This is a genomic window from Mucilaginibacter gracilis, assembly GCF_003633615.1.
Lineage (GTDB): Bacteria > Bacteroidota > Bacteroidia > Sphingobacteriales > Sphingobacteriaceae > Mucilaginibacter > Mucilaginibacter gracilis.
In genome coordinates this window covers 4,901,547-5,132,232 of record NZ_RBKU01000001.1, presented here as the reverse complement: position 1 = coordinate 5,132,232, position 230,686 = coordinate 4,901,547, and the positions used below count along the sequence as shown (strand labels likewise).

Annotated in this window: 179 protein-coding genes, 2 tRNA genes and 1 pseudogene (1 of these 182 running past the window's edge); 128 read left to right on the top strand and 54 right to left on the bottom strand. The window is 43.2% G+C overall.

Going from position 1 to position 230,686, the window contains the following annotated elements:
• From BDD43_RS22735 to BDD43_RS22715, 5 genes are all read left to right on the top strand, one after another.
• Positions 1 to 1,281, top strand: partial view of a phytoene desaturase family protein gene (locus tag BDD43_RS22735; RefSeq protein ID WP_121200062.1) — the 3' portion only. Its footprint begins 177 nt before the window's first position; only the last 1,281 of its 1,458 coding nucleotides appear in the window; its start codon lies beyond the left edge, outside the window; it ends in the stop codon at positions 1,279 to 1,281.
• Positions 1,282 to 1,363: 82 nt separating this feature from the next.
• The gene (locus tag BDD43_RS22730; RefSeq protein WP_121200060.1) at positions 1,364 to 3,427 is read left to right on the top strand and encodes a BatA domain-containing protein; all 2,064 of its coding nucleotides are present in this window, start codon (positions 1,364 to 1,366) and stop codon (positions 3,425 to 3,427) included.
• Between the two features lie 15 nt (positions 3,428 to 3,442).
• Positions 3,443 to 4,696 (top strand): dihydroorotase, encoded by a 1,254-nt coding sequence (locus BDD43_RS22725; RefSeq protein WP_121200058.1) that lies wholly within the window; start codon positions 3,443 to 3,445, stop codon positions 4,694 to 4,696.
• 7 nt (positions 4,697 to 4,703) lie between these two features.
• On the top strand, positions 4,704 to 5,375 hold the full coding sequence (locus BDD43_RS22720; protein ID WP_121202088.1) for a hypothetical protein: 672 nt from the start codon (positions 4,704 to 4,706) through the stop codon (positions 5,373 to 5,375).
• Between the two features lie 6 nt (positions 5,376 to 5,381).
• A complete protein-coding gene (locus tag BDD43_RS22715; protein WP_121200056.1) occupies positions 5,382 to 5,996 on the top strand; it encodes a DUF4199 domain-containing protein in 615 nt (204 codons plus the stop codon).
• A gap of 518 nt (positions 5,997 to 6,514) precedes the next feature.
• Here the strand turns inward: BDD43_RS22715 and BDD43_RS22705 are convergent.
• A complete protein-coding gene (locus BDD43_RS22705) occupies positions 6,515 to 7,117 on the bottom strand; it encodes a site-specific integrase (protein ID WP_121200055.1) in 603 nt (200 codons plus the stop codon).
• Between the two features lie 3 nt (positions 7,118 to 7,120).
• On the opposite strand from BDD43_RS22705, the gene BDD43_RS22700 reads away from it, so the two are divergent.
• Both BDD43_RS22700 and BDD43_RS22695 read left to right on the top strand, forming a co-directional pair.
• Entirely contained in the window at positions 7,121 to 8,152 is a 1,032-nt protein-coding gene (locus BDD43_RS22700) for a chemotaxis protein CheB (protein ID WP_121200053.1), read from the top strand.
• Between the two features lie 80 nt (positions 8,153 to 8,232).
• Entirely contained in the window at positions 8,233 to 8,565 is a 333-nt protein-coding gene (locus BDD43_RS22695; protein ID WP_211339713.1) for a helix-turn-helix domain-containing protein, read from the top strand.
• A 572-nt stretch (positions 8,566 to 9,137) separates the two neighbouring features.
• Here BDD43_RS22695 and BDD43_RS22685 read toward each other — a convergent pair.
• Together BDD43_RS22685 and BDD43_RS22680 are read right to left on the bottom strand one after the other, a co-directional pair.
• A complete protein-coding gene (locus BDD43_RS22685) occupies positions 9,138 to 10,031 on the bottom strand; it encodes a helix-turn-helix domain-containing protein (protein ID WP_121200052.1) in 894 nt (297 codons plus the stop codon).
• Between the two features lie 78 nt (positions 10,032 to 10,109).
• Positions 10,110 to 10,877 (bottom strand): SDR family NAD(P)-dependent oxidoreductase, encoded by a 768-nt coding sequence (locus BDD43_RS22680; RefSeq protein WP_121200050.1) that lies wholly within the window; start codon positions 10,875 to 10,877, stop codon positions 10,110 to 10,112.
• A gap of 412 nt (positions 10,878 to 11,289) precedes the next feature.
• Here BDD43_RS22680 and BDD43_RS22675 point away from each other — a divergent pair, with 412 nt between their 5' ends.
• Positions 11,290 to 11,673 (top strand): helix-turn-helix domain-containing protein, encoded by a 384-nt coding sequence (locus BDD43_RS22675; RefSeq protein ID WP_121200048.1) that lies wholly within the window; start codon positions 11,290 to 11,292, stop codon positions 11,671 to 11,673.
• Positions 11,674 to 11,834: 161 nt separating this feature from the next.
• Here BDD43_RS22675 and BDD43_RS22670 read toward each other — a convergent pair whose 3' ends face one another.
• The gene (locus BDD43_RS22670; protein WP_121200046.1) at positions 11,835 to 12,215 is read right to left on the bottom strand and encodes a helix-turn-helix domain-containing protein; all 381 of its coding nucleotides are present in this window, start codon (positions 12,213 to 12,215) and stop codon (positions 11,835 to 11,837) included.
• 448 nt (positions 12,216 to 12,663) lie between these two features.
• On the opposite strand from BDD43_RS22670, the gene BDD43_RS22665 reads away from it, so the two are divergent.
• The 9 genes from BDD43_RS22665 to BDD43_RS22625 all read left to right on the top strand — a co-directional run bounded on the left by BDD43_RS22665 (position 12,664) and on the right by BDD43_RS22625 (position 30,086).
• Positions 12,664 to 18,942 (top strand): T9SS type A sorting domain-containing protein, encoded by a 6,279-nt coding sequence (locus tag BDD43_RS22665; protein ID WP_121200044.1) that lies wholly within the window; start codon positions 12,664 to 12,666, stop codon positions 18,940 to 18,942.
• Between the two features lie 473 nt (positions 18,943 to 19,415).
• Positions 19,416 to 20,273, top strand: a complete 858-nt coding sequence (locus BDD43_RS30650) for a T9SS type A sorting domain-containing protein (protein ID WP_246001739.1) — start codon at positions 19,416 to 19,418, stop codon at positions 20,271 to 20,273.
• A 65-nt stretch (positions 20,274 to 20,338) separates the two neighbouring features.
• Positions 20,339 to 21,586, top strand: coding sequence for a T9SS type A sorting domain-containing protein (locus BDD43_RS22655; protein WP_246001738.1), 1,248 nt, complete (start codon positions 20,339 to 20,341; stop codon positions 21,584 to 21,586).
• A 102-nt stretch (positions 21,587 to 21,688) separates the two neighbouring features.
• Complete coding sequence (locus BDD43_RS22650) at positions 21,689 to 22,096, top strand: hypothetical protein (RefSeq protein WP_121200039.1); 408 nt, start codon at positions 21,689 to 21,691, stop codon at positions 22,094 to 22,096.
• Positions 22,097 to 22,252: 156 nt separating this feature from the next.
• Positions 22,253 to 22,849: an RNA polymerase sigma factor gene (locus tag BDD43_RS22645; protein WP_162847151.1), complete on the top strand. Its 597-nt coding sequence runs from the start codon at positions 22,253 to 22,255 to the stop codon at positions 22,847 to 22,849.
• Positions 22,850 to 22,926: 77 nt separating this feature from the next.
• Complete coding sequence (locus BDD43_RS22640; protein WP_121200035.1) at positions 22,927 to 23,910, top strand: FecR family protein; 984 nt, start codon at positions 22,927 to 22,929, stop codon at positions 23,908 to 23,910.
• A gap of 193 nt (positions 23,911 to 24,103) precedes the next feature.
• Positions 24,104 to 27,388: a SusC/RagA family TonB-linked outer membrane protein gene (locus BDD43_RS22635; protein WP_162847150.1), complete on the top strand. Its 3,285-nt coding sequence runs from the start codon at positions 24,104 to 24,106 to the stop codon at positions 27,386 to 27,388.
• Between the two features lie 2 nt (positions 27,389 to 27,390).
• Positions 27,391 to 28,788, top strand: a complete 1,398-nt coding sequence (locus BDD43_RS22630) for a RagB/SusD family nutrient uptake outer membrane protein (protein WP_121200031.1) — start codon at positions 27,391 to 27,393, stop codon at positions 28,786 to 28,788.
• 11 nt (positions 28,789 to 28,799) lie between these two features.
• On the top strand, positions 28,800 to 30,086 hold the full coding sequence (locus BDD43_RS22625) for a TlpA family protein disulfide reductase (protein WP_121200029.1): 1,287 nt from the start codon (positions 28,800 to 28,802) through the stop codon (positions 30,084 to 30,086).
• A 61-nt stretch (positions 30,087 to 30,147) separates the two neighbouring features.
• Here the strand turns inward: BDD43_RS22625 and BDD43_RS22620 are convergent, their stop codons facing one another.
• The 14 genes from BDD43_RS22620 to mnmE all read right to left on the bottom strand — a co-directional run bounded on the left by BDD43_RS22620 (position 30,148) and on the right by mnmE (position 41,700).
• Positions 30,148 to 30,423, bottom strand: a complete 276-nt coding sequence (locus BDD43_RS22620) for a DUF6520 family protein (RefSeq protein WP_121200028.1) — start codon at positions 30,421 to 30,423, stop codon at positions 30,148 to 30,150.
• A 165-nt stretch (positions 30,424 to 30,588) separates the two neighbouring features.
• Positions 30,589 to 30,882 (bottom strand): hypothetical protein, encoded by a 294-nt coding sequence (locus tag BDD43_RS22615; protein WP_121200026.1) that lies wholly within the window; start codon positions 30,880 to 30,882, stop codon positions 30,589 to 30,591.
• On the bottom strand, positions 30,879 to 31,349 hold the full coding sequence (locus BDD43_RS22610; RefSeq protein ID WP_121200024.1) for a MauE/DoxX family redox-associated membrane protein: 471 nt from the start codon (positions 31,347 to 31,349) through the stop codon (positions 30,879 to 30,881). The genes BDD43_RS22615 and BDD43_RS22610 overlap by 4 nt, the downstream gene beginning before the upstream one ends.
• Before the next feature lie 112 nt (positions 31,350 to 31,461).
• Complete coding sequence (locus BDD43_RS22605) at positions 31,462 to 32,463, bottom strand: helix-turn-helix domain-containing protein (RefSeq protein WP_121200022.1); 1,002 nt, start codon at positions 32,461 to 32,463, stop codon at positions 31,462 to 31,464.
• Between the two features lie 503 nt (positions 32,464 to 32,966).
• Entirely contained in the window at positions 32,967 to 33,974 is a 1,008-nt protein-coding gene (locus BDD43_RS22600; RefSeq protein ID WP_121200020.1) for a PDDEXK nuclease domain-containing protein, read from the bottom strand.
• Positions 33,975 to 34,047: 73 nt separating this feature from the next.
• Complete coding sequence (locus BDD43_RS22595) at positions 34,048 to 34,596, bottom strand: hypothetical protein (RefSeq protein WP_121200018.1); 549 nt, start codon at positions 34,594 to 34,596, stop codon at positions 34,048 to 34,050.
• A 19-nt stretch (positions 34,597 to 34,615) separates the two neighbouring features.
• Positions 34,616 to 35,599, bottom strand: a complete 984-nt coding sequence (locus tag BDD43_RS22590) for a relaxase/mobilization nuclease domain-containing protein (protein WP_121200017.1) — start codon at positions 35,597 to 35,599, stop codon at positions 34,616 to 34,618.
• Positions 35,596 to 35,976, bottom strand: coding sequence for a plasmid mobilization protein (locus BDD43_RS22585; protein ID WP_121200015.1), 381 nt, complete (start codon positions 35,974 to 35,976; stop codon positions 35,596 to 35,598). The genes BDD43_RS22590 and BDD43_RS22585 overlap by 4 nt, the downstream gene beginning before the upstream one ends.
• A gap of 119 nt (positions 35,977 to 36,095) precedes the next feature.
• Positions 36,096 to 37,010, bottom strand: coding sequence for a toprim domain-containing protein (locus BDD43_RS22580; RefSeq protein WP_121200013.1), 915 nt, complete (start codon positions 37,008 to 37,010; stop codon positions 36,096 to 36,098).
• A gap of 31 nt (positions 37,011 to 37,041) precedes the next feature.
• Positions 37,042 to 37,389, bottom strand: a complete 348-nt coding sequence (locus tag BDD43_RS22575) for a helix-turn-helix domain-containing protein (protein ID WP_121200012.1) — start codon at positions 37,387 to 37,389, stop codon at positions 37,042 to 37,044.
• Between the two features lie 85 nt (positions 37,390 to 37,474).
• Positions 37,475 to 38,377 (bottom strand): hypothetical protein, encoded by a 903-nt coding sequence (locus tag BDD43_RS22570; RefSeq protein ID WP_121200010.1) that lies wholly within the window; start codon positions 38,375 to 38,377, stop codon positions 37,475 to 37,477.
• A 10-nt stretch (positions 38,378 to 38,387) separates the two neighbouring features.
• A complete protein-coding gene (locus BDD43_RS22565) occupies positions 38,388 to 39,503 on the bottom strand; it encodes a site-specific integrase (protein WP_121200008.1) in 1,116 nt (371 codons plus the stop codon).
• A gap of 11 nt (positions 39,504 to 39,514) precedes the next feature.
• Positions 39,515 to 40,081 carry a helix-turn-helix domain-containing protein gene (locus tag BDD43_RS22560; RefSeq protein WP_121200006.1) on the bottom strand — a complete coding sequence of 189 codons (567 nt, stop codon included), beginning with the start codon at positions 40,079 to 40,081 and terminating at the stop codon, positions 39,515 to 39,517.
• A 233-nt stretch (positions 40,082 to 40,314) separates the two neighbouring features.
• Positions 40,315 to 41,700 carry a tRNA uridine-5-carboxymethylaminomethyl(34) synthesis GTPase MnmE gene (gene mnmE / locus BDD43_RS22555; RefSeq protein WP_121200004.1) on the bottom strand — a complete coding sequence of 462 codons (1,386 nt, stop codon included), beginning with the start codon at positions 41,698 to 41,700 and terminating at the stop codon, positions 40,315 to 40,317.
• A gap of 146 nt (positions 41,701 to 41,846) precedes the next feature.
• On the opposite strand from mnmE, the gene BDD43_RS22550 reads away from it, so the two are divergent.
• Complete coding sequence (locus BDD43_RS22550; protein ID WP_121200002.1) at positions 41,847 to 42,647, top strand: hypothetical protein; 801 nt, start codon at positions 41,847 to 41,849, stop codon at positions 42,645 to 42,647.
• A 17-nt stretch (positions 42,648 to 42,664) separates the two neighbouring features.
• Here BDD43_RS22550 and BDD43_RS22545 read toward each other — a convergent pair whose 3' ends face one another.
• A complete protein-coding gene (locus BDD43_RS22545) occupies positions 42,665 to 43,501 on the bottom strand; it encodes a TIGR02757 family protein (RefSeq protein WP_121200000.1) in 837 nt (278 codons plus the stop codon).
• Positions 43,502 to 43,627: 126 nt separating this feature from the next.
• Between BDD43_RS22545 and BDD43_RS22540 the strand changes: the two genes are divergently transcribed.
• Entirely contained in the window at positions 43,628 to 44,359 is a 732-nt protein-coding gene (locus tag BDD43_RS22540; RefSeq protein ID WP_121199998.1) for a hypothetical protein, read from the top strand.
• 109 nt (positions 44,360 to 44,468) lie between these two features.
• On the opposite strand, the gene BDD43_RS22535 is transcribed toward BDD43_RS22540, so the two are convergent.
• The 3 genes from BDD43_RS22535 to proS all read right to left on the bottom strand — a co-directional run bounded on the left by BDD43_RS22535 (position 44,469) and on the right by proS (position 47,707).
• On the bottom strand, positions 44,469 to 45,614 hold the full coding sequence (locus tag BDD43_RS22535) for a cystathionine gamma-synthase (RefSeq protein WP_121199996.1): 1,146 nt from the start codon (positions 45,612 to 45,614) through the stop codon (positions 44,469 to 44,471).
• Positions 45,615 to 45,676: 62 nt separating this feature from the next.
• The gene (locus BDD43_RS22530; protein ID WP_162847149.1) at positions 45,677 to 46,189 is read right to left on the bottom strand and encodes a hypothetical protein; all 513 of its coding nucleotides are present in this window, start codon (positions 46,187 to 46,189) and stop codon (positions 45,677 to 45,679) included.
• A 45-nt stretch (positions 46,190 to 46,234) separates the two neighbouring features.
• Positions 46,235 to 47,707 carry a proline--tRNA ligase gene (gene proS / locus BDD43_RS22525; RefSeq protein ID WP_121199992.1) on the bottom strand — a complete coding sequence of 491 codons (1,473 nt, stop codon included), beginning with the start codon at positions 47,705 to 47,707 and terminating at the stop codon, positions 46,235 to 46,237.
• Positions 47,708 to 47,808: 101 nt separating this feature from the next.
• On the opposite strand from proS, the gene BDD43_RS22520 reads away from it, so the two are divergent.
• Both BDD43_RS22520 and BDD43_RS22515 read left to right on the top strand, forming a co-directional pair.
• Complete coding sequence (locus BDD43_RS22520) at positions 47,809 to 48,666, top strand: hypothetical protein (protein ID WP_121199990.1); 858 nt, start codon at positions 47,809 to 47,811, stop codon at positions 48,664 to 48,666.
• A gap of 14 nt (positions 48,667 to 48,680) precedes the next feature.
• Complete coding sequence (locus tag BDD43_RS22515; RefSeq protein ID WP_121199988.1) at positions 48,681 to 50,201, top strand: OmpP1/FadL family transporter; 1,521 nt, start codon at positions 48,681 to 48,683, stop codon at positions 50,199 to 50,201.
• Between the two features lie 21 nt (positions 50,202 to 50,222).
• On the opposite strand, the gene BDD43_RS30890 is transcribed toward BDD43_RS22515, so the two are convergent.
• On the bottom strand, positions 50,223 to 50,345 hold the full coding sequence (locus tag BDD43_RS30890; RefSeq protein WP_262707430.1) for a hypothetical protein: 123 nt from the start codon (positions 50,343 to 50,345) through the stop codon (positions 50,223 to 50,225).
• 17 nt (positions 50,346 to 50,362) lie between these two features.
• On the bottom strand, positions 50,363 to 50,842 hold the full coding sequence (locus BDD43_RS22510) for a Dps family protein (RefSeq protein WP_121199986.1): 480 nt from the start codon (positions 50,840 to 50,842) through the stop codon (positions 50,363 to 50,365).
• Positions 50,843 to 50,940: 98 nt separating this feature from the next.
• Between BDD43_RS22510 and BDD43_RS22505 the strand changes: the two genes are divergently transcribed.
• The 3 genes from BDD43_RS22505 to BDD43_RS22495 are packed head-to-tail and all read left to right on the top strand — an operon-like array spanning position 50,941 to position 53,353.
• Positions 50,941 to 51,702 (top strand): DUF4905 domain-containing protein, encoded by a 762-nt coding sequence (locus tag BDD43_RS22505; RefSeq protein WP_121199984.1) that lies wholly within the window; start codon positions 50,941 to 50,943, stop codon positions 51,700 to 51,702.
• Positions 51,703 to 51,717: 15 nt separating this feature from the next.
• Positions 51,718 to 52,722: a LysM peptidoglycan-binding domain-containing protein gene (locus tag BDD43_RS22500; protein WP_162847148.1), complete on the top strand. Its 1,005-nt coding sequence runs from the start codon at positions 51,718 to 51,720 to the stop codon at positions 52,720 to 52,722.
• Positions 52,715 to 53,353, top strand: a complete 639-nt coding sequence (locus tag BDD43_RS22495; protein ID WP_121199979.1) for a uridine kinase family protein — start codon at positions 52,715 to 52,717, stop codon at positions 53,351 to 53,353. Before BDD43_RS22500 ends, BDD43_RS22495 begins: the two co-directional genes overlap by 8 nt.
• Here the strand turns inward: BDD43_RS22495 and BDD43_RS30420 are convergent.
• A complete protein-coding gene (locus BDD43_RS30420; RefSeq protein ID WP_121199977.1) occupies positions 53,350 to 53,700 on the bottom strand; it encodes a superinfection immunity protein in 351 nt (116 codons plus the stop codon). The two genes, BDD43_RS22495 and BDD43_RS30420, sit on opposite strands and share 4 nt — an antisense overlap.
• 36 nt (positions 53,701 to 53,736) lie before the next feature.
• Entirely contained in the window at positions 53,737 to 54,393 is a 657-nt protein-coding gene (locus tag BDD43_RS22485) for a 3-oxoacid CoA-transferase subunit B (protein WP_121199975.1), read from the bottom strand.
• 144 nt (positions 54,394 to 54,537) lie between these two features.
• Here BDD43_RS22485 and BDD43_RS22480 point away from each other — a divergent pair, with 144 nt between their 5' ends.
• The 3 genes from BDD43_RS22480 (at position 54,538) to murA (ending at position 58,571) form a co-directional block, all read left to right on the top strand.
• Positions 54,538 to 56,064: an IS1182 family transposase gene (locus BDD43_RS22480; protein ID WP_121195523.1), complete on the top strand. Its 1,527-nt coding sequence runs from the start codon at positions 54,538 to 54,540 to the stop codon at positions 56,062 to 56,064.
• Positions 56,065 to 56,414: 350 nt separating this feature from the next.
• Positions 56,415 to 57,146: a DUF4290 domain-containing protein gene (locus tag BDD43_RS22475; protein WP_121199973.1), complete on the top strand. Its 732-nt coding sequence runs from the start codon at positions 56,415 to 56,417 to the stop codon at positions 57,144 to 57,146.
• Positions 57,147 to 57,263: 117 nt separating this feature from the next.
• Positions 57,264 to 58,571, top strand: coding sequence for a UDP-N-acetylglucosamine 1-carboxyvinyltransferase (murA, locus tag BDD43_RS22470; protein ID WP_121199971.1), 1,308 nt, complete (start codon positions 57,264 to 57,266; stop codon positions 58,569 to 58,571).
• 210 nt (positions 58,572 to 58,781) lie between these two features.
• Here the strand turns inward: murA and BDD43_RS22465 are convergent, their stop codons facing one another.
• From BDD43_RS22465 to BDD43_RS22440, 5 genes are all read right to left on the bottom strand, one after another.
• Positions 58,782 to 61,019, bottom strand: a complete 2,238-nt coding sequence (locus BDD43_RS22465; RefSeq protein WP_121199969.1) for a PAS domain-containing sensor histidine kinase — start codon at positions 61,017 to 61,019, stop codon at positions 58,782 to 58,784.
• 688 nt (positions 61,020 to 61,707) lie between these two features.
• Positions 61,708 to 63,711, bottom strand: a complete 2,004-nt coding sequence (locus BDD43_RS22455; RefSeq protein ID WP_121199965.1) for an HRDC domain-containing protein — start codon at positions 63,709 to 63,711, stop codon at positions 61,708 to 61,710.
• Positions 63,712 to 63,754: 43 nt separating this feature from the next.
• The gene (locus BDD43_RS22450) at positions 63,755 to 66,937 is read right to left on the bottom strand and encodes an error-prone DNA polymerase (protein ID WP_121199963.1); all 3,183 of its coding nucleotides are present in this window, start codon (positions 66,935 to 66,937) and stop codon (positions 63,755 to 63,757) included.
• 12 nt (positions 66,938 to 66,949) lie between these two features.
• On the bottom strand, positions 66,950 to 68,455 hold the full coding sequence (locus BDD43_RS22445; protein WP_121199961.1) for a Y-family DNA polymerase: 1,506 nt from the start codon (positions 68,453 to 68,455) through the stop codon (positions 66,950 to 66,952).
• Between the two features lie 2 nt (positions 68,456 to 68,457).
• Positions 68,458 to 69,189 (bottom strand): ImuA family protein, encoded by a 732-nt coding sequence (locus tag BDD43_RS22440; protein WP_121199960.1) that lies wholly within the window; start codon positions 69,187 to 69,189, stop codon positions 68,458 to 68,460.
• 87 nt (positions 69,190 to 69,276) lie between these two features.
• On the opposite strand from BDD43_RS22440, the gene BDD43_RS22435 reads away from it, so the two are divergent.
• Positions 69,277 to 69,546, top strand: coding sequence for a hypothetical protein (locus BDD43_RS22435; RefSeq protein ID WP_147425716.1), 270 nt, complete (start codon positions 69,277 to 69,279; stop codon positions 69,544 to 69,546).
• Positions 69,547 to 69,644: 98 nt separating this feature from the next.
• On the opposite strand, the gene BDD43_RS30215 is transcribed toward BDD43_RS22435, so the two are convergent.
• Positions 69,645 to 69,818, bottom strand: coding sequence for a DUF6496 domain-containing protein (locus BDD43_RS30215; RefSeq protein WP_162847147.1), 174 nt, complete (start codon positions 69,816 to 69,818; stop codon positions 69,645 to 69,647).
• Between the two features lie 130 nt (positions 69,819 to 69,948).
• Here BDD43_RS30215 and BDD43_RS22430 point away from each other — a divergent pair, with 130 nt between their 5' ends.
• Positions 69,949 to 70,722 (top strand): DNA-formamidopyrimidine glycosylase family protein, encoded by a 774-nt coding sequence (locus BDD43_RS22430; RefSeq protein ID WP_121202086.1) that lies wholly within the window; start codon positions 69,949 to 69,951, stop codon positions 70,720 to 70,722.
• A gap of 56 nt (positions 70,723 to 70,778) precedes the next feature.
• Here BDD43_RS22430 and BDD43_RS22425 read toward each other — a convergent pair whose 3' ends face one another.
• The gene (locus tag BDD43_RS22425) at positions 70,779 to 71,243 is read right to left on the bottom strand and encodes a 4-alpha-glucanotransferase (protein WP_121199956.1); all 465 of its coding nucleotides are present in this window, start codon (positions 71,241 to 71,243) and stop codon (positions 70,779 to 70,781) included.
• A 143-nt stretch (positions 71,244 to 71,386) separates the two neighbouring features.
• Here BDD43_RS22425 and BDD43_RS22420 point away from each other — a divergent pair, with 143 nt between their 5' ends.
• A complete protein-coding gene (locus BDD43_RS22420) occupies positions 71,387 to 72,508 on the top strand; it encodes an ISAs1 family transposase (protein WP_121195558.1) in 1,122 nt (373 codons plus the stop codon).
• Here the strand turns inward: BDD43_RS22420 and treY are convergent.
• The 3 genes from treY to glgX are packed head-to-tail and all read right to left on the bottom strand — an operon-like array spanning position 72,492 to position 80,185.
• Positions 72,492 to 76,235, bottom strand: a complete 3,744-nt coding sequence (gene treY, locus BDD43_RS22415; protein WP_121199954.1) for a malto-oligosyltrehalose synthase — start codon at positions 76,233 to 76,235, stop codon at positions 72,492 to 72,494. The two genes, BDD43_RS22420 and treY, sit on opposite strands and share 17 nt — an antisense overlap.
• The gene (gene treZ / locus BDD43_RS22410) at positions 76,228 to 78,051 is read right to left on the bottom strand and encodes a malto-oligosyltrehalose trehalohydrolase (RefSeq protein WP_121199952.1); all 1,824 of its coding nucleotides are present in this window, start codon (positions 78,049 to 78,051) and stop codon (positions 76,228 to 76,230) included. Before treZ ends, treY begins: the two co-directional genes overlap by 8 nt.
• Before the next feature lie 7 nt (positions 78,052 to 78,058).
• Positions 78,059 to 80,185, bottom strand: coding sequence for a glycogen debranching protein GlgX (gene glgX, locus BDD43_RS22405; protein WP_121199950.1), 2,127 nt, complete (start codon positions 80,183 to 80,185; stop codon positions 78,059 to 78,061).
• A 291-nt stretch (positions 80,186 to 80,476) separates the two neighbouring features.
• On the opposite strand from glgX, the gene BDD43_RS22400 reads away from it, so the two are divergent.
• The 28 genes from BDD43_RS22400 to BDD43_RS22265 all read left to right on the top strand — a co-directional run bounded on the left by BDD43_RS22400 (position 80,477) and on the right by BDD43_RS22265 (position 123,418).
• Positions 80,477 to 81,376 carry an ROK family protein gene (locus tag BDD43_RS22400; RefSeq protein WP_121199948.1) on the top strand — a complete coding sequence of 300 codons (900 nt, stop codon included), beginning with the start codon at positions 80,477 to 80,479 and terminating at the stop codon, positions 81,374 to 81,376.
• Between the two features lie 326 nt (positions 81,377 to 81,702).
• Positions 81,703 to 82,863: an ABC transporter substrate-binding protein gene (locus BDD43_RS22395; RefSeq protein ID WP_121199946.1), complete on the top strand. Its 1,161-nt coding sequence runs from the start codon at positions 81,703 to 81,705 to the stop codon at positions 82,861 to 82,863.
• Entirely contained in the window at positions 82,863 to 84,014 is a 1,152-nt protein-coding gene (locus BDD43_RS22390; RefSeq protein WP_121202085.1) for a CaiB/BaiF CoA transferase family protein, read from the top strand. Before BDD43_RS22395 ends, BDD43_RS22390 begins: the two co-directional genes overlap by 1 nt.
• Complete coding sequence (locus BDD43_RS22385; protein WP_121199944.1) at positions 84,011 to 85,156, top strand: CaiB/BaiF CoA transferase family protein; 1,146 nt, start codon at positions 84,011 to 84,013, stop codon at positions 85,154 to 85,156. The genes BDD43_RS22390 and BDD43_RS22385 overlap by 4 nt, the downstream gene beginning before the upstream one ends.
• Positions 85,149 to 86,408: an extracellular solute-binding protein gene (locus tag BDD43_RS22380; protein WP_121199942.1), complete on the top strand. Its 1,260-nt coding sequence runs from the start codon at positions 85,149 to 85,151 to the stop codon at positions 86,406 to 86,408. The genes BDD43_RS22385 and BDD43_RS22380 overlap by 8 nt, the downstream gene beginning before the upstream one ends.
• Positions 86,392 to 87,462 carry a Gfo/Idh/MocA family protein gene (locus BDD43_RS22375; protein WP_121199940.1) on the top strand — a complete coding sequence of 357 codons (1,071 nt, stop codon included), beginning with the start codon at positions 86,392 to 86,394 and terminating at the stop codon, positions 87,460 to 87,462. Before BDD43_RS22380 ends, BDD43_RS22375 begins: the two co-directional genes overlap by 17 nt.
• Positions 87,463 to 87,689: 227 nt before the next feature.
• The gene (locus BDD43_RS22370; RefSeq protein WP_121199938.1) at positions 87,690 to 88,136 is read left to right on the top strand and encodes a MaoC family dehydratase; all 447 of its coding nucleotides are present in this window, start codon (positions 87,690 to 87,692) and stop codon (positions 88,134 to 88,136) included.
• A gap of 9 nt (positions 88,137 to 88,145) precedes the next feature.
• The gene (gene fucP / locus BDD43_RS22365; RefSeq protein WP_121199936.1) at positions 88,146 to 89,441 is read left to right on the top strand and encodes an L-fucose:H+ symporter permease; all 1,296 of its coding nucleotides are present in this window, start codon (positions 88,146 to 88,148) and stop codon (positions 89,439 to 89,441) included.
• The gene (locus BDD43_RS22360) at positions 89,441 to 90,685 is read left to right on the top strand and encodes a ribulose-bisphosphate carboxylase large subunit family protein (protein WP_121199935.1); all 1,245 of its coding nucleotides are present in this window, start codon (positions 89,441 to 89,443) and stop codon (positions 90,683 to 90,685) included. Before fucP ends, BDD43_RS22360 begins: the two co-directional genes overlap by 1 nt.
• Positions 90,685 to 92,085, top strand: a complete 1,401-nt coding sequence (locus tag BDD43_RS22355) for a four-carbon acid sugar kinase family protein (RefSeq protein WP_121199933.1) — start codon at positions 90,685 to 90,687, stop codon at positions 92,083 to 92,085. The genes BDD43_RS22360 and BDD43_RS22355 overlap by 1 nt, the downstream gene beginning before the upstream one ends.
• 2 nt (positions 92,086 to 92,087) lie before the next feature.
• Positions 92,088 to 92,750 (top strand): aspartate/glutamate racemase family protein, encoded by a 663-nt coding sequence (locus BDD43_RS22350; RefSeq protein WP_121199931.1) that lies wholly within the window; start codon positions 92,088 to 92,090, stop codon positions 92,748 to 92,750.
• The gene (locus tag BDD43_RS22345; RefSeq protein WP_246001735.1) at positions 92,750 to 94,054 is read left to right on the top strand and encodes a bile acid:sodium symporter family protein; all 1,305 of its coding nucleotides are present in this window, start codon (positions 92,750 to 92,752) and stop codon (positions 94,052 to 94,054) included. The genes BDD43_RS22350 and BDD43_RS22345 overlap by 1 nt, the downstream gene beginning before the upstream one ends.
• Before the next feature lie 197 nt (positions 94,055 to 94,251).
• On the top strand, positions 94,252 to 95,889 hold the full coding sequence (locus BDD43_RS22340; RefSeq protein ID WP_121199929.1) for a pectate lyase family protein: 1,638 nt from the start codon (positions 94,252 to 94,254) through the stop codon (positions 95,887 to 95,889).
• Between the two features lie 276 nt (positions 95,890 to 96,165).
• Positions 96,166 to 97,731 (top strand): MGH1-like glycoside hydrolase domain-containing protein, encoded by a 1,566-nt coding sequence (locus BDD43_RS22335; protein WP_121199927.1) that lies wholly within the window; start codon positions 96,166 to 96,168, stop codon positions 97,729 to 97,731.
• Positions 97,732 to 97,755: 24 nt separating this feature from the next.
• A complete protein-coding gene (locus tag BDD43_RS22330; protein WP_121199925.1) occupies positions 97,756 to 98,910 on the top strand; it encodes an iron-containing alcohol dehydrogenase in 1,155 nt (384 codons plus the stop codon).
• Positions 98,911 to 98,963: 53 nt separating this feature from the next.
• Positions 98,964 to 99,896 (top strand): dihydrodipicolinate synthase family protein, encoded by a 933-nt coding sequence (locus tag BDD43_RS22325; protein ID WP_121199923.1) that lies wholly within the window; start codon positions 98,964 to 98,966, stop codon positions 99,894 to 99,896.
• Positions 99,887 to 100,939 (top strand): 4-hydroxythreonine-4-phosphate dehydrogenase PdxA, encoded by a 1,053-nt coding sequence (pdxA, locus tag BDD43_RS22320; RefSeq protein WP_121199921.1) that lies wholly within the window; start codon positions 99,887 to 99,889, stop codon positions 100,937 to 100,939. The genes BDD43_RS22325 and pdxA overlap by 10 nt, the downstream gene beginning before the upstream one ends.
• Entirely contained in the window at positions 100,940 to 102,106 is a 1,167-nt protein-coding gene (locus tag BDD43_RS22315; RefSeq protein WP_121199919.1) for a four-carbon acid sugar kinase family protein, read from the top strand.
• Positions 102,107 to 102,110: 4 nt separating this feature from the next.
• Entirely contained in the window at positions 102,111 to 103,682 is a 1,572-nt protein-coding gene (locus tag BDD43_RS22310; protein WP_121199917.1) for a sodium:solute symporter, read from the top strand.
• A gap of 14 nt (positions 103,683 to 103,696) precedes the next feature.
• Positions 103,697 to 106,456 (top strand): alpha-d-galacturonidase, encoded by a 2,760-nt coding sequence (locus BDD43_RS22305; protein WP_121199915.1) that lies wholly within the window; start codon positions 103,697 to 103,699, stop codon positions 106,454 to 106,456.
• Between the two features lie 144 nt (positions 106,457 to 106,600).
• A complete protein-coding gene (locus tag BDD43_RS22300) occupies positions 106,601 to 109,441 on the top strand; it encodes a glycoside hydrolase family 95 protein (RefSeq protein WP_121199914.1) in 2,841 nt (946 codons plus the stop codon).
• 13 nt (positions 109,442 to 109,454) lie between these two features.
• Complete coding sequence (locus tag BDD43_RS22295) at positions 109,455 to 113,048, top strand: malectin domain-containing carbohydrate-binding protein (RefSeq protein ID WP_121199912.1); 3,594 nt, start codon at positions 109,455 to 109,457, stop codon at positions 113,046 to 113,048.
• A gap of 11 nt (positions 113,049 to 113,059) precedes the next feature.
• A complete protein-coding gene (locus BDD43_RS22290; RefSeq protein ID WP_246001733.1) occupies positions 113,060 to 114,328 on the top strand; it encodes a glucuronyl esterase domain-containing protein in 1,269 nt (422 codons plus the stop codon).
• Entirely contained in the window at positions 114,328 to 117,096 is a 2,769-nt protein-coding gene (locus tag BDD43_RS22285) for a family 78 glycoside hydrolase catalytic domain (RefSeq protein ID WP_121199910.1), read from the top strand. Before BDD43_RS22290 ends, BDD43_RS22285 begins: the two co-directional genes overlap by 1 nt.
• 10 nt (positions 117,097 to 117,106) lie before the next feature.
• Positions 117,107 to 118,243, top strand: a complete 1,137-nt coding sequence (locus BDD43_RS22280; RefSeq protein WP_162847146.1) for a glycoside hydrolase family protein — start codon at positions 117,107 to 117,109, stop codon at positions 118,241 to 118,243.
• Positions 118,244 to 120,682 (top strand): beta-galactosidase GalB, encoded by a 2,439-nt coding sequence (gene galB / locus BDD43_RS22275; RefSeq protein WP_121199906.1) that lies wholly within the window; start codon positions 118,244 to 118,246, stop codon positions 120,680 to 120,682. It begins immediately after the preceding gene.
• Between the two features lie 204 nt (positions 120,683 to 120,886).
• Positions 120,887 to 122,467: a sodium:solute symporter gene (locus BDD43_RS22270; protein WP_121199904.1), complete on the top strand. Its 1,581-nt coding sequence runs from the start codon at positions 120,887 to 120,889 to the stop codon at positions 122,465 to 122,467.
• Between the two features lie 15 nt (positions 122,468 to 122,482).
• Entirely contained in the window at positions 122,483 to 123,418 is a 936-nt protein-coding gene (locus BDD43_RS22265) for a dihydrodipicolinate synthase family protein (RefSeq protein WP_121199902.1), read from the top strand.
• Here the strand turns inward: BDD43_RS22265 and BDD43_RS22260 are convergent.
• On the bottom strand, positions 123,415 to 124,287 hold the full coding sequence (locus tag BDD43_RS22260) for an AraC family transcriptional regulator (protein ID WP_121199900.1): 873 nt from the start codon (positions 124,285 to 124,287) through the stop codon (positions 123,415 to 123,417). The genes BDD43_RS22265 and BDD43_RS22260 overlap by 4 nt on opposite strands.
• Before the next feature lie 473 nt (positions 124,288 to 124,760).
• Between BDD43_RS22260 and BDD43_RS22255 the strand changes: the two genes are divergently transcribed.
• The 25 genes from BDD43_RS22255 to BDD43_RS22135 all read left to right on the top strand — a co-directional run bounded on the left by BDD43_RS22255 (position 124,761) and on the right by BDD43_RS22135 (position 171,736).
• The gene (locus BDD43_RS22255) at positions 124,761 to 126,389 is read left to right on the top strand and encodes a fucose isomerase (RefSeq protein WP_121199898.1); all 1,629 of its coding nucleotides are present in this window, start codon (positions 124,761 to 124,763) and stop codon (positions 126,387 to 126,389) included.
• 23 nt (positions 126,390 to 126,412) lie between these two features.
• On the top strand, positions 126,413 to 127,093 hold the full coding sequence (locus BDD43_RS22250; protein WP_121199896.1) for a DUF3826 domain-containing protein: 681 nt from the start codon (positions 126,413 to 126,415) through the stop codon (positions 127,091 to 127,093).
• A 68-nt stretch (positions 127,094 to 127,161) separates the two neighbouring features.
• Positions 127,162 to 130,314 (top strand): SusC/RagA family TonB-linked outer membrane protein, encoded by a 3,153-nt coding sequence (locus tag BDD43_RS22245; RefSeq protein ID WP_121199894.1) that lies wholly within the window; start codon positions 127,162 to 127,164, stop codon positions 130,312 to 130,314.
• 21 nt (positions 130,315 to 130,335) lie between these two features.
• A complete protein-coding gene (locus BDD43_RS22240) occupies positions 130,336 to 132,189 on the top strand; it encodes a RagB/SusD family nutrient uptake outer membrane protein (RefSeq protein ID WP_121199892.1) in 1,854 nt (617 codons plus the stop codon).
• Positions 132,190 to 132,237: 48 nt separating this feature from the next.
• The gene (locus tag BDD43_RS22235) at positions 132,238 to 133,218 is read left to right on the top strand and encodes a hypothetical protein (protein WP_147425714.1); all 981 of its coding nucleotides are present in this window, start codon (positions 132,238 to 132,240) and stop codon (positions 133,216 to 133,218) included.
• Between the two features lie 508 nt (positions 133,219 to 133,726).
• The gene (locus BDD43_RS22230; RefSeq protein WP_121199888.1) at positions 133,727 to 135,397 is read left to right on the top strand and encodes a polysaccharide lyase; all 1,671 of its coding nucleotides are present in this window, start codon (positions 133,727 to 133,729) and stop codon (positions 135,395 to 135,397) included.
• A 44-nt stretch (positions 135,398 to 135,441) separates the two neighbouring features.
• Positions 135,442 to 138,606, top strand: a complete 3,165-nt coding sequence (locus BDD43_RS22225) for a DUF6298 domain-containing protein (protein WP_121199886.1) — start codon at positions 135,442 to 135,444, stop codon at positions 138,604 to 138,606.
• Positions 138,607 to 138,611: 5 nt separating this feature from the next.
• The gene (locus BDD43_RS22220) at positions 138,612 to 140,012 is read left to right on the top strand and encodes a glycoside hydrolase family 140 protein (RefSeq protein WP_121199884.1); all 1,401 of its coding nucleotides are present in this window, start codon (positions 138,612 to 138,614) and stop codon (positions 140,010 to 140,012) included.
• Positions 140,009 to 140,929 (top strand): glycoside hydrolase family 43 protein, encoded by a 921-nt coding sequence (locus BDD43_RS22215; RefSeq protein ID WP_121199882.1) that lies wholly within the window; start codon positions 140,009 to 140,011, stop codon positions 140,927 to 140,929. The genes BDD43_RS22220 and BDD43_RS22215 overlap by 4 nt, the downstream gene beginning before the upstream one ends.
• 26 nt (positions 140,930 to 140,955) lie before the next feature.
• Complete coding sequence (locus BDD43_RS22210) at positions 140,956 to 142,794, top strand: exo-alpha-sialidase (protein WP_121199880.1); 1,839 nt, start codon at positions 140,956 to 140,958, stop codon at positions 142,792 to 142,794.
• A complete protein-coding gene (locus BDD43_RS22205) occupies positions 142,794 to 144,236 on the top strand; it encodes a sialate O-acetylesterase (protein ID WP_121199878.1) in 1,443 nt (480 codons plus the stop codon). Before BDD43_RS22210 ends, BDD43_RS22205 begins: the two co-directional genes overlap by 1 nt.
• A 2-nt stretch (positions 144,237 to 144,238) precedes the next feature.
• Positions 144,239 to 147,034: a glycoside hydrolase family 2 protein gene (locus BDD43_RS22200; RefSeq protein WP_121199876.1), complete on the top strand. Its 2,796-nt coding sequence runs from the start codon at positions 144,239 to 144,241 to the stop codon at positions 147,032 to 147,034.
• Positions 147,031 to 149,865 carry an alpha-L-rhamnosidase gene (locus BDD43_RS22195; RefSeq protein ID WP_121199874.1) on the top strand — a complete coding sequence of 945 codons (2,835 nt, stop codon included), beginning with the start codon at positions 147,031 to 147,033 and terminating at the stop codon, positions 149,863 to 149,865. Before BDD43_RS22200 ends, BDD43_RS22195 begins: the two co-directional genes overlap by 4 nt.
• A gap of 173 nt (positions 149,866 to 150,038) precedes the next feature.
• Positions 150,039 to 151,151, top strand: coding sequence for a sialidase family protein (locus BDD43_RS22190; RefSeq protein WP_246001732.1), 1,113 nt, complete (start codon positions 150,039 to 150,041; stop codon positions 151,149 to 151,151).
• A 2-nt stretch (positions 151,152 to 151,153) separates the two neighbouring features.
• On the top strand, positions 151,154 to 152,557 hold the full coding sequence (locus tag BDD43_RS22185; protein WP_246001729.1) for a dienelactone hydrolase family protein: 1,404 nt from the start codon (positions 151,154 to 151,156) through the stop codon (positions 152,555 to 152,557).
• Between the two features lie 14 nt (positions 152,558 to 152,571).
• Positions 152,572 to 153,492: a sugar phosphate isomerase/epimerase family protein gene (locus BDD43_RS22180; RefSeq protein WP_121199872.1), complete on the top strand. Its 921-nt coding sequence runs from the start codon at positions 152,572 to 152,574 to the stop codon at positions 153,490 to 153,492.
• Between the two features lie 285 nt (positions 153,493 to 153,777).
• Positions 153,778 to 155,670 carry a right-handed parallel beta-helix repeat-containing protein gene (locus BDD43_RS22175; RefSeq protein WP_246001728.1) on the top strand — a complete coding sequence of 631 codons (1,893 nt, stop codon included), beginning with the start codon at positions 153,778 to 153,780 and terminating at the stop codon, positions 155,668 to 155,670.
• Positions 155,671 to 155,673: 3 nt separating this feature from the next.
• Positions 155,674 to 156,381, top strand: coding sequence for an L-rhamnose mutarotase (locus BDD43_RS22170; protein WP_121199868.1), 708 nt, complete (start codon positions 155,674 to 155,676; stop codon positions 156,379 to 156,381).
• 96 nt (positions 156,382 to 156,477) lie between these two features.
• Positions 156,478 to 157,557 (top strand): Gfo/Idh/MocA family protein, encoded by a 1,080-nt coding sequence (locus tag BDD43_RS22165; protein WP_121199866.1) that lies wholly within the window; start codon positions 156,478 to 156,480, stop codon positions 157,555 to 157,557.
• A gap of 99 nt (positions 157,558 to 157,656) precedes the next feature.
• Positions 157,657 to 159,237: a sodium:solute symporter family transporter gene (locus tag BDD43_RS22160; protein WP_121199864.1), complete on the top strand. Its 1,581-nt coding sequence runs from the start codon at positions 157,657 to 157,659 to the stop codon at positions 159,235 to 159,237.
• Between the two features lie 76 nt (positions 159,238 to 159,313).
• On the top strand, positions 159,314 to 161,485 hold the full coding sequence (locus BDD43_RS22155; protein WP_121199862.1) for an alpha-L-rhamnosidase-related protein: 2,172 nt from the start codon (positions 159,314 to 159,316) through the stop codon (positions 161,483 to 161,485).
• 193 nt (positions 161,486 to 161,678) lie between these two features.
• Positions 161,679 to 162,752, top strand: a complete 1,074-nt coding sequence (locus BDD43_RS22150; protein ID WP_121199861.1) for a mandelate racemase/muconate lactonizing enzyme family protein — start codon at positions 161,679 to 161,681, stop codon at positions 162,750 to 162,752.
• Positions 162,752 to 166,045, top strand: coding sequence for a glycoside hydrolase family 2 TIM barrel-domain containing protein (locus BDD43_RS22145; protein WP_121199859.1), 3,294 nt, complete (start codon positions 162,752 to 162,754; stop codon positions 166,043 to 166,045). Before BDD43_RS22150 ends, BDD43_RS22145 begins: the two co-directional genes overlap by 1 nt.
• A 1-nt stretch (position 166,046) precedes the next feature.
• A complete protein-coding gene (locus tag BDD43_RS22140) occupies positions 166,047 to 169,694 on the top strand; it encodes a glycosyl hydrolase (protein WP_121199857.1) in 3,648 nt (1,215 codons plus the stop codon).
• A gap of 2 nt (positions 169,695 to 169,696) precedes the next feature.
• Positions 169,697 to 171,736 (top strand): aceric acid hydrolase, encoded by a 2,040-nt coding sequence (locus BDD43_RS22135; RefSeq protein ID WP_121199855.1) that lies wholly within the window; start codon positions 169,697 to 169,699, stop codon positions 171,734 to 171,736.
• A gap of 50 nt (positions 171,737 to 171,786) precedes the next feature.
• Here BDD43_RS22135 and BDD43_RS22130 read toward each other — a convergent pair whose 3' ends face one another.
• Both BDD43_RS22130 and BDD43_RS22125 read right to left on the bottom strand, forming a co-directional pair.
• Entirely contained in the window at positions 171,787 to 174,108 is a 2,322-nt protein-coding gene (locus BDD43_RS22130) for a DUF5703 domain-containing protein (RefSeq protein ID WP_121199853.1), read from the bottom strand.
• Positions 174,098 to 175,561 (bottom strand): sialate O-acetylesterase, encoded by a 1,464-nt coding sequence (locus tag BDD43_RS22125; protein ID WP_121199851.1) that lies wholly within the window; start codon positions 175,559 to 175,561, stop codon positions 174,098 to 174,100. The genes BDD43_RS22130 and BDD43_RS22125 overlap by 11 nt, the downstream gene beginning before the upstream one ends.
• Positions 175,562 to 175,701: 140 nt before the next feature.
• Here BDD43_RS22125 and BDD43_RS22120 point away from each other — a divergent pair, with 140 nt between their 5' ends.
• From BDD43_RS22120 to BDD43_RS22105, 4 genes are all read left to right on the top strand, one after another.
• Positions 175,702 to 176,583, top strand: a complete 882-nt coding sequence (locus BDD43_RS22120; protein ID WP_121196630.1) for an IS982 family transposase — start codon at positions 175,702 to 175,704, stop codon at positions 176,581 to 176,583.
• 170 nt (positions 176,584 to 176,753) lie between these two features.
• On the top strand, positions 176,754 to 177,440 hold the full coding sequence (locus tag BDD43_RS22115) for a DUF3826 domain-containing protein (RefSeq protein ID WP_121199849.1): 687 nt from the start codon (positions 176,754 to 176,756) through the stop codon (positions 177,438 to 177,440).
• A 125-nt stretch (positions 177,441 to 177,565) separates the two neighbouring features.
• The gene (locus BDD43_RS22110; RefSeq protein ID WP_211339712.1) at positions 177,566 to 177,937 is read left to right on the top strand and encodes an MmcQ/YjbR family DNA-binding protein; all 372 of its coding nucleotides are present in this window, start codon (positions 177,566 to 177,568) and stop codon (positions 177,935 to 177,937) included.
• Between the two features lie 92 nt (positions 177,938 to 178,029).
• Positions 178,030 to 179,160, top strand: a complete 1,131-nt coding sequence (locus BDD43_RS22105) for a bile acid:sodium symporter family protein (RefSeq protein ID WP_121199847.1) — start codon at positions 178,030 to 178,032, stop codon at positions 179,158 to 179,160.
• A gap of 83 nt (positions 179,161 to 179,243) precedes the next feature.
• Here BDD43_RS22105 and BDD43_RS22100 read toward each other — a convergent pair whose 3' ends face one another.
• From BDD43_RS22100 to BDD43_RS22080, 5 genes are all read right to left on the bottom strand, one after another.
• Positions 179,244 to 180,848, bottom strand: a complete 1,605-nt coding sequence (locus tag BDD43_RS22100) for a S8 family peptidase (RefSeq protein WP_121199845.1) — start codon at positions 180,846 to 180,848, stop codon at positions 179,244 to 179,246.
• An 87-nt stretch (positions 180,849 to 180,935) separates the two neighbouring features.
• Positions 180,936 to 181,709 carry a GDSL-type esterase/lipase family protein gene (locus BDD43_RS22095; protein ID WP_121199844.1) on the bottom strand — a complete coding sequence of 258 codons (774 nt, stop codon included), beginning with the start codon at positions 181,707 to 181,709 and terminating at the stop codon, positions 180,936 to 180,938.
• Between the two features lie 176 nt (positions 181,710 to 181,885).
• The gene (locus BDD43_RS22090) at positions 181,886 to 184,357 is read right to left on the bottom strand and encodes a response regulator (protein WP_121199842.1); all 2,472 of its coding nucleotides are present in this window, start codon (positions 184,355 to 184,357) and stop codon (positions 181,886 to 181,888) included.
• A 6-nt stretch (positions 184,358 to 184,363) separates the two neighbouring features.
• Positions 184,364 to 185,167, bottom strand: a complete 804-nt coding sequence (locus BDD43_RS22085; protein ID WP_121199840.1) for an alpha/beta fold hydrolase — start codon at positions 185,165 to 185,167, stop codon at positions 184,364 to 184,366.
• Positions 185,168 to 185,384: 217 nt separating this feature from the next.
• Complete coding sequence (locus tag BDD43_RS22080) at positions 185,385 to 185,618, bottom strand: hypothetical protein (protein WP_121199838.1); 234 nt, start codon at positions 185,616 to 185,618, stop codon at positions 185,385 to 185,387.
• Positions 185,619 to 186,053: 435 nt separating this feature from the next.
• On the opposite strand from BDD43_RS22080, the gene BDD43_RS22075 reads away from it, so the two are divergent.
• Positions 186,054 to 186,126: transfer RNA gene (locus tag BDD43_RS22075), tRNA-Gly, on the top strand.
• 51 nt (positions 186,127 to 186,177) lie between these two features.
• Positions 186,178 to 186,262, top strand: a tRNA-Leu gene (locus BDD43_RS22070).
• 757 nt (positions 186,263 to 187,019) lie between these two features.
• Here BDD43_RS22070 and BDD43_RS30645 read toward each other — a convergent pair.
• Positions 187,020 to 187,802, bottom strand: a pseudogene (locus BDD43_RS30645) (recombinase family protein); the annotation flags it as partial.
• A gap of 27 nt (positions 187,803 to 187,829) precedes the next feature.
• Positions 187,830 to 188,027: a hypothetical protein gene (locus BDD43_RS22060; protein WP_246001726.1), complete on the bottom strand. Its 198-nt coding sequence runs from the start codon at positions 188,025 to 188,027 to the stop codon at positions 187,830 to 187,832.
• Between the two features lie 119 nt (positions 188,028 to 188,146).
• Here BDD43_RS22060 and BDD43_RS22055 point away from each other — a divergent pair, with 119 nt between their 5' ends.
• Positions 188,147 to 189,001, top strand: a complete 855-nt coding sequence (locus BDD43_RS22055) for a hypothetical protein (protein WP_121199836.1) — start codon at positions 188,147 to 188,149, stop codon at positions 188,999 to 189,001.
• 4 nt (positions 189,002 to 189,005) lie between these two features.
• On the opposite strand, the gene BDD43_RS22050 is transcribed toward BDD43_RS22055, so the two are convergent.
• Positions 189,006 to 189,680, bottom strand: a complete 675-nt coding sequence (locus tag BDD43_RS22050) for a hypothetical protein (RefSeq protein ID WP_121199834.1) — start codon at positions 189,678 to 189,680, stop codon at positions 189,006 to 189,008.
• Between the two features lie 8 nt (positions 189,681 to 189,688).
• Positions 189,689 to 190,519 (bottom strand): hypothetical protein, encoded by an 831-nt coding sequence (locus tag BDD43_RS22045; RefSeq protein ID WP_147425713.1) that lies wholly within the window; start codon positions 190,517 to 190,519, stop codon positions 189,689 to 189,691.
• Positions 190,520 to 190,640: 121 nt separating this feature from the next.
• Here BDD43_RS22045 and BDD43_RS30210 point away from each other — a divergent pair, with 121 nt between their 5' ends.
• From BDD43_RS30210 to BDD43_RS21905, 30 genes are all read left to right on the top strand, one after another.
• Positions 190,641 to 190,814: a hypothetical protein gene (locus tag BDD43_RS30210; RefSeq protein ID WP_162847145.1), complete on the top strand. Its 174-nt coding sequence runs from the start codon at positions 190,641 to 190,643 to the stop codon at positions 190,812 to 190,814.
• Between the two features lie 219 nt (positions 190,815 to 191,033).
• Complete coding sequence (locus BDD43_RS22040) at positions 191,034 to 191,591, top strand: BfmA/BtgA family mobilization protein (protein ID WP_121199830.1); 558 nt, start codon at positions 191,034 to 191,036, stop codon at positions 191,589 to 191,591.
• A gap of 3 nt (positions 191,592 to 191,594) precedes the next feature.
• Positions 191,595 to 192,587 (top strand): DUF5712 family protein, encoded by a 993-nt coding sequence (locus tag BDD43_RS22035; RefSeq protein WP_121199828.1) that lies wholly within the window; start codon positions 191,595 to 191,597, stop codon positions 192,585 to 192,587.
• Positions 192,588 to 192,619: 32 nt separating this feature from the next.
• Positions 192,620 to 194,668, top strand: a complete 2,049-nt coding sequence (gene mobC, locus BDD43_RS22030) for a conjugal transfer protein MobC (protein ID WP_121199826.1) — start codon at positions 192,620 to 192,622, stop codon at positions 194,666 to 194,668.
• A gap of 118 nt (positions 194,669 to 194,786) precedes the next feature.
• On the top strand, positions 194,787 to 195,383 hold the full coding sequence (locus BDD43_RS22025; RefSeq protein ID WP_121199825.1) for a sigma-70 family RNA polymerase sigma factor: 597 nt from the start codon (positions 194,787 to 194,789) through the stop codon (positions 195,381 to 195,383).
• Positions 195,384 to 195,546: 163 nt separating this feature from the next.
• Positions 195,547 to 196,536 carry a FecR family protein gene (locus BDD43_RS22020; RefSeq protein ID WP_121199823.1) on the top strand — a complete coding sequence of 330 codons (990 nt, stop codon included), beginning with the start codon at positions 195,547 to 195,549 and terminating at the stop codon, positions 196,534 to 196,536.
• A gap of 135 nt (positions 196,537 to 196,671) precedes the next feature.
• Positions 196,672 to 200,055, top strand: coding sequence for a TonB-dependent receptor (locus tag BDD43_RS22015; protein WP_246001724.1), 3,384 nt, complete (start codon positions 196,672 to 196,674; stop codon positions 200,053 to 200,055).
• Between the two features lie 11 nt (positions 200,056 to 200,066).
• A complete protein-coding gene (locus BDD43_RS22010) occupies positions 200,067 to 201,647 on the top strand; it encodes a hypothetical protein (protein ID WP_121198908.1) in 1,581 nt (526 codons plus the stop codon).
• On the top strand, positions 201,644 to 202,561 hold the full coding sequence (locus tag BDD43_RS22005; RefSeq protein WP_246001645.1) for a hypothetical protein: 918 nt from the start codon (positions 201,644 to 201,646) through the stop codon (positions 202,559 to 202,561). Before BDD43_RS22010 ends, BDD43_RS22005 begins: the two co-directional genes overlap by 4 nt.
• A gap of 144 nt (positions 202,562 to 202,705) precedes the next feature.
• Complete coding sequence (locus BDD43_RS22000; RefSeq protein WP_147425676.1) at positions 202,706 to 204,091, top strand: DUF5689 domain-containing protein; 1,386 nt, start codon at positions 202,706 to 202,708, stop codon at positions 204,089 to 204,091.
• A 12-nt stretch (positions 204,092 to 204,103) separates the two neighbouring features.
• The gene (locus BDD43_RS21995) at positions 204,104 to 204,418 is read left to right on the top strand and encodes a hypothetical protein (protein ID WP_121199821.1); all 315 of its coding nucleotides are present in this window, start codon (positions 204,104 to 204,106) and stop codon (positions 204,416 to 204,418) included.
• A 65-nt stretch (positions 204,419 to 204,483) separates the two neighbouring features.
• Positions 204,484 to 204,723 (top strand): hypothetical protein, encoded by a 240-nt coding sequence (locus tag BDD43_RS21990; RefSeq protein ID WP_246001722.1) that lies wholly within the window; start codon positions 204,484 to 204,486, stop codon positions 204,721 to 204,723.
• Between the two features lie 29 nt (positions 204,724 to 204,752).
• The gene (locus BDD43_RS30885) at positions 204,753 to 204,875 is read left to right on the top strand and encodes a hypothetical protein (RefSeq protein WP_262707429.1); all 123 of its coding nucleotides are present in this window, start codon (positions 204,753 to 204,755) and stop codon (positions 204,873 to 204,875) included.
• A gap of 254 nt (positions 204,876 to 205,129) precedes the next feature.
• Positions 205,130 to 205,726, top strand: a complete 597-nt coding sequence (locus BDD43_RS21985) for a GNAT family N-acetyltransferase (RefSeq protein ID WP_246001720.1) — start codon at positions 205,130 to 205,132, stop codon at positions 205,724 to 205,726.
• Between the two features lie 11 nt (positions 205,727 to 205,737).
• Entirely contained in the window at positions 205,738 to 206,661 is a 924-nt protein-coding gene (locus BDD43_RS21980; protein WP_121199819.1) for a helix-turn-helix domain-containing protein, read from the top strand.
• A 201-nt stretch (positions 206,662 to 206,862) separates the two neighbouring features.
• Positions 206,863 to 207,738, top strand: a complete 876-nt coding sequence (locus tag BDD43_RS21975) for an RteC domain-containing protein (protein ID WP_121199817.1) — start codon at positions 206,863 to 206,865, stop codon at positions 207,736 to 207,738.
• Positions 207,739 to 207,857: 119 nt separating this feature from the next.
• Positions 207,858 to 208,391 carry a hypothetical protein gene (locus tag BDD43_RS21970; protein WP_121199816.1) on the top strand — a complete coding sequence of 178 codons (534 nt, stop codon included), beginning with the start codon at positions 207,858 to 207,860 and terminating at the stop codon, positions 208,389 to 208,391.
• Positions 208,392 to 208,514: 123 nt separating this feature from the next.
• Entirely contained in the window at positions 208,515 to 208,793 is a 279-nt protein-coding gene (locus BDD43_RS21965) for a DUF4134 domain-containing protein (RefSeq protein ID WP_121202076.1), read from the top strand.
• The gene (locus BDD43_RS21960; protein WP_121199814.1) at positions 208,790 to 209,209 is read left to right on the top strand and encodes a DUF4133 domain-containing protein; all 420 of its coding nucleotides are present in this window, start codon (positions 208,790 to 208,792) and stop codon (positions 209,207 to 209,209) included. Before BDD43_RS21965 ends, BDD43_RS21960 begins: the two co-directional genes overlap by 4 nt.
• Positions 209,196 to 211,649, top strand: coding sequence for a TraG family conjugative transposon ATPase (locus BDD43_RS21955; protein ID WP_121199812.1), 2,454 nt, complete (start codon positions 209,196 to 209,198; stop codon positions 211,647 to 211,649). Before BDD43_RS21960 ends, BDD43_RS21955 begins: the two co-directional genes overlap by 14 nt.
• Positions 211,650 to 211,661: 12 nt before the next feature.
• Positions 211,662 to 212,045, top strand: a complete 384-nt coding sequence (locus BDD43_RS21950) for a hypothetical protein (RefSeq protein WP_121199810.1) — start codon at positions 211,662 to 211,664, stop codon at positions 212,043 to 212,045.
• Positions 212,046 to 212,115: 70 nt separating this feature from the next.
• The gene (locus BDD43_RS21945) at positions 212,116 to 212,838 is read left to right on the top strand and encodes a conjugal transfer protein TraI (protein WP_121199808.1); all 723 of its coding nucleotides are present in this window, start codon (positions 212,116 to 212,118) and stop codon (positions 212,836 to 212,838) included.
• A gap of 16 nt (positions 212,839 to 212,854) precedes the next feature.
• The gene (locus BDD43_RS21940) at positions 212,855 to 213,550 is read left to right on the top strand and encodes a hypothetical protein (protein WP_246001717.1); all 696 of its coding nucleotides are present in this window, start codon (positions 212,855 to 212,857) and stop codon (positions 213,548 to 213,550) included.
• A 19-nt stretch (positions 213,551 to 213,569) separates the two neighbouring features.
• A complete protein-coding gene (locus BDD43_RS21935) occupies positions 213,570 to 214,208 on the top strand; it encodes a TerB family tellurite resistance protein (RefSeq protein ID WP_211339772.1) in 639 nt (212 codons plus the stop codon).
• Positions 214,209 to 214,210: 2 nt separating this feature from the next.
• A complete protein-coding gene (gene traJ, locus BDD43_RS21930; protein WP_121199804.1) occupies positions 214,211 to 215,440 on the top strand; it encodes a conjugative transposon protein TraJ in 1,230 nt (409 codons plus the stop codon).
• Positions 215,441 to 215,505: 65 nt separating this feature from the next.
• A complete protein-coding gene (gene traK / locus BDD43_RS21925) occupies positions 215,506 to 216,120 on the top strand; it encodes a conjugative transposon protein TraK (RefSeq protein WP_121199803.1) in 615 nt (204 codons plus the stop codon).
• A 2-nt stretch (positions 216,121 to 216,122) separates the two neighbouring features.
• Positions 216,123 to 216,338, top strand: a complete 216-nt coding sequence (locus BDD43_RS21920) for a hypothetical protein (RefSeq protein ID WP_246001716.1) — start codon at positions 216,123 to 216,125, stop codon at positions 216,336 to 216,338.
• Positions 216,339 to 216,368: 30 nt separating this feature from the next.
• Positions 216,369 to 217,451: a conjugative transposon protein TraM gene (locus BDD43_RS21915; protein WP_121199799.1), complete on the top strand. Its 1,083-nt coding sequence runs from the start codon at positions 216,369 to 216,371 to the stop codon at positions 217,449 to 217,451.
• A gap of 29 nt (positions 217,452 to 217,480) precedes the next feature.
• Positions 217,481 to 218,473, top strand: a complete 993-nt coding sequence (locus tag BDD43_RS21910) for a hypothetical protein (RefSeq protein WP_121199797.1) — start codon at positions 217,481 to 217,483, stop codon at positions 218,471 to 218,473.
• A 59-nt stretch (positions 218,474 to 218,532) separates the two neighbouring features.
• Positions 218,533 to 218,712, top strand: a complete 180-nt coding sequence (locus BDD43_RS21905; protein ID WP_121199795.1) for a histone H1 — start codon at positions 218,533 to 218,535, stop codon at positions 218,710 to 218,712.
• 95 nt (positions 218,713 to 218,807) lie between these two features.
• Here BDD43_RS21905 and BDD43_RS21900 read toward each other — a convergent pair whose 3' ends face one another.
• Entirely contained in the window at positions 218,808 to 219,149 is a 342-nt protein-coding gene (locus BDD43_RS21900; protein ID WP_121199793.1) for a hypothetical protein, read from the bottom strand.
• 548 nt (positions 219,150 to 219,697) lie between these two features.
• Here BDD43_RS21900 and BDD43_RS21895 point away from each other — a divergent pair.
• The 4 genes from BDD43_RS21895 (at position 219,698) to BDD43_RS21885 (ending at position 221,413) form a co-directional block, all read left to right on the top strand.
• Positions 219,698 to 220,306, top strand: coding sequence for a hypothetical protein (locus BDD43_RS21895; RefSeq protein ID WP_121202074.1), 609 nt, complete (start codon positions 219,698 to 219,700; stop codon positions 220,304 to 220,306).
• Positions 220,307 to 220,387: 81 nt separating this feature from the next.
• On the top strand, positions 220,388 to 220,525 hold the full coding sequence (locus BDD43_RS30205; protein ID WP_162847143.1) for a hypothetical protein: 138 nt from the start codon (positions 220,388 to 220,390) through the stop codon (positions 220,523 to 220,525).
• Positions 220,512 to 220,994 (top strand): J domain-containing protein, encoded by a 483-nt coding sequence (locus BDD43_RS21890; protein ID WP_121199792.1) that lies wholly within the window; start codon positions 220,512 to 220,514, stop codon positions 220,992 to 220,994. The genes BDD43_RS30205 and BDD43_RS21890 overlap by 14 nt, the downstream gene beginning before the upstream one ends.
• Before the next feature lie 38 nt (positions 220,995 to 221,032).
• Positions 221,033 to 221,413: a hypothetical protein gene (locus tag BDD43_RS21885; RefSeq protein ID WP_121199790.1), complete on the top strand. Its 381-nt coding sequence runs from the start codon at positions 221,033 to 221,035 to the stop codon at positions 221,411 to 221,413.
• A 103-nt stretch (positions 221,414 to 221,516) separates the two neighbouring features.
• Here BDD43_RS21885 and BDD43_RS21880 read toward each other — a convergent pair whose 3' ends face one another.
• Positions 221,517 to 222,653 carry a WYL domain-containing protein gene (locus BDD43_RS21880; RefSeq protein ID WP_121199788.1) on the bottom strand — a complete coding sequence of 379 codons (1,137 nt, stop codon included), beginning with the start codon at positions 222,651 to 222,653 and terminating at the stop codon, positions 221,517 to 221,519.
• A gap of 457 nt (positions 222,654 to 223,110) precedes the next feature.
• Here BDD43_RS21880 and BDD43_RS21875 point away from each other — a divergent pair, with 457 nt between their 5' ends.
• Positions 223,111 to 224,694 (top strand): reverse transcriptase domain-containing protein, encoded by a 1,584-nt coding sequence (locus tag BDD43_RS21875; protein WP_121199786.1) that lies wholly within the window; start codon positions 223,111 to 223,113, stop codon positions 224,692 to 224,694.
• A gap of 191 nt (positions 224,695 to 224,885) precedes the next feature.
• Here the strand turns inward: BDD43_RS21875 and gapS4b are convergent, their stop codons facing one another.
• The 4 genes from gapS4b to BDD43_RS21855 all read right to left on the bottom strand — a co-directional run bounded on the left by gapS4b (position 224,886) and on the right by BDD43_RS21855 (position 228,709).
• Positions 224,886 to 226,013, bottom strand: coding sequence for a GapS4b family protein (gene gapS4b, locus BDD43_RS21870; RefSeq protein WP_121199784.1), 1,128 nt, complete (start codon positions 226,011 to 226,013; stop codon positions 224,886 to 224,888).
• The gene (gapS4a, locus tag BDD43_RS21865; RefSeq protein WP_121199782.1) at positions 226,010 to 226,918 is read right to left on the bottom strand and encodes a GapS4a family protein; all 909 of its coding nucleotides are present in this window, start codon (positions 226,916 to 226,918) and stop codon (positions 226,010 to 226,012) included. The genes gapS4b and gapS4a overlap by 4 nt, the downstream gene beginning before the upstream one ends.
• A 330-nt stretch (positions 226,919 to 227,248) precedes the next feature.
• Positions 227,249 to 228,502 carry an arsenic transporter gene (locus BDD43_RS21860; RefSeq protein WP_121199780.1) on the bottom strand — a complete coding sequence of 418 codons (1,254 nt, stop codon included), beginning with the start codon at positions 228,500 to 228,502 and terminating at the stop codon, positions 227,249 to 227,251.
• Positions 228,503 to 228,514: 12 nt separating this feature from the next.
• Complete coding sequence (locus tag BDD43_RS21855) at positions 228,515 to 228,709, bottom strand: hypothetical protein (RefSeq protein ID WP_121199779.1); 195 nt, start codon at positions 228,707 to 228,709, stop codon at positions 228,515 to 228,517.
• A gap of 120 nt (positions 228,710 to 228,829) precedes the next feature.
• Here BDD43_RS21855 and BDD43_RS21850 point away from each other — a divergent pair, with 120 nt between their 5' ends.
• The 3 genes from BDD43_RS21850 to BDD43_RS21840 all read left to right on the top strand — a co-directional run bounded on the left by BDD43_RS21850 (position 228,830) and on the right by BDD43_RS21840 (position 230,470).
• Positions 228,830 to 229,105 (top strand): glycoside hydrolase family 97 N-terminal domain-containing protein, encoded by a 276-nt coding sequence (locus BDD43_RS21850; protein WP_121199777.1) that lies wholly within the window; start codon positions 228,830 to 228,832, stop codon positions 229,103 to 229,105.
• Positions 229,029 to 229,241, top strand: a complete 213-nt coding sequence (locus BDD43_RS21845; protein ID WP_246001714.1) for a glycoside hydrolase family 97 C-terminal domain-containing protein — start codon at positions 229,029 to 229,031, stop codon at positions 229,239 to 229,241. The genes BDD43_RS21850 and BDD43_RS21845 overlap by 77 nt, the downstream gene beginning before the upstream one ends.
• Before the next feature lie 410 nt (positions 229,242 to 229,651).
• Positions 229,652 to 230,470: a glycerophosphodiester phosphodiesterase family protein gene (locus BDD43_RS21840; RefSeq protein WP_121199775.1), complete on the top strand. Its 819-nt coding sequence runs from the start codon at positions 229,652 to 229,654 to the stop codon at positions 230,468 to 230,470.
• Positions 230,471 to 230,686 lie beyond the last annotated feature (216 nt).

Sequence of the window (230,686 nt, the reverse complement as noted above, 5' to 3'; positions counted from 1 at the left end):
GTTTGTTCGGCCATACATCCGCTGGCTTTGGGTTCGCCATTTTTTAATTCCCTGCCACTTGCAAAGCACGGCCTGCAATACATACAGCCAACTTACCCCGCTGCCCACCCGTTTGATGACGGGCAGGCGGCTTTATTAACCAGATCGGTAAGCCAAACAGCAGGTTTGCTGGGTGCCGACAAACAAAGTTACCTGGATTTAATGGAACCCGTTGTTAAAAACTGGCCATTAATTGCTGCCGATGTTTTAGGCCCTCTGCACTTACCAAAGCATCCTTTAGCTATGGCTCAGTTTGGCTTGCAGGCTTTAAAACCCGCAACAAACCTGGTAAAGCGTTTTAAAACTGGAGGGGCAAAAGCTTTATTTGCGGGTATGGCGGCACATGCTATTCAGCCGCTTTCAAACATTGCTACATCGGCCATTGGTTTAGTGTTAATGGCTGCCGGGCATTTATACGGCTGGCCCATACCAAAAGGCGGTTCGCAAAGCATTGCAAATGCGCTGGCGGCTTATTTTGTATCCATTGGCGGCAAAATTGAAACCGATTTTTACGTTACATCATTAAATCAATTACCATCCTCACGTGCTGTTTTATTTGATGTAACACCCCGCCAACTGCTGCAAATTGCCGGGCATAAATTTTCGCCAATTTACAAATGGCAGTTAGCGCGTTATAGATATGGCATGGGTGTTTACAAAATAGATTGGGCTATTGAAGGTGCGGTTCCCTTTACCGCCGAAGAATGTAAACACGCTGGTACAGTACACATAGGCGGCACGCTGGCCCAAATTGAAGCAGCCGAACAACAAATTTGGCAGGGTAAACATGTTGATAAGCCCTTTGTATTACTGGCACAGCAAAGCGTATTTGATAGTAGCCGTTCGCCGCAAGGCAAACACGCCGTTTGGGGTTATTGCCATGTGCCCAACGGATCTACAAAAAACATGACTGATATTATTGAACAACAGGTTGAACGTTTTGCCCCAGGCTTTCGCGATAGGATACTGGCGCGGCACACTATGAATACCGTACAGATGGAAGAATACAACCCAAACTATATTGGCGGCGATATTAATGGCGGAGTAATTGATATCGGTCAGCTATTTACACGCCCGGCGTTGCGGCTTTCGCCTTACCGTACATCGGCTAAGGGCTTGTATATCTGTTCGTCGTCAACCCCGCCGGGCGGTGGCGTGCATGGTATGTGCGGTTATTGGGCGGCAAAGCGGGTGCTGAAGGATATATTTGGAAAGGGCGTTAAAGATTTGCCAACTTTTTAAAAGTTGTCAAATCTAAAATCATTTGCACATCCGCACATTTACACACCTGCACATTTAATTAATCTCTATATTTGGTTAGTATATGCTGTTTGTTTATCCTGCATTTTTATTTGGGCTTTTATCGTTAGCCATACCTGTTATTATACACCTGTTTCATTTCAGGCAGTACAAAAAGGTGTATTTTAGTAACGTACAGTTTCTGAAAAATATTCAGCAACAGCAGTCATCCCGCAAAAATCTTAAAAAATTACTCATTCTTATTACGCGGTTACTGGCGGTTTTTTTCCTGGTTTTGGCTTTCGCCCGACCATTTATCCCGGCTAAACAAAATATAACAGTAGGGAAAACGCATTTGGTAAGCATTTTTGTTGATAATTCGTACTCCATGCAAACCGTTAACCGGGAAGGCAGTTTGCTTGACGAAGCCCGCCGCCGTGCCAAAGAAATAGCATCCGGCTACGGCATTAACGATAGGTTTCAACTGCTTACGCAGGATTTTGAAGGCAGGCACCAACGCCTGCTCAACCGCGATGAATTTAACGACGAGGTTGACAAAATAAAAATTAGTCCGCAAAGCAGGCAATTGCAACAAGTAGTTAACCGCGCCCAAAGCTTGCTCAATACTCAATTTAATGGCCAAAAGGCCTTATATGTAATATCCGATTTTCAAAAAAATATGTTTTCGCCAAAGGCGATAACAACCGATACGGCTGTGCAATTGGGCCTGGTAGAGCTAAAGCCAAATTTATTGCCCAACATTGCGGTAGATTCGGTATGGTTATTAAGTGCCGTACACCGCCCCGGCGAAAGCGAAAAACTGGTAGTACGCCTGCACAATTATGCCGACCAAAAGGCCGAAAAAGTGCCGCTTAAATTGCTAATTAACGGTCAGCAAAAAGCATTGGGTGGTTTTACATTAAATGCCAGGGGAGTACAAAACGATACATTAAGTTTTTCGGGCTTGCAAGCCGGCTGGCAACAGGGCGAAATAGATTTGCAGGATAACCCTGTTAATTTTGATAATCAGTTTTATTTTACATTTAAGGTGCAACAGCAAATGCCGCTTTTACTTGTTGACGGAGGCGCACCCAACCCATACATACAGGCTGTATTTAACGCCGATGCCTTTTTTAAACCCCAATTGGTGCATAATGGCAATATTGATTATGCTGGTTTAGCCGCTTACCCGTTGGTTGTTTTAAGCGATTTAAAAACCATTTCGACAGGGTTGGCGCAGCAATTAAAAACATATGTTAGCAACGGCGGTACATTACTGGTTTTCCCGGCAGATGGTGCCGATGTAGCCAGCTATAAGTTGTTGCTTCAACCACTTGCCGCCAATTATCCCGGCAAGGTATTAACCAACGGTGGCAGGGTATCGTATATCAATTTACAAAATGCGTTGTTTAAAAATACGTTTGAGCAGCTTCCGCAAAACCCCGATTTACCGGTTGTGCAACGCTACTACGATTTGGAAGGTTCATCCCGCAACAGCGGCGAAAACTTAATGGAGCTGCCCGGTGGTAAAGCGTTTTTTGGCGTGTATCCTTATGCCAAGGGCCGTACTTATGTATCAGCAGTGCCTTTAGATGATAGTTACAGCAATTTGGCGCATCATGCATTACTGGTGCCTTTGCTGTTCAGGATAGCTTTGCTGAGCGGGCACTACCCGGCTTTGTTTTATACCATTGGTAATGACGAAGCCGTAGAAACGTTACCAATACAGGCAACAGATAAGCAGGTTTTAAAACTGCACAAGGCGCAGCAAGTAATTATTCCGGATGTTAGGCAGCAGGAGGGCACCGTACTTTACCTGAGCGACCAGGTGCATGAAGCGGGTAACTATACCTTACAAAAGCAAGATAGCCTGATTGCCGTGTTGGCCTTTAACAGCAGCAGAAGTGAATCGGACTTGACGTATTTGAGCAGTGCCGAACTGAAAGCCAAAATTAGCGGTAAGCAAGGCACTGTTATACAGGCAGGTGCGGCTTCGTTAAAAGATACCGTTGCTAAAACAAATATTGGCTTAGAATTATGGAAACTTTGTATAATTTTGGCCCTGATAAGCCTTGCAGCCGAAATAGTGTTGTTAAGATTTTATCAGCCTGAAAAACAAGTGGTTCCGGTAAATAATAACCCAACATAAAAGCACCGCCCAAAAATGAATTTGCTTATTAAATCTGCCCGCATTACCGATCCAAATTCAACCTTTAACCAGCAAATTGCCGATATTTTAATTGAAAACGGTGTTATAACCCAAATAGCGCAAAGTATACAAAGCAACTTTGAGGTGTTTGATGCCACCAATAAAATAGTTACTCCCGGTTTTTTTGATTTGAACTGCAATATTGGCGAATTGGGCCTCGAAACTAAAGAGGATATACAAAGCGGTAGCAAAGCCGCCGCCGCAGGTGGTTTTACGGGCCTGGCGTTAATGCCTAACACGCAGCCGCCGGTGCATTCAAAATCCGAAGTTGAGTTTATATTTAATAAATCCAGGGGTAATTTGGTTGATATTTTTCCCTTAGGTACCATATCGCACAAGTGTGAGGGTAAGGATATGGCCGAGATGTATGATATGCACCAAAGCGGCGCCAAAGCTTTTACCGATGGTAAATACCCCGTACAGGATGCCGGGTTAATGGAGCGCGCCATGTTGTATGCACAGGGTTTTGAAGGCCTGGTGTTTTCGTATCCCGAAGATAAGGCTATCGCCGGTAAGGCTAAAGTACACGAGGGTGAGATAAGTACGTTATTGGGCATGAAGGGCATACCCGCGTTGGCCGAAGAATTGATGATAGCACGCGACCTGTATCTGGCCGAATATACAGGCTCTAAAATTCATTTTAGCACCTTGTCTACCCGTCGTTCGGTTGATTTGGTGAGGCAGGCCAAGGCAAAAGGTTTGAAAGTTACCTGCGATGTTGCCGCTCACCATTTGGTATTAACCCATGCCGATTTGCTGGGTTTCGATTCGCAATACAAAGTTAAGCCACCTTTACGTACCGACGATGATGTTGCCGCCTTGATAACTGGTTTAAACGATGGAACTATTGATGCCATAGTATCGCAACATACCCCTCACGAAATTGAATTTAAAGATGTTGAGTTTGAGGTTGCCGAATTTGGTATGATAGGTTTACAAACCGCCCTGTCGCTTACTTTACAATCTGGCTTATCTGTTGATACTCTGGTGCAAAAACTGGCTGTTGGCCCGCGACGCATATTGAATTTAAACGTGCCATTTATTGCCGAAGGGCAGCAAGCCAACTTGGTAGTATTTGATGCCAAACAGGAGTGGACTTATACCAAGCAGAATAACCAATCCAAATCATATAATTCCCCGTTTATTGACAAGCAATTAACGGGGAAAGTTTTGTTAACTTGTAACAATAACCAGGTATTTAAATCCTAATATTATGATGGACCCCCAAATTCAGACAGCTTTAACAAGCGCAGTAGCAGTTTTTGCTGAAAAAAATGAGCTTAACACTAAAGCCATTCAAAACGATTTAATTAAAGTATTCTCCAGCGATGAGGATTTTTTATCGAAGGTTGATTTACTGGATGCCGCTTTTGACGACTATCCGCAGATGGAAGCTTTGCGCGAAGTTTTTTTTGATTTGCTGCTGATGAACTTTTTTAGCGCCGATGTAATTAAATTAGAAGAAGATTACCTGGATTCGCCGGAGTGGGAGCAGATAGAAGAAGACACGCTTGACCGCGGAACCGAGCTATTGAACGTGTTGCTATACCTTAACGAATGCAAAGACGAAGATATTGAGCCCGAACTGGAAGATTTTTTGAAGGAATTTTTGCTGGTTGAAGAAGACGAGTTTCAAGACGAGCACCGCATTTACGAACCTATAATAGCCAACCAGATATTAATGGAAAGCTCGGTTGAAGACATTGCCAAAGCAGCAGTAGGTATTGACGAAGAATCGGAACTGAAAGAATTATTTTACCCCATCATGTGCTTTTTTTACGATGTTGAACCATCAACAGATGTGAAAAAAACCATCGAACAAAATTCGGTTGCACAAGATTTCGATATGGCTGTTTTTACTATATTAGAGAACTTTAATCAAAACTAATTTCCGATGGAAACTCTTGAACAAAAAATAAAAAAAAATGCTGCTATAAACGGTGTACTTTTTGGAGTTATCTTTTTAGTGCTGGGTATATTCTTATTTTATTTTATCACCTTAATGACAACCAATTTTTGGATGATTACCATAATTGGCCCCCTCTCGATAACCGTGCTGATACCGTTAGGGATAGCCATTTGGTTATGCTTTGATTTGAGAAAAAAAATAGGTGGCTTTTGGAATTTTAAACAAGCTACAACCGGCATATTTATAATGTTTTTGGTTACCTACCTTGTGTCGACAATAGGAAACTTAGGTTTTTCAACCCTTATAGAACCCGATATGGCACAAAAGATGAAAACCGTGTTTATAAATGGTACTACCACCATGATGAAGAAACAAGGTGTAGATCACGATAAAATAGATAAACAAGTTGAGCAGGTTGAAAAAAGCATGGATAAACAATCCGACCACTCTCCATTAACCATGTTAAAAGGCGCAGGTATTGCTATCATTATTGATTTTGTACTCGCCTTAATATTTGCCGCCATGTTTAAAAAAGAGCCGCTTTTATATGCAAATGATACCGACGAAGTTGAAAATGCAGGTTTAGACCCAACTTTGTAATTTAGTCACCCATCTATAAAAACAACAAAAGCGGCCTTGTGCCACGAATGGTCGGAAGATTAATCTTCCGACTTTTTTGTTTTATAGTGGTTAGTTAGTTTTATATAAGCAATTGATTTTCAATTATTTATCTTGTTTTTATCATATTGATTTGCTATATTAATAGCTGATAATCAATATGATATGGCCATTTTTAAAGAACATAACGTCACTGTAAAGCAGCTCTTAGGCTTCATTCCGGAAGCGTTGATAGCAAATTTTCACTTACAACCAAGATCGATCATTACGCAAAGTTTCTGTACGGCAATAAGCTGTTTTATTTGCTGCTCTATGGTATTTTGGACAATGACAGGCTTAGCCAGCGAAGCCTTGAGGACACATTCAACGATTCCGTCTTCAAGATACTTTTTAACCTTGATGAAGATGAAAAGGTACGCAGAAGTTCTATTTCTGAAAGATTATCTAAAGTAGACCCAGACTATTTCAGGCAGATCTACGAATGTATTTATGAGCAGTTTTCAGGGGCATATATCGTTATCTAGTGTTACTGTAGTTGCAAACGTATGTCTTGCAATGTGGGTCGTCAGATTCTTGTCAATGCCAGCGAGGTCTGCAATTTCTTTAAGGTAGGCATTCATCTTTTGGTTGCTTTTAACTGGCAATAGCCTGTTCTCTACATCACGGCATGAATGGCCTTCATATTTATTTAGGATCTCGATTGCTTGCGGAATAAGAGGAACATTAGCTTCGATCTTTGTCTTTGTGCGGGTGGTTTTAATCCATAGGACTTTATCTTTACCGCTTACGATATTTTGTGGTGTTAATTTTTCTACATCAACAAAAGCATATCCGGTAAAGCAGCAGAAAAGAAAGGTGTCCCTTACCTCGTCGAGCCGCTTCACTTTAAATTCATGCGAGGCCAATAATTCAATCTCCTCCCATTCTAGGACATCCCGGTTGACTTTCCGATAAGTACATTTAAAGGCATTGAACGGATTATGAATTAGCCATTTGTTATTTACCGCCAGGTTAATGATCTTTTTCAGGTTTTTAATGTAATATTCATCCTTATTAATAGTGTAGCGTAGTTGTAACTTTTTGCGGAAATTGCTGTTGGTCAATTAATGAAGATCGCAAAAATCAAAGATTTCAACTATAAAACCGGCCAAGTCGTTGTCGTGGGCGCTTCTGCGGGTGGCCTGAATGCGCTGGACGCTTTAATCCAGCAATTACCGGAAGATTTCCCTGCGCCTGTGCTAGTGGTGATGCACATTTCCCCGGATGCTACCGGAAATGTGTTATTAGATGCTTTGAATAAACATGGTAAATTAAAATGCGGACATGCCATACACGGTGAATTGTTTAAAGCCGGGCGGGTGTATCTTGCGCCGTCCGATCACCATCTCCTGATTGAAAAAAACGGTGAACTGCACGTTACCAAAGGAGCGGCTGAAAACCGCTCTCGTCCCGGTATTGATCCGCTGTTCCGTTCTGCCGCAGTCGCTTTCGGAAACCGTGTGACCGGCATTATTCTGACCGGCTACCTTGATGATGGCACTGCCGGTATGATCGCCATTCAAAGGTGTGGCGGCATTTGTATCGTACAAGACCCCAAAGAAGCGCAATATCCCGACATGCCTAAAAATACCTTAAATCAGTTGAAGGCAGATTATTGCGTGCCAATAGCAGAGATGGGCGGTATCTTGGCTACACTCATGGCAAGAAAAGTGGGCAGGCAAAAAACAATACCAGATGACATTCAAAGAGAAGCAAAGATTGCCGAACGAGTGCTGAGTGACCTGCCTGCGGTCAATTCCCTGGGTGAACAAGTTCCGTTTAACTGTCCCGGTTGTGGGGGCGTACTCTGGAAGATGGACAAAGGTTCTTTTGTACGTTATAGGTGTCATACCGGCCATGCTTATACCTCTGCATCACTACTCGCTTCCCAAACTCAAAAAATTGAGGAAACCATGTGGATAGCCCTACGCATGTTTGAAGAGCGAAAAAACCTGCTCACTACGGTAGCTAAAGAACAAAAGGGGGCAACTTCACGCATGGCTGCGGAGCGGGCGGAATCGTCGCAGGTTCATATAGACCGTATTCGGGCTATATTGCTGGCAGATGATAAGCCTACCAAGAGTGATCTGCCGATATAAATCCCTTGCTTTATCGCTTTATTAATAAATGCTTTAGGCTACTTGCCCAAGCTTCATTATTTGTTGCCCGATGTTCGCATATGCAACCAACAGAAAAACTTACTTTCGAGCAGCTACCCGTAGCCATCTCCGAATTATTGGAAAGAGTCAGAAGAATAGAGGCGATGCTTTGCGGTGAAAAGATTGCTTTGGATATACAAGATGAAATGCTCGACATTAAAGAAGCATCGGCATTTTTAAAATTGGCGGTAGCTGCCATTTACAGCAAGGTTTGCCGTGGTGAGATTCCAGCCACCAAGCCAGGGCGGCAATTGTATTTTAATAAGGCACTCTTTGAGGTACAATTCAGATGTGAAAATAGGCAAAACGGCACAAAAAAATCAAAAAATATTAGCAAGTGCATATTTGCTTAATTTATTGATTTTTTGCGTTTTAAGTGGGAGAGGTTTGTGGAAATTTGGCTAATTATTTGCCGATACAGAAAGTACTATATAATTGACTGTCAATCAGTTGTTTAACTAAAGGTACAATATAGGTACAAATTTTAAGATAGGCATAAATAATTGAAAATCAAAATTTTATTTATACTCTTTTTTATAAAATGCATATTGTTGATTAACAGTGTGTTATGCCTAATACGGGTACAGTTTTTGATAAAAAACTGTACCTATGTAAATAAAAAACTAAAGAAGTGATAATTAGCGTTTGAGGACGTGTAAGGTCCTGCAATAATTCTTATTTGTACAACAAAGCTGCTATAACATTGGCATTTAAGCTTAGTTGGTTATTAATTAATTAATGCTATGGGTATTCTACCAATGCCGTGGCGCTCATTCCGCCATCTGCTATGATATTCTGACCGGTGCTATAAGATGATTGGTTCATAGCTAAAAATGCAATGATGTTTGCCATTTTACATTTAGCCTCTTGATTTCGAGTAGCCTATTGCCAAATAATACAATCAAGTGGGATTGACTGCCTGTAGTTAATTCATTACCCGGTAAGATTTAGGTGACTGTCCTGTTTTGCTTTTAAATAACTTTGTAAAATGAGAGGGATGTTCAAACCCCAAATCGAAAGCAATTTCAGTGATCGTGTTATCGGTACTCCACAACAAGTGCTTCGCTTTATCGATTAGCTTTCGATGGATGTGCACCTGGATAGATTGCCCCGTATATTTTACTAAAAGATCAGACAAATAATTTGGAGAACGGTTCAAACGGTCTGCAAAATATTTAACGTCAGGCAATCCCAGGTTAACCAGAGAGTCTAATTTAAAATAATCATTTAGCAGCAATTCAAACTGTTGCACCAGATCATTGGCCGGTTTTGCGCGCGTCAAAAATTGCCTGTCGTAAAACCGCCCTGCATAGGAGAACATTAATTCCAGATTGGTCAGGATTAACTGGTGCGAATGCGTATCTAAAGTATTGGAAATTTCCTTTCCTATATTTTGAAGAGTGGCTTCTATCACCATTTTCTCTCCGTCAGATAAATGAAGCCCCTCGTTAAAATCGTAGCCAAAAAACGAATATTGAGTTAACTGATGCCCCTTGGCAGTTGCGTTAAAAAAATCGGGATGTATAAATAGTCCCCAGCCTTCTACCTTGTTGGACGGATCTGGCATAATCACTTGATCCGGGGCGGCAAACAGCAAGGTGCCTTCAGCAAAATCAATATTTGTACGGCCATATTTAAACGTTCCATCAACTTTTTTCAGGGTAATGGCATACATGCCTAGCCGGTAGGCAACATCGGGTTCCCGATACGTGCGGTCTACCTTACCCATATCTACTATGGTGATCAGTGGGTGCAGTGGCTTGTCGTACCGGAAGAACTCATGCAGTTCAGTAATTGATTTAATATCAAGATACTTCATTATACCATTTATGCTTGTAAATATAAAGCTAAGAAAAATTAGTACCGGCATAAAAATATGCCGGTACTTTAACAATGCTTAGATCATTATGCCACCGCCTACTTCAATGCGCTGGGCATTGACAAACCTGCTGTCATCTGATAACATAGAGGTTACAAAGAGCCCAATGTCATCTGCCACGCCCAGGCGGCCAATAGCTGCTGCCGCAGCAATTTGCTGACGGTGTTCCTCATCCCCTTTGCCACCGCCAAACTCAGTATCAATAGCACCGGGAGCTACGCTGTTTACACGAATTTTACGAGCAGCATATTCTTTAGCAAAATATCGGGTCAAGCCCTCAAGACCAGCTTTCAAAGCACCATAAACTGCTGTACCGGGGAAGGCGAACCGGGCCAACCCTGATGAAATGTTAATAATCTGTCCGCCATCAACAATTAAAGGGATTAACTTTTGTGAAAGAAAGAAAACTCCTTTCAGGTTAACATTTACCAGTTGGTCAAATATTTCCTCTGTGGTATCCTGGATCAGCGATCTTTGGGCGATACCCGCGTTATTTACCAGGTAGTCGAAGTTGTCCCGGCCCCATTCTTCATGCAAGACAGCTGAAATTTGTTTTGCAAATTCATCAAATGAGGCGGGTTTACCTGCATCCAAATGTAAAGCGATGGCTTTACCACCAGCATTATTGATTTCGTCGGCGACGGCCTGACCGCTTTCAGGTTGGCTATTGTAGGTTAGTATTACGCCAAGTCCTCGTTTGGCTGCATTAATTGCAATGCTTCTTCCTATACCACGGCTACCACCGGTAACCAATACAACTTTTGAGGTTTCATTAGATGTTGTCATTTCTTTAGTTTTTTGTTGAAACAAAATTCCGGCAAATCCAGGCGGAGCACTTGTAACTATTACAGAAGTATTTATATTTTTTCCAGATTTAACAAACTTTATTAAGGTTGCTACTCACCATTCAATGGCGTATTTCTAATTATAACGTTATCCATAAAGATGTTTTAAATTATAACTTTTATTCGTTTATATATGTTCTCCTCGTATGTAATTAAGAAGTTAAGTCCAAATAGCTCAATTCATTGCAATGGAAAAACAGCACTTCTATCAACCGCATTCGGGCTATATTGCTGGCAGATGATAAGTCTACCAAGAGTGATCTGCCGATATAAATCCCTTGCTTTATCGCTTTATTAATAAATACTTTAGGCTACTTGCCCAAGCTTCATTATTTGTTGCCCGATGTTCGCATATGCAACCAACAGAAAAATTTACTTTCGAGCAGCTACCCGTAGCCATCTCCGAATTATTGGAAAGAGTCAGAAGAATAGAGGCGGTGCTTTGCGGTGAAAAGGTTGCTTTGGATATACAAGATGAAATGCTCGACATTAAAGAAGCATCGGCATTTTTAAAATTGGCGGTAGCTACCATTTACAGCAAGGTTTGCCGTGGTGAGATTCCAGCCACCAAGCCAGGGCGGCAATTGTATTTTAATAAGGCACTCTTTGAGGTACAATTCAGGTGTAAAAATAATCAAAACGGCATAAAAAAACCAAATATATTAGCAAATATAAATTTGCTTAATTTATTGATTTTTAGTGTTTTAATTGGTAAAAGTTTGTGGAAATTTGGCTAATTATTTGCCGATACAGAAAGTAATTACGATTGACAATCAACAACTTATACCTAACGAGGAACAAATAAGGAACAAGAAAACCAAAGGCGACATTAGGTAATAATTTCGCCTATAATTTCTCCTATATATTACTAAAACGTTTAAGGTTAATTTAACAACAATCAGGATGTTTTCAACTGCTGTTTTAATATTTCAATTACCTCATCTTTGCTTTTTATTACAGCGTCTTTTTCTTTGATTACTGTATCATACAGGTCTACTATTTTTTCTATCGAATTAGTGTTATAAACCGTATTGACAGCATTATCATTAAAACTAAAGGAGAAGTTGTTGATAATGGCATTTTCATTAAAATTCTTTATCGCTTCAGGAGTAATATCCAATGCATTTGCTATTCGATCTAATAAATCATCGTCGATCTTTTCTTTCTGTTCTATTCTGGAATATTCTGATTGCAGAATATTGAGTCTCGCAGCCATATCCTTTTGTGTCATTCTTCGCAGTCCGCGCAAACTTGCAATGCTTTTTCCCAAATGAGCCATGATTCAAAGTTAGTTCAGTAGTTAACGAAAACAACCCATCACATATATCTGATAATATATGGCGTAAAATATGACAGTTTTAGCATAAAATATAACATCTGAAATACACATATATCTAAATGGCGATACTATTTTGCATCCCAATCGCCGCCAGCCCCTAAAGCACCCGGCTCTGCATCGTTTACCGAGTTCTTTTTTGCCTTGTTTCCCAAACATTAAAAACTGCATGATCTAATGCGTTACATCAGGTTTCCATAAACCTGCCGGAAAATGCCGGTAAAACTGGAAAACATTCCTTCTGCCCTGATTTCAAGCTATCATATATCAATTTGTCATCACAGTTTTTTACCTGTAAAAAGTCTAAGTCTATTTGTTTTTCTTGTGCTTTATTCTTCACACTAAAATGTAATCGCCTGATTATTATTTCGTAACACCAAAAAATGCTTTTATGCCCTTCTGTTACCAACGAAAATTTGCCTTTCTGAAGATACTGGCTGTCTTCTTTTGCCTGGTCACAAGCCAGTTTACCGCCTCCGGTGCAGGTACCGACAGTTCGATGAAGTACGACCTTACCCCCGGCGGAATATTTGATAAAATTGTGGATATGTACGGCAATACCACCAGCCTATACCAGCTCGCGATCAACGACAGGTTACGGAATGCCGCCGGGCCGACCACTGCGCCACTGGTCATGTCCACCTGCTCCTCAGGGTATTTCCAGCTATGGATGGAACCCGGGTCAGGGATGGAGAATTTTGCATCCAACCCCACACACATGGCGAGGTTAAGCGTAGTCTGCCAGGTACTCAACGACATCAGCAGCTTTATCCACTGCCCGCTTTCCTCAACAGGGCAGAAAGTGAATATCTATGTGCGCGACCCGACGCTCGCCGGGCTGCCACTGTTTGCAGGGGCTGCGGCCACCCCTTATTATGCACTGCCTTATGCACCCACTTTAACGACCAGCGGCATTGCCGATAACCTGGCCTGGATCACCATGCACAGCGGGGTGGATGCCTACACCAATGTAATCAGCCCTGTACAGACCAGCACTTCATTTTTTCACGCCAAAGTGGCGATCAACTTCTCGGGCGGCATCGTCTGGAACACGGACCTTTCCAGGGCACCCCTGTCAAACGAAGCTGATTTATATTCAATTTTTTTTCATGAAGTAATGCACGCGCTGGGCCTGGTTTCCCTCATCAACCCAGCTGGTAATTCTGCTTTTAACGTACCCTACTATTATTATGGCCGCTACGACCAGTTCCTGCAAAATGCCGCAGGTACTTACCTGATCAGCAATTCCGGTTCGTGCAGTATGTATAATTATACGTTCAGGGGAACGCCAACAGACCTGCACCCCAATATAGCCAGCTGCATTACTGACCATACCGTATGCGGTACCGCCGTCAGGTTCGTGGACGGCAGCATGGTACAGCCCGTTTATACCCCCAACTGCTGGGAGATCGGGAGCAGCCTGAGCCATATCGAGGATGAGTGCAAGGTGCCGGTAACTTTTTCCCCGGCGCCGCCTGCAAGCAACAACCTGTATTTTGCCATGAGCAACGCCATTTCGCTCGGGAAGATGAAAAGGTACCTTAAAGGGGAAGAACGGCAGATCATGTGCGACCTCGGCTACCAGTGCGACCCGCATTTCGGCCATGTTTACAACCTCAATGACACCAACTATGGAACGGGTGCGACCTGCCCCGGCATCAATGTGGCCGGTATTATTGACGGGCTTGGCAGCGGGGGCAATTACCTCTATGTGGCCAAACAGGGTTTCCCCGATACGCTGAACGGCACGGTCATTAAAGGCGGCGCCCCGTTTGCCTATAACATCCTGGCCAATGATTACAACGCGGATTCTTTCGTGTGCGCCGAAGTGATCATCGGCAGCGGCACCCTGAATGTTACCGCAGGGACAAGCACCTCGACATTGATATATACCCCATCGTCAACATCCACACCGGGTGTCCACCTGATCCGCTACGTCCCTGTTAACGGCGCGACCGGCGCACGGGGCAACATCACCTACATCTATGTTTACGTGGGCAGCGGCAACTGTACGCCGAGCGGGTGCAACCTTGTCAATAATGGAGGTTTTGAAAGCAGTACCTTTTGCGGCACTTTCGCCACCTATGCGCCCTTCATTTATACCCCTTCTACCGTTGACTGCTGGTCTGCCGTCAGTTCTTTGCCTTTTCTTTATTCAAAAGGGTGCCCGGCAGGTTTCGGATGGTTTGATTGTAACATCCCGACTACCGAAACCATACCATCAACAGACATCCATGCGGCAAGCATCGGCACCAATAACCATTTCATCAACCTGACCGGGGCTGCCTATGACAATACCAGCACCGGGGAAAGGATCTTACAGAGTTCTGTTGTCCAGACGACCCTGAACACCGGGCTGCAACCCGGTAATACCTACGTGGTCACCTATTGGGCGAAGATCGAGACAGCGGTCAACCCGGCACTGAGTTCCGGTTATTTCCCTACGGTCATCGAACAGAACACGCATATCCAGTTCTGTGCCAGCCAGTCGGTCTTAGCGCCCATAGGCGGTGCGTTTGGGCTGTTCTACCCGCTCAAGCCGGGGATCGTACCGCTTGCCCAGCACCAGATCATCAAGGATGCCAACAACTGGCATTCCTATACCGATACCTTTAAATATACAGGCACCGATGTGCTGAACAATTTCATTATTGCGAACGCCCCCGGCCTCAATAGCTACACGAACGACTATACGACCAATATCTACTTCGATGATGTGAGCCTGCAACCCCTGAGCGCCACCACGCTCTTTACTGCGCCCGACACTTTAAGGACAAGCGATACGGTTGCCGACCTCGGCCTGTATGTGACCATACCCGGCGGCAGCTTTACCGGCCCCGGTGTGGTCTATACCGGCGGGAAGTATAAATATTACCCCTACATGTCCGGGCCGGGCGTGATCACCGTTACTTACAATTATACCGATGGCGCGGGTTGCAGCCAGCATGTCGTCCACGACTTTATCGTGCTATGCGCCCCGTCATCGTCCCTGAGGGTTACCGCCAACATCAACCCGGTGTGTAATGGCAGGCCGGTAGTGATCACCGCTTCGGGTGCGAACAATTACAGCTGGACGGTATCTTCGGGAAGCGTTTTTACTAATTGCATCAATTGCAGCACCAGCGCCAATACCGATTACCCGGGCGGCACCACCATTTATACCGCCACGTCCACTATTTCCGGCTGTATATACCAGGTGTCGGACACGGTAACCACCAACCCGCTGCCCACACCTTCGATCAGCCCTTCGGGCACGGTGTCTATTTGCGCGGGCACCAATGCCACGCTTTCCGCATCGCCCACAGGTAGCTATACCTACCTGTGGAGCAACGGGAGCACAACCCCGACCATCAGCGTTTCGGGCGGCGGCTATTCCGTTACCGTTACCAACAGCGCCACGCATTGCTTTGCGACCTCGGCGCCCACAACCATCAACACCATACCGCTGCCATCCTATACGCTCAGCCCGTCGGGCAGCGTTTCAGCTTGCGGGTCTGTCGTGCTGCACTCGGGCGTTAAAAATGCCTATATCACGCAGTGGCAGTGGAACGGCTCCAACATATCGGGTGCTTCCGATTCCAATTACACGGCAACAGGTTCCGGCACCTACCGGGTTGTACTGATTAACGGATGCGGTACCGTCACCTCTCCCAACATCAACGTGACCATCACCGGCGCACCTGCGCCGACCATTATCTACAATGGCAATACGGTTAGCGGCACTTCGCTGTCTATCTGTTATGGCGATGTAATTTCAACCCCTACGGTGGCCGGTTATACTTACCAGTGGTACCTGAACGGTACCATGATCGCTGGTGCCACATCTGCCAATTATACCGTTACAGGTAGCGGCTCTTATACCGTGGTTGCCAAATCGGCGCCTACCTGTTCTGGCACTTCTACGGCAGCAACGATCACCGTTTTCGGCACTGCATCTGGCTGTAGCCCCTGCACGGTTTTCGGCGGTTCGCCGGGCACGGCCTTTACCATGCTGGGCTGCACTACCTGTACGTCTGCCAACTTCGCCACCGGCGGCAAGTACTTCGTACCGGGCAATATTACCCTGAGTGGCACCATGACCATAAAAAATGCTGATATTATGGTGAATGGCGGTTCGAACATTACCCTTGCTTCAGGTGCCAGGGTAACGCTGGACAGCGCACACCTGTTTGGCTGTAACCCCCTTTGGAACGGTATCACTTACAATGGCAACCCGGCAGTGCTGAATATGATCCATAGCACATTGATCGAAGACGCGGTTACCGCTGTTAATATGACGAGTGTGCCATCCAGCACCTCCAATATCTTCACATCCGATGGGGCTATCTTTAACCGTAACCAGTTGGGCATACTCATAAGCGCTTACCAGAGTACCAGCCTGTCGGTTTACCCGTTCACTATCCGCAATACGGTATTCACCTCCAGGAACCTGGTGCGCAGTTACAACAGCTGGCCGGGCGTAGATACGCTTAAAATGTTGAGCGGCACACCCGACGGCTACCGTTCGCCCTATATACTGAATAACTATACCTCCGCAACCCTTCAAAATGGCGCAGTAGCGCAAATGGGGATGCAGATACAAAGTGTAGGTTCCGGCGGCAGCCTGTACCGGGAAATAAAGGTAGGCGATGAAACGGCAGACGGTTACCTGAACGTAATGGACAATATGCAGTTCGGTATTTATGCGCACAACTCCAACATGAGCGTGGTGAACAGCGCATTCTGCAACATGGTGGGCGCACCCAACCAGGGCAACGGTATCCTGGCCGATTGCAATGCCACGCAGGACATGGTGTACCGCCTGCGCGTGTACGCAGGTACTACCAGCCGCGCCAACAAGTTTTACAACTGTTCGGCAGATGCGGTAGGAAGTTTTTATCCTGCGGAGTTCCTGTTCCAGGGCAACTATGTGATCAGCACCCACACCAACAGCTGGCCGAGGGGCTGCTTTGTTAAAACGGCCAATTATTACGCAAGCCTTCAGGCCAGCAACAATACCCTTGTGAATGTGGAAACGGGCATCAATATAGCCACGACCACCAATGTATCGGCCGGGGCTATCAACATGAACAGCAACTACATACAGGCCACACCACCTGCTTATTCCAGCGGGGTGTATCCGGCCAACCGGTATATCGGCAACGGCATTGCTGCATCAAACGCGGCATCAAACACCTGTAATACGTGTAAAACAACCCTGAACGCTAACAGCAATAATATAGCCGATGCTTATAATGGTATATTATTGAACAGTTTTGGCAACATGTCTACTTCGAGCGCCAACCTTAATACCATCGTACTAATAAAGAAAACTTTTGGTACCCAGCAAAGCGGTATAGCCTGTTTCCAGATGTCCAAACCGTATATCTATAGTAATATTGTCACATCGGCTGGTGGCACTCTTACGAGCGATACCAGTATTGACGCTGTACGGGTGGGAAACAGTACCACCAACGGTTTTGTGAACTGTAACACGGTCTCATACATGGGCAAGGCTTTTGAATTTACCGGGGCGCAGAGTATGCAATGGGTACATAATACGATGAATTCCCACCACGACGGTTTGTTTATCAGGAACGGGTTTATTGGCCCGCAGATGAATGTAACGGTTGGGGCTGCAAAATACGGCGCGATCAATGATAATACATGGCTGGGCCCATACACCAACCAAACCTATTTACTCAATTCGGTTGATACTTTTTCGAGGTTGTATTTTACTGCAGCCGGCGCAGCACCGATAAGTAATGGCAGTAATTCATCAGTGTTCGGATATAAATATTTATGGGGGACGAGCTTACTAATCAAAACATATTCTGTTTTTATTGACCCATGTCCCGCACCTGTATTTAACCCGTGGATAGCCTTGGGGCCTACGACCAAGTCGCTACATTTTTCACCGATTATGCAGTGGAAAGACCAGAATGCCCTATACCGCAGCATATTGGAAGACAGCACGGCAGTTGACAGTCTCGATCTGATCAGTGATTTTTATACCCTTGCTTCTACCAGCAGGTATGCCACACTTGCCAACATAGAAAATGCGCTGGCCATTGGCGACTATAGCACAGCCGCCTCACTTTTAGGTGGCAGCTTCAGCGCAATGTCTCCCACCGGGCCCGACGGCTTGGGGGTAGAAGTGGCCGATTATGATTCTGCCAACCAGGTAGTGAGCAATTACCTGTCTTACTACAATCTGTATCTGAACTACCGAATAAATAACCTGTCTTCAACAGACAGCGGCCAGATAAGCTACCTGGCCAGCCTCTGCCCGGACGTGAATGGCGATGTGGTTTACCAGGCACGTGCGCTATATAACCTTGTGTACAACAATCTGGCCCCTTTTGATGACAAGAATTGTTTGAGCGGCACCGGCATGAAAATGGAACCTAACCAGCCATTGACTAAAACGCTGTCAATCGACAGGCCACAATACATCCTGTTCCCTAATCCATCGAACGGGGATATTCAGCTGCAACAACTGATACAGGATAAGAACCCGGTAAGGGCGGAAGTATGGAATGAACAGGGGCAACGGATACTACAGAATACCCTGCTGTTTAACAATGGTAAATACCATCTTGACCTGAAAGGGATTATGCCGGGTATCTACCTGCTACAACTAAGGGACAGTAATGGGCGCAATTACTTATTGAAATTTACCGTAAATTGAGGAGTATGAGCAGTAAATGGTTAAAATATAGAAAATGGGAGGCACCTTTTAAGGGGTGCTTCCTTTTACTGGTAATTATTACAAGCTTTTTGAAACCCAATTATTCATTTAGCCAAGCTAATTATGTTCTAAATCCTGGTTTTGAAGATTACAGTAAATGCCCATACAACTATGATCAAATAAAATTTGCCAATTATTGGTCACCAATAGATACTGTAAACCACCCAACATCCTATGATACTGTTGGTAGCCCACATTGCACACCTGAATATTGCAATGTTTGTGCTGGTACAAACCGTCAGACTGGAGTGCCACAGAATGAATTTTATAGTCATTCTACGCGGTCTGGAAATGGTATGGTTCAGATGGTTATGTTTTCAGATGGCACTGCCCCATATCCACTTAATCTTTATTTGAGAGACTATTTAATGGGCAAATTATATAAACCATTAATTTCAGGAAAGTCTTATTGTATGAGTTTTTACGTAGCACTGGAACAGGGCTCTTCTTACGCCATAAATCATATTGGTGCCTATTTAGATGATGGAATGATTGACACCAATACGATGAATTATTGCGGCCTTCCAAAAACTCAATATACCCCACAGGTGATTAGCAACACTGTCATAAACGACACCTTAAACTGGATAAAAATAGAAGGAAGTTTTATTGCTAAAGGAATGGAGCAATATATCACTATTGGTAATTTTTCTGACAATGCCAACACCACGTATGTTCAGTCTATATCTAAGGGCGCTACTGGAAATACTTGGTATTTGGTGGATGACGTAAGTGTAGTCGAAAGTGATGCCCCCGCATACGCTGGCCGGGATACGACCATCATAGCGGGAGATAGTGTATTTATAGGCCGCAACGAAATACTACCCGATGTAAAATGGTCTTTAAAATCGCGCGATAGTAGCGGCGGCTGGGTATTGATCGATACTTTACAGGCGGGCTTCTGGGTAAAGCCGGCAATAGGCACTAACACCTATATGGTAAAGCAAACCCTATGCGGTATGGTAAAGTATGATACCGTAACCATCACCGTAAGGCGTGTAGGAATTAATGAACTGAATAGCCTACCAAACAACTGGCACATATACCCCAACCCTGCAAAAAATGAGATCAGGGTAGTGAATGTCGGAAATACAAGTAATGCTGCATTAGCGATATATGACCTGAGCGGTCGATTGTTACTACAGCAGCCTTTAAAATTTGATCACGGCAACGCCAAGGTTCCTTTGAATTTGGTGCCGGGCGTTTACATCGTGCATTTCAGTAAGGATGATGAATGGGAACAAATTGAAAGGCTGGTAATTTATAGATGATGCGTACATTGAAATTCTTAGTTGCAAATAATTGGGAGGTGTCTTTTAAAAGACACCTCCTGTTATTGCTTATCATATTCTCCTATCCTTATTTATTAAATGGGCAGGTTAATTATGTGCAAAATCCGAGTTTTGAGCAATATTCAAAATGCCCGTACGATTGGGATCAAATTAAATTTGCCAATAATTGGAGTCCAATTGACACGATAAACCACCCACCGATAGATTCTTTTGGAAGTGGAAATTGTACCCCTGAGTATTGTAATATATGTGCGGGTGCCAACAGGAGGACGGGTATACCTTACAATGATGCCTTTTATCAATATCCAAGAACCGGGAACGGTATGGCGCAGGTATACATGTTTGCAGATACTACCAATATCCCTACATTTCCCTATTTAAGGGATTATTTACAGGGCAAATTATATAAACCCCTTATAAGTGGCAAAACCTATTGCGTATCCTTTTATGTGAACTTGGAGGAAAGCTCTGGATATGCAGTCAACCACATCGGTGCATATTTTGATGGCGGCCAGATCGATAGTAGTTCAGCCGACTATTGCGGCTATCCGCATACCAAAAACATACCGCAGGTATTTAGTACGGCTGTTATAAATGATACCGCAAACTGGGTAAAGGTTGAAGGTAGTTTTGTGGCTAACGGCACTGAAAAATATATTACTATTGGAAATTTCTTTGACCAAGCCCATACAACCCATGTGCCTTCCAATACAGGGAGTGGGTTTAGTGATGCCTACTATTTAGTCGATGACGTAAGTGTTGTGGAAAGTGATGCCCCTGCTTTTGCCGGGCGGGATACCACCATTGTAGCGGGAGACAGCGTATTTATAGGCCGCAATGAAATATTACCGGGTGTACAATGGTCTTTAAAATCGCGTGACAGCGGCGGCGGCTGGGTATTGATCGATACTTTACAGGCGGGCTTCTGGGTAAAGCCGGCAATAGGCACTAACACCTATATGGTAAAGCAAACCCTATGCGGTATGGTAAAGTATGATACCGTAACCATCACCGTAAGGCGTGTAGGAATTAATGAACTGAATAGCCTACCAAACAACTGGCACATATACCCCAACCCTGCAAAAAATGAGATCAGGGTAGTGAATGTCGGAAATACAAGTAATGCTGCATTAGCGATATATGACCTGAGCGGTCGATTGTTACTACAGCAGCCTTTAAAATTTGATCACGGCAACGCGAAGGTTCCTTTGAATTTGGTGCCGGGCGTTTATATAGTGCATTTCAGCAATAGTGATGAACGTGAACAGATTGAAAGGCTGGTAATTTATTGATGATTGAAATCAACGTAATAACGGGTACAGCACTCTCTGGATTATACCTCAGATTTAACTGCTATCTCTCACATTTTTAAAAAATCTCAAAAAATAATTGTTGTGTTTGAATTAATTGAAAACATACATCCCGATTTTCCGCAGATCATGAAATTCGTGGCCAATCCCATAGGAGCGCCAACCGCGCTGCCCGGAGAACCCCAGATCAAGTTGTACAATGGCTCTAAGGAAGCTGATGCCTGTAGGGAACTTGACAATTTCAGTTTCAAATGGTTTCCCCTCAATGACATCATCGCATGGAACAAGTATGGTTTCCGGAAACGTCCTATTACACCCAAGTTTTCAGCTAACAAAAAATATATCCTGCCTCTAATAATAGGGGAATATGATAGCGTGCCCAGGTATGGGTTCTGCCGCACGGACTACATAGAGCTGGCTATTGCCCCGCCCGTTAAAGAGAAAAAAAAGCGGGCACCCCAAAAAAGGGATTCAAAAAAACTACAGGATTAATAAACGAACAAGTGGCTCATCCTGCATAAAGGCACCCTAAAAGGTGCCTTTTTTAAACTTACATATAGCCTAAGCGGGTAGCTAAATGAAATTATTATTTACCTTGCCTTTACATTATATTGCAAATTAATTAACTTTATTCTTTATAGTGAAAATTTGAATGCGCTTGCCCCATCGAATGAAAAAGAACTGCTGAATAGGTTACGGTCAGGGGACGGGTCATCTTTTGACCAAATTTTTCATTCATTCTATCCTTCCCTGTGTTATTTTGCGAACCGCCTGTTAGCTGACCGTTCCATTGCCGAGGAAATCGTGCAGGATGCATTGTTCCAGGTATGGCAAAAACAGGGTGATTTCTATTCCTTTCAATCATTGAAGGCCTTCCTGTATATCAGTACACGCAATGCCTGCTATAACCATATCAAAAAAGAAAGGTCAAAGACACTCCGCCTGGAAACCATGATGCTCGATCATGAGCCGGATGAAACAACCGTGCTGCACACGATCATTGAGACCGAGGTATTTGCAGAATTATACCAGGCTATCGAGGCCCTGCCAGAACAGTGCCGGAAGATCATGAGTATGATCGTTGACGGCCAAAAGCCAAGGGATATCGCTGCTGAACTGGGTGTTACCGTCAGTACGGTGAACAGCCAGAAAATGCGCGGTGTCGGCCTCTTAAAGGCCAGGCTTTCAGGTGAAGGTCTTGCCACTTTACTGATCATTATATCCGGCAGCATCACCCGCCATTAATTTTTTTCATCAGCATTTGGACAAACCCTTATGCCCTGTTGTTTCTATGCTGTTCCATTCATAAAAGGAAACAGCAGATGCAGGAAAAAAACATACACCAATCCTTACATATTGCCGCTTTAATTGCAAAGCGGTTAGATGATACCTTAACCGCAGCTGAGCAGAACGAGTTGTCCGACTGGATTTTGGAGCGTGAAGGCAACCGGCAGTTATTGGAGAAAATAACCGATCTGCAAAGTTTTGAACGGTATAAGGGTGAAATAGAACGCTATGATACTACCTATGCGTTAGCGCAGGTAAAAGCCCGTATTGCGGTTACAGGTCAACCTCAACAAAGCCGCTTATGGTTACCGGTAAGTATCGCAGCATCTGTACTGTTCTTTTTCGCTTCCTTTTTGCTATGGAATTATACCCGGCCAGCACAATGGATAACGCTTACTTCCCCTTATGGCAAAATGATGCGGTTACAATTGCCGGACAGTTCATTGGTGTGGCTCAACGCGGGCACGACCATCCAATACCCCGAAGCCTTCAATGGGCATATACGCACGGTTAAATTGGTTAACGGCCAGGCATACTTTGATGTCCGGCACCATGCGGATGCTCCTTTTACCGTAGATGCATACGGGATGAAGGTCAGCGTACTGGGAACTGCCTTTGATATTAAATCTTTTTCCGGTGAAAAGGAAATACGGGTAACGGTCAGCAATGGCAAGGTTGGCGTATTGCCTGACAAACAACCGGCAGTTATGCTCCTGCCTGATGAACAGGCTGTATTGGACAGGGGTACCCATCTGCTGGTGAAAAGAAAAGTACGCTCCGCAGACCTATCCGGATGGCGCAATGGCAGGCTGTCTTTTAACGAGGATGATTTTACGGACGTTTTAAACGCGCTCCAAAGAAAATACAATGTCGCCTTCAGGGTAGAAAGGGCTTCCCTGTACCACGAAAAGATCACCCTGCAACTCGATGATGAACCGTTGGCCACCGTATTGCAGGCGCTTAGTTTCTCCAATCATTTTAAATACGAACAGCATGAAAAGTTAATAGTGGTCAGATAGCAGACCTTCCAAGGGAAGGGATGCAAAGGCGGCAATCCCGTTAGAGCGGGATTGCTAATGCCTTTACTTTTTTGTTGCTGTCCTACAGAGTCGAAGCCGTTGACAGCAGCATGGTTCAATAGTTCAACCCATTAAACACTAAACAAATATGGTAAATTTTTACTGTAAGGTAACTCCTGTAATTATAAAATGTATGCGTTTATCCACGCTTATTATCGGCATACAACTCAGCTTTTTCTCGCTGCTGATGGCACATGAGACAAGGGCGCAGGTCAGCGTGGAAGCCAACCAGTCCCCGATTAAGACCATCTTTAGCCAGATCGGGCAGCAGGCAGGCGTAACCTTTACATACAACGAAAGTACGGTCAAAGACATCGCCCCTGTTTCATTGCATGTCAAAAACAAACCGCTGACAGATGTACTGTTATTACTGCAACAAAAAACGGCGCTCCAGTTCAGGCAGTTGGGAAAGCTGATCGCCGTCTACAGAGCCGCGACTGAAAAGAAACAAAACCCCTTGCCTGGTAACAACACGCCTTCAAATTTGTTGCTGATCACCATTATGGGGAAAGTAACGGATGAAAGCGGACAGCCACTCCCCGGGGCAACCGTTAAAATTAAAGGCACCACTGTTAGTACAACAACAGACGCGGACGGGGTATTTAAATTAATAAATATTTCACAAGATGCAACGTTATCAATAACATTTATTGGCTATGACTATTATGAGGTTCCTGCGGCCAATAACATGACGATAGCTTTGGCTAAAAGTATTTCTAAGCTCGATGAAGTTAAAATTATCGCGTATGGCACAACCACCCAGCGCTTAACCACCGGGTCTGTCAATACTATAAAAAGGCAAAACATAGAAAACCAACCCGTGGGCAATCCTTTAGAAGTATTATATGGAAGGATACCGGGTTTAGTTGTAACTGAAACCAACGGTTTGCCTGGTTCGGCGATTAAAATCCAAATAAGGGGGCGTACCTCTATCAATAGCAGCATATCCAATGACCCGCTCTTTATTATTGATGGTGTGCCCTATGCGCCAAACAACAATGACATAGGAAATATCGGTGGTGGCGCGGCAGGCTCTGTAAGTCCATTTAACAGTATAAATCCATCCGACATAGAACGTATTGATGTGTTGAAAGATGCGGATGCTACCGCTATCTACGGAAGCAGGGGCTCAAATGGTGTTATCCTCATACAGACAAAAAGAGGTATGGCAGGTGCAACCCAGGTCAACGCAAATGTTTATACCGGATGGAATGCTACAACCCGCACAACCGACTGGCTGAATACTCAACAATACGTTCAGATGCGCAAGGAGGCATTTAAGAATGACAATGTGACTATGACCAGCGCTAATGCGTATGACGTTTTGGTATGGGACACAACGCGATATACAGATTTTAAAAAGATGTTACTTAGCAATACCGCACATCAAACGAATGCTCAGCTTGCCATATCAGGAGGGAATGAGGCAAACCAGTTTTTATTAAGTGGTACCTATTTTCGGGAAACAACGATGTTCCCCGGAGATTTTGGAGATAAAAAGGGTGCAGTACTTTTTAATATTAACCACTATTCCAACGATAAAAAATTAAATATTCTATTTTCAGGCAACTACGTCTCCACCGATAATAATAGCACTGCAAACGATTTAAGCAATTATTTAAACTTGCCGCCTGACCTCCCTTCTTTATACGACCAAAACGGGAAATTAAACTGGTCAAGCGGGGGATATAGTTTTGCGAACCCGTTGGCATACTTAGAAAGAACATATGATGGTTCAACTAAAAATCTCATCAGTAATTTGCAGGTAAGATACATGTTTCCCGGTGGGCTGAAATTCAAAACGAGCTTCGGTTACAATATCCTGAACATAAATGAAATATCCACCACGCCCATCGCGGCACAGGATCCTTCAAAAAGCCCGACCGGTTTCTCTACATTTTCAAATAGTGAATTCAGTTCAGTGATTATTGAGCCACAGTTGGATTATACAAGATCAATCGGGCAGCTTCAATTGAGTGCTTTATTGGGTGGAACCTGGCAAAGTAACAGTACCACAGGCAATACAATCGCCGCAACAGGTTACACAAATGACTTATTATTAGAAACCCCGGCAGCAGCTCCAAGCAGTTCCATTTCAAGTACAGTGATTAAGTATAAGTATGTTGCCTTATTTGGGAGAATAAATTTCAATTATAAAAGGAAATTCCTGTTAAATCTCACTGGCAGAAGGGATGGTTCAAGCAGGTTTGGGCCAGATAAACAGTTTTCAAATTTTGGCGCAATAGGTCTTGGGTATATTTTTTCCGAAGAACAATGGATAAAATCACATCTTAACTTTCTGAGTTTTGGCAAGTTGAGGTCAAGCTTTGGCCTAACAGGTAACGACAAAATTGGCGACTACGCTTATTTAAGTACCTATACACCTACTTCTCAGAGTTTTCAGGGTGTTACGGGGCTATACCCAACAAGTTTACCTAATTCAGATTATGCATGGGAACTTAACAAAAAGCTGGAAGCGGCATTAGAATTAGGTTTTTTAAAAGACAGGGTTTTGGTTTCAACGGCCTACTATAATAACAGGAGCAGTAATCAATTGATCAATTATGCGCTTCCATCCCAGACAGGAGGATCGTCGATAATGGCCAACTTCCCCGCCACGGTTGTAAACAGCGGTGTGGAAATAGAAATTACCACCATTAATTTGTCGAAACACGACCTTAAATGGTCAACCTCTTTTAATATTACGGTACCTAAAAACAGGCTACAGGAATTTCCGCGCCTGTCATCATCCAGCTATAGCAATTTAATCATCGGCCAGCCACTCAGCGTTCTCAGCGGCCTGCAATTTGCCGATATAAACCCCGCGACAGGTATCCTCGAATTTAGAAACGCCAGCGGCGGTATAACCACGTCACCGGTATATGCATCAGACAAAAATATTAATATAGGTAACACCGAACCTAAGTGCTACGGAGGATTAGAAAACAATCTACAGTTTAGAAATTGGAACCTGGACTTTCTGTTTGAATTCAGAAAACAAATCGGCACAACTATTATTGGCAACCTCTACAATAATACAACCTATCCTGGAACGATGTATAATCAGCCAATCATTGTATTAAACAGATGGCAGGCACCGGGTGATGTTAGCAATATTTCAAAATACACGACAACAAGCACAAGTGCGGCTTACGCATCGTTAAATAATGTGCGCATTTACGGTACGGATTATAGATATGGCGATGCTTCATATGCAAGACTTAAAAACATCGTATTGACTTACAGTATGCCGCCAAAATGGATTCGGCGGGCTGGCCTGAAAAGCCTTCAGCTTTATAGCAGTGCCCAAAACTTATTGGTAATTACTGACTACAAATACGCCGATCCTGAAACCCAAACGTTACAAAAAACACCACCAGTTAGAACAATCACTGTTGGCTTAAAGACAAATTTCTGATCATGAAAAATATAAAATATAAAATAGTTGGCCTGATACTTATTTTAATGATGCCATTTATTTCATGCAAAAAACTAATCGAGATTGACACGCCTGTAAATAAGATCATTTCATCCGCAGTTTTTAAAGATGATGCAACTGCGACTGCGGCCATGTTAGGGATATACATACAGATGAATACTTTAATTGGCTCTATCGGTAATTCCGGAACTGATCTGTATCCCGGAATGTCAGCGGATGAAATTTATTCGACAACCTCTATTTCGGTTTATGATGAATTCAGGTATAATGCCATAACAGTTACCAGCTCTTATACGAGTACCTATATGTGGAGCAAAGCGTATAATCTCATTTTTTTGTCAAATAGCATTTTAGAAGGAATTAAGAATAATCCTGCAATTTCAGCGGTTGTAACAACACAACTTAAAGGAGAGGCAGAGTTTATTCGAGCCTATTTTTATTTCTACTTGTGCAATCTTTTCGGCTCTGTCCCTTTGATTACTTCGACAGACTACCAGGCTAACGCCGCAGCGCCAAGGAGTGATGTCTCACTTATTTACGGGCAGATTATTGCAGACTTGACGGATGCTCAAAAACTATTACCAGAAACATATCCATCGACAGGGAAAGTAAGGATAAATAAATGGACAGCTACTGCTTTTCTGGCGCGGGTATATTTATATCAAAAGAATTGGAGCAAAGCAGAAGAACAGTCTACTTTGGTTATTAACTCAGGTGTCTATTCTATCGTATCAGATCTCAATAAAGTATTTTTAGGTAATAGTGCCGAGGCCATTTTCCAGTTACTGCCAACAAGTGCCATTTCTACGGCAACAATAAATACCTACGAAGGATATAATTACATCCCCAATGCCAATGTTGTGCCTTCTTTTAGCATTACGACGTATTTACTAAATGCTTTTTCTGCCATAGATAAACGCAAATTAAACTGGATCAAAAGCACAACTGTAGGTAGCACGACATATTACTACCCATTTAAGTACCAGGTTAAAACGGCGGCATCAATTACAGAATACCAAATGCTTTTCCGTTTAGGGGAAATATATCTTATCCGTGCAGAAGCGTTAGCGCAGCAAAATAAACTCCCTCAGGCTGTTTCAGATGTTGATATTATTAAATCGCGGGCGGGGATACCATTACTATTTAATACTAACCCTTCAATTGGCCAATCTGCTTTGTTAGATGAAATATTTGCAGAAAGACAGCGTGAGCTTTTTGTCGAATGCGGACATAGGTGGCTTGATTTAAAAAGAAGTGGACGTGTTGATGCAGTTTTAGGCGCGATCAAACCAACATGGACGTCAACGGCTGCTTTGTACCCAATTCCGCTTACTGAACTTCAACGCAATCCCGCCTTAGTTCAAAATCCCGGCTATTAATTAATACTCTCATGAAAATAAAATCATTAATTTATATAATCCTATTAGGGCTAACCCAGCTGTGTTATGCTCAGGCTCCATTTATCATAAAAGTTGGCGAAAAGATACCCCAAATAAAACCGTTACCTGTATTCAATAGTACAGAAGTAATTGACCTTAATAAGCCAAACGGAAAATTAATCATCCTCGATTTTTTCTCCATTCATTGTGTTCCATGCGTCAACGCTATTCCTAAAATAGAGGCGTTACAGGAAGCGTTCAAAGATAAATTGCAGATCATTGTTGTTGCACAGGATACTAAAGAAATGCTATCAGGTTTTTTAAAAACTTCCGAAATTTTCAGAAAAACTACTTTACCTGTTGTTACTGCAAACAGCTTTTTAAAACAATACTTTCCTTACCAGACAGTTCCTACTCATGTATGGATTGATAAAGACAAAGTATTCAGGTTTATCACGGACGGTGAAAATGCCACAAACGAAAACCTTGAAAAGTTCTTTCAAAATGAAACTTTACAATTGAGCTCTGTCCAGACTGATTTTAAAGATGGTGTGCCAATCTGGCGACAAGGCGGAAGCATCCCTGTAGAAAATCTTACCTACTCATCTATAATTACAAAAAAAATAATTGGAACACGCGGTATTGAAGGTTTTGAAAAAGACCCTACGACTAAAAAGGCAATTGGCTATCGTGGTGTGAACATATTGCCGACAATGATGCTTGTAGATGCTTTCAATGATAAAAATATGGACTTTCGGAACTGGAACAGAGTTCTATTGAATTTGAAAGATTCATCAAAATTTATTTATCCAAAAGAAAACCGAAACCAATGGGCCATAGAGCATCAATATTGTTATGAAATAAATGTTCCCATTGACAAATCTGAAAATCTCAGGGATATGATGAAGCAGGATATTGAACGTGCGTTTGGGCTAAAAGGCGTGATTGAAAAACGAAAAACAAAATGTCTTGTACTTTCATTGATCTCAGACAAAATGATGAAGACAGCTGGAGGAAAAAAATCGGTCATTTTTGAGAAAACAGACAATTATTCGGGATTAAATTCAACCAATATTCCGTTCAATCAATTCTTCGCGATTTCAATCGGAAATTCAAACTATTATAGCGACTATTTGGTTCCAGTAATAGACGAAACTCATTTTACAGGCAACGTAGATATAAAAATCAATGGTTCGATAAGAGATATTGAAAATGTAAAACGTGAGTTATTGAAATATGACTTGCAGCTAAAAGAAGAATATAGGATGTTAGATATATTGGTTATAACGCAATTATAATAAAGGTTGTAAATCGGCGGGTTTAGTAGCCAAGCCCGCCGATTAATAAGCTGCAATAAGCTTAGTTCAATTTGTTTACTATCCTATCCGGTGTGTCTCCCTGTGGATTGTCGGTCTGGTTTACAAAACCTCTTGCGCACTCTATGGTTCCTTCATCTGGGCACCCATTAGGAGGAGTCGGACTTGATGCAGGATCCAACAAGGCCCCGGTACTGGGATCATACCAGTAGTAATTAACCCCGGCGGTTGATTTATGACTTGCAGCTTTTGTAGCGAATGCGCCCGCAACGCCTATTGTTAATGCTAAAGCCATGAGGCTTATTTTTAAAGTTTTCATATGGTTGGTTGAAATGTGATAAAATAAATGCTGTTGCCCAATGCTTCGATTTTTAAGCTTTGCAGCGGTTATGCAATGACCCGCACTTCAGTATGATGCACCGGAAAGGCGGGGTCGTTCCCGGTGAACACGTTTAAAAGACCGCTTACTCAAAATACTTGTAGCCTAACCGGCCTGCGGTTGACAAGCGTCCTTTAAAAGCTTTTTAATTGTTTTCATGTAATAGTCATGGCTATAGGGGTTTCTGTTATTTCCAAACAGGCTTTTACTGGTTAAATGGTATCCTCCGCAATAGCCGCAATAATATGCCCGTTTCTGAGCTGGCTTTCCCTGCCTGTGCTTCCTTCTTTTGCCTTCCCTGTGTAGTTTCCACATTCCCCGGAACCTGAGCATAATGTCTTTAGCTTCGGCAAGGCTGTCAAACCGGGTCTTCCCGGTATCTTCGCATTTGTTTTTCATGGCATTTCATAGCCTGGTGACTTAGAAAGAGGCCGGTTGCTCCTGCTTGCTGTACCATCACCCTGCTTTTTATACAGCATAACCCCGGCAAATGCTATTGCGGTAAATACAAGATTGAAAAGCAGGTGCCCAAACCATGAAAGCGAGGAAATGACACCGCCGCAGGTGCATGGCAAACGATGGCCGGAGGCCAGCATCAGGGCTATGTAAACCGTAAATAGGGTCATGGCAATAAATGATGCCCATAAACCGGCTAACCTTGTCTTTTCAAACAATAATAAAACAGCGATCACCAGTTCGGCAACTGGTAAAACAAAAGACATTATCCCTGAAAGTCCGCCAATGTATGGGGCACGGCCTAACTGGAACTGGAATGTTCTATGGTCAATGATCTTACTGACGGACGTATAGGTAAAAAGCAGGATTAGTGAACCTGCGATGATTTCAACTATGATTTTCTTTTTCATGGTTAAAATTTTTGATTTTAACAAAGTCAGAATACCTGCAATTTTTTATTGGCTATTTCCTGCCTGCGATATCAAAAGTAATAGCACTTTATTTATGCATGTTTGTAAAAACCTATATTTTTTCACTTGTATATTTCTCTTGGGATTTTGAATGATTATCCCGGAATTGGCTCGGTGGGGTGCCGTGAATTCTTTTAAAAGCCTTGCTAAAATGAGCGGGGTCATCAAAGCCTACCATAATGGCAATTTGGCTAATGGGGTAATCGGTAGACAGGATCAGTTCCATAGCATTGGCCACCCGAAGCCGCTGGATGAAATGATGCGGGCTTTCGTTAAAATGCAATTTAAATAAACGGTGGAACTCACTTTGGCTTTTACCCGAAAGCCTTGCAAGGTCTGCTATGTGTAGTGGTTTGGCTAAATTTTCATGAATGAACCGTTCCACTGAAAGTAGCTTCCCCTGCTCTGCATCTGTGGAAATATCCATGTTATAATGCTTCCTGATATAGCCTAATAATAATTCGATGATTTTAGCCCGGAGCTGTAAATCCCGTTCGCCGGGATCACCTACACTGTATATAATATCTTTTAAAATCGCCCTGCTTTGGGTTTTGATCTTAACCGGGGTATCACTGGCAAGCTGGTCACTATGCCGGGCAGCATGACCGATCAGTTGCAGCAGTTTGGGATGTTTAACCGCAACTTCTTTCAGATAAGAAGGGTTGACATTAATATGAATGGAATTGTAACTGCCGTGCGCAAAAATTAACTCCTGTGCAACTGTGGGGACGTAAAACATCTGGCAGGTTCCTTCTTTAAGGAAAAAGTCCCCGATATCCGGCGATTTGGCAAGCAGGCTTCCCCTGAGCATATAGTTAATGGCAAGAAGCGGCCTTTCTGTTACTGCATATAACTTACAGTCTTCGTTAATAAAAAAGTGGTGCTGGCATATACTGTAATCCAATCCCTTTATTTCCTGTGAAAGGATGCTGCCAAAATTGCCTTCTGTGTAGGTCACACCCGCAAGGGGAATTAGTAGTTCCCTGTAAGGTTCGGGAACAACGTTACTTCTTACGGTATGACTATTGGTGTTTTCATCGGTTCTGAATTTCATAGCGCCTGCATTTGATGATTAATCATTAAAGGGCATAGGCAGGTTTGGACAGGAAGGTCAGAGGTAATAATGCTAAAAATCATAAGGGCATCTCCTGGTCAATCGGTAAAGGTTTTCAAACCATTTCTAAATCTCAGGGGGGAAACCCACCTTAAGGTTGTTAATGATCTGGCCTGTCTTTATAGGGTTCTGCCGTTTTTGTTATTAACTGCTATATTCTCAATGGCACAATATATTTAATGTTTTTAATTGAAAACAGGGGTAAAAACCCCTGTTTTTGGGAGGGTTTTTACCCCTAAAATCAACTGGCTATTTTTTGTAACTTCATAAGTTTTACCATCAACATTATGTAAAATAATGCTGAATTATGGTGTGAATGGAAAAATTACACGAACGGGGATTTGCTATAGCCGAAAGAGCATTTGCTAAATACATGCCATATTTTAAACTGCTTAAATACTCTTGGGGAACTGGTTGAATGGATTTATGATATATACAGCTTACTACTTTTGCTCATTTTCTTTTTTTTCAATTTCTTTCTTCACTTCCTCGATCAATTGCTGCTCCGATGGCAAATACAATTTATATTCACTGGCAATAATGGTCTTGTTATTTTCCGGAAGTGAGAATTTTACTACCGCATTGTTTTTTTCTGCGCAAAGCAGAATGCCAATAGTGGGATTTTCAAAAGCTTTCTTTTCTACGCGGTCATAATAGTTCACATACATCTGTAGCTGCCCGATGTCCTGATGGGTGAGCCGGGTGGTTTTAATTTCAATGATAACAAATGCCTGTAACAGCCTGTTGTAAAAAACGAGGTCGATAAAAAACTCGTCGCCTTCTATATGCAACCGCTTTTGCCTGGCCACAAAAGCAAATCCATTCCCAAGTTCCAGTAAAAAATCATGCAGGTGGGTAATAATGGCCTGTTCCAAATCCTTTTCATAATAGGATGCCTCCCGGTGTAACCCTAAAAATTCAAGATACATCGGGTCTTTAATGATCTCTTTAGCATCAGATGGCTGTTGTTCGTTCCGTGCAACGGCCAATACGCTTTCTTTATCGTTGCTCATCAGCAAGCGCTCCCAAAGGCTACTATGGATTTGGCGCTCCAGTTGCCGTGATGACCAGTTATTCTTGGTTACTTCAGCTATATAAAATTCTCGTTTATCGGTGCTGTCTACGCTTATCAATAATTTATAATGGCTCCAGCTCAATTGCGTCCGCAGTGCGGACGCAATTGGAAAAGTGCGGTAGAACTGGCGATAACGCTCCAGTTGCCGGATTGAGAAGCCACTGCCAAATTCAGGCTGCAATTGCGCTGATATACTTTTAAGCAACTGCGCCCCATACTCGGCCCGGTCTTTTCCCTGCTGTTCCTCTTCAAAAATGCGTTGGCCGATATGCCAGTACATCAGCACACGCTCGGTATCAACTGCACGGATCGCATTGTCCCTTGCTTTAAGTATGATGGCTTTAATATCTGATATGATAGACTGATCGGTTATCATTGTTTTTCTGGGCTATGGTTTAACAGGTAAAATTAACAAAAAGTAAAACGGGTACATAAAAAACAAGGAAGAGTTATTTACCTGCCCTTCGTTCTGAAGTGTCATAGGCTTCATTCATCAGCTTTTTGACCGCCCTGCCATTATTGTTATACAGGTAATCCCATGATTTCCGTATATGGTCATTTTCCAACTGCTCCAATTTTATTTCTTTTTGGGTATCGCTGTAATGCATACCCCATTTACATAAGTCGTTTAGAAAAAGCATAATGACCAGGTACAGCAGCCAGCGGCCAAATACAATTTTGTAGAAAAGTTTTCGATCCTGCTCAGGAAACAATAATATCTGAAATTTTTTTGGTGCTTGCCATTCATCTATCTTTATTTTTATGTCGGTAACTTTGTTGTTAATCCTATCCAACGCAGGCCGGTAGTCGGTTTCCCCATCCGCTTTCTTTGTTTTTTCCCCGGACTTTAATTCTTCCATTTTGTTTCCCAAACCATTGACGGCTGTCACCAGATCATGGATAGCCTGGGTGTTGATCTTTTGTTCCTTGGTCAGATCTTCCAGGACGACCTGCGCCACCTCGTTATTTACTGCTTCGTTTTTCCCTTTAGTATCCATAGTATTTATTTTTTAGTTGTTATGACGGGCTTTGCCCTAACCTTTTTTTCTTCTTCTTAAAATCCCGCATCAGCTCAGGGTCAATATAGTTCCCCTCCTGTTCCGGCCTGAATAACTGTTGCAGCAATGTGGACAGTTCCCTTTGCAGTTGAACCGTTTGCAGGTCGGTGGATGGCGCAGATCGTTGCGTTCGGCTCACGGGCGGATTTACATTTACTGCATTCTGTTTAGCCGTTATTTGTTCTTTGAGGGATAACACCCGTTCAATGGTTGCCAGTGAAAAACCAACCTCGCTGCCCTTGATCTTTACCTTTTTATCATCAATAAAGCAGATGCCCCTTCCTTTAATCACCTTGTACCCCAAAGCCTTCATTTGCTGCTCAAAAGAGGAATAGGCGCTTACGTTTTCAAGCGTCTGCCTGATGTCCGCCCGTAGTTTTTCTTTGCGGCTGTCATGACGGGGTAATATCCTTTCGGCTGGCGACAGGAACTTGCGGGGGCTTAATACCTGTGTAAGCCGGAACCGTTTTTCAAGCCTCCTGCAAAGTGCGGCCATCCGTTTATAATTGTTACTGTCGCTGGCGACCCTGCCGTCAAACCCTACCCGGTTGGCCGCAATATGGATGTGCGGCTCGTTGGTGTCCTTGTGCAAAACACAGATATACTGGTGGTCTGCAATCCCGAACTCTTTGGCACATTCCTGTCCCATTTCCATCATCTGCGCCTTGGTCAATACGTCCCCGGGAGCCAACCGTAAAGAGATATGCAATACCGGCTTTTCAACCCGCCTGTTCAGTTTCATCACCTCCAAAAATTGCTCGGTCAGTTCATGCTTATTACCGCCGCATTGGTTGTATATCAACACCTCGGCACGCTCCTTATGCTGCAAATGATCCCGCGCAGCCAGCTCGATTTTTTGCTGTTCTGACAATTGCCTTTTGTCTTCCAGACAGTAGCGGATGCATTCATAAAAGGATGCCCCTGTCCCCACGTACCCAATCATTGTAAATAACTTTTTATCTGGTCTGCAAGCGCATTTATTCTTCGAGAATTGACCATCAGGTCAGCCCTTTCCAAAGGCGTTAGCTCATCACCGCTATTGCGCTTTTTTGCTACCTGGTTCATATTGGAACCAAGATGTTTAAGCTCTGCTTTCAGCGTCAAAACTTCCGGTGGCAACGTTTTATTCCGGCTGTCAATTTTTCCGGTCAGACCCAGTTCACGCAGGTATTCTGAAACGGAAAGGTTAACGCTCTTAGCCCTGGCTTCAATTGCTCTCCGCTCATAGAGGGTGCATTTGATCGCCATCAACTGGTTCCGCTTTACCGCTTTTTTAGGCCGCCCGCCTTTATTTTTTAAATTGACTTCCTGCTGCTCCATATCTCCCTCCCCTGTATTTTTGAATGCGATAGCATGAAAAAAAACCTCACCGAATGCGGTAGCATGAGGTGAGCCAGCCGTTTTGGTTTTACCAAAACATAGCTGGCTACCCTGAAAAATTAAAAACGCGGCTTTAGCCGCTGTTTTGGCTGTTGTCGCTTCTGGCTTTTAAGCCAGTCATTCAGGTCTTTATGACCTGCATATAAACCGCTTTGATCTTTGTATTGCTTCCCGTTCCATTCAATGGCTTGGGCGGTGCATTTTATCCCCGCCTGATCCCTGTCTAAATACAGGTTGACCTTCGTGTGCTGCTCCATCAGGGAGCGGGACTTTTCAAAGAAGGAAAGGGAATTAAGCACCAGAAAATTTGGCAGGTTCAGTGAACGCCCCTTTTGCATTTCCCGGAAAGACAGGTAACTAAAGAAGCCCTCAAATACGGCCAATCGCTTGCTGCCATTGTCTATAAAAGTGATGTCTTTGGGGGAGCTGCTGCCCTTGAAATTAGCGCTTCGCAGTTCATATCCCCCGGCATTATTCTGAAACCCAATGACGGTATATTGCTTGTTGTACAATAAAAAGTCGACCTCCCTGCAATGCGGCCGCGCGGCAGCCAGCGAGATGTATCTTTGGTCGAGATAGGTTAACAAAGGCTCCCCGGCCAGCGGCCGGGTTCCGAGGATGACGATCCTGCTCTCCGCATCCGTCTCTTTCTTTTCACCCGCAATGGCCGCACCTGAAAGGGGCGGGTGAAAAGAAAAAACCATTGAATGGTCTGACAGCCTTTGCAGCAGATCACCGATGGTACATTTGAAATAGCGCGTACCGAAATCGATAAGGTCACCGCCCTTGCCCATAGCGTGGTCATACCAGACATTAAGTTTTCTGTTGACCTTAAAGGAGGCATCATTTTCTTCTCTTAGCGGCGATAAGTACCAGTAGTCTTGCCTGCTTATTTTTTGTGGCTGATAGCCCAAAGAGGCTAAATAATCTACGAGATCAATTTGCTTTGCGGTATCGCAAGTTAGCTTTCCCATAAACAAAAAATTAAGTTATGTACGAAATTTTTTAACTGCGATTCTCCTTTTTTCTATTTGAAAGAAGCATAGATTCTGCCTCCTGACGAATTTCGGCAGCCGTTTTTTTTCTACCAGATTTTATCCAATTAACCAATTCTGATTTGTAGAAATAAAGGCGCTTCCCTTGTTTGTTAACAGGGATTTCTTTGCGGCAAACCTTGCTATATATTGTTGGAACAGAAAGATTAAGGAACTTAGCAGTGTCCTTGATGTTTAGTAGCTCATCGTGTTCTGCTGGTTGGCTATGATTTTCCAGCAATAATTTTTCAATGTCATTCAGCTTGTCTTGAAGCTTACTTACTGCCTGAGGCAGCTGGTCAAATGTTAACGATTCCATACAGCACAATTTTGTTTTATGCTGCAATGGTACAACGGTGTTTTATAGGGTTACAAGAGGTTAATCCTCCAACCCTCCCGTAACCCTAATATTTGTTGTAATTCTTTTTGATTCTTTGCGTCGGGAAAATTCCATACTCACCTCCTTCTCTTTTTTTAACGTCAAGAATAGGCGACTGGCAAACTTTTGTGTCAGATGATATAATATCGTTCAAGTACTTTTCAGTATAATTTCGTTGCTTGTCTTTATCCTTGTAAAAGAAATGATTTAGTACCCAAAGGTTTAGTTCTGCTTTATTGCAACCTTGTATGAGGTTTGATTCAAATAATTGTTTAAAAGCATCCGCCAATTGATTTCCGTTTCCATTAAATAGCAACAACTTGCCAACTTCTGTATCTGTGATTTGCAATAGTTTCAATAATTCCGCTTGTTCTTCCACAGCAAAATAATCTTTTAGCAAATTAAATAAGTCAGTAATTATTTCTGTTTTAAATTTAAATGATGGATTGTTTTTAAAACGATGTTTGGGGCTGCCTTGTTTAATCTCTATTCTTGCTTCCGCCTTACCGGCCTTTTCAATTACATTTTCTATTGCCCGCATAAAACGACGTAATATTTTCTGTCTCTCTTTGATTATCTCCAGTAAATCGTGTAAAAGCTGTTCTGTAATTTTAGAAGATGGTACTTTGATATTTTGGATGACAATAAAATATTCTTCCAATTCGAGACATTGAAAAAAAGTCACTTGATGATCTTGCCTTGTATAGTCAGGTATAGTATCATAATTCACCCAAAAATCTACAAATATCTCATAGACTGATTCCAGATATTTGACCTGCTGTACTACTTGCTCCTTCGGCAAATTCAGAATGTCTATCAATGCAAACTCTCTTAATTCAGCCAAAGAGTTCTCCTTGTTTGCCTCCACTATGTTATCAGCAATAACAAGTGTTTGTATTTGTAAAATGAATTTCTTAAAGTCCTGCATACCCTCAATTTTAACCTATTCCCAATGTTATTTTATTCGCCGCCTCTCTCTTTCTTACATCCGTAACCTTGGTATATATCTCTGTCGTTTTTACGTGCAAATGCCCTAACAACTTTGAAACCGTGTATATATCTGTGCCGGAAGCAAGCTGTAAAGTAGCGAAGGTGTGCCTGAAGCTGTGAAATGTAATGTGTTTTTCAATACCAGCTTTCAACAGCCACTTTGGCAAAAAGCTACCTATTTGGGAGTACTTTAACCCATCGAATACTTTTGCATCGGATCGTCCCCTTTTCCCAGCAATTTCAACAGCTTCATCTGATACGGGCAAATTTTCGGCACCATCTGTTTTCTCCTGGCGGTATTGTAAATAATATTCTCCTTTAAAGCCCTTTATTTCCTGCCAGGTTAACGCTCTAACATCAGAAAAACGCAAGCCGGTTAACGCCGAAAATAATGCAGCACGTTTTATTATAACCGATTCGCATTCAGCTTTGGCTAATGCCCTAAGCTCATCTAATAATAAAATTTCGCGATGGGTATCCTGCGGCTTAATTCCATCGACACGTTGACCTATATTTTCTGAAATATAGCCAGCCTTAAAAGCCAATTTAAGAGCGGCTCTAAATTTCGAAAAATAACTAACGGCTGTGTTCGTTGAGATTTTCTTTTCGTTTCGACCTATACCCGGTGCAGATGATAAATACTTTTTGAATTGTTCACAAAAGACTTCATTGAGGTCAGAAAACCGTAATTGCTCTCCAGCAAATTTGATAAAATATTTCACAGCCATGCCCCAATTATCTGCATTGGAACCACTACGCTCTTTTGCTACTCCGGTAAAAAAAGCTACAAAATCACCATTTCTGCGGCTATTGGAAAGAAAACCAAAACGTTCGTTTTGAATTTCTATTTGCCTCATTGCCCGTAGGCTTTCGGCCAATTGATTTGTTTCGCGGTTATGTTCTCTGTCCAATTCCGTGCGGGGGCGGTCGATCAGATATATTTTCAAATATTCCCTCCTTACAAGTTTCCCGGTATCAGGGTTTGGAACAGGCGGATAGTAATCCAAGTACAACGCATTCCTGCCTTTTGAAATAGGCTTCTTCCTCAATGTCACCTTTGCCATATCACATAGTTTTAAGCGTTTAACAATTGATCTATCCTTTCTTTGGGAACATAAGAATAGATACCTTTCTTTACTTTGGGAACATCTTCCCGTTTAATCAAATCATAGAGCGCCTTTTCAGAAATGTTATATTTCTTTTGCACTTCAGACATATTGTAACATTCTTCTAAATCGGTTTCTTTTACTTTTTTTTCGATTGCAAAAATTGGAATAACAGTTTCTGGGATCAAAAACAGTTTATCTATTTCAGTACGTTGGATCAGTGTTTTTTTCAATTTTATATTAACCGCACGAATGTGGCCGCTGCTAATCAAATTATAAATAGTCTGACGGGAACTGTTGAGCAACTTTGCTGCATCACGTACGGTAAGAAATTCCCTGGACTTCAATTCTTCCAGTGGCTTCTCTTTGATTGTTTTTACCTCTTGATTACATATTTCAACTTTTTTCGCTTTTAGATTTGCTTTGTATGATCGTTGCGCACATTTAAGACTACAAAATTTAGTAACCGTTTTCTTGGCTTCAAATTCGTCTCCACAATGCTGGCAAATTCTTTTCACCCGAATATTTGAGCTCATTTTTTGTTATGTTTTGTATTATATTGTACAAAAGTGTTTAAAAGTGTCAAGTTACCTCACCTATAATTTATTCTGAGGAACAAAATTTAAAACAAGGAACAACTGAGGAACAAATTTAACCAAAACATTTTATTTATTCAAAAATGAAAAACAAAAATAAAACCCCTGCAAGTGTTTACTTACAGGGGTTTAGCTATATTTACTGGGTGTTTATTTTGTGAGCTTTTGTGGATTTACTTCCCGATACAGAACTTCGAAAATATATTGTCAAGTAAATCGTCGGTGGTTACTATGCCGGTTATTTCGCCGAGGTAGTGGAGTGCTTGTTTAATGTCGAGAGCTAAAAAATCGGAGGCTATGGGGTTGTCTATGCCGTGGAGTACGCGGGTAAGGGCTTCTTCTGTTTTTTGGAGGGCTTCCAGGTGGCGGATGTTGGTTACCAGGGTTTCGTCGCCGGCTAGCTGGCCGTTTACGGCGTGGTTGTATATGGCTTGTTTTAGCTCGGTAATGTGTTGTTTTTGCTTGGCCGATACGGCAATTAGCTTTACAGCGTTGGGTAAAATAAAATCGGCAGCGAGGCTGCTGTTGGGTAGTAAGTCGGTTTTATTGGCAATGGCCAATACCGGCAAGCCGGGATGCAAAAGTTGGGCAATATCTTGTTGTACCTCTTCGGCGGTGAGGGTTTGAGCGTCAAACACGTAAAGTAGCAAGGCACTCTGGCTAATTTTTTCCAGCGTTTTTTGTACGCCAATGGCTTCTATAGTGTCGGTAGCCTCGCGTAAGCCAGCTGTGTCTATTAGTCTAAAATTAATACCGTTAATGTTCAGCACCTCTTCAATAGTATCGCGGGTGGTACCGGCAATGTGGCTCACTATGGCTCGCTCTTCGTTAAGCAAGGCGTTTAACAAGGTTGATTTGCCTGCATTTGGCCGCCCTGCTATTACCGTATTAACGCCCAATTTAATGGCATTCCCCAGCTCAAACGATTGGATGAGTTTGCTTATCATCTTACTAATATCAACAACCAATTGTTTAAGCTGCCCGCGATTGGCAAACTCAACATCCTCTTCCGAGAAATCGAGCTCCAGTTCTATTAACGAGGCAAAGGTTACCAACTGCTCGCGCAGTTGCTTTAGCTCGCTGCTGTAACCACCGCGTAATTGTTGCATGGCTACCTGTTGCGATGCTTTGGAGTTAGCGGCAATTAAATCGGCTACGGCTTCGGCCTGGCTTAAATCCAGTTGTCCGTTTACAAAGGCCCTTAGCGTAAACTCGCCGGGTTTGGCTCCGCGTGCGCCTCGTTTAATAAATAATTTAATGATAGATTCGATGATGTATGATGAGCCATGGCATGAAATTTCGACTACGTTTTCGCGCGTGTAAGAGCGTGGCGCCACAAAAATTGATGCCAGTACCTCATCTAAAACAACATCATCATCCACAATATTGCCAAAGTGAATGGTGTGCGATGCTTGGGTTGTTAAATCTTTGCCTTTAAAAACGCTGTTGGCTATAACAATGGCATCGGGCCCGGAAAGGCGGATAACGCCTATAGCACCTACGCCGTTTGGAGTGGCCAGGGCTACAATGGTATCTTCTTTTAATAAAATTTGCGACATTGATGCAAAGGTGGGGATTTGGGTGGAATGTTCCTATAGTTTGCGCTAACCTTACATCAATGGGTAAAACTAATGTTGCCTAATATTTTGTTTAAACAAATGCTTTGCTTTATTTTATAATTGCAACCCATAATCTATCCTAAAACATGCATCAAATTAAGGCAAAGCCTGTTTTATTAAAGCAAATTATTTGCTTGTGCTTATTTGTACTTACATTTAGTTATACCACTAAGGCGCAAATATTCCGTATCAATACCATCAATTGTAAATTGAGTAATGCCGATACGGCACTACTTAACAAAATGGGGCGCTTTGAGGCCAATTTTTATAACCAGGTGTTTAGTACCCATAAAAATGATAGCGTAACTATTGATATTAACCTTTACGGGAAACACAGGGAGTATAACGAGGTGCAAAAAGACCAAATGAATACCACCTTTATTGATGGCTTTTATTCGCTAAAGCAAAATAAGGTGTTCATTTATAAGTCTGATAATTACATGAATACCCTGTTTCACGAAACGAGCCACAATATATTGCGATACAACTTTCCGCGCCCGCCGCAGTGGCTTAACGAGGGCATTGCTACTTTGCTTGGCTACCTGGTTGAAACCACCGATAACCGCATATTATACATGCCACAAGCCATGTATGCCAAACAATTAAAGGATAGCATAAGGGCGCATCAGTTTAATATGAACAACTTTTTTAATTATAAAAGTGCCGACTGGTACGATAAAGGCAAGCGACCCATGCTATACGCAACATCGTATTGTATTGTTTATTTTTTGATAAACCAGGACAAAGATTACCTTGCTCCAATATTGGTACTCATGAAAAAGGGAACTTCAACACCCAATGCCTTTAAGGCCACCTTTGGCAGCCTTGATAATTTTACGCGCGAGTTTTATGATTTTTACCTCAACGGTGCCGGCACGCGGCTGTAGTTTATCCAAAGTTGGTATTAAAATTTTTCTTCTATACCTAATCCAAACAGGGCAAAGTCGTACTTAACGGGGTCTAAAGGGTCAAATTCGCGCAGTTTTTCGGTGAGTTCCACGGCTGTTTGCCAGTCGGTTTGTTTGCGGCTAATGAGGTTGAGCTTGCGGGCCACGCGGTCAACATGCAAGTCGCAGGGCATAATCAGGTCGGCAGGTTTAATGTGGTTCCATATACCAAAATCAACGCCTTTATCATCTTTCCTTACCATCCAACGTAAAAACATATTGAGCCGCTTACAGGTTGATTTTTGCTGGGGCGATGATACATGCTTTTTAGTGCGCTGAGGAAAATGGGGGAGGGAAAAGAAATAACGGTGGAAATGCACCAGCGAAGAAGCCCCCCGGCCCCCTAAAGGGGGTGGAATTGTCCTGGGGGACTTGCCGTTTAATATTTGCGGTGTGTTTATTTGTTCCCCCTTTAGGGGGCTAGGGGGCATAAACGCTGTTTCCAGCGATTGATGCCTTTCGTAATGGTGCCTGAAAAAGCTGATGAAGTATAGCGTATCAATATCGTTAAACGTGCGGTGTTTAAAGTGGAGCAGCTTTTTAAGGTCGGGCTCCTGGTGGTTCATAATGAAATCGAGAGGTGCACCGTCCATCAAACTAATAAGTTCTCTACATTTATTGATGATGGTAACACGCTGCCCCCAGGCTAAGGTTGCCGCCCAAAAGCCCATAATCTCGATGTCTTGCTTTTTAGTAAACAGGTGAGGGATACAAATAGGATCGTTGGTGATGAAGCCGGGTTGGTTGTATTGTATTACTTTACTGTCTAAAAAAGCTTTAATATTTTCAATCATTTATATTAGAATAATGAGCAACAGCAGCTATCAAAACTTTTTTTTATTGTAGGTTTAAATAGGCCAACAATAAAGTTAACAAAAAAACGGGACAATTTAATAGCAGGTAAATTAGTGGTTGACAATATGAAAAATACTTTATATCTTGCTATAAACCAAAACCTTACCATTATGAAACTACCTGATAATACCCGTGAAAATCCAGAAGTAATTTCTTACCGGGTCATCCGCCGAAGCATAGGCTTCCTGGGCATTCTACTTCCGTTTGGCCTTGTTGCTATGGCCTACCTGCTGGGCTGCCGCCAGTTGCAGCCATCAATTAGCCATTATTATTATACAATGGCCGGCAGTTTGTTGGTGGGTGTACTTTGCGCGGTAGGCCTGTTTCTTATTAGCTACAAAGGTTTCAGTCCGCTCGACGACTTTGCGACTAACTTTGCCGGGATATGTGCTTTCGGCGTAGCATTTTTACCAACAGAAAATTCTGATGGAAGTGTTTGCGCACTATTTAAATACCCCGATAGCGGTTTAAGATCTGGCTTGCATTATGGTTCGGCATCGCTTTTATTTTTGACATTAGCTTTTATATCCTTTTTTTTGTTCACACGTTCTAAAGGAGAAAAAACCAAAGAAAAGTACACCAGAAATGTAATATACAGGGTTTGTGCGGTGTTAATGCTGCTTTTTATTGTTATGGTTCCCATTTGTTCAAAATGGATAGATCCTAATGATAAGCATCAGCTAACTTTTTACCTTGAGGCGGGTGCCTTAATTAGCTTTGGCACCTCATGGTTGGTTAAAGGAGAAATGGTTTTGAAAGATAAACCTAAAGTGGGTAACGCTACTGCCAAAACATAAATACTATGATATATAGAAGATCGCAATAAATATTTTGCAGTAATAAATTATAGCCAAGCAATTACACGGAAAGGTGCAATTGCTTGGCTACTGGCAACAATAGGCTGAATTATGCATTTTCTAAAGCCTGCTTCAAATCTTCTAATAAATCCTCAATATCCTCTACTCCAACACTCAGGCGCAGCAGACTGTCAACAACGCCGGCTTTTTCGCGGAGTTCTTTTGGGATAGAGCCATGCGTCATGCTCACGGGATGGTTTATTAACGATTCTACACCGCCTAACGATTCGGCAAGGGTAAATACTTTGAATGAGCCGGCCAGTTTATAAGTATCTTCTAAAGTAGCTCCCTTTACGGTGAACGAAATCATGCCGCCAAAATCGCGCATTTGCTTTTTGGCAATATCGTGGTTGGGATGGTCTTCAAAACCGGGCCAGTATAGTTTGTCAATTTTGGGATGCGTTTTTAGGTATTGCGCTATCTGGCGTCCGTTTTCGCAATGGGCTTTCATGCGCAGGTGCAGGGTTTTTATACCGCGCAACACCAAAAAGCTATCCTGCGGACCGGGAGTTGCGCCGGTTGCATTGTAAATAAACCATAGTTTTTTATATAGTTCATCATCGTTAAGCATCAGGGCACCCATTACCACGTCCGAGTGCCCGCCGAGGTATTTTGTTGCGGAATGCATCACAATATCGGCACCTAAATCAATAGGATTTTGCAGAAATGGCGATGCAAAGGTATTATCCACACAAAGTAAAATATTGTTTGCTTTAGCTATTTGCGCTACGCCTGCAATATCAATAATTTTCATGGTTGGATTGGTAGGCGTTTCAATCCAGATGAGTTTGGTTTTATCGTTAACGTAGGGCGTAATATTCTCTGGTTTAGACATATCCAGAAAATGGAACTTGATACCAAAGTTGGCAAATATTTTGGTAAACATACGGTACGAGCCGCCGTAAAGGTCGTCGCCGGTAATTACCTCGTCGCCGGGTAACAACAGCTTCATCACGGCATCCGTAGCACCCAAACCGCTGGAAAAAGCCAGGCCATGCTTTGCATTCTCTAAAGCTGCCAGGCAATTTTCTAAAGCGTTGCGGGTTGGGTTTGTACCGCGCGAATATTCGTACCCTTTATTATCGCCCGGCGTTTTTTGCCAGTAGGTTGATGTTTGGTATATGGGTGTCATTACGGCACCTGTTGTTGGGTCGGGCTCCTGGCCCGCGTGTATTGCTTTAGTTCCGAATTTCATGATAGCATAATGTTGAGCCCCCCGGCCCCCTAAAGGGGGAGCAATTATAAATTCTGTTTCCTTTAGGGAAGGACAGGTTTAACAGTTATGGATAAATTATTAAGCAGTAGATCAAAACCATTTTCCATGATCTTTGCCAATACCACTATTTCCTTTTCGTTAAAAATAGCACTTGAATCTTGCGTGATAAATGGGCCAGCCCTATCAAATAGCTTGTTATAAACAGAATTGCGGACAGCTCCTTTTTTATCTCCAAGGTACGCTATATTTAAGGATTCCGATATATCGATAAATAAATTCCAGGTATCTAAAAAGGTAAGGTAATCAATATTCTTATTGGGGCTTACTATCCATCGCTGTACTTTTCCGACATCAACGCAACTAACTTCGTCGGTAAGTTGCATATTGTTCTTTTCGAGAAAAACATGCAGCTCATCAACCGTTTTAAATCCAATTATCTTTGATTGTTCATCTAATAATACCGTGTCAACCTCATCCAATATCCAAATTATGTAAATACTCTGAAACTGAAATTTCAAACAAATACCGTAATACTTTACGTCAGTAATGTGCATCACAATCATTCAATCCTTTGTTCCCCCTTTAGGGGGTTAGGGGGGCTAATACGCCCTTGCAAACAATACCCTTTGCGTGCTTGGCTTGCCGGTTAATATACATTTGCCTTCTTCCTGCTTGTTATCTAATGGTATGCAGCGAATGGTGGCTTTTGTTTCTTGTTTAATGCGTTCTTCGGTTTCGGGTGTGCCGTCCCAATGGGCCGAAATGAAACCAGGGGTTTCGTCCAGCGTGCGTTTAAAGTCTTCGTAAGTATCCACTTCGCGGGTGTTTTCTGCACGAAATTTGAATGCTTTTTGAAAAATATTATCCTGTATCTCAACCAGTAAGTTCTCAATCAGTTCGGTTAAGCCTTCCTGCTGAACAGTTTCTTTGGTTTTGGTATCGCGACGAGCCAACTCAACCGTGCCATTTGCCAAATCACGACCGCCAATTGCCACCCTCAGCGGGATGCCTTTCAGCTCGTACTCTGCAAATTTAAAGCCTGGGCGTTGGGTATCGCGGCTATCGTACTTAACCCGTATGTTTTTCGATTTTAACTCTTTTGATAATTTATTTACAAACTCGGTAATCTGCGCCAGTTCTTCTTCACTGCGGAAGATGGGCACAATTACAACCTGTATTGGTGCCAGTTTTGGTGGCAATACCAAGCCCGAATCGTCCGAATGAGCCATTACCAGGGCGCCCATTAAACGGGTTGATACCCCCCATGATGTTGCCCACACAAACTCTTGTTTGCCTTCTTTGCTGGTAAATTTAACATCAAAAGCTTTGGCAAAATTTTGCCCTAAAAAGTGCGATGTACCTGCCTGCAATGCCTTGCCATCCTGCATCAGGGCCTCAATACAATAAGTATCTAAGGCACCGGCAAAACGCTCGTTAGCGGTTTTGCGGCCACGCACTACGGGTAATGCCAGCCAGTTTTCGGCAAAATCGGCATAAACATGTAGCATTTGCTCGGTTTCGGCTATGGCTTCTTCGGCGGTTGAGTGGGCTGTGTGGCCCTCTTGCCATAAAAACTCGGTGGTGCGCAAAAAAAGGCGTGTACGCATTTCCCAACGTACTACGTTTGCCCATTGGTTTATTAAAAGCGGCAAATCACGGTATGATTGAATCCAACCCCGGTATGTATTCCAGATGATGGTTTCGGATGTTGGCCTAACAATCAGTTCTTCTTCAAGTTTTGCAGTTTCGTCAACAATAATATTGCCGTTGCCATCGTTTTTAAGGCGGTAATGTGTTACAACCGCGCACTCTTTAGCAAAGCCCTCAACGTGGCTGGCCTCTTTAGAGAAAAACGATTTTGGGATAAAAAGCGGAAAATATGCGTTACTGTGCCCCGTATCTTTAAACATTTGATCTAATACAGCTTGCATTTTTTCCCAGATGGAATATCCGTAGGGTTTAATGACCATGCACCCTTTAACAGCCGAATGTTCGGCCAGATCGGCTTTTACTACTAAATCATTAAACCATTGCGAATAATCTTCGTCTTTACTAACAACCCCTTTGCTCATATAATATTGGTATAAAATTTGACTGTTTAATTATGTTATTATTGCCGTCAAATTTATAAATTTATACTTTATTTAAACTTTTACTTTAACCAATTATAAAAATGAAACGGAACATACTTAATGGAATGATCTTGATCGGTGCTATTGCGCTGAGTTCCTGTTCTACACAAAATAAATTGGCATCAAACCAAAACGATGCTAACGATGATGTTTATAGCACTAAAGCCGTTGCCGGCGAACAACCAGTGTACGCCGTTAGGCAAGATAATTATCGGCAAGACAATGGCGATAACGGTTATGATGATAACGATTATTATTACTACGATAGCTATTCGGCACGTTTAAACCGCTTTTATAACTATTCGCCATTTTTGTCGTCGTATTACGACGATTTGTATTACGGCCAGTACAGCCCTTATTATAGCGGCTTTGGCCTTGGTGTAGGTTTTGGCTATGGCTATTTTGGCGGCGGCTACTTTGGTTATAACCCATATAGCTATTATGGCGGTTACGGTTACAACCCGTATTTTAACAACTACTATGGCTCAACAATAGGCTATGGTTATTCGCCTTATTGGGGTGCGGTGTCTTATTATAACGTTGCACGTAACAACAATACGGCACGCCCTTATCGTGGCCCAAGTGTGCCTATTAACACTACCCGTAGTACTATTGGGTATACAAATTCTGGCAGGGGAGTGCAAACCTACAACCCCGGCGGCAGGCCTTCGGGCGTTGCTACAGTAAACAATGGCGGCAACAGCACCAGCTATTCGGGAAGGCAGGCAAGGCCCAATTCTACAGGTTATCAGCCACAAACAACAACCCAAACTCAGCAAAGGCCACAATCACAGCCGCAGCCTAGTTATACCCCGCAACCGTCAAGTTCGGGCTCGTCGGGCGGTAGCAGTGGTGGTGGCGAAAGAAGCAATGGCAGTTCCAGACCGGTAAGGCCTTAACTTTTTAAAAATCTATGAAAATTAAATATATGCTAACAGTGGCGGCTATAGTAGCTGTTACAAAAAGTGGTTTTGCCCAATATTCGGGCGATGCCTTAAAATTCTCACAATTTCAAACCGGCTCAACCGCCCGGTTTAAAGGCTTGGGTAATGCCGGTACAGCCATTGGTGGCGATTTGAGTAACATTAGCGGCAACCCCGCCGGTTTAGGTTTCTTCACCAAATCTGAGTTGAGTATTACGCCGGAGTTTAACAATGCGCAAGCAAAATCAACTTACTTTGCGGGTACAACAAATACCGATAATAAAGCTCAATCCAATAATGTAAATTTCAATAACGCATCTGCGGTTTTTTATACCCGTTTAAATAAGCCCCGCGGCGAAGATAAAACCAAAGGCTGGTTGAGCATAAATTATGGTATATCGTACAATCGTACTAACGATTTTTATGCTAATACAACCTATGGCGGCAAAAACGCCAATAACTCGCTGGTAGATCGCTTTACGCAACTTGCCAATACCGATCCAACCGCAACCAGCGATGGCTCTTTACAAAACTGGGCTTATAACCAATATCTGTTTGAACCCACTACAGCGGGTTCGGCTTTGCCTTACCAGTCTAACGTTCACGCTAATATAAAACCTGTTGACCAAATTAACACCACCACCAACACGGGCGGTCAAACAGCTTTCAATTTTTCGGTAGGTGCTAATTACAGCAATCAACTCTATCTTGGCTTTGGCATCGGCGTTACCAGCCTGAGGTACAATAGCACTAATACATTTAGTGAAAGCGGGCATCAAGACTTCGACAATTTAGATTACAACACACAATACGCTCAAAATCAAACCACTAAGGGTACGGGAATTAACGCAACCTTTGGTGCCATATACAAACCTGTTGATGCATTAAGGCTGGGTTTAAGCGTAACCACACCTACCTGGTACGTTATTGATGATGACTATAGCGAAAGCCTTAAAACACAATATGTAGGCAGCTCATATTATGCCGATGGCCCGGCAGATTACCCGCTATCGTACAGCTTGCGTACACCTTTAAAGGTGAGTGGTGGAGCGGCGGTGTTTTTTAAAAATTACGGCTTTATTACTGCCGATGTTGATTACCTGGATTACTCATCAATGCGCTTAGACAACAGCAGCACCACAGCCGACGGTTATGACAATAATACAGGTGGGTACGATCCCACGCAAGACAATAGCGACATTCATAAACTATACCGCTCAACCGTAAATGCTCATATTGGCGGCGAAGCGCGTTTGACCAGTCAGTTTGCTATACGTGGTGGTTACGGCGTTCAAGGCAGCCCTTACGTAAACACCGCCTACCAAAATAACATCAGAACCATAAGCGGCGGCCTTGGCTACCGCACAGGGTTATATTATATTGATGCTACCTACAGCAATGTTAGCGGTTCCGAAAGTATTTATCCGTACATCATTAGTTCGGCAAGCCCCTATGCCAATATCGACAGAACTTATAACAACGTATTTTTAACTCTTGGTTTAAGGTTTTGAGTAGGAATTAAGCTGCTGGAATCACGAAGCACGATAACTTAAAATAGAAACGATAGCTTTATCAAACAAGAAAGCCGATTTTTTAAAAGGTCGGCTTTCTTGTTTACCTATCAAATCAATCTTGATTGATTTGATTTCTGGCATTTTGATTCTCTCTCTAATTAATCTTCGTTAACAAACGAGCGCAGCATCCAGGTATTTTTTTCTTTATACTGCATAAAGCGGTTTACCATGTCGTTGGTGCCATCGTCGCCGGCTTCGCTGGTAAGTTCTAAAAGCTCGCGCTCCATTTCAATCAGTGTAGCCATATCATCAATTAAAGCTTTTACCATTTGGGTATCTTTCATACCAATGGTATCTACTTCCTTAATTTTTGATGTTTTAATATAATCTTCAAAGGTACTGTAGGGAGCTTTGCCTAAGGTTAATATGCGTTCGGCCAATTCGTCAATAGTTGTAAGGGCCACGGTATAAAGCTCTTCAAATTTAACGTGCAGGGTAAAAAAGCTTTTTCCCTTTACGTTCCAGTGGCAGCCACGTGTTTTTTGGTAATGGAGGTGGTAATTTGCCAGCAAATCGTTAAGGTGGTCAACTACAGGGCGTACGCTTTTTTCTTTAAGGCTAATTTCTTTTGCGTTCATTACGGGTTTTATTTTGTTTTAATTTTTAACGTTTGCCCCATCACAATGTTTTATTTAATTGTTGAATTTAAAGGCATATTTGCGAAGCAATTACAAACATGACAAAGTTAAAAACATACATACAGCAGCTTTTTAGCGGGCAAATATGGAAAATGGAAATAGATGCCTCGCGGCAGCTACTTTATATTGAAACCCGCAATACCCAGAGCCGCACGGTTAGGTTTTCGGCTTTTGACATGCTTTTGGGCAAAGCTAATTTTATTGATTTTGCTTTAGACGAGCAATGGCTGGCCGGTATAGAGGGTAGTTTTAATGGCGTTTTGTTTTTGCACGGTTATCAATCGGCACAAAGCCCGGTACATAAAGGCATAACAGCTATTAACGGTAATAACGGCCAAGTTTTGTGGAGTAACTACACTTATGCCATCCACCACATCAGCACCGGCGGCCCTGTTGCCTACAATACCCAGGTGCAGCCTCAAAAATTGTTTATTTTGGATGCACAAAACGGGGCTATCCTACGCCCGTTTAATGAGTTTACTGATGCCGATATAAACCCCGATATACAGTTTCCGCATGGTATACAAACCTTGGCCGACGATATAAAACCCTACATAAGTGGAGATTTAAGGGGTAATATTGATTACATGGAGTACAATAGTTTTAGAATTGTATCTTTGCATTCCTTAATTAAGACTGACCTGAGCCAAACATTATTGATAATGCAGGGCAACAATTTAGTTTATGAGGATTTATTGATTGATGGAATACAAAAATTGCAACCCGAGGCGTTTATAATGCATCAAAACCGGTTGATATACATCAAAAATAAGATTGAGTTGAAGGTTTTAAATTTATAAATGCGTTTAAAAACAATGATGAAATTTAAATTTTTATTAATAGTACTACTAACATCAATTTCTGTTCAGCTTTTTGCCAATAACCTAGCAGACTCCATAGGAGTAGAAAACCAAGACGGCAAAAAAGTAATTATCCATAAGGTTGATCCGCACGAAAGCTTTTATTCTATAGCCAGGTTATATAAGGTTGACCCGAAAACGCTTATGGCCTTTAATAATAACGCCACCACACTAAGCATAGGGCAAACTATAAAAGTACCTACCGACAGGCCCTTTATCGAAACTGTAAAAAAACCGTCGTTTGCAAACAACAACTTCAATATCCGCACTTCGCCTGCTATGGAAAAACCCGTAGCAACTGCTGCCGCTGTTAAAGAGGCTGTTGCCGCCCAAACACAAGTAACAACTACCGAGTACAAGGTATCGGCAGGCGAAACTTTATATGCTATATCAAAACGGTTTAACACCACCGTTGCCGATATTACCAGTTTAAACAATTTAAAATCTACAACGGTTATTCCCGGTCAAATTATTTTGGTAAGGGCAGCCCCGCCCCAGGCTACGGCACCAGCGCAGCAGCCTGTAAACAAACCTGCGTTTACACAGCAACAAACCGCGCCGCAAACGCCCGTACAGCAACTGCCAACACCTATTGCCAAGCGCGATACTACCTTGGTTGCTGCTACAGATAGTGTTGATTTAAACCACCGCAACGTAGCAGGCGGCCGTTATGGCTTGTTAGAAAAAAATGAAAAAGGTGTTGCCGTTTGGATGGATAGCGATAACCTGGACCCATCAAAAAAATGGGTGCTGCACCGTACCGCGCCTATTGGCACAGTTATTAAAATAACCAACCCCATGACTAACCGCACAACTTTTGCTAAAGTTGTGGGCCGCTTTACTGATAACGAAAACACTAAGGACGCTTTGATGGTAATGACCAAGAGTGTTGCCGAATCTATAGGTGCGGTAGACAAGCGTTTCCACGTAATTATAAGCTACGGAACTCCAAATGAATAAACCTTTTATTATTGGTATTGCCGGGGGAAGCGGATCGGGCAAAACTTTTTTTTTGAAGTGTTTTTTAGAACATTTTAAACCAGAGGAAGTGTGCCTGGTATCGCAGGACGACTATTATGTGCCCGTGGCTGATAACATGACGCCCGAAGAGAATAAATTGTACAACTTTGACCTGCCACACACTATTGATAAAGACCATTTTATGGCCGATATTGATAAACTGATGCATGGCGAAAGTTTTACAAAAAAGGAATATACTTTTGGTAATCCAAACCTGGTGCCCAAAATGCTCGAAATTAAGCCTGCACCTATTATTATTGTAGAAGGCTTATTTATTTTGCATTTTAACGATATAGCCGACGTGCTTGACATGAAGATATTTATTGACGTTGAAGAAGATATTGCCCTGCAACGCCGCCTTAAACGCGATTTAATTGAGCGCGGCTACTCACACGATGACGTGATGTATAAATGGATAAACCACGTAGTCCCTGCCTATAAAGAGTTTTTATTACCCTACAAGGGCGAGTGCCACAAAGTAATAGTAAACAACGGCCACGTTGCCGATGATATTTTAGCCGTTACCGAAGAAATAAGTGAGGAGCTGAGAGGGTTGCTTAAACGAAATTAGCTGTTTAATATCCGATATTTTTCTTTTCCAAATTCATCATGGGTAATTACACCATCGTCCAAAAGCTTTTTAAGCTTAACTAATTCTTCTGTCCTGGAATTAGAATTGGAAGAATGTTGAGTGTAAATCACAACAGGAATTTTATCGGGGGATAACGCCCATATTAACGCGGCGACCCAACCAATTAATGACCAGCCCAGCAGTAAATTCAAAATAAAAATCGAACCGGAGGAACTCTTGTTCCTGCCAATTATTGATGGTAATAAATATACTAAAATTATTGGAACGACGATAATTAAAACTAAATCGCCAGGGCTGAGAAATGCCAGTTTTTGCAATAAAATCATTTCAATAAGGTTTGGTTGATATTGGTAAATATAAAATTAAAATTTCATTTCTGGTATTTCACCATCAATAATCAACTTTCCAGCTGTAGCAGCTATTATTTCTTCGATACTTACGCCGGGGGCGCGTTCCAGTAATTTAAAGCCGCCTTCGGGTAAAACATCCAGCACGGCTAATTCGGTTACTATTTTTTTAACGCACCTTACACCGGTAAGTGGTAGGGTACATTGCGGTAATAATTTAGATTCGCCCGCTTTGTTAATGTGCTGCATGGCAACAATAATGTTTTGAGCACTGGCCACAAGGTCCATTGCGCCGCCCATACCTTTTACCATTTTACCCGGTATTTTCCAGTTAGCTATATCGCCGTTTTCGGATACCTCCATAGCTCCCAGTATGGTTAAATTAACCTTTTGGGCGCGTATCATACCAAAACTCATGGCCGAATCAAACACAGCCGAACCCGGTAGCATAGTAATGGTTTGTTTGCCGGCATTAATAGTGTCGGCATCTTCTTCGCCCTCTAAGGGGAAGGGGCCCATACCCAACAAGCCGTTTTCCGACTGAAGCACAACGTCAATATCACCGGGGATATAGTTTGCAACCAGGGTTGGTATACCTATGCCAAGGTTTACGTAAAACCCGTCCTTAATTTCGCGCGCTATGCGTTTGGCTATACTGTTTTTATCGAGCATGTGGTTACTATTGGTGGTGTAAAGATAATATCTGAAATCATAATTTGACCGGAATTAAACGAATTTAACAAGCCCCTCTAGAGGCTGTCTCAAAAGTGAGGCAGCCTCTTGTTATTTTAGAGTGATTTTTGTTAACTTAAAGGCATGGGAGCGAAAGTAGTTTTTAAGCCATATGACCCTGACCAGTTAACATTTTTACCGTATAAACTGGAGGAGTTAGTACCTGAGGGCCACCCGGTACGCATAGTCAAACAAGTAGTTGACTTGATAGACGTTAAACCGATCAACCGCAAGTATAAAGGCGGCGGGGCATCAAGCTTCCATCCGCGGCTGATGCTGAAACTGCTGGTGTATGGTTACCTGACCAATACCTATTCATCAAGAAAGCTGGAAGACCAGGCGGCACAGAACGTCCACTTTATGTGGCTGTTGGGGATGAAGAAGCCCGATCACAATACCATAAACCGTTTCCGGAGCGAAAAGCTGTCGGGTATCTTAAAGCAGATCTTCTCTCAGATTGTACTGCTGTTGGCAGAACAGGGTATCGTTTCGCTTAAAGAGACTGTGTTTACCGATGGCACCAAGATCGAATCGGTGGCGAACAAATACACCTTTGTATGGGGCAAAAGCATCAAGAACAGTAAAGAGAAGATCAAAAGCCAGCTGGATGAACTATGGAAGTACGCGCAAGGCCTTGCGGCAGAAGAACTAAAAGATACCACGCCAATATCTTTTGAAGAGATCAACCCTGAAAAAGTAAAAGAAACCATAGCTAAGATCGATGCCGCTTTGAACGACAAGGAAGAAGTAAGCAAGCAGGTCAAACAAAAGCTGAACTATGCCAGAAAGAACTGGCCTGCAAACCTGGAACGTTATGACCAGCAGGAAAAGCAGTTAGGTATCCGTAACAGCTTTTCAAAGACCGACCCGGATGCGACTTTTATGCGGATGAAGGAAGACCACATGCTGAACGGGCAGCTTAAACCTGGATATAACCTACAAATATCCACACAAGATCAGTTCATCCTTAACTACAGCCTGCATCAAACCTCTACCGATTATCAGACCCTGCCATCTCACATAGACCAATACGAAGCACTATACAACACACTTCCCCAAGCAGTTGTGGCCGATGCCGGCTACGGTTCAGACGAGAACTACGGCATCTTACAGCAAAAAGGCATCGAAGCCTATATCAAGTACAATACGTTCGACAAAGAACAAAAGGAAGGCATCAAAGCGTTCAGTAATGACAGCCTGCATTACAACGAAGGGGAAAACTACCTGACCTGCCCGATGGGCCAGCGGATGGCACATATCGGTGATGGTCAAAGAATAACCACATCGGGCCATGTACAGCTGATCAGCCGTTACCAGGCAAAGAATTGTAATAACTGCCCCATGCGTGGCGTATGCCATAGCGGGCAGGGCAACCGGATCGTTGAGGTGAACCATTCCCTGAGAAAACACAAGCAGGAAGCAAAGGAAAGATTAAATACAGAACAGGGCATCAAATACCGAAAGCGAAGGCCTGCCGATGTGGAACCGGTATTTGCCCAACTGAAGCATAATCATGGCTTCAGGCGCTTTCTGCTGAAAGGCATGTCCAAAACCGAGGTCGAAATAGGCCTGTTATCCATCGCTCATAACCTCAGAAAGTGGAAAGCCTGAGGCTTTTCGCCCCCTTTTTCCAAAAAACGCTCTTAGAATCGATCAGAAACGAAATATCTGCACAATAGAGCTTCAGCCCCTAATAGCACAATCCAAATATATTCCATAAAAAAACCGCCTCATAATTGCTTATGAGACGGCCTCTTTAAATAGTATCCGCAATTAACACATTAAAATCATTTGCACGCCAGCACATTTATTCATTTGCACATTCGCAAATTGTTGTTTATATTTGAGCGCTGCTTATGGCAGTTCATTTCATAACCGGGCTTATGCCGGAGTATCTCAGCCTTCCCGTTCCGGGGAATAAATACTAAGTAAGCCTACACACAAAAAACTTTAAATTTTACATGGTATACCCAACTTTTGATTATAACTCAACAAGGAGTAAACTGCTGTTGAGCGAATATGGCCGCAATGTTCAAAACATGGTCAAATACATCGTTGCGCTTCCTACAAAAGAAGAACGCAATAAATACGCCGCTGTGGTGATTGACCTGATGGGCTTTTTAAACCCCCACCTGCGCGACGTTGCCGATTTTAAACACAAACTGTGGGATCACCTGCACATTATATCAAACTTCCAGATTGATGTTGACTCGCCGTATCCACCACCCGACCCGGAAAAGATACACGAAAAACCTGAGCCTTTAAAATATCCGCACCAGCGTATTAAATACAAACACTATGGCAAAACCATTGAGATGATGATTGTTAAGGCCAAAAGCATACAGGAGGCCGACCGCCGTAACCATATGGTACAGGCTATTGCCAATTTTATGAAAATGGCCTACGTGCAATGGAACAAAGATTCGGTAACGGATGAAACTATATTGGCACACCTGTACGAATTATCGGGCGGTGAGCTAAAGCTCGACGAAAATGTTAACCTGGCCAAAGTTGAGTATCGTGCAAACACCCATACCCAAAGCAAGGGTAGCACGGGTGGCCGTTCAAACACGCAAAACCGTGGCGGCGGTAGCGGCGGCGGGCGTACCAATAACACGCAAAACAACCGCAACAACAATCAAAACAACCGTGGCCGCAGTAATACAGGCGGCGGTGGTGGCCGTAAATATTAATTTTAGGTAGGAGAAATTAGATTTGGAGACAAACGCGGTATTAAATTTGCTCAATCTAATTATCATTGTACAACCAATCTCATATCTAAAACTTAACATCTCATATCTAAAACATACATGGGCGCATTTGAAATAAAAGGTGGTAAGCCATTAAAGGGCGAAATTATTCCACAAGGTGCAAAAAATGAGGCACTACAGGTAATCTCGGCTGTGCTGCTTACATCGCAAAAAGTAACCATCAGCAATATACCAGATATTGTTGATGTGAATAAACTGATAGAATTATTGGGAGATATGGGTGTTACTATCCAAAAAGATGCTCCCGATACCTATACGTTTGAAGCAAAAAATATAGATCTTGATTTTTTTCAGTCGCCTGTTTTTAAGGCTAAAGGCGGCAGTTTGCGCGGTTCTATCATGATAGTTGGGCCGCTGCTTGCCCGTTTTGGCAAGGCAGCTATACCTAAACCCGGCGGCGATAAAATTGGCCGCAGACGGTTAGATACTCACTTTTTAGGCTTTGAAAAATTAGGCGCACGTTTTGATTATAACCCCGAGAACGGCTTTTTTAATGTAGATGCCTCTAATTTAAAAGGCACCTATATTTTGCTCGACGAGGCTTCGGTAACCGGTACCGCCAACGTGGTTATGGCTGCCGTGCTGGCCAAAGGCACTACTACCATTTATAATGCAGCCTGCGAGCCGTATTTGCAGCAACTGTGCAAAATGCTTAACCGCATGGGCGCAAAAATAAGCGGTATTGGCAGCAACCTGCTCACTATTGAAGGCGTAACCGAACTGGGCGGCACCACGCACCGCATGTTACCCGATATGATTGAGATAGGATCGTTTATTGGCCTTGCGGCGATGACAGAATCGGAAATAACAATTAAAAATGTGCAGTATGATGAGCTGGGTATGATACCCGACGTTTTTAAACGATTAGGCATTAAGCTTGAACGCCGTGGCGACGATATTTACATACCTGCACAAAAACATTATGAAATAGAAACTTTTATTGACGGCTCTATTATGACTATTGCTGATGCTCCCTGGCCAGGCTTTACGCCCGACCTACTAAGCATTGTACTGGTTATAGCCACACAAGCAAAAGGCTCGGTATTGATACACCAAAAGATGTTTGAGAGCCGCCTGTTTTTTGTTGACAAGCTAATTGATATGGGTGCCCAAATTATTTTGTGCGACCCGCACCGTGCTACCGTAATTGGTTTAGATAAGCACATGGCGCTAAGGGGCATTAAAATGACATCGCCTGATATACGTGCAGGGGTATCGTTATTAATAGCGGCCCTATCTGCACAAGGCACATCAACTATTTACAACATTGAGCAAATTGAACGCGGCTACCAGCATATAGACGAACGATTGATAGCACTTGGTGCCGATATTAAGCGTATAGAATAGTTACCAATTTGCCGGTTACAGCAATTAATTTTTAGTGATTTATTGCTAAAGTTACTGTAGTAATTTATGTACTTTGCTTGTTTTGATGGTGGCAACCTGCTGATAATTATACTAATAACCCTTACTGTAAAAAACAACCCGGTTTAGTTTTTTACAGTAAGGCTTAAAAAAATACTTGCCAAACAAACAGCGGCTATATTTTTTAGGCAATTAAACAGGTATTGTTATACTAAATGTTGTGCCTATACCTACTTCGCTATCTACTTGTATCGTTCCGCCTAAAACTTCAACCTGCGTTTTTACCATGTACAAACCCAGGCCCCGGCCTTCCACAGTTTCGTCAAAACGCTGGTAAAGGCCAAAAAGCATTTCCTTATTTCTTTTTAAATCAATCCCTTTTCCATTGTCGGTAATGGTGAGGATTAGATATTTATGATCATCTATTTTTGTACTAACGGTAATCACCGGATCGGTTTCCTGATTGCGGTATTTGATGCTATTTAAAATGAGGTTGTATAAAACGCTATATAAATAGCTGCGAACGGTAACTATATGGTCAATTTCTGTAAAGTAGCATTTAAGGGTTACATTTTCTTTTTGCATCATGTTGTTGATACTGAATTTAATGTCGTCAACAAGTGGTTGAAAATATACCTTTTCTTTTTTATCGCCTATTCTTTTCCTCGATTGGAATATGTTATTGAGGTCGTTGATAATAAGATCGATCTTTTTTACCGATAGGTCGAGCCCCTGTAAAACTATTGGTTTCGATTCCTGGTCAACATCATCATTGATAAGCATATCGCTTAAACTTAACACATTGGTAACGGGTGCGCGCAGGTTGTGCGAGATGATGTAAGCAAATTGTTCCAGATCATCATTCCGGCGAACCAAGTCGCTTAAAATCGTTTCTTTTTCGTGTTTTGCAAGCCAGCGGTCGGTAATATCCCAGTTGCTGCCTATCATTTTTAGTACTTTTCCCGTTTTTTTATCTATCACATTTAAAGCCTTGGAGCGTATATGCCGCACAGCTTGGTCTGATGGTCTGATAATTCTGAAATCGGTGTCCAGGGGCCGTATTCCCTTTATGGCATCATCGCTATCCGTTAATAGTTTTTGTAAATCATCGGGGTGTACATATCTTGGCCACAACTTAAAATTGAATGCATCTTCTTTAGCACTGAGGCCATAAAGGCGGTACATAGCATCATCCCATGTTAATTCATTGGTAATAACGTCCCATTCCCATATGCAAACATTGGCGGCTTCGGTAGCAATACGTAACCTGTTGTTCAACTGCTGCACTTTGTCTTCTGCTTTTTTGCGCTCGCTAATATCCCTTAAATTAACCACAATGGCATTAACACTTTTGTTATGCATTAGGTTATTGGCAATTCCTTCAAGCCATAGGTAATGCCCGTTTGTGTGTTTTGCCCGTACTTTAATTGGAATAGGCTTGCCTGGGTTGTCTAGTACTAATTGCTGAAATCGTTTAATTTGTTTAATATCATCCGGGTGCGCCAATTCCAGGTAGCTACGGCCAATACGTTCCTGGTCGGTAAAACCCATCATGCGGTATGTTGCAGGGCTGCGGTAAACGGTAAGCAGGTTTTTATCCAGCAACAATATGGCATCATTATTATTTTCAACCAATTCCTTAAAACGTTCTTCGCTGGATAGGGCACTTTCTTCGGCAAGTTTTCTTTGGGTTATATCGGTAATCATGGCCATGGCACCGCTATAAAGGCCGTTTTTAAAAATAGGCGTGGTAGATATAATTACCAAAACTTTTGTTCCGTCTTTTTTCAAAAAAACAAAGTCGTGCTGCTCAGTAATCCCATTTTTACGCTTTTCAATATTGCTTTCTGATATTTTACGGCTTTCTTCGTCCATAAATTCAAAAAGTTGCATACCCAACATCTCTTCACGTTTATACCCAAGCATGGCGGCCATTGCATGGTTTACAAAAGTGGTGTTATTGTATTCGTCAATTAACCATATGCCTTCCTGAGATAATTCAACAATTTGTTTATACCTTTCTTCGGTTTCCCTGATCTTTTTTTCTGCCCTGATTTTTTCTGTTATATCGCGGATGATGATGGTTGCGCGTAATTCGCCATTGTCGGCAACAAAAACCCGGTTGCTAATTTCGGCAATAAGCCTTGAACCATCTTTACGCATCAGCGTAAGCTCGCCCCTTACTGCGCCGTTTTGCTCCCGTTCAATACTTAATTTTTTGAAATTGGGGTCGCCCGGATAAAAAAGCATCGAACGGGTTGATCCGCAAATTTCTGCTTCGGTCATCCCAAATATTGCGCATGCCGCAGGGTTAGCAGCCAAAACAGTGCCATTGGGTACCGTTAAGAGTATTCCGTCAAGACTGTGCTCATAGCACATTTTATAGATAGCCTCATTTTGATTTTGAGGCTTATTTTTATGATCGCTCATGCCAACTTATTAATAATTCGTTTTACGATTTGACTATTTTATTGTTTAAAAAGCCACTAATTATTACCATGCCTTTTAACTATACAAATCGATTTATTTTTTTATCATATTTAATTTGGCGACTGTTACGGCAGAAGCACTTTAAAAAACGGAAAATATTGCGGCTGCTTAGTTGGGTAATATGTAATAACTGCCGTAAAAATGATAGTAAGATGTGTGTTAACTGTATGAAGTGAAACGGCTGTTGGGCTGTTTTTAAGCCACTTTTTTAATTTAGTAAAGGTGTTGTTTGCACTAATCAAAACAATGTGCCTATCTGTTTCGGGTGTTAGTTTATGGCCCACTAATTTTTTTTTTGATTGCTGATGGCCCGGTTGCGTATATAATTTAAAGTTTAATGAATGCATAACTTAGGTATTGTTAAAAAAAACTTATTCCAATTTTATGGTTGTATTGATAATAATTGGATCTGGCACATCCATCTTCTCTCATAATTTTTTGTGAATATAAGTAATCTGTTCTTGTTCTGTCTCCCAGGAAGAAATTTTGTTATTTGCAGATCGAATTTCGCCAGACTAATATTTCGGCAAAATTGCTTTTAAACAAGTTTTAGGCTTGGCCAAAAATGTTGTACCTGCTTTTTGTTGCTCAGGCTATCCTGTTATCTTTTATCGCACAACAGTGATTATTAAAATAAGCTTTTTTGTTCGGTTTCTAACCCGCACAGCTCCTGTTGGTACAAGCGCACCATGCTAATTAACTGGTTGCCGTGTTGCGCCGCTTTTTGGGGGCCTACACCTTTTATAGCACTTAGCGCTTTTAACGTTGCAGGCAGTTTTTCGGCAATGGCAGCTACCGTTTTTTCGGATAGTACCATGTTGGGCATTATGGTTTCTTTTTGGGCTGCACTATCCCGCCAGGCAAGTATTTGGTTGTATAGCCTTTCGTTAGGCTTGGCGTTTAGTGCCTTAACGTATGATTGCGAATTATTAGCTGCAAAATTGGCCCGTGCGTTTGCTTTTATAGTGATATAGCTTTGAATATTAAACTCTTGTTTTGAAAAAAAATCCATCAGGCTAATGCGCGCCATTATCCACTGTATTAGTTTATCAGCCTCGGCTGCTTTTTCTTTCGATTGGGCTATTGTGGCGGGTAACTGCATGTGCAGGCTTTCGGTAAGCTGGCTTAATTTCAACAAAAAATACGCTGCTGCTTTTTGTACGCGCTCGGCTGTTAGTTGCCGTGCAAATTTATCGGCAACATCTAAAATATCTTTTTGCAAATGCGGCATGAGGTGCTCAAAATTAACGGCCAGGGTTTTTAAGCCATTAAAATTAAACAACTGGCTAAGCATAAACTGTTTATACAGTTGCTGGTGCTGTTGTAATTGTGCTGCATCGGGTTTAATGCTTTGGGCTTGCTGATTGAAATGGGCCACCGCAGGATCGCCAATAATGTTGTGCGAGGCGATGGGGTTGCGCAGTACCATACCTGCAAGGCTGCGGCAACGGCTTAAAGCAACATAGGCTTGCCCGTGTGCAAAGGCCTCGCTTACATCAATAATGGCTTTATCAAAACTAAGGCCCTGGCTTTTATGTATGGTGATAGCCCATGCCAGCTTTAACGGTATTTGCGCAAAACTGCCTGCATTGGTTTCGTTAATTTGTTCGTCGTTTAGCTGGTATTTAACGTTGTTCCATTCAAGTGCCTGTACGGCAATTTCCTTGTCGTTATCTCCGCAGCGCACAAATACGGTGTCGGTTTCTATCCGGGTAACTGTTCCTATTTTGCCGTTGTAAAAAAGCTTTTCGGCCGAGGAATCGTTTTTTACAAACATTACCTGTGCACCAATCTTTAATTTAAGTTCGGCATCGGTAGGGTAGGCGTCTTTGGGAAAATCGCCCCTTATGGTAGCTTTAAATTCAAATTCATGCCCCGGTAAGGCTTGCACAAACTCCTTGTTTATTTGCTGGGCAATGCCATTATGGGTGGTAAGGGTAATGTAGGGGTCGTTAGCGGTGGGATGGAAACCTGGTTGGTGGCGGCTGTTTAATACATCCAAACTTTTTTTGCTTATGGTTTGGTTGCGCACCTCGTTCAATATATCAACAAAAGCTTGTTCTTTTTGCCTGAATACGTGGTTGAGTTCAATACGCACATAGGGCGCCTTTTGCATAACCTGGCTACTAAAAAAATATGGAGTAGTATAATAGCGGCCCAGCATCATCCACTCTTCATCCCTAATAATAGGGCTTAGTTGCGAAAGATCGCCGATGAGCAAAAGCTGCACCCCGCCAAATGGGAAGCTATTGTCTTTAATGTTACGTAAAATTAAATCTATCTGGTCAAGCACGTCGGGGCGCACCATACTTACCTCATCAATAACCAGTAGTTCTAAATTAAATAAAAGGTCTTTTTTTTCTGCGCTAAAATGAACCTCCGGCCTTGAATTTCCGGATGGTATAATTGGCCCGAATGACATTTGGAAAAACGAATGGATAGTCATGCCACCTGCATTAATGGCGGCCACGCCGGTAGGGGCAACTATAGCCAGCTTTTTTTTAGATAATTGCTTAATTTGCTGCAAAAAAGTAGTTTTACCCGTTCCGGCCTTACCTGTCAAAAAAACAATGGTATTAGTTGTTTCCAGGTAATCAAACGCTAACTGCATTACGGGGTTCATTTTATCCATTTTTTAACTTGCCATTTAATATAACCAATAGGTTGGCTTTTTATCATTTAAAATTTCGCCCTTTATGAAAAACTGTTCGGGGATCAGGCCCTGGCGAGGTTGTTTCGTCGGCATTGGCAAGTGTAAGTACAGGCAAGTTTTCATTGCCGGTAGCTGTAAGCCCGCGTAATAATGGTGATAAATTAAAACAGCTTTTAACAATAACGTGTATCACTTCGCCCTCTATTTGCAGCTTTCCCTCAACCATAAGCAACCGCGATTGTAAAATTTCTTTGCGGTATTTTTCAAATACTTTTTCCCATACCACCAGGTTAGAAAACCCTGTTTCGTCTTCAATGGTGATAAATAAAACACCTTTGGCCGTGCCGGGGCGTTGCCGCACGGTAATAAGCCCGGCCACTTTAACCCGGTTGCCATCTTTAAGCAAAGGTAGTTCACCGGTGGCTGTTACATGCAATAACTTTAATTTTTCTCGCACAAAGCTAACGGGGTGTGCTTTTAGGGATAAACCTGTGGCGGCATAATCGTGCACTACATGCTCGGCGGGTGTCATAAACGGTAAGGTTATCTGGCTTTCTTGGGTACTTTCTGAGGGTTGGCCGGTAAATAAACCAATAGGCTTATCGCTTAATGCGGGCACTTCCCATAACGCCTGGCGGCGGTTTAAGTTTAACGAACCAAAGGCATCCGCATCGGTTAGTATCTCAATAGAGGCTTGCGATATACCGGCATCGCTTAACTGGCTAATACTGGTATAGCCTTTTCCGCGGGCCGCTATCAAAGCGCTCATGTCTGTTTCGTTTAAACCTTTTACCTGCCTAAAACCCAGGCGTAATGCGCAATATTTGCCGGTTTTTTCTTCCAATGTATTATCCCATAACGAATAGTTAACATCAACAGGGCGCATAACAACGCCATGCTTTTCGGCATCAATTACAATTTGCGCGGGTTGGTAAAAGCCCATTGGCTGGCTGTTGAGTAAGGCAGCCGCAAAAATATCCGGATAGTAACACTTTATCCACGATGATATGTAAACTAACAAGGCAAAACTGGCGGCATGGCTTTCGGGAAAACCATAGCTGCCAAAACCTTCCAGTTGTTTAAAAATACGTTTGGCAAATTCTTCGTCGTAACCTTTGGCCATCATACCATTAACCAGTTTTTTTTGGTGCTGGCTTACCAGGCCTTTAGCTTTAAAAGTTGCCATACTACGGCGTAGCTGGTCTGCCTCGGCAGGGGTAAAACCAGCGGCTACAATGGCTATTTCCATAGCTTGTTCCTGAAAAAGAGGTACGCCCAGCGTTCGGCCAAGTATTTCTTCCAGTTCTTTTGATGGATATTCTACCGGGTCGGTACCATCGCGCCTGCGCAGGTAGGGATGCACCATATCTCCCTGGATAGGGCCGGGGCGTACAATGGCTACTTCGATAACCAAATCGTAAAAGCATCGGGGTTTTAGGCGCGGAAGCATTGACATTTGCGCCCGGCTCTCAATTTGGAAAACCCCAAGCGTATCGGCATGGCAAATCATTTCGTACACCACGGCGTCATCCTGCGGTATGTTTGCCAGTGTAAGGTTGAGGCCATAATGTTGTTTGGCCAAATCAAACCCTTTGCGGATGCAGGTTAGCATACCCAAGCCAAGCACATCAACTTTTAAAATGCTCAAAGCTTCTAAATCATCTTTGTTCCACTCCAGTTGGGTGCGGTTTGGCATGCGGGCGTTCATTACCGGGCAAATATCCGAGAGTTTACCCCGTGTGATAACAAAGCCACCTGTATGTTGCCCTAATTGGCGCGGAAAGCCCATTAATTGCTCGGTTAGCTGTAGTACTTTTTGTAACAGCGGTTCATCTGGGTTAAGGCCTTGCTCAATAATGCGCTGGCGGTTAAATCCTTCTTCCGAAAAATCCCATATTGCGCCGGATAGCCGTTTGATGGTATCTTCGGATAATCCCATAGCTTTACCAACATCGCGGATGGCTCCTTTATGCCGCTCCTGGGTAACTGTAGCTACAATAGCAGCTCTATCACGACCATAATCGTCATAAATAAACTGGATAATTTCTTCGCGCCGTTCGTGTTCAAAATCTACATCAATATCCGGCCATTCGTTGCGCGCGTCAGACATAAAGCGCGAAAACAGCAGCCTTGATTTCATAGGGTCAACAGCGGTTATGGCCAAACAATAGCAAACCGTTGAGTTGGCCGCCGAACCGCGCCCCTGGTGTAAAATGCCCAGTTCTTCGGCTTTTTGAGTATAGCGGTAAACTCTTAAAAAGTAAGAGGCCAGCTTTTTTCGTTCAATAAAATCCAGTTCAAAGGCTATCTGTTTTTTTATCTTTTCCGGAATCTCTTCTCCAAATCTTTTTATTGCGCCGTTCCATGTAAATTGGGTTAAGCGTTGCTGTGGGGTAAGGCCATCGGTGCTTACCTCCTCGGGTTCAATATATTTTAAAGTATCGAGCGAAAATGTACAGGCTTCGGCAATTTCCTGTGTAAGTGCTATGGCATCAGGGTATTGCATAAAAAGGCGTTCCATCTCATCACTGGGCTTTAAATGCCTTTCGGCATTGGGATGCAATGCAAAACCGGCATTGTGGATAGTACATTTTTGGTGTACACAGGTTAAAATATCTTGCAATTCGCGGCGTGCAGGCTGGTGGTAATACACATCATTGGTAGCAACCATGGGTATGCCCAATTGCGATAGGCGGTACAGCCGTTTAGCATCATCGCCATTATAGCATCGGCTGGCTGCTATGTAAAGTTGATTACCTAAAGCCTCGCGGTACAGGTTTAATGAGGCTTTAAATTGGTTATCAAAATTAAACTGTTTGTAAAGCGATGCCGGTGGTACCACTATAAATTTGATGCCCTTTGCGTGTTCAAAAACATCGTTAGTGTAAAGGTGGCATTCGCCCTTTTCGGCGCGAAGGTTGCCTGTGGTTAGCAGGGCACACATTTGGCCCCAGGCATCCTGGTTGGTAGGGTAAGCAAGCAGGCTTGGCCCATTAAGCAGGTTAAGCCTGCAAGCCGGTATAATTTTAATGCCTTTTGCTTTTGCTGCCAAATGGGCCCGCACAACCCCGGCAACACTATTATGGTCTGTTATGGCAATTTTTGCCTGCCCATACTCTGCTGCCTGCACCACCAGTTCTTCGGGGTGCGAGCCACCGCGTAAAAAACTAAAATTGGTTGTTACCTGTAATTCTGTATAGTTCATTGTAAAGCTTTCTCAGGCAAAAAATCCATGAATAAACCATTGGCCGGGCCTGTTGCCCGAGTAATGGCCCAACCGGAATAGCCAGTAACGTTTGCCATCCTGATCTTCCACATAATAGTAATCGCGGTGTTCACCGGCTTCTATCCACCATTCGCGTTCTATGCGCTCGGGGCCGTCGGCCTTTTTTATTTGGTGCACTTTATTTTTATAGATAAACAACATTGGCGGGTAATCGGGTATTAAGGCGGTTACTTCAATGCGTTCGGGCCTGGGTAGTAATAATGATGGTCGGGGCCTGTCGGTTCGCCAGTTGGTAGTGCGTTTTTCCTGTAAAGAAAGGGCCAGCTTAATAGAGCGTTCGGGCCAGTAATGTTCCTGGGGTAAATAGCGTTTAATGCTGCTGCTGCCAATTTTATTAGCCAGCTTGTCTAACAATTCGGCTAAACTCACATCTTCAAGGCTGCAACCCTGGGGCAACCATAGTATTTCCTGTCCGGGTTCAATATCCTCTACTTTTGGTGCATCAAGTGTAAATAACTCTATACCCAAAGCGGGAGCTATAGATGATATTTTTAGTTCAAACAATTTAAATAAATGATTAATATGGTGCGATGCGATATTAGTGCCAATGCCAACTTCAATTATTTTACCATCTACACGGTAGCATTTTAAAATGGCGGTTCGTAAACCTTTGCCTTCGCTGTGTAAGCGTTCGCACATGTTTTCCAGTAGTGTTTTTATGGCAATTTCAATGCCTGTTGCCGTGCGTATTGGCTCCAGGCAGGGTAAACGCTCGTGGAAAGGTTGGGCAGTGTGCAATACCAGTAGCGGTTCATCCTCGTTACCCAAAGCCTGGTCAAGCCGGAGTAATAAACCGGGGCCAAAGCGCCTGCGTAATACCGAGCGGCCCATGCCAATAAAGCTTTTAATGGTATAAAAACCAAGCTTTTGCAATCTGTCTAAAACCAGGGGTTCAAGCCTTAATGCCGCAGGTGGTAAAGTAAGCAAGGCATGTGCCTGTGTGCCCGGCTCAATAATTGGTTTTAAACGGCCATAGCGGGCTATTGCCCAGGCTGTACCAACGGTATCGGCCATTGCGCCACGGGCGTTGTAACCTTTGCTTCTTAATATTTTTATTATGGTGCCAAGGTAGGGCCGCTCGCCACCCCACAAATGCGCGCAGCCCGAAACATCGAGTATTAAACCGTTAGGCAAATCAATTGCAATTAGCGGCGTATACCTTATACACCATAGCCCCAAAGCCTTTAACAGCTTTTGGGCCTGGCCCGGAATATCGTCAACAACTTCTAATAACGGAACAATGGCCTTGGCATCGGCGGCAGCCATACCTGCTGTTACGCCCTGTGCTTCGGCTAAAATATTGGCCGCTGTAATTATATTGCGCCCCCTAACAGGCGCAGCAAAAACAAAGGGCACCTCTTTTAATTCGGGCCGGCGCAGGGTAAGCCAATCGGTAGTTAAATGGCTAAACCATATAGAAACAAAACGCTTTTGCATAATTAACCAACTTTGAGTTGCGGTAATTGAGTTGCCAAATTATCCTGTTCAATAGTAACAAAGCAGCCGTTTACCCACTCCAGTTTCCAGCTACCGGGGGTGCCATTGCGCACTTTAAGTAATTGAACCTGCCAGCGCGGAAAACCTATTCCGGGTAGCTCGTCATGCAATTCACTGGGCAGGGCAGTAATATTCCATCTGGCTACGCAGGTTGTAGCACCGGGTTTATGCAAATTGTTACGTAATAAAAAGCCGGTTACCTTACTGTTTTCTACAGCCAACTGTAACCTGCGCGATTGTGCAAAGCTTATATCTTTTACTTCGGCAATAACGGCGGCCAGGCCCTCGCACTTTAACGCTTCTTCCATCGCCCATAACACATCTTTTTCCCGCTGTACATCAATAAAAATAATACGATCGGGCTCCACATCAAAGGCCATTAAAAACGGTGGGAAGAGCTTTCGCGATGTACCTATCCATAAACATGCACCACCTTGCTGCATTAAAACGGCCAGTAAACCGGCCATAAAGCCGCTTGTTGCCGCCGCGTGTTCGGGCAGGGGGCAAAGCATCTCGTGGATGGCGCCCGTAGGGAATACGCCATTTGGAAAAGCCTGCTCCATTGGGCCAAGGCCAATACCTTTAGCCTTGCCTGCTGCGGGCGGCTTAAACCCCTCCCAAAGCAAAATATCTTTACGGAGCTTGCTAATGATATCTTTTTTTGTTTCGGGCATACACTTTATTTGCGACTGTAAATTTATGCTAATAATTTTAGTATTTTGTATGGGTAATTACAAATTATTTTCCACTTTTGTTTTATCATGACAAATAGAGCTTGTTTGAACAAAGAGGCTAAGGCCTGGGTAAAGCGAAGGAAGGGCGCCGATGAAATTGTGCGCGTGGTGCCCGATAATGAAAATGCGCTAATAACTACTTATAAATTGTATACCGCTTTTGACGATAACCCCGATTATTTGGGCCGGATATTATTTGACGCACAAGGGTATTGGATATACGATGGTGAAACGCTTAGCGTTGCCGAGCAAGAACAATTGGCTAAATTTATTATCAATTATGTGGAGGTGATTTAATACGGCCAACACGCATTAGAAAAGGATAAATTTGCACCGGGCTGCTAACCAACAACTGCCTGGTTATTATGGCCTGGCAGTTGTTGGTTTGTTGTTTATTAACTTTTTTTGGGCACTTTCCTGCCCTCTTTACGGGCTTCGGACAGGCCGATGGCTATGGCTTGTTTTTTTGAGGTAACCTTTTTACCGCTGCCGCTTTTTAATGTGCCTTCTTTTCTTTCGTGCATGGCCTGTTCAACTTTGTCATGCGCTTTTTCTCCATATTTAGTCATAATAAGCTCAGTTTAGTTTATAACAATTAAACAATTGTATGCTTTTTAAGTTTTCAACTTGTTTATTTTGTAGCTACAACCAATGCCTGGCTATGGTTGTTATCAATCCATATTTAAAAAACGAAGTAACATGCCCGAATTACCCGATTTGCAGGCTTTTAGCCATAATTTGAATAAAAAATTTAAAGGTAAAATACTGAAACAGGTAACCGTACCAGTTGATAAAAAGCTCAACGTATTGGTAGCTCAATTGCAGGCTGCCTTACAACATCAACAGCTAACACAAATTAAGCGGGTGGGGAAGGAGTTACACTTTGAATTTAAAAACGGCCATGTTTTAGGTTTGCACCTGATGCTGCATGGTACACTACATGTTTTTACCGGGCATAACGATGGCAAGTTTGCAATTATTGAACTGCTGTTTGCCGATGGTACTGGTTTGGCAATGAGCGATTTTCAGAAAGCAGCTACACCAACGCTTGACCCTAAAGCGAGCGACACGCCGGATGCGCTGGATATTGAACCGGCATATCTTATCGAAAAACTTAGGGCCACCCGTAAACCCATAAAAACAGTGCTGTTAGACCAGCAAGTGCTGCGCGGTATTGGTAATGCTTACGCCGACGAAATTTTATATGATGCCAAAATTTCGCCATTATCCATCAGCAATAAACTCCCCGAAATACAGGTTACTGCTTTAATTACAGCTATAACAAAGGTGTTAAAAGATGCTGAAAAACAAATACTTAAAGCTAAACCGGATATTATTAGCGGAGAGGTAAGGGATTTTTTGCTGGTACACCAGCCCAAGCGCGAGCAAACCCCCGGCGGAGCAACCATACACCATACCGAAATTAACTCGCGCCGCACTTATTATACCGATGAACAACAGCTTTTTGAATAAAAAAGCTGTTTGGGTAATTTTTAATAAGTGTTTGATTATGAGTTTTTTATTGGTACTTACCTGTTGTAAAGTACTGCTAACTCATTGAGGTATTTCATGGCCTTGTCTAAGGTGTTATCCTGTTTTAGCCGCCATAGCCAGTTACCATTTGCTGATGATGGTATGTTCATGCGGCTTTGGCCGTTTAGGCCCAATACATCCTGAATGGGTATAATAACCGCTTTTGCTACCGATGAGTAACATAGCCGTATTATTGCCTTATTTATATTTTTAGCTTTAATGTTTTGCCCGGTGTATGCATTAATTAGTTTGCGGCCACTTTTATCAATATCGGTTTCATACCAGCCCCGTGTGGTGTTATTATCATGCGTACCGGTATAGGCAAAGCAATTATCAATGTAGTTATGCGGCGCATGTGGAGATAGGGGCAAGTCATCGCCAAAGGCAAACTGCATTACGCGCATTCCGGGTAATTTAAACTCATCTCTAAGGGTGTAAACATCATCGGTAATTTGGCCCAGGTCTTCGGCTAAAAATCAGGGCTGACGCATAAGAATAGTTAAAAGTTGATATGGTTATGAACAAAGTGTTGGAAACGTAGGTATAACTTTTGTGGTTTCGGGAGGATTAGAGTCGGGTTAGCGTTTTTTCTTTGTAAAAGCATATGACGACTTCACTTCACAATCATTTTAGATGGATACCTGATCCTCGTACAGGTAATAATAAGAAACACAATTTACTGGAAGTTATCATTTTGTCGGTATTGGCCGTTCTATGTGGTGCAGAAAGCTGGTACGAGATGGAAGAATTCGGGAAGGAGAAAGAAGATTTTTTAAAGCAGTTGCTGCCTCTTGAAAACGGCATACCCAGTCATGACACGATCAACCGGGTTTTTATGCTGATCGATTCGGCGCTTTTTGAACAGTGTTTTCGTGCCTGGACAGCGGAACTTAGCCGGGGTCTTGAGGAGTCGGGCCTGTCTGGCGAAAAGGAGTTGATCGCTATCGATGGAAAGAGCATCTGTAACAGCGCCTGCAAACACCAGGGGTTGGGGGCCTTGCATTTGGTAAGCGCCTGGTCGGGTCGTAACCAGTTGGTACTGGGGCAACAAAAAGTGGATGACAAGAGCAATGAGATTACGGCGATCCCAGCATTGTTATCGCTATTGAACATCAAAGGGGCGGTAGTAAGCATCGACGCAATGGGTACACAGAAAGCGATTGCTGAACAGATTGTCGAAAGCCAGGGCGATTATATCCTTGCTTTGAAACAGAACCAGGAAACACTTTATGAACAGGTAATCAATCAGTTCAACTTTAAAGAAGACAGTTACAGCCAGCACCTGGATAAGGGCCACGGGCGGGCGGAGATCAGAGACTGCAAAGTCATTCATGAACTTAACTGGGTTGACGAAAAGGAAAATTGGAAGGGAATAAAGACCATCATCAAAATAACCTCGGAAAGGATAATAGGTGACAGCCACTCCATACAAGACCGCTACTATATCTCCAGCCTCCGTGCTGATGCTGCCTATTTTAACCAAGCCATCCGCGCACATTGGGGCATTGAGAACCAATTGCACTGGCAGTTGGATGTCGGATTTGGCGAAGATTACAATACCACACGGAACAAACAGACCGCCCAAAACCTTGCCGTAGTCAGAAAGATAGCCCTAAATATCCTAAAAGCCGACAAAACCAGTAAGGCCAGCCTGAAAGCAAAAAGAAAAATGGCCGGGTGGAACCATAAATTTCTTCTTTCATTAATCGCTAAAACAAATTCCTAATGCGTCGGCCCTGGGCTAAAAATGGCAAATTGCCCAATTGCTGTTGTAACCGGTTAAATAAATGGCTTCCCGGCCCTTGTTGCCATTGCCCGTTGATGGCTGTTTTTTGGTGGGCGGGTACTTCCCAGTAAGATACAAAGGCCCTAAAATGATCGAGCCTGAGCAAATTAAAGTACTCCATGTTTTTTTTTATGCGCAGTAACCACCACTGGTAATTATCTTTTTTCATTTCATCCCAGCGGTAAACAGGCATGCCCCACAATTGCCCCTCTGCCGAAAAATAATCGGGCGGCACGCCGGCCATACTTATTATGCTGCCTTGTTTATCTAAACTAAATAGTTGCGGTGCTTGCCAAACATCTGCCGAATCATAACTTACATAAAACGGAATGTCGCCTATGAGTTGAATGTTTTTATGGTGGCAGTAGTTTTTAAGCTTTTGCCATTGTGTGGCAAATACATATTGCAGCCATTTTGTTATTTCAATATAATGAGCTTCATCTTTCCCCAGTTTTTTAAGGGAAGCCGCATTGCGCAACTTATATTCGGCAGGCCATTCGTACCAGGGTTTACCGTTAAATTTGTTTTTTAATGCGCTATAAACCGAAAAATCATCCAACCAATAAGCTTCCTGCTTTTTAAAGGCTTCAAAAGCTGTAGTATTGTTGAGCTTGGTGTATTGCCGGTAAGCTAAATTAAATAAGGTGCTTTTGATGTTAACAGCCCGTTGATAATCTACAGTTTGGCTTTCAAAACGATATTTTTTAAGTTCGTTTTTATCCAGCAGGCCATCATCGGCAAGTAATTGCGGACTAATTAATAAAATATTACCGGCCATAGCAGATTCGGAACTATAAGGCGAGTACCCCGAACTTTCCTGAACCATATTTACAGGCAGCGTTTGCCAGTATTTTTGCCGGTTTTGATGTAACATATCGGCAAACTTATGCGCCTCGGGGCCAATATCACCTATACCATACGGCGAAGCCAGGGAAGTGATGTGCATTAACACACCCGCGCCTTTTTCGGCGGTATGTAGTTTAAGTATAGCCGGGCAAACGGGCTTAAATATATTGCCAACAGGTATGCCCTTAGCGGCGAAGCCTTTAGTTTGGGTTAGCAAGTGTTGCCATTGCAATGGTGCTTCATCCGGTAAAATAATGCGTGTATCTTGCCAGTCGAAGTTCTCAATCTGTTCATCGCGGCCAATAATAGCTGCTAAATGGAGTGGTATTGCAATTACATACCAGGTTTGCTTTAGCTGCCTTGCAAATGCCAAAACGTTTTGCTTGTACTTTCCCTTTACTTTTAGGGGTATATATGCTCCGGTGGTAAATACCCCTGCGTTTTGTTTACGTTCGGCTAATAAGGTTGTTGTTAGGGCCAGTTTTATTTGTGCGTTATAACGGTTTTGCCATAAGTGTTGCCAAAGCTCAATTTGCGATTCAAATTTGCCTGTTGTATCATTCAATAATTTTTGGCGCAATTTGTAATCAACCGGTCGGCGGTTATCGGGGTCAACCAAACTATTATCCCATAATTCGCAACCCTGGTACAAATCGGACATACCGGGCGATGTGTACTTTAACAGCACCTGCGATAGCGAATTGATAACGCCATAATTGGCTATCCTTTGCTGAAAAGCAACAAAGCTTAACCAAAATTGCCCTTTTTTATTCAATAGTTTATTTACAAAGCTTTTAACTGCGGCCTCATAATCTTGGTTAGGTTGTGCCCAGTTAGAGTTAAGTTTGGCCTCGCGCAAAGCTTTTACCAAATAATCCTGTACCCGGTTTTTAAAATCATCGTCGCCCTGCTGCGGCAACGGATAGGCGCCAATTATGGTTTGGTAAATAAAGTATTCGTCGTTAGCATCGGGCAGGCCATCGGTTTTTAGCCCTTTGTTCATTTGCTGCCAAAGCAAAATTTGCTGCGCCCATTCATCGGCCACATCTGTTAAAACGTTAAGCCGGGAGCGTACATCCTCGCCACGCTTGGTATCGTGGGTGGAGGTTGCATTCATGGTTAAGGGCCATTGCTGCTGCCTGTTGCCCATCAGCCTGTGATATTCGCTAACCTTAATGCCAAAAGCCTCGGGCGAATCGCCAACTTCATTATGGTCTATAAAGCGGTTGTAGGTGTACATTAACGTATCCTCAACGCCTTTAGCCATTAACGGCCCTGTAAATTGCATACAGCGCTGGTAAAACCGTATGGCTCTGGTATTATAATCGTTGCTGTTTTTTGTTGCATTTTTAAGCAGTGCAGCTTGCAGTAATTTTACAGCCGCTTTAAGTTGAGGCTTTAAGCCGATGATTTGCTTGAAAATGTTACGCAATGCAACGCTCTCAATATCACCAAGCGGCAAAATGTTACCATAAAAGCGGTAAACCGGGAAATGAATGAGTAATTGGGCAATTGCGTTTTTTAAATCGGCAGGTTTTACTTTTTCTATGGTTTTAGAATCGGCTAAGTCTAAACTCAAAAACAACTGATACAGGTTTTCAAGTTCGCCTGCCATGTGCTCAAAAAGTATAAGCGATTTTTTTTCGGTTATACCTTGATGCGGATCGGTGTTTTGGTGTGTTAACTGTTGGTATAATTTTGATAGCGCAGCCTGGTTTTTGTTGTTGGTGAAAACGTTGTTTACCAGGCCCAGATAATCATACCCGGTATTACCCTGTATGGGCCAGTTAGTTGGGAACGGCTCGCCTTGCTCTAATATTTTTTCTACAATAATGTAGGTATCATCTCCGGCTAAGGCGCGCAGTTGTGCGAGGTATAATTCGGGGTCGTAAAGGCCGTCAATATGGTCAACACGTAGCCCTTGTAGTATACCCTCGTTTAGCAACTGTTTAATTAACTGGTGATAATGGTTAAATACCTCGCTGTTTTGCATGTTAAGGCAAATAAGCCCGTTAACGGTAAAAAACCTGCGAAAATTAATTTCACTATCGGTTGCCTGCCAATAACATAATGCATAGGCCTGTTGGCTGGCTATGCTTTTAAGCAAGGCTGCATTGCTGTTTACTTTTTTGAGATAGCTGCCCGTGAAAACCTTTTTAAAAATGTTTGCGTATTGTGTTTTTATCTCATTACAAGCCCCGGCGTATTTGCTTTTATCGGCAATGCTATCCGCGTTAGCTATGCTTTTCAGTATGGCATCAAACTGCTGCACCTGTTTATCGCCGGGTAGCAGTTGGCCGTAGGAGTGGAGTTGCAAGGGATAAGCCTGCCCGCCATAGCTAAAAACCAATTGGTTGTTTTGATAAGCTATTTGCAGTTCCCGGTTTTTGATAACGTCATCTAATTGTGAACCTAAAAAGGGTACCATAATGCGACCATCATAAGCCGGATTATCCCATAGCATATCAAAATAGGTTGAGTACACGGATTTTTGGCCCTTCTCCAACACATCCATCAACCATAAGTTGTTTTGATGGTAGGCCATGTGGTTGGGCACAATATCCTGTAACCAGCCCATGCCCAATTGCTTTAACTTGCTGTGTATGTTTCTTAATTGTTGCAGCGTGCCAATTTCGGGGTTAATTTGTAGTGGGTTAACCACGTCGTAGCCATGCATGCTGCCCGGCGTAGCCGCAAATATGGGCGAAGCGTAAACTGTACTAATACCCAACTGGTGCAAGTAAGGTATAATAGCTTCAAAATCACTAAAGGTGAAATTTTTGTGAAACTGTATTCTGTAGGTTGATACCGGATTATACATGGGCTTTAGTGTAAATGATAACCGATTGGGGTTGTAATTTTAAACCAACACCAGAGTTGATTTTTTGGGGAGATGCTAACAGTCCGTTCCATTTAGGCTCGGCAGAATCAAAAACCTTATCCCATTGCTTAATTTCGGAACGGAGGTTTACCGGTTTTTCTTGTTTAGAAAAATTCATCAGGCAAACCACCACCTGGTCCTGGTGCCATCTGTATAAGGTGAGGGTTTGTTTGTTGGTATCAACTTCAACCTTTACATTTTTACGGTTTAGCGTTTTTAGGGCCGGTAATTGTTTGCGCAATGCTATTAAGGCTTTATAATATTCAAACATGGTTTGCCGCTCTGGGTTTTGCAGCAACTGCCATTGTATTTTGGAGTTTTGAAAAGTATTAACCGATTGTGGGTCGGGAGCTTCGCCCTCGGCATGGAAAGCCTTAAACTCGGCTTTGCGGCCTTTCCGTACTGCCTCGGCCAGTTCAGGGTCTTGATGGCTGGTGAAGTACAGGAAAGGGTTAGTTTCGCCCATTTCTTCGCCCATAAACAGCATGGGCAGGTATGGGCTAACCATAACGGCGGCAGCCAGTAATTTTTGCATTTGAAGGCTGTAGAGCTGGTTGCTGCGTTCGCCCAGCATACGGTTACCAACCTGATCGTGGTTTTGTGAGAATACTACAAATTGCTGGCCCGGGTTGTTAACTATTTGCGAGCCAAACTTTTTTTCACGGTGCGCCGAGTACTGCCCGGTATAAACATAACCGTCCATGTAAGCCTTAGCCAAATCGGCAAGGCCATTAAAATCCGAATAGTAGCCGTTTTGCTGCTGCCCGGCACTTACCCTTAAAGCATGGTGAAATTCGTCCGTCCATTGGGCGTTTATGCCGTAGCCGCCATGTTTTAATGGGTTAATGTAGCGGGTATCGTTCAGGTCGCATTCAACTATCAGGTAATAGTTTCGGCCTGTTTGTTGTTGTAAAATATCAACACGTTCGGTTATTTCCTGTAAAATGTGTTTGGCACTAAGGTCTTTAATGGCATGTACGGCGTCCATACGCAAAGCATCAATATGGAAATCTCTAAACCACATTAAGGCATTTTCAATAAAGTACTCCCTAACACCATCGCAACCGGCATCATCAAAATTAATGGCATCGCCCCAGGGAGTTTGGTATTTTGAGGTAAAGTAGGGCGCAAAATTTGCAAAGTAGTTTCCCTCGGGGCCAATATGGTTGTAAACCACATCAAGCACAACGGCTAACCCTTTTTCATGGCATGCATTAACCAGCCGGTTTAAGCCATCGGCACCGCCGTATGTGTTTTGCACTGCAAACGGAAATACGCCATCGTAACCCCAGTTTCGCCCGCCTGCAAATTGGGCTACGGGCATAATTTCAATGGCTGTTATACCTAAGGCAACCAAATGGTCAAGTTTAGGTATAATGGCATCAAATGTACCTTCGGGCGTAAAAGTGCCGGTGTGTAGTTCGTAAAAAATATAGTCGGCAAGTGGTGGGTTTGTCCATTGCTTGTCGGTCCACGTAAGGGCATTTAAGTCAACAGCTTGCGAAGGCCCATGAACCCCGTCCGGCTGCGCTAACGAAGCCGGATCGGGTAATTTTTTATCATCATCCAACACAAATTGGTACTTATCACCAGGTTTAATTTCGTCGGTTTGTAAACTCCAGTGGCCAAGGTGGCCTTTTTTTAACGCTAAACGGTGCCCTGCATCTGTAACTAACAGTTCAACCTTTTTGGCCTGTGGTGCCCATAGCTGTACCAAAGCAGTTTTGTTGCCGAAATTTATACCTATCTCACGCATATGGCCACTATTTATCTGACAGGAGTTTGTGAGTTAAAACCACAACAGAGCGACCTTGAATTTTAATATCTTCTCCGGCTTTGCATGTCTCTTTCTTTTCCCAATCGGGTTGTGCAGTATCCAGTATTTTTTGCCAATCTGGAGCAAATTGCTCTGGGGGTAGTATATAGGTAAGTGGTTCGTGGTGGGCATTAAAAATGATGTAAAAGTGGTCGTCCACCATTTTTTGCCCCTTTTCGCCGCGTGTTTTTATGCCTTTTCCGTTAATATATACGCCAAGTGATTTGGCAAAATCGGCTTTCCAATGCTCCTCGGTTAGTTCGGTACCTTCGGGTAAAAACCAGGCTATGTCATTAATGCCCTTAATAGGCTGACCCTGAAACCAATGCCTCCGACAAAATGTAGGATGGTTTTTTCGCAGATCGATCAATTTTTTGGTGAAGTTAAGCAAGGCTGTGTCCTGCTTATCCCAATTTATCCACGATAGTTCGTTATCCTGGCAATAAGCGTTATTATTGCCATTTTGCGTTTTGCTCAATTCGTCTCCCGATACCAGCATAGGCACGCCCTGCGAGAGGAAAAGTGTAGTTAAAAAGTTACGTTTTTGGCGTTCGCGCAATTCGTTAATGGCACTATCATCAGTTGGCCCTTCTGCACCGCAGTTCCACGACCGGTTGTTGCTTTCGCCATCGTTATTACCCTCGCCATTGGCATCGTTATGCTTATCATTATAGCTAACCAAATCGTTTAAGGTAAAGCCATCATGAGCGGTAATAAAGTTGATGCTGGCAGTTGGCCTGCGATAATCGTTTTGATACAGATCGGAGCTTCCGGTAAAGCGTTCGGCAAAGTCAGATAACATACTATCTGCCCCGCGCCAGTAATCGCGTATACAATCGCGGTAAATGCCGTTCCACTCGGCCCATCCCGGCGGAAACTTGCCCACCTGGTAACCACCTTCGCCAATGTCCCACGGTTCGGCAATCAGTTTAACCTGCGATATAATAGGGTCCTGGTAAATAATATCAAAAAAGGCACTTAACTGGTTTACTGCGTGCAGTTCGCGCGCAAGGGTTGCAGCCAAATCAAACCTAAAACCATCAACGTGCATCTCGGTAACCCAGTAGCGCAAACTATCCATCAGCAAACGCAATACGTTTGGCAAATTGGCATTTAAGGTGTTGCCGGTACCGGTATAATCGTTATAGTAGCGTTTGTCGTCGGTTAAGCGGTAGTACGATGCATTGTCTATACCCTTAAACGATACCGTTGGGCCTAAATGGTTACCTTCGGCGGTATGGTTGTAAACCACATCCAGTATCACTTCAATGCCGGCTTTGTGCAATTCTTTAACCATGTTTTTAAACTCGGTTACCTGCTCGCCAACTACTCCCGAACTTGAATAACCCGAGTGAGGTGCAAAAAAGCCAATGGTGTTGTAGCCCCAATAATTACTTAAACCTTTCTCTTTCAAATGCCCGTCTATTACAAAATGGTGCACGGGCATCAGTTCAATAGCGGTAATGCCAAGGCTTGTTAAATAGGCAATCATGGCGGGGTGGGCCATGCCTGCATAGGTTCCCCTAATTTCGTCGGGTATGTCGGGATGGGTTTGGGTTAAGCCTTTAACGTGTGCTTCGTATATGATGGATAAATGATAGGGCCTGTTAGGGCTGCAATCGTTTTCCCAATTAAAAGAAGGGTCGATAACTACCGCTTTTGGAATGAATGGCGCACTGTCAATATTGCTAAAGCTAAGGTCCTCTTCCGGGTTGCCGGGTTCGTAGCCAAAAATGCCGTTGTTCCAGTCAATCATGCCTGCAATAGCTTTGGCATAAGGGTCTATCAGTAACTTGTTTTGATTGTAACGATGCCCGTTTTGGGGTTCGTAAGGTCCATCAACCCGGTAGCCATATAACTGGCCTGGTTTTATTCCGGGCAGGCAAACATGCCATACCTGGTGCGAGCGTTCGGTTAACTGTATTTTTTCAATTTCGGTTTCGTCGTTAACCGAGTTAAATAAACATAAAGTTACTGCCGTGGCATTGTCGGCGTATAACGCAAAATTAACGCTTTTGCCATCCCATGTTGCACCTAAGGGGTAGGGCTGCCCCGGGTAAATTTCTGTAGTCATATGGTTATCCTGTTTTTTAGGTGCTACAACATCGAAAAATAGCTAACTGTTTTAGTTGGAGGTTAAATATTAATATTACAGTTGTAATGTATTGTATGTTAGTCCTATTATCCCTGGCTTAAAGGTTTAAAAGCGAAGGCTGGATGTGTGTTTTTTACCGAATACCACGCCCCGCAATTACCCGTAAAGCAAGGTAAACCATAGTACAGATTGGTGCTTTGAATATTTGAATTATTAGAATGAAATGCTAAATTTACTGCTCCGTGCATAGCTTATGCAGCAACAAAATTTATGATGAAACAAGAAGATTTAATTTTAGGTATTGATATTGGCGGATCGCACATAACGGTTGGTTTTGTAGATTTGAATACAAGGGAAATAGTGCAAAAGTCGTATTTCAGGGCATTTATTAATTCGTGGGGAGAGGCTACAGATATTATTGCAGCCTGGACCGCAATAATTGAACAAGCTTTTGCTACGGTAAACATAACCGAAAAAAAAATTGGCATAGCTATGCCCGGCCCGTTTGATTATGAAGCCGGAATATCATACATAAAAGGCAACAAAAAATACGATTCGTTATACGGTTTAAATATTAAACAACTATTGGCCCAAAGGCTTAATATACCAACAGCAAACATTTTAATGTTTAACGATGCCGAGTGTTTTTTAAAAGGCGAAGTGTTTGCGGGTGCTGCGTTAAATAGCAAAAAAGCAATTGCTTTAACCCTGGGCACCGGTTTAGGTACCGCTGTTTACAACAACGGTGTAGCTGCTGATGGTGAATTATGGAATTCGCCAATGATGGATGGAATTGCTGAAGACTACATATCAACCCGCTGGTTTTTAAAAGAATATTTTGACCGCACGGGCATCAACATAGCCAACGTAAAGGCTTTGAATGATATATGCGGTGTTTCGGGCGTAGCGCGGGCTGTTTTTAAGCTTTTTGCCGAAAATTTGGCCGTGTTTTTAGAGAGCTTTATTGAAAAAGAGCACCCCGATGTAATAGTTATTGGTGGTAATATTACCAAAGCATCGTTACGGTTTATGCCACATCTTTTAAGTTGCTTAAACAAAAAAGATATTCATATCCCTATCGAAATAACCGAATTGGGCGAACTTGCACCGCTTTTTGGCGCGGCAAGCTATTGGGTAAACAATACCTATCATTTGCAGGATACCGAGTAAATTAATTTACTGCCTTGTTCACTGCAAAATAGAGGAGCGCGGTATCCGATAATGAATTTAGGTATCTAACAGCAAAACATTATTTGATTATTGATATGCTGTGTTAAATATTACATCTTCTTTCCTTTTCTACCATCAATGTTAGTGTACTCATGCTAACATCCTACAATGGCTTGCTTAAATTATACAACATGCCTATGCCCATCTCTGGTAAATTTGTTTCAATTAAAATCTAATCAATTACCAATTTATTGTTAGGCCGCGTATTGCTGCACAAGCTATGCTCAATAATTTGAGCGATTAAATTATGGTTTATACTGATACACATGCTTGATAACATTACACTAAAAGGAATTACCTGGAACCATAGCCGCGGTTTTGTACCCATGACAGCCACTGCGCAGCGCTTTGCCGAATTAAACCCATTGGTAAACATAACCTGGGAAAAGCGCTCGCTACAACAATTCGCAGATCTTTCCATCCAGCAGTTAGCCGAAAGGTATGATTTATTGGTGATAGACCATCCCTGGGCTGGTTTTGCCGCTAAAACAGGATCGATACTTCCGTTTGATAAATATTTATCGAAAAGCTTTTTGCAAGATCAGGAAGCAAATACCGTTGGCCATTCTTACGAAAGTTACTCATACGATGGGCACCAGTGGGCGTTGGCAATAGATGCTGCAACGCCGGTAGCCGCCAGCCGCCCCGATCTGTTTAAAAAATACGGCCTGGAGCTGCCTAAAACCTATAACGATTTGCTTGCCCTGGCAAAACGCGGCCTGGTAGCTTTTCCGGCCATACCGATAGATTCGTTAATGACGTTTTATACTTTTTGCTGTTCACTGGGCGAAGACCCTTGCCAGCAGGAAGACAAAGTGATAAGCGAAGCCACCGGTATTAAAGCACTGCAATTATACAGGGAGCTGGCCCAAAACATCGATGTGGCTTGTTTTAATAAAAATCCGATCCAGATATACGAAACCATGACGCTGGGCGATGATATAGCTTATTGCCCGTTTGCTTATGGTTATTCAAATTATTCGCGCAATGGTTATGCACGTCAATTGCTTCATTTTCATGACATGATAACCCTTAACGGCAGTTCAAATTTACGCAGCTCGTTAGGCGGTACGGGTATTGCCATTTCGTCAAATTGCAAACATGTTGATATAGCCATGCAATATGCTCAATTTGTGGCATCACCCGCTTGCCAGCTTGGCTTATATACCCATAATGGCGGCCAGCCAGGGCATTTAACCGCCTGGACGGATGCCCAAACTAATCAAATAACGCATAATTATTTTGCCAATACTTTACCGGCATTGCAACGTGCCTATTTGCGCCCGCGGTATTTTGGCCACATGTTTTTTCAGGATCATGCAGGCGATATGGTACGCAATTACCTGATGAACGGCGGCGATGAACGCGAAGTATTAAAGCAAATGGACGACCTCTATCTGCAATCAAAACAAAAGGTACAGGCATGATAAAGCCATTGGAGGGTTTGCTTGTATTAGAGTTTGCGCAGTTTATGGCCGCGCCAACAGCAGGCTTGCGGCTTGCCGATTTGGGCGCGCGCGTTATTAAAATTGAACGCCCGGTAAAAGGCGAAGCTGGCCGCCAGATAGCCATCCGCAATATTTTTGTAAATGGTGATAGTTTGGTTTTTCATACCATTAACCGCAATAAAGAATCGTACGCGGCAGATTTGAAAGACCCGGATGATATGGAGCGCATAAAAAAGCTCATTAAACAGGCCGATGTTATTACCCATAATTTCCGCCCCGGCGTAATGGAAAAAATTGGGCTCGATTATGAGTCGGTTAAGGCTATTAATCCGCGCATAGTTTACGGTGTTGTAACCGGCTATGGCACAAAAGGCCCCTGGGCTTTGCGTCCCGGCCAGGATTTATTGATTCAATCCTTATCCGGCTTGGCCTATTTATCGGGCACTAATGATGCCGGCCCGGTACCCTTTGGTTTGGCTACAGCCGATATGATTTGCGGTGCGCATTTTGTGCAAGGTATTTTAGCCGCGCTAATTAAACGCGCCAAAACCAATACGGGTTTGCTGGTAGAGGTGAGCCTCATGGAATCGGTGATTGACTTGCAATTTGAAGTGATAACCACCTATTTAAACGATGGCGGTAAACTGCCGCAACGCAGTGCCGTAAAAGGCAACGGCCATGCTTATTTAAGCGCCCCTTACGGGATATATGAAACACAGGATAGTTACCTTACCCTGGCTATGGGCGACTTGTTTAAAATAGGGAAGGCTTTAGGCGTTGATAACCTTGCCGAATTATACCCCGAAAAAGCATCGTGGTTTGATAAGCGCGACGAGATTATGACCCTGCTGGCAGAAAAGATAAAACAAAAAACCACAACCAAGTGGCTAAGTGAACTGGAAGCCGAAGGCATTTGGTGCTCCCAAGTTTTAACTTATAAGGAAACCCTTGAGCACGAAGGCTATAAAGTAATGGGAATGAAGCAGGAAGTAAAACTGCCCGATGGCAGCAGTTTGAGTACAACCCGTTGCCCCATCCGTATTAACGGAGAAAAACTATATTCGGATGTGGCCGCGCCGCGCCCCGGCGCACAAACCGAAGCCATTAATTTACAATATAACCTGATATGAAGCCACTGGAAGACTATTTGGTTATCGATTTTAGCCAGTTCCTATCGGGGCCTTCGGCAGCTTTAAAACTGGCCGATTTGGGTGCGCGGGTTATAAAAATTGAAAAACCTGTTACGGGCGATATATGCCGCCACTTGTACACCTCTAACGTTATCATGAATGGCGAGTCGTCGGTATTTCATGCCATTAACCGTAACAAGGAAAGTTTTGCTGCCGATATTAAAAACGAAGCGGATAAGCTTCAAATATGGCAACTGGTAAAACAAGCCGATGTGGTAATGCACAACTTTCGCCCCGGCGTAATGGAGCGTTTGGGTTTTGATTATGCCAGCGTGCAGCAAGTAAACCCATCGGTAATTTACGGCGAAATATCCGGCTATGGCGATGAAGGTCCCTGGAAAGATAAGCCTGGTCAGGATTTATTGTTGCAATCGTTAACCGGCTTAACCTGGTTAAGTGGCAACGCAGGCGGCCCCGTACCCATGGGCTTGTCTATTATTGATATGCTGGCGGGCAACCATTTGGCACAAGGCATTTTAGCCTGCCTATTGCGCCGCACCATTAGTGGCGAAGGCGCTTTGGTACAGGTAAGCATGCTCGAATCGGCCATCGATTTTCAGTTTGAGGCCATTACCACCTATTATTACGATGGTAAATTGCCTGAAAGATCTGAAAAAAATAATGCTCATGCTTATTTAGGTGCGCCTTACGGCATATACAAAACCGGCGATGGTTATATGGCCCTGGCTATGGGCTCCATACCGCAACTGGGTACTTTATTAGGTTGTGATGCTTTGCTACCTTATACAGACGTTGCCGAAGCTTTCCATAAGCGGGATGAAATTAAGGCCATATTAGCCGGTCATTTATTATCGGGCACCAGCCAAAAATGGCTTGATATTTTGCAAAAGGCCGATATATGGTGTGCCGAAGTGTTATCGTGGGATAAACTAATGGCGCACGAGGGCTTTACAACCCTGGATATGCTACAGCAGGTAACCATGAGCGATGGTTTTAATTATCGCACCACGCGCAGCCCCATCCGTATTGATGGCGAGTTGCTTACATCGCCTAAAGGCTCACCAAAACTTGGCGAGGATAACCAAACCATTATACAGCAATTAATAAACAAGCATGAGTAGCGGTACATTAAAAATAGCCGTCCGCAAATTTGGACCGTTTGAAACTGCCCTGCAAAAGCTATGGGATAACTATTGTGCCGAAACCGGTTGTACCTTAATAGCCGAAATGGTGCCGATGGATCTGGACGATTTACACAATGCTATTTTAGAACAAAACGGCCTTAAAAATGGCGATTGGGATATTGCACACGTAGTTACCGATTGGCTTTACGAAGCCTGGGAAACCGGGGCTTTAGAGAATTTGCAACCCTACATTACACAAAACCCGCCCGATGATTATCCCTGGGGATGGAGCAGTTCGCTGCTATCGATGCAGCAGTTTGGAGAAGCCGTTGCCGGATTACCTTTTCACGACGGCCCCGAATGCTTAATTTACCGTAAAGATTTATTTACCGATGTTAAAGAAATAAAAAGGTTCCACGAGCTGCACGGCAAGCATTTACAAGTGCCAAAAACCTGGGATGACTTTAAAACCGTTGCCCAATTTTTCCACCGTCCGGAAGAGAATTTATATGGAACAGTCTTCGCCGGATTGCCGGACGGCCATAATACCGTTTTTGATTTTTGCCTCCAGTTATGGACACGTGGCGGCAGTTTGGTTAGCGATAACGGCCTCATCAACATTGATACCACCGAAGCGTTGGAGGGCCTTACTTTTTACCGCGATATTTTGCGCGATAAACAGGCTGTACACCCCAATACCATGCAATACGAATCGGTACAGGCGGGTATGGCCTTTGCCCGTGGCGAAGCCGCCATGATGGTTAACTGGTTTGGCTTTGCATCAATGTGCGAGGTGATAAACGAATCGGTAGTGAAAAACAAAGTAGATATAGCTTACATGCCACATACTGCGGGCAACCAACCGGCATCGTTAAATGTGTATTGGGTATATGCGGTGGGTGCGGGCAGTAAGCATAAACAAACAGCTTACAATTTTATACGCTACGCTGTTAGTGCCCGTAACGATAAATTATTAACGCTTGAAGGCGGCATAGGCTGTCGCATTTCTACCTGGGTTGATGGCGGCATTAACGCCATTATACCATATTACCATAAATTGGAGCAACTGCACCAAACCGCCCGTTCGTTACCGCAAAAAGGCAATTGGGCGCAAATTGCCAAAATTATTGACGACCTTGTACTTGCTGCTATTAATACAGCTACACCTGTTGCGCAATTGCTTGCCCACGGGCAGCAAAAAATAAGCGCAATAGATAAACCAATTGTAAATTATGCAAATACCTTATAAACCCATATTACCACATACTGCGGTACCTATTGTTATTATTGGCGCAGGTGGCATTGTTGGCGATGCACACCTGCCCGCCTATAAAAAGGCCGGTTTTAATGTAATTGGCATAACTAACCGCACCCGTGGCAAAGCCGAAAAACTGGCCGCCGAGTGGGGCATTCCAAACGTTTATGATAACGTTGCCGATGCAGTTGCCCATTCGCCGGCCAATACGGTTTACGATATTACTATCATGCCCGATCAGTTTATTGAAACCCTGGAGGCATTGCCCGATGGTGTAGGCGTGCTCATTCAAAAACCCATGGGCGACTACTTTTGGCAGAGTAAAAAAATATTGGCGGTTTGCAGGCGTAAAAACCTGGCAGCAGCTATTAATTGCCAGCTCCGTTTTGCACCATACGTTAACGCCGCCCGGTATTTAATAGAGCAGGGCATAATAGGCGAGTTATACGATATGGAAGTACGCGTAACTTTACAAACCCCCTGGGAATTGTTTCCGCATGTAATGGTGCATCCACGTTTGGAGATACAATACCACAGTATCCATTATATTGATTTGATGCGGTCGTTTTTGGGCGACCCTAAAACGGTGATGGCTAAAACATTGAAACATCCGGCCAAAACTTTATCGTCGTCGCGCTCAACCATTTTGTTTGATTATGGCGATACCATGCACGCCGTTATCAATACCAATCACGATCATTCCTTTGGGCCGCATAACCAGGAAAGCTTTATTAAATGGGAAGGCACCAAAGGCGCAATTAAGGCCCGTATGGGTTTGCTGATGGATTACCCGCACGGCGTGCCCGATAAATTTGAATATTGCGTTTTAGAAGAAGGCAAAACTCCCGAATGGCACGAAATTGAACTGGAAGGCTCCTGGTTTCCGGATGCATTTATCGGCACCATGAGCAGCCTGATGCGTTATAAAAACGGCGAAAGCGATGTGCTGCCAACCAGTGTTGAGGACGTTATAAAGACGATGGCCGTTGTTGAAAGTGCCTACCTATCGAGCGACAATGGCGGCGTGGTGGTAAGTGAAAGATTTTAATGATTTGGGATTTCGGAGTTTCGATTTCGGATATTGATAATCAACCTGGTAATAATAAAAGCGAGGGCCTTGTGCGATTCCCCTCTTGAGAGGGGCGGAGGGGTGTGTTTTTTCTCCACGCGATGAATAACACACCCCTGCCACCACACAAATCCACTGCGCCCCTCTCAAGATGGGAATTTAAAAAGCAAATAAAACCAATAACCTAATAACCAATAAAATACACAATGTACTTTAAATCAACTTTTTTTGAAGATTATACCATAGGTGATAAACGCGTAACCTTTGGCCGTACCATTACCGAAACAGATTTTGTGGTACATGCAGGCCATACAGGCGATTTTTTCCCGCATCATATGGATGCCGAGTGGTGCGCCACGCAGCCGTTTAAACAACGCATTGCGCATGGCACCATGATATTTAGTATCGGTATCGGGCTAACCGCTTCGGAAATTAATCCCGAAGCGTTTTCAAAGGGGTATGATAAGCTACGTTTTGTAAAGCCTGTTTTTATTGGTGATACCATCCACTCCGAAATTACCATATCCGAAAAAGCCGGGGCCAAAAAGCCCGAATACGGCACCGTTACCGAACATGTAGAAATTATTAACCAGCATGGCGAAGTGGTTGTGGTGTGCGATCATTTGTTACTTGTAAAAAAACAAACCGTTTAAAACCATATCATGCAACCAGCATCAAATACCGAAGTTATTTCCGAAAGCTCATTAAAAGGCAAAACATTGATGTTGCCTTTTGTGCTGATATGTAGCCTGTTCTTTTTATGGGGAATGGTACACAACCTCGATGGCATCCTTATTCCGCACTTAAAAAAGGCATGCCAGTTAAACAACCGTCAATCTACATTGGTTGATACCTCTATCTTTTTGGCCTATTTCCTTATGGCCGTTCCGGCGGGGATGCTGCTAAAGCGGTTTGGCTATAAAAACAGCATCATAATTGGTTTGGTTTTAGCTACTATTGGCGCAGCATTGTTTGTTCCTTCGGCAAATGCATTGGCTTACACCGGGTTTTTAGGTGCGCTATTTATTATAGGTTGTGGCATTGCCATATTAGAGACTGCTGCTAACCCTTATTCGGCTATATTGGGTGACCCGGCCGGGGCTACAACAAGGTTAAATATCGCGGCTTTTTTTAACGGTATTGCCGCTATGGTTGGGCCGTTTGTAGGTACCAAACTCATACTTTCGGGTACCGATTATAGCGAGGTACAATTAAAAGCCATGTCGGTAACCCAACGCTCTGCCTATTTTTTGCACGAAGCCTCGTCTGTAAAAATGCCTTACACTGTATTAGCTATTGCTTTAGCATTGGTTGCAATTTTATTTTTTGTTGCCAAATTACCCGAAATAAAAGCATCAACTAAAGAAGAAACATCAGGGGGTAACTTTTTTGGGGCATTAAAGCACAAGCATCTATCGTGGGCGGTAGTAGCACAATTTTTTTATGTTGGCGCACAGGTTTGTGTAACCAGTTTTTTTATCCGTATGGCCAAGCAAGGTGCTGGTTTTGACGAAATAAAGGCCGGATATTATTTAGCCATGTATGGCTTTTTATTTATGGGTGGCCGCTTTGTGGGTACTATCTTTCTACAGTTCATCAAATCTCACAAACTGCTTTCTATTTACGCGGTTGTAGCGGCGTTATTATGCGCGGTGGCAATTTTAGGTAAGGGCAGTTATGTAGTTTATTGCCTTGGTGCTATCGGTTTCTTCATGTCTATCATGTTCCCAACAATATTCGCCTTGGGGATAGATGGCATTGGCGATGATACCAAGCCTGGTTCGTCATGGCTCATTATGTCCATTGTAGGTGGGGCGGTTGTGCCTTATTTAATGGCAACAGTTATTGATTTAAATGGCGATAACATCCAGATCGGCTATATCATTCCGTTGATCTGTTTTATTGTGATCTTATACTTCGGCGTAAGCGGATATAAAATAAAAAAGAGTATTGCTTAATGGAAAGAATAACCGCTAAATATTATATAGAAACCCCGTACGCTTTAGAAAAAGCCGCGCAGGTTTTGGCAGGTGAACAATCATCAGGTACGTTTGTAGCCGTTCCCGGCGAAACGGAGGAACTGAAGGCGCGCTTTGCTGCGAGGGTTGAAAAAATTACACCTTTGGAATCGGTAACCCAACCGGCTATTCCGGGAGCTACTGCTAAGGATGGTTTGTACCATCGAGCCATTATTGAGGTTTCGTGGTCGATAGAAAATTTTGGTTATAACCTGCCCGTACTGGTATCTACCTTACAGGGTAATTTATACGAGATAACTCAATTTACGGGCTTAAAACTGATGGATATTGATTTGCCGCCAAGTTATGGCGAGCATTTTATAGGCCCACGTTTCGGCATTGCCGGGAGCCGCAAAAGTACCGGTGTTGAAGATAGGCCGCTGATTGGCACAATCATTAAACCCAGCATCGGCATGTCGCCACAGCAAACGGCGCAGTTGGTAAAAACCCTGGCCGAAGCAGGTATTGATTTTATTAAAGATGATGAGCTATTATCATCGGCAGCTAATTCCAAATTTGAAGACAGGGTTGATGCCATTATGCATGTAATTAATGCTCATGCAGATAAAACGGGCAAAAAAGTGATGTATGCCTTCAACCTGAGCGACGAGGTTGATAGTATGCTTGCGCGATACGATTACATTGTTAAAGCCGGCGGCACCTGCGCTATGATAAGCATCAACAGCGTTGGCCTGGCAGGCACAAAAAAGATTTGCGACCAGGGCCAACTGGTGATACATGGCCATCGCAACGGCTGGGGAATGATAAACAGGCACCCATTGCTGGGTATTGAGTTCCCGGCGTATCAAAAACTTTGGCGACTGGCCGGGGTTGACCAACTACATGTGAACGGCATCCAAAACAAATTTTGGGAAAGCGACGATTCGGTAGTGCGCTCGATGGAAGCATGTTTAACGCCTTTGTTTAAAGGCGAAACACCTATTCCGGTTGTATCATCGGGGCAATGGGGCGGGCAGGCATTCGAAACCTATCGCCGCACCGGCACCACCGATCTGCTTTATATGGCGGGCGGCGGTATTATGGCCCATCCCGATGGGCCGGGCGGTGGGGTAGTGGCCCTGCAACAAGCCTGGGAGGGTGCAGTAAACGGCTTAACTTTACAGGATGCTGCAAAGCAATACCCCGAATTTGCAAAATCGGTTACAAAATTTGGCAGTAAATAATGGCAAACAAGCATAAACTTTTACTGGCCTACTACGGGGACGATTTCACGGGATCAACCGATGCGCTGGAATTTTTAACCCGTGCCGGTATAAAAACGGTATTGTTTATAGTAGCTCCCACGGTTGAGCAGTTAGAAAAGTACGACGGCCTGCAAGCCATCGGCGTAGCAGGCATGACGCGATCGATGTCGCCTGCCGATATGGAAGGCCAATTGCTGCCCGCCTTTTTGGCACTGAAGCAATTAGGAGTACCGCATGTACACTATAAGGTATGCTCTACGTTTGATTCGTCGCCGCGCATTGGCAGCATAGGTAAAGCTGCCGATATTGGCGCAAAAATATTTAGCGCACCATTTATACCGCTGTTGGTAGCCGCCCCTGCATTGGGCAGGTATTGCGCTTTTGGTAACCTGTTTGCCCGTATGGGGATAGGCAGCAAAGGCGAAATATTCCGGCTGGACAGGCATCCGTCAATGAGCAAGCACCCGGTTACCCCGGCAGATGAAGGCGATTTGCGTTTGCACCTGGCTAAACAAACCGTACAAACCATTGGCCTGATAGATATTTTAACCATTGGTTTGTCCCAGCAACAAAGCGAGAAAAAATTACAGGAGCAGGTAGATGCCGGTAAGCAAATTATATTGTTTGATGCCTTGTACGAAGACCAGCTATTTCCCATAGCTCAACTGATTGATGGTTATGCATCGGCAGATAAGCCCTTGTTTTCTATCGGTTCCTCTGGTATAGAGATGGCCCTGGGTAAGTTGTGGGCCGCTCAGGGTATCGCGCAAAGCAAAACAGAATGGCAAGCTGCCGGAGAGGCTAAAACCATGTTAGTGGTATCGGGCAGTTGCTCGCCGGTTACGGCAATACAAATTGAATATGCTATAGATAATAATTTTGCCGATATAGCCCTCGACACCATTGCTATTGCAAGCTCAAAAGATCTCAAAACTACGGTTGCTGTTTATATCCATTTAATTGCGCAACTGCTGCAACGGGGTATCCCGGTTATTATACATACCAGTTTGGGTACAGAAGACCCGCGTTTTAAGAAAACGTATGATTTTTTTGCCCAACAAGGTTTAACCCAAAACGACATCCGCGAAAAAACGGCGCAACTTTATGGTACCGCACTGGGCCTTATTGCCGTAGGTGTGGCAGGTAAAACCACTTTACAAAGGTTGCTCATTGCCGGTGGCGATACATCAGGCTATGTTGCACGCGCAATGGGTATAGAGGCGGTTGAAATGATAGTTCCAGTTTCGCCGGGAGCGCCGTTATGCAAAGCTTACGCGCCGGGTTCGGCAGCCGATGGTATGGAGGTAAACTTTAAAGGCGGCCAGGTAGGTGCCGAAAATTATTTTGAATTAGTGCTTAAAGGCCAAACAACCACATAATTATGAAACCAAAAACATTAGGACTTATCCACACGTCGCATACGCTAATACCTGTATTTCAGCAGCTTTGTAAAGAGTATTTGCCGGGTATAACCACATTTAATATTGTTGACGATAGCCTGGTACGCAACATTCGCGAACGCGGCCAACTTACACCAGCTATTAGTAAACGCGTTGCCGATTACGTAGCTTCTGCCGAAGATTCGGGTGCTGATTTTATACTGGTTACCTGCTCATCTATTGGTGCCGCCGTTGAGGCCTCCGCCGAAGTAGCACATGTGCCCGTTTTACGGGTTGACCAACCGATGGCCGATTTAGCCGTGCAAACCGGGAAACGCATTGGCGTTATTGCAACCCTATCAACCACATTAGAGCCCACAAGCGATTTGGTAAAACGCCGCGCTGCCCTTGCCGGGAAAGAAATAGAATTAACATCGCAGGTATGCGAAGGCGCGTTTGACGCCTTAATGAGCGGCGATGCCGCCAAACATGATGCGCTGGTTGCCGACGTATTGCGTGATCTTTCAAAAAAGGTAGATGTGATTTTACTGGCCCAGGCATCAATGGCGCGCGTGGTTGATACTTTGGCAGAAGAAGATAAAATTGTACCTATTGTGGCCAGTCCGCCAAATGCCATTAAATATTTGGCCTCAATTTTAAATTGATGATGATAAAGTTATTGCAAAGGTTTTGTTTGTATATAAGCGGCCTTGCGCTTTTGGTGCTGTTGTTTGGTATAATAAATTTAAACACCGCTTTATGGCAAGCCGCTGCTGTTTGCCTCGCGGTGTGTTTTGCAATAGGTATTGCATCACTTCACAGCCTTAAAAATTATCAGTACACAGCCTGGATAATTGTGGCTGTTGTTGCTGCCATGATATATCCTCATGCATTTTTAAAATGGGGAAGTGTTGATTTGCGCAACAAATGGCTCATCCTCATTATTGTACAAATGGTAATGTTTGGGATGGGTATCCAAATGAGTATCCGCGATTTTTCGGGACTGGCAAGTACAGGCAAGGGCGTGCTTATCGGCTTGGCCTGCCATTTTTCAATAATGCCATTGATGGGCTTTTTGCTCACACGGATATTTCATTTTGAGCCCGAAATTGCCGCAGGTATCATCCTCATCGGTTCGTGTTCCAGTGGTTTGGCTTCTAATGTAATGGTGTATCTGGCACGTGCAAACCTGGTGCTATCGGTAACGGTTACTGCAATGGCAACGCTTGCCGCACCATTTTTAACACCCCTGTTAATGCATTTACTCGCCGGAACTTTAATTGAGGTTAAGTTTGTTTCCATGATGATGGAGATCATCAAAATAGTTATTGTACCCATCGGGGCAGCCTTTGTACACGATTATCTTAAACATGCATCGGCCAAAGGCAAACGCAACACTTATAGTATTGCCGCCCTGTGTGTTGTTTGGTTAGCGTTACAACCATTTGGTGCATGGCAATGGTTAAGCCTTAATTTATCGGCCCCGGCACTGCAATCGGCAGAGGTATTTAACTTTTTAACCGGGGCATTTATTGTTGGCGCGGTTTATCATCAGCTTTACTTAAACTATCGTAGGGTAGACGAGTATATCCCTTATTTGTCAATGTTCGGTATTGTATATTTTACCACAGTTACTACCGCCGCCGGGCACGATAACTTATTGCACGTTGGTTTATTGCTGTTTCTGGCATCGGTAATACATAATGGCGCGGGTTACTTTTTTGGTTACTGGCTTAGTCGTTTGTTTAAACTCGATAAAAATTCGGCGCGTACCATAGCTTTCGAAGTTGGTTTGCAAAACGGCGGCATGGCATCCGGCCTGGCTGGTAATATGGGTAAATTGGCTACGGTGGGCCTTGCGGCAGCAGTGTTTAGCCCGTGGATGAATATATCTGGCTCCATATTGGCCAACTATTGGCGCCGCCAACCAACCGGTGAAGAAATTGCCGAAAATAAAGCCGGAGTGTAATAATTACAATACTTTGGCCCTAAAGCTAATATCGTATACCTTGTAGAAAAAATCCTATATAAAATCAACCATTTTAGGGTGCATATTTGAATGAGATTATTAACCTGATCGTTTTCTTATAGAATTTTATCAAGTACAAGTAAACAACGGCATGTGTAAATATGACCTTTTGTATAAACAGATATAAACCTTTAAAAATGAATAAAAAAATTATTGCCGGTATTGTTTTCATCAGCTCAATTGGTGCTATCAATTCGGCTCGGGCGCAATATCCGCGCGTACCACCGGCAATGCAGGCCACGTCAGATTCGCTGGCGAGTATTGAAAGAAAACGATCAGACGCTGCTTTTGAAAAAGCAATGGTTATAATGAAACAAGAGGGTAAACCTTTCGTTCCCTGGGCAGCAAAATCATCCGATTTGCCGCAGGCAAAAATTCCTGCATTTCCGGGTGCCGAAGGTGGCGGGGCATACACGGCTGGCGGTCGTGGCGGTCGTGTTATTGTGGTAACAAACCTTAACGATTATGGCCCCGGTTCGCTGCGGGACGCATGCGAGCAAGGCGGCGCGCGTATTGTGGTATTTAACGTGGCCGGTATCATTAAGTTAAGTCAGCCCATTAGCATCCGTGCGCCTTATATTACTATTGAGGGGCAAAGCGCACCAGGCGATGGCGTTTGCATAGCCGGCGAATCGGTATGGATTGATACACATGATATTATTGTCCGCTTTATGCGTTTCCGCAGAGGTGCTACCGATGTTGCCCGTCGCGATGATGCCTTTGGCGGTAATCCGGTAGGGAATATTATATTAGATCACGTTTCGGGTAGTTGGGGCTTAGACGAAGTGATGTCTTTCTATCGCCACGTTTATGATCGTAGCGGCGCTCACGATAAGTTGCCTACCGTAAACATTACCATTCAAAACTCCATGTTTGCCGAAGGTTTAGATACTTATAACCATGCATTTGGCAGCACAATAGGTGGCCGTAACAGCACTTTTATGCGTAATTTATGGGCAGATAACGTTGCCCGTAACCCGTCGGTAGGTATGGATGGCGATTTTGGATTTGCCAACAACGTGATTTTTAACTGGTGGAACCGCAGTATTGATGGCGGCGATAATAAATCGTTGTTCAATATCATTAACAATTACTTTAAACCCGGGCCAATAACTCCGTTAGATAAACCCATCAGCTACCGGATATTGAAACCCGAATCTGGAAGGGATAAATCAAACAAAGGTTTATTTGGCCGTGCCTATGTCAATGGAAACATTGTTGAAGGCAACGAAAAGGTAACAAAAAACAATTGGGACGGTGGTGTGCAGATACAAGATATGCCAAACGCTGGCCGTTATACCGACAGCATCCGTGTAAACGAAGCTTTCCCGATGGCTAAAATAACTTTGTTAACAGCCCAGGAAGCGCACGATTATGTGTTAGAAAACGTAGGCGCAAATTTACCAAAACGTGATGCCGTTGATAAACGCATTATTGAAGAAGTGAAAACCGGAAAAATATCATTTGTGCCCGGTACCGATAACAGTAACGGCAGCAAATGGGTTAAACATCGTTTGCCCGATGATTCGTACAAACAAGGTATCATTACCGATATAAGCCAGGTTGGCGGTTACCCGGAATACAAGGGGACACCGTACAAAGATTCGGACAAGGACGGTATACCCGATGAGTACGAAATTAAACACGGCTTAAACCCCCACGATGCTAAAGATGCTACATTGTTCCCTAAAAACGGCGGCGGCTATACCAGTATCGAAATTTATTTAAACAGCCTGGTACCGCTTAAAACGGTAGTGCCTATGCCTTCTAAATAATGCGTAACGCTGTGCTATACCTGGCGTAAATCAATTTTAGTTGCTTTACCTGGGTATAATACAGAGTTATAAATATAAGACGTATTTAATAGGGAGGATTAAATTGTATGATATTGTGCCTCCTGATGTTTGAAATTTGACATTTGATATGCTTTTGTAAAATTTCAAATGATAAAATCGTACTATATCAAGAGAAAATATTACAATAATCAGGCTACATATAGAGGTAGTTTTGAAGTTAATATCTAAGTGCGGTACAATTACCAATATACTTGTATGACCAAAAGTTTGCGCGTAATTTATGTTTTTGCAATTTGTATTTTAATTGCAGGTGTAAACATGTGCTTTGCGCAAAATGCAAAACACGTATTGGGTTTTTCCAAGCTTAAAAAGTACGTTAACTATTTCAATTCGTTAGATACCGAGGCGGTAAAAAACTTTGTTCCTAATGCCGAATCGTTTAATTGGCTATCGCAAAATATACCTTTATTTGAGTGCCCGGATACCACTATCCAACAAATGTATTATTACCGTTGGTGGAGTTTTCGCAAGCATTTAGTTAAAACGCCAACCGGTTTTGTTTTTACCGAGTTTATAACCCCTGTTAAGTTTGCGGGTATTTATAACACCATAAGCTCGGCCCTGGGCCACCAGGTAAACGAGGGCAGGTGGCTGCATAACAAGCAATATATTGAAGACTATGTTTCGTTTTGGTTATATGAGGATGGCAAACAGCCAAAACCACACTTCCACGGTTTTAGCAGTTGGGTTGATGATGCCGTTTATAACCATTATTTGGTTACCCAGGATAAGGAATATATAAAACATATACTACCGGCGCTGGATGCCGATTACCGCAAGTGGGAAACCGAAAGGCAATTGCCCGATGGCTCTTTTTGGCAGTTTGACGTAAAGGATGCGATGGAAGAATCCATCAGTGGTTCCCGTAAGGATAAAAACGTGCGGCCAACCATTAACAGCTATATGTATGGTAATGCTAAAGCACTTGTAGCAATGGCTAAATTAACCGGTAACGATACGCTTGAACAACGTTATACCGCTAAAGCCGCTGCGTTGAAAAAGATAGTAAATGCTTTATGGGACGACAATGCAGCATTTTATAAGGTAAAGTTTGTTAACGGAACCCTGTCGGACGCGCGGGAAGCTATTGGTTTTATACCCTGGTATTTTAACTTACCTGCCGACGAGCCTAAGTATGCCGCACAGTGGAATGAGTTAACAGATACAGCGGGGTTTAATGCACCCTGGGGTTTAACTACTGCCGAAAGGCGTCACCCTAAATTTCGCACGCACGGCGTGGGTAAATGTGAGTGGGACGGGGCTATCTGGCCATACGCTACTACCCAGGATTTAAAAGGACTTGCAAATCTGCTTACCAATTATACCAATCGTGGTAAAATGACGAGTAAGGTGTTTTATGATAATATGCACAAATACGCATGGTCGCAGCAAATGAATGGTCGCCCGTATATTGGTGAGTATCAGGACGAAAAAAACGGTGCATGGTTAAAGGGCGATAATCCCCGGAGTACCTTTTATAACCACTCTGGTTATGCCGATTTGGTTATTAACGATTTGGTAGGTATAAAACCACGTGCCGACGAGGTTTTAGAAGTTTTCCCGCTTATCCCGCAAGGGCAGTGGGCTTGGTTTTGCCTGGATAAGGTAAGCTACCATGGGCATAACATTACCATTGTTTGGGATAAAAACGGCACAAAGTATGGTGCAGGCAAAGGCCTATTTATTTATGCCGATGGCAAAAAGATAGCACAAAGCGATGTGTTGAAACACGTTTTGGTTAACCTGCCTGCAAAAAAATAATTATAAATACAGAATAAGATATTAATGAGTAACCTTCAAAACTTAACTATACATTTTCCGCGCAAGCTCACGTTTGGCAATGGCTGCATAGCGGCACTGGCTGATGATTTGGTGGGTTTGGGCTGTTCATCTGTTTTGATAATCACTATAAAGCCGTTACAAAGTCAACTATCTAAACTTGTTGACGATTTAGAACGCAAAAATATTACAGTACACATTAACACCGATGTTGAGCAGGAGCCAAGCTATCAGGATTTTGAACAACTGATGCTTGTGGCGGTGCAAGCCAATCCGGATGCTGTGATAGGAATTGGTGGCGGCAGCGTTTTAGATGTGGCAAAACTGGTTGCTGCACAGTTAAACAATAGTCAGTCTTTACAGGATATAGTAGGTATTGGCTTGTTAAAGGGCCGTACCAAAACATTAATTTGCGCGCCCGCAACATCGGGTACGGGCAGCGAAGTATCGCCAAACGCCATTTTGGTTGATGATAGCGACCATCAAAAAAAAGGTATTATCAGCCCCTACCTGGTTCCCGATATTGTATATGTTGATCCTTTGTTGAGTATGAGCGTGCCGCCGCATATTACAGCAGCCACCGGCTTAGATGCATTAATACATTGCATAGAGGCTTATACCAACAAGTTTTCGCACCCGCTTATTGATATGTATGCTATTGAGGGCATCCGCCTTATAGCGGCCAACATTGTACAGGCAGTAAACAACGGTAGCGATGAGCATGCAAGGGCGCAGGTTTCTATGGGCAGTTTGCTGGGCGGCTTTTGCCTGGGCCCGGTAAATACGGCAGCGGTGCATGCATTATCCTATCCGCTGGGTAGTAGTTTTAATTTGGCCCATGGTTTATCAAATGCTTTATTACTGCCTTACGTTATGGAATTTAATTATCCGTCGGCAGCAGCTAAATACGCACAGGTTGCTATTGCGCTGGGCTGCCAGCCGCAGGCCAAAGATATGCTTACCGCTAAAGCAGGGATAGCCAAAATTGAACAACTGGTTGCCCTGTGCGGCATACCCGCAAGGTTAAGGGAAGTTAACATACCCCAGGACGCCATACCCGAAATGGCCGTAAATGCGATGAAAATTACACGCTTGCTTAAAAATAACCCGCGCGAGGTTACTTATACCGACGCCGTGGATATTTACAATGCAGCTTATTAACAATAAAGAAATATCAATTGTAACATGTTTATAGTACAATTTAGAACAGATTAATGAAAAAAAGATACAGTGGTGTAGTTATTCCGGCTATAACCCCGCTAACCGAGAGCCACGAATTGGATAAAGAGGGTGTTAAAAACATGTTTGCTAATTTTCACGCCAACAACGTGGAACCTTTTATATTGGGTACAACCGGCGAAGCGGCGTCGTTACCCATAACAGTTAAATTTGACTATATAAAGCTTGCCGGCGAATTAAAACAAGGTACCGATAAACTGTATGTTGGTGTGGCTTCAAACCGGTTTGAAGAATCTGTTTCGTTAGCAAAATATGCTTTCGAGAACGGTGCAGATGCTGTTGCGGCGCATTTGCCATCGTACTATAAACTATCAGATGCGCAGGTAAAAAACTATTACGAGCAATTGGCCGGCCAATGCGGCGGCCCGCTTATTATATACAACATTCCGGCTACAACACATATGTCTATTTCGTTAAAACTGATAGACGAACTGAGTTACCACGATAATATAGTAGGCGTTAAAGATTCTGAACAGAACGAAGAGCGCGTAAGAGAATCAATCAAGTTGTGGAAAGACCGCGAAGACTTTAGTTACTTTTTGGGTTGGGCGGCACGATCTGCCGATGCGCTGTTAAACGGAAGCGACGGCCTTATCCCGAGCACGGGTAACCTTTTTCCGGGGGTATATAACGCTATGATGGAAGCTGTGAAAAATGGCGATCACGATTTGGTATACGCGTTTCAAAAAAAATCAGACATGCTGGGCAAGTTATACCAATCGGGCCGTTTACTTGGCGAATCGTTATGGGCACTTAAAGTTTTAATGTACGAATCTAAATTATGCCTGCCTTACGTAATGCCGCCATTGTACCCTCAATCTGCCGATGATGAGGCGCAATTGATAAAAACCCTGCACGAAATAAGAGATAACGAAGGTTTGAATTTAAAAATTGATATATGCGATTAAAGCCGATAACAGGAATAACCATGGGCGACCCGGCAAGTATAGGCCCCGAGATTGCGCTGAAAGCTTTGCTAAAGCCGGAGTTGTATGAGATATGCCAACCGCTTTTGGTTGGCGATTACGATGTATTTAAGCAAATAGCCGATATTTTAAAAATTGATGTATTGCTTAACCGCGTAAGCAGCGTTACCCAGGCTGCTTTTAAATATGGCACTATAGATGTTTTTGATTTGGGCAATACCGACGTTAGCAAACTTAAATTTGGCGAAATATCTGCCAATTGCGGCGAGGCGGCTTTTCAATCAGTAAAAAAAGTAATTGAGCTGGCTTTAGCCGGCGAGTTGGATGCTACGGTAACGGGCCCTATCAACAAAAAATCGATAAACGAGGCCGGACACCATTTTGCGGGCCATACCGAAATATACGCCACTTTAACCAACACAACCAGGTATGCCATGCTGCTGGTTGAAGATAACATGAGGGTGATACACGTATCTACCCATGTATCGTTGCGCCAGGCTTGCGATCTGGTAAAAAAAGAACGCATTTTAGAGGTTACCGAATTGCTGCATAATGGCATGATACAACTGGGTGCAACCAACCTTAAAATAGGCATAGCAGGTTTAAACCCCCACGCGGGCGACTCCGGTTTGTTTGGCACCGAGGACGATTTGGAAATATTACCGGCAGTTGAGGAAGCGCGCAGATTAGGTTATGATGTTGAGGGCCCTGTACCTGCCGATACCATGTTTGCCAAAGCGGCAACAGGCTATTATGGTGGTGTGGTAGCCATGTATCACGATCAGGGGCATATTCCGTTTAAGCTTTCGGGCTTTAAATGGAATTCTGAGAAAAAACAAATGGACAGTGTTAAAGGTGTTAACATAACAATGGGTTTGCCAATCATCCGTACATCGGTTGACCACGGTACCGCGTTTGAAATTGCCGGAAAAGGTGTTGCCAGTGCTGATGCTATGGTATTGGCCATCGAATCGGCAGTGCAGCTTTATAAGCATCAAGCCGTTAATAAAACAGTTGCTGTTTAAATGATTATAGTTATTGCCGACGATTTTACCGGTGCTGCCGAATTGGGCGGCATAGGGTTACGCTATAACCTGAAGGTTGAAGTGAATACCCGGGTAAACTTGTTATCGAAGGCAGACTTGCTGGTTATAGCAACCGATACCCGGTCGATGTCAAAGCACGATGCCGTGCTGGAGATGGAACGGGTTACCGAAGAGATAGTTAAGCTAAACCCCACCCTGGTGTTTAAAAAGGTCGATTCGGTTTTGCGCGGCCACGTTGCCGAGGAACTATTGGCGCACATCGGCAAATTAAGTCATTCGCGTGCGCTGCTGGTGCCTGCTAATCCGGGTTTAGGGCGTACTATAGTTAACGGCCAATACTTGTTAAACGGCGAACCGCTGCATTTAAGCAATTTTGCCAATGATCCCGAATTCCCTATCAAAACATCTTCGGTAATTGAATTACTGGACGGGAAGGGTATAAAAATAACCTCGCAAAAGCACACCCAAACCATTAATTACGAAGGTATAGTAGTTGGAGATGCCGCCGGTTACGACGATTTGGCGGCCTGGGCCAACTTGGTTAACCGCAACATGATAATAGCCGGGGCGGCCAATTTTTTTACCGCCTTGCTTGATAAAATTGTTATCCCGGATGAGCAACCGAGGCAAATAAAACCTCGCGAATTTCAATATCCGGCACTTATTGTATCCGGTACTGCATTTAAAAAGAGCAGCGACGCCGTGATGCAACTTAAAGCCGATGGTTTCCCGGTAAGTTATATGCCGGTAAACATCGTCAGCAAGAGCGAAATAGAGGAAAGCGATTATGAGGATTGGTGTAACGAAATTATAGCATATATCACTACATTTGGCAAAGCCATTATAGCCGTCAATCCTCTGGATACAAAACAAATAAACAATCAAAATGGGTTGTTGCGTCAAAAAACAGCCACTGTAGTGGGGTTGATTGTTAAGCAATTGCACATTAACGAGTTACTGGTAGAAGGAGGCTCTACTGCTGCGGCTATTTTAAAACAACTGAGTATATCAAAAATTTACCCGGTTGAAGAATTGTCTCCAGGCGTTATCAGGATGAGTACGGATGATAGCCCGGAGTTGTTTATAACCATAAAACCCGGAAGTTACGCCTGGCCGCAATTGGTGCGTGGGTGTACTTTATATTAGCCCTATGCACAAAGAAACCTTACATTTAATTGATTATGTTATTATCATAGTTTCGTTGGCAACATCGCTTGGTGTGGGCCTGCGGTTTGGTCGCGGTCAAAATACAACTGCTAAATACTTTGTTTCGGCGGGTACCATACCATCGTGGGCCATCGGGATGTCGTTAATGGCAACATTGGTGAGCAGCGTTACCTTTTTAGCCTATCCCGGCGAAGGCTTCTCATCCAACTGGATATTATTGGTACAGGGGCTTATGGTACCTATCGTACTGCTGTTGATGGTATGGTTTATTGTGCCGCTATACCGCGAAGTTATAGGTTTGAGTGCTTACGAATATTTTGAAAAACGTTTTGGCGTATTTGCGCGCCTGTATAGTTCGATAGCGTTTGTGTTAACGCATTTTTCTAAAATGGGTACCGTGTTTTTTTTACTCGCCCTGGCACTATCTAATATGACGGGTGCTAATACCTTCCTCATTATTTGGGTAATTGGCTTTGTGGTAGTTTTTATAACATTAATAGGTGGTATTGAAGCTGTTATATGGGCCGATGTAATACAGGGCTTTTTGCTGATTTTAGGTGGTGTGGTATCGCTGGTGATCTTATTATTCGCCCTAAAAGGCGGCCCTGCCGAAGTTTGGCACATAGCCCAAAGTAACGGTAAAACAGGCTTTGGCCCTTACGATTTCAATTTTAAAAAGCTCACCTTTATTGTAATGGTTATTAACGGGGTTTTTTATGCCATTCAAAAATATGGAACCGATCAAACCATGGTGCAGCGTTACTTAACGGCTAAAAACGATAAATCGGCAATTAAGGCAACCTTATTGGGTGTTGGGCTTACCGTGCCGCTATGGGCATTGTTTATGTTTATTGGTACCGCGTTGTTTGTTTTTTATAAACAAAACCCCCTGCCTGCTGGCATGAGGCCCGATGCCGTTTTTCCGTATTTTATCATGACTAATTTGCCGCCGGGCGTTGTGGGTTTAATATTGGCTGCGTTAATATCGGCAGCCATATCCAGCTTAGGGTCTGATTTGAATTGTCTGGGTGCCATAGGTGTTGAGGATTATTATAAACGTATGTTCCCCAAAAAAACCGACATGCAAAATTTAAAAGCCGGTCGTTGGATAGTTGTATTTGGCGGCCTTGGTGCCATAGGCATTGCATCGTTGTATTTAATGGCCGGCGACGAAGGTGTTTTGGGAATTGTATTTACACTTTACTCCATATTTTCGGGCGGTATAGCGGGGATATTTCTATTGGGCTTATTTAGTTCGAGGGCAAACAGGCAGGGTTTATTGATAGGGGTTTTGACCTGTGTGTTATTCACCGCTTACGCTTTTTTAACATCAACCAAAATAGGTTTGGGTAAAGAGAAACATGTATTGCTTGATATGGGTATTTACAGCTTTAAGCAGCACAAATATATGTTAGGCGTTTACAGCCATATTATAGTAATAGTAGTAGGTTATTTAGCGAGCTTGTTTTTCCCCAAACCGGTATTGAATAAAAACCTGCTTTTTAGCGGCTGGCTTGAAAAGCGCAGGAAAATAGCCGCCGAACTTAAACAATAATTAACAGGAGTAAAATGAAGGCTTTTTTTAAAATACAATTGTTGCTTTTGAGCGTGTTTTGTTTTTTTGGAGCTCACGCTATTCCTGTAAGGGCCAAACAAACTATTACCATTGTTACATCCGTAAATAGTCCGGTACGTGTTAGTTTTGGCGCGGGCAGGTTAACGGCCGCGTTAACAGCAAAAGGTTACAAGGTAGTTAACGCACACCAAATTACTGCTAAAGGGAGGGTGATAGTAATAGGCGTAACAGGTAGTGATGCGATATTGGCTGCAACAAAACAATGGCATTTGCCGATGAAGAAAGTAGCTTTCCATAAAGAAGGGTTTATGCTCTCATCTTCGGCACAAAAAAATATTGTTGTTGAGGGTTTAGATAATTCGGGCGCGTTATACGGCTGTATTGAATTGGCCGACGAGGTGAAAGATACCGGAACATTGCCCGAACAGATTGCCAAAGCCGATCATCCCGAAATGGTATTGCGCGGTGCTTGTATCGGCATGCAGAAGTCTACTTACTTGCCCGGTCGTGGTGTTTACGAATACCCTTATACTCCCGAAAGTTTCCCCTGGTTTTATGATAAGGCCATGTGGCTTAAATATCTCGACCAAATGGTTGAGAACCGCATGAACTCGTTGTACTTATGGAACGGGCACCCATTTGCATCATTGGTACGCCTGAAAGATTACCCTTACGCAGTTGAGGTAAGCGACGAAACTTTTAAAAAGAATGAAGAGATTTTTAAGTTTTTAACGCAGGAGGCAGATAAGCGCGGTATTTGGGTGATACAAATGTTTTATAACATCATCGTATCAAAACCATTTGCCGAGCATAACCACATGAAAACACAGGACAGGAACCGTCCGATTATTCCGCTTATTGCCGATTATACCCGTAAATCAATAGCCGCCTTTGTAGAAAAATACCCCAACGTTGGCTTAATGGTATGTTTAGGCGAAGCGATGGAAGGTGTAGGGCAGGATGATGTGGACTGGTTTACTAAAACCATTATCCCCGGCGTAAAAGACGGATTGAAGGCTTTAGGTAAAACCGAAGAACCACCTATAGTTTTACGCGCTCATGATACCGATGCGCCTACCGTGATGAAGTATGCTTTACCACTTTATAAAAATTTATATACCGAAGCTAAATATAACGGTGAGGCTTTAACAACGTACACCCCGCACGGCCCCTGGGCCGAATTGCACCGCACATTGAGCCATTTGGGCAGTGTGCAGATAGAAAACATCCACATTATGGCTAATTTAGAGCCGTTTAGATACGGCTCGGCAGATTTTATACAGAAATGTGTGCAGGCTATGCATAGCGTGTACGAATCGAACGGTTTGCATATTTACCCGCAGGCATCTTATTGGGACTGGCCCTACACAGCCGATAAGGCTGATACCCGTTTGTTGCAAATGGATAGGGATTGGATATGGTACAAAGAATGGGCGCGATATTCCTGGAATTGCCACCGCGACAGAGAAGCCGAAAAAGTATATTGGGATAAACAGCTTGCCGAAAAGTACGGTTGCGACATCCAACATAGTGCTAATATTTTAGAAGCTTATGAGCAATCGGGCGAAATAGCGCCTAAGCTGTTGCGCCGTTTCGGTATTACCGATGGTAACCGCCAAACCTTAACGTTAGGCATGTTTATGAGTCAGTTGGTTAATCCCGAAAGGTACGGTTTGTTTACCTTGTTGTATAACTCGGAAGGGCCGGAAGGGGAGATGCTTTCCGAATATGCCGAGAAGGAATTTAAGCACCAACCACATATTGGCGAAACTCCGGTTAACGTAATAAACGATGTAATAGCCGAAGGCCAAGCCGCCGTTGCAGCAATTGATGCTGCGGAAGCCGGTGTAAAGGCCGGTAAGCTTGAGTTTAAACGCTTAAAAAACGATATATATTGCTACAACGAGCTTGCCAATTTTTATGCAGAAAAGGCAAAGGCAGCACTTTTAATATTAAATTACAAATACTCAAATAACCTTGCCGATTTGCAAAATGCTATCCCGCATATGCAGAGCAGTGTGGCGCACTTTAAGCAATTAGCCAATTTAACTAAAGATACCTACCTCTACGCCAACAGTATGCAAACCGGGCAGCGCAAAATACCAATAGGCGGTAACGACGGTAAAAATAAAACCTGGGTTGAACTGCTGCCCAAATATGAGCAGGAATTGAGCCGGTACATCAAAAATGTAGATTCGTTAAAACTGCATGCAGGCGAGGCTTCCCAAACTCACGAACTTGTTTTAGAGCCTGCAAACGTAACCTGGTTATCGGGCACGCAGGGTATTTATACTTTGAACCAAAACTCTTCGGTTTACACCGATACAAGCCTGGTTACCAATGTTTATGATGGTTTACTCAAAAACCTGCAAGGTGTTAAATTATCCCAAAAGCAACAAATAGCTCAGGGTACTACCCTTAAATTCAGCACAGATAAATCTGTTAAGCTATTGGTTGGCTTTTTTAAGGAGAAGGGCGCTAAATATTCCGCAGAGCCAACTTTAGAGAATGATGCCAGTGCCAACGATTACGGCCAGGCGGAGATTAAAATAGGCAATGCCATTGTTTTTACAGATATGCCCCCCGTAAATATTCATGCCTACAGCTTTGCTGCGGGTACACATACTTTAACCTTAGCCAAAGGCGAGTGCCTTGTATTAGGCTTTATTGATGGTAACGCAGCCTTGCCGGTATATGATGCAGCCATGAACAAAGGCGGCGCCAACCGTAAGCTCGACGCACTTTTTAATTGAAGTGTATGTTAAGATGATATAAACTATTGAAAACATGTTATACAAACGGATAAAGCAATCAGGCTATATTCGTTTTAGTAAACCTGGCAAAACCATCAATTGAGTTTTATTTTTTGCTTTTGAATACCGTTTCAATTACAACCGATGAAGAGCCCGTTATATATTTTTACCATTGCTGTTGTTTTGTGCGGCACTGCAAATACCAAGGCACAGCAAAGCCCGCTAAAGCTATGGTATAACCAACCTGCCGAAAAATGGACAGATGCTTTACCTATTGGCAACGGCACGCTTGGCGCAATGATATACGGCGGTGCTAACTCAGATCGTATTCAATTTAATGAACAAACTTTATGGACCGGCGAACCACGCAGTTACCAGCGCACCGGAGCATCAACTTATTTGCCCACCATCAGAAAACTACTTTTTGAAGGTAAACGCACGGAGGCCGAAGCCCTTGCGGGTAAATATTTTATGGGCGAAAAAAATGGCGAGGATACTTATCCTGCCCGGTTTGATGTATGGTTTAAAAAAGTAACTGCTAATAACAATGCCATATTAACTACCCTGAATAATAAAAACTGGCACGATATGAAAATACCTACCACTAACGGATGGGAATCATCGGGCATTGCCGAACTTGCAGGGTTAGATGGCGTAGTATGGTTGCGTAATGCATTTGAATTGCCTAAAGGCTGGACGGGTAAAAACCTGGTTATTGATTTGGGCCGGATAAGGGATATGGACATAACCTATATCAACGGAAAAAAAATTGGTTCTACCGATTCTACAAGCGTTATCCGCAGGTATAAAATAGATGGTTCATTGCTTAAAGAGGGACGAAATGAAATAGCCATACAGGTTATTAACCCTTTTGATAAAGGTGGCCTGGTAGGTGGTAAAAGCGGACAAAAAACATTTTCAATATATCCCTACGGAGAAAACCCTGAAGATGCCATAACTTTAAACCCCGTTTGGCAATATTGGATACAAGATTATCAGCCGCCGGCTTCTCCCAGATACCAGGCCGAGTATCAGCCCTTTGGCGATTTAATATTGAACTTTAAACAAAAAGGTAAATTAATTGATTATAAGCGCGATTTGGATATTGGCAAGGCCATAGCCACAACATCATACACCTGCAATGGCATTAGGTTTACACGTCAATATTTGGCAAGTTATCCCGATAAGGTTATTGTAATACATTTAAAAGCAGATAAGGCGGGGCAAATTAATCTGGATGCTTTGCTGCAAACACCCCACAAGCTATCAGCTGTGAGCAAAATTGATGCACATACCATTGGCCTTAATTTAAAGGTACAAAAGGGTGTGCTTAAAGGCGCAAGCTATTTGTATGCAACGGCAAAAAGCGGAATAATAAAAGTAGTGGATAATCATATCAACATAACCAATGCCGACGATGTTACCTTATACTTAACTGCCGCTACCAGCTTTAAAAATTATCTGGATGTATCGGCCAAGCCGGAGGAGCTATGCAAGCAAACGCTACAGACTGTTAAAACCAAAACGTTTGTTAATGTTAAAGAGCGCAGCATAAAAGATTATCAAAAATATTTTAATACTTTCTCGGTAAATCTGGGTGCGGGTAAAAATCAAAATTTGCCTACTAACGAGCGCATCGCACAATATTCGTTTACTGCCGACCCAAGATTGTTATCACTTTACATACAATATGCTCGGTATTTACTGATAGCCTGTTCGCGGCCAGATAGTAAATTGCCCGCCAATTTACAAGGAATTTGGAACGATCAACTGGTGCCACCCTGGGGCAGCAAGTTTACCACCAACATTAACCTCCAAATGAATTATTGGAGTGCCGAAGAGTTAAATTTGAGTGCGTGCATACAGCCGCTTTTTAAAATGATAGGCGGCCTTAGTACTACAGGTGCAAAAACGGCCAAAGTTTACTATAACGCTCCGGGCTGGGTAGTACACCATAACACCGATATTTGGTTGGGCACCGCGCCAATTGATGCACCAACCAATGGCATTTGGCAAAGTGGTGCAGGCTGGTTATGCCATCATTTATGGGAACATTATTTGTACACTCAAGATACCAGTTTCTTGAAACAACATTATCCCGAAATGAAAGCCGCCGCTCAGTTTTTTGTGAGTACATTGGTTCATGATCCCCAAACTGGTTACCTTATTTCCACGCCATCAACCTCTCCCGAACATGGTGGCCTTGTTGCTGGGCCCGCAATGGACAGGCAGATCATTCGCGATTTGTTTAAAAACTGCATAACGGCATCTCAAATACTAAAAACCGATTTAGCGTTCCGCAAAACTCTTGAAGAAAAATATATGCAAATAGCTCCCAATAAAATTGGTAAATACGGGCAATTGCAGGAGTGGATGGAAGATAGGGACGATACAACTGATACGCACCGGCATGTATCGCACCTTTGGGGTGTTTACCCCGGTACAGATATTACGTGGGATGGTAATGCTGATATAATGAAAGCCGCAGAAAAATCGTTTAAGTACCGTGGCGACGAGGGCACGGGTTGGAGTTTAGCCTGGAAGGTAAACCTGATGGCGCGCTTTAAAAAAGGCGACCACGCTATGATGTTGGTAAATAAGCTATTAAGCGTTGCCGAAATTGGTAATGCAAAAGAAAAAGGCGGCGTGTACAATAACCTGTTTGATGCGCACCCGCCATTCCAGATTGATGGTAACTTTGGTGGTGCAGCCGGTATTGCCGAAATGCTGCTACAAAGCCAGCAAGGCTATATTGATTTATTGCCTGCCCTGCCCACCGCCATTGCCAATGGTGAGGTAAAGGGTATTTGCGCCCGCGGGGGCTTTGTACTCAACTTGAAATGGCAAAACGGCAAATTAATGCAGGTGCAGGTAACTTCAAAAGCAGGTGGCGAATGCTTGTTAAAATATGGCAGCATTAGCCAACGTTTTAAAACTATAAAGGGCAAAAGCTATAGTTTTAATGGTGAATTGAAAGCGATATAATTTAAAACTTGAGATGATGGCAGATAAGGTTAAGCAATGTTATAAAACGCTATGGGTGGGTTACAAAAGCTGCTTAATATTAGTGCTTTGTTTATTGTTTGGCGTCCGCTCTTTTTCGCAATCTGCAATACGTAAAGATATTGTTTTAAAAACTAACTGGCTCTCTGTGGCCAACGATACCAATATAAATGCCTATAACGGCTTTGAGCAAGCGGCATTTAATACCCAAAACTGGCAACCCGTTACGGTGCCCCATAACTGGGATACTTACCAGGGTTACCGCAGGTTAAAACATGGCGACAGGCATGGTTACGCCTGGTACCGCACCAGTTTTATTGTAAAAGACATCTCTGCCGATAAGGCATATTTTCTGTTTTTTGAAGGTGTAGGCTCCTACGCTACGGTGTGGCTAAATGGTACAAAGGTTGGTTACCATGCCGGTGGCCGCACAACATTTACCTTAAATGTAAGCCAGTATCTGCTTAAAAATAAACCTAATATACTGGCCGTCCGGGCAGATCATCCGGATAAAATTCAGGATCTGCCCTGGGTATGCGGTGGCTCGGCGGATGAGGTTGGCTTTTCGGAGGGTTCGCAGCCAATGGGAATATACCGGCCCGTACATTTTATTATCACCGGTGCCGTGAGGATAGAGCCGTTTGGCGTACACATCTGGAACGATACTACGGTAACCGAAAAATCGGCGGATCTGAATATAGAAACCGAAGTAAAGAATTACAGCAACAAACCTAAAAAGATAGCTGTAATTAACAGGTTAATAGATGAACGCGGTATTGTAGTTGCCGAAGCCGTTAGCGAAAATGCTATTCCAGCGGGTGCTACAATGGTTTATAAGCAAAAGCTCAATTTTACACACGTACATTTATGGTCGCTGGGGCAACCTTATTTGTACAAAATGGTGTCTAAGGTGATGGATGGCCAAAGGCAGTTAGATCAGGAATCAACACCTTATGGCATCCGTTGGATAAGTTGGCCCATTGGCCGGGGCGGTAGCAATAAACAGTTTTTACTTAACGGTAAACCGGTATTTATAAACGGCGTTGCCGAGTACGAGCATAAAATGGGGCAAAGCCACGCTTTTAGCAATGCGCAAGTTCGTACACGTGTAATGCAGGTTAAGACGGCGGGCTTTAATGCTTTCCGCGATGCGCACCAGCCGCATAATTTAGCATACCAACAGTATTGGGATGAATTAGGCATACTATGGTGGCCGCAATTTACCGCCCACATTTGGTATGATACCCCGGCTTTTCGCGAAAACTTTAAAACGCTTTTAGCTGATTGGGTTAAAGAACGGCGCAATAACCCGTCGAATATTCTTTGGGGGCTACAAAACGAAAGCAGGCTACCTGCCGATTTTGCTGCGGAATGCTGCGAACTGATCCGCAAACTTGATCCCACTGCATCGTCGCAACGCAAAATAACAACCTGTAATGGCGGTAACGGTACCGATTGGGATGTGCCACAAAACTGGACAGGCACCTACGGCGGTAACCCCTTAACCTATGCAACCGACCTTGAAAAGCAAATACTGGTTGGTGAGTATGGCGGATGGCGAAGTATTGATTTACACACCGACGGGCCATTTGCACAAAACGGCGCATTAAGCGAAGACAGGCTGGATTTATTAATGGAAACCAAAATACGCCTTGCCGAATCGGTTAAGGATAAAGTTGCCGGGCATTTCCAATGGTTGCTCAGTTCGCACGAAAACCCGGGCAGGGTGCAAGGCGGCGAGGGCTGGCGGGAGATGGATAGGGTAGGCCCTGTTAACTACAAAGGTTTATTAACCCCCTGGGGCGAACCAACAGATGCCTTTTATTTATATCGGGCTAATTATGCGCCCAAAGATAAAGAGCCAATGGTTTACATCGTATCGCACACCTGGCCGGATAGGTGGCTATCGCCCGGAACGAGGGATAGCTTGAGCGTTTACTCCAACTGCGATGAGGTTGAACTATTTAACGATGTTAACGGCCAATCTTTCGGTAAAAAAAAGAATGGAGGTAAAGGGACACATTTTACATGGGACAGGGTAAACGTGCAATACAATGTGCTTTATGCTGTAGGATATGTAAAAGGGAAGAAGGTAGCCGAAGATTATATTGTGCTCAATCACTTGCCACAATCGCCAAATTTTCAAGATCTGAATACTGAAGGAAAGGATTTATTGAAACCAAATGCGGGTTTAAAATATATTTACCGGGTTAATTGCGGCGGCCCCGATTATACCGATCAGTTTAACCATGTTTGGCTTGCCGATGTGCATCAAACCAATAATAAAACATGGGGCTCAACCTCGTGGACGGACGATTTAGCCGGAATGCCCGCCATGTTTGGCAGCCAGCGCCGCACTTTCGATTTGATAAAGGGCACTACCGATCCGCAATTATTCCAAACTTTCCGTTACGGGCTTGATAAGTTGAAGTATGATTTCCCGGTTGCCGATGGCGATTATGAAGTTGAGTTTTACTTTACCGAGCCCTGGTACGGTACAGGCGGCGGGATGGATTGCACGGGCTGGCGTTTATTTGATGTTGCCGTTAATGGCCATACTGTTATCAATAACCTTGATATTTGGAAAGAGGCCGGGCACGATAGGGCTTTAAAAAAGGTTGTTAAGGTGCATGTAACCGGCGGGCATTTAACCATCAACTTCCCTCATGCAGAATCGGGAGAGGCTATTATTTCGGCCATCGCTATAGCATCGGTTAATAAAAATGTGGTGGCTGCCCTGCCGTCGGCTTCTGTTATTCATAATTTGGTTGTTACCAATCCATCTCAGGCTAAAAATTGGTCGGCAAAAACATGGCTTGATGTTGGCAATAAACTATATACAAACGACGAAACAGAAATAGCCCAGTTACCGCCAAATCTTTACGGCGCCGAATGGATAAAAACGCCAAAAGTTACTATTGAAGGCGCGGGTGCTTTGGCTAAATTCAACACCACAGTTGATGCCGATGTTTACATAGGTTTAGACGCAGATATTAAACAATTACCAGCCTGGCTGCACGATTACGATAACACCAAAACCCTGATGGTTAACGATGCCAACGGTGGTAATAAGTTTATGCTATACCACAAACGCTTTAAAGCAGGTGCCGAGGTTAGTTTAGGCTACAATGCCGATAAGGCATTAATGTATTTGGTAGCCGTACAGCCTGTTACGGAAATGGAGCCCGCTACCGATTTAAAAACCACAGTATCATACAAAGCAGAAACGGCCACCTTGAGCGGTGAAGGCACAGTTATAAGTATGGTTAACGGGCGTAATTGCATCACCTTTAAAACTACAGGTTCGGGGGCAGAATGGGCAATATCAACCGGAGTGGCCGAAGCGCACGAGATGCGTATTAAATATGCTAATACAACAGGTAAAACATTAACGGCTAACATTAAACTACTGGCTGCCGATGGCACTGTGATGAAAGAAGCACAATTGAAATTTGGTAAAACCGAAGCCGATAAATTTAAAACAGTGGGCACTACAACCGGTACGAGCATTAACGCGGGCAATTATAAAGTAATACTTAGCGCAGTGGACGCCGAAGGGTTAATAGTTTCGGGCTTAGAGGTGCAATAATATTGAAATACATGAATTTAACAGCTATACAAAATAACTATTTACTGCGCCTAAGTTTAATGCTGCTCGGCTTGCTGTTAGCTAACAATACCATAGCCCAACAAATAGTAAATGGCATAAGCCTGCCCGATGTTTTAACCTTAAATAACGGTACCAAAATTACCACCGCCAAACAATGGAAAATAGAGCGCAGACCAGAGTTGATAGCGTTTTTTAAAAAAGAAATGTACGGCCAATCTCCGGGTAAACCAGCCGGGGTAACCTATAAGGTTTTTGATAACGACAGCAAAGCCTTAGGCGGCAAAGCCACACGTAAACAAATAACGGTTTACTTTAATGGTAAGCAGGATGGGCCGCAGATGGATATTTTGTTGTACATCCCAAACAATGTTAAACATGCGCCTGCAATTGTAGGGTTAAACTTCGATGGTAATCAATCGGTAAATATTGACCTTGCTATAAAAATGAGCACAAGCTGGATGGATAAAACCAAAGGCGTAGTTAATAACCGCGCTACCGAAGCCACGCGTGGTATTGATGCCGGCCAATGGCCGCTTGAAATGATATTAGATAAAGGCTACGCCGTTGCCACCGTTTACCGGGGAGATATTGACCCCGATTTTGACGACGGATTTAAAAATGGCGTGCAGGTTTTATACCCGGAATTGCAAAACCGGGGCGATAACTTTGCCACCGTAGCAGCATGGGCATGGGGCCTGAGCCGGATATTAGATTATCTGGAAACTGATAAAGCTATTGATAGCAAACATGTGGCGGTATTTGGCTTTTCGCGATTGGGAAAGGCTGCACTTTGGGCAGGTGCTACCGATGAACGCTTTCCGCTGGTTATCAGTAACGAATCGGGAGCTGGTGGTGCCAAACTATTTCATTTTAAAGGTGGCGAGGGTACAACAAGGTTAGATACCAAGTTCCCGCATTGGTTTTGCGGTAATTTTAAAAAATATATGGGCCAGGATTCTATCCTGCCGTTCGATCAGCATATGGTTATTTCGCTCATAGCGCCCCGGCCTGTTTACGTTGCAAGTGCTAAGGATGATACCAACTCCAATCCCGAAGCTGAGTTTTGGGGCGCAAAAGCTGCCGATCCGGTTTATCGGCTGTTGGGTACCAGTGGCTTACCTGCCAACCAATGGCCAGCTTTAAGTGAGCCGTCTGTTGGCCGCATTGCCTATCACGTTCGTCCCGGTGGCCATAATGTAACTGATTACGATTGGATTCAATACCTCAGTTTTGCCGATAAATATTTAAAAAAGCCTTGATGACAAAGAAGTTGATATTGGGTTTTTTAGGCTTGTTTTTCGCCATAGATGCTTTTGCGCAAACATTATGTGTAACTAATTTAAGGTGCGAATATCGTGTTAATCCCATAGGCATCACGGCTGCCAGTCCCCATTTTAGCTGGGAAATAACGTCAACCGGCTTTAATGTGGTGCAAAAAGCTTATCATATACTGGTAGCAGATGATCCGGCTTTGCTGCAAAAGGGAATAGGCAATATATGGGATTCGCAAACGGTAAATTCAAACTCCACTATACAGGTGCCTTATGCCGGCCCGGCTTTGGTATCAACAAAAAAATATTACTGGCGCGTATCGGTTATCGATTATAAGGAACATAGTTTGGTATGGAGCAGCATCGCCCAATGGCAAATGGGATTATTAAATACCGCCGACTGGAAGGGTGCCAGTTGGATTGCCTACGAAGTCATGCCCGATTCTCTGAAAATATTACCTGGTATTGCAACTCCCGGCACAAAAAAGCATTCGCCCGGTACTGATGTTTTACCAATATTGCGCAAAAGCTTCAAGGTAAGCAAACCAGTTAAAAATGCTACCATATTTATATCAGGCCTGGGGCATTTTGAAATGAATTTGAATGGCGCAAAAGTGGGCAATCATTTTTTAGATGGCGGCTGGGTTAACTACCAAAAGGAAGCCGAATATGTAAGTTTTGATTTAACAGAGCTGTTAAAAAAGGGCGAAAATGCCTTAGGCATAATGCTTGGCAATGGTTTTTACTTTACACCGAGCGGCAGGTACCGCAAGCTTACGGTAGCTTATGGTTATCCTAAAATGATATGCAGGTTGCTGGTACAATATCAGGATGGTACAACCGAGAACATCGTAAGCAATACATCGTGGAGAACAACTGCCGGGCCCATTACATTTTCATCCACTTATGGTGGCGAAGACTATGATGCCACTAAAGAACAATCCGGTTGGGACAAGCCCGGTTTTAATGATGCCGCCTGGAAAAACGCCATTATAGTGGACGGCCCTCCGCAAATAAATGCGCAAACTACCGAACCAATAAAGGTAACCGACGTTTTTACGGCCAAAAAGATAACTCAACCCAAGCCGGGCGTTTGGGTTTACGATATGGGCCAAAATTCATCGGGCATACCGCAAATAACGGTTAAGGGTAAAAAAGGCGACACGATAAAAATTGTACCCTGCGAATTGCTGGATAATGATGGCCTTGCAACACAAAAAAACACAGGTGTACCGGGTAAAAATGGATATGGCCATTGGTACACTTATATTTTAAAAGGCAACGGTATAGAAACCTGGCAGCCGCGTTTTTGCTTTTATGGTTTTAGGTACCTACAGGTAACAGGCGGTGTTCCGCCAACCGGGGCTAATCCCGATAAGGAACCGCAATTATTGGCTGTAAAAGGTTTGCACACGCGTAATTCGGCAGACAGGGTGGGCGAGTTTAGCTGCTCGAGCGATTTGTTTAATAAAACCAATACCTTGATTGACTGGGCTATACAAAGCAATATGGCAAGCGTGTTAATGGATTGCCCGCACCGCGAAAAATTGGGCTGGTTGGAGGAAGATCACCTGATGGGTAACTCCTTGCAGTACAATTACAATTTGGCAACGCTGTTTAAAAAGATAATAAACGATATGCGCGAGGCTCAAACCGCAGATGGTTTGATACCCGAAATTGCCCCTGAGTTTACCGTATTTGGCGATGGTTTCCGCGATTCGCCCGAATGGGGGAGCAGCAGCGTATTATTGCCTTGGTATGTGTACCAATGGTATGGCGATAAACAGGTTTTGGCCGATAGTTATGATATGATGCAACGGTACATGGCCTATCTGGATAAGCAATCAAAAAACCATATCCTTACCCAGGGTTTAGGCGATTGGTATGATTTGGGGCCTAAGCATCCCGGTGTTTCGCAACTCACATCGCAGGGGGTAACTGCCACCTCCATTTATTATTATGATTTGGTAACGTTAAGCAATATTGCTACGCTGCTAAACCAACCTGCCGATGTGGAGCGTTACGCTAAACTGGCGGAACAGGTAAAAATAGCGTTCAATAATCAATTTTTTAATAAAGAAACTAAACAATACGATACCGGCAGCCAAACGGCAAACGCGATAGCTGTTTATATGAAATTGGTTGAGCCTCAATACAAAGCTGCCGTGGTTGATAATATTGTTAAAGAATTGCGCAGCCATAACAATAGCCTTACCGCCGGGGATATTGGTTATCGGTACCTGCTAAAAGTACTTGATGATGAAGGGCAGTCGGATGTGATATTTGATATGAATAGCCGCACTAATGTGCCGGGATATGGTTTCCAGTTGGCAAAGGGTGCAACGGCACTAACCGAATCGTGGCAGGCGCTATCCGGCGTATCAAACAACCATTTTATGCTCGGGCATATTATGGAGTGGTTTTATGCCGGTTTGGCTGGGATAAGGCCGGCTGATAATGATGTTGCATATAAACATATCGTTATCCGCCCGCAGCCTGTGGGCGATGTAACATCGGCGAAAGGCAGCTACCACTCCATGTACGGTACAATAATAAGCGATTGGAAAAAGGCGGGAACCGATTTTTATTTAACGGTTACCATTCCGCCAAATACCACTGCAACGGTTTATTTACCTGTTGCCGAAACATCGCATGTAACGATGAATAACGAGCCGATAGAAAATCATATCGGCGCAAATAATAGTTTAGCATTTCATGTCGGTTCGGGAGTTTACCGTTTTAGGGCCGCTAAGTAATTATATTAAAATGAAGAAAATCAGATGCGCAATTTTATTGGCATTAACTACAATGTTGGCCTCCTTTACCTATGGCCAGTCCGAAATAAATAAGGTTCCGGAAAGTAAAATGAAAGAAATTTACGAAGAGGTAAAAACGCCTTATAAATACGGAATGGTAGTGGTGCCCGATACCAATATTAAAAAGATTGATTGTCCTACGGTTTTCCGCAAAGGCAATAAATGGTGCATGACGTATATTATATTCAATGGCCGTGGTTACGAAACCTGGTTAGCTAAGAGTGACGACTTGCTTAACTGGAAAACCCAGGGCCGTATTCTGTCTTTTTCCGACACTACCCATTGGGATAATAACCAAAAAGCGGGCTATCCGGCGTTGGAAGATACCAAATGGAGCGGAAGCTATGAATTGCAAAAATACGATGGCAAATATTGGTTATCCTATTTTGGCGGACACGATCGTGGTTACGAAAAAGGTTTGCTATCCATTAGTGTAGCATCAACCGATAAAGACCCATCAACCGCGCACGAATGGCAAACCCTTGGCAAACCCGTTTTAATGGCTACCGATAGCAATGTTAGCTGGTGGGACAACCACACGCTTTATAAAGAAACCGTAATATGGGACAAGGCTAAAACAGCGGGTTATCCTTTTTTAATGTATTATAATGCCAATGGCGACAGTGTAAACAAAAAGCGTGGTGCCGAACGCATTGGCATGGCTGTATCAAACGATATGGTACACTGGATGCGTAACCGTAAGGACCCTGTGCTGAATCACGGTGCAGGCATAACCGGCGACCCCAATATTGAAAAGATTGGCAACGTATGGGTGATGTTTTATTTTGGTGCTTTCTGGAAAACGCATGGCGGCGCGTTTAACCGCTTTGCCTGTTCGTACGATTTGGTAAACTGGACCGATTGGGACGGTGAAGATTTGATTAAGCCGTCGGAAGTTTTTGACGCGCAATTTGCCCATAAATCGTTTGTGGTGAAGTATAAAGGTGTGGTTTATCATTATTACTGCGCCGTAAACAAAGCCGACCAACGCGGTATTGCAGTGGCTACATCAAAAGATATGGGTAAAAGCCCGGTGCATTTTGTAGCCCCGCCGCCATCAAAAGCACGATCGTTAAAACAAAACTAAATGAAGTTTAAATTATACTTTTGCCTGTTTTTAGTGTTTAGTTGCGGCATGGCCGTTGCGCAGCAGCACAAACCTGCCGAAAATTTTAACCAGGGATGGAAGTTTTTTTTAGGAAACGATAGCACAGCCAGCAAACCCGGTTTTGATGATTCTAAATGGCGCAAACTAAATTTGCCGCACGATTGGAGCATTGAAGGCGCGTTTAACGAGAAGGCTGCATCAACAACCAATGAAGGGGCTTTGCCTACCGGCATAGGTTGGTATCGCAAAACTTTCAAACTCGCGGCAGCATCAGCACACCAAAACTTTGCTATTGATTTTGATGGCGTTTACAAAAACAGCGAAGTTTGGATAAACGGGCACTATTTAGGCAAACGGCCAAATGGTTATATTTCCTTTAGGTATAATTTAACGCCGTATCTGCATTTCGGTAGCAAGGCAAATGTTATCGCCGTAAAGGTTGATAATTCCGAACAGCCCAATTCGCGCTGGTATTCGGGTTCGGGTATTTATAGAAACGTGTGGTTGGTTTCTGTACCGGCAGATGGTATCCATTTTGCCCATTGGGGCACATTTATTACCACGCCTAAAATAACCGATAAGGTTGCGAGTGTAAATTTAAACTTCACGATAAACGGCGAACCAGACCCCAGAGAATATGTTTTAACCACAGTTATATATGACGGGAATGGTAAACGTATAAAAACGTTAACTAAGGATTGCAATTTAACACAGGGCAGCACTATTCAGGTTAACCAATCATTTAATATGGAATCTCCACAACTTTGGTCGACAGATCATCCACATTTATATAAGGTGGTTACTAAGTTGTGTTTTATAAGTCTTATCGCTAATGAGCCACCTGTTCTTGTTGATACTTACACAACTACATTCGGCATCAGGTCATTCAATTTCGATAAGGACAAGGGTTTTTCTCTGAACGGTAAACCGTTAAAAATACACGGCGTTTGCATGCATCATGATTTAGGTGCTTTAGGTGCCGCCGTAAATACCCGCGCTATTGAACGGCAGTTGCAAATTTTAAAGGCAATGGGCTGTAATGCTATCCGCACATCGCATAACCCGCCCGCTCCGGAATTTTTAGACCTGTGCGACAAGATGGGCTTTTTAGTAATGGACGAGGCCTTTGATATGTGGGCCAAAAAGAAAAACAAGTTTGATTATTATAAAGACTGGAAAGCCTGGCACAGGGTTGATTTAATAGACCAAATTAAGCGCGACAGGAACCACCCCTCGGTTTTTATGTGGAGCATTGGCAACGAGATACGCGAACAGTTTGATAGTAGCGGTATTACAATAGCTAAAGAATTAGTTGCTATAGTGAAATTTATCGATCCAACGCGCCCTGTAACATCCGCCCTGAGCGAGAACAAGCCGGATAAGAATTTTATATATCAATCGCACGCGTTAGATGTTGTTGGGTTAAATTACCATACAGAAGCTTACGCAGATTTTAAGAAAAACTATCCCGGCGAAAAATTTATCGCTACCGAAACTACGTCGGCGTTAGAGAGCAGGGGGCATTACGATGCATTATCGGATACCACATTGAAATGGCCGCATAATTCCAAATCGAAATTTACGGATGGGAATACAGATATGACGGTTTCGGCATACGATAATGTGGCCGCTTACTGGGGTACAACGCACGAGGAAACCTGGAAGATCATCAAGAAATATGATTTCCTTTCGGGATTATTTGTTTGGACAGGTTTTGATTATATAGGCGAACCTACGCCATATCCGTGGCCGGCCCGCAGTTCGTATTTTGGTATTGTTGATTTGGCCGGTTTCCCTAAAGATGTTTACTACATGTACCAAAGCGAATGGACGGACAAGCGTGTTTTGCACCTGTTACCTCATTGGAATTGGCAACCGGGTAAGGTAGTTGATGTTTGGGCTTACTATAATAATGCCGACGAGGTTGAATTATTTTTAAATGATAAATCGCTGGGTATTAAAAAGAAACAGGGTGATGATTTGCACGTGGCCTGGCGAGTACCCTATCAGCCGGGAACGTTAAGGGCAGTATCCCGTTTAAACGGGAAAGTTGTATTAACCGAGCAAATAAAAACCGCCGGTAAACCCGCTAAAATAGAGTTGATTGCCGATAGGAAGAATATAAAAGGTGATGGCAATGATTTATGCTACATCACCGCAAGAGTTTTAGATGCCGACGGAAACATGGTGCCTTATGCTGATAATTTATTAAAATTTAGCATAACAGGCCCTGCTACAATTGCCGGGGTTGATAACGGGCAGCAAACCAGTTTAGAGCCTTTTAAGGGTAATCAGCATAAGGCGTTTAACGGTTTATGCTTATTAATTGTGCAATCAAGGCAAATAAGCGGTAAAGTGAGCGTATCAGCTTCTTCGCCGGGCTTAAACGGGGTAACAATAAATTTGGTAAGCAAGTAATTGAATGGTAAATACAGTCCTGATAAGATAGTATAGTTTTTGGAGAAATGGCTATATAAAATCATCATTACAGCGGGTTAGCTTTATAACATTATAACCTAAGTCCTTTTTAAGGGCTAAACTGTTAATTATGAAGCAACAATGCATTTTTAATCATCTTATAGCCGATGGTTTTTCAACGGCGCGCCAAAATATAACGGCGGCATGAAAGTTTTGCCCATTGCCGATTTAATTGTGATATTATGCTACCTGTTAGCCATGATTGGCGTAGGTTTTTACTTTTCGCGAAAAAACAGAAGTTCCGAACAATATACCAAGGCATCAGGCTCTATCCCCGGTTGGGCCATCGGCATGTCAATCTACGCCACGTTTTTAAGCAGCAATACATTTTTAGGTGTACCGGGCAAAGCATTTGGCGGCAACTGGAACGCTTTTGTATTCAGTATATCAATGCCCTTTGCAGCGTGGATAGCAGCCCGGTATTTTGTGCCCTTTTACCGTAACAGCGGCGAAATATCGGCTTATACTCATCTCGAAAAACGCTTTGGCCCCTGGGCGCGTACCTATGCCGTGGTTTGTTTTTTGCTCACCCAGTTTGCGCGTATGGGGTCGATATTTTTCGGGATAGCGTTAAGCCTACAGGCATTAACAGGCATATCAATGAAACTCATTATGATAGTAATGGGTGTATGCATTATTATTTATACGCTACTGGGCGGCATAAAAGCCGTAATATGGACGGAGGTTGTGCAAGGTGTAATTAAAACCCTGGGAGCCATCCTGATAATTTATCTTATTGTAACCAATATGCCCGGTGGGCTTCCAAAAATTATTGAGATAGGTAAGGCCGATAGCAAATTTAGTTTGGGTAGTTTTTCGCCCAATTTTACCAAATCAACATTTTGGGTGGTATTGCTTTATGGCTTTTTTATCAATCTCAATAATTTTGGTATGGATCAAAATTATATACAGCGTTACCATACCGCGGCATCGTTAAAACAGGCTGTACGTTCGGTATGGTTGTGTGTTTGCATTTATGTGCCGGCATCGTTTTTGTTTTTCATTATAGGATCTTGCCTGTACGCTTATTACTCCGTTTACCCCGAATTAATAGAAATTATTAAGCACCAGGCGGCTATCGAAAAGTTACCCGTTTCGGCATCAGCGGCGCAAATTGCCGGTATGGCAGCGCATTTAACCCCGGCAGACTACGGCGATAAAATAATGCCGCATTTTATGGTTACTAAAATACCCGCCGGTTTAGTGGGACTAATTGTATCGGCCATACTTTCGGCAGCTATGAGTACCATTAGTTCGGGCATGAACTCGTCGGCAACGGTATTTACGGTTGATATTTATAAGCGCTATTTTAAGCCCGGCATCAACGAAAGGCAAACCATGAACGTGCTGCATGTTGGCACCGTTATTTTTGGCCTGGTAGGCATGGGAGCAGGCATAGCCATGATAGGCGTTAAAAGCATATTAGATGTATGGTGGACACTATCCGGCATTTTTGCGGCAGGTATGCTGGGCCTGTTTTTGTTGGGTATTATAAGCCGCCAAAGCCGTAACCACGAAGCTATTGTAGCAACCATTATTGGCATTTTGGTTGTGCTTTGGATGACGTTCCCGGATATTATCCCAGCCGAATACACATTTCTGCATAGTTCTATGCATGCTAACATGATAATTGTTATCGGCACACTTTCCATTTTTTTAGTAGGGGTGCTGCTAACCAAAGTACGGCAGTTAAAACTTGCCCGTTCAACCAACCACAGCAGTTAAAATATAATAAATACAATGCAACAAAAACCAAAAGGGTTTATCCCGGTGATGCTCACACCATTTAAAGATAGCGGCGAAGTAGATTATGACGCACTTACACAATTAACCGAAGTTTATTTGCAGGCCGGTGCCGCAGGGCTTTTTGCCAATTGCCTATCCAGCGAGATGTTTGAGCTTACCGATAACGAAAAGCTGCAAACCATTAAACACATTGTTAAGGTGGCCAATGGCACTGTACCTGTTGTTGCAACGGGTACCTTTGGCGGTGCTATACCCAAGCAGGCCGATTTTGTAAAAAAGGTTAGTGATGCCGGTGCCGATGCCGTAATTATACTGGCGGGTTTAATTGCTGAAGAAAACGAAGCCGACGATATATTTAATGAGCGCATTCATCAATTACTGGATTTAACCGAAAATATCCCTCTTGGATTTTATGAATGCCCGGTACCTTATAAAAGATTGCTGTCGCCCAGCCAATTAATGGGTTTTGTGAAAACCGGACGAGTTATTTATCATAAAGATACCTGTTTGGATATTGTACAAATTAAAGAGAAGCTAAAAGCAGGAGCCGGTAACCCGCAATTTGGTTTGTATGATGCTTACATGGCCCACGCTGTAGAATCGTTAAAGGCAGGTGCCGCCGGTTTATCGTGCATACAAGGTAACTTTTTTCCCGAATTGATAGTTTGGTTATGCAATAATTACGCAAGCGAAAGCTTAAAAACCGAAGTTGACCAGGTGCAACAGTTTTTGATTGACCATATGGATGTGATGCACAACGTATATCCCATTATAGCTAAATATTGGCTTCAAAAACGCGGGCTGGCTATTTCAACCTTTACCCGCAGAGAGGTTGGTGTTTTTTCAAACACTATTAAACAACAAGTAAATAGCCTTTACCAGGATTACGACGTACTGCAAAGCCACCTGGGCCTTTCGTTACAGGTTTAGTTGTGCAGGTATTTGCGTTTATATTCAAGCGGTGTCATGTTTGTTATTTTTTTAAAATGGCGGTAAAAATTTGATACATTATTAAAACCGCACTCAAAGCACAATACTTCGGTAGGTAATTTATCCTCAATTAAAAAGCGGCAGGCATGGCTTATCCTAATCTCGGTTAAAAAATCAGAAAAGGTTTTCTTGGTCATCAACTTAAAATACCTGCAAAACGAGGTTACGCTTAAATTACCTATCGAAGATATTTCTTCCAACGTAATTTCTTTTTTGTAATTGGCCAGTGTGTACGAGCAAACTTTATTGAGCCTTATCGTATCCGACTCGTTAGATTGATGAAATTCGTTGTGCGATAGCGTAATTGGTTTAAAATCTTCATTTTCGGCAAGTATCTTGAGTATCGAAAGTAATACTATTATACTATCCAAGTTGGTTGCATCAACAGCGCGGCGCATTAAATTTGCCAGTTCGGTTTTGGCTTTGCCGCCAATAATTAAACCGCCTTTTGCTTTTTCAAATAGCTTAGGTAAAAGGTAAGCTTCGGGTAAATTAAGCAAGTAACGGCCAAGGCAATCAGGTAAAAAATGTATAACTATAACCTCAACATTGAGGGGCGAATCAGGTACAAAATATTCCTCTTTGCAGCGCCAGCAATGAGGTAGGTTTTCGCCCAGTAAAGTGATCTCTCCCGCCGAAAAATTGCTGATGTTATCTCCAATAAACCGTACACCTTCGCCCTTTATTACATAATGAAGTTCAAGTTCGGGGTGATAATGCCATATACCCCTAAACGTGGGTATAACATCGTGGCGTATACTAAAAGAGTTTTGCGGCTTAACGGCTACCTTTAAAAAATGAGGCTTCATGTTAAATAGAAAATGCTAAAAATTAAGTATTAATACAATTGGTTTGCAATATTTACAACATTGCCGTTGGCTTTTTAGGTACTTTATAAATATACCACATTATTATCAAAAAACGTGGTTGCGTATAACAACGCAACTCCGTTTTTACGCCCTCCAAAGTTAAAAAAAACAAACATATGTTATGCTAAGATTATACAATAAGTGGATAACAATTCGCAGAAATATGCTTAACGGATGTTACATATTTGTATTAGAAGTAGGTTTTTAATTGAAACCGCTTCAACTTGTATATAAACCAACAACATAAGCTATACATTTTTGCATACCGATTAATTGGTCGTCTTTTTTAAAGATGCTTAACTGATACAATATTACCAGGGTTATTTGCCGGCGGTTTGTCTGCAAATAAGCTCAAATACCTAATTCGTGCCTGATATTTTTAAAGTTAATTGTCGAAATAAAATATATCCTGAATGTTAAATAACCAAAAGCAAATTTTACTTGTAGCCAGTGGCGATCTGCGTTTAGCTGCAAACCAAATATGCTGGCCAGAGCAAGCTAAAGCAGAAGCTTTACTTATTGCAGCCGTTGAAAAAATTGGCTGGACAGTAAAACGCGCACATGCTTACGACGAAGAAAAGAAACACGGCTTTATTGATTCGCAAAAAATGGGAATCAATGTTTTTCGCACTATTGATGCTTACCAACCCATTATTGTACTCGAAACCGTTTGGCAATATACTCACCATGTACTTGCCGGTTTATTTACACACAAAGGCCCCATATTAACGCTTGCTAACTGGAGCGGTACGGCACCAGGTTTGGTTGGTATGCTTAACCTCAATGGCTCGTTAACAAAAGCTGCGGTTGAATACAGCACGCTTTGGAGCGAAAATTTTGATGACGACTTTTTTAACGACAGTTTACAGGAGTGGTTGTTAACTGGAGCTATCAAACACGATCAAAGTCATGTAAAAAGTTTCGACAATATTAAAATCCCCTTAAACGACGAAATTACGGGCCGTGCTTTTGCCCGCCAGTTAAAGGCAAATAAAACCATTATGGGTGTGTTTGACGAAGGTTGTATGGGTATGTATAATGCCATAGTTCCTGATGAGTTATTGCACCCTACAGGCTTTTTTAAGGAGCGTTTAAGTCAATCGTCATTATACGCTGCCATGCTAAAGGTTACCGATGCCGAAGCAGAAGCCGTTTTAAACTGGCTGTTACAAAAAGGCATGACCTTTAATTGGGGTACCGATACCGTTACCGAACTTACCAGAGAACAAACGCTTGAGCAATGTAAAATGTACATTGCTGCAACACGTATAGCAGACGATTTTGGCTGCGGAACAATAGGAATACAATACCAACAGGGTTTAAAAGACCTTACCGTAGCCAGCGATTTAGTTGAAGGTTTATTAAATAACCAGGATAGGCCACCCGTTTTTGACGAAGCGGGAGTAGAGCTTTACCCCGGTGAAGCCTTACCGCACTTTAATGAAGTTGATGAGTGTGCCGGTATTGATGCCTATGTTACCTACTACCTGTGGAAACAGTTAGGTATGCCTGGCGAAAACACTCTGCACGATTTACGTTGGGGCCAATACTATCAAGACGGAAATATAAATGATTTTGTTTGGGTGTTCCTGATATCGGGTGCCGTGCCTGCGGCCCATTTTACCGGTGGTTATAAAGGTGCAAGCAGCGAAAGGCAACCAGCTATGTTTTTCCGTTTGGGAGGTGGAAGTTTAAAAGGCATCAGCAAACCGGGCCATTTAGTTTGGAGCCGGATATATGTGATGGATAACCAATTACATGCCGACATGGGCGTAGGCGAATCGGTTTTATTACCCGAAGCCGAAACCAACCGCAGATGGCAGGCTACTACACCACAATGGCCAATTATGAATGCCGTATTAAAAGGCGTTAGTCGCGATCAGATGATGGGCCGTCATAAAGCAAACCACATACACGTTGTTTACACTACAGGCCAGGCCAGTGCCCATCAGGCTTGCCGTATTAAGGCAGCCGCCTTTGCCGAATTAGGCATTAAGGTACATATCTGCGGTGATGTTGATTACAAAGGGACACAATTTTAATAAACAGAAACACTATTTTAAAAATGATAAGATCTATCCAATTATTGTTCGTTTTAATGTTTACAACTTCGGTATTAGGCTTTGCCCAAACGGCGCCGGTTACCGATGCTGATAAAGCTGCGCAATACACCAAAACAATTACCGACCGGGCTAATAAAATAGTGGCCAAATTAGGTATTACCGACGCCGCCAAATACAAACGCGTGCTTGATGCTGTAGTAAACCAGTATCGTACCATTAACGATATTCATGAGTTACGCAATGCGCAGGTTGCTGATATTAAAAAGCAAGCCGGAGATGATAAAGCCGCTGCCGCTGCAAAAATTAAAGCTGCCGACGACGAATTGGCCAGCAAAACAGATAAACTACATGCCGATTACCTTGCCAGATTAAATGCCGATTTAACTGCCGAGCAGGTTGATAAGGTAAAAGACGAAATGACCTACAATGTTTTATCGGTTACTTACCGTGGTTATACCGAAGAAGTATTAACGTTAACCGAAGCGCAAAAGGCCCAAATTAAGGCTTGGCTTATTGAGGCGCGTGAGCATGCTATGGATGCCGAATCGTCAAACAAAAAGCACGAAGTATTCGGTAAATATAAAGGCCGTATTAATAACTACTTATCCAAAGAAGGGTATGATATGAAAAAGGAGGGTGAAGAGTGGCAAAAGCGCATTAAAGAAAGCTCGGGTAAAAATTAACCCGGCTTTACATACAATTATAAGAAACCAATTAATAAACCAAATATGACACCAAAACTAGAATTATTATGAGAAAAATTTTCCTCTTATTTTTTGTAATGCTCGCTATAGGCATTACAGTGCAAGCCCAAAATCGCACTGTTACGGGTACGGTTACGAGTAAAGATGACAACGGTCCTCTTATCGGGGTAACTATTGTTATTAAGGGTAGTACTGCCGCCACATCAACAGATGTAAATGGTAAATACTCCATTAAAGTAACCAATTTGCAAAACGTTGTAATTGGAGCAAAATACCTTGGTTATGAATACCAAGAAGTTAGCTTAAAACCAGGTGAATTGAAAGTTGACTTTGCTTTGGTAGCTACCAACAGCAGTTTAAACGAGGTTGTTGTAACCGGTTATGGTACTACTGTAAAAGGTAAAATTTTGGGTGCGGTTTCTGAAATAAAGGCGGCCGAATTTGAAGATCTTCCGGTGGCCAACCTTGGTACAGCTTTAAGAAACAGGGTTGCGGGTGTAGGCGTAAGTGTAACATCTGGTAAACCTGGTGCTGCTACAACGCTGGCTCTTCGCAATCCGGTAACATTTACGGGTTCTTCTACTATTGGTCAAACTTCAAATCCACTGTATGTTATTGATGGATTAATTTCCACAATTGATGATTTTAATAACCTTGATGCAAGTTTAGTAGAAACAATTTCGTTTTTGAAAGATGCTTCGGCAGCAATCTACGGTGCATCGGGCGATAAGGGTGTAGTATTGGTAACTACCAAAAAAGGTAAAATCGGTAAAACACAAATTAATTATTCGGGTTACAGCGGTACATCTACTGCAGCTCAAGCTCCTAAGATGTTAAGTGCCTTTCAACAAGCCACTCTTTTAAATGATGGTTGGGCTGCCAGCAATACTGCAAACACCTCACGGTTTTCACAAGCCGATCTTGATTTTTTATCAACTAACCCTTACGATAGCTGGTATCAGGATTTATGGCATTCGTCTACCACGCAACGTCATACCATTAATTTAAGTGGTGGTACCGAAAAAATATTGTTTTTTGCAGGTGGAAGTTACTACTATGAAACCGGAAATTACGGTAATATTAATTCTACAAAATATAACATTCGCTCGGGAATGACGGCCAAACTTACCGAAGATATTACGGCGTACATTAGTTTAAATACTAATTATTCTAAAAGCTTTTCAAATTCGCTAAAGTCTGCCTCAAGTACCGATACCGAGACAAGCCAGATTTTAGCATTAATAACAACTCCGCAATGGGTGCCCTTAACTATTAACGGTTTACCTAACGGATATGGAGATGTAAGTGGTAACTCAACATGGAACCCTATAGCACTTTATAATTCGGGCACATATAATAAAACAAACGCGCAAACCATTAATTTAAACTCATCGTTGGAGTGGCGCCCTAAGTTTGTTAAGGGCCTTACCATTAAAGAGCAATTTGGTAAAAACAACCAAACTTCGGGTAGTAACCAATGGCTTGTGCCCTATACAGTTTATAATTTTACCAGAACAGGTCAAAATAGCAAATTGTTTAGTACAGTACCGTTGGCAAGTAAACCGTCTCAAATTAACTCAAACAGCGATCAGCTTCAACAGGGTACTGGCTATAACAATAGTTACGAGTTAATTACGTCGGCTGATTATTCACGCGTAATTGGCAAGCATACTTTTGATATAATGGCACTTTCTGATTTAACAGAAGGCTCATCAGGAAGCAATTTATTGTATAGAACTACAGCCCAAATACCTGGTGTAGATCAATTTTACGCTTACCCTTCATCTACAACCACAGTACAATTAAACCCTGGTGCAAACGTAGGTAAGCAAAGTTATTTAGGTAAAATGAGTTATGACTATGCAGGTAAATACCTCATGCAGTTAATAACCCGTGTAGATGGATCTACAAATTTTCCGGCTGATAAAAGATGGGGTGCATTTCCTGATCTGGGTTTGGGCTGGCGCGTGAGCGAAGAGAAATGGTTTAAGCCGTTTACAAAATATGTTAATTCGTTAAAATTGCGACTGAACGTAGGCTTAGTTGGTGACGACAGGATTACGCCTTACACCTACGTAGCTGTGAATACTCCGGCAAGTAATAACTACATATTTGGCAGCGGTAATACTGTTGTTAACGGAATAGTTGCAAGTACTACATTTGCTAATCCGGATGTTACCTGGGAAAAACAGCGTCAAACCAATTTTGGTATTGATGCTACATTTCTTGATAGCAGGCTTACAGCAACAATCGAAATTTATAACAAACACACCTATGATGGTTTTGTTGACTTTAGTAGCCTTGGCATAGTACCTCAATTTACCGGCCAATCTCTTACAGCAGTAAATAATGGTATTGCTAACAATTGGGGCAGTGAATTTGATTTAAGTTTTGTGCAGCCTGTTAGTAAAGACTGGACAGTGCGGGCAAACGTAAATTTTGGTTTCAGCGACAACAATATTGTACAGGTTGCATACGCTCCCGGCAAAATAGGTACCGTTGATGCATTAACCGGTATAACAATAGGTCAATCATCACACACCTACACCAGCAGTAACATAGGTTACATTGCAACAGGTATCATCAAAACTCAGGCTGATGTGGATGCTATCCTGGCTAAGAACCCCAATTACACTATAGGAGGCGTAAAACCGCAACCCGGGTTTATGAACTATCAGGATACTAATGGCGACGGAAAAATTGATGCAAACGATGTTGGTTTAATGTACCCTAGTGTTAATAGCCCGTTTAGCGGTGGTATAACCCTGGGAGCTTCTTATAAAACTTTTAGCTTTAGTATTAATGGGCTATTTGTTATTGGCGGTAAACTGCAAACGGATGGCCAGGCTAAAAAACCTGCAACAACTACGTTAAATGTACCTGTTTTTTGGGCAGATCATTGGACACCTGATAATGTAAATGCGGCTTTCCCGCGCACAGACGCCCCTTTGATAGATCAAAATTCAACTTTTTGGACAGTTAGTGCTACTCAACTACGTATTAACAATATGGCAATTTCATGGTCGCTACCTAAACGCATATCCGAAAAATTAGGAATACCTAATCTAAGGGTTTTAGCTTCTGGTACCAATTTGTGGACCATAATTAATCCATATAGTTATAAAGATCCGCTTACATCAAGTTATTCGGATTATCCAACCCTCAGAACATTGTCGTTGGGTTTAAACGTAACATTGTAATAATTACTAATTGAAAACGAAATGAAAAAGAATAGTATAAATAAAAGAAAAATAGGTTTGCTGTTAGTAGTATTAGGCATACTGGGGATGGGGTGTAAAAAAAGTGTTTTGGAGCAGGTTAACCCAAATGCTATAGATGCATCTCTCTTTAACTCGGCCTCGGCAGCTAACGAATTTGTTAACAATATATATACATTGGCAGCACCGGCGTGGCCTTTACCAACGGCAGTACACAACTCAACCGATGAGTTTTATAACTCAACTACAACCGAGTTATACGGACAATTAACCGTAGAAAGTGTTACCGATATATCGGGCACTGGTACTACTTCTTTCTATTATATTATGTACCAGATTAATGCTGGTATACAAGGGATAGAACAAGGTACACTTGATGCTGCAACAAAGGCGCAGTTAAAAGGCCAATTGTATTATTTTAGAGCATACATGTATTTTAATGCCATAAAACTATATGGTGGCGTACCATTGGTTTTAAAACCGTTTAATTTGATTACTGATAATTTATTGATACCCCGAAGCAAAACTAGCGATTGCGTAAAACAAATTGCGAGCGATTTGGATTCGTGTTATGCTTTACCGGCAAGATGGTCGTTATCAACAGACGGTGGCAGGGTAACTAAAGATGCTGCGCTGGCTTTAAAAGGAAAGGTTTTAATGTACTGGGCCAGTCCGCAATTTAATCCAAACAATGCCGACCCAACACGTTGGGAACCAGCTTACCAGGCCTGCGAATTAGCGTATACCACGGCACTTGCCGATGGTTATAAATTAATGACAAATTATAGCCAAATTTTTACAGATGAAACCGCCTCAAATACCGAACGTATTTTTTGGCGCACTTATGATATAACAAGCATAAGCCCTACACACGGTAACAACATCGAATCGTTAACCCGTCCGTATTCTGAAACTATTTCTGGCGGCGGTAGTTACCAACCTACATGGAACCTTGTACAAGCTTATGGCACGTTTGATGGTTTGCCAATTACCGATCCGCAAGCTGTTAGCGTATCCGGGTATGATTCTGAGTTATGGTGGTTAAAAAGAGATCCACGTTTAGCTGCATCAATTGCCTACAACGGTTGCGTTTGGAATTTAAGCGGTAAAACAAACCGTTTGCAATGGAACTATACCGGTATGCTTGATGATAATAACACACCAACAAAAACAGGTTTTTATTGCCGTAAATTTAACATTATCTCTCTTAGCCCGGCTGCCGCTGTTTACAACAGCAACTCTGGTGGTGGAAGTGGTATCGACTTTAATGAAACGCGTTTTGCCGAGGTGTTATTAAATGCTGCAGAAGCAGCTAATGGTTCGGACCGCTTTGCTGAAGCACAAACTTTATTGGTATCGTTACGCCAGGCCAGGGGCTTGAGTGCCGGTAGTTTTAACTATGGTGTAGCAAAAATAACATCTAAAGACCAAATGTTTACCGAGTTGTGGAGAGAGCGTGAAGTTGAGTTTGCAATAGAAGGCAAACGCTATGATGACTTGCGCCGCACCAGGCAATTTGATAAACTATCTGGCACCACCAGGCAGTCGTTCTTTTGCGCAGCAAAATCACCATACGTTGCAGGCTCTGGTTCTGTAGCAGGCAAAATCTATTTGGATGTTGCCGATCCGGTTACTTTGGTTAAACCGAGAGATCTGATTAATGTTAATGTTAGAGCACAATACGAACAATATTTTACTACCGCTGTAGCAAGTTTAGAAACAAATTCGTCAACGCCCGTAATAAGCTGGCCTACAAACTATTATTTCTTCGCTTTTCCAACGGCCTTTATAAGCACAGATATCAAGTTACAACAAACCATAGGATGGCCTAACGGTGTGTTTGATCCAACAAAATAAGCTGTTTAAATAAATTGTTTGTTAAACAACGTTAAAAGAAACTTAAACATGAAAAAAAATATAATTTTATTTTGCGCTTCCGTAATGCTAATTAGCATACTGGCAAGCTGTTCAAAAAACTCGGCCATTCCCAACTTTAATACCGTTACCGTAACTTTTGCAAATAATGGGCCCAAGTACGTTACGTCGGATATTACAGTAAACCCAAAAGATAGTATCCAGTTTAGTTACACGGTTACTTCGCCAATAAGGATGCAATATGTATACCTGGTAAAAAACGGAAGTGTAATTTTATCGGATACGTTAAAATCGGGCAACAAGCTTAGTTTTACGGCCACTAAAAAATTGGTTGCCGATACTGCTAACGGCCCTTTTACTTACGCTGTAATTGCCCGCGATACTACCGGTTACTATTTAGGCACCAGTAAGGTTATAACGGTAACAACCGCTGCCGACTTTATTTACTACACCAACCGTACCTTATTTGTACCAGATACTGTTGCAAAAGTAAACCCATGCTATTTTAATTCAACTTTGGGCACGGTTTTAAGTTATTCAAAAACAGGAGCTGCAGGTAGTGCCGGGATAGATTTTGGATATTATTATAACCCCGACAGTGCGCAAACGGCGGGTGTTAAAAAAACACCTTTTGGGCATTTTTTATATGCATTAACCGTTTCGCCGGTGCCTAACCCGATAGCTTTTTACGATATAAGTACCTGGACAAAAAATGCAACCATATTTAAACTATCCGGTACGCCTACGTTTGCTTCCATTTTATCAGGCGGGGGTATCAAATCGGGCTGTGCAACTAATTTAAAAACAGGTACTTCGGCTATAATCCCGGTAGTTACAACAACGGTCTCATCGGGCAAACAAACTGATAGTTTTACCCCGCTCGCATCGGGTAACGTTATTTGGTTTAAAACGGCGGCAGGTAAATTGGGTGTAATCCAGATAGATTACATCAATCAAAATTCGGCCGCGCATGGTACATTCATGACAATTGATGTTAAAATTGTTAAATAAAAGATAGCAATATCAATTACAAAAACGGGGTAGCACTTAAAACGCTGCCCCGTTTTTATTTAAAGGTGTTTTGTATACAATTGCCATACATGTACCTATATTTAGGTTGCAATTATAAAAACCAATAAAGGCTTACTTTTGTATTATATTAACAATGTAAAGCTATGTGTGTAATACTGTTTGCTACAGATGTGGCTGTTATTTGTTAATATATATGGTCAAATAGTTCAATTTGTAACATCGTTGCGACAAATTGGTTGTTTTAGGCCTATATGGGCCTCGTGATAATATTGTATAAAACCATGCGAACATACTATATGAAATTGCTTACGATACCATGCATATTTGAATTAATATAATTTGCTAACCAAATACCTAAGGCTCTAAAAAATAATTTACTGTATTAATGTAAAATTGAAAACCAGTCGGGGTAGATTGGCAACAATTGTAATATGCATTAAATATTAATTAGATAGCCGGGTTTAAATTGAAAATACAATCAGTAATTATGAAAAAAACTATCCTGCCACTATTATTTTCCGCAGCTATTTTAGCTGCGCAATCGGCATTTGCTCAGTATCCGCAAGAGCCTAAAGCGGCACATGATGCGGCGGCTGCGATGATGAAAGAGAACGAACGCAAGTCTGATTCGGCCTGGGCCGTGGCCTTGCCAAAAGTTCAGTACGATCAACAACATGGTAAGCCATATGTGCCCTGGGCTGCCCGCCCTACCGATTTGCCTCAGGCAAGTATATTGGCATTTCCGGGTGCCGAAGGTGGCGGCGCTTATAGCTTTGGCGGTCGTGGCGGCCAGGTAATAGTTGTAACCAGTTTGGCAGATAGCGGCCCTGGTACTTTGCGTTGGGCTTGCGAGCAAGGCGGTGCACGTATTGTAGTATTTAACGTGGCAGGTATTATCCGCATTAAAACGCCTATTATAGTTAAGGCACCCTATATTTCGATAGAAGGACAAAGCGCGCCCGGCGACGGAGTGTGCGTTGCCGGCGAATCATTCCTGGTAAATACGCACGATGTTGTTATCCGCTACATGCGTTTCCGCAGGGGCGAAACCAATGTTGCCCGTCGTGATGATGCTTTGGGTGGTAACCCGGTAGGTAATATCATTGCCGACCACGTATCAGCAAGCTGGGGTTTAGACGAGAACTTTTCGATGTACCGCCACATGTATGATGCCGGTATAGGAGAAAAAGAAGAAAAGCACGGAACAGCTAATATCACCATCCAAAACTGTATTTACTCCGAAGCTTTAGATTATTGGAACCACTCATTCGGTAGTACAACCGGTGGCGAAAACAGCTTACTCATCCGCAACTTATGGGCCGATAATACAGGCCGTAACCCATCCATCGGTTGGAACGGCGTTTACAACTTTGTAAACAACGTGGTATTTAACTGGCACCACCGCTCGATGGATGGTGGCGATTACACAAGCTTGTTCAATATCATTAATAACTATTTTAAACCGGGCCCGGTTACTCCAAAAAACGAGCCTGTTGGTCATCGTATCTTAAAGCCAGAATCTGGCCGTAGTAAGATGAAAGAAAAAGTATTTGGCCGTGCCTATGTTAATGGTAACATTGTTGAAGGTAACGACCGGGTAACCAAAGACAACTGGGATGGCGGTGTACAGGTTGAAGGCGAAGGCGGCAAAGAATTGCCGGATGCCGGCAAGTACAAAGATTATATGTACTCCGACAAACCTTTCCCGCTGCCACCTGCGCCTATCAAAATATTACCGGCACAAGAGGCTTATAAGTTTGTTATTGCAAACGCCGGTGCAACACTGCCCGTGCGCGATGCCGTTGATAAACGTATTACCGAGCAAGTACGTACCGGTAAAATTGAATACAAAGAAATGGTTACCGATACCGATTTCCAATTCAAGGTGCGTAAGTTGCCAAGAGACTCGTACAAAATGGGTATCATTACTGCGCCATGGCAAGTTGGCGGTTACCCTGAATATAAAGGGACGCCTTACAAAGACACCGATAACGACGGTATGCCTGATGCATGGGAAATTGCTCATGGTTTAAACCCGAAAGATGCCAGCGATGCCACTAAATTGGCTAAAAACGGCGGTGGCTACACCAATATTGAAGTGTTTTTAAATACACTTGCCGAAAAAGGTGAAAAGCCAATTGATACAGGTAAAAAATAATAGGCTAATTTTTTTAAATAGCTGTAAATTAAATAATTATAAATATGTTTCTCCAACAGAAACTCAAGTGCACTATAAATTCCTGCTTTTTAGCAGGAATTTTATTATTGGCTGTATCTGCAACTCAGGCGCAAAAGGCTGCCAAACAACCTAAGCCACAAGCGCCCGTATCCGAAGGGAAGGATGGCAAACTGGTTTACGCGCCGGATGCACTTGGTAACCGTATTCCCGATTTTTCGTTTTGCGGTTATATGGCTTCCGAAAAAGCTATTCCAAATGCACCGGTTCGCGTTGTGGTGCCTGTTAAAAAGGGCGATGCAACTTTACGTATACAATCGGCTATTGATTATGTGGCTTCGTTACCAGCCGGTAAGGATGGTTTACGCGGAGCAGTATTGTTGGAGAAAGGTAAATACGATGTTTCGGGCAGTTTACTCATTCGTCAATCGGGAGTGGTGCTGCGCGGTAGTGGCAATACTTTAGATGGTACCATATTAGTTGCCGCCGGAAAAGACAGGGCTACCTTTATAAGAATATTAGGTATTAACGACAAAAAGAACGAGGCACCGGAAAAAATAACAAATAGCCATGTGCCTGTAAACGCTACCGATATTAAGGTTGCTAATGCCGCTAAATTTAAAGCCGGAGATATGGTAATGGTACACCGGCCAACTACGCAAGCCTGGATTGAAAAATTAGGTATGACGGAATTTGGAGGTGGCATATCATCGTTAGGATGGAAACCAAACGAGCGGGAGATAAACTGGGACAGAAAAGTACTTGCCGTTAACGGCGATTTGTTAACACTGGATGTGCCCCTAACAACCGCTTTAGATAGTGCCTATGGCGGTGGTTCGGTTTCGGTTTATCAGTGGCAGGGCCGTATAAGCCAGGTTGGTGTAGAAAACTTGCAAATCAGGTCAACCTATGACGAAGCTAATCCAAAAGATGAAGTTCACCGCTGGATGGCCATTACTGTTGAAAATACCAGCGATGCCTGGGTTAGGCAGGTTGTTTTTAAACACTTCGCGGCATCGGCAGTCAACGTGCTTGAATCTTCAAGGCGTGTCACGGTTGAAGATTGTAAATCGCTATCGCCAACATCCGAAATAGGAGGGCAGCGCCGTTTTGCCTTTACCACAACCGGCCAGCAAACGTTATTTCAACGCTGCTATTCCGAATTTGGTTATCACGATTTTTCTGTGGGTTTGTGTGCGCCGGGGCCAAATGCCTTTGTGCAATGTAACTCCTGGCAATCGGTAGGTTTTAGTGGTACTATTGATAGCTGGGCATCGGGCGTTTTGTTTGATGTTGTAAATATTGATGCAAACAAGTTAAGTTATGCAAACCGGGGGCAGTATGGCCAGGGTGCAGGTTGGACTGCTGCCAACAGCCTTTTTTGGAATTGTACGGCAGCTATAGTTGATTGCCCTAAGCCGCCAACCGCCCAAAACTGGGCCTTTGCAACCTGGGCGCAATTTGAGGGCGATGGCTATTGGAGCGACTCGAATAACAGCATTTCGCCGCGTAGTTTTTACTACGCCCAACTGAGCGATCGTATTGGCGGTGCAAAAGCAATGGAACTGGCTCAAATATTCCCATTAAATACTTCTGCATCGAGTAGTCCGAGTGTTGAGGAAGCGCAAAAATTAATAGCACGCTACAGCAAACCGCAAATACATTTAACCGATTGGATAGATGAGGCGGCAACACGTAACCCCATCCCGGTAGGGAAATCGGGTTCTAAAACTATCGACGAAGTAGGTGTTAAAGAACCTGCCACTCCAAAAATGGCCGACCCAATGGCGGTTGTTAACGGTTGGATAGTGCGCGGCAATTCGGTTTTAACCGGACGCCATTATGATTCGCCGTGGTGGATGGGTAATACCCGCCCCGACGGCATCAAAGCTGCTAAACCATCGGTAACCCGTTACGTACCGGGCCGCACAGGCACCGGTTTAACAGATGACCTGGATAGCATGACCAATAAGATGGTTAACCAGCATGTACTAACTTACGAGCATAACTACGGTTTATGGTATGATCGCCGTCGCGACGATCATGAACGGATCCGTAGGATGGACGGCGACGTGTGGCCACCTTTTTATGAGCTGCCCTTTGCACGTAGCGGCGAGAGCAGTGGCTGGGACGGTTTAAGCAAATACGACTTAACAAAATACAACCCCTGGTACTGGAGCCGTTTAAAGAAATTTGCCGATTTGGCTGACGAAAAAGGTTTAGTGCTTATTCATCAAAACTATTTTCAACACAACATTATTGAAGCCGGAGCCCACTATGTTGATTTTCCGTGGCGCACGGCAAACAATATTAATAATACAAGTTTCCCCGAGCCTGTTCCGTTTGCCGGCGATAAACGGATATTTATGGCCGAGCAGTTTTACAACGAAAAAGACCCTGCTTTAACTAAGCTGCACACCGCGTTTATAAGGCAGTGTATGGATAACTTTAAAGATAATACGGGCGTTATCCAACTCATTGCCGAAGAATTTACAGGCCCACTGCATTTTGTGCAGTTTTGGGTTGATAACATAAAGCAATGGGAAACAGATAATAACAAAAAAGAAATTATAGGTTTAAGCACCACAAAAGATGTGCAGGATGCTATTTTGGCCGATGCTGCAAGGGCTGCTGTAATAAACGTTATTGATATTAAATATTGGCACTACAATGCCGATGGTACAACATATGCACCCCCGGGTGGCCTTAGTTTGGCCCCGCGCCAGCACGCTCGTTTGTTAAAACCCAAAGCTACATCGTTCGATCAGGTTTATAGGGCTGTGAGCGAGTACCGCACAAAATATCCCGATAAGGCAGTAATTTATTCGGATGATGGTTATGATAATTATGGCTGGGCCGTTTTTATGGGTGGTGGTTCGCTGGCTGTTGTACCTGCTGTGGCAAATGCCGATTTTGCAAAATCAGCCTCGGCAATGCAACCTGTTAAGGCCGTGGGCGATGCAAAAGGGCAATATGTTTTGGGCGGTACAAAAGGTTATATTGTATATAGCAATTCCGATCAGCCCATTCATTTGAATGCGTCCAAACTATCGGGCCAATTAACGGTGCATTGGATAGATGCAAAAAGCGGACGCATTATTAAAGAGGGCGAAACCTTTTTTGGTGGCCGCGATGTAGAGTTAAAATCGCCGCAAGGTGGTGCAGTTATCATGTGGGCATCAAGTAAATAACAACAATGTATAAAAAACTCAGTTTAATTATAGTATGCGCATTAGCCTGCCTTGCTTTTACTTTAAGCAGTGATAACTTCCCGCAAGGAAGACTTAAAATATCGGCAAACAAAAGGTATTTTACTACTGCCGATGGTAAACCGTTTTTTTGGCTTGGTGATACCGGTTGGTTGTTGTTTTCCAAATTAAACCGCGAGGATGCCGAAAAATATCTGGAAGACCGTCGTGCCAAAGGTTTTAATGTGATACAGGTAATGGTATTGCACAGCCTTGGTGTAGTTAATGCCTATGGCGATTCGGCTCTGGTACATAAAAATGTAGCTACGCCGCGCGTTACCGAAGGCAGCACTTTTGGCGAAAAGGGCCAGTATGACTATTGGGATCATGTAGATTATATAGTTGACCTGGCCGCCACAAAAGGAATTTACATAGCTATGGTTCCTGTTTGGGGGTCGAATGTAAAAATGCGTGGCGGCGTTAACCAAAAAGATGCTAAAGTTTATGCGGAGTTTTTAGCTGTGCGATATAAAAACCGCCCTAACATTATCTGGATGAATGGCGGCGATGTGCCGGGTAGCGATTCTATTAAAGTTTGGAAAACTATCGGTTCAATACTTTACCAGGCCGATCCATCTCACCTAATAACTTTTCACCCACGTGGGCGCACGCAGTCGTCTATCTGGTTTCACCACGAAACCTGGTTAAGTTTCAACTGCTTTCAATCGGGCCACCGCGATTATAAACAGGATACCTCTAAAAAAGATTTTAAATACGGCGAGGATAACTGGAAGTATGTTAACTCGGATTATAAAAAACTGCCCGTTAAACCAACTTTGGATGCCGAACCATCTTACGAAGGCATACCACATGGTTTACACGATACCACTTTGGCCCGCTGGACGGCTGCCGATGTGCGTCGTTACGCTTACTGGTCGGTTTTTGCGGGTGGTTGTGGTTATACCTACGGTAATAACTCGGTAATGCAAATGCATAAACCGGGCGAAAAGGGAGCGTCGTATGGGGCCAAAGCTGCATGGTTTGATGCCATTAACGATCCCGGAGCATCTCAAATGGTCTATATCAAACAACTGATGCTGTCGCGGCCATATTTTGAGCGGGTGCCCGATCAATCTATTATCGTGGCCGCAAAGCAGGGCAAAAAGTACAATTATTTAATAGCCACGCGCGGTAAAAATTACGCTTTTGTTTACACCTATAAAGGTGGTACAATAAACGTTAATTTAGGTAAAACATCGGGCCGGCAAATAAAGGCTTCGTGGTTTAACCCGCGTAATGGCGAAACTAAAACAATAGGCACCTTTGCCAATTTAGGCACAAAAGCATTTAAGGCACCCGGTGCTGTAAAAGACGGTAACGATTGGGTATTGATATTAGATAAGGCATGAAGAAATATTGGTTCATCATCTCGGTTGCAATAATGCTTGCCTCGTGCAGTACAAAAAAGAATGTATATCTTTTTACATCTTTCCACGAGCCTGCAACCGATGGTTTGCGCCTTTTGTACAGTTATGATGCTTACCATTGGACAGACCTTAACCATGTTTTTATAAAACCCGAAGTTGGCGATAAAGTAATGCGCGACCCTTCGATAGCGCAAGGGCCCGACGGTGTATTTCATTTTGTTTGGACATCTGCCTGGACTGGTGGAAAAGGCTTCGGCTATGCCGATTCTAAAGATTTGATGCATTGGTCGCCACAAAGGCTCATTAATGTAATGGACGATGAACCAACAACAGTAAACGTGTGGGCACCGGAAATTTTTTATGATGATGATAACAGCCGTTTTATTATTGTGTGGGCATCAACTATTCCGGGCCGTTTTAAAATTGGCACCGAAACCGAAACTAATAACCACAGGCTATACTATACAACCACTACCGATTTTGTAACCTTTAGTAAAGAAAAACTATTTTACGACCCTGGCTTTAGCGCCATTGATGCCGAAATAGTAAAACGTGCCAAAAACGACTATGTAATGGTTGTGAAAGACAACACCCGCCCAAACCGTAATATTAAGGTAGCATTTTCAACAAGCCCTTTAGGGCCTTACACCCAGGCATCGGAAGCGTTTACACAGGGTTATACCGAGGGGCCAACGGTAGCAAAGGCAGGCAGTAATTATTTAATTTATTACGATGCTTACCGCGAAAAAATATTTGGCGCACGCAGCACTACCGATTTTAAAACGTTTACCGATATAACCAAACAAGTGAGTGTGCCCGCAGGACATAAACACGGTACTATTTTTAAAACCACCAAAAAGGTTTTAAACCAATTAAAACACGAATCTGGAGTTAATTAATAACTGCAGATAGAGGATTTTTACTTATGAGAGGCATTTGTAATATAGCTTTATTGTTAGTTACCTGTTGTGGTTTTGCACACGCACAAGATACCGTGCATTATACAGGCAATACGGTAGTTAATGTAGATTATCATCACGGCCAGTTGAGCCCCGCGATAGGGGTGCATAGTACTCAAATATTACGTGCCAACCGCGAGCATCCCGAATTGGCCGATGGTTTTGGCTTTACCTATAACCATGCGCCAATGCTGAGTTACTGGAACAATACCTTTTATGTTGAATATTTGAGCGACAAGGTAGGAGAGAGCGTTCCGCCGGGGCAAACGCTGGTAGTTACATCAAAAGACGGGCAAACGTGGTCGAAACCCGAAGTTGTTTTTCCTCAGTATAAAATACCCGATGGCACAACCAAGCCGGGGCATAGCCAGGTTGCAAAGGATCTTTTTTCGGTAATGCACCAACGGATGGGCTTTTATCAGGCAAAATCAAAACGTTTGTTTGTACTGGGGTTTTATGGAATTTGTTTGGAACCGCATGACGACCCTAACGATGGTTTAGGTATAGGCCGCGTGGTGCGCGAGGTTTTACCAAACGGTAAGTATGGGCCTATCTACTTTTTACACTACAACCCAAAATGGAACGAACAAAATACATTGTACCCGTTTTATAAAACGAGTAAGGATAAAGGTTTTATACAAGCTTGCGACGAATTGATGGCTACCCCGTTAATGATGATGCAGTGGGCCGAGGAAACCGACAGAAACGACCCTTTAATTCCGTTACATAAAGATTATAAGGCGTTTAACTTTTACCACTTGCCAGACGGCAGAACGGTAGGCTTATGGAAAAATGCCTTGACCTCCATCAGTAAAGACGATGGTAAAACCTGGGGAGCCGTTACGCGCGCACCCCGGTTTGTTAACAGCAACGCCAAAATATGGGGGCAAAAAACATCGGACGGTAAATATGCAACGGTTTACAATCCATCAGAATTTAGGTGGCCCCTGGCGATATCAGTTAGTAGAGACGGTTTAGATTATACCAATTTGTTGCTTGTAAATGGCGAAATAAGCACCATGCGTTATGGCGGAGCATATAAATCGTACGGGCCGCAATATGTGCGCGGCATTGAAGAAGGCAACGGCGTTGTGCCCGACGGTAAGTTGTGGGTTACCTACAGCATGAATAAGGAGGACATCTGGGTATCATCAATCCCGGTGCCGGTTACCGATGTTGCCGATGCGCATGCCAATGAAGATTTTAACACCATGCCCGCCGGTAGGGAACTGGATAAGTGGAACACATTTAGCCCGCAGTGGGCTAAGGTGCAGATTGAAAAAATGGTTGATGGAACAAAAGCCCTTGCCCTGCACGACGAAGATAAATTTGACTACGCACGCGCCGAGCGTGTTGTACCCGAATCGAAAAAACTACTGGTTGATTTTACTGTAGTGGCTGGGCAAAACAGCAATGGGATGTTAGATATTGAGTTCCAAAACGCCAAAGGCGATGCTGCCATCAGGCTCACGCTCGATTCGACAGGCGCATTTATATCCAAGGCCGGCTATCGCGCCAAAAGCATTCTCAAAAAATATGAGGCCAATAAAGCATACCACATTATTTTGAAATTGAATACCGATGCTCGTTTTTATTATCTCAATATTGATGGTAAAGATTTGTCGCCGGGTTTGTTTTTTGCACCTGTATTGAGTGTAAAACGTGTAGTATTCCGTACGGGTGGCGTACGCAGGTTCCCCAATGCTGATACACCAACCGACCAGGACTATGATTTGCCACAAGCGGGTGAGCGTGATAAACCGGCGGTGTTTTATATCAAATCGTTTTCAACCCAAAATTTCTGATGATTAATTACAAATTATATACGGCCACTTTGCTGCTTGTTTTTGGGTTGTTTGTCTCCCCAAAAACACATGCCGAAATTGTTTTACCCCGTGTTATTGGCAGTGGTATGGTGTTACAACAACAAAAGCTATTACCCATTTGGGGAACAGGCACTCCCGGCGAAAAAGTGAGTGTGAAGTTTGGTAAGCAGCTAAAAAATACGGTTACAGATGGATCGGGAAACTGGAAGGTAGTACTTAACCCATTATCGGCTTCTGAGAAACCCGAAACGATGACAATATCGGGAACAAACACAATTACGCTTGATAATATTTTGGTAGGAGAGGTTTGGATATGCTCGGGCCAATCAAACATGGAATATGAGATGCGCAAGAACAGTAAGGTGAGAAAACCCGACAGTTTGGACAAAAACTCCCCGGTTGATGAACTGGCACACGCGCACGATACAAGTATCCGTATATTTTGGGTGAACCAAAAAAACCTTCAAACCAAAGGCAATTATTTGGCCCGGTGGAACTTGGCGCAGGATTCGGCTCTGAAATCGTTTTCGGCGGCGGGCTATTTTTTCGCTAAAAATTTGCGTAGCCAATTGCATGTTCCGGTGGGTGTGGTTTGCGCCGCAATCAGCGGAAGCGCAATTGAACCCTGGATCCCCGAAGGTGCATATTCTGCGATACCATATTTTCAGCATGAGGGAGCTTTTTGGAAAGAGGGCGGCAAGTTTTATCACAGCATGATTGAGCCTTTGGCACCTTTTGCTATAAAAGGTTTTTTATGGTACCAGGGCGAAGCCAACATGGTAGAAAGCATTAGCTATGCTTATAAAATGGAAGCACTGTTTAACTCGTGGAGAAACTTATGGAACGAGAAAATGATGCCGGTTTATTATGTGCAAATAGTACCCTATAACTATGATAAGTTGATACCCGGGCTTCCTGCCGAACGGTTAGCTGAGTTTTGGGAAGTGCAAACTATGGCGCTGGCCATCCCCAACACAGGGATGATAGTAACTACCGACCTAACCGATATAACCCCAAACCTGCACCCGCCCTATAAATGGGAAGTTGGCCGCAGGCTGGCACTGGTAGCTTTGGCTAAAACATACGGTAAAAACTTAGTGTATTCGGGGCCTATGTATCAATCTATGCTGGTTGTGGGCAATAAAATAGCCCTTTCTTTTACAGGTACAGGTAGCGGTTTGGTAAGTAAAGATGGCAAGGCATTAAGCTGGTTTACCATTGCAGGTGCCGACGGAAAATTTGTACCTGCTGATGCGGTTATTGTGGGCAATAAAGTAATGGTATCGTCGCGGGATGTACCCGTGCCTGTTGCCGTGCGCTTTGCCTGGAATCAATTAGCAGGTCCTAATTTGTTTAATAAAGAAGGTTTACCTGCCGGGCCGTTCCGTACCGATAACCCTTTAAAATTTACCGCTAATTGATTATGCGCAATTTGATACGAACCATAGCATCCGGCATTCTGCTTCTTACTTCCTGCTTCTCTTACGCGCAGCAAACAGAAAAGCTATACCTATCAGGCACAGGAAGCGACCATACCGTTAACTGGCAATTTTTTTGTACTGCGGGGAGAAATTCGGGTAAGTGGACGACCATTCCGGTGCCGTCAAACTGGGAGTTTCAAGGGTTCGGCAAATATAATTATGGTCTGGATAAAGATACCGTAAGAGGTAAAGAGTCGGGCCAATATAAGTATGAGTTTAAGGTGCCCGTTTCCTGGAAAGGTAAAAATATCAACATTGTATTTGAGGGCTCCATGACCGATACCCGCGTTAAACTAAACGGCCAGTTGGCGGGCGATATACACCAGGGTTCTTTTTACAGATTTAAATACGATATAAGTAAACTGCTTAAATATGGCGATACAAATTTGTTGGAAGCAACGGTTGATAAGCATTCGGCCAATACATCGGTAAACGCTGCCGAACGCAAAGGTGACTTTTGGATATTTGGAGGTATTTATCGGCCGGTTTATTTGGAGGCCGCACCGCAACAGCACATCAGCCACGTTGCAGTAAATGGCCTGGCCAGCGGCCAGTTTAGCGCAAATGTGTTTTTAGATAATGCTACAGTTGGCAGCAAGGTATCTGCGCAATTTTACACCGTTAGTGGTGTAAAGGTTGGTGCGGCTTTTCAGGCTGCCATTAATAAAGGTGATAGTGTGGTGCATTTGCAAGGTAGCACCTCGTCACCAAAACTATGGTCGCCGGAGTTTCCAAACTTATACCGGGTTGTATTTACCTTGGTAAGCAATGGTAAAGCTATCCATGTAGTAAAGCAAAAATTCGGCTTCCGTACCGTGGAGTTTCGCGAGCATGATGGCATTTATGTAAACAACGTAAAGGTGAAGTTTAAAGGCGTTAACCGCCATACCTTTTGGCCAACAACAGGCAGAGCCGTTAATAAAAACATCAGCATAGAAGATGTTAAGCTGATAAAGGACATTAACATGAATGCCGTTCGGATGTCGCACTATCCACCCGATGAGCATTTTTTAGACGTTTGCGATTCGCTCGGACTTTTTGTGTTGGACGAACTTACCGGCTGGCATAGTTATTACGATACACAGGTAGGCTCTAAACTGGTTAAAGAAATGATAACCAGAGATGTTAATCACCCATCAATAGTTATTTGGGATAACGGTAACGAGGGCGGCTTTAATTTTGACCTTGACCACCTGTTCGGCCAGTACGATATACAAAAACGCCCATTAATACATCCCTGGGCAATATATAAAGGTATCAACACGCAGCATTATATTAATTACGATTACGGTACGGCTACTAATTTGCATGGCCACGATGTAACCTTCCCTACAGAGTTTTTACATGGTTTGTACGACGGCGGCGCAGGTGCCGGATTGGATGATTTTTGGGAGCTGATGTGGCACACACCGCTATCGGCAGGAGGCTTTATCTGGGCCTTTTTGGATGAGGATGTGGTACGAACTGATAAAAACGGCGAACTGGATTCGGACGGCGACCATGCACCTGATGGTATAGTTGGCCCTTACCGCGAAAAAGAAGGCAGTTATTACGCCATAAAAGAAATTTGGTGCCCCGTACACATGGAACCACGCGAAGTAACCCCGGCATTTGACGGTAAAATACGGATGGAGAACCGTTACCTATACACCAATATTAAGCAGTGCAGTTTTACGTATAAACTGGCCGGCTTTGATAATCCTTATCACAAAACCGCTGTAACAGCTAAATCGGGCCCTATTGCTTCGCCGGATATTGCGCCGGGGCAATTTGGCTATCTGCAAATGCAATTGCCTTTGGGCTGGCAAAACTATGATGTGCTGTATGTAACCGCTTATGACGTAACCCATCACGAATTATTTACCTGGAGCTATCCGTTAAGCAACAATAACAAAGTAACCAAACAAATGATTAGCACCGCGGGTACCGCCAAACCTGTTATTAAAGAAACAGATTCGCTATACAAAGTGCGTGCTAATGGTGTTGAGGTGGAATTTAACCGGAATTCGGGCTTGTTAATGAGCGTTAAAAACCCGAAAGGTAACATACCTTTTAACAACGGCCCGGTACTGGCCGAAGGCTGGGAGAAAACCGGTTTCCAAAAGTTGAGCTACCATTACGATAATGACAGTTTGGTAGTTGAAGCTACATTTGAGAAAAAAGCAAATGAGGCACAGTTAAAGTGGACTATCTTCCCATCGGGATGGGTTAAGTTAACTGTAAAATACTGGCCCATTGGCGAAGAAGGGAATTTGCTTGGGGTAAGTTTCTCCTATCCCGAAAAGGATGTGAAAGGTGTAACTTATTTAGGCGATGGCCCTTACCGGGTTTGGAAAAATCGGATGAAAGGCACGCAGATAGGCATTTGGGATAAAACCTATAACAACACCATAACCGGGCAACCCAATTTGGAGTACCCCGAATTTAAGGGTTATTACTCAAACCTGTATTGGATGAAGCTGAACACTACCGCCCAACCCATTACTATTATTTGTGATAACCGCGACGTATTTATGCGTTTGTTTACCCCGGCCAATCCTAAAAAGGTATATAATACGGCTCCGGCTTTCCCATCGGGCGATATATCTTTTATGAACGGCATTTCGCCTATCGGTACCAAATCGCAAAAGCCGGAAAAATTGGGGCCGCAGGGTATGCCAAACAAATATTTTGATTATTACAAGGACATAGATATGGCGTTATCAATCACCTTATACTTTGATTTTTCGGGCAAATGAAACTCACTAAAATAGCTTATCCCTTATTATTGTTATTGCTTACTGGCAGTAGCATGAGTCTTTTTTCGTTTCGCGAAAAGGCAACTGTAGCCATTGCCTTACAAAATTTGCGTTGCGAAATGCTGGTTGATCCTTTGGGAATAGATGCGGTTAACCCGCGTTTAAGCTGGGAGATCATTTCCGGAGAACGCAATGTACAGCAAACAGGCTACCATATCATGGTTGCTTCGTCTCCCGAAAAGCTGGCAGCTAACGCAGGCGATCTTTGGGATTCGGGAACTATCAAATCCGGGCAATCGGTACAGGTTGATTATGCGGGTAAAACACTAAACAGCAGGATGGCTTGTTTTTGGAAGGTACAGGTTACCACCAATAAAGGCGAAAGCAAATGGAGCGAACCTGCTAAATGGAGCATGGGTTTATTAAAACCCAGCGACTGGAAAGCCAAATGGATAGGGCTGGATAAATCGTTTGCCTGGGATAGCGTTTCTAAGTTTTCAAGGTTATCGGCAAGGTATTTCCGTAAAGAAGTTGAATTGCCGGGCGGAATAAAAAGGGCCACGGTTTATATCTCTGGCTTGGGGTTATATGAGCTATATATTAATGGTAAGCGCATTGGAGACCAGGTTATGGCACCTTCGCCAACAGATTTTACAAAGTCGGTTAAATATAATACTTACGATGTTACCGAAAACTTGACCGGTGGTTTTGCAACCGTAGGCGTTGTTTTAGGCAATGGAAGGTTTTTTACCATGAGGCAAAACTATAAACCTCAAAAAATTAAGACTTTCGGCTATCCAAAAATGCTGCTGCAAATGGATATTGAATATAATAACGGCACGCCAACAAAACACATGACGATTGGCAGCGACGACAACTGGAAGGTTACCGCCGATGGCCCGATACGAACAAACAACGAATACGACGGTGAAGAATATGATGCCAATAAAGAATTAACAGGTTGGGCCGATGCGAGAAAAACAAAAATAACCAGTCCGCATAGTAGAGTTGTGCTGCCCGGATACGATGAAGCTAAATGGCTTAAAGCCGAATTGGTACAAGCACCCGGCGGTAAGTTGGTGGCCCAGATGAATGAAAAGATCAGGGTTACTGAAATTATTAAGCCAAAAGCGATTACCAAGTTAAACGCAACAACCTATGTAATGGACATGGGCCAAAATATGGCGGGCTGGCTTAAAATGCGGGTAAAGGGCACAAAGGGCCAAAAGGTGCAATTGCGTTTTGCCGAAACTACCAAAAGCGACGGCGAACTGTATGTGGCTAATTTGAGGGATGCAAAAGCTACTGATGTTTATACCCTAAAAGGCGGTGAAACCGAAGTATGGCACCCAATATTTGTTTATCACGGGTTTAGATATGTAGAAATTGTGGGCTACCCCGGCGTGCCCACCGTTGATGATTTTGAAGGACAGGTAGTAAATGACGACCTTGAAAACGTGGGCCGTTTTGAAACATCAAACACGCTTATTAATAAAATATACCGCAATGCGTACTGGGGTATCCGCGCTAATTACAAGGGGATGCCTTTGGACTGCCCGCAACGCAACGAGCGTATGCCCTGGCTGGCCGACCATGCTACGGGATCGTACAGCGAAAGTTTTGTGTTTGATAACGCTAAGCTTTACGCCAAATGGGTTGATGATATCGAAGAATCGCAAAAACCGGAAGGTGGTTTGCCCGATGTTGCACCCGCTTACTGGAATTATTACAGCGACGACGTAACGTGGCCTGCAACATACCTTATAGTAGCCGACATGCTGTATACACAATACGGCGATACCAAACCCATTGCAAAGCATTACGATTCGATGAAGAAATGGCTGGGGTATATGCAAACCAAATACATGACCAATTACATTGTAACCAAAGATAAATATGGCGACTGGTGCGTTCCGCCAGAATCGCCTACTTTGATACATTCTAAAGATACCCTGCGTACTACCGATGGGCATTTAATAGCAACCGCATACTACTATAGGCTGCTAACATTGATGCAGCGTTTTGCACAAGTGCTAAATAAACCGGAGGATGTTAAAAGTTATGCTGCTTTATCGGCTAACATCAAAACTGCTTTTAACAAGGAGTTTTTTAACAGCCAAACAAATCGCTACAGCAATAATTCGGTAACATCAAACCTGCTGCCTATGTATTTTGATATGGTTCCGCAGGCCAACCGCAAAGCGGTTTTTAAAAACATTGAGGATAAGATACTGATTGATAATACCGGCCACATCAGCACAGGTGTAATAGGCACGCAATGGTTAATGCGTAGCCTAACCGATAATGGCCGCACCGACATTGCTTATCACATCGTATCAAACACCGATTACCCAAGCTGGGGATATATGGTAAACAAAGGCGCTACAACCTTTTGGGAATTGTGGAACGGTGATACCGCAAGTCCGCAAATGAATTCGCAAAACCATGTAATGCTACTGGGCGATTTGCTGGTGTGGTTTTACGAAGACCTTGCCGGGATAAAAGCCAACCCTTTAAAACCCGCATTTAAACAACTGATAATGAAACCCGAACCCGCAAACGGTTTGGACTATGTTAAAGCCAGCTACCATTCTATTCATGGTATGATTAAGAGTAACTGGAAAAAAGAGGGTAAAAGCTTTAATTGGAACATTACCATTCCGGCAAATAGTTCGGCTATAGTTTATGTTCCGGCTACCTCTGTTAGCGATGTCTTAGAATCGGGCAAGAGTATCAGTGCTGTTGAAGGAGTGAAATTTTTGAGGATGGAAAAGGGGAGAGCCGTGTTAGAGGTTGGCTCCGGGAGTTATGAATTTAAGTCAGTATTATGATGATAGGAGATATTGAAAATCTATTTTTTAATTCCCCTCTCGAGAGGGGGAGCGTTGGGTTGAGTAATGGCAGGGGTGTGTCTATGCGCAATGCCACAATGAGAGCACGCCCCTCCAACTTGCTCAAAAGCGGAACCGCACATTATTATTTTTTATTTAAGGTTCTCACTATCTTGTTATTATGCTTCATAGCAAACACAACATTTGCCCAACAAAAAAATCCTTGGCGAAGGGGAATTAAAACCGACGAGTTTATTTTTGAAAAAGCCCCTTTCCCCGAATGCCACGCCGCTACCATTGCCGAAACCAGCGAGGGCCTTGTTGCCGCATGGTTTGGTGGTACAAAAGAGCGTAACCCCGATGTTTGCATTTGGGTGAGCCACCAAAAAAAGAATGGTAAGTGGTCGACGCCCGAGAATGTGGCTAATGGTATTCACCCGGACACTACCCGCGATGCTTGTTGGAACCCTGTTTTGTTCCAGGTGCCAAAGGGCGAATTGATATTGTTTTACAAAATTGGGCCTAAACCCTCAACCTGGAAAGGTTTTTACAAAACATCTAAAGACGGTGGTAAAACCTGGGGCGAGCAGCAGCCTTTGCCAAATGGCATTTTGGGCCCTATTAAAAATAAGCCTGTACTGTTGAGCAACGGCAATATCCTATCCCCATCCAGCACCGAAGATAGTGGTTGGAAAACCCATTTTGAATTGAGTGCCGATAGCGGTAAAACATGGAAACTGATTGGTCCCGTTGCCAACGGCGATACCAAGGGCGCCATACAACCCAGTATACTGTTTTATAAAGATGGCCGCTTGCAAGCCCTTTGCCGCAGCCAAAACCGGGCAATTTTAGAAACCTGGTCGGCTGATAATGGTTTAACGTGGTCGCCATTGACTAAAACGTCCCTTCCCAATAATAATTCGGGTACGGATGCTGTAACATTGAAGGATGGCAGGCAGTTGCTGGTTTATAACCACGTATTGCCACCGGGCATTTTGGCTAAAGGCGCGCGGACACCATTAAATGTATCTATATCAAAAGATGGTAAAACCTGGTTTGCATCGCTGATACTGGAAGATTCGCCCATAAGTCAATACTCTTATCCCGCTGTAATACAAACTAGCGATGGCCTGGTGCATTTTGTATATACCTGGCGCAGGCAGCGCATTAAACATGTGGTGGTTGACCCATCGAAACTAAAAATGGTGGAGATTAAAAACGGCGAATGGCCCAAGGTAGAGGGTTATACTTTACCCGTAGCAACCGGCGATACCAAAGATTTATAAGTATGATGATTAAAAGGATTTGTACGGCTCTCGTTTTTTTACTGATGTTATCGGCCAAAGCCGTAGCGCAGCAAAGTGCAGATGATAGCTTAAAAGAGCCTTTAAAACAAGTGCTTAGTGAAATTGAGGCCCGCTTTCACATTCAAATTAAATATGATGAAAGTTTGGTTAAGGGCCAGGTGGTTACCTTTGCCAAATGGCGGTTTAGGCCCGATGTTGACAAAACACTTAATAACATATTAACGCCGCTTGATATTTCGTTCCCCAAAACAGGAAATGTGTACAAGCTTCGCAAGTTTGATTACCCCCGCTGGACGGTGGAAGACGGTAAACAACAGTTGGATTACCTGTCGTCGTTATACAACGATGTACCAAGTTTCGAGAAACGTAAATATGCCATCCGCGCATGTATGCTCAGTACGCTCGGGCTTTCGCCGATGCCCAAAAAGCCCAATTCAGCACCCATAATTACCCGTTTACGGCAAATGGACGGCTACACTATCGAAAATGTAGCTATTGAAACCCTACCCGGTTTATATGTATGTGGCTCGTTATACCGCCCTGCTAAAAGCAAAGGGAAGGCACCTGTAGTTATTGCGCCTAATGGCCATTTCCAGAGCGGGCGCTACAATAAAGACCAGCAAAAACTTTGCGCCACGCTTGCCCGCATGGGTGCCATGGCTTTTAGTTACGATCTGTTTGCCTGGGGCGAATCTATGCTGCAATTTAAGTTTGAAGATCATAACCGCAGTTTAGCCATGTCCATTCAGGCTTTAAATGGTTTGCGCATCATTGATTTTTTGCAGGCTCAAAAAGGAGCGGACGTTAACCGCCTGGGTATTACCGGTGCATCGGGCGGGGGCAGCCAAACCTTTTTACTTTCGGCATTGGATGATCGTATTAAGGTAAGCGTACCGGTGGTGATGCTATCTTGCTATTTTTATGGTGGTTCACTTTCAGAAAGCGGGATGCCTATTCATTTATGCGAAGGCGGAACGGACAACCCGGAATTGGCCGCTATGTTTGCGCCCAAACCGCAACTGGTAGTGTCGGATGGGAAAGACTGGACAGCGAACGTTCCCGAAATAGAGTTCCCTTATCTGCAAAAAGTTTACGGCTATTACGGCAAAATCGATCAGGTTAAAAATGTGCATTTAGCTAATGAAGGTCATGATTATGGCATATCAAAACGCAAAGCCATGTATGCGTTTATGGCACAGCATCTGAGCCTGGATATTAAAGCCGTTGAGGATGCCGACGGCAATATTGACGAAACAAAAAGTACTGTTGAAAAGGAGCAGGCGCTATATGTGTTTGGCGATAAGGGCGAGCGTTTGCCTGCGAATGCCATACACGGATTTGAGCAGATGCAGAAGGTTTTTAATGAGGCAACGGCCATCAAATAATAAAGCTTCAGGATATGAAAAATAAAGAAGAACGATTAGCAACAATGGACAGGAGAAATTTTTTAGGACGCACTGCTATGTTAACCGGTGGTTTAGTGTTGGCCAGAAACGCATCTTGGGCCAATGTTTTTTCGGCCCCTAATCAAAAATATAAAGTTGCCGTGGTTGACCTGATGATATTGAAACGCCAAAAACTGGGTGCCTTCCAGCTCACTAAGGATATTGGTGCTGATGGGGTTGAGGTTGATATGGGTGGTTTAGGTAACCGGGTAACCTTCGATAGCCAGTTAGCTACGCCGGAGGTCAGGCAACAGTTTTTGGATAAGGCTAAAGAACTTGATCTGGAAATATGTTCGTTGGCTATGACGGGTTTCTACGCACAATCGTTCGCCGAGCGCGACGGGGTTGACCGTATGGTGCAGGATTGCCTGGATACCGCAAAGGCCATGAATGTAAAGGTGGTGTTTTTACCCCTCGGCGGAAGCGACGTTGTTAAAAAGCCGGAATTGCGCCCGGCCATAATAGAACGCCTGAAAGCCATTGGCCCAAAAGCCGAAGCGATGGGTATAACCATTGGTATTGAAACCGCATTGCCCGCCGCCGACGAAGTGAAACTGCTGGACGAAATTGGCTGTAAAGCGGTACAAAGCTATTTCAATTTTGCCAACGCCTGCGACAATGGCAGGGATGTAAGCAAAGAGCTTGAAACGTTGGGTAAAAAACGCATCTGCCAGATACATTGCAGCGATACCGACGGCGTATGGTTGCAAAACGACCCTAAGATAGATATGGAAAAGGTAAAGAAAACCTTAGATAGAATGAAGTGGAGCGGCTGGCTGGTAATTGAACGCTCGCGCGATAAAAATAATACCAAAGATGTTAAGGGGAACTTTGGAGCCAATACAACTTATGTTAAATCGGTATTTCAATCGTAAATGATAGGAGTCAGAAATATATCGTTCTATAATAATCAGGTGAATTCCCCTCCTGAGAGGAATAGCCTATTGTATTGCAGATGGTTTTTTACTCCCTCCTCGGGGAGGGGTGCGTTAGGTTGTGAAGTGGCAGGGAGGGGTTTAGTCGCCTTGCCCTCGCATAAAGCCCTCCCTACACCCTCCCGTTGGGAGGGAATCGCCCAACTCTTTAAAACTTCTCTTTGTCTTTTTATGGGCTATTATTCCCAAAAGGGGAATTATACAAGCCATAGGCTTTTTAAGTGTGTGATACTTATAGCTTTTTTACTCTTAACCCTAAGCACAAACGCCGCAGATATTTGGGTATCGCCAACAGGCTCAGATCAAAATGTTGGTACTAAAGATCAGCCCATGGCAACACCGTTGGCAGCTTTGCGTAGGGCGAGGGAATTGCGCAGGTTAAATGATGAGTCGATTAAAAACGGAATCCACATTATTTTAAGAGGTGGCACATACCAATTATTTGAACCACTTTTTGTACGCCCGGAAGATTCGGGTACGGCTGCCAGTCCAACTGTAATAGAAGCTGCACCGGGCGAAGTGCCTGTATTAAGCGGGGGCGTAAACATACAAGGCTGGCAAAAGCAAAAAGCTTCGCTACTCGGCTTGGCAGCCGTGGCTAAAGGAAATGTTTGGGTTGCCGATGCACCAACGGTTGCGGGTGCTTTACTTAATTACAGGCAGCTTTGGGTTAATAACCGCAAGGCTACCCGCGCCCGCAGTATTAATGCGGATAGTATGAGCCGCATTCTATCGTGGAACCACAAAGAACAAACCTGTTGGATACCAAAGCCTAAAACGGGCAACCTTCGCGGCGTTGTGGGTATGGAAATGTTTATCCACCAATGGTGGGCTATTGCCGTTTTACGCATCAAAGCTATACAGTTGCAGGGCGATAGTGCCAAACTGAGTTTTGAACAACCGGAGAGCCGCATCCAGTCGGAACATCCCTGGCCTGCGCCATTCATCTCAAAAAAAGCGGGCAACTCGGCGTTTTATTTAACCAACGCTTTACAGTTTTTAGATGAACCCGGCGAGTGGTATCTGGATACAAAAAGCAGAAAAATTTATTATTGGCCCCGCAAAGGTGAGGATATGGCATCGGCAAATGCTGTTGTGCCTTCGCTCGAAACATTGGTAAAAATTGAAGGTAGTATTGATAACCCGGTTAGCCATGTGTATTTCAAAGGAATAGCTTTTGAGCATTCCTCGTGGTTAAGGCCGTCGCAAGCGGGCCTCGTTCCGCACCAGGCGGGCATGTATATGCTTGATGCTTATAAGCTCAAAATACCCGGTACGCCGGATAAAAAAGGTTTGGAAAATCAAGCATGGGTGGGTCGCCCGGCTGCGGCGGTACAGGTAGCTTATGCTAATAATACCGGCTTTGAGGCTTGCCGGTTTGAGCACCTCGCTTCTACAGGTTTAGATTACCAGCGCGGCACACACGACGATGAAATTAAAGGTTGCCTATTTAAAGATATTGGCGGAACGGGCATACTAACGGGTGTGTTTTCGGATGAATCAACCGAAGTACATTTGCCTTATAATCCCAAAGATTTGCGGGAGGTTTGCACCAACGAACATATAACCAATAACCTGGTTACCGATGTAAGCAACGAAGACTGGGGATGTGTTGGCATTGGCGCAGGCTACGTTAAAAACATCAACATTGAACATAATGAAATTTGCGAAACATCGTATACCGCAATTAGCGTAGGGTGGGGCTGGACCAAGACCATAAACGCCATGAGCAATAACCGTATTTATGCAAATAAGATTAGCCATTACGCCAAGCACATGTATGATGTGGCCGGGATTTACACGCTATCGGCACAGCCCGGAACATTAATAACCGAGAACTACGTCGACTCCATATACAAAGCGCCTTACGCTCACGACCCGGTACACTGGTTTTACTTATACCTGGATGAAGGCTCATCCTACATCACCATAAAAGACAATTGGTGCCCTGCCGAAAATTTTTTAAAGAACGCTAACGGGCCGGGAAATACCTGGGAAAACAACGGGCCAACGGTACCCATCAAGATAAAAAACGAGGCAGGTTTACAACCAGCCTATCAATATCTGCTTAAAGAGCGAGTAAATAACCCGGCAAATCAACCTATAAATCACTCTTAAATAATGACTATAGTTAAAATTTATAATAATCTTATTATTAAGTATTTGTGTATTTTGTTAGTAGTGCTTGGTTTGTTGTGCGGCTCAATCAAAAGCAATGCACAGGCATTAAAAAAGCCGGTGGTAATAGAGATTATTTACCAAGGGGGGGCTACCGAGCAGGATAAGTTATTAAGTTTTTGTGCAAAGCAAACTTTTATTGATGCCCATGATATTTACCAATGGAAAAACCATTTTGTTATTTACGGCGATGGGTATAAACGTTTTTATGAACAGATAAAAACGGCGTTTAAAAATTGTACCGTCAAGCTTTATCAAGATCCGTTTTATGATTTTGAGCGAACTAATTGCAGCACGGAAAAGAAGAGTGCCCTTAGACTGGATAATATTTTATTAACCGCCAACCTGGTGGCCAACCCTAAAATGCAGCAGGAATATTTAAACTATCATAAAACCCAATTTGAAAAATGGCCGCAGGTTTCACAGGGTTTTTGTAATGCAAAATTTCAGCGTTTACTGGTGTTTAAAAACGGCAGGCAGTTGATGCTTATCATTAGCATCCCGAAAGGTGAAAGTCTGGACAAACTGAATCCTTTAACTACAAAAAATAACCCGAGAGTTGATGAATGGAATAAGATAATGTCGAAGTACCAGGAGGGAATCCCGGGTACTAAAAAAGGAGAAACCTGGGTGTTTTTTAAACCTGTATAATGAGGTGCAAGAATCAAGAAGCCAGAATCAGGAAAAGCAACAAAACCATAACCTAATAACTCAACAACTAAATCACTCAATAACCAAATACAACCCATGCTCAAATTAGGAATATTAGGATTAGGCGAAGGCCGGAGCACCATGTCGGCAGCGTTACAGAGCTCTAAATGGGAACTGAAAACAATTTGCGACAGGAACGAAGAATTGTGTAAGCAGCGTGCCGAAGAATTTAATTTTCATAGCTATACCACCAACTATGAGGATATGCTTAATGATGCCGAAATTGATGTGATAGCCATTTACACGCCCGATCATTTACATGCCGGGCACATTAAGCAAGCCTTGCTGCATCATAAACATGTGGTTTGCACCAAACCCTTTATTGATAATTTATCGGACGCTAACGAGCTGATAGAACTGGCAGAAAAGGTTGGCAAAAAAATATTTGTTGGCCAAAGTTCCCGTTTTTTTGAACCTGCCAAACGGCAGCGAAAGGATTTTGAAGCTGGCCTTATTGGCGATTTAATTACAGTTGAAAGCCATTACCATGCCGATCATCGTTGGTTTTTAGAAAAGCCCTGGGCATTGGAGTCGTCGTTTAAATGGCTATACGGCGGCTTGAGTCACCCGGTTGATTTTATCCGTTGGTACTTACCCAATATTGAAGAGGTAATGGGCTATGGCATGATAAGCGCGAATGGCAGAAATGCGGGTTTAAAAAATGAAGATACCATGCACTTTATTTTTAAAGCAACCGATGGGCGCATAGCCCGCGTAAGCGGCGCCTACACCGGCCCAACCCAACCTGCACAGCGCGATAGCGGCATGAGCGTTATTTTGAGGGGAACGGTAGGTGCATCGCAAGCGGATTACCATGAGCTACGGTATGCCATTACCGATAAAACCGGTGAAGAGAAAGTAGTTACCTGGGGCGATAGCACTATAAAATACTACTTCCGTTTTGAGGGCCAAAGTCACCATGCCGGTGAGTACCAGAATTACTTGGAATACTTTGCAGATAGCATTGAACAAAATTTTACCGCCTATCCCGATTTGAAAGAGGGTATTGGTACTATTGCTTTGCTGCAAGCGATGGATCGTACACTGAAAACCGGAGTGCCTGTTAAGATAAACGATATATTGAATGAATACAAAGTTAGCCCCCTAATCCCCTGAAGGGGGAACGAATGCGTGAGCATCATTGCTTGTTACCGCAATGATGTAGCGTTGATGATATTATAAATTAAACCTAACCAATAACCCAATCACTAAAATATGAATAGTATAGTTAACCGCCTTACCGCCCTGGATTACGGCATTGTAGTAGCCTACCTGGTGATTTTGATAGTGATTGGCTACAGGGCCAGTTTTGTGGGTCGCAATAAGGAGGAATCGTACTTTTTGGCTAACAAAAGTTTAGGTTGGGCAAGTATTGGCTTTAACATGTGGGGAACCAATGTTGGGCCGTCGTTATTGTTGGCCTTTGCAAGTATCGGTTTTAGCTCGGGCATAGTGGGTGCTAATTTCGATTGGTATGCCTTTGTGTTTTTAATGCTGCTGGCTATGGTTTTTGCCCCGCGTTATTTGGCTGCCAAGGTTACCACCATGCCCGAGTTTATGGGTAACCGCTATGGCGATTCAACTCAAAATATTTTGGCCTGGTATGCATTGGTTAAAATGCTTATTTCGTGGCTTTCGTTAGGGTTGTTTGCCGGCGGCTTGCTGGTTAGGCAGGTGTTGGGTATCCCCATGTGGCAATCGGTTATTGTGCTGGTTTCGTTTGCGGGGCTGTTTGCCTTTACGGGAGGGTTAAAGGCCATAGCTAAGGTTAATATTTTTCAAATGCTGCTGCTTATCGGCGTATCGCTAACGCTTAATATTTTAGGGGTTATTAAGGTTGGCAGCCTATCGGCGGTATTTCATGGCGTACCCGCTAATTATTGGACGTTGATCCATCCGGCAAACGACCCTAAATATCCCTGGTACGCTATCTTGTTGGGTTACCCGGTTTCGGCAATAGCGTTTTTCTGTACCGATCAGGCCATGGTGCAATCCGTATTAGGTGCCAAAAATCTGGAGCAGGGGCAGTTGGGCGTAAGCTTTATTGGCTGGCTTAAAATACTTTCGTTGCCGCTATTTATCCTTACGGGAATACTTTGCTATATTTTGTTCCCGCATTTAAAGGACCCCAGCGAGGCTTACATGACAATGGTGACCAACCTTTTCCCTCCGGGGATGAACGGACTGGTTATCGTGGTATTAATTGCCGTTTTAGTTGGCACCATAGGCTCATCGCTAAACGCATTGAGCACGGTGTTCACCATGGATATTTATGTTAAAAAAATTAACCCGCAGGCATCAAACCAGCAAATTATAAAAACAGGCCGCTTAACGGTTATTGCCGGCTGTATTTTTGCCATCGGCATGGCCCTGGCTATTGATAGCATTAAAGATCTGAACTTATTTGATGTTTTTCAATCCATACTCGGCTTTATAGCGCCGCCATTGGCGGTAGTGTTTTTGCTCTCTGTTTTTTGGAAACGTACTTCGCGCAAGGCGGTAAATTTTGTATTGTCGGCAGGTTCGGTAATTAGTTTGGGTACGGGTGTGGTTTACCTTTGGGTATTGCCTGCCTCCAAATTTCATTTTTGGCCGCATTACCTGATGTTGTCTTTCCTGATATTTGCTTTGCTGATTATACTGGCCGTGCTGATCTCGTTGTTCGACCCCTCTCCGCAAATCTATGTTGTAGATGAAAAAGCCGAAACACCTGTATGGACAACTACAAACAAGGTTAAACTTTCGTGGATATTGTTAAGCTTAATTATGGTTGGTTTATACCTGTATTTTAATTAAACCCCTAGCCCCCTGAAGGGGGAACAAGAGATGGAAGATGTGTTTTTGAATTTTTGATTTTGACCAATTTGAATTTATGAAGAAGATAGTTTACATTTTTTTATTATGCGGTTTGTTTGCGACGGACCTTGCATCGGCGCAAGCCAAAAAGGCTACCTGGATTTATTACCCCGGCGATTTTGAGGTTTGGCTTGGTAATAAAATGCAAAACCGCCGCACCGACCGTGGCGCGTTTTTGCCTGTGCTTTGGAAAATGGACAGCCATTATGTACTGGTTGAATTTCATAAGGATTTTGATGTGCCGGCTGCCGAAGAAGTTAAACTTTACGTTGAGGGAACCTATAACGTTAAGGTTGACGGACAGGCTTTTGTGGGCTACCCCAAAAGTATTACTGTACCTGCCGGGCACCATAAGTTAAGTTTAAAGGTATACTGCCAGGATAGGGTACCATCTGTTTTTGTGCAGGGGAATACCGTAGTTTCTGACGGTACCTGGCTTACTACGTTTGAGGATAAGGAATGGATAGATGCCACGGGCAAAGTATCAGATAAATCGGGCACTGTTTATTTGAATGCCGGTGCCTGGAATTTTAACAATCCTTTAATGCCGCCTTCAAAATTTAGCTTGCCAACAACGCCGCAACATGCCGTTAGCAGCGATAAAAACGCTAATTCCTTCTTTTTGGATTTTGGGAAAGAAACCTTTGGCTTTGTTAAGCTGCACGGCTTAAAAGGCAAAGGTAAACTGCATATTTACTACGGCGAATCGAAAGAAGAAGCACAATCTGTTGACCATTGCGAAACATTGGATGAACTTACCATTAACGAGCCTGCAAAAAAGGATTCGGTTATGGAGTTGTCAAAGGCGCTGCGCTATGTTAACGTACAGTTTGATGGTAGTATCAGTGTCGACTCGGTTTCGATGTTGTACGAGTATGCGCCGCTTAAAGAGCGCGGTGGTTTCCGCTGTTCGGATGCCGAAGTGAACAAAATATACGATGTATCTAAATATACCCTCAGTTTAGCCACGCGCGAGTTTTTTATTGATGGTATAAAACGAGACAGGTGGATATGGTCGGGCGATGCTTATCAAAGCTACGCCATGAATTATTATTCGTTTTTTGATTCGCCCACCGTTACCCGCACCATATTGGCTTTACGGGGTAAAGACCCGGTAACCAGCCATATCAACACCATAATGGATTATACTTTTTACTGGTTTTTGAGTATCAACGATTATTACCAGTACACTGGCGATAAAACATTTATCAAGCAGTTTTATCCGCGCATGCAAACCCTGATGGATTACTGCCTTGCCCGCCGCGACAAAAACGGCATGATGAGCGGTTTAGCAGGCGATTGGCTGTTTATTGATTGGGCCGACGGCCTGAGTAAAAAAGGCGAACTGAGCTTTGAACAGTTGTTGTTTTGCCGCAGCCTTGAAACTATGGCCACCTGCGCTAAATTAAATAACGATACCGAAGGCGCAGCTAAATACCAGGCCCTTGCCGACGAACTTAAAGCCAAAATATTTAAACTGTACTGGAACGAACAAAAACATGCCCTGGTACACAGCCTGATTGATGGTGTACAAAGCGACAACGTAACCCGGTATACCAATATGTTCGCTATCTTTTTTAACTACTTTAACGAGCAGCAAAAGCAGGATGTTAAGCAAAATGTATTGCTTAACGATAAGATACAAAAGATAACCACCCCATACATGCGCTTTTACGAACTGGAAGCACTATGCGCTATGGGCGAGCAGGACTATGTGCTTAAACAAATGAAAGATTATTGGGGCGGCATGTTAAAGCTTGGCGCAACAAGTTTTTGGGAAGAGTATAACCCCGATAAAAGCGGCGCCGATGTTTACGCCATGTATGGCCGCCCGTTTGGCAAAAGTTTGTGCCACGCCTGGGGGGCAAGCCCAATTTACCTGCTGGGTAAATACTATTTAGGTATAAAGCCCTTAACACCAGGTTATAATACTTATTTAGTTGAACCCAATTTAGGTGGTTTAAAATGGATGGATGGCACCGTGCCAACTCCCGATGGTGATATTAAAATGTATTGCAGCGCGAGTGAAATAAAAATTAAGGGTGATAGCGGTACAGGCATATTGCGTATTAAAAGTAAAAGCAAACCCGCCTGTAAGGATGCCACAATTGTATCAAAGGGTAATAACGTTTATGAGCTAACGGTTGAGAAAGGTAAAAATTACGCCATAACTTACACCGCTTTATAAGTATAAATTAATAAAGTTGTGTATTTAGTTAGTATGTAAAAGCCACCTGCAACAGTATTTGGATGGATATCATTTTCGTTTTAACCAGAAGACTATTTTTGAACTCTATTTTTGACAAACTAATCTACACAATGACAAGGTGGAAAGCTCATGAATTACAAAACGATCAAATGCGAACTAAATACATAATCCTATGAATAAAATTAAAAACTATACAGTTTACTCGGCTAAAGCCAAACTGGAAAAACCAATTTCGGATGCTACGCATACGCTTAGCGAAATATCGTTTGTAGTGCTTCGTATTCAAACTACAAGCGGCATAGTGGGCGAGGCCTATTTATTAAGCTTTCAATATAGCTCTAATGCCATTGCGGGTGCTATGAAAGACATTGGCGAAATGGTAATAGGTGAGGAAGTTAGCGATACCGTTAAGGTGTTTAATAAAATAAACGCTGCAAACGAGTACTTTGGGCACGAAGGTATAAACCGTTGGGCGCAAGCTGCTTATAACATTGCCATGTGGGATGCCTGGTGCAAAATACTTGGCCAGCCGATATGGAAGGTTTTAGGTACATCGCGCACCGAAGTGCCTATTTATGGCAGCGGCGGCTGGATATCATATTCGGTTGAGGAATTGATAGCCGAGGTAACCGGATACAAAAAACGTGGTTTTAAAGCCGTTAAAATAAAGGTTGGTAAGCCCGATTGGAAAGAGGACCTTGAAAGGCTGAAACTGGTTAGGGAAGCCGTTGGCAACGACATAGGCATTATGATGGATGCCAACCAGGGCATGACGGTGCCTACCGCTATGACTTTGGCCCGCGAGGCCCGTGCGCTTAATATCCAATGGTTTGAAGAACCTATAGATCATACCGATTTTCAGGGTTATCAATTGCTGCGTACTCAGGCCGGTATTTCGCTGGCTATGGGCGAACGCGAATATTCAACATTACCCTTGCGCGAATTGCTCAATCGTAACGCCATTGATATATGGCAACCCGATATTTTGCGTTTAGGCGGCGTTGAAGCCTGGCGCGACAGTGCTGCCTTAGCTGCGAGTTACAATATACCTGTTTTGCCGCATTACTATAAAGATTATGATATACCATTGTTGTGTACCATACCGAATGGAGCAGGGGCCGAATCGTTCGACTGGATCGACCCGCTCATAGACCATCCCATTGAAATAAAAAATGGAATGGCATCGCCACATAACAGGCCCGGCTGGGGCTTTAGTTTTAAAGATGCTTGCTTAACCGAAATTTAATGACAAAGAAGATAACCTGGGCACTATTATTAGCTCTGTTTTGCCAAACACCTTTGCTTGCACAACTGGTTGATAAAACACCGGCACCCATACCGCACGAGCCTACAATTTTTAATGCCGAACCCTGGGAAAATGCATCTGTTGATGGTATTAACCGCGACCCTTCACGGGCAACAGCTTATTCGTTTAGCAGTGTTAACGATGCTTTGACGCTGGACAGGGAAAAAAGCGGCAGAATGATCTCGCTAAACGGGCTATGGGATTTTTCGTTTGCCTATAAACCGGCAGATGCTCCGCAGGATTTTTATAAATCGCGCGTAAGCGGCTGGAAAAAAATAGAAGTACCCAGCAGTTGGGAAATGCAGGGTTATGATAAGCCTATTTACAAAAGTGCCGTTTACCCGTTCCGCCCGGTTAGTCCGCCATTTCCACCGGTTGATTATAATGGCATGGGGAGTTACCAACGCACATTTACCGTTCCGGCAGATTGGAAGGATATGAATATTACGCTGCACTTTGGCGGCGTGGCCTCGGGCTATAAGGTTTGGGTTAACGGCAAGTTTTTAGGTTACAGCGAAGATAGCTTTATGAGCACCGAGTTTAACATTACCCCCTATTTGCAGGCCGGCGAAAATATTTTATCGGTACAGGTTATCCGCTGGAGCGATGGTTATTTTCTGGAAGACCAGGATCAATGGCGCATGAGCGGCATCCACCGCGAGGTAATGCTACTGGCCGAACCTAAATTACGCATAGCCGACTTTTTTTGGCAAGGCAAGCTTGATAAGGATTACAAGGATGTGCGGTTTATGCTGCGGCCAAGAATTGAGAATTTAACAGGCAAGCAAATTGCAGGCTACCATGTTAAGGCTCAACTTTACGACCAGAATAATAAACCACTGATGAATAAGCCTTTAGATAGGAGTGTTGAAAGTATTATTAATGAGATTTTCCCCCGGTTGGACAACGCCAAATTTGCGCTGATGGAGGCCAAATTGAAAAACCCCTTAAAGTGGAGCCCGGAGATACCCAATTTGTACAAGCTTGTAATTTCGTTAGTAGATACTACCGGCCATGTTTTGGAGGCTAAGAGTTGCAGGGTAGGCTTTAGAAGTATCGAGTTTAGGAAAGACGATAGCAAACTGCTCATCAACGGCAAGCTAACTTATCTGTACGCCGTTAACCGGCCCGATCATGATCCCGTAAAGGGCAAGGCACTATCGCGCGATATTATTTTGCGCGATGTGCAAACCATTAAACGCTTTAACTTTAATTGCATCCGCACCAGCCATTACCCAATGGACCCGTACCTGTACGATTTATGCGACCAGTATGGCATTTTAGTGATTGACGAAGCCAACCTTGAAACGCATGGTTTAGGTTCAAAGCTAAGTAACGACCCGGTTTGGGCCGGTGCCTACCTTGACCGTGTTACCCGCATGGTGATGCGCGATAAAAACCACCCGAGCATTATTATTTGGAGTTTGGGTAACGAGGCCGGTCGTGGGCCAAACCACGCGGCTATGGCCGGTTGGGTACACGATTTTGATATTACCCGCCCCGTGCATTACGAGCCCGCGCAAGGCACACCGCAAGCCGAAGGTTATATTGAGCCCGGCGACCCAAGATATTTGAAACCTAACGACCATTCGCACCGTTTGGGTAACCCTATCGATCAGCCTTATGTTGATATTGATAGCCGGATGTACCCCGGCTTGTTCACGGTGCCCTTATTGGCTAACCAGCAAAATGGCGATAACAGGCCAATATTTTTTGTAGAGTATTCGCATGCAATGGGTAATTCCAATGGCAATTTAAAAGAGTTTTGGGATGCATTCCGGTCAAACAAGCGAATCATTGGCGCGGGGATATGGGAATTTAAAGATCAGGGTTTACTTAAACGAGATTCGGCAGGGACACCATACTACGCCTACGGCGGCGATTACCAGGAACGGTACTTTGACGATTTTACCATCAAAGGTATTGTAGCATCCGACGGCAGACCAAAGGCTGCCATTTACGAATGTAAGCATGTGTTTCAGCAGGCAGCCTGCGAATTGGTTGATGCCCAAAAGGGTTTAATTAAGGTAACTAACCGCAATGGTGTACAGAACCTTAACGATTTTGATGTTAGCCTTGATGTGTTGGAAAACGGAAGGATCATATCAACAAAAGTGTTACCACGCATCAATTTGGAGGCAGGTAAAGATACTGTGATAAGCATATTGCTGTATTTGCCCCAAATAAAGCCCGGTGTTGAATTTTTTGCGAACATCCGGTTCATGTTAACCGAAAGTAAATTGTGGGCGGATAAGGGTTTTGAAATAGCTTCAGATCAATTTGCATTCACGGGGTTGGCGGAATCAAAACCCAGTAACCAAAACTTCCCTGCCTTGGCAGTATCACAGAAGGCTGATAATTATTTGATAGATGGAAATGGTTTCGGCGTAAGCATTAATAAAGTTAACGGAGCTTTAAATTCTTATTTAATTGATGGTAAGGAGCAAGTTTTTGCGCCGCTGTTGCCGCACTTTAGTCGCCCCGCCACCGATAACGACCATAGGGGCTGGAAAGCCGATAAAAAATTAAAGGTTTGGTATGAGCCTGAATTGAAGCTTACGGATATTAATTTCAGCCAACCCCAAAAAGGGATTGTCAAGGTTATCAGCAATTATTCGCTAATCGGCGGCAAGGCAACTGTACAGGTTGTTTATACTATAAACGGCAACGGAACCGTTAAGGTAGATTATAGTTTAAATCCATCGGCAGGTTTGCCTAATATACCAAAGGTGGGGATGCAGTGCGGGATATTGAGAAGTTACGATAATGTGAGCTGGTACGGGAGGGGATTGATGGAAAATTATGTTGACAGACGGACGGGTTTCCCGGTAGGCATTTATTCGCAGCCAATAAACGAGTTTATGGAAAACTATGTGGTGCCGCAAGAAAACGGTAACCGCACCGATGTACGCTGGATGTACCTATCCGACAAGAAAAACGACGGCTTGCTTGTTGTTGCCGATAGTTTGTTAAGCATGAGCGCATGGCCCTACACCGAGGCCAATATTGTGGCGGCAAGGCATACCAACAAACTGAAGGACGCCGGGTACATAACACTAAACATAGACCTGGTACAGATGGGCGTAGGCGGCAACGATAGCTGGAGCGATTTAGCCGCGCCGTTGCCGCAATACCAAATATCGGCCAAACCATATCGCTATACTTTTTATATATTGCCGGCTAAAAGCAAACCCACCCAGGCAGGGGCACTGGCAACCAAAATAAAATTTTAATATGCTTATTCCGGTTAAATATTTAGTTGAGTTTAAAAGGTTTATTTTATTGTTAGTATTGTGCTTATGCATAGCAGCTAATGTAAATGGCCAACATAAAAAAAAGTCTAAAAGTAAAACGGCGCATCAAACCGCAAGTCATAAAAAAAGTACTTCCAAACATTCGGGTGGCGGTTCGGGTAAAAAAAGCAAGTCTTCGGGTTCACATGGTAAAAAATCAAAACATGAGTTGGCTAAAGGTAAGGGGCGCAAAAAAAAGCATGGCAGCCACGGCATGCCATATGTTGATAACGACGAACGCGCAGGCGAAGAAGACGTTGTGGCAACCGCACCCATACAGGCCATAAATGACGATTCGCCTTTAAGGCAGGCATTTATACACCCGCCCGATGCGGCTAAACCCTGGGTGTTTTGGTATTGGATACAAGGCGCCGTTACGCGCGAAGGCATTACCGCCGACCTTGAAGCCATGAAAGAAGCAGGTATTGGCGGTGCTTATTTAATGAGTATAAAGGGTCCCGCAAATCCGCCGCTGTTTAGCCCTGCTGTTAATCAATTAACGCCCGAATGGTGGCAGATGGTAAAATTTGCCATGAGCGAGGCACAACGCCTCGGCCTTAAAATGGCGATGCACGATTGCGATGGCTTTTCGATAGCGGGCGGCCCCTGGATAACCCCCGCACTATCTATGCAGAAGCTTACCTGGAGCAAAACCATAGTGAGCGGCGCAAGGCATTATAATGATACCCTGGCTTTGCCCAAAAGCTATCCGGGTTATTACAAGGATGTGGCAGTTTTCGCCTATCCGTTAAGCTCGGGCGATACCTTATCTACCGAAACGGTTGCTCCCAAAATAAGCAGCAGCAAGCCGGGAGTTGAGGTTGCATTTTTAGCAACCAAGGGCAGTAAAAAAAGCTTTAGCAGCGATAGCACCTGCTGGATACAATACGCGTTTGATAAACCGTTCACATGCCGGTCGGTTACTATCCGTACAAACGGCAACAATTACGAGGCCCAGCGGCTCAATATACAGGTGAGCGATGATGGCCGCAATTTTCGCGAGGCCGAACATCTGGAGCCTCCCCGTAGCGGCTGGCAGGATGGCGAAGAGCCAAACACCTACGCCATTAAACCCGTTACGGCCATGTACTTTAGGTTTGTATATGATAAAGCCGGAAGCGAGCCGGGAGCCGAAGACCTGGAAGCGGCCAAGTGGAAACCTAATTTGAGGATACAGGGGATCGATCTTTCGGGAGCGGTGCGTATCAATCAGTTTGAGGGCAAAAGCGGCCAACTTTGGCGCGTAGCCAAACATACAACTGCCCAACAAGTGCCCGATGCCTTGTGCATACCTAAAGATAAACTGATAAACATTAGCCGTTACCTTGATGCAAGGGGCCGTTTAAATTGGGACGTACCCGCCGGTAAATGGGTTATCATCCGCATGGGGCATACCTCAAACGGGCACCTTACCGAAACAGGAGGCGCAGGCACAGGGCTTGAATGTGATAAATTTAACCCCGAAGCGGTAAAATCACAATTCGACCATTGGTTTGGCGAAGCCGTTAAGCAAGCCGGGCCCGAACTGGCCGCACAGGTTTTAAAAATATTTCATGTAGACAGTTGGGAATGCGGCAGCCAAAACTGGTCGCCGGTATTTGCAAATGAGTTTGCGAAAAGGCGCGGGTACGATTTAATTCCGTATTTACCTGTAATGGCCGGCATCCCGGTGCAAAGTGCAACCGTATCCGAAAAGGTTTTGGCCGACGTTAGGCAAACCATTGCCGAATTACTGGCCGATAACTTTTATGCCACCATGGCCAAACTGGCGCACGAAAAAGGTGCCGTATTTAGTGCCGAAAGTACTGCACCAACAATGGTAGGCGATGGTATGCTGCAATTTAGGGATGCCGATATACCCATGGGCGAATTTTGGCTGAAAAGCCCCACCCATGATAAGCCTGGCGATGTTCTCGACGCTGTTTCGGGTGGGCATATTTACGGCAAAAACTTAATACAGAGCGAAGCCTTTACCGAGGTACGCATGGCATGGGATGAGCATCCCGGAAATTTAAAAACCCTGGGCGACCGTGTTTTTGCGCAAGGCGTTAACCGTTTTGTAATGCACGTATTTACACATAACCCCTGGCTTAACCGTAAGCCCGGCATGACGCTGGATGGGGTAGGACTATACTTTCAGCGCGACCAAACCTGGTGGAAACAGGGCTTTGCCTGGGTACAGTATTTACAACGTTGCCAGGCCATGTTGCAAATGGGTAAACCTGTGGTTGATGTAGCCGTTTTTACGGGTGAAGAAACCCCACGCCGATCTATATTGCCCGATAGGCTGGTGAATACCCTGCCCGGCATATTTGGAGCGGATGTAATGAATGGCGAAGCTAAAAGATTAGCTAACGAGGGCCAGCCAATGCATACCATTCCCGACGGTGTAAATTCGTCGGCCAATATGGCCGAGCCGCAAAAGTGGATAGACCCGCTAAGAGGCTATACTTACGATTCGTTTAATAAGGACGCCTTGTTGCGTTTGGCTACCGTTAGAGATGGCCGCATAGTTTTGCCCGGCGGTGCAAGTTATGGTTTGCTGGTTTTACCGGGAGAAACTAAAATGGATCCGGAAGGTGGCAATTTGATGTCGGCAGAGGTAGCTCAACGTGTTAAGCAACTGGTTAACGATGGAGCAACACTGTTAATTGATGCCGATCCTAAATTAATATCCGAAATAGGAATATCCGCGCAAAGCAAGGGCCGTCTTTTAAAAGGCTCGTATCAGGCAGAAACGTTTGATAATTTGGGCTTACCGCGCGATATGATAGCGACAGACTCGATAGGCCAACACGCTAAAGACATTGCCTGGACGCACCGTACCGACCCGGAATTTGATTTATATTTTATCTCAAATCAACAAAACAGGGCGCGGGTAATTGATTTGTCGTTGCGGGTGGCCAACAAAATACCCGAAATGTGGGACCCCATGACCGGCGAAACTTACCAGTGCAGCCAATATACAAATGAGAACGGGCGCACCAATTTAACGTTGAAACTGGAACCTAACGGGTCGTTTTTTATTGTTTTGCGCAAGGCATCTGTTACGGCATCCCGAAAAGGTCAAAACTGGTCGGATTTTAAAACCGTGCGCTCTGTTGATGGCGTATGGCAGGTTAATTTTGATCCTAAAAGCGGCGGCCCCGATGGCCCCGTTGTTTTTACCACATTAAGCGATTGGAGCAAAAACGAAATACCGGGTATTAAATACTATTCTGGCACTGCCGATTACATGCAGATTGTAAAATGGAACAGCAACCTGGTAGCTCATCGCCAAATATGGCTTGATTTGGGTAATGTGGCCAATGCCGCAAGCGTAACCATTAACGGTGTTTTTTGCGGCGTAGCCTGGGCACCGCCATACCGCTTAGATATTACAAAAGCCTTAAAAACCGGTTATAACAAAGTGCATGTTGAGGTGAGCAACACCTGGGCAAACCGCCTGATAGGCGACCACAACCTGCCCGATGATAAACGAATTACCTGGACAACGGCACCATACCGCCTTGATAAAAAGCCTTTACTACCGGCAGGTTTACTTGGCCCGGTAAAAATAATTGTGGTTGACAGAACAAAACGAGATTGATTATGAGAGCGATATTAAAAGTGAGCCTTTGCGTGTTGGTAGTTACCATAACCGTACAGCTACAAGCAATGGCACAAAGTAAAAGCCTAACCAATACTTCGCAAAGCCCTTACGCAAAGCTACAAAGTGTAGATATGGGTAACGTGAAATGGACAAATGGTTTTTGGGCAGAGCGCTTTAAGGCTTGTCGCGATTCGATGATACCGCACATGTGGAGCGTTTATACGGATGCAAAAACGGGCCATGCAACGCAAAATTTTGAAATAGCAGCAGGATTAGATACCGGCGAACATGTAGGGCCGCCGTTTCAGGATGGCGATTTTTACAAGCTGATGGAAGCCATGACAGCCATGTATGCCGAAACTAAAGATAAAAAGTTGGATGAGGTTTTAGATAAAACCATAGCCCTTATTGGCAAGGCGCAACGTGCCGATGGCTACATTCACACACCTACATTAATTGACGAGCGCAAAAATCCCGCAAAGGCCAAAGCTTTTGAAGACCGGCTAAATTTTGAAACCTACAACCTGGGCCATTTGATGACGGCTGCTTGTATTCATTACCGCGTTACGGGCAAAAGAAACTTTTTGGAGATAGCTATCAAAGCCACCGATTATTTATACCGTTTCTACAAAACTGCTTCGCCCGAACTGGCTCGTAATGCCATTTGCCCCTCGCATTATATGGGCGTGGTTGAAATGTATCGCACCACTCGCGATCCTAAATATCTGGAACTGGCTAAAAGCCTCATTGACATTCGCGGTTTGATGAAAGAGGGTACGGATGATAACCAGGACAGGGTACCCTTTAGGCAGCAAACAGCGGCTATTGGCCATGCCGTTAGGGCAAACTATTTGTATGCCGGTGCAGCCGATGTTTATGCCGAAACAGGCGATACCACTTTAACCCATACCCTAAATTTAGTATGGAACGATGTGGTGAACCGAAAAATGTATATAACCGGAGGTTGCGGCGCGTTGTACGATGGTGTTTCGCCCGATGGTACTTCCTATTTGTTAAAAGATGTTCAGCAGGTACACCAGGCTTACGGGCGTGATTACCAGTTACCCAATTTTACTTCGCATAATGAAACCTGCGCCAGCGTAGGTAATGTGTTATGGAACTGGCGCATGTTGCAACTTACCGGAAACGCCAAATATGCCGATGTAATGGAGCTAACGCTATATAATGGTATGCTATCGGGAATTAGTTTGAGCGGTACAAAGTATTTATATACCAACCCACTCAGCGTATCGGACGAGATGCCGTATCAGCAACGCTGGTCTAAAGACAGGGTGGGTTATATAGGTTACTCAAACTGCTGCCCGCCAAATGTTATCCGTACCATTGCCGAGCTGAATAATTACGTTTATAGCGTGTCCGACAAAGGGCTGTACCTTAATTTATATGGCGGCAATACCCTATCAACCAAATTGAAAAGCGGAAGCGAAATTAAACTGACCGAGCAAACTGATTACCCCTGGAACGGGGCAATTAAATTAATTTTAGACAAGGCTCCGCAAGAGGCATTTTCCATGTTTTTCAGGATACCGGGATGGAGCGATGGTGCTACGCTAACGGTAAATGGTAAACCAACCAACATTAATTTAACCCCGGGCCAGTATGCCGAAATAAACGGCAAGTGGAAAACAGGCGATGTAATTGAGTTAAATATACCCATGCCTATAAACATGGTTGAGGCAAACCCTTTGGTTGAAGAAACCCGCAACCAGATAGCCGTAAAACGCGGCCCTATAGTTTACTGTATCGAATCGGCAGGAATACCTAAGGGCGAAAAGGTGTTTAACTTGTCGCTATCATCAAAGGTTAGTTTAAGTACTCAGAAAATCACTATCGATAATGCCAATATTATTGCCCTTACCGGCAAAGCCGAATTGGAAGATAGTAACTGGAAAAACAAGCTTTACCGAAATATAAATACCAAGCAATTAGGCACCACCAACATACAATTAATACCTTATTTTGCCTGGGGAAACCGTGGCCATGTAGAAATGGAAACCTGGATTCCGTTTAGCAGGTAATTTTGTCTGTTTGGGTACGAAGCTGTGTTATCAAATTAAAACATGGCTTTTTACTTCAGCATATTCATCACATCCTTTATCCGTTCTTCCGGTAATACTTTTAGGGATGTAAGTTTGCCACCTTTCAAGGTTGCTTCTATAGTAGTATTGTACGGTGCGCGCAATTTAAAGTGAACATCCCAGGTTGCGGGCCAGGCAGGGAAAAGGTATATTTTTTTATCATCGGTTTGGAGCAGCATTTCCTGCAAACCTATCATGCCCGATCCACCCCAGTTATGGTCGGGAGTCCAGTCAAAACCAGGACCCCAGAATGCCGGAAAACGACGGCCCGAATCTTTTAATTTTAAAGTGTTAAGTCGCGCGGCTTCGGCTGTTAAGCCCAAATCGGCGGCAAAAATATTATCCTGTTTCCATCCAACGTGGCTTCTAAATTTTATGGCGTCGGTATCATACAGGTAGGTGTTAATAGCGGTTTGTAGGTCGGGCTTGCCAACTCCGTATATATGCCACGGAAAAACCGGGTATAATTGCGGCGTTTCTTGGTTATTAATGCGTTCCCACAATTGTGCCGGGGCAATTGTTTGTTTGCCATTAAAACTGGAAAAAGCAATAGGCGGTATCTGCGCAAGCATAGTTGCCCAGCGTGTACGGCTTTCGGCGTTCATATAGTTATTGGGCAGCTCCAACAACCGCGATAATATAGTTTTTAAGGCCGCTATTGTTGTGGTAGAGTTGTAAGTCATTTTATAAGTTTCGGCAGCCGAACCGGGATAAAGCACCAGTTGCCCGTTACCGTTTAATGGTTTGCTGCCGCGTTGTTTGGCAAGATATTGGTAATGCTCGCTGTAAAAAGTTAGGCAGCTCTCCATAAAGGGGATGTATTTGCTAATGCTTTTGCCGGAGTATTGGCCCTCATCAAGCATCATCAAACAAAACTGAAAAACGGTGTCCCACTCATATTCAAGCCAGGCATTATATTCCATGCCTTTATCATAGCCTGCCGGTCGTTTGGTTCCGTATTCGGCATAGTTGGGTAATCCAAAGTTTTCTATTTGCTCCGTAAAAGATGCCCCTTTATGGTTCCAGTAAACCTTGCTGCGCAGTTCGGCATTGTGCAGTGTTTTTAAATAAAAATCAAATTGGGGTTTAAGCATATCCCAATCGCCACTTTTAAGCATCGGGAAATATACCAGCCTTTGGTTTTGAGCAGTGGCCAAACCACCGCCCCAATTGCGAAAATCGGGAGTGAATTTATAAAGGGTGTCGGTATACGATGGATCGAAGGTAAACAAGCCGCCATTAAATTTAGTTGGCGATGTGCCGTAGGCATTGCAACCCAGCATATAACGAAATAACTGATAGTTGCGGCCCACCTGCCAGTTGGCGCTGTCGGGTTGTGGATTATCGGGCTCAATATCAATAAAACTGCGTTGCCAGTACTGGTGCCACCAATCAATAGTTTTTTGTTTGGCTGTGGCCGATGTTTGCGCTAACTTCTCTAAAACCTGTTGCAAACCGGCTTGCCAGGTTTTAATAGCGGCACATTGTTTTGTATAAAGCGTAACCTGTATAGCTTGTTGCTTAACCGGCTTGCTGCTTTGCAATTGCCATGCTTTAAATTGTGTTTTGTTATAGGTGCCGTTATTGGTGCCAACGGCAACCATGTTTTTACCACTCATTACCCCGCCAAAGGTTAAGTTTTTAAGCGGATTGTACATTTCGCCTTTTACGGCCTGCATACCTTGTTGTTTTACAGCGGCATCAAAAACGGTACTATCACGGTTGTGGTGATAAAAGCTGATGGTGTTGTTAACAAAATTTACCGAATCGGCATAGGTGAGCGTATTGGCTGGTGCGGCAAATTTCCAGGAGCTTTGGTTGTTTTCGCGGCCCTTCATTTGGTTATCGCGGTAACGCCAGCTTTCGTAACTGGTTTTTACGGTTAATGGTTTATCGCTGTTAATATCGATATAGAAAACCGGGTTAAATACATCAGCACGTATATTGATCCGCGCGGCTTGTTTACCGTCGGACCCGGTGATGTTGATATACCCCTCATTTAGTACTAACTCCTGTTTAAATATTTTGCCCTCAAGCGGGTTAGGAGTGAGGTGTACACGAATGCGCCCCAGTTTTAACAGCGTATTGTTCTCGTCAAAAGTGCCGCTCCGGCTAAAGTACATAAGCAGGTCGCCATTTTCAACCCAAACATTCAGGCCAATATCTCCGCCACCGCAAGGCATCGATTCGGACGAGTTTTTACTCTGGCTGTTCCAAACTACATTGTATCTGGCCAGTTCGTTTGTTTGGGCAAATGCTTTATAACACGCTAAACATAATATAAATGCTAAAAATAGCTTTCTACTTCGCATCGTTATAATCCCAATCGTCGGTGCGGAAAGAAGAAACGGGTAAGCCATCGGTGCTAAAAAGCTCACCCACAATAAAATCGCGGAAAGCGTATCGTACAGCCACCGGAGCTTTCACATCCGGTGATGAAACCGTAACCGTACTGCCCGAAATTACGGCTTTAGCCAGATAAAAATGTTTGTCATCTCCGGCAACTTCAAATTCGGTTAGTTCTTTAAAGTAGGATGTTATACCCATTGGGCAATCTTTAAATTTTACTACAGCCTGGTTACCCTTAATAGTCAAATTATCATAGGTTGGGCTTAGCGGGTTAAACCCTTTTATACCATAAGTTTTAGCCAGGGCAATGTAAGCCATACGGGTTCCGGCGGTTTCTTTATGCGGTGGGTGAATGGTTGCCTGTTCGCCAATATCCATTAATACAGCCATACCCGTGTTAGGTATTTTGTCGGCCTCTTTGCGCTGTGCATCGCGTAAAAACGCCGAATTATATTTACCGCCTTTGTTATATGGTGGCAGTTGTGCATAGTCGTAAGGTGCTATCTGGGTATAGTAAAACGGAAAATCGCCAATGGCCCATTGTGCCCTTAAAGTTTTAACGTATGTTTCAAACAGCTTTTCGTATTGCGATGGGTTGTCGTAATTAGATTCGCCCTGATACCATATGGCTCCCTTTATGCCATAGCCTAAAATGGGGTACAACATGCCGTTATAAAGCGTGGTAGGAGTGCGGCTTGCCTGTTTAATGGTATCGCCCTTTGCGGGAACTTTAATTTCGGGGAAAGCACCGAGGGTGGCAGCATCCATCCAGGCCTGTATTGATGAGCCACTGTAACTGCAATGAATTAACCCAACGGGCACATCATCCAGCACTTTGTTAATAAGACGGCCAAAATAATAACCCGTAGCGCTAAAATTAGCAACAGATTCGGGGTCGGCTTCGCGCCATTGGCCCGGTTTTGAATCCTTTTGTGGCTCGGTAACTGACGAACGGGGAACCGTGTATAGCCTGATGTTTTTGTTTTTCGATGTTAATATAACCTCGTTGGCGCCAATAATGGGCTGGCCCTTAAAGCCCTTCATCGGCATTTCCATGTTTGATTGCCCGGTGCATATCCAAACTTCGCCAATTAATATGTTAGTGAATGTAACGGGTTTGCCATCGTTTACCGTTAGCTGGTAGGGGCCACCCGCAGTAGGGGTGCTTATTTTAAAGCTAAACCTGCCATCGGCACCTGCTACTGTTTTATAGGTGGCTTTGTTCCATGAACTGGTTAAGGTTAGGGTTGCCGAAGGTTTATCCCAACCCCAAACCTGCACCGTCGACTTTTGTTGCAGCACCATGTTATCGGTAAATAAGGCGGCCAGTTTTGGCTGTGCTTTGGCAATATTATTTAAAAGGCAAAGGCATACAAGCATTAAAAGCCTGTGGTAACTTTTGTATTTTATTATCATGGTTGGATGTGGCTAATTGGTTTAATTTGCTTTAGCTGTACTAGCTATCAAATTTATAATAACCCGTAGTGCATTATAAAGAAAGTTGTTCATTTCGCCAATAAATGGTATATTGTATTGACTGACAATCAATTACAAACATGAACAACTTGATTCAAAATTACACTTTTATTTTAGAAGAGTTTAGGAAACTGTCAATAAAAGAGGACTTTTATTACAAACCAGTAAGGCCAAGACTGTCTGATTTAGAGTTAATTACGTTAAATTTGACCGCTGAATATTGTGGAATAGATTCTGAATATCAGTTATTTAGAAACCTGAAAGGTACCCCGCTTGATATCTTGATCGAACGAAGTGTTTACAATAAGAGAAAAAGAAAATTGTTCCCGCACATAAATGAGGTGAGAAAAAAGCTTGTTCAGAAACTGAACGCTGTCCAGGACTGTTTCATTGTCGATTCAATGCCTTTAGAGGTATGTAAAAATGCCCGTGCAGCAAGAAGTAAAATCTGCAAAGAACAGGAATACGCTTTTCCAAACCATGGTTTTTGTGCTGCGCAAAGTTCGAGGTATTATGGATACAAACTGCATGCAGTTTGTTCAGTAGATGGTGTTTTTGAGAACTTTGACCTAAGCCCTGCTTCCGTACATGACATACATTACCTGAAAGATATACAACAACAAATGACTGATTGCGTGCTACTTGGAGACAAAGGCTATTTGTCCGCAGAGGTACAGGTCAATCTTTTTGAATCTGTAAACATTAGATTGGAAACCCCGATGAGAAACAATCAAAAGAAATTCAAACCGTATCCATACCTATTCAAAAAATCAAGGAAAAGGATTGAAACGCTATTTTCGCAACTGTGCGATCAGTTTATGATCAGAAGAAATTATGCCAAAACTTTTGAGGGGTTTAAGACAAGGACGTTAAGTAAAATAACTGCCCTGACCACCATTCAATACCTCAACAAATTTATCTTTAAAAGGAACATGAATCACATTAAAATAAATTTAGTCTGATAATGCACTACGGGTTTATAATATTATTTTTTTATTGCCATGGCCGTCAGGCTAAACAAGATAATATTGTACAACGATGTGCTAAGTTGTTTTAGTGATGTGCGCACAATGCCCAATAACTTTATGTGAAATTATAAACCTGTTAAAACTTATTTTTAAGCTGGAATTACATGAAGAAAATCATTGTATTATTGATAACCGTGGCCGCATTTTGCTTGAGCCCTAAAATAACCAAAGCACAGGACGGTGCCGATGCAAAACCTGCCAAGGTTGATAAATCGGACCCGCTTAATAAGGCCAATACATTTGTTGCAGCCCTTAACCTTACCGATGCAGCAAAGGCAAACCGTGTAAAGCAGGCTATAGCAACACATTTAAAGGCAGTGCGCGATTGGCATAATAGTCATGATTACACGCTGGTGCCCGAAGGAATAAACCCCGTTACCGGCAAAACATTCAGTAAGTTGGAGCGGCAGGTTATTATTAATTCTACCATACCAAAAAGCGTTCATGAAGCGCTAATGGCTGGCTTACGTAAGGATTTAACGGAAGAACAGGTTGACGTGGTGCTGGATAAATACACCATTGGTAAGGTGGCATTTACTATGAATGGTTATAAATCGATAGTGCCTAACCTTAATAAAGATGAAGAAGCCTTTATTTTAACTAACCTGAAAGCTGCCCGCGAGCAAGCGGTTGATTATAAAAATGTTGATCAGATTTCGGTTATATTTAAAATTTACAAAACTAAAATTGAAGATTATTTTACCAATACCGAAGGCCGCAACTGGAAACAGATGTATAAAGCTTACGCCGACGCTGCCAAAGCAAAAAAAGCCGAGCCTGTTAAAAACTAAGCCGATATTTAAAAAGCTAAATCAAATTGCCCTTCTGAATGCTTTGTTAATAGTAAGCATCGGCAGGGCATTTTAATTTAGTTTAGCTGATATGCATCTGCTTTTGTGCTTTTTACTTAATTTCAATGGCAAGTAATTTATTTAATTTTATGACCATTGAAGACATAGAAACCATTTGCGATCAATTCCCGGCTGTAACTAAGGATATTAAGTGGGAAGAATACCTGTGCTTTAATGTGGGAGGCAAAATGTTTTTGATAACATCGCCGGATGCTGTGCCACCCAATGCGGCATTTAAAGTTACACCCGAAGAGTTTGAAGAGTTAGCTTCGCGCGATGGTTTTAAACCGGCTCCGCACCTGGCAAGGTATAAATGGGTGCATATTAACGATGTTAGCAGGTTTACTAAAACAGAATGGGAGTTTTATGCGCAGCAATCGTATAATTTGGTAGTGGCTAAGTTATCCTTGAAACTTAAAAATGCGTTGGGTTTATAAACTGCTATCTTCTTGCATTTTTAACATTAAGCACTTTTTATTTTTGATATTTAAGCATTATTTTATAGCCATAAACCATCTATTAATTAAAAATGACCAACCCTAAGCCAAACAAAGCCTTATATTTTATACCAGTAGTTTTATTGGTTGTTTATGTTTTTATGGTGTTAAACCAATTGAAACAAATTGAAGGGTGGTTTTTAATGCTGTCGGTAGCATCGCTGGCGGTTGTGTTTAGGCAAGATGCTAAATTGAAAGGCTTTGCCTTTCCGTTGTTTGTAATTGCGGGGGTATGCCTGGCTATGTATTACCCGCAGTATTTTGTAGCCGTTGGCGGTTTTAAATTAACCAAACTGATTATACCATTATTGCAGATTATTATGTTTGGCATGGGCAGCGAATTAAGCTTAAAGGAATTAAGCATGGTTTTTAAAACTCCGAAAACCATTTTTGTTGGTGTGGTTTGCCATTACACTATTATGCCCTTAATTGGCTTTACGTTGGCATACGCGTTTAACTTCCCCAAAGAAATAGCTGCGGGAATAATTTTAGTAGGATGTTGCCCAAGCGGACTGGCATCCAACGTAATGGCGTACCTGGCGAGGGCAAATTTGGCACTTTCTATAGCCGTAACAACAGTTTCAACTTTGTTGGCACCGTTATTTACACCCTTGTTAATGCGCCTTTTAGCTGGCAGATTGGTACAGGTTCATTTTTTGGATATGGCCTGGGATACCACCAAGGTTGTTATTATACCCATAGTGGCCGGTTTAATTTTCCATTGGGTGGCCCGGGGGAAAGTTAAATGGCTGGATAGCATTATGCCTGTTTTATCAATGGTGGGCATTGCTTTAATTATTATGGTGATAACTGCGGCCGGGCGCAACAGTTTGCTACAGGTTGGTTTGCTATTGGTAGTTGCAGTGTTTATTCATAACACCGCGGGCTTTACACTAGGTTATTGGTTGGGCAGGCTAATGGGCTTTAAGGAGAAGGATTGCCGCACCATATCATTAGAAGTTGGTATGCAAAACGGAGGCCTTGCATCGGGCCTGGCTTTGTTAATGGGCGGGCTATCAACCATTGGCTTAGCGGCAGGGTTGTTTGGCCCTATCATGAATATTAACGGCTCATCTTTAGCTACCTGGTGGCATAACCGGATACCCGCCGAAGATATTATAAACGAAGAAGCCGTTAGCCTTACGGCGGAAATCCATTCTTAAAGATCAGATTTTCACGCCTAAGGCTAACGGCTCAGTATTTTGAATTGAAAATATTTACTTCTCAATCCATTATTACAGTTGCTTTAATACGTAGCTGCTAATTTTAAAGCGTTATAAGCATTTACGATGCCGCCGGTAACGCACAGATCGGTAAATGGCACTTTGTTTTGGTTTTCTCCATCAATAACAACAACATCGTGATTAACTTTTACTACCGATTTAAGTATAATTTCTTTAACCTGGCCGGCTTTTAGCTTTGGATAGTACGACCGTATTAAGGCTGCAAGCCCTGCCACAACGGGCGACGCCATGCTGGTGCCATCGTAAACTGCGTAAGTTGATTTTGGAGTGGTTGAATTAATGCGAACGCCTGGTGCAAAAACATCAACCATAGTTTTACCATAATTGGAGAATGTTGCTTTCAAGGTTTCGTCGTCTTTAAAGCCCGACGCGCCAACTTCTATCCAGTTGCTTGCAACGCCGCTTTTATCGGCATAAATGCGGTTTGGGTAATTGTGGTTGCTTTCCAGTTCAAGGTTTTCGTTATCATTGCCGGCGGCGTGTATTAGCAAAACATCTTTGCTGATAGCGTATTTAACAGCATCGTCAACTACTTTTTTATCGGTAGCAAATGGTTTACCAAAGCTCATGTTTATTACTTTCGCACCATTTGCCGCAGCGTAGCGGATAGCGTTTGCCACATCTTTATCCCGCTCATCGCCGTTAGGTACTGTACGTACAGACATGATCCAAACATGGTCGGCGACGCCTTTAATGCCGATGTTGTTATCGCGAACAGCACCAATTATACCCGAAACGTGACTTCCATGGCTCGCATCCGGCCCATAAACATCATTACTGCCGTAATTGCGCTGGTTATCGTTGTTTTGATCGTCGCCAACAATGCTTCGCGGATCAAAATCAAGGTTTAAATGGTAATTAACCGTTTCGCCGTAATGTTTAAGGCCTGCCTCAATCTGGTTCTTTTTAAAATCCTCCAAATCGGCATCAGTTTTTACAAACCGGCTCATTACCGTTTTTATGCGGGTTTGGATGGCACTGGTAGGTTCAAAATCTTTAAAGAAATCTCCGGCAGATTTATCGGCCGGTTTGCTTTTCAGCATCTCGTCTAAAGTTTCTTTAAAAGCGGTAATGCCTTTCAGGTTGGCTTCGGCAGGTGCCAGCAACTTGTCGCGCTCGGCAACAGCAGCTACATAGGTTTTATAATCGGCTAAATCGGCGGCGCTAACATTGGCTTCCGATGTAACATCTTTAAATTTGGGTTTAAATTTGCGGATAATGCGCGTGGCCTCCATGTTCTCAAACTCAATATTGCCCTTTGCCGAGCCAATAAAGTTCCAGCCGTGTATATCGTCAATATATCCGTTTTTGTCGTCGTCTAATTTGTTTCCTGGCTTTTCTTTTTTATTTGTCCATATCACCGTTTTAAGGTCTTCGTGGTCAATATCCACGCCGCCATCAATAACGGCAACAATAACAGGTAGGGCTTTTTTGCCTTTTAGTAACTCAGTATAAGCCTTCTCGGTGCTTATGCCAAAGGTGGTATCTGTTGCAAGGTCAAGGTTTTGCCAGTTTGGTTTTGGAGTACTTTGTGCCTGAACGTAAAAGGGAGCAATACAGAGAGCCGCTACAAAAACGTATTTTTTAATGAAAGAAAATGGGGTCATAGTTAAAAAAATAAACCAGTGAAAAATTAGGTGCAAAATAAGTTAATTATTTTGTGTTTAACAGCCATTATGTAATTTTTATGGTTACTATTTAAGTACTTTCGCTATCGCTTTGCCCCAGTAGTTGCCCAATGCAACGGCCCCTTTTTCGTTTGGATGAAGGTAAAAAGTACCATGTCCGCCTTGCTCGCTGCCCAAATCGGTTTGGTAGCGCTTTTTAAAATATCTAAAAGCTTTTGTGTCGCCCAAAAAAAGCTGTTTAGGGTGCAAAGTTTTGTATTCTTTTACCAAGGCATCTATTTCATCAAAATAACTTTGCAGCCTGGTAAGGCCTTCCTGCAAGTATACAGAGCGGTTATTTGTATTGGGGCTGTACCATATGGGGTGGTTAACTATTATTTTGCAATCCGGATAGCGGTTAAAAAGGCTGTCGGCAATAGTTTTAAGGTTTGCGCGATAATTTTGTGCCGATACGGGCGCGCCATTGGGGCCGCTTATTGCGCTATCATTGGTGCCAAGCATAATGCTGAACACCAAGGTGGCCGATTTATCGTTATATAGATTATTTGCGGCTGCAATTACCTTGGGCCATGCTTTTTTTGTAGCGGGCAAAAAATCAACAGTGGTATAACCACTAACACCTTGATTACTAAATTGAATATTACCAAAGCCAGCCTTTTTTTGGATGTAACCCGTAGCAAACACAGGCGGAGCCTGCGTGGTAAAATCTTTTAAACGGGAACCATGGGTAATGCTATCGCCTATAAAAACCAAGTTGAGGTTTTTTTTACTTTGTATAGAAAACGAACAGCACACAATAAGTAATATTAAAAATAAAGAGCTAAATTTTTTATTAGTCATGTGGTTGCACACTTATTGGTTAGTGGCTTGCAATTTCAACAAAAATAGCGGCTTAGCCACCTTATTTATTATTAAACTTAAAAGGCTTGCATAAATAAAGGCCTACAAGTAGTGTTAAGTTAATAGCCCTCAGTATTGGTGGAAACTGTAATAGCTTATTGTGCAAAACAATAGTATTAATTTACGGTGGCTTCTTTGGTTAAGTGCGGAAACCATTTGTCGATTTTTTCTTTCAGATCAGTAATTTTAAATGGTTTGCTAATGTAATCGTCCATCCCTTCGCTTATGGCTTTTTCTTTGTCGCCGGTTAAAGCATTGGCTGTCATGGCAATAATAACAGGCTTATTGCCCGATCCATAACGTTCTAAAACTTTGCGGGTAGCTTCATACCCATCCATTTCGGGCATTTGCACATCCATAAATATTAAGTCGTAGTGTTTATGTTCAATAGCCTGCAATACTTCAATGCCGTTAAAAACAATATCGCTTAAAAGGCCCAGTTTTTCCAGGGAACGGCGCACCAGTTTCTGGTTAATATCATTGTCTTCGGCAACCAAAACGTTTATAGAGGTTACACCCGAATAGGTTTCTTGAACTATTTTACCGGTATTTTCGGGCTGCTGACTATCAACATTAAGCACATTTAGCAGGGTGTGGCGTATGTATTCGTATTTAACAGGTTTATTGAGTACGGCAGCAAACAGGTTTTTATCTTCGGTTTGATTTAATGTTACAAAACCAGCCGAACTGAACAAAATGAGAGGTATGTTTTTATCCGGAAACTTGGTTTTTATCAGTCGGGCTACCTCTAAACCATCTTTATCGGGCATTAGCATATCAATAATACCTAAATCAAAGTGCTGGCTTTCAATTGCTTCAATTAATGGTTGGTAATGGGGGTAAATTTGAGCGTCCATCTCCCAAACCTCAAACTGTTTTTTTAATATACGCAGGTTGGTAAGATTATCGTCCAGAATAAAGATGCGCTTGTTTTGCAGGATAACCTCGTTTAGCGAAGATTTTTTATAGAATTGCTTAACGCTGCTGTTGGCTTCTACCTCGATAGTGAAAATAAACGACGAGCCCTGTCCAAATTCACTTTCTACCCGTATTTTGCCACCCATAGCTTCAACCAAACGCTGGCTAATAGCAAGGCCCAAACCAGTGCCGCCATATTTGCGCGTTGTAGAGGAATCGACCTGCGAGAAGCTTTGAAACAGGCGATGAAATTTATCGGGCGGAATGCCAATGCCACTGTCTTTAACCGTAAATTCAATAATGTATTTGGCGTTTTGCCGGTTAAGTAACGTGATGCTTATTAAAATTTCGCCCCTGGGGGTAAATTTTATGCCGTTAGAAACCAGGTTAACCAATATCTGCCGCACTCGCGTAATGTCACCTATAATTTCGGCAGGTACATTAGGGTCTATATAGTAAAGCAGGTCGAGGGCTTTTTCGTTTGCCCTGAGGGATAACAAATCATAAGTTTCCTCAATAACGGTGTTAAGCATGAAGGGTTGCTTTTCCAGATCAAGCTTGCCCGATTCGATTTTAGAGAAATCCAGAATATCGTTGATAAGCGATAGTAAAGTTTCGCCGCTAATGCGTATCGTCTCCACATAGTCTTGCTGTTCATGGTTAAGCGGAGTACCGATGAGCAAACTTGTCATGCCAATTACGCCGTTCATAGGCGTCCGTATCTCGTGACTCATGTTGGCCAAGAAACCCGATTTTGCCTGGTTTTGCTCGTCGGCAATTTGGCGCTTTTCGTCAAGCTCTAAATTTAGTTCGGTAAGTTGCAGGTTTGCAACGTGCAATGATGTAATGTCGGTAAATGCCCACAACCTGCCATGTATATTTTCGGAAACAACAGGTGTACACGATACGCTTAAAACTAATGAAACCGGGTCGCCAAATATCCAGCGCCAATCCATTAATGTTTGGTTGGGCGAGCTAAATAATTTCATGCCCTCGCGTTGTATATCTTCCTGGTTTACGGCTGCGTTGCGCAACTTTGTCATGGCTATTGATATGGCTAGCGGCTCGTTCTTATCGTTATTAACGCCTAATATATTTGCGGCCCTTTTATTTGCCCAGGCATCTTTACCGCTATCGTCTACAAAAACAATACCCTGCGGCGTGGTTTCCATAATGGCGTTAAAGCGGGTGCTTAGCCGTTCAAAATTAAATTGTGTTTGTATTAAACACACCACATCTTTTATAGCCAGCCAGGTATATTGTAAAAATTGCTTAAACAGGTCATCTTGTTCAAAAACATCTTCGTAATAAATTATTAATGCGCCTTTAAATTTTTTTTCGTTTAAAGGCAAATAAATAAAAAAGCCGTTGATGTTATTAAAATCGGTACCGGGTTTGGTTATAACCCTGGTTTTGTGAGTTATACTTTCAATAAAATAAGCGTCGTAAACCTGAGGTGCTAAGGCAGCAGGGTAGCAGGCAACATTGCGGGCGGTAACAGCATCTTGCAACTCAATTAATGCCACTGTTGCTGCATTTGCATGTTTTTGAATGCAGCGTGTGGTTTGGTTAAAAAGCTTTACCCTGTCGTCCCCTTCTTTAATAACATACATTTGGGCTAACAGGTTAACAGATTCCTGCAGCCAGTTTACGTTTTTCCCGGCAATCAAAATTGGTTAGTTTAAAAATTGCTTTAAGGCTTTAATAATTTCGGCAGGAGCACTAATATGAGGGAAATGGCCTGTAGCGTTTACCACAACCATTGTGCTACCTTTTATGTTTTTATTTAAGTATTCGGCCACCTGCAGGGGCACTGCAATATCTTCTTTTGATTGAATGATAAGCGTTGGCGAATCCAGTTGTTTTACATCTTCGCGATGATCGCTCTGGAAAATAACCTTGGCAACGGCCTGTGCAATATCCGGCCTGATGGCTGATAGCGTATTTGCAAAACTTTGAGCCAGTTCGGGCCTGTCGGGGTTGTTCATCGCTATTGACGAAAAACCGCTTACCCATGCAAAGTAATTGGTATCCATAGCCTGGTATAAACCATCAAGGTCGTCTTGTTCAAAACCACCAATATAACCTTCATCATTTCGGTAACGCGGCGATGCGCCAACTAATATCAATTTTTTAAAATGTTGGGGTGCTTTAAGTTTAGCCAATGTAGCTATCATGCCGCTAACAGAATGTGCTATCATAATAGCGTCTTTAACGGCCAAAGTTTCACAAATATCAATCAAATCATCGGCGTAACTAAACAAACTGTTGTAACGGTTTGAGCTGTAAGCTTCGGGCAGGGCATTACCGGCGCCAACATTATCGTAAAGTATTATTTTATAATTGTTTTTAAGGGCGTTTGCAACGGAGTGCCAGGCGGTTTGATCGGTACCAAATCCATGTGCAAAAATCAGGGTTTCTTTTGCATCGAGGTTACCAATAATGTTAACATTATTTTTAACAATAGGATCGGCTTTCATTTTTTGACATTACATTAATAGGGTTAAATAATTTGCTTTACTACCATGCAAATTTACCACCTACGAAAATAATATTTTTTTGGATCTTAACTATTTTTAAATCCATTTATAAAAAAACATTTTTTATTGCTTATTGATGCCGATATTGAAATCATTTATCCCGATGTTAATTAAACCAATTGAAAATATGGGTATAAATTATATTCGGCAACTTTAGTTATAACTTTAATTGCTCAATTTTATCGGCAAGCAAATACAACACATCTTCGTTAAGCAAACCGGGGTTTTTGCATATTTGTAAGCAGTTATAATTGTCGGGTTCAAAACCCACAACAAATTGCCCGTTGCTAAATGCCTCAAATTTGCAATGGCCGTTTTCGTTATGAATATAATCAGACACCTCAAAGTGAAAGGTTTGCTGCAGGGTTTCAACACTTATCTTTATATCCATATCCGTTTAATTAATATACGGATAACCAGGAAACCCTTACATTGTTAGCATTACCTAAACTATTTTGGAATGATAAGCCATTCCGAATACCCAAATTAGCGCCCTGCGTTTAGTTTACGGGCAGGGTATGATAGTAAAAACAGTTAAGCGATAGCCGGGGCACACGAACAATAGGAGGGTTTTGGGAAAGACACTGCACAATGGATGGCCATAAATTAGTTTTTTTGACATGCTTTTAAAAAAAAACCAACCACAGAACGGGAGAAATGAGGTTAAACAACACGCTTAATTAAAAATTGTTATTTTGAAACACAACTACTTATAACTTTCTTTGATTTTTTTTGAGAATATTATTTGCAGGTTTTCCATTTCTGGCTATATTTGCAATCCCAACAACGAAGAAGGTTATTAAAAACTGAAACGTTAAACAAAAATGCGAAAGTAGCTCAGTTGGTAGAGCACGACCTTGCCAAGGTCGGGGTCGCGAGTTCGAATCTCGTCTTTCGCTCTAAATCCCTCTCTTAAACCGGAGGGATTTATTTTTAAAGGTTAATCGCCTGCCCAGATGGTGGAACTGGTAGACACGCAGGACTTAAAATCCTGTTCCCGTAAACGGAGTGCGGGTTCGATTCCCGCTCTGGGTACAAAGCCGTGATTAGGACGAATTTTAGTTCTAACACGGCTTTGTTTTTTTGGTGAAGTGCTGTTAATCAGATAGATAAGCTCTACTGCTTTATTCAGTTTTCCGGTTCGATGTATCAAGCCATCAAAACTCCATTTTTCAAGAAAGATCGAACCAATAATATCCCGCTGATGTCCTATATCTGCGTTTAAATACAATAGATCAAGCTTTTTGAGGTTTTCGACTGCTTTATACACTAAGCTATCAATATCAACTGTAGCCGCAGTATTGGCCACAAAATCATTTAGCCTGGCTTCCAGTATCATGATCTTTTCTTCGGCCTCTGCTTTGATTGTTTTATAATCATTCCCGCTAATATCATCCGATAAGAGTAACTCCCTGGCTTTGGTTATGCGGTTATTGTTTTCAGTGATTTGTGCGATATAGTTTTTCCGTTCATTACGGAAATAATCGCTTCCACCGTTATACAAGTCCAGTATAACCTCTTTATATAGCGCAGCCATCCCCGGTTTGGGAATAAACTCACGAAGCTTTTTCACAAAAGCCATATTTACATGCTCGGCTTTATAACGACAGCCACAAGATGGCTGGCAATGATAGTAATGATAATAATTGTTTCTTCCCTTGGACGCGCTGCCGGTCAGCAAACGGGTACAGCGCGAACATTTAAGGAAACCTCTTAATGGTAGTTTATCGGGTGCTACTACCAATATACCATGAGAGCTATTAACGCCTATATCCCTTACCCTGCCGTCCATTGCATCTTGGGCCTTATAAAATAAAACTTCTGATATAAGCGGCTCGTGTAAACCTTGTACAAGCTGCTTTTCTTCATTTTTATAGGCAGGAACTAAAACTTTACCACAATAGCCAACATTTCTTAATGCTGTCCTAAAACTTGTCGCACTACATTCTAACCCCCGGTGTTTAGCCATTTTCCAAATTTCCTGCGTGGTAAACACGCCCTCGGCTATTTGCTCAAAGGCCCAGCGCATGTGCGTGGCTTCCGGTTCATCAAATGCTACATACTTAGTTCCGTTCTCTCTCGTTTTATTGATGTAGCCGGGCGGCGCAACGCCTAACCACCGGCCTTCCTTCCGAGCTTGGCGCATACCTGTTTTTACGTTCAAGGCCCTGCGGTCGTTTTCTATTTCCGGCGTAGTGAGGTAAACGGCCAGCATCATTTTATTTTCCGGGATATTCATATCCAACGGCTGTTCGATGGCCTGCGGTTCAACGCCGATTTTGCGCAAAGTGCTGATCATTTGGTAAGCATCGCTTGCGTTACGGCTAAACCTGTCCCACTTGGTAAACAGTACCAAATCTGTTTTGCCTTTATACTTCTTTAATTCAGCAAGCAGCTTTATCCATTCTGGCCGTTCAAATGTTTTAGCGGAATGATCTTCAAAAATGATTTTCCTTACCTTAATAGCATTGATCTCACAATACTTTAAAAGCACATCTTCCTGAAGCCGTTGTGAGTAGCCTTTATCCGCCTGTTCATCGGTGCTTACCCTAATATATAAATCAGCTATTCTCATAGGTTTGTATGAATATTCAAAAAACTGTTAAAGTACTTTTGATTGTTTTTTAAACTTGATTTCCAGCGCATTAAGCTCTGTTTCTATAGCTAATTTACCAAATTTATACATAAAATCCAAAATTATTTGCGCTTCTTCAAGGGTAACTTTTGTACCGTGTTTAGCTAAAATTTCGACTGCTTTAGCGGATGTTATATTGTGCTTTGTGGAATAGATGATTTGCATATCGTACCTGTTTAGAGGTACAATATTCCGACCTTAAAAAGAGCGTTTAACCCATGTGGGTTAAATAAACCTATATCCTATCTTAGTAGCTGTTACAAATAATACCTATCCTATCTTTTATGACTTACTATTTTGACACCAATGCCGTTTATAATATCCGTAAAGTGCCAGCAGATGTTATCAAATCCTCCTTTACTTCCATTTTAACGTTGATTGAATTGATTTCCGGCATAAAAGATGAAAAAAGCTACACTAAGCGGAAAGCTATTATCGGAATGATCTTCAAATTAAAACTAACCATTGACTGGGCAATGCCCGAAGAGATCGTATTCAATAGTTTTGATTTTTTTGATGAGGATGAGTTTGGGGATGATCGTACCGAAAAGCTGATCAATTTAATTAATTGCTTAATTCGTTCATCTTCTTATAATAACTATATCGGGTCAGAAATATATTGCAACCAATACGGTCACAGATATTTCAAGGAAATTGATGATAGTATGAGTATGTTATTTATCCTTAGATCAGAACTTGCAATACACGCCATGAAGCATAGTCTGACCACCGATATATCCGGAAATACCATAATGGTCGGAGATCAGTCCTATTTAATAGATACTGCAAAGGCATTGAGCGATTTCTTTGAACTACATCCTGAAATGAATCGCGCTATAACAATAAACGGTCTTGCAAATATGCTAATTGATACGCTGCGCCTGGAAAATGTGGCCATTGAAGATGTTTTTGAATCCTACAATGGCCTCACAGATATGTATGTAGATGCTATGTCTAAATACTGTATTTACAAAATCACTCACCACGAAACACCCGCTAAAAATGACTTCTCAGACCTGACACACATTTTATACATGAAAAATTCGACCATCAGAAAAATGGTTAGCGATGATAGCTTATTTAAAACTTATTTAAAGGAGCATGTTGTATCAGTTGCTCATTTAAAGCTCAAAAATTGAAGTGCTACATATAAACGAACCCTTTGCTGTCATAAGGAGTCGAGACGTAATCTATATCAATAATGTTGGTTGAAGCTAAACTTTCCCGAATTACCAATGACACATCTATAAATCCATTATTTATATATTCATAAATACCTTTAATCCATAAATCCTTTGACATCTCCGTAGGTATCTGAACTTTGACAATAGCTGATTGACCGAAATCTACCAATCTTCGCCTTGTAAAAATATTTAACTCACGGCGTATTCTATCTGCAAGAGGCAGTAGCGATTCTGGCCCAAATAAGAGATAGTGATAGCCGCCAGTAAATAGTTCTCTGTCCATGACCGTATTTACTTCTCCGATAGTAATCGGCCTATCAGAAATAAAAAAATCATCAATGATTGATTCTATTTGCACTTTAACGGGTTCCGGATCAGATGACAAAATCAATCGGTCAATGGCCTTCTGCCTCATTCCATCTATACTTGCTATGACCAAACCATTTGTTTTAATGGACAAATGTTCGAGATCATTAATTCTGGTGCCATGATAGGCAATGATAAAATGGAAATCTTGCCGAAAAGAAGTAAGGAACTTATTGATACTTCTAAACTTACGAACATATTTAAAGCAGGCACCGTTTGTTATATCAAAAATGCGATTGTTGATTGTATTGGGATTTTTAACATTCATATACCTATTTATATGTTCCCGGCAATATCTGTATAAATTACATCATCGAGATAGTTCGCAATAACCGGGTGCTTCCAATAAATTTTTGTTACCCAGTCACCATCTCCTGTGGATGGATTTGATATTTCATAAAAACTTTGCGCACATGCCACGATATTGCTTTCTGTTGATTTACTTAATGTTTTGGCACTCATGATAGCATGTGAAGTTATTTCCTTGCCGATATTGACATTGCGGTCATCGGCAAGCATAGATATGTAGTATTCAAAGTCTTCAATATACCAATCCGTCGAAACTGTTTTTAATTCAAAATCCTCATCTGGTTGAGAACTCCCGATAGAAACAATTTGCTGGTAAAAATCATATTTTAACACACCATCCTCACCGTCAGATGGCATAAAAAGCGCTATTTCAAAAGTTCTTCCATTTCCAGTTTTATCAAGAGGAAAATTCAAGTCGAAAATATCTGCAATTTCTCCGCTATCCTTGTCCATTACGACAATTTTATACTTCCTATTATCTTTTTTCTGAATAGGCTCATAATCTTCCAGCTTCTTAAAATTCAGATTAGTTGTAATATCGAGCCGGCAATTATTAACCCCGTCAAAGTTTCCTGTAAAATCGCATTTAATGCCATAATCCAATATAGGATCAAGGGTGTATTTAGATTTGTTTTTTGAATAAAAATCTAATTCTGCCTTTAAGCCGTACCAACTCGGCAAGGGAAGTTTATTTCGGTAATTTTCCAGCATCTTGTAGGCTGCCGCCTCTCCATCTCTATTAAGGACGCTAAATACAATGTTCTTTGTTTTGTTATAATAATCGGCGGGGTGTGACATATAGTTAGATTTAGTGAATATAATAAGAAAAGAAGTAACTGAAGCTTTATTATTAATATTTCCCACATGGGACAGGGCGAAATTTAAGCTGCTCACCTTTGGCTGTATCAAATATATAGTCATGAAAAACAACGAAGTCATCCCCGATCTGAAAGGCCGGAAATTCAACGGACATATTGCCAAAATCAAACGCATCCGAACTGAACCCCGCCAAAAAATCCGGCAGCTTTTAAGAAGCTTTAAACCACTCGACCCATCGGGCCGCGGGCCGGAACCCAATCAGCAAATTCCCTAAAAACCGGGGCCGGAGGCTGCCCGGTTTCCGTTTTAAAACCGTCCATTTTTTGCAAAAAAAATGGAGCAAGCGGAAGTTGGGCAGAGCCCTACTTTGCTTGCCATACGCTTCGCTACGGGGGTATAACTTATACTCCGGGTATAAGTTGAGGCCCTGATACTACGGTAAAGGCAGAAAAAAGTATAACCCAGGTTATAACCCATCCTATTAAATCGAAACATGAGCAATACCGACGGACATACCAAAACCCTGCGTTTTTCCGATGGCCTTGACGAAAAATTCGGCAAACTGGCGCAGAAATTACGGCGCAGCAAACTGCAATTGTTCGGCCTGATGGTGGATTATTTTCATCGTACCGGCAAAGACCCGGCAGATATTAGCGATGAACTGCTAAAGTCCACGCTGGTCAAAAACCACGATACCTATATCCGTTTTATCAGGGCGCAGGAAGAAAAAGTACTGATACCAGTTAAGGTTGAAGTTGACCGGATGATCCAATCGCAGATCAAGATCCTGGATTTCTTTAATAACCAACTCATAAAGACCAATGCTGACCTGTTAAACAACCAGCAAACTCAGGTGCAGAAATTTATAGAAACGGATAAGCTGCTCAAAGCCATTGCCGAGAAACTCGAAACCAAAGAAAGCCTTAAACTCAAATTCCTGTATATCCTGAACAGTTACAGCAAAGCCAGGGAAAGTTTTGGTTTTACGACACCGGCCAAAGAAAAGGAGGATCTGCTAAACCTAACCCGGCAGCAGATCGCAAAACTTTAAATCATGTATATCAATATCACGGACAGCGAAACAGCGGATAATAAGAGCAGCAGCGGCGGCCTGGTGCATTATTTAGATAAGGAAAACCGGACAGATCTTACCCAACAGCCGGAATACTGGTTTAACCACGAACGCAACATCCTATCCGATGAAGTCAGACCGGCCATAGATAATAATATTGCCAAACTAAGTAAGGGGGATGCCAAATTTTTCCTCGTCAATATCAGCCCAAGCCAGAAAGAGATCGCTTACCTCAAAGAACAATACGGCGAGGCTGGTGCCAAAGAACAATTGAAAGCCTATGCCGCATCCGTCATGGATGAATATGCAAAGAACTTTAAAAGACCGGGCATCGAAAGCGGCAAAGACCTGCTTTGGTTCGGCAAACTGGAAAATTACCGCTATTACAGTCATAAAGACCCCGAAGTAAAACAAGGGTTGAAAAAACGCGGGGAAAGTAAGGACGGCGAACAAATGCACATACAGGTGATTGTCAGCCGGAAAGACATCACCAATAAGATCAAGATCAGCCCGATGAATAATTCCAAAGGCAGGAACACCGAGCATTCGAGGAAAATGGGACAGTTTGACCGTTCAGCCTTCAAATCGTCGGGGGAAAGGATTTTTGACGAAAAGTTTGGCTTTGAGCGCGGCTTAACCGAAACATTCCGGTATGCCAATGCACAAAAAAACGGCGGTTTGGATGAGCGGATAGCCTTACAAAAGGAAAATCAACACCGGGAATCAACAAAGAGGTCAAGGCCGGCTGCACAGCAGCAGAACAGAAAAACTACAGATAAACGACCATCCTTATTAGAAAAAGATAAACCATCATTCAGCCTTTTAGAAAAAGAGGCAAAAAACGATCTGCCGGATTTATTATCCCAGGCATCGGACAAACTGCTGCACTCTTTGTTAGATACCCCACTCAAAGGGGATGGCGCACCGCTGTTGCCGAGAAAGAAAGAAAAAAAACGCAAAGGCATGGGCCTTTAAACATCATTTGAACACATTAGAAAATTACAACTATGCAAACTGGCGAAGATATACAGGGACTACGTAAGATCATTGATTTTACCCGGCTGATCAGTTTAACGATATTGTGCATTCATTTTTATATCAGTTGCTTTGCGGCGTTTAAGTACTGGCACTGGACAGCGGAGATCACCAACCGGCTGGTGATGAATATCGGCAAGACCGGCCTGTTTACCGGGATGCTCAAACCCAAGCTGGCCGCGTTGCTGTTATTAGTCGTTTCCCTGATCGGCGCCAAAGGCAAAAAGGATGAAACAATCAGAAAAGACACCATTGCCATTTATATAGGTGCCGGACTGCTTTTGTACTTTATCAGCGTGCTTTTTTTTTACCTGAATGCTACCGCAACAATTATCGCGGTCAGCTACATCGGCATTACCGGCCTGGGCTACCTGCTTGTTTTAACGGGTGGTGGCCGCTTGTCACGCTTATTAAAACTGAACCTGCAAAAGGACATTTTCAACAGCGAAAACGAAACGTTCCCGCAGGATGAGCAATTACGGGTCAACGAATATTCCGTTAACCTGCCTGCCCAATACAACCTGAAAGGTAAAGTGCGCAATAGCTGGATAAACTTTATTAATCCCTTTCGGGGCCTTTTAGTGGTAGGTACGCCGGGGGCGGGTAAATCCTATTTTGTTATCCGGCACGTGATCGACCAGCATTTGAAAAAGGGGTTTAGCATGTTTATCTATGATTTCAAGTTTGACGACTTAACCAAAATAGCCTATAACAAACTAAAGAAATACCAAAAGAACTATAAGGTCAAGCCTAAATTCTACCTGATCAATTTTGACGATTTAAGCCGTACCCATCGTTGCAACCCGCTTGACCCGCAAAGCATGGACGATATTACCGACGCGACCGAAGCATCACGGACCATTTTATTAGGCCTAAACCGGGAATGGATCAAAAAACAGGGCGATTTTTTCGTGGAAAGCCCTATTAACTTCTTAACCGCTATTATCTGGTATCTGCGCAAATACGAGAACGGCAGGTATTGCACGTTACCCCATGTCATCGAACTGATGCAGGCCGATTACGAGGAATTGTTCCCCATCTTAAAAGAACAGGAAGAAATAAAAGTATTGATCAATCCCTTTATATCTGCCTTTCAAAATAAAGCTAAAGAACAATTAGAGGGACAGGTGGCCAGCGCCAAGATCAGTTTAGCCCGGTTATCATCACCACAGCTTTATTATGTATTATCCGGCAATGATTTTACACTGGACATTAATAATCCGGCAGCGCCAAAGATCGTGTGTATGGGTAATAACCCGCAGAAGCTGCAAACCTATGGCGCGGTATTGTCGCTGTATATTTCCAGGGTAATTAAACTGGCTAACCGGAAGAACCAGTTAAAAAGCAGCCTGATCTTCGATGAGTTTCCGACCATTTATTTCAATAACATCGACAGCCTGATCGCTACCGCCAGGTCAAACAAGGTAGCCACCACTTTAGGCATACAGGATTACAGCCAATTAAAAAAGGATTATGGCCGTGAACAGGCCGAGGTCATTATGAATATTGTCGGTAATATTATCAGCGGACAGGTTACAGGTGATACCGCCAAACAGCTATCCGAGCGGATCGGCAAGATTATGCAGGAGCGCAATAGTGTGAGCATTAATAACAATGATACTTCGGTCAGCAAATCTACGCAGCTGGATTTCGCCGTACCTGCCTCAAAAATATCGGCCTTATCATCGGGTACATTTGTAGGCATGGTAGCAGATAACCCCGATGAGAAGATAGCGTTAAAAGTGTTTCACAGTGAAATTCAGAACGATCATGCCGGTATTAAAGCCGAGGAAGATAGGTACCAGCCGGTGCCGGTCATTAATCGGGTTACCGCTGTCGATATACAAGAAAATTACCTGATGATCAAAGCGGATGTACAAAGCCTGATCGATACCGAGATTGGTATATTGAAAGAAAGAAAAGCTGCGGAAACACCGCTGGAACCCCAAAAGGAAGCGGATAAGCCGGAAAATAAAGATAACAACGATGAAGGACCACAAGGACAAGTCATATCCATGTAAAACATACCTGCGCCGTTGATGTTTAACCTGTAACAACCATGGTACAGTCCCTTGTTATTATATGGTAACAATAACTTAATTTTGCAACAATACCTTTGTATCTGTTGGGTGTTGCGTAATGGCTGAAAAAAACAAAATCGATCAACATATAAATGCCTGGGTAGAGGGTAATGAATTGGCTTTCCAGTTCATTTTCAACTATTACTACCCCCGCTTATTGGCTGCGTCCTCGAAACCCATTAAAAATCAGAAGGATGCAGAGGAATTGGTGATGGATGCCTTACTGAAAATATGGCAGCATAAACACCGTATCAAAGACCTCAATAAAAACTTGGGCGATTACCTTTTTGGTATCTTACGTCAGGAGATTGCGGGAATTAGCAGGAAGAAAGTGCTGATCACAGAAGATCTGGAGCAAGTACCATTGCAGGAATTAGGCACTATCGACCATCCCGAACTATCCATAAAAGACCTTCAACTTCGTTACCAGGCAGCAATCGGTAAACTCACTCCTAAACAAAGGGAAATATTCCTGATGAGCCGCGATAAAGACATGACGCAGCAGCAAATCGCTGACGACACTGGTACTTCCATCAACACCGTTAATAACCATATCTCCGCCTCTTTGAAAATTATTCGCAAAGAATTGCAGGAATATCCGGATGCGATCATTGTCGTACTGGTCACTACACAGGCAGCTATCCATTATTTATAATCCCGTATTCAATAGCACTAACGCTCTTCAAGAGCGGAATATTTCACATCTCCCCAATCGTGTTAAATTAATATGAATTAAACATTAAATTTTTAATTCATATAGTTGCTTGCATCATTTTTTACATTCTTAATAATAGAGGGCATTATTAAACCCCTTTATTATGATGAAAATAGAACGCCCGTCGCGGGAGGCTTTGATCAGATATTACCGGGGTGAAAGCCTGCCTCACGAGGAAAAGCTGATTGACCTTTATTTGGCCATGGACATCGACCACGATTATGTGGAGTCTTGTTTGCGGGAAGCATGGCACGACCTCGAAGATGATCCTGACCCTTTTGATGAACAACAGCCTCATGCGGAATGGCAACAATTTCAGCAAAGAAGATCAGGGTTGTCGCAAGTTCCCCCTAAGCGTAAATTAAGATGGTTAGGCTATGCCGCAAGTTTTGCGCTTTTGGTTTTGGGTGGGGTAGCGGCTTTAATTCATTCTAAAAACTCAACACCGGGCCAGGCAGCATATACGCATTACACCTCGGCATTGGGTAAGCGCAGGGAAGTAAAGTTAGCGGATAACAGTACCGTAATGCTTTTCCCTGGCTCAACGCTGGATGTACCGGCAAATTTCAATGACCGGGACAGAAATGTAACCGTTAAAGGCCGCGCGTTCTTCGAGGTCGTTCATAACTCGAATAAACCTTTTTTGGTAACCACGGGGCGACTGGTAACCAAGGATATCGGTACCAGCTTCGAGGTTAATGAATTTGCCGCGGCAAATACCAACACCGTTACACTGCTTACAGGAAAGGTGAGCGTCGCTTATGCAGGTAAAGAAATCGCCGGGCTGATCCCTGATCAGCAAATCAGCTATCAAACAAGCACAAATAAATATTCCATTAACAGGATCGATGCCCGCCAGTCAATGGCCTGGATTAACGGCGAATTATCCTATGATCTCGCACCGCTATCTGTGATCTGCCGGGATATGGAAAAATGGTACAACGTGAAAATCACGATCAAAAATCCCGATCTGCTGAACAAGAAAATAACAACCAGCTTTAAAGACTTGACGGTCAACAAGGTGCTGGATATGTTATCGGTAACGAGTGGCCTGACCTATACGATAAACGATAATAAGATCACTATTAATTAGAAAGGAGAACGAATAATAAGAATAAAAAAAACCGCCCTGTTGAAGCAAGGCGGCTAAAATCAACTGAACGGTAACTCAGTCAATATTTTACTAAATCAAAAACGCGGGATACGCCCCCATCGAATTTAATTACAAATGAAACACTTTCTACGTAAAAATGGAAAGGAAGCACGACTTATCAGTATAAAAAGCATAAGCGTATTTTCGATCCTTGTACTTTTTTTAATTTTTAACGGCGCGGCGCACGGACAGGTTCTGGATAAAAAGATTAACCTGAGCGCGGCAACAACCACAGGCATCAAAATCACTGCGGCAATCAAGGCGCAGTTGCCGGAAGTACGGTTTACCTATGATGACGTAATCAGTCAGAAAATAGCAGGCACTGTCAAGCTGACGATCAGCCAGCCCACCGTAAAACAGCTTCTTGATATCATCAAAAGTACATTTGGTATCGAATATCAAACTACAAACAATTATATCATACTTAGTCTACCCAAAAGCCCAAACGCATCAGCCGGCGGCGGCCCCGGCACAATTAGAGGTCGCATAGTAGAGTTTGAAACCACACAGCCCCTGCCTGGCGCGTCTGTGTACATTGTGGAACTACAAAAAGGTATGCAGTCCAATATTGATGGATATTATAGCTTCACCAATATCCCATCAGGTAAATATACCGTTCAGGTATCATACGTCAGCTTTGCAACAGAAAAAGTAGTTGTGGAAGTTAAGCCAGGCAAAGAAGCGACCTATGATATTAAATTGCAGGGGTCTAACTCATTAAAAGAGGTAGTGATTAGCAGTGTCAAAAAAAGCCGTGCCCCCGTTTCACATACCTCTGAACGCCAGGTATTGGAAGAAGTCAAGCAGGCATCAATGGTGGTATCGGCCATTTCCTCTGAACAGATCAGCAAATCTGCCGACAGAAATGCCGCTGAAGTTATGCAACGGGTATCAGGGGTAACTACCGTGGATGACAAATTTGTCATTGTTCGCGGATTGAATCAAAGGTATAATTTAACGTATCTTAATGATAACGTAGCACCCAGCACCGAATTGTATAGTCGGGCTTTCGCTCTTGACCTGATACCAAGCAGGATCATCGATAAAATATTGGTCTTCAAATCCCCGTCCCCCGAAAACCAGGGCGATGCCACAGGCGGCGTGGTCAAGATCTACACCAAGGATGCCAAAAATGTAAAGCATTTTGACATCGAAGTGCAGACTGGCTTGCGAGAGGGCACAACCTTTAAAAATGTGCTTACCTATCAGGGCGGAAAATTTGACTTTTTAGGTTTTGACGATGGAACCCGCAAACTACCATCTGTAGTACCCGCCTACGGTAGTTTACAAAAAGCGACCATCTCCCAGCAGCAATATGCTAAAGGCTTTTCTCCTTATTTGTATTTGGGGCAAAAACAGGCATTGCCCACCATTCAGATAACAGCAAATTACTATGATAGCTACAAGTTGTTTGGGAAACCATTGTCGATGCTAACTTCTTTCAGTTACAAACACGAAGATCAGCAAGCCAATATTTATCGCCAGCAAGGTATAGATGATGCCATTAAAAGTACGATACCCAATGACGCGATAACCTTCGAAAATAATAACCGGGAGAGCGCTCAATTAAACCTGTTGCAAAACTTCACCTACAGGCTTCGGGATAGCAGCAACTTACAGTTTAAAAACTTCTTGTTACAACAAGGTGTGTCAACAACCATAGAAAAAGTATTTCACCGCCGGGCGATGGCTGATCAACGGGCTTTCGATAATAAAGATATTGTTCTTTCCTACAGCCAGCGTTTTTTATATGCAGGCAATGTCGGCGGAACACACTATTACGGCGGCGGTAAACATCGTTTTGACTGGAATGGTGGCTTAACCTACAGCAGCCAGGAACTTCCGGATCAGCGGGTGATCCGGTTGCAGGCTCCGCTAACTGCTTTTACAACCGGCGACCCCAACCTTTACTGGTTCGCAAGGGGCAGAAAGGGTGATCCGGAAGATTCCGAAAATCAAAGCAGGATCAACCAGGGTATGATCTCCCGCACCTGGACACGCAATAACGAAGGGATTTACAATGCTTCACTGGATTATACTTATAAGTTTAAGCCCTGGCTGTTCCTTAAAGCTGGAACGTTTCAGCAATGGAAGGAGCGAAAAGTTTTCAGAAGGGTTTATACAGTACACGAAGGTGACTTTACCGGCACTTACAGCGATTACATAACGGCACCGGGGGGATATGGTACTTACGTTGATCCTGCGCTTACAGCGTTCAAGCAACAAGATCTCAGCAGACTCTGGTCTGCCAATTATCTGCGGGATGACAAGACCGGCTTATTGGTTGTGGATAATACACAAGGTAGCGACGCTTACACGGCTACTGAACAGAACAACAGCGGTTACGCGCTTATGAGCTTTACACCTGCTCACCGGAAATTTGAAGTTTACGGCGGCGTTAGAATTGAATATGACCGTCAGCGGGTAGGCGCTGCCGTTCAGCCTACCGATCAGGGAGGTATCAATCGTCCGGTGCTGGTTAATATTTCCAAACTGGATATATTGCCATCTGTTAATGCAAGCTATCGGCCGCATGATAATTGGGTGCTCAGGGCCGCTTATGGTAAAACAGTTAACCGTCCCGAGTTCACCGAAATCTCTCCGTTTAATGATTACGACCTGGAAAACAATACCAGAAGACAAGGTAATCCCTATTTGCGCCCGGCAACCGCATCTAATTACGATCTTAGGCTGGAGTTTTATCCCCGTAAGAACCAATATGGGGAAACCATCTCAATTGGCGCTTTTTACAAGACCCTGCAAAATCCGATTGAACGAATTAATGCAAGCGACAGGATTTTAAATAGCCCTGCGCTGATTACTTTTCAGAACGCCGCAAGGGCTTCCATTAAAGGAGTAGAATTTGAATTGCGAAAAAATCTGGATTTCATTCCGGGTAACTTGTTCAAGCGTTTATCGGTGATCGGTAACCTTACGCTGATCAAAAGCGAAGCCATTAAAGACAGCGCCGACGTAGCCAATGAGCAAAAAGATCAACCTGATAAGCGGATAGGCAATTTTATCATCAAACGCCCGCTACAGGGCCAGGCACCCTATATTGTAAACGTCGGCTTATACTATGATAACGCATCGACAGGGACGAAAATATCAGGCATTTACAATATCGTGGGCACCCGCATCTATGCGGCGGGAAGAGGGTTTGCTGCTGACCCAACTTTAAATGGATCTCAATTCCGGGGAAGCCTGATGGAACTGCCGCGGCATGTGGTTGATATTTCGGTAACACAACGTATCGTGAAAACCATCCAGGCCAGATTTTCGGTTCAAAACCTGTTGAATAAGCCAATCGAAATGGCGGAAGATTACAATTTTACTTCTAAATATGAACCTGTAAAAACCGTGGTAACTGATGGCGTTACCAAAGTTGAAGGAGACAATATCGCATCAAGATACAATCCGGGCAGGCATTATGTATTGTCATTTTCTTATTCATTTTAATAAAGCGCACAATGATATATAAATTCAAAAAATCAAGTCAGATCGTACTTATCCTGATGCTTATATCCGCTTTAGCTGCATGTAAGAAATCACAGGATTTTTATCAAAAGTTGGTAGACATGCCAGAAGTAGTGAACAACTATAACAAGGCATACGAGGTGGACAGTACAATGGTTATTACCGGAAGACTAAATCCGGAGAAAGGCCTTAAAATTGAGATCGGCGGTATTGAGGCAAAAATTGTAAGCCTGAAAAAAGTAACAGTTGGGGGAACGCAGTCGGACCCGTATGAAGGCGACCAGGCGACGATCACCATTACCAATGCAATGGGAATCGGCGAAAACAGGCCGGTTAAGATTACTTCTGCCGGTAACACTATTGATTGCCCATCTATCGAGATCTTGTCTCCGGGAGTTATTGCTGCTCAATTAAAGCTGCAAAGCCATTTTGTTCCGCAAGCTAATGATGTTGTTTTGTATTGCCTGAACGGCAAAGGGAGCGTTTATGTTTATTCGAACGCCAGCGGACAGATCGTTAAAATCGATAAATCTGCAAATGTTCAAACGGTAATCAATACGACCACCTTTAGTGACGCAGATGGCCCGTTCGCCATCACCGGTTTTAATTCTGGTGGAACTGATCCCCAGGAATCCACGTTGTATTTCTCGGCCCTGACCACTGACGGTTCGGCCAACAGTACCACCAGCTATATATATAGGCTCTGTAAAATAGACTTAAAAACCAAAACCCTCACGACGTTAAATAAAACGCTTTATCCAAAATCAATGGCATTACCGGTTATTCCCACTGCTCTGCCGTTAGAGGGAACAATAAACCAGGTTAACCTGATGGACGTTTCAGGAATTTATCCCGACAGTAAGGGCAATGTCTACCTAAGGCTTGGTAAAACTATCATCAGTGGAGGTTACGCATTTGCCAATAACTACGCGACTGCATTGTTAAATAGTAACGGTTCAATAAAGTATCTGTTTAAAACAACCCTTGCGCCTAATTATGATTCCAACCTGCAAACTGAATATAACGCCTCAATCCTTAAAATTCCTGGTACTGGCATTATTTATAATCAGGGTAATATCATGCCGGACGAACAGCGGATGTATTGTTACGCACTTGCTCCTTCGGGCAATATAAATGCCTTAACAGATATTTTACAGTACGACCTGGAAAACACTGTGACCTTATATAAATACTCAAAATTAAGCATGCCGCCCACGACCGATAAACCCTATATATCCGGGGTGTTCAATACATTAACGGCTGTGTGTAATGCCGGATCATTCGATACCCCAGACCTGTTTGGTTTTATGCCTTTACCGGGAGGGCGCATACTAATCTACTACTATCAACAAAGAGCGGCTTCATTTTCCGATCATCGTTTTCCGGCTTTCGGCACAATGGATTTTATAAAAAAACGTGGCGACCGTTATGCGCCAGGCGCTGTTGAAACAGGTAGTTACAAAATGTTCAGCGGTGATTCGGGACAGGATCAGTTGCTGAATTATGATGAAGAAGGTATGATTTACAGTACCGCCAACAATAAAACCGTAATCGTAAAAACTGTAAAAAAATGATCAGAAATATTAAATCGATATTTATTTGCAGCCTTCTGCCAATCTTATTGGTAGTATCCTGCAAAAAAGAGGTAAAAGAAATTTTGCCGGGAGATATAAGCGGAGGCGTAAACTTCTACAATGGTTCAGAAGTATTGAACAGCCGCCAATCTTTGCGGAAAAACAACTTGGTATTTATTAACGATAGCGTTCCTAATGGCCCATTTCTCCTTTTTCCTAAGTATCAGGATGTTTACACTGAAACCAGCGATTTGCGGCAATACCCATATAATGCCACAGGCACTATATTTCCTAATCCCGGCTTTGTACCTACAGGTTACCAGTACATGTATTACATGCCCGTTGCTTTGGGTAATTATAAATTCATTTTTTCAGGCACGGACAAAGTATTTCTTAAAGACATACAAACGACTTTAGTTGCAAGGAATGAGTTACAATCATTTTACCTTGTCGAAAGCCCCGAAGCAATGGATGCTTACCGGATAGTTAAGGTACCGGAAGAATATCAGGGCACTCCCGGAAAAGTCAGGATCAGGATTGTCCATTTAGGAACTGATAGCCAAAATTTGATGCTTAAACAGTTGGATGCGACGGGGAATCTCAAAACAGCAGGGCTGCCACAAGACCTTGCATTTGGTTCCTTTTCCGGTTATACGGAGATTGACACCGTGGGCGCAGCCAGAAATTCAGGTAACATCATTCTGAAAATAAGTGAAAAGGATGCTCCGAATAATGTGATTCTTTCGGCGGCAGTACCAGCCGAACCTAACGGTTCTTTCGTCGTGTTAATTCAAGGTTTTAGGCAGGCAACATCAAGACGGATACTTACCGGACATAATGCCGATGGTAGCCCTGTATATGAAATGTTAACTGTTCAGCCCAACTTCCGGGCCAATCTTAGGCGGAGCTATTAAGCCTATGGATCAATAAAAAAATAGAAATAAGACATAAATAAAGATGCCGGAGAGGTATGCTTAGGCTATGCCTTTGTCAAAAAAAAGAATAACAATTAAAAACACATAAAAACCGGCCGGTAAAAGGGCCATAAAACAAAAACAATGAAAACGAAAATTACTTTTAGAGCCGCCGGGCTGGTTTTATTACTGGCTTTGGGCATGACCTCGTGTAAAAAGAACAATGGAAACGATAATACCGGGCCGGTTCCGGTAGATAATATCGCTGTCTCCGATCTGAAAAAGTTAAGTACTGCCGCATCGGTAACTGTGCCGGATGGCAGAAAGATCAAGGGTATTGTTATTTCGGACGCCTCAGCCAAAAACATCGATGCCAAAAGTATCGTGTTACAGGAAGCGACTGATAAACCCGGTATCATCATTAATTTCGATGGCGCGCACAACTTCGCTTTAAACGACGAAGTAGAGGTTACGATCTCGAAACAGCAGTTAAGCCAGGTAAATGGCGAGATCATACTTGACAAGATCCCGGTTGCTAACGCTAAAAAAACCGGAACGGGAGCCATTACTGCCAAAGTGACTACGGCGGCTGATCTGGTAACCAATCAAACCGCCTGGAACGGTATGTTAGTGAGCCTGCCTGTTGACGGGTTAACAGGTGGTAATGGAAAGTTTACAGGCAATCTGGTAGTTCAAAAAGGTAACCAAACATTCGGTTCAAAAGTTCTTTCCGGTGCAACCTTTGAAAACACAGATTACCCGGTTAGCGTAAGTAATATCACTGGTATTTTGCGGATAGACGGAAGCAATCTTAGGGTAGACATCAGAACTACGGCAGACCTCGCATCCGGCCCGTATTCACGTATCGTAACTGAAGATTTCCAAAACTTGAAAAAAGTTAGCGATGGGTCAGCCATCGTGGTCCCATCTACAGCTAATGCGCCGTTCACTACGGCTGTAGGACAATGGTTGTCAACCGCCCAATCATTTAATTTCTACCCTGGCGCGACCTATGATGCAACTTTCACTACACCGACGAGAACTTATCTATATGCATTCAATACCAGTGTAAATACCACAGGTGCAAGTTTGCGATCAAACTTCACAAACAACCAGGGACTTAAAAAGGTAGCGATCTCGTTTGCTGCAACCTCTGCCGAAAAAGTGGTTACTGTACTTAGTCAAAGAGAATATGCATTTACATTTGGTACTACAGATTCTGTAAAAATAGCCGTGTTACCCATTTTGCCTGATAACATGCCTTTAATAGATGCTGGCGATAACATGAGCTACGACGCCGTTAAACCCATTCTGGCACTTTCTCCAGCTTATAATCAAAAAGGCAAGTTCTTTACCTTTGAATATACAATACCGACTAAAGACGAACTGATTGCGAAAGGTGTGAGTGCTGACAGGGCGACTGCCTTTATAGCTAATCCTCAGTTCCGGATCTACAACGCATCAAGGCCATTTACAGGAAGCCCAAATGCCGCCCCGATACTATTTGATAAGATCGTATTCTACTATTAACAACAGGTATTTATGCAGGGCATCTCAAAATCGAGGCATGTGCATTTGATGGATGCCCTGCTTCAGTTGGAAACGCTTTTAGGAAAGGAATGCGAGTGTTTGCAGCAGGCGACGGAATACCGAGTGGACCTGGAAAACATGCACAGTAATTATGAACGATTGCTCGAAGAATTGGCTCGGCAAATCACGAATTATGAGGTGATGTACAGCCATGTTAAAATTCAATTCCTGGGCAAAAAGCTGAAAGAACTGAAAAAAGAAATTTCGGTAGAGATGCCAGGTTTCCCGATGCTGGCGCAAAACATTAGGATAGCTTATGGTACTTAGCCGAAACTTGAATATATAATTGTGATCAAGGGCAGCGCAGCAATGCCTGCCCTTTTTAAAAAACGATGATGCAAACCACTTACATTGCCATTCTTATTTTTTTGATACTGGATATAGCGGTTGTGCTGGTTGCCCTACGTTTCGACAGGCGGTATTACCTGCCTTTTTTAGAAACGGTGATGAAGCAAAAGAAAGAACCGGTTTACAACCCCAACCTGGTGCCATTAGGTATCATGGCCGCTGGCGGTGGAATGGTGATCTATATCCTCATCGGCTTTGCGTGGATGTGGTTAGGACATAAATAAAATTGAAGTTGCCGCTTAATGATAAATAAATGGAAACAGCGACATTCATTGGCTTTGGAATGCTGGTACTATTCCTGATCGCCGTAATTATCACCATCTGGAAAGACACCCGAAAAGAAAAACGCTTTTGGGACGATTATAAAAAACGATAATATTGATTAAATAGCTATAACAAATGACAAATGCCTATGATGTGATTTTACAATTTAAACTAAGAAATTAAAATATTCTGCGTCTACACGCTCCCTGTCCACGAAAACGACTAAATTTTTGAATAAAAAACAGGAGCAAGTGAACGCCTGCGAAAGTGCGGGCTGGCTTGTTCTGTTTTAGAGGTATTTAGTCGTACCGCGTGGACAGTAACAGGTCATTCCCGCGCTTTCGCATTTAACCTAAACTGAAACCAATGAAAATGCGGAAAGATATGAGAAGTGCAATGAGAACCGATAAGCCGCTGGTAACCGACCTGTTATCCGCTGCCTTTGATGACAATTTAAGTGTGAACTATAGTGTCCGCCAGGACGATAAACGCAAACAGCGCATACGTGCGCTGATGGATTATTCTTTTGAGGTCTGCTATCGCTTTGGCAAGGTCTGGCTGTCCGAAGATCGAAAAGCCTGCGTACTCTTACTGTATCCTCACCAAAAGAAAACTGATTTAAAAGCCATTTGGCTGGACTTGATACTGATCGTTAAAGCCATCGGTTTAGGTGGCATCAAAAAAGCGGTCGACCGTGAAGCAAAGATTAAATCTAAACAGCCGAACGAGCCGATAGTTTATTTATGGTTTATCGGGGTTGCTCCGCTCTATCAGCACCAGGGCACCGGTAGCCGGTTATTAAAACAAGTCATAGCCGCTGCAAAGCTGCAAAACCTGCCCGTTTTCCTGGAAACATCCACCGAACGCAACTTGCCCTGGTATAAACGATATGGCTTCAATGAATACGATTCGCTGGAATTGGGTTATACCCTGCATTTTCTGAAATATGAACATATTAAGTAAGGAGGCGATATATGTTAGTGTTTGGAACACAGGTGCATATCGTCACCTTTTTATTTATTATAGCCGAGGGGATGATGTTTTTCATCGAATCGGTCATTTACGCCATTTGGCCGGATAAACGTCGGGGCTGGTATTTGGTGCTATTAGGTTTATTACTGCTTTATAATGTTACAGGAGGATTGTTCCCCGATCCCAAGATAAATATCTCCATTTCCTTGCAGGAAATGATCGCCTACGGCACCGGATTTTTAATGGCATCCTATTTCCCCTTTTATTTTTATAAAGCCTTTGACCTGAAATCGCTGCGCTGGCACGCTTTGTTCGGGGTGCCTTTATTCCTGATGCTGCCCTACCTGATGTTTTTCGTGATCATGTATGCGATTAATGGGGATTTGGAGAAAGATATTCGCTATGGTGTAATTGCACCTTTTATTTATTCATTAATCTTACTTTGGGTGATGTTATGCGCCATCCGCAAACATTACCGGGAAAACCGCGATCGTAATTATTATATCGAGGAAATGGCGGTTTACTGCGCTGTGACCCCCTGGGCAGCTATGACAGTGTTCTCCTGGTTTCAGGTTAACCAACTGACCGAGGTGCTTTGCACCAATACCGGCTTTATATTCATTGCACTGATGTTTTTTGTTAAATCTGTCAAACGCGCGAAAATGGATGACCGGAAATTAGCGGAATTAAAAAGGATTGGCAGACTGCCCTCTGTTTATTTTGATGTCAACAGCCAGCGTTATGGTTTGAGCAAAAGAGAAATGGAGGTCGCGCAGTTAGTGCGTGAGGGCTTGCAAAACAGGACCATTGCAGACAGGTTGCATATCTCATTAAGTACGGTCAAAACGCACATTGAAAGCCTGCTTCGGAAAACCGGGGCCACCAGCCGTTGGGAGATCGCCCATAAACTATTCTATGAGAGCTGATAACGGCTAAATATATCGGTCATCAGGCGGTTTTATGCAAATCAGTCTGATGACCGATTGACTTTTTTTAATAACAAGGCACCTTTGTTCCTACAATTGCTAACCAGGTAAAAAAATTATGGAAAGAACAACTACGCATCTCCTGCATAGTTGAGGTGCCGGATAACCGGCAGACAGCAGGACTAATTAATAATTTGTATTATGTTATCAAAAGTTATCGAAAAGCTGTCCCGGCAGCTTACCGACGGTTTGGCGGATATTACCGCCAAAAAACTGTCTGCTGAAAAACGCTTGTCCGCCGCCCTGCAATTGATCCGCAGCTTATTGCACTTATTACGCGAACAGGTACTGCTGCATCCCTTTCAGGACAAACCTGACGAAATCCATGTATTCAAAAACATCAAGCCCCGGTTCCTTGCCGCCAAGATCTTTGAATTGGAACGCTACAACCTGGAGCAGAGCGCACCGGCGGGTACGCAAGAAAAACTGATCGCCTTTTATGAGAGTGAGCTGGACATCATCCGGCGCTTTTTTATGCGCTATGCTTTTCTCTACCAGTATTACCGTTCGGGCCTGACGGAGCTGGATGAACTCTATTTTATCAGGGGCGCGGAGGTGCCCACTGTCCTGATGCCAGAGTTTGGGGAACCCGACCCGGATTTTTCCACCTGCGGCGATTACCTGTTTGCCAAGCTCCAGGCATTTGAAACTTTGCAGGCGTATATCGCGGAGCGTATCGCCGGGTTGACAGCATTCTCTGGGCAACCGGGCCGCCTGTCCAAACCCTTTCGCTGGACGGGCGAAGTGGTCAACCTGATCGAGTTGGGCCATGCGGTTTATCTGAACGAACAGATCAATAACGGCGAATTAGGTATCGTGGAATTTTTTGAGGGGCTGGGTGAGTTTTTCGGGGTGAACCTGGGCATACCGAAAAAAGGTTTCGACGACCTGAAGAAACGCAAAAGATTGAGCAAAACACACTTTACCGACCGGATGCGGGATGCCCTCGTCAGGAAGATGGATGATGAGGATGCGCTGGATAAGAACAGGGCCTTAAAGAAAAAAACTGGTTTTTAATAGCTTAAAGGCGGTTTCCGGAGTATTTATCCCATGTGGGACGGGAAGATTTGCCATCTCCCAACCTTTGCTTTTGTAATTCCTGCCGCAATGGAGCGGCAGGACAAAAGCAAAATAATATGTTACATTTTTTCACCTGGCAACAGTTTTTAGTTGCCGCAGTCATCTTTACCGCAGTGTGGTATCTGGTGCTCGCCCTGCTCTTTTTCAGGGACAAGCTCGCCGCTTTGCTATCCGGCAAATCCAAAAACGAACAACCCGAAAAACTCAAAAGGGAATGGGAAGAAGAATTAGAGGGTGATCCTGAAGAGGAAAACGACCTGATCGGTGAGCAGGCGGTGCCCGAGGGTATCAGCGAAGTGGAGGCGCACATGCTCGGTTTTGCGCCGAAAGTATGGGATGAAGACGAAGCGGACAGCCGGGAAGTGCAATTGGGATTAGTCCCCGATGTGCTGGAAGAGCTGAAAACCATCTTCCACATCCTTGAAAACGAGGGCGGCAATGCGGAGGATTTTGTGTCGCTGTTCGGTATGGTCAAAACCAAATATGCCGGTATTGCCGGTTCGCCTAATGAAGCGGCGATCAACGAGTACATCCGCGAGAACGCCCCGTTCCCAATCTCGGACGAAGTGTTAGCAAACCTCTGGAATTAACCCTTAACCATTTAAACCATGAAATCATTATTAAAAGCTGTTTATCAGTACTTCAAAAACGGGATCAGCGATTACCGCGCCTTACCGGCAGATAAGAAACGCATCGCGTTCACCAAGACGCTGATGTTCCTTTCGGGCCTGCTCACAGTCAACATTTGCTTCGCCCAGGATGGTTCGGCGGGCATCACGGAAGCGACCACGATGGTCAAAGGTTACTTCGATGCAGGCTGTAATTTGATGTATGCCATTGGTGCCATATTGGGTATTGTGGGGGCAATTAAAGTGTTCCGTAAGTGGAACGAGGGCGAGCCGGACACCAATAAAGTGGCCGCAGCCTGGTTCGGCTCCTGTATTTTCTTAGTCGTGGTTGCTACCGTGATCAAATCATTTTTCGGGTTATGAGCAGCGTCTATCAGGTTAATAAGGGTATCAATAAGGCGATCGAGTTTCGGGGCGTCAAAGCGCAATACATCGGCTATCTGGCCGGTGTATTGGTCGCCTTACTGCTTTTGTTTGCCATCCTGTATATCTGCGGGGTCAACACCTGGGTTTGCCTGATCCTGATCGGCGGCACCGGTACAGGCTTAGTGACGACCATCTTTAGGCTAAGTCATAAATACGGACAGTACGGCTTACAGAAAAAGAGCGCCAAACGGAGTTTGCCCAACTACCTGAAATTCCGTTCAAGAAAATTATTTATTCACTTAACTGAGCAAAGCGATCTCTTGAGTGCCGTAGAAAAAACAATTTATCCACGAAAAAATATTAAAGTCCTCCCTACCGGGAAGGATTTAGGAGGGGCTTATGATAAATATTGAAGCTATATTGCCCGTTTATAAGGTCGAAAACAATTGCATTCTTTCCAGGCAAGGCGATATTACTATCGCTTATAAACTGGAACTGCCGGATATTTTTACCCTGTCGGGCCAGGAATACGAGGCTCTGCACCATGCCTGGCTCAAAGCCATCAAGATATTGCCGCAGCACAGCATCGTGCACAAACAGGATATTTTTATCCGGGCGGGCTATCAGGGTAAAACAGGTCAATCGGCCAGTTTCTTAGCAGATGCCAGCGAACAATATTTTGAGGGACGCCCTTATGTGGAGCATAGCTGTTATATCCTGCTGACCAAACAGCCGTCCGGACGGAAAGCGGCCAGCAGCGGTTATTCGGGCCTGATGCGCAAATCACCCGTACCCGCGCAGGCCATGAACGAGCAGTTGTACCGCGACTTTATCGAAAAGGCCGGAGCGTTCGAGCGCATTCTTTCGGACAGCGGTTTTGTTAGCTTAAAACGCCTGACCAATGAGGAACTGGCCGGCACCAAAAGCAAGGCAGGTATTATCGAGCAGTACTGTTTCCTGCAAGGTGAGAATGAAAGGCCGTTCATCAAGGACGTTCACCTGAAAGACGAAATTCGTATCGGCGATAATCATTGCCAGCTATTCACCTTATCGGATGTTGAGGACTTGCCATCGCTCTGCGGCAGCCGGGTCAATTATGACAAGTACAGCACCGATAAGACCAAGTTCAGTGTCGGTTTTGCCTCGCCGTTAGGTTTACTATTGGACTGTAACCACATCTACAACCAGTTCATCTTTATAGGCGATGCGCAGAAAACACTCAAAGGGCTGGAAAAGAAAAGATTACGTTTGCAATCCTTATCAGCTTACAGTAGAGAGAATGCCATTGCAAGGGATGCGACTTCGGATTTTCTGAACGAGGCCATCGCCGAACAAAGGCTGCCGGTTAAGGCGCATTTTAATGTGATGACCTGGACAAGCGACACGAAGCAAATACAGGAGATCAGGAATAAGGTAGGTTCCGCAATGGCCCAAATGGATGCTTCGGGTAAACAGGAAACTGATGGCGCGCCGCAGATCTGGTGGGCGGGCTTACCCGGCAATGCCGCAGACTTTCCGATGAACGATACGTTCGATACTTTTTTGGAGCAGGCCACCTGTTTTCTGAATTTGGAAAGTAATTACCGCACCTCGCAAAGCGGCTTCGGTATTCGCCTGGGCGACAGAATATCCGGCAAACCGGTTAGGGCGGACATATCCGACGAGCCGATGAAAAAAGGTTATATCACCAATCGCAACAAGATGATCTTAGGCCCGTCCGGTTCGGGTAAGTCTTTCTTCACCAACCACATGATAAACTCTTACTATGAACAAGGCGCACATATCGTTTTGGTGGATGTAGGCCACAGCTATAAAGGACTTTGCGATTTGGTGGGTGGTTATTACTTCACCTACGAGGAAAACAACCCGATCCGCTTTAATCCTTTTTATATAGCTAAGGGTGAAGTACTGGACATTGAGAAAAAAGAAAGCCTGAAAACGCTGTTACTGGCACTCTGGAAAAAGGAGAACGAGAATTTCGCAAGATCTGAATATGTAGCCATTTCCAATGCTATTACTTTATACTATCAGCACTTAGCCAGACACCCGAATATCTTTCCCGGCTTTAATTCTTTCTATGATTTTTTGATGGAAGAATACTTAGTGGTATTGGAAAACGGTAAGGTCAAAGAGAAAGATTTTGACATCGCGAACCTGCTGTATGTGCTCAATCCTTACTACAAAGGCGGTGAGTTTGATTACCTGCTGAACGCGACGGAGAACCTCGATCTGCTCAACGAACGCTTTATTGTGTTCGAACTGGACAACATCAAGAGCCACGAGATTTTGTTCCCGGTGGTGACGATCATCATTATGGAGGTGTTCATTTCCAAGATGCGAAAACTGCCTAAAAGCGTCCGTAAAGTCATTTTGATCGAGGAAGCCTGGAAAGCAATTGCCAAAGATGGTATGGCCGAGTACATTAAATTTCTCTTTAAAACGGTTCGAAAATTCTTTGGCGAGGCCATCGTCGTAACCCAGGAAGTAGAGGATATTTTAAGCTCACCAATTATCAAGCAGGCCATTGTCAATAACTCTGATTGTAAGATCCTTTTAGACCAATCAAAATACCAGAACAAGTTTGACGATGTGCAGGAACTGTTGGGCCTCACCGAAAAAGAAAAGGCGCTGATCTTATCTATGAATAAGGCCAACGACCCGGCTTACCGGTACAAAGAAGTTTTTATCAGCCTGGGCGGGCAAAGTTCGAAAGTCTACCGTACCGAAGTATCACCCTCTGAATATTACGCCTACACCACCGAAGCATCCGAAAAAGCAAAAGTGTTGGAATATGCTGAGCAATACGGCAGCATGGAAAAAGGCATAGCCGCAATGGTACAAAACATTAATTAAAAACTGAAGAAGATGAAAAAGCAACTATTAATTCTGGCAGTAGCGGTTTCAACATTGGCCGCCGCCTGCCATAGCGGAAGCAGCAGCAGTACCAAGGATTTTATACCCGGCACCTATGTGAGCCAGGCCCGCAGCGAGTATAGCATCGCCAATGACACCTTAGTGATCGAGGCCGGTAAGAATACCGAAAACATTTACCTCATTACCCGCAAGACCGGCTATAGGCGCATTACCGACGGCAAGCTCCAGTCCTTGCAGCACCAGGTTAAACGCTGGTCGGGTGAATGGGACGAGCAGAAGCAGATCCTGCAAATCATGCAGACCGGTAATTTCCTGCTATTTTACCCTGACAAGGGCAGCCTGCTCAATGGCAGCAGCGAATACTGGAAGCTGTAAAAGCCACAATTAACACAATTATTTAACGATTAAAAATTTACTCCCCTTTTGGGGGAGCGGGGGAACTTTTATGAAAAACTCCGAAGAAAACACAGATAGCGATATGAATGCAATAAAAAAATACATGGTAATTCTGCCCCTGTCGGCGATAACCATCTTTGTAGCCATACCCAAAGGCGCGGACGCGCAGGCCGTTGTAGGGTCAGTTATTTCCTCAACGGTAGGCCGGGTGATCCGGGCCATCGACCTGAAGATACAAAGTATGCAGAACCAAACGATCTGGCTGCAAAACGCGCAAAAGGCGCTGGAAAACCAATTGTCCAAACTGAAACTGACGGAAATATCCGATTGGTCGTCGAAACAGAAAGACCTGTTCGGCGAATACTACCAGGAATTATGGGACATTAAATCGGCCATCGCCTATTATTCGAAGATCAGCGAACTGACGCAAAAGCAGGTGGCCTTAGTCCATGCCTACAACCAGGCCTGGAACCTGCTCAAAGCGGACAAGCATTTTTCCGCTGATGAACTGGCCTACATGACCAAAGTCTATTCCGGCATACTGGAGGCCAGCGTGAATGACCTTGACCAGATCCTCTTAGTCATCAACGCCAGGAAAACCCAAATGCCGGATGCCAAACGCATGGAGATCGTTAACAAAGCCGCTGATCACATGGATGCCAATTACAACGATCTGCGGCAATTCAACAGCCAAAACCAAATTCTCAGCCTGCAACGTGCAGGCGATGAGAACGAGGTGTTAACACTGAAAAAATATTACGGTATTAATTAAGGGAAAGGAAAATCTTATGCACAAAAGTATTGATAATCTGATAACTGCAAAAGCTAAGTGTCAACTATTTTCAAGCTTGTTGCGGGCATTTGGGACATTAACGTTGCTGTTCTTGTTTTGCACCGTGCATGTGCAGGCGCAAAGTTTTGACGAGTGGTTCAACCAGAAAAAAACACAGATCAAATATCTGACCCAACAGATCGCCGCTTTACAAGCATGTCGGACTTCTTTGGAACAAGGTTACGCGATGATGAAAAGCGAATGGGGCGCTATCGGCAATTTCAAGAACGGCGAGTTTGGGCTGCACCAGGGCTATTACAACTCCTTTTCGGCGGTTAACCCGCAGGTTAAAGGCAGCGTGAATGTGACAACCATTCAGGCCGAACAGCAAAGTATCATCAGCCAGTTTAATGCCATCAGGAATCTAAACGGGCTGCAAGCAAACGAACAGTCCTATATCGGCAGCGTCCGGCAAAACATCATTGACCAATGCAATAAAGACTTGGACGACCTGCAAGCTGTGCTAAGCGCAGGGCAACTACAAATGACCGATGACGAGCGCATCAAACGCATTAACCAGATCACGGCAGCCATTAAGGATAAATATGTGTTTACCTGCTCATTTGCCAATCAAGTACAGCTATTGAGTTTACAGCGAAACCAGGATAATGAGCATACACAAACGCTAAGGAGGTATTATGAACCCAATTAAAAAAATAATAAAGCATTTCATGCCGGGGAGGGTTTTTGTCGCGCTGGCTTGCTTTATCCTTTCGGCTTTAAGCTTTCTGCCAGCAAAGGCGCAGGTAGCCACTGGACAAGATATGCAGCAATTGCTATTGGATATTGAAAAGCTGACACAGTTCAAAGCGATCCTGTCGGATATGGAGCAGGGCTATACCATTCTTACGCAAGGGTATGGTATGGTCAAGGACCTTTCACAGGGCAATTTCAACCTGCATTCCGCTTTTTTAAGCAGCCTCATGGCGGTTAGCCCAGAGATTAGGAAATACGGACGCATTGCAAATATCATCGCAGACCAGGCCAGTATCGTTACCGAGTATAAGGCTGCCTGGAAACGGGCCAATGCTGGCGGCCATTTCAACTCGGATGAACTGCTGTATATCAACAATGTATTTCAGCATCTGCTCAACCAGAGCGTGGATAACCTGACCAATTTAACCAACGTCATTACCGCGGGAAGCCTGCGCATGAGCGATGCCGAACGCCTGCAAGCCATAGACCATATCTATTCCGACACGCAAAACAAGCTGGTTTTCCTGCGGCACTTTAATAACCAGGTAACTATTCTTTCGGTGCAGCGGCAAAAGGCGATAAACGAGGTACAGACACTTAAAAACCTTTTTTAACAATGAAAAAAATTAAAATGCTAATCAAAAGCTCCCCCTTCAGGGGACTGGGGGGCGTTCTGCTGTTGCTGCTCCTGCCGCATCTTTCGCGGGCGGACGGCCTGGCCGACGACCTCAAGGGGATGCAGCCGGTACTCGACAACGTGTACAATCAAATGCTGCCGCTTTGCAGCCAGCTGATCGGCGCGGCGCGCGGCATAGCGGGGTTTGCGGCCCTTTGGTATATCGCTTCGCGGGTATGGCGGCAGATCGCGGCCGCCGAGCCTATCGACTTCTATCCTTTGCTCCGGCCTTTCGCTTTGGGAATCGCCATTCTTTTATTTCCGGCGGTGATAGCTGTCATGAACGGCGTTTTGCAGCCGGTGGTATCGGCAACGGGCAACATGGTGCAAAGTAGCAATACGGCCATTGCCCAACTGCTGGCCCAAAAGGAAGCGGCTGTTAAAAATTCCTCGGCTTACCAAATGTACGAGGGCGCAGACGGCAATGGCGACCAGGAAAAGTGGTTTAAGTACACGCATCCCGATGACCCGAACGGCGATAACCAGGGCATTTTTGACGGTATCGGCAATGATATTAAGTTTTGGGCGGCCAAGCAATCCTATTCGTTCCGCAACAGCATCAAGCAATGGATGTCCGAAGTTTTAGAGGTGTTGTATGCGGCTTCGTCCCTTTGTATCAATACCATACGGACGTTCTTTTTGATCGTACTGGCAATACTCGGCCCGTTGGTATTCGGTTTATCCACCTTCGACGGTTTCCAGCATAATTTGCACCAATGGCTCGCCCGGTATATCAATATCTTTTTGTGGCTGCCTATCGCCAATATTTTTGGCGCCATCATCGGGAAAGTACAGGAGAATATGCTCAAACTCGACATCTCGCAGATCCAGAGCCAGGGCGATACTTTCTTTAATTCGACCGATACGGCGTATTTGATTTTTTTGCTGATCGGCATTCTGGGTTATTTCTCGGTGCCAACCGTCGCCAATTTTATTGTACATGCACACGGCCAAAACGGTATGCTGCAGAGGGTAAACAGTATATCTGCGAGCACAACCAGTACCGTAGTTAGCGCCGGTGCGGCTGTTGGTTCTTCCGCCGGGTCAAGGGCGCTTCAGGGTGCCAGCAATATTATAAATGCGCCGGGCGACTTTATGAAAGGCTATAACAGCGCAGGTACGGGCGGAAGTGACCACCAGAAAGACCGGCTATCCGGTAAAAGCAGTTAACAGATTTTTAACCATTTAAAAAGAAGTCTCCCCTTCCGGGGGAGATTTAGAGGGGGCTGAGCCATATGTTTCAACAACTAAAAAATATCGACACCGCATTTAAGCATATCAAGCTGTTCAGTTATTTGCTGATCGCGGCTTGTATAGGCGTTTCCTGCTTTGCCATTTATAAAAGCTACCAAAGCTCAGCCAGTGATAAGGCACGCATTTATATCCTGGCCAACGGGAAAGCATTGGAGGCGTTCGCGGCAGACCGCAAGGAAAATATCCCGGTCGAGATCAGGGATCATATCAAAATGTTCCACCACTACTTTTTTACACTTGACCCGGATGATAAACAGATACAGGCCGGTATCACGCAGGCGCTTTATTTAGCGGACGGCAGCGCCAAGAAAGCCTACGACGACCTCAAGGAAGCCGGTTATTTCAACAACATCGTGAGCGGCAATATCAGCCAGCAGATCAGCGTGGACAGCGTACAGGTGGATATCAACCAATATCCATTTTATTTCAAATGCTTCGCCACCGAGAAGCTGATCCGCTCCACATCCACCACCGGCCGCAGCCTGGTTACGCAGGGCTATTTGCGAAATGTGAACCGCTCGGATAATAACCCGCATGGCTTCCTGATCGAAAAATGGGAAACATTAGAAAACAAGGATCTAACCCAAAGCAAATGACCATGCGATTATTCAGCAAAAAAAAGCAGCGGGCCAAGCAAAGCCGCATCGCCGGGCAGATCGAAACGGTGCTCAACCGCAAGCAAAAGCAAATCGCGGATACGCTGAACCGCAGGACACAGCACTGGAACCGGGCCTCAAAGCTGATCCTGTTACTGCTGATCTGCCTGCTGTTCGGCGGGACCAGCCTCTGGCTGCTGATCCGCGCCATGAATTAAATCAATTATCAACTCATAAAAAATAAAGACATGAAACAACAAACCGCAGAACAGCTGGAGCAACAGGAAAAGCTCAAAAAATTCTTACTGGTGCTGCCCTTACTCATCCTGCCTTTTTTAGCCCTGGCATTTTACGGATTAGGCGGCGGGAAAGGGCAAAGCAACAGCCAGGCCGTAGCCTATAAAGGCATCAACACGCAATTGCCGGAAGCACAATTCAAAAAAGACCAGCCGCAGGATAAAATGAGCCTGTACAACCAGGCGGCACAGGACTCGGTACGGTCAAAGAACAATGCCGCTAACCCGCTGTTCTCCCTGGCTAAACCGGAAACAGGCAGCGCATACGGCCCATCGGCAGATGCAAGCGCCGAAAAGATCAACCAAAAGCTGGCACAGATCGGCCGCGAGATCAATAAGCCGCAGCCATCGGCGACCACTTCTTATAGTAACCCTGCCGTAACGCAAAGCAGCACGGAAACGGATAAGCTGGAAAAACTGCTGAAATCCATGAACAGCAAGAATGCCGACGATCCCGAATTAAAGCAGCTCAACAGTATGCTGGATAAGATCGCCGCTATCCAAAACCCCGGTTCAGTGCAGCCACCAACGATCAAACCCGAACAGTCGGTCAAACCCGACAGCGCTTTTAAAGCGATACCCGCCGTCATCGAGGGCAGGCAAAAAGTAGCGCAGGGCGGCATGGTCAGGTTGCGCCTGCTTGATACCATCGTGTTGAAGAACATTACGATCCCCAAAGGCCAGTTATTGTTTGGTTCCTGCAATATTACCAACCAGCGCCTGCTACTGAATATTAAAAATATCCGCCTGGGCAACGCCATTATCCCGGTCGATCTTTCGGTTTTCTCCTTAGATGGGCTGTTAGGCATTGATGCCCCGGAAGCTGAATTAGGCGAGGCCGCCGGGAACGGCATTGGCAACGGTGTACAAGGCATGCAGTTTTTGAGTATGGATCAGTCGTTGGGTGTGCAGGCGGCAGGTGCCGGGATCGAAGCGGCTAAAGGCTTGCTCAACAAAAAAGTGAAGCGCATAAAAGTGAAGCTCAAAGACGGCCAGCGCATCTTATTACGCAATAACCAGCTTAAAAATCACTAAGCAATCATTGAATCATTAAACTGAAAATTATGAATTTAAACAATTTGCAAGACCTCAAAAAAGAGGTCGCCGCGTTGGGCTTCAACCCCAAAGTGGCAGAGGAACTGGAAAAGAACATGCGGAATTTGCCGCCCCACTTCACGGTTAAAGATCAGTTGCCGGGCGACAGAGGCCAGGTTGACCTTACCCTGCATTTCCACAAATCAAGCGTTTCGGACACTTTTAGTTTTAACAAGTACGAAGCCACGGCGGGCAAGGTGCCGCCATCGGTGGATAACCAGTCTTATATGGTATTGACCGAGAACAAGGATAATAAGGAAAAACCGCTTGTCAAAACATTTGAAAGCCCTAACGAAGCCATCGACTTCTTTAAAAAGCAGAAAGGGAATAGTGAACTGGCTTTAGGAGAAAGCCCGGAAAGCAAACAAGTATTGGCCAGCAGGCAAAACGGCAAGGACAATTATGTTCATGATGATTTTCGCGGCGCGTATTACAGCCCGGCCATCAAACAGACCTTTTATGTAAAAGAAGGTGCCGGGTATTCCGCCAGCCAGGCCGCTAACATGGTTCAGGGCCGTACGGTTCACCGCGACGATCTTTTGAATCCGAGGAACGGCGAACCCTATAAAGCCTGGGTGAAGCTCGATTTCGGGCAGAAAAAGGACGATTACGGCAACTTTAAACTTAAGCAGATGAACGATCCGGCTTTTGGCTTCGACCTGGAAAAAACGCTGAAAGGGTTTAATATTAAAGAACTTTCCGACCCTGCTAAAAAGGAGGCAATCACCGCTGCCATGAAAAATGGCGACCGGGTGGCCGTAACCGCCGTTGGCAGGGACGGTAAAGAAATTACTGTAAAAACCGAAGCTTCCCCGCAATTTAAAACGCTTGACTTCTATTCTGAAAAAGGCACCCGTGAAAAACGGGAACAGTTCAAAAAACCGGAAGTAGTACAATCACAAAGCAGAGGCCAGGGCAAAGCCAAAGAGGAAAAAGAAGAGCACAGCCTCAGCATCCGCTAATCAAGCCCGAATTACTATCATATATAATTAATCATTTAATAACCATTAAAATTAAAAGCATGAAAAAGTTCCAAGAATTGAAAGATTTGGTAAGCACCATTGAAAATGATGCCGTTAAATTCTATGAAAAAGGTAATAAGGCGGCCGGTACGCGCCTTCGCAATGGTTTACAGCAGATCAAAGGTTTGGCTACGGACATCCGCAAGGATGTGACCGAGATAAAAAATAAAGCCAAATAAACCCTTGCCTTTCATGGTAATCAGGCCGCCCCTTAACCGGGCGGCCTTTGTTTTGCTTTAATATCAACGGTTAACAAGCGCTGTAGTAATCAATACTATTTTTTACTTTCCAATAGTGATTTATACAGTTTCTTTATTTTTTTGGAATCCTTTTTTAGATTTTCCACAAAATCTTCCACGTCATCTTCTTTCATGCCAGCAATTTTTGCCTGGATAATGTCTTTCATCTCGGGGAGATTTTTCAGCTGCTTTTTAGTGTTATAAAAATTGGCATCGGCAAAAAATTCACTCATGTGCTTTTTACTTTTTTCTCTGATTTTATTTTGTTCGTCATAGCTTCCGGCACTTTTGCTGATGGCGTCAGATACAAGCATATCATAATAAGCAAAATGTGTAATGTTGTCTGCTATTTCAAGCGTGATGATATCAATATTCATGGTTTATTGGGTTTAGTTAATAAAGTTAGTGAATTATGAATGAATTGATTGCATTTTATTAAATCAGCGGCTCCAGCCGCTTCATTCCGTTCCTGCATTCAGCCGCTTCGCCGGCTTTCAGCACCGGCTGCGTTCCTTGCCCGTACTTTTCTTTTTACGGCTCCGCTTGATTAAATCCGTTTTTAAGCCCCTTTCTCGTCATTTTCTTACAGCAAATTTCTGATAAGCCCGCCATATCATCAAGCCCAAGCCCTGCGGGTTTTGCAAAAAAAATCTTCCTCTCATTTTTTCATCGGCTGCCGCTATCGCGGCGGGTGTTGGAGAGCGTATTTTTTTTTCAAAAGCCTTGCTGTTATGGCGGCCTTTTACAGGTGAGGTGCTTAAGAAAACGCGAGCGAGCGCATTGCGAGCGGCACTTTAAAAAAAACAATAAAAGCACCATGAACACAGCAAACGGCAGAGGCCCACCACCGCAGACAGGAAGCAAACCGCCGACCCTATCACACCGCAATTAAAAAATGAAAAAAAACAATTTAAAAATCGAAGTCATGAAAACTACAGTAATCGGAAGCGATAAAGCTAAAAACAACAACGAAGTAAAAACCACTAACCGTCCAAGTTTAACAGGAAAAGAAGTCAAAAATGAAGCCCTTAACAATCAAACCCCTGCCGATGCTACGCAGGTTGAGGAAACCAGCGCCCCCGAAGTCAAGACCGATAGCGGCCTTGCAGTGGATAACCAACCCGCAGACACTACAGCAGCCCCCAAAGCCGACGAAGTGAAACCCGCAGGGGAAGAAAAGCAACAGGCAGAACCGAGCAAAAAAGAGATCAAAGAGCAGTTGAATTTAAAGCCTGCCTTTAACCTTGATACAACGGTAAAACTGGTAGGCGAGTTAAGCAAGAAGATCACACAGCGGGATAAGCTAAGGGCGACTATAGATAACCTTGACAGCTTTACCATTGCGTCAAACGAGGACGGCGATGTAACCGGCAGTAACAAATTCTACCGTTGCGAACTGGTGTTACACGATGATAACGGCAACGAGTTTGTAACCAAGAACGCCTATATCATCGAGCATGTAACCCAATACGTTAATACCCTTTGCGTGGAGAAACTGGCAGAGATAGAAGCAGAAATTGTAATTCCTGCATAAGTTAATTAATGGGTGATGCCCTATGTATCAGTAATACATAGGGCATCTTGCTTAGATGGTATCATCTTAATAGCCAAGACAATGTTAGAAATTTTTATCGAGTTAACCAACCAAATATTTTGGGATGGTTATGCACAACAGTTAGCAACAGACAGCCCCGCCGTTTTCCAGTACGAGTTTAACGACTTCTTAAATAATTACAGCGATGAAGTGGTTTAATAACTGCGGAACATTGGAGGAAGTGAAAGCCCTTTATAAAAAGCTGGCTAAACAATATCACCCAGATTTAGGCGGTGATACGGTTACCATGCAGGAAATCAACAAAGAATATGCCTTTGCATCTGCTAAAGCCATTAAGGGCGCTAATCTATCCGATGAGGAAACTGAGAACGAAATCCTGTCGTCCGAAGGCTACCGCAATGCCATTGAGAAAATTATCCATTTAGACGATATCACCATTGAGTTAGTAGGATACTGGCTTTGGTGTACTGGCAATACCTACCCAGTAAGAGCTACCCTAAAGGATGCGGGTTTCCTTTTTGCATCTAAAAAATTGGCGTGGTATTTCCGTACCGCCGAATACAAGGTTAGCAAGGGCGGTAAAAAGTCGTTAAATGAAATTCGGGATAAGTATGGCAGCGAGGTTTTGAATGAGCGGAAGCCGAAGCACAACAATTTTATTAAGTAATTAAAAGGGAGGCGCAACCGCATAAAGGGCGCTTTTTTATGAAAGCACTAAATCAATTAACCAATACAGATAAGGGAAAGCTTTTGCATGAGCTTTTTCCCGATGAAATACCCGCCCTATTAGATAACATACAGGACGTTTGTGCCCATTTTAAATCCAATAGAGAGACTTACGCAAAAACGTGGGACTTTGGATTAATGAGTTTTGATATGTGGTTGCAACTCGCTGAACAGGCCGAGGCGATAATCAACAAGCACCGTTCCAATATGGTAAGAAGTAGCAAGGTATTTTCTGAACAACTATTTCATTCCTTTGACTATACTGTACTATTCGTAAATGATCGTATTATCAAATATGCGGAGGGAAAAAGTGAAAACAGCAAATTTAAACTGGCCGTAATTTTATTGTTTACCGCTTAGTTGTTTTCAACTAATCCATAGCCTTGTGTTTAAAGCGCAGGGCTTTTTTTGAAAAATTTTCCTGTTTAGGTCCTATAATACTTTGGCAGGTAAAATTTTACGTCTACTTGTACGATAAGTCCAATTTTTGTAAACTTTGAATACGGTCAATTCTAAAACTCCTATTATCATGCCTCAATAAACAATAACCTACCAGATAATTGACATCAAATGAACCTTCCTTTACGTTGATAATATTATAATTTTTTAAAGTGCGGTGAGATAATTGGTCGTTACGACTTTTGTACTTGATTCTAATGTACGAAAGACTTGCCAACGCATCTTTAATTGCGTCTGCTATTTCTGTTGCGATAAATTCTGGAGTAGCCGCTTCGGGTTTGTGTACTATATCAAATTTGGGTGCTTCTGCAATAAAAGGGCTTTTTATCTTAGCAAACGTTGTGGCTTGAACGATATCAAATTCTTCTACTTTATTTAATAGATAATCATACGCTCTTAAAAAGTAATAGCCACCGCGATAAGCGATATTCCTGGGTTTCGCCAACGTTTCTAATTTCTCCGTTTTGATATTTACAAATCCCGAACGCTTAATAATTTGCGAAAGGGCTAAAATAGTTGATGCATCTACTTCTTCAATAAGTTCCAACGCTTCTAAGGGCAGAGTATAACCCGAAATTTTATCATCCGTAGGATCAAAAAGATTAATTCTTACGTCAAGAGCAGATACGTTGCGTATCGGAGTTAGTTTCTTATCTGTTAACGCATGTTTTGATTTGTGAGGCTCAATATCAACCAATTGTAAAACGGGCGGTAAGAATGAGAGTAAAGAATTAATAACAGTGCTTCCTACGCCTGCGTTTACTGAATTATCTTCATAGTTGAGTGATGATTTCTTTTTGCCCAGTTCAATCGGTGCAGTTTTAAAAGCGACTTTATCACCTCTTTTCAAATAGTTTCTGTTAATGGTTGAAGAACATTTAAGTATGAGTTTCAAATCATCTTCATCAATTTCTGCAAAAATAAACTTATATGGTTTTGGCGAAAACCACGTGCATCTATATTTATAAGTATCTGATTTCACGCCGGAAAAGCTTTGTTTAGCTTTATAAATCTCGGCAACAACCATTAATGGGGGTAGCATGATGTGATCGCCGCTAATGATAATTTCTGTACTACCATCACTATATGGATGCATCTTCAGTGTTACAATATCACCAATGCTAAAAAGTTTAGATTCCATTCGTAAACTTAAAAAATTATTGCAACAAGTTTGTTATATTTGTAATTGCCTTGCAGCTTGAGGACGATAGACATTTAGTTAAGCCGCAAAATATTTCAGTTGAAGAATTTCTGATGCTGAAATGTTTACTGTTATATGAAGAGGATAACAGGTAAGAGATTGTTATGTATGGCCTCTATTTGACCAGTTAGAGCCTTCATGCCTTCAACTACTCGCGCGAGTAGCTGAACCAATGAATGAGCTATAATATGTTCTATAGTGCTGATACAGCAACCTACGAATATACGTATAATTATGTGAGTTATCAATAGCATAATAGTTGTTGTGAAATTATATATTAATCCGTGTGTTACATTTGGAAAAAATAGTGTGACTCAGTTATTGGGTGCTGGCTTTACCGTTAAGTAAGTATGTTTATCAACAAAATCCGTTACACCTCGCTGCAAGGCTTTTTATTATGATTCCCCCCTTTAGTGAAAGACCGCCCTGGTTAAAAGGCAGGGGCTATCTGCATATCACACCGAAAATCGATGTTTATAAAAGGTACGCTGAAATATACCATAAGGTTAATGATGAAACCTTTGTTGCGGAACATGGTTTTTTCCCCCTAATCCACTCTGTTATTAAGGAAAGGAAATTCAAAAAAATCCCAAATGGTACTGGCCGCGCTCATTCTTATAAAAAAGGTGATGAATATAAAAAGACAGCTAAATTAAGGCCGTTACACTATGCCACCCATATTGATGCGTTAATTTACGGCTGTTACGCAGAAAAGCTTTTAAAGCTATATGAGGTCGAATTACAAAAATATCCCGGGTTGACGGACTGTGTAATCGCGTACAGAAAAATAGAAGTTGATGATCCTGATAACGAAGAAGATGATGAACTTCCTGGGAAAAGTACTATACATTTTGCCCACGAAGCATTTGAAGAAATAAAAAAACGGTCAGTTGACGGCTGTGTAGTGTTAATGTTTGATATAAAAAGTTTTTTTAGCGAGCTCAACCATCAGAAGTTAAAAAAAGCTTGGTGCGATTTATTACAAGTAGAGAAGTTAGATCAGGCACACTTTAATGTTTTCAAAGCAACAACCAATTTTAGGTATATCTTAAAGGATGAATTACGAATTAATCCATCGAAATCAGGCCGGCGTGGTGGCTTTGATGAAAAGAAACTTGCCTCAATACGAAAACATGAGGGAATCGAAGCATTCTTTTCTTCAATTGATGATTTCAAGAACGCTATAAAGAACAAAAAACTAAAAGTCTATAAACACCCGTTTATGAAGGATAACCGGCCCGTAGGTATTCCCCAGGGATTACCCATCAGCGCGGTGTTGGCTAATTTATATCTTTTGGAGTTTGATAAGGTGATTTTAGAAAAAATCGTCAATAATGCCGATGGCTTTTACAGGCGGTACTCTGATGATATTATGATTGTTTGTAAACCCGATGAAGCAGACGGCATAGAAAAATTCATCCTTAATGAAATTAGGGAAAGCAAAGTTGAAATAAGCGAGGATAAGACAGAGAAGTACCTGTTTCAATATGAACAGATAAGCCCACGAATTAACCGAATTACCTCTACTCTTATTTCAGGCGGCAAAATAAAGGTTGGAAATCCGTTAACATATTTAGGATTTGAATTTTACGGTTATCGAACGTTAATAAAGTCGGCAAATTTGGCAAAATACTACCGCAGAATGATTTCTTCTGTAAGTAGAAAAGCTGGGCGGGCGCTCAAAATCAGTGAAAGTTTAGATAGTACTCCCGCTATTTTTCCGAGACAGCTGAGGAAGATATATAATAACGTAAATCTCAATAAAGAGAAAGTATATAGGAAACGTAAGATGCTTGTAAAAAACGATCAAGGATTTTATTCTTTCATATTTAAAGCGATTCCTGCTAAGTCAGGTAGTAATTACTTTTCTTACACAAAAAGGGCCAGCTCAATAATGGTGCAACCACAAATAAATGATCAAGTAAGAAATCATAAAAGAATTTTTTACGCATCAATGGCGAAACATTTAAAAAAACGTTAATTCCAACCCTTTATTAAATTAAAAAAAATTACTATGTCTTTTACTAAACATAGACCAGAATGTATTAAAATTAGATTTGATTGCTTTTTAATTGAGATTCCAGAATAATGCGATATAACTGTATAAATCTTTCCGGCACTTATTCTCTTTGTATGGTTATTAAAATCTCAATCTAATGAGGAATATGATGTTTATGCGCTTTTAAACTTGTCATAAATATCAAATTTGATCCTGTCAATTTCATCAAGTAAGCGCTTGGTGATTTCATTTTTCTTCATCACATGTGACCTGTCAAAAATATAGCACTTGTTTGGAACGATAATTAGTTCAGCTTCTTCATAATCATTTCTTGAATAATCAGGAAATCCTATTTGCAATGTAAATGTTCCCTGTATCCCACCTATGTCAAATCTATATAATGCTTCAACACTCCAAAGAATCAGTAATTGATAATTATCTGTTTTTAACAAAAAATCAGTATTTTGAATAGATTTTCCCCTTAGAATCACCTTAGATTTGTCGTTCATCCATTTTAATTCATCAGGTAACTGAATGCTCGGGTCTGGCTTAAATTCAATATCACTTATGTCTTTATACTCGACCTTTAAAACATTGTTATTTAGTTTGTTGGCCAGATTAAACAAAAAGTAAAAACGGTTCTCGTGTGTGAAGTCTTTGAAAATTATGTTTTCGGCTTTTTTTGATTTGTCAATATATCCTCTGTCACTGAAAGAACTCTTTAAATTTTTGCTAAGGATAGAGAGAACCTGTTTTGTTTCTTCTGATGTGTGGGTTTTGGTCAGCCGTAATTGTTTCTTTGTTGTGTCTAAATTCAAGAAGACCTCAGCCTTAAAAGAACTTTTTGACTCATACCAGCTTTTATTCAAATCATCTCGTTCTATTTCTAAAATGATTTTGGCCTCATTGTCATTGGAAGAATCAAAATGAACAATCGGAGTACTTAATAATCTAAAATTGCAATTATTTGGAATTAAAGCAGTAAGAATTTGGCTCTTATTTTCATTGATAGCTTCTTTTAATGTCTTATCACCTTCCCACTGAAATATTTCATTCGTCCTTTTAGGATTATCTTCTCTTGTTCCCTGTGATTCTTTTAAAGAATCAAATTCGCCTGGGCTTATTAAGGTAGAGGTAATAAATGAGACGGAATTATTTTTTGAATAGTCATATAAAAACACCCCTCTGTTTCTTAGAAATAGTTTAATATCTGTTTCAGTAAGAAACGACTGATTTAGAAATCCCCTAATTGCTTCGCCAAAGGGGAGTATTTTATCAATAGACTTTAAGCTTTTTTTCATCGTATTCTAAATCGGTTATTGTTATAATTAGCTATATGAATTTTTCCTGTGAAATTATTATTTGAAAATTCACTTTTTACAATATTAAAGTCATTCAAGTGCTCTAATTCATCGTAATCAGGAAATGCAAGCAAAATTTGATTGGGTAAATTTGTTGAGAGTTCTTGAGCAAGCCCAATTATTCGACGCAAATTATTCTTATTAAAGGATTCCGAAGTAACAATGGATAATGTAATTATATTATTTTCAGTTGTCTTAAAAGGAAGTATCGGACTGGAAATAAATTCTATCGGTAATAAAACACCTGAATTAACTTTCGTTAACGGATTTATGTTTTGGCCTGTATTTGGGTAATAGAACTCAAAGCCTGGATTAGTAAAAATACTTTTTATAAAGAAAATCGAAGTTAGTAAAAAGTCAACTTGAATATTGTCTAATAGTATGATTTTAGTGCGGTCATATGGAAGATCTACTCGAATATTCTTTAGTTCCTCACGTAAATCAGTAATGGAATCCTTATGACACAACCAGATTAATACACCAATATCTTCAACAATATTTCCGTTAAGCATTTGATTGGCACCTGACTTTTCTTCTGAAAAATCAAATGAGTGCATCATCTCAGATAGTTCAATCAAATGTGCTTTAGCTAATGTCTTATAATTATCTGGATATTTTTCTTTGTGATATTTAACCGAAATAAGAATGTTTTTGATAGAGTTATCTATTAACGGGCATTCATAAGACACCAAAAAATCAATACCATAGGTAAGTTTATCATACTTGTCTTTGAATAAGTTTGTTAATTGAATGCCTTTTTGAGCTTGTCCCCAACCAATCTCCTTTAAAAAGTCATCAACAACTTGTTCGCCAAACTCACCGATTTTTTTTGATAATTCTCCCATCTTGTATAAATAATTAGTATCTGTAATGATAATTAAACAAGATCGGAATTTGGTGTATTACAGAAACTTGTTTAGGTTGTTAAGTCAAATATATATTTTATATTATTAACTCCCATACTTCAAGCTATATTCATTTTTTGAATACGGTTCAATCAAAAACGGGTTAGATATCTCAAATCGGCCTCAATCATCAAATAGAGAGGCCAAACGTTTAAGATCATCTAAAAATTGGTTCGTGGGGACGTCGGGTTTGAGTACTCAGAATCGAACAAAAAGGCTGACATTTATTGTCGGCCTTTTTTGTTAGGACAACATTTCGCTTATTTTGGATCAAGCAGATATCCATAAGGCAGCTAATGCGGCAATCAGTGCCATTGTCATGATAATACTCCCTAATTTCAAGAATGTCCAGGCGCTTACTTCCTGGTCTTCCCTTCGTAAAGCAACCAGCCAAAGAATAGTGGCCAGGGAGCCGGTTATAGAAAGGTTTGGCCCAAGATCCACGCCGATGAGGACAGCGCTTTTCACTATTTCCGGTGTATGACCGATTTGTAAGACGTTTCCGGCGATTAGCCCCGCCGGCAGGTTATTTACCAAGTTACAGGTAACCGCAATTGCGGCACCACTAAGCCAGGCTGCGCCGGATACTGACTGAGAGATGCTATGGTTTAAAACCGAAGTTAAACTTTGGATCATACCTGTTTTATTCAATGCTTCAACCACCACAAATAAGCCGGCCACTAGCGGAAGTACCGCCCATGAGATGCCTTTGATAATGATTAATGGGCTTTTTTTGGCCCTGAACAAAACAACTGCCGTTGTAATGATGCCTGTGATGGCAGTTGGCAATCCGAGCTGAATATCAAGTGCCGACGAAATCAATAAGATGATTGCTGCCGCCGCGATACCGATTAGGGCTGTTTTGCCGTCTTGACTCAGCTTTGGCAAGTCGATATCTGTTTTGATCTTTTCTTTAAAACAATTGCGCTGGGTAAAATGCAGCGCAAAATAGGTTACCACTATGGCACAAACAGAAGGTATTAAATATTGCCCCAGCCAATGCATTAAAGAGGGCATATGGCTACCGTATATCACCAGGTTAGCCGGGTTGGATATCGGTAACATGAAAGATGCTGCATTGGCAATAAACGCGCATATTAGCAAGTATGGCAACGGTTTTTCTACGTTTGCGGCCTTTACCGCGGCGGCTACTGCAGGTGTTAATACTACTGCCGCTGCATCGTTAGAAAGAAAAGTGGTAACCACCACACCCACCAAGTAAATGAGCAGGAATAGCCGGTTTGCTGAGCCCTTGGCCATTAAGGTGGCATGGGCTGCCAGCCAATCAAATAGCTTTTCTTCCCGCGCAGTTTCGGCCAACAGCATCATGCCGGTTAAAAAAAGATATACGTCCAGGCCCTTGGAAATGCCGGATACAGCCTCTTCGGGTTTTATCAACTGAAAGATGAGTAATAAAATGGCACCGCTCACCGCATAAACCGCTTCGGGCAGGTTTTTGAACGGCCTGATAATGACGCCGGCAATAGCAAGAAATGAAATTATCCAGATAATGGTATTATTCATAAAAATAACTGTTTATAATGAGGGCTTTCCATTTCTGTTTGGGCCCAGCTGTGTACCAAAAATGCCGTTTTCTGGCCATGCTTCTATAGCATCAGCATCACTGCCGTTTTTTGTTCTTGGTTTGTTAACTATTTGTTTACTTAAATATTCAATATGATGCCGTCCGGGCCTGCCTGTTTCATCAAAAGCTTCCGCAAATATCTTCATAATTTTCTCTGTCAAAATTTTATAAACATAAAATAAATTAACGAACAGTGATTAACCATGATAATAGTAATTTGGGCGATACTGTGCAGATAACCGGTGCAGCGGTGTTAAGCACGATTAATGAAAACAATGCAGTTTGAAGGAAACCACATCATGGCGCATAACCGCGCCAACGAGGCCGAAATCCCCGTGGCAGCATCGGGCCACAAATTCAGTATCATTGCTCGTGTTTATAACGACTTTGTTGCCATTCGTTACGCCATTCCTGCAAACTCCAAACGTATCGATGGCGAGCAAACGGCTATTGCCTTGCACCAGCATGGGCAATGTAGTGGCCTTTGCACGCCGCAACAAGGGCGATACCTGGTGGATAGGCGTAGTGAATGGAGCCGATGAGCGGGAAATCAAAATTACGCTGGAATTTCCGAACAAGAAAACTAAGGCTTCACTTATTTATGATGGAGTAACCAACACCAGTGTTGATAGGCGAGAGCAAACGGTAACCAAGCAAGAATGTAATAATACGGGCTAAAACATAATTGATGCTTGCAGCACAGCCGTTTAAAAACTGTTATTTATTGAATTTGTAAAAACGAAAAAAGACGGTAAACATACTTTGCCGCTATCGCCATAGGGTAAACGCACCAAAATAATCGCAGAATTGAAGTGCAATTAATTAGGCTCTGCCGAGAAGCAAATTTCATTTTGAAATAGATGTAGTTATGCTGAACTTCGGGAAGTTAAATGCAAGGAAAAATGCAGAGAGTAACCTAAAAGCGGAGTAAAAACCGGGGTGCCTAACTGCCGGTTCCAGTCGTTAAACCATGTTTTGTTTTTATCTGTGTTCTCCATTAATTAAAAAAACTAAGGGTTATCGCCATTAACTATAGCGGAACCGCGCTGTATCAAACTAAAATTTCTAAATTATAAATATACCTATCCATGAAATTAATGTTTTTATCATTAGCCTGTTATTTTGTTGGTTTTCAGGCTAGTTATGTGCCTAATCCGGTACCTAAGGCTCGCCATCAATTTATTGTGATTGCCCATCGTGGAGATCATATCAACTACCCCGAAAATACTTTGGCTGCCTACGCGCAAGCTATAAAAGATGGTGCCGATTATGTGGAGATAGACCTGCGTACAACTAAAGACGGGAAACTGATAAGCCTTCACAACGAAACGGTTGACCGCATGACCAACGGAACCGGGCTGGTAAGTGAGCTTACTTTTGATGCGATAAAAAAGCTAAGCATAAAGGCTATTAATAATGCGCAACCCGCAACCTATACCATACCCGGTTTTGAAGAAATACTAGCCCTGTGCAAAAACAAGATCAATATTTATATTGATTTTAAGGAGGCCGACCCGGCAGTTGCCTTTGCTATTTTAAAAGGATTTAAAATGGAAAAGCAGGTGCTGGTATATATTAATAAACCTGAGCAGCTTACGGCATGGCGACGGGTGGCTCCGCAAATACCCTTAATGCTTAGTTTGCCCGAAACCGTAAACGACAGCATTGGCATGGTGAAATTTATAGAACTTGCTAAGCCCGACTTGCTGGACGGAAACTATAAACAGTATACGCCGCAATTAACAGCTATAGCTAAAAGCCACCAATTACCACTATGGCCCGACGCCCAAAGCCAGGCCGAAGGCCCGGAGGTATGGCAAGACGCAATTAATAAAGGTTTGGTTGGTTTACAAACCGACCATCCGCAACTGCTTATAAATTATTTAAAGCACGTAAAACTCCGGTAGCATCGGTTTGCCGTTTATGCCCACTTTATTATGTTAATGGTGATAAAACGATCGATATTTCATCGTTGCAATAATACCGTTTTCGTTAACGGCGGCGGTTAAGGGTTTACAACGCATATGATGTAGAATTGTATGTTGCCTTTAAAAACTGCTCGCGTTATTTATACCGGCAAACAGTTTTATAGCGATAGTTTGATGAGGAAAAGTGACCGTGGG

Bases quoted from the DNA above. Each gene is read 5' to 3' on its own strand.
- BDD43_RS21960 (WP_121199814.1), top strand. From the start codon at position 208,790: ATGAGCAGCGTCTATCAGGTTAATAAGGGTATCAATAAGGCGATCGAG.
- BDD43_RS22445 (WP_121199961.1), bottom strand. From the start codon at position 68,455: ATGCAAAAGCGTTTTGTTTCTATATGGTTTAGCCATTTAACTACCGAT.
- mnmE (WP_121200004.1), bottom strand. From the start codon at position 41,700: ATGTCGCAAATTTTATTAAAAGAAGATACCATTGTAGCCCTGGCCACT.
- BDD43_RS22285 (WP_121199910.1), top strand. From the start codon at position 114,328: ATGACAAAGAAGTTGATATTGGGTTTTTTAGGCTTGTTTTTCGCCATA.
- BDD43_RS22395 (WP_121199946.1), top strand. From the start codon at position 81,703: ATGCTTGATAACATTACACTAAAAGGAATTACCTGGAACCATAGCCGC.
- BDD43_RS22080 (WP_121199838.1), bottom strand. From the start codon at position 185,618: ATGGATATAAAGATAAGTGTTGAAACCCTGCAGCAAACCTTTCACTTT.
- BDD43_RS22225 (WP_121199886.1), top strand. From the start codon at position 135,442: ATGTTTCTCCAACAGAAACTCAAGTGCACTATAAATTCCTGCTTTTTA.
- BDD43_RS21970 (WP_121199816.1), top strand. From the start codon at position 207,858: ATGTTACATTTTTTCACCTGGCAACAGTTTTTAGTTGCCGCAGTCATC.
- BDD43_RS22130 (WP_121199853.1), bottom strand. From the start codon at position 174,108: ATGCGAAGTAGAAAGCTATTTTTAGCATTTATATTATGTTTAGCGTGT.
- BDD43_RS22220 (WP_121199884.1), top strand. From the start codon at position 138,612: ATGTATAAAAAACTCAGTTTAATTATAGTATGCGCATTAGCCTGCCTT.
- BDD43_RS30205 (WP_162847143.1), top strand. From the start codon at position 220,388: ATGTTAGAAATTTTTATCGAGTTAACCAACCAAATATTTTGGGATGGT.
- BDD43_RS22350 (WP_121199931.1), top strand. From the start codon at position 92,088: ATGAAACCAAAAACATTAGGACTTATCCACACGTCGCATACGCTAATA.
- BDD43_RS22355 (WP_121199933.1), top strand. From the start codon at position 90,685: ATGGCAAACAAGCATAAACTTTTACTGGCCTACTACGGGGACGATTTC.
- BDD43_RS22180 (WP_121199872.1), top strand. From the start codon at position 152,572: ATGAAAAATAAAGAAGAACGATTAGCAACAATGGACAGGAGAAATTTT.
- BDD43_RS21885 (WP_121199790.1), top strand. From the start codon at position 221,033: ATGAAAGCACTAAATCAATTAACCAATACAGATAAGGGAAAGCTTTTG.
- BDD43_RS22570 (WP_121200010.1), bottom strand. From the start codon at position 38,377: ATGCAGGACTTTAAGAAATTCATTTTACAAATACAAACACTTGTTATT.
- BDD43_RS22300 (WP_121199914.1), top strand. From the start codon at position 106,601: ATGAAGAGCCCGTTATATATTTTTACCATTGCTGTTGTTTTGTGCGGC.
- BDD43_RS22115 (WP_121199849.1), top strand. From the start codon at position 176,754: ATGAAGAAAATCATTGTATTATTGATAACCGTGGCCGCATTTTGCTTG.
- BDD43_RS22485 (WP_121199975.1), bottom strand. From the start codon at position 54,393: ATGCTCGATAAAAACAGTATAGCCAAACGCATAGCGCGCGAAATTAAG.
- BDD43_RS22715 (WP_121200056.1), top strand. From the start codon at position 5,382: ATGGAAACTCTTGAACAAAAAATAAAAAAAAATGCTGCTATAAACGGT.
- BDD43_RS22245 (WP_121199894.1), top strand. From the start codon at position 127,162: ATGAGAAAAATTTTCCTCTTATTTTTTGTAATGCTCGCTATAGGCATT.
- BDD43_RS21860 (WP_121199780.1), bottom strand. From the start codon at position 228,502: ATGAATAATACCATTATCTGGATAATTTCATTTCTTGCTATTGCCGGC.
- BDD43_RS21875 (WP_121199786.1), top strand. From the start codon at position 223,111: ATGATTCCCCCCTTTAGTGAAAGACCGCCCTGGTTAAAAGGCAGGGGC.
- proS (WP_121199992.1), bottom strand. From the start codon at position 47,707: ATGAGCAAAGGGGTTGTTAGTAAAGACGAAGATTATTCGCAATGGTTT.
- BDD43_RS21940 (WP_246001717.1), top strand. From the start codon at position 212,855: ATGCACAAAAGTATTGATAATCTGATAACTGCAAAAGCTAAGTGTCAA.
- glgX (WP_121199950.1), bottom strand. From the start codon at position 80,185: ATGACTACAGAAATTTACCCGGGGCAGCCCTACCCCTTAGGTGCAACA.
- BDD43_RS22565 (WP_121200008.1), bottom strand. From the start codon at position 39,503: ATGGCAAAGGTGACATTGAGGAAGAAGCCTATTTCAAAAGGCAGGAAT.
- BDD43_RS22085 (WP_121199840.1), bottom strand. From the start codon at position 185,167: ATGAAAGCCGATCCTATTGTTAAAAATAATGTTAACATTATTGGTAAC.
- BDD43_RS22000 (WP_147425676.1), top strand. From the start codon at position 202,706: ATGAAAACGAAAATTACTTTTAGAGCCGCCGGGCTGGTTTTATTACTG.
- BDD43_RS22160 (WP_121199864.1), top strand. From the start codon at position 157,657: ATGAATAGTATAGTTAACCGCCTTACCGCCCTGGATTACGGCATTGTA.
- BDD43_RS22435 (WP_147425716.1), top strand. From the start codon at position 69,277: ATGACAAATAGAGCTTGTTTGAACAAAGAGGCTAAGGCCTGGGTAAAG.
- BDD43_RS21975 (WP_121199817.1), top strand. From the start codon at position 206,863: ATGTTATCAAAAGTTATCGAAAAGCTGTCCCGGCAGCTTACCGACGGT.
- BDD43_RS22370 (WP_121199938.1), top strand. From the start codon at position 87,690: ATGTACTTTAAATCAACTTTTTTTGAAGATTATACCATAGGTGATAAA.
- BDD43_RS22055 (WP_121199836.1), top strand. From the start codon at position 188,147: ATGACTTACTATTTTGACACCAATGCCGTTTATAATATCCGTAAAGTG.
- BDD43_RS22685 (WP_121200052.1), bottom strand. From the start codon at position 10,031: ATGAAGTATCTTGATATTAAATCAATTACTGAACTGCATGAGTTCTTC.
- BDD43_RS22010 (WP_121198908.1), top strand. From the start codon at position 200,067: ATGATATATAAATTCAAAAAATCAAGTCAGATCGTACTTATCCTGATG.
- galB (WP_121199906.1), top strand. From the start codon at position 118,244: ATGAAGTTTAAATTATACTTTTGCCTGTTTTTAGTGTTTAGTTGCGGC.
- BDD43_RS22680 (WP_121200050.1), bottom strand. From the start codon at position 10,877: ATGACAACATCTAATGAAACCTCAAAAGTTGTATTGGTTACCGGTGGT.
- murA (WP_121199971.1), top strand. From the start codon at position 57,264: ATGGGCGCATTTGAAATAAAAGGTGGTAAGCCATTAAAGGGCGAAATT.
- BDD43_RS21995 (WP_121199821.1), top strand. From the start codon at position 204,104: ATGCAGGGCATCTCAAAATCGAGGCATGTGCATTTGATGGATGCCCTG.
- BDD43_RS22675 (WP_121200048.1), top strand. From the start codon at position 11,290: ATGCAACCAACAGAAAAATTTACTTTCGAGCAGCTACCCGTAGCCATC.
- BDD43_RS22015 (WP_246001724.1), top strand. From the start codon at position 196,672: ATGAAACACTTTCTACGTAAAAATGGAAAGGAAGCACGACTTATCAGT.
- BDD43_RS21840 (WP_121199775.1), top strand. From the start codon at position 229,652: ATGAAATTAATGTTTTTATCATTAGCCTGTTATTTTGTTGGTTTTCAG.
- BDD43_RS22595 (WP_121200018.1), bottom strand. From the start codon at position 34,596: ATGGATACTAAAGGGAAAAACGAAGCAGTAAATAACGAGGTGGCGCAG.
- BDD43_RS22560 (WP_121200006.1), bottom strand. From the start codon at position 40,081: ATGAGCTCAAATATTCGGGTGAAAAGAATTTGCCAGCATTGTGGAGAC.
- BDD43_RS22670 (WP_121200046.1), bottom strand. From the start codon at position 12,215: ATGGCTCATTTGGGAAAAAGCATTGCAAGTTTGCGCGGACTGCGAAGA.
- BDD43_RS22725 (WP_121200058.1), top strand. From the start codon at position 3,443: ATGAATTTGCTTATTAAATCTGCCCGCATTACCGATCCAAATTCAACC.
- BDD43_RS22635 (WP_162847150.1), top strand. From the start codon at position 24,104: ATGCGTTTATCCACGCTTATTATCGGCATACAACTCAGCTTTTTCTCG.
- BDD43_RS22170 (WP_121199868.1), top strand. From the start codon at position 155,674: ATGACTATAGTTAAAATTTATAATAATCTTATTATTAAGTATTTGTGT.
- BDD43_RS22325 (WP_121199923.1), top strand. From the start codon at position 98,964: ATGAAAAAAAGATACAGTGGTGTAGTTATTCCGGCTATAACCCCGCTA.
- BDD43_RS21955 (WP_121199812.1), top strand. From the start codon at position 209,196: ATGATAAATATTGAAGCTATATTGCCCGTTTATAAGGTCGAAAACAAT.
- BDD43_RS22620 (WP_121200028.1), bottom strand. From the start codon at position 30,423: ATGAAAACTTTAAAAATAAGCCTCATGGCTTTAGCATTAACAATAGGC.
- BDD43_RS22100 (WP_121199845.1), bottom strand. From the start codon at position 180,848: ATGACCCCATTTTCTTTCATTAAAAAATACGTTTTTGTAGCGGCTCTC.
- traK (WP_121199803.1), top strand. From the start codon at position 215,506: ATGTTTCAACAACTAAAAAATATCGACACCGCATTTAAGCATATCAAG.
- BDD43_RS22590 (WP_121200017.1), bottom strand. From the start codon at position 35,599: ATGATTGGGTACGTGGGGACAGGGGCATCCTTTTATGAATGCATCCGC.
- BDD43_RS22145 (WP_121199859.1), top strand. From the start codon at position 162,752: ATGACAAAGAAGATAACCTGGGCACTATTATTAGCTCTGTTTTGCCAA.
- BDD43_RS30650 (WP_246001739.1), top strand. From the start codon at position 19,416: ATGAGTTTTTACGTAGCACTGGAACAGGGCTCTTCTTACGCCATAAAT.
- BDD43_RS22720 (WP_121202088.1), top strand. From the start codon at position 4,704: ATGGACCCCCAAATTCAGACAGCTTTAACAAGCGCAGTAGCAGTTTTT.
- BDD43_RS21905 (WP_121199795.1), top strand. From the start codon at position 218,533: ATGAAAAAGTTCCAAGAATTGAAAGATTTGGTAAGCACCATTGAAAAT.
- BDD43_RS21895 (WP_121202074.1), top strand. From the start codon at position 219,698: ATGAAAACTACAGTAATCGGAAGCGATAAAGCTAAAAACAACAACGAA.
- BDD43_RS22040 (WP_121199830.1), top strand. From the start codon at position 191,034: ATGAGCAATACCGACGGACATACCAAAACCCTGCGTTTTTCCGATGGC.
- BDD43_RS22375 (WP_121199940.1), top strand. From the start codon at position 86,392: ATGCAAATACCTTATAAACCCATATTACCACATACTGCGGTACCTATT.
- fucP (WP_121199936.1), top strand. From the start codon at position 88,146: ATGCAACCAGCATCAAATACCGAAGTTATTTCCGAAAGCTCATTAAAA.
- BDD43_RS22450 (WP_121199963.1), bottom strand. From the start codon at position 66,937: ATGAACTATACAGAATTACAGGTAACAACCAATTTTAGTTTTTTACGC.
- BDD43_RS22610 (WP_121200024.1), bottom strand. From the start codon at position 31,349: ATGAAAAAGAAAATCATAGTTGAAATCATCGCAGGTTCACTAATCCTG.
- BDD43_RS22215 (WP_121199882.1), top strand. From the start codon at position 140,009: ATGAAGAAATATTGGTTCATCATCTCGGTTGCAATAATGCTTGCCTCG.
- BDD43_RS22230 (WP_121199888.1), top strand. From the start codon at position 133,727: ATGAAAAAAACTATCCTGCCACTATTATTTTCCGCAGCTATTTTAGCT.
- BDD43_RS22495 (WP_121199979.1), top strand. From the start codon at position 52,715: ATGAATAAACCTTTTATTATTGGTATTGCCGGGGGAAGCGGATCGGGC.
- gapS4a (WP_121199782.1), bottom strand. From the start codon at position 226,918: ATGGGAGAATTATCAAAAAAAATCGGTGAGTTTGGCGAACAAGTTGTT.
- BDD43_RS22430 (WP_121202086.1), top strand. From the start codon at position 69,949: ATGCCCGAATTACCCGATTTGCAGGCTTTTAGCCATAATTTGAATAAA.
- BDD43_RS21900 (WP_121199793.1), bottom strand. From the start codon at position 219,149: ATGAATATTGATATCATCACGCTTGAAATAGCAGACAACATTACACAT.
- BDD43_RS22290 (WP_246001733.1), top strand. From the start codon at position 113,060: ATGAATTTAACAGCTATACAAAATAACTATTTACTGCGCCTAAGTTTA.
- BDD43_RS22050 (WP_121199834.1), bottom strand. From the start codon at position 189,680: ATGAATGTTAAAAATCCCAATACAATCAACAATCGCATTTTTGATATA.
- BDD43_RS22520 (WP_121199990.1), top strand. From the start codon at position 47,809: ATGAAACGGAACATACTTAATGGAATGATCTTGATCGGTGCTATTGCG.
- BDD43_RS22455 (WP_121199965.1), bottom strand. From the start codon at position 63,711: ATGGATAAAATGAACCCCGTAATGCAGTTAGCGTTTGATTACCTGGAA.
- BDD43_RS22135 (WP_121199855.1), top strand. From the start codon at position 169,697: ATGAGAGCGATATTAAAAGTGAGCCTTTGCGTGTTGGTAGTTACCATA.
- BDD43_RS22185 (WP_246001729.1), top strand. From the start codon at position 151,154: ATGATGATTAAAAGGATTTGTACGGCTCTCGTTTTTTTACTGATGTTA.
- BDD43_RS22625 (WP_121200029.1), top strand. From the start codon at position 28,800: ATGAAAATAAAATCATTAATTTATATAATCCTATTAGGGCTAACCCAG.
- BDD43_RS22195 (WP_121199874.1), top strand. From the start codon at position 147,031: ATGAAACTCACTAAAATAGCTTATCCCTTATTATTGTTATTGCTTACT.
- BDD43_RS22440 (WP_121199960.1), bottom strand. From the start codon at position 69,189: ATGCCCGAAACAAAAAAAGATATCATTAGCAAGCTCCGTAAAGATATT.
- BDD43_RS22035 (WP_121199828.1), top strand. From the start codon at position 191,595: ATGTATATCAATATCACGGACAGCGAAACAGCGGATAATAAGAGCAGC.
- BDD43_RS22205 (WP_121199878.1), top strand. From the start codon at position 142,794: ATGATTAATTACAAATTATATACGGCCACTTTGCTGCTTGTTTTTGGG.
- BDD43_RS21915 (WP_121199799.1), top strand. From the start codon at position 216,369: ATGAAACAACAAACCGCAGAACAGCTGGAGCAACAGGAAAAGCTCAAA.
- BDD43_RS22235 (WP_147425714.1), top strand. From the start codon at position 132,238: ATGAAAAAAAATATAATTTTATTTTGCGCTTCCGTAATGCTAATTAGC.
- BDD43_RS22400 (WP_121199948.1), top strand. From the start codon at position 80,477: ATGATGAAACAAGAAGATTTAATTTTAGGTATTGATATTGGCGGATCG.
- BDD43_RS22420 (WP_121195558.1), top strand. From the start codon at position 71,387: ATGACGACTTCACTTCACAATCATTTTAGATGGATACCTGATCCTCGT.
- BDD43_RS22315 (WP_121199919.1), top strand. From the start codon at position 100,940: ATGATTATAGTTATTGCCGACGATTTTACCGGTGCTGCCGAATTGGGC.
- BDD43_RS21985 (WP_246001720.1), top strand. From the start codon at position 205,130: ATGAAAATGCGGAAAGATATGAGAAGTGCAATGAGAACCGATAAGCCG.
- BDD43_RS22270 (WP_121199904.1), top strand. From the start codon at position 120,887: ATGAAAGTTTTGCCCATTGCCGATTTAATTGTGATATTATGCTACCTG.
- BDD43_RS21910 (WP_121199797.1), top strand. From the start codon at position 217,481: ATGAATTTAAACAATTTGCAAGACCTCAAAAAAGAGGTCGCCGCGTTG.
- BDD43_RS22125 (WP_121199851.1), bottom strand. From the start codon at position 175,561: ATGATAATAAAATACAAAAGTTACCACAGGCTTTTAATGCTTGTATGC.
- BDD43_RS22335 (WP_121199927.1), top strand. From the start codon at position 96,166: ATGACCAAAAGTTTGCGCGTAATTTATGTTTTTGCAATTTGTATTTTA.
- BDD43_RS22305 (WP_121199915.1), top strand. From the start codon at position 103,697: ATGAAGGCTTTTTTTAAAATACAATTGTTGCTTTTGAGCGTGTTTTGT.
- BDD43_RS22615 (WP_121200026.1), bottom strand. From the start codon at position 30,882: ATGAAAAACAAATGCGAAGATACCGGGAAGACCCGGTTTGACAGCCTT.
- BDD43_RS22095 (WP_121199844.1), bottom strand. From the start codon at position 181,709: ATGACTAATAAAAAATTTAGCTCTTTATTTTTAATATTACTTATTGTG.
- BDD43_RS22630 (WP_121200031.1), top strand. From the start codon at position 27,391: ATGAAAAATATAAAATATAAAATAGTTGGCCTGATACTTATTTTAATG.
- BDD43_RS21920 (WP_246001716.1), top strand. From the start codon at position 216,123: ATGCGATTATTCAGCAAAAAAAAGCAGCGGGCCAAGCAAAGCCGCATC.
- BDD43_RS22500 (WP_162847148.1), top strand. From the start codon at position 51,718: ATGATGAAATTTAAATTTTTATTAATAGTACTACTAACATCAATTTCT.
- BDD43_RS22380 (WP_121199942.1), top strand. From the start codon at position 85,149: ATGAGTAGCGGTACATTAAAAATAGCCGTCCGCAAATTTGGACCGTTT.
- BDD43_RS22020 (WP_121199823.1), top strand. From the start codon at position 195,547: ATGATGAAAATAGAACGCCCGTCGCGGGAGGCTTTGATCAGATATTAC.
- BDD43_RS22260 (WP_121199900.1), bottom strand. From the start codon at position 124,287: ATGAAGCCTCATTTTTTAAAGGTAGCCGTTAAGCCGCAAAACTCTTTT.
- BDD43_RS22465 (WP_121199969.1), bottom strand. From the start codon at position 61,019: ATGAGCGATCATAAAAATAAGCCTCAAAATCAAAATGAGGCTATCTAT.
- BDD43_RS21990 (WP_246001722.1), top strand. From the start codon at position 204,484: ATGATGCAAACCACTTACATTGCCATTCTTATTTTTTTGATACTGGAT.
- BDD43_RS22280 (WP_162847146.1), top strand. From the start codon at position 117,107: ATGAAGAAAATCAGATGCGCAATTTTATTGGCATTAACTACAATGTTG.
- BDD43_RS22360 (WP_121199935.1), top strand. From the start codon at position 89,441: ATGGAAAGAATAACCGCTAAATATTATATAGAAACCCCGTACGCTTTA.
- BDD43_RS22480 (WP_121195523.1), top strand. From the start codon at position 54,538: ATGGGAGCGAAAGTAGTTTTTAAGCCATATGACCCTGACCAGTTAACA.
- BDD43_RS22200 (WP_121199876.1), top strand. From the start codon at position 144,239: ATGCGCAATTTGATACGAACCATAGCATCCGGCATTCTGCTTCTTACT.
- BDD43_RS22330 (WP_121199925.1), top strand. From the start codon at position 97,756: ATGAGTAACCTTCAAAACTTAACTATACATTTTCCGCGCAAGCTCACG.
- BDD43_RS30890 (WP_262707430.1), bottom strand. From the start codon at position 50,345: ATGCCAGAAATCAAATCAATCAAGATTGATTTGATAGGTAAACAAGAA.
- BDD43_RS22515 (WP_121199988.1), top strand. From the start codon at position 48,681: ATGAAAATTAAATATATGCTAACAGTGGCGGCTATAGTAGCTGTTACA.
- BDD43_RS21845 (WP_246001714.1), top strand. From the start codon at position 229,029: ATGGGCAATGTAGTGGCCTTTGCACGCCGCAACAAGGGCGATACCTGG.
- BDD43_RS22045 (WP_147425713.1), bottom strand. From the start codon at position 190,519: ATGTCACACCCCGCCGATTATTATAACAAAACAAAGAACATTGTATTT.
- BDD43_RS21950 (WP_121199810.1), top strand. From the start codon at position 211,662: ATGAAAAAGCAACTATTAATTCTGGCAGTAGCGGTTTCAACATTGGCC.
- BDD43_RS22295 (WP_121199912.1), top strand. From the start codon at position 109,455: ATGATGGCAGATAAGGTTAAGCAATGTTATAAAACGCTATGGGTGGGT.
- treY (WP_121199954.1), bottom strand. From the start codon at position 76,235: ATGTATAATCCGGTATCAACCTACAGAATACAGTTTCACAAAAATTTC.
- BDD43_RS22140 (WP_121199857.1), top strand. From the start codon at position 166,047: ATGCTTATTCCGGTTAAATATTTAGTTGAGTTTAAAAGGTTTATTTTA.
- BDD43_RS21890 (WP_121199792.1), top strand. From the start codon at position 220,512: ATGAAGTGGTTTAATAACTGCGGAACATTGGAGGAAGTGAAAGCCCTT.
- BDD43_RS22605 (WP_121200022.1), bottom strand. From the start codon at position 32,463: ATGAAATTCAGAACCGATGAAAACACCAATAGTCATACCGTAAGAAGT.
- BDD43_RS22255 (WP_121199898.1), top strand. From the start codon at position 124,761: ATGTTAAATAACCAAAAGCAAATTTTACTTGTAGCCAGTGGCGATCTG.
- BDD43_RS22700 (WP_121200053.1), top strand. From the start codon at position 7,121: ATGAAGATCGCAAAAATCAAAGATTTCAACTATAAAACCGGCCAAGTC.
- traJ (WP_121199804.1), top strand. From the start codon at position 214,211: ATGAAAAAAATTAAAATGCTAATCAAAAGCTCCCCCTTCAGGGGACTG.
- BDD43_RS22475 (WP_121199973.1), top strand. From the start codon at position 56,415: ATGGTATACCCAACTTTTGATTATAACTCAACAAGGAGTAAACTGCTG.
- BDD43_RS22580 (WP_121200013.1), bottom strand. From the start codon at position 37,010: ATGGGAAAGCTAACTTGCGATACCGCAAAGCAAATTGATCTCGTAGAT.
- BDD43_RS22505 (WP_121199984.1), top strand. From the start codon at position 50,941: ATGACAAAGTTAAAAACATACATACAGCAGCTTTTTAGCGGGCAAATA.
- BDD43_RS22120 (WP_121196630.1), top strand. From the start codon at position 175,702: ATGAACAACTTGATTCAAAATTACACTTTTATTTTAGAAGAGTTTAGG.
- BDD43_RS22385 (WP_121199944.1), top strand. From the start codon at position 84,011: ATGAAGCCACTGGAAGACTATTTGGTTATCGATTTTAGCCAGTTCCTA.
- BDD43_RS21850 (WP_121199777.1), top strand. From the start codon at position 228,830: ATGAAAACAATGCAGTTTGAAGGAAACCACATCATGGCGCATAACCGC.
- BDD43_RS22530 (WP_162847149.1), bottom strand. From the start codon at position 46,189: ATGCACATTACTGACGTAAAGTATTACGGTATTTGTTTGAAATTTCAG.
- BDD43_RS22640 (WP_121200035.1), top strand. From the start codon at position 22,927: ATGCAGGAAAAAAACATACACCAATCCTTACATATTGCCGCTTTAATT.
- BDD43_RS22695 (WP_211339713.1), top strand. From the start codon at position 8,233: ATGCAACCAACAGAAAAACTTACTTTCGAGCAGCTACCCGTAGCCATC.
- BDD43_RS22105 (WP_121199847.1), top strand. From the start codon at position 178,030: ATGACCAACCCTAAGCCAAACAAAGCCTTATATTTTATACCAGTAGTT.
- gapS4b (WP_121199784.1), bottom strand. From the start codon at position 226,013: ATGAAAAAAAGCTTAAAGTCTATTGATAAAATACTCCCCTTTGGCGAA.
- BDD43_RS22110 (WP_211339712.1), top strand. From the start codon at position 177,566: ATGGCAAGTAATTTATTTAATTTTATGACCATTGAAGACATAGAAACC.
- BDD43_RS22600 (WP_121200020.1), bottom strand. From the start codon at position 33,974: ATGATAACCGATCAGTCTATCATATCAGATATTAAAGCCATCATACTT.
- BDD43_RS22265 (WP_121199902.1), top strand. From the start codon at position 122,483: ATGCAACAAAAACCAAAAGGGTTTATCCCGGTGATGCTCACACCATTT.
- BDD43_RS21965 (WP_121202076.1), top strand. From the start codon at position 208,515: ATGTTCCTTTCGGGCCTGCTCACAGTCAACATTTGCTTCGCCCAGGAT.
- BDD43_RS22025 (WP_121199825.1), top strand. From the start codon at position 194,787: ATGGCTGAAAAAAACAAAATCGATCAACATATAAATGCCTGGGTAGAG.
- BDD43_RS22340 (WP_121199929.1), top strand. From the start codon at position 94,252: ATGAATAAAAAAATTATTGCCGGTATTGTTTTCATCAGCTCAATTGGT.
- BDD43_RS22540 (WP_121199998.1), top strand. From the start codon at position 43,628: ATGAAAAATACTTTATATCTTGCTATAAACCAAAACCTTACCATTATG.
- BDD43_RS22005 (WP_246001645.1), top strand. From the start codon at position 201,644: ATGATCAGAAATATTAAATCGATATTTATTTGCAGCCTTCTGCCAATC.
- BDD43_RS22150 (WP_121199861.1), top strand. From the start codon at position 161,679: ATGAATAAAATTAAAAACTATACAGTTTACTCGGCTAAAGCCAAACTG.
- BDD43_RS22210 (WP_121199880.1), top strand. From the start codon at position 140,956: ATGAGAGGCATTTGTAATATAGCTTTATTGTTAGTTACCTGTTGTGGT.
- BDD43_RS22545 (WP_121200000.1), bottom strand. From the start codon at position 43,501: ATGATTGAAAATATTAAAGCTTTTTTAGACAGTAAAGTAATACAATAC.
- BDD43_RS22250 (WP_121199896.1), top strand. From the start codon at position 126,413: ATGATAAGATCTATCCAATTATTGTTCGTTTTAATGTTTACAACTTCG.
- BDD43_RS22665 (WP_121200044.1), top strand. From the start codon at position 12,664: ATGCCCTTCTGTTACCAACGAAAATTTGCCTTTCTGAAGATACTGGCT.
- BDD43_RS30885 (WP_262707429.1), top strand. From the start codon at position 204,753: ATGGAAACAGCGACATTCATTGGCTTTGGAATGCTGGTACTATTCCTG.
- BDD43_RS30420 (WP_121199977.1), bottom strand. From the start codon at position 53,700: ATGATTTTATTGCAAAAACTGGCATTTCTCAGCCCTGGCGATTTAGTT.
- BDD43_RS22165 (WP_121199866.1), top strand. From the start codon at position 156,478: ATGCTCAAATTAGGAATATTAGGATTAGGCGAAGGCCGGAGCACCATG.
- BDD43_RS22730 (WP_121200060.1), top strand. From the start codon at position 1,364: ATGCTGTTTGTTTATCCTGCATTTTTATTTGGGCTTTTATCGTTAGCC.
- BDD43_RS22535 (WP_121199996.1), bottom strand. From the start codon at position 45,614: ATGAAATTCGGAACTAAAGCAATACACGCGGGCCAGGAGCCCGACCCA.
- BDD43_RS22550 (WP_121200002.1), top strand. From the start codon at position 41,847: ATGCATCAAATTAAGGCAAAGCCTGTTTTATTAAAGCAAATTATTTGC.
- BDD43_RS22310 (WP_121199917.1), top strand. From the start codon at position 102,111: ATGCACAAAGAAACCTTACATTTAATTGATTATGTTATTATCATAGTT.
- BDD43_RS22510 (WP_121199986.1), bottom strand. From the start codon at position 50,842: ATGAACGCAAAAGAAATTAGCCTTAAAGAAAAAAGCGTACGCCCTGTA.
- BDD43_RS22585 (WP_121200015.1), bottom strand. From the start codon at position 35,976: ATGGAGCAGCAGGAAGTCAATTTAAAAAATAAAGGCGGGCGGCCTAAA.
- BDD43_RS22060 (WP_246001726.1), bottom strand. From the start codon at position 188,027: ATGCAAATCATCTATTCCACAAAGCACAATATAACATCCGCTAAAGCA.
- BDD43_RS22155 (WP_121199862.1), top strand. From the start codon at position 159,314: ATGAAGAAGATAGTTTACATTTTTTTATTATGCGGTTTGTTTGCGACG.
- BDD43_RS22240 (WP_121199892.1), top strand. From the start codon at position 130,336: ATGAAAAAGAATAGTATAAATAAAAGAAAAATAGGTTTGCTGTTAGTA.
- BDD43_RS30215 (WP_162847147.1), bottom strand. From the start codon at position 69,818: ATGACTAAATATGGAGAAAAAGCGCATGACAAAGTTGAACAGGCCATG.
- BDD43_RS30210 (WP_162847145.1), top strand. From the start codon at position 190,641: ATGAAAAACAACGAAGTCATCCCCGATCTGAAAGGCCGGAAATTCAAC.
- pdxA (WP_121199921.1), top strand. From the start codon at position 99,887: ATGCGATTAAAGCCGATAACAGGAATAACCATGGGCGACCCGGCAAGT.
- BDD43_RS22345 (WP_246001735.1), top strand. From the start codon at position 92,750: ATGATGATAAAGTTATTGCAAAGGTTTTGTTTGTATATAAGCGGCCTT.
- BDD43_RS21945 (WP_121199808.1), top strand. From the start codon at position 212,116: ATGAAAAACTCCGAAGAAAACACAGATAGCGATATGAATGCAATAAAA.
- BDD43_RS22575 (WP_121200012.1), bottom strand. From the start codon at position 37,389: ATGGAATCGTTAACATTTGACCAGCTGCCTCAGGCAGTAAGTAAGCTT.
- treZ (WP_121199952.1), bottom strand. From the start codon at position 78,051: ATGCGTGAGATAGGTATAAATTTCGGCAACAAAACTGCTTTGGTACAG.
- BDD43_RS21855 (WP_121199779.1), bottom strand. From the start codon at position 228,709: ATGAAGATATTTGCGGAAGCTTTTGATGAAACAGGCAGGCCCGGACGG.
- BDD43_RS21935 (WP_211339772.1), top strand. From the start codon at position 213,570: ATGCCGGGGAGGGTTTTTGTCGCGCTGGCTTGCTTTATCCTTTCGGCT.
- mobC (WP_121199826.1), top strand. From the start codon at position 192,620: ATGCAAACTGGCGAAGATATACAGGGACTACGTAAGATCATTGATTTT.
- BDD43_RS21880 (WP_121199788.1), bottom strand. From the start codon at position 222,653: ATGGAATCTAAACTTTTTAGCATTGGTGATATTGTAACACTGAAGATG.
- BDD43_RS21980 (WP_121199819.1), top strand. From the start codon at position 205,738: ATGTTAGTGTTTGGAACACAGGTGCATATCGTCACCTTTTTATTTATT.